Origin of the sequence: Candidatus Thiodiazotropha sp. LNASS1 (genome assembly GCF_964212655.1) — a bacterium.
Classification (GTDB): domain Bacteria; phylum Pseudomonadota; class Gammaproteobacteria; order Chromatiales; family Chromatiaceae; genus Thiodiazotropha.
Window position 1 is genome coordinate 230321 of sequence record NZ_OZ156465.1, and the last position, 230686, is coordinate 461006.

The 230686-nt window shown below is 51.2% G+C and carries 205 protein-coding genes, 3 tRNA genes and 3 pseudogenes (2 of these 211 cut by a window edge); 156 read left to right on the forward strand and 55 right to left on the reverse strand.

The window, feature by feature from the left end; all coding sequences use genetic code 11:
- From AB8516_RS00870 to AB8516_RS00895, 6 genes are all read left to right on the forward strand, one after another.
- Positions 1-1861, forward strand: partial view of a hypothetical protein gene (locus tag AB8516_RS00870; protein WP_369157160.1) — the 3' portion only. Its footprint begins 785 nt before the window's first position; only the last 1861 of its 2646 coding nucleotides appear in the window; the start codon falls outside the window, past its left edge; its stop codon occupies positions 1859-1861.
- Positions 1862-2201: 340 nt separating this feature from the next.
- Complete coding sequence (locus AB8516_RS00875) at positions 2202-2576, forward strand: TIGR03757 family integrating conjugative element protein (RefSeq protein WP_369157162.1); 375 nt, start codon at positions 2202-2204, stop codon at positions 2574-2576.
- Positions 2573-3685, forward strand: coding sequence for a TIGR03756 family integrating conjugative element protein (locus AB8516_RS00880; protein ID WP_369157164.1), 1113 nt, complete (start codon positions 2573-2575; stop codon positions 3683-3685). The genes AB8516_RS00875 and AB8516_RS00880 overlap by 4 nt, the downstream gene beginning before the upstream one ends.
- Before the next feature lie 83 nt (positions 3686-3768).
- Positions 3769-5067 carry an integrating conjugative element protein gene (locus AB8516_RS00885; RefSeq protein WP_369157166.1) on the forward strand — a complete coding sequence of 433 codons (1299 nt, stop codon included), beginning with the start codon at positions 3769-3771 and terminating at the stop codon, positions 5065-5067.
- Complete coding sequence (locus tag AB8516_RS00890; RefSeq protein ID WP_369157168.1) at positions 5057-5434, forward strand: hypothetical protein; 378 nt, start codon at positions 5057-5059, stop codon at positions 5432-5434. The genes AB8516_RS00885 and AB8516_RS00890 overlap by 11 nt, the downstream gene beginning before the upstream one ends.
- Positions 5431-6999: a conjugal transfer protein TraG N-terminal domain-containing protein gene (locus tag AB8516_RS00895; RefSeq protein ID WP_369157170.1), complete on the forward strand. Its 1569-nt coding sequence runs from the start codon at positions 5431-5433 to the stop codon at positions 6997-6999. The genes AB8516_RS00890 and AB8516_RS00895 overlap by 4 nt, the downstream gene beginning before the upstream one ends.
- A gap of 10 nt (positions 7000-7009) precedes the next feature.
- On the opposite strand, the gene AB8516_RS00900 is transcribed toward AB8516_RS00895, so the two are convergent.
- On the reverse strand, positions 7010-7234 hold the full coding sequence (locus tag AB8516_RS00900; protein WP_369157172.1) for a hypothetical protein: 225 nt from the start codon (positions 7232-7234) through the stop codon (positions 7010-7012).
- A gap of 266 nt (positions 7235-7500) precedes the next feature.
- Between AB8516_RS00900 and AB8516_RS00905 the strand changes: the two genes are divergently transcribed.
- Genes AB8516_RS00905 through AB8516_RS00940 form a run of 8 tightly spaced genes read left to right on the forward strand, consistent with a single transcriptional unit; the run spans position 7501 to position 19773 of the window.
- Positions 7501-7701: a hypothetical protein gene (locus AB8516_RS00905; protein ID WP_369157174.1), complete on the forward strand. Its 201-nt coding sequence runs from the start codon at positions 7501-7503 to the stop codon at positions 7699-7701.
- Positions 7698-8618 (forward strand): DUF4007 family protein, encoded by a 921-nt coding sequence (locus AB8516_RS00910; protein ID WP_369157176.1) that lies wholly within the window; start codon positions 7698-7700, stop codon positions 8616-8618. Before AB8516_RS00905 ends, AB8516_RS00910 begins: the two co-directional genes overlap by 4 nt.
- Positions 8615-12094 (forward strand): hypothetical protein, encoded by a 3480-nt coding sequence (locus AB8516_RS00915; RefSeq protein ID WP_369157178.1) that lies wholly within the window; start codon positions 8615-8617, stop codon positions 12092-12094. The genes AB8516_RS00910 and AB8516_RS00915 overlap by 4 nt, the downstream gene beginning before the upstream one ends.
- Positions 12087-12956, forward strand: coding sequence for a phosphoadenosine phosphosulfate reductase family protein (locus AB8516_RS00920; RefSeq protein ID WP_369157180.1), 870 nt, complete (start codon positions 12087-12089; stop codon positions 12954-12956). The genes AB8516_RS00915 and AB8516_RS00920 overlap by 8 nt, the downstream gene beginning before the upstream one ends.
- A gap of 15 nt (positions 12957-12971) precedes the next feature.
- Positions 12972-14591 carry a DEAD/DEAH box helicase gene (locus tag AB8516_RS00925; RefSeq protein ID WP_369157182.1) on the forward strand — a complete coding sequence of 540 codons (1620 nt, stop codon included), beginning with the start codon at positions 12972-12974 and terminating at the stop codon, positions 14589-14591.
- A 4-nt stretch (positions 14592-14595) separates the two neighbouring features.
- Positions 14596-16407: an ATP-binding protein gene (locus AB8516_RS00930; protein ID WP_369157184.1), complete on the forward strand. Its 1812-nt coding sequence runs from the start codon at positions 14596-14598 to the stop codon at positions 16405-16407.
- A 48-nt stretch (positions 16408-16455) separates the two neighbouring features.
- Positions 16456-17379, forward strand: a complete 924-nt coding sequence (locus AB8516_RS00935; RefSeq protein WP_369157186.1) for a phospholipase D family protein — start codon at positions 16456-16458, stop codon at positions 17377-17379.
- Positions 17380-17388: 9 nt separating this feature from the next.
- On the forward strand, positions 17389-19773 hold the full coding sequence (locus tag AB8516_RS00940) for a protein kinase domain-containing protein (RefSeq protein WP_369157188.1): 2385 nt from the start codon (positions 17389-17391) through the stop codon (positions 19771-19773).
- Between the two features lie 4 nt (positions 19774-19777).
- Here AB8516_RS00940 and AB8516_RS00945 read toward each other — a convergent pair whose 3' ends face one another.
- The gene (locus AB8516_RS00945; protein WP_369157190.1) at positions 19778-21652 is read right to left on the reverse strand and encodes a DNA phosphorothioation-associated putative methyltransferase; all 1875 of its coding nucleotides are present in this window, start codon (positions 21650-21652) and stop codon (positions 19778-19780) included.
- A gap of 256 nt (positions 21653-21908) precedes the next feature.
- Here AB8516_RS00945 and AB8516_RS00950 point away from each other — a divergent pair, with 256 nt between their 5' ends.
- Positions 21909-23216: a DUF2779 domain-containing protein gene (locus AB8516_RS00950; RefSeq protein WP_369157192.1), complete on the forward strand. Its 1308-nt coding sequence runs from the start codon at positions 21909-21911 to the stop codon at positions 23214-23216.
- Positions 23217-23569: 353 nt separating this feature from the next.
- On the opposite strand, the gene AB8516_RS00955 is transcribed toward AB8516_RS00950, so the two are convergent.
- Positions 23570-23656 (reverse strand) — tRNA-Leu (locus AB8516_RS00955).
- 390 nt (positions 23657-24046) lie between these two features.
- Between AB8516_RS00955 and AB8516_RS00960 the strand changes: the two genes are divergently transcribed.
- The 5 genes from AB8516_RS00960 (at position 24047) to ndk (ending at position 29129) form a co-directional block, all read left to right on the forward strand.
- Positions 24047-24823, forward strand: coding sequence for a M23 family metallopeptidase (locus AB8516_RS00960; RefSeq protein ID WP_369157194.1), 777 nt, complete (start codon positions 24047-24049; stop codon positions 24821-24823).
- Positions 24824-24925: 102 nt separating this feature from the next.
- Complete coding sequence (locus tag AB8516_RS00965) at positions 24926-26248, forward strand: TolC family outer membrane protein (protein ID WP_108340759.1); 1323 nt, start codon at positions 24926-24928, stop codon at positions 26246-26248.
- 29 nt (positions 26249-26277) lie between these two features.
- Entirely contained in the window at positions 26278-27375 is a 1098-nt protein-coding gene (aroC, locus tag AB8516_RS00970) for a chorismate synthase (RefSeq protein WP_369157198.1), read from the forward strand.
- Between the two features lie 17 nt (positions 27376-27392).
- A complete protein-coding gene (locus AB8516_RS00975; RefSeq protein ID WP_369163211.1) occupies positions 27393-28526 on the forward strand; it encodes an MFS transporter in 1134 nt (377 codons plus the stop codon).
- Between the two features lie 174 nt (positions 28527-28700).
- Positions 28701-29129, forward strand: a complete 429-nt coding sequence (ndk, locus tag AB8516_RS00980; protein ID WP_369157200.1) for a nucleoside-diphosphate kinase — start codon at positions 28701-28703, stop codon at positions 29127-29129.
- Positions 29130-29256: 127 nt separating this feature from the next.
- Here ndk and AB8516_RS00985 read toward each other — a convergent pair whose 3' ends face one another.
- Entirely contained in the window at positions 29257-30132 is an 876-nt protein-coding gene (locus AB8516_RS00985; protein WP_369157202.1) for a LysR family transcriptional regulator, read from the reverse strand.
- A gap of 112 nt (positions 30133-30244) precedes the next feature.
- On the opposite strand from AB8516_RS00985, the gene leuC reads away from it, so the two are divergent.
- The 13 genes from leuC to gspC all read left to right on the forward strand — a co-directional run bounded on the left by leuC (position 30245) and on the right by gspC (position 45704).
- Entirely contained in the window at positions 30245-31666 is a 1422-nt protein-coding gene (gene leuC / locus AB8516_RS00990; protein ID WP_369157204.1) for a 3-isopropylmalate dehydratase large subunit, read from the forward strand.
- A 28-nt stretch (positions 31667-31694) separates the two neighbouring features.
- Positions 31695-32333, forward strand: coding sequence for a 3-isopropylmalate dehydratase small subunit (gene leuD / locus AB8516_RS00995; protein ID WP_369157206.1), 639 nt, complete (start codon positions 31695-31697; stop codon positions 32331-32333).
- A 113-nt stretch (positions 32334-32446) separates the two neighbouring features.
- Complete coding sequence (leuB, locus tag AB8516_RS01000; protein WP_369157208.1) at positions 32447-33523, forward strand: 3-isopropylmalate dehydrogenase; 1077 nt, start codon at positions 32447-32449, stop codon at positions 33521-33523.
- Positions 33524-33586: 63 nt separating this feature from the next.
- On the forward strand, positions 33587-34702 hold the full coding sequence (asd, locus tag AB8516_RS01005; RefSeq protein ID WP_369157210.1) for an aspartate-semialdehyde dehydrogenase: 1116 nt from the start codon (positions 33587-33589) through the stop codon (positions 34700-34702).
- 408 nt (positions 34703-35110) lie between these two features.
- On the forward strand, positions 35111-37828 hold the full coding sequence (locus AB8516_RS01010) for a FimV/HubP family polar landmark protein (RefSeq protein WP_369157212.1): 2718 nt from the start codon (positions 35111-35113) through the stop codon (positions 37826-37828).
- 394 nt (positions 37829-38222) lie between these two features.
- Positions 38223-39005: a tRNA pseudouridine(38-40) synthase TruA gene (gene truA / locus AB8516_RS01015; protein ID WP_369157214.1), complete on the forward strand. Its 783-nt coding sequence runs from the start codon at positions 38223-38225 to the stop codon at positions 39003-39005.
- Positions 39006-39062: 57 nt separating this feature from the next.
- Positions 39063-39686: a phosphoribosylanthranilate isomerase gene (locus AB8516_RS01020; RefSeq protein ID WP_369157216.1), complete on the forward strand. Its 624-nt coding sequence runs from the start codon at positions 39063-39065 to the stop codon at positions 39684-39686.
- Positions 39673-40887 (forward strand): tryptophan synthase subunit beta, encoded by a 1215-nt coding sequence (trpB, locus tag AB8516_RS01025; RefSeq protein ID WP_369157218.1) that lies wholly within the window; start codon positions 39673-39675, stop codon positions 40885-40887. Before AB8516_RS01020 ends, trpB begins: the two co-directional genes overlap by 14 nt.
- On the forward strand, positions 40884-41693 hold the full coding sequence (gene trpA / locus AB8516_RS01030; protein ID WP_369157220.1) for a tryptophan synthase subunit alpha: 810 nt from the start codon (positions 40884-40886) through the stop codon (positions 41691-41693). The genes trpB and trpA overlap by 4 nt, the downstream gene beginning before the upstream one ends.
- A 73-nt stretch (positions 41694-41766) precedes the next feature.
- Positions 41767-42627, forward strand: coding sequence for an acetyl-CoA carboxylase, carboxyltransferase subunit beta (accD, locus tag AB8516_RS01035; RefSeq protein ID WP_108290660.1), 861 nt, complete (start codon positions 41767-41769; stop codon positions 42625-42627).
- Positions 42628-42780: 153 nt separating this feature from the next.
- Positions 42781-44049 (forward strand): bifunctional tetrahydrofolate synthase/dihydrofolate synthase, encoded by a 1269-nt coding sequence (folC, locus tag AB8516_RS01040; protein ID WP_369157223.1) that lies wholly within the window; start codon positions 42781-42783, stop codon positions 44047-44049.
- Positions 44050-44151: 102 nt separating this feature from the next.
- Complete coding sequence (locus tag AB8516_RS01045; protein WP_369157225.1) at positions 44152-44730, forward strand: SPOR domain-containing protein; 579 nt, start codon at positions 44152-44154, stop codon at positions 44728-44730.
- A 20-nt stretch (positions 44731-44750) separates the two neighbouring features.
- On the forward strand, positions 44751-45704 hold the full coding sequence (gene gspC / locus AB8516_RS01050; protein WP_369157227.1) for a type II secretion system protein GspC: 954 nt from the start codon (positions 44751-44753) through the stop codon (positions 45702-45704).
- Positions 45705-45955: 251 nt separating this feature from the next.
- Here gspC and AB8516_RS01055 read toward each other — a convergent pair whose 3' ends face one another.
- The 3 genes and pseudogenes from AB8516_RS01055 to AB8516_RS01065 all read right to left on the reverse strand — a co-directional run bounded on the left by AB8516_RS01055 (position 45956) and on the right by AB8516_RS01065 (position 47532).
- A complete protein-coding gene (locus tag AB8516_RS01055; protein WP_369163212.1) occupies positions 45956-46264 on the reverse strand; it encodes a MoaD/ThiS family protein in 309 nt (102 codons plus the stop codon).
- Positions 46241-46594: pseudogene (locus AB8516_RS01060) on the reverse strand (gamma-butyrobetaine hydroxylase-like domain-containing protein); the annotation flags it as partial. The gene AB8516_RS01055 and the pseudogene AB8516_RS01060, both read right to left, overlap by 24 nt.
- An 89-nt stretch (positions 46595-46683) precedes the next feature.
- On the reverse strand, positions 46684-47532 hold the full coding sequence (locus AB8516_RS01065) for an SDR family oxidoreductase (protein ID WP_369157229.1): 849 nt from the start codon (positions 47530-47532) through the stop codon (positions 46684-46686).
- A 255-nt stretch (positions 47533-47787) separates the two neighbouring features.
- Here AB8516_RS01065 and pomA point away from each other — a divergent pair, with 255 nt between their 5' ends.
- From pomA to nudB, 7 genes are all read left to right on the forward strand, one after another.
- Entirely contained in the window at positions 47788-48546 is a 759-nt protein-coding gene (gene pomA / locus AB8516_RS01070) for a flagellar motor protein PomA (protein WP_108290650.1), read from the forward strand.
- A 4-nt stretch (positions 48547-48550) separates the two neighbouring features.
- Positions 48551-49435, forward strand: coding sequence for a flagellar motor protein MotB (locus AB8516_RS01075; RefSeq protein ID WP_369157232.1), 885 nt, complete (start codon positions 48551-48553; stop codon positions 49433-49435).
- Positions 49436-49461: 26 nt separating this feature from the next.
- Positions 49462-50079 (forward strand): PilZ domain-containing protein, encoded by a 618-nt coding sequence (locus AB8516_RS01080; protein WP_369157234.1) that lies wholly within the window; start codon positions 49462-49464, stop codon positions 50077-50079.
- Positions 50080-50326: 247 nt separating this feature from the next.
- Entirely contained in the window at positions 50327-50614 is a 288-nt protein-coding gene (locus AB8516_RS01085; protein WP_369157236.1) for an FmdB family zinc ribbon protein, read from the forward strand.
- A 19-nt stretch (positions 50615-50633) separates the two neighbouring features.
- Positions 50634-51260, forward strand: coding sequence for a DUF502 domain-containing protein (locus tag AB8516_RS01090; protein ID WP_369157238.1), 627 nt, complete (start codon positions 50634-50636; stop codon positions 51258-51260).
- A 59-nt stretch (positions 51261-51319) separates the two neighbouring features.
- Positions 51320-53107 carry an aspartate--tRNA ligase gene (gene aspS, locus AB8516_RS01095; RefSeq protein WP_369157240.1) on the forward strand — a complete coding sequence of 596 codons (1788 nt, stop codon included), beginning with the start codon at positions 51320-51322 and terminating at the stop codon, positions 53105-53107.
- Entirely contained in the window at positions 53091-53534 is a 444-nt protein-coding gene (nudB, locus tag AB8516_RS01100; protein WP_369157242.1) for a dihydroneopterin triphosphate diphosphatase, read from the forward strand. Before aspS ends, nudB begins: the two co-directional genes overlap by 17 nt.
- Before the next feature lie 60 nt (positions 53535-53594).
- Here nudB and AB8516_RS01105 read toward each other — a convergent pair whose 3' ends face one another.
- Together AB8516_RS01105 and AB8516_RS01110 are read right to left on the reverse strand one after the other, a co-directional pair.
- Positions 53595-53927, reverse strand: coding sequence for a cytochrome c (locus AB8516_RS01105; protein ID WP_369157244.1), 333 nt, complete (start codon positions 53925-53927; stop codon positions 53595-53597).
- Positions 53928-53970: 43 nt separating this feature from the next.
- Positions 53971-54342 (reverse strand): hypothetical protein, encoded by a 372-nt coding sequence (locus tag AB8516_RS01110; protein WP_108290636.1) that lies wholly within the window; start codon positions 54340-54342, stop codon positions 53971-53973.
- Between the two features lie 38 nt (positions 54343-54380).
- On the opposite strand from AB8516_RS01110, the gene AB8516_RS01115 reads away from it, so the two are divergent.
- Positions 54381-54839: a hypothetical protein gene (locus AB8516_RS01115; protein ID WP_369157247.1), complete on the forward strand. Its 459-nt coding sequence runs from the start codon at positions 54381-54383 to the stop codon at positions 54837-54839.
- Between the two features lie 38 nt (positions 54840-54877).
- On the opposite strand, the gene AB8516_RS01120 is transcribed toward AB8516_RS01115, so the two are convergent.
- The 6 genes from AB8516_RS01120 to AB8516_RS01145 all read right to left on the reverse strand — a co-directional run bounded on the left by AB8516_RS01120 (position 54878) and on the right by AB8516_RS01145 (position 59675).
- Positions 54878-55204 carry a cytochrome c gene (locus AB8516_RS01120; RefSeq protein ID WP_369157249.1) on the reverse strand — a complete coding sequence of 109 codons (327 nt, stop codon included), beginning with the start codon at positions 55202-55204 and terminating at the stop codon, positions 54878-54880.
- Between the two features lie 64 nt (positions 55205-55268).
- Positions 55269-56018, reverse strand: coding sequence for a class I SAM-dependent methyltransferase (locus AB8516_RS01125; protein ID WP_369157251.1), 750 nt, complete (start codon positions 56016-56018; stop codon positions 55269-55271).
- 112 nt (positions 56019-56130) lie between these two features.
- Positions 56131-56940 carry a hypothetical protein gene (locus tag AB8516_RS01130; protein WP_369157253.1) on the reverse strand — a complete coding sequence of 270 codons (810 nt, stop codon included), beginning with the start codon at positions 56938-56940 and terminating at the stop codon, positions 56131-56133.
- A gap of 49 nt (positions 56941-56989) precedes the next feature.
- Positions 56990-58246, reverse strand: a complete 1257-nt coding sequence (dsrP, locus tag AB8516_RS01135) for a sulfate reduction electron transfer complex DsrMKJOP subunit DsrP (protein ID WP_369157255.1) — start codon at positions 58244-58246, stop codon at positions 56990-56992.
- 11 nt (positions 58247-58257) lie between these two features.
- Positions 58258-59286: a 4Fe-4S dicluster domain-containing protein gene (locus tag AB8516_RS01140; RefSeq protein ID WP_369157257.1), complete on the reverse strand. Its 1029-nt coding sequence runs from the start codon at positions 59284-59286 to the stop codon at positions 58258-58260.
- Positions 59287-59339: 53 nt separating this feature from the next.
- Positions 59340-59675 carry a hypothetical protein gene (locus tag AB8516_RS01145; RefSeq protein ID WP_369157259.1) on the reverse strand — a complete coding sequence of 112 codons (336 nt, stop codon included), beginning with the start codon at positions 59673-59675 and terminating at the stop codon, positions 59340-59342.
- Between the two features lie 562 nt (positions 59676-60237).
- On the opposite strand from AB8516_RS01145, the gene AB8516_RS01150 reads away from it, so the two are divergent.
- On the forward strand, positions 60238-60645 hold the full coding sequence (locus AB8516_RS01150; protein ID WP_369157261.1) for a secondary thiamine-phosphate synthase enzyme YjbQ: 408 nt from the start codon (positions 60238-60240) through the stop codon (positions 60643-60645).
- 154 nt (positions 60646-60799) lie between these two features.
- On the opposite strand, the gene AB8516_RS01155 is transcribed toward AB8516_RS01150, so the two are convergent.
- Positions 60800-61432 carry a lipocalin family protein gene (locus AB8516_RS01155; protein WP_369157263.1) on the reverse strand — a complete coding sequence of 211 codons (633 nt, stop codon included), beginning with the start codon at positions 61430-61432 and terminating at the stop codon, positions 60800-60802.
- 15 nt (positions 61433-61447) lie between these two features.
- Positions 61448-62413 (reverse strand): thioredoxin-disulfide reductase, encoded by a 966-nt coding sequence (gene trxB, locus AB8516_RS01160; protein ID WP_108290618.1) that lies wholly within the window; start codon positions 62411-62413, stop codon positions 61448-61450.
- A gap of 171 nt (positions 62414-62584) precedes the next feature.
- Here trxB and ald point away from each other — a divergent pair, with 171 nt between their 5' ends.
- From ald to AB8516_RS01280, 24 genes are all read left to right on the forward strand, one after another.
- Complete coding sequence (gene ald / locus AB8516_RS01165) at positions 62585-63646, forward strand: alanine dehydrogenase (protein ID WP_369157266.1); 1062 nt, start codon at positions 62585-62587, stop codon at positions 63644-63646.
- Between the two features lie 119 nt (positions 63647-63765).
- Positions 63766-66009, forward strand: coding sequence for a DNA translocase FtsK (locus tag AB8516_RS01170; protein ID WP_369163214.1), 2244 nt, complete (start codon positions 63766-63768; stop codon positions 66007-66009).
- 16 nt (positions 66010-66025) lie between these two features.
- Positions 66026-66646, forward strand: coding sequence for an outer membrane lipoprotein chaperone LolA (lolA, locus tag AB8516_RS01175; protein ID WP_369157268.1), 621 nt, complete (start codon positions 66026-66028; stop codon positions 66644-66646).
- Positions 66643-67971, forward strand: a complete 1329-nt coding sequence (locus tag AB8516_RS01180; RefSeq protein WP_369157270.1) for a replication-associated recombination protein A — start codon at positions 66643-66645, stop codon at positions 67969-67971. The genes lolA and AB8516_RS01180 overlap by 4 nt, the downstream gene beginning before the upstream one ends.
- 302 nt (positions 67972-68273) lie before the next feature.
- On the forward strand, positions 68274-69167 hold the full coding sequence (locus AB8516_RS01185; protein ID WP_369157272.1) for a hypothetical protein: 894 nt from the start codon (positions 68274-68276) through the stop codon (positions 69165-69167).
- A 42-nt stretch (positions 69168-69209) separates the two neighbouring features.
- Positions 69210-69884 carry a hypothetical protein gene (locus AB8516_RS01190; RefSeq protein ID WP_369157275.1) on the forward strand — a complete coding sequence of 225 codons (675 nt, stop codon included), beginning with the start codon at positions 69210-69212 and terminating at the stop codon, positions 69882-69884.
- Positions 69885-70050: 166 nt separating this feature from the next.
- Positions 70051-70350, forward strand: a complete 300-nt coding sequence (locus AB8516_RS01195; RefSeq protein ID WP_369157277.1) for a pilus assembly protein — start codon at positions 70051-70053, stop codon at positions 70348-70350.
- Positions 70351-70449: 99 nt separating this feature from the next.
- Positions 70450-72393, forward strand: a complete 1944-nt coding sequence (locus AB8516_RS01200) for a pilus assembly protein TadG-related protein (RefSeq protein WP_369157279.1) — start codon at positions 70450-70452, stop codon at positions 72391-72393.
- A gap of 51 nt (positions 72394-72444) precedes the next feature.
- The gene (locus AB8516_RS01205) at positions 72445-73284 is read left to right on the forward strand and encodes a hypothetical protein (RefSeq protein WP_369157281.1); all 840 of its coding nucleotides are present in this window, start codon (positions 72445-72447) and stop codon (positions 73282-73284) included.
- A 1-nt stretch (position 73285) separates the two neighbouring features.
- Positions 73286-74005, forward strand: coding sequence for a hypothetical protein (locus tag AB8516_RS01210; protein ID WP_369157284.1), 720 nt, complete (start codon positions 73286-73288; stop codon positions 74003-74005).
- Between the two features lie 202 nt (positions 74006-74207).
- Positions 74208-75044, forward strand: coding sequence for a Flp pilus assembly protein CpaB (cpaB, locus tag AB8516_RS01215; protein ID WP_369157286.1), 837 nt, complete (start codon positions 74208-74210; stop codon positions 75042-75044).
- A gap of 46 nt (positions 75045-75090) precedes the next feature.
- The gene (locus AB8516_RS01220) at positions 75091-76209 is read left to right on the forward strand and encodes a type II and III secretion system protein family protein (RefSeq protein ID WP_369157288.1); all 1119 of its coding nucleotides are present in this window, start codon (positions 75091-75093) and stop codon (positions 76207-76209) included.
- 5 nt (positions 76210-76214) lie between these two features.
- Positions 76215-77909 (forward strand): ATPase, T2SS/T4P/T4SS family, encoded by a 1695-nt coding sequence (locus AB8516_RS01225; protein ID WP_369157290.1) that lies wholly within the window; start codon positions 76215-76217, stop codon positions 77907-77909.
- Positions 77909-78757: a type II secretion system F family protein gene (locus AB8516_RS01230; RefSeq protein WP_369157292.1), complete on the forward strand. Its 849-nt coding sequence runs from the start codon at positions 77909-77911 to the stop codon at positions 78755-78757. Before AB8516_RS01225 ends, AB8516_RS01230 begins: the two co-directional genes overlap by 1 nt.
- A gap of 2 nt (positions 78758-78759) precedes the next feature.
- The gene (locus tag AB8516_RS01235; RefSeq protein ID WP_369157294.1) at positions 78760-79680 is read left to right on the forward strand and encodes a type II secretion system F family protein; all 921 of its coding nucleotides are present in this window, start codon (positions 78760-78762) and stop codon (positions 79678-79680) included.
- A gap of 9 nt (positions 79681-79689) precedes the next feature.
- On the forward strand, positions 79690-80277 hold the full coding sequence (locus AB8516_RS01240; RefSeq protein WP_369157296.1) for a hypothetical protein: 588 nt from the start codon (positions 79690-79692) through the stop codon (positions 80275-80277).
- Positions 80278-80303: 26 nt separating this feature from the next.
- Positions 80304-80663 (forward strand): DUF192 domain-containing protein, encoded by a 360-nt coding sequence (locus tag AB8516_RS01245; RefSeq protein ID WP_369157298.1) that lies wholly within the window; start codon positions 80304-80306, stop codon positions 80661-80663.
- Between the two features lie 64 nt (positions 80664-80727).
- Positions 80728-81174, forward strand: a complete 447-nt coding sequence (locus AB8516_RS01250) for a tetratricopeptide repeat protein (protein ID WP_369157300.1) — start codon at positions 80728-80730, stop codon at positions 81172-81174.
- 45 nt (positions 81175-81219) lie between these two features.
- Positions 81220-87243: a DUF6531 domain-containing protein gene (locus AB8516_RS01255; RefSeq protein WP_369157302.1), complete on the forward strand. Its 6024-nt coding sequence runs from the start codon at positions 81220-81222 to the stop codon at positions 87241-87243.
- Between the two features lie 9 nt (positions 87244-87252).
- Positions 87253-87906, forward strand: a complete 654-nt coding sequence (locus tag AB8516_RS01260; RefSeq protein WP_369157304.1) for a hypothetical protein — start codon at positions 87253-87255, stop codon at positions 87904-87906.
- A 209-nt stretch (positions 87907-88115) separates the two neighbouring features.
- The gene (locus AB8516_RS01265; protein WP_369157306.1) at positions 88116-89111 is read left to right on the forward strand and encodes a transposase; all 996 of its coding nucleotides are present in this window, start codon (positions 88116-88118) and stop codon (positions 89109-89111) included.
- Between the two features lie 331 nt (positions 89112-89442).
- Positions 89443-89871 carry a deaminase gene (locus tag AB8516_RS01270; RefSeq protein ID WP_369157308.1) on the forward strand — a complete coding sequence of 143 codons (429 nt, stop codon included), beginning with the start codon at positions 89443-89445 and terminating at the stop codon, positions 89869-89871.
- A 14-nt stretch (positions 89872-89885) separates the two neighbouring features.
- Complete coding sequence (locus AB8516_RS01275; RefSeq protein WP_369157310.1) at positions 89886-90296, forward strand: Imm1 family immunity protein; 411 nt, start codon at positions 89886-89888, stop codon at positions 90294-90296.
- Between the two features lie 547 nt (positions 90297-90843).
- Positions 90844-93303, forward strand: a complete 2460-nt coding sequence (locus AB8516_RS01280; protein ID WP_369157312.1) for a PQQ-dependent sugar dehydrogenase — start codon at positions 90844-90846, stop codon at positions 93301-93303.
- A 333-nt stretch (positions 93304-93636) separates the two neighbouring features.
- Here AB8516_RS01280 and AB8516_RS01285 read toward each other — a convergent pair whose 3' ends face one another.
- The 4 genes from AB8516_RS01285 to AB8516_RS01300 form a co-directional block, all read right to left on the reverse strand.
- Positions 93637-94251, reverse strand: coding sequence for a carboxymuconolactone decarboxylase family protein (locus AB8516_RS01285; protein WP_108295563.1), 615 nt, complete (start codon positions 94249-94251; stop codon positions 93637-93639).
- Between the two features lie 683 nt (positions 94252-94934).
- Positions 94935-95456, reverse strand: coding sequence for a hypothetical protein (locus tag AB8516_RS01290; RefSeq protein ID WP_369157314.1), 522 nt, complete (start codon positions 95454-95456; stop codon positions 94935-94937).
- A gap of 331 nt (positions 95457-95787) precedes the next feature.
- On the reverse strand, positions 95788-97854 hold the full coding sequence (locus tag AB8516_RS01295; protein WP_369157316.1) for an ankyrin repeat domain-containing protein: 2067 nt from the start codon (positions 97852-97854) through the stop codon (positions 95788-95790).
- The gene (locus tag AB8516_RS01300; protein ID WP_369157318.1) at positions 97826-99151 is read right to left on the reverse strand and encodes an NAD(P)-binding domain-containing protein; all 1326 of its coding nucleotides are present in this window, start codon (positions 99149-99151) and stop codon (positions 97826-97828) included. Before AB8516_RS01300 ends, AB8516_RS01295 begins: the two co-directional genes overlap by 29 nt.
- Before the next feature lie 272 nt (positions 99152-99423).
- Here AB8516_RS01300 and AB8516_RS01305 point away from each other — a divergent pair, with 272 nt between their 5' ends.
- The 7 genes from AB8516_RS01305 (at position 99424) to serS (ending at position 111736) form a co-directional block, all read left to right on the forward strand.
- A complete protein-coding gene (locus AB8516_RS01305) occupies positions 99424-100335 on the forward strand; it encodes a hypothetical protein (protein ID WP_069128372.1) in 912 nt (303 codons plus the stop codon).
- A 122-nt stretch (positions 100336-100457) separates the two neighbouring features.
- A complete protein-coding gene (locus AB8516_RS01310) occupies positions 100458-101939 on the forward strand; it encodes a cytochrome c3 family protein (RefSeq protein WP_369157321.1) in 1482 nt (493 codons plus the stop codon).
- Between the two features lie 19 nt (positions 101940-101958).
- Positions 101959-106920 carry a cytochrome c3 family protein gene (locus AB8516_RS01315; protein WP_369157323.1) on the forward strand — a complete coding sequence of 1654 codons (4962 nt, stop codon included), beginning with the start codon at positions 101959-101961 and terminating at the stop codon, positions 106918-106920.
- 180 nt (positions 106921-107100) lie between these two features.
- On the forward strand, positions 107101-109599 hold the full coding sequence (locus AB8516_RS01320; protein WP_369157325.1) for a tol-pal system YbgF family protein: 2499 nt from the start codon (positions 107101-107103) through the stop codon (positions 109597-109599).
- 170 nt (positions 109600-109769) lie between these two features.
- Positions 109770-110150, forward strand: a complete 381-nt coding sequence (crcB, locus tag AB8516_RS01325) for a fluoride efflux transporter CrcB (protein ID WP_369157327.1) — start codon at positions 109770-109772, stop codon at positions 110148-110150.
- Positions 110147-110458 carry a DUF190 domain-containing protein gene (locus AB8516_RS01330; protein ID WP_108294080.1) on the forward strand — a complete coding sequence of 104 codons (312 nt, stop codon included), beginning with the start codon at positions 110147-110149 and terminating at the stop codon, positions 110456-110458. Before crcB ends, AB8516_RS01330 begins: the two co-directional genes overlap by 4 nt.
- Before the next feature lie 3 nt (positions 110459-110461).
- On the forward strand, positions 110462-111736 hold the full coding sequence (serS, locus tag AB8516_RS01335) for a serine--tRNA ligase (protein WP_369157329.1): 1275 nt from the start codon (positions 110462-110464) through the stop codon (positions 111734-111736).
- Between the two features lie 41 nt (positions 111737-111777).
- On the opposite strand, the gene AB8516_RS01340 is transcribed toward serS, so the two are convergent.
- Positions 111778-111957, reverse strand: a complete 180-nt coding sequence (locus AB8516_RS01340; protein ID WP_108294084.1) for a hypothetical protein — start codon at positions 111955-111957, stop codon at positions 111778-111780.
- Positions 111958-112034: 77 nt separating this feature from the next.
- The gene (locus AB8516_RS01345) at positions 112035-112706 is read right to left on the reverse strand and encodes a Bax inhibitor-1/YccA family protein (protein ID WP_108294086.1); all 672 of its coding nucleotides are present in this window, start codon (positions 112704-112706) and stop codon (positions 112035-112037) included.
- Between the two features lie 170 nt (positions 112707-112876).
- On the opposite strand from AB8516_RS01345, the gene AB8516_RS01350 reads away from it, so the two are divergent.
- A tRNA-Ser gene (locus AB8516_RS01350) sits at positions 112877-112967 on the forward strand.
- Positions 112968-113493: 526 nt separating this feature from the next.
- Positions 113494-114366: a protease HtpX gene (gene htpX, locus AB8516_RS01355; RefSeq protein ID WP_369157332.1), complete on the forward strand. Its 873-nt coding sequence runs from the start codon at positions 113494-113496 to the stop codon at positions 114364-114366.
- A gap of 203 nt (positions 114367-114569) precedes the next feature.
- On the opposite strand, the gene AB8516_RS01360 is transcribed toward htpX, so the two are convergent.
- Entirely contained in the window at positions 114570-114851 is a 282-nt protein-coding gene (locus AB8516_RS01360) for an RNA-binding protein (RefSeq protein WP_108294116.1), read from the reverse strand.
- 578 nt (positions 114852-115429) lie between these two features.
- On the opposite strand from AB8516_RS01360, the gene AB8516_RS01365 reads away from it, so the two are divergent.
- Both AB8516_RS01365 and AB8516_RS01370 read left to right on the forward strand, forming a co-directional pair.
- Complete coding sequence (locus AB8516_RS01365; RefSeq protein WP_369157334.1) at positions 115430-116098, forward strand: response regulator; 669 nt, start codon at positions 115430-115432, stop codon at positions 116096-116098.
- A gap of 9 nt (positions 116099-116107) precedes the next feature.
- Entirely contained in the window at positions 116108-117589 is a 1482-nt protein-coding gene (locus AB8516_RS01370) for an ATP-binding protein (RefSeq protein WP_369157336.1), read from the forward strand.
- Positions 117590-117636: 47 nt separating this feature from the next.
- On the opposite strand, the gene AB8516_RS01375 is transcribed toward AB8516_RS01370, so the two are convergent.
- The 3 genes from AB8516_RS01375 to AB8516_RS01385 form a co-directional block, all read right to left on the reverse strand.
- Positions 117637-118353 carry a hypothetical protein gene (locus tag AB8516_RS01375; protein ID WP_369157338.1) on the reverse strand — a complete coding sequence of 239 codons (717 nt, stop codon included), beginning with the start codon at positions 118351-118353 and terminating at the stop codon, positions 117637-117639.
- A gap of 86 nt (positions 118354-118439) precedes the next feature.
- Complete coding sequence (locus AB8516_RS01380) at positions 118440-119405, reverse strand: hydrolase (RefSeq protein WP_369157340.1); 966 nt, start codon at positions 119403-119405, stop codon at positions 118440-118442.
- 62 nt (positions 119406-119467) lie between these two features.
- Positions 119468-120121 (reverse strand): LON peptidase substrate-binding domain-containing protein, encoded by a 654-nt coding sequence (locus AB8516_RS01385; RefSeq protein WP_369157342.1) that lies wholly within the window; start codon positions 120119-120121, stop codon positions 119468-119470.
- Positions 120122-120590: 469 nt separating this feature from the next.
- Between AB8516_RS01385 and AB8516_RS01390 the strand changes: the two genes are divergently transcribed.
- The 5 genes from AB8516_RS01390 (at position 120591) to AB8516_RS01410 (ending at position 124442) form a co-directional block, all read left to right on the forward strand.
- A complete protein-coding gene (locus AB8516_RS01390) occupies positions 120591-121643 on the forward strand; it encodes a class I fructose-bisphosphate aldolase (protein WP_369157344.1) in 1053 nt (350 codons plus the stop codon).
- Between the two features lie 22 nt (positions 121644-121665).
- Positions 121666-122127, forward strand: a complete 462-nt coding sequence (locus AB8516_RS01395; protein WP_369157346.1) for a hypothetical protein — start codon at positions 121666-121668, stop codon at positions 122125-122127.
- Between the two features lie 141 nt (positions 122128-122268).
- Positions 122269-122673: a DUF4332 domain-containing protein gene (locus AB8516_RS01400; RefSeq protein WP_108294130.1), complete on the forward strand. Its 405-nt coding sequence runs from the start codon at positions 122269-122271 to the stop codon at positions 122671-122673.
- A gap of 487 nt (positions 122674-123160) precedes the next feature.
- Positions 123161-123844 carry a zinc metallopeptidase gene (locus tag AB8516_RS01405; RefSeq protein ID WP_369157349.1) on the forward strand — a complete coding sequence of 228 codons (684 nt, stop codon included), beginning with the start codon at positions 123161-123163 and terminating at the stop codon, positions 123842-123844.
- A gap of 154 nt (positions 123845-123998) precedes the next feature.
- Complete coding sequence (locus tag AB8516_RS01410; RefSeq protein ID WP_369157351.1) at positions 123999-124442, forward strand: DUF2914 domain-containing protein; 444 nt, start codon at positions 123999-124001, stop codon at positions 124440-124442.
- Positions 124443-124580: 138 nt separating this feature from the next.
- Here AB8516_RS01410 and AB8516_RS01415 read toward each other — a convergent pair whose 3' ends face one another.
- Positions 124581-127007: a response regulator gene (locus AB8516_RS01415; RefSeq protein ID WP_369157353.1), complete on the reverse strand. Its 2427-nt coding sequence runs from the start codon at positions 127005-127007 to the stop codon at positions 124581-124583.
- Between the two features lie 579 nt (positions 127008-127586).
- On the opposite strand from AB8516_RS01415, the gene AB8516_RS01420 reads away from it, so the two are divergent.
- On the forward strand, positions 127587-128495 hold the full coding sequence (locus tag AB8516_RS01420) for an HDOD domain-containing protein (RefSeq protein ID WP_369157355.1): 909 nt from the start codon (positions 127587-127589) through the stop codon (positions 128493-128495).
- A gap of 18 nt (positions 128496-128513) precedes the next feature.
- Here AB8516_RS01420 and AB8516_RS01425 read toward each other — a convergent pair whose 3' ends face one another.
- The gene (locus tag AB8516_RS01425; RefSeq protein ID WP_369157357.1) at positions 128514-129119 is read right to left on the reverse strand and encodes a nucleoside triphosphate pyrophosphatase; all 606 of its coding nucleotides are present in this window, start codon (positions 129117-129119) and stop codon (positions 128514-128516) included.
- A 322-nt stretch (positions 129120-129441) separates the two neighbouring features.
- Here AB8516_RS01425 and AB8516_RS01430 point away from each other — a divergent pair, with 322 nt between their 5' ends.
- From AB8516_RS01430 to AB8516_RS01525, 20 genes are all read left to right on the forward strand, one after another.
- Complete coding sequence (locus tag AB8516_RS01430) at positions 129442-129675, forward strand: OadG family protein (RefSeq protein ID WP_369157359.1); 234 nt, start codon at positions 129442-129444, stop codon at positions 129673-129675.
- A gap of 71 nt (positions 129676-129746) precedes the next feature.
- The gene (gene oadA / locus AB8516_RS01435) at positions 129747-131561 is read left to right on the forward strand and encodes a sodium-extruding oxaloacetate decarboxylase subunit alpha (protein WP_369157361.1); all 1815 of its coding nucleotides are present in this window, start codon (positions 129747-129749) and stop codon (positions 131559-131561) included.
- Position 131562: 1 nt separating this feature from the next.
- The gene (locus tag AB8516_RS01440) at positions 131563-132702 is read left to right on the forward strand and encodes a sodium ion-translocating decarboxylase subunit beta (protein ID WP_369157363.1); all 1140 of its coding nucleotides are present in this window, start codon (positions 131563-131565) and stop codon (positions 132700-132702) included.
- A 65-nt stretch (positions 132703-132767) separates the two neighbouring features.
- Entirely contained in the window at positions 132768-133295 is a 528-nt protein-coding gene (locus AB8516_RS01445) for a DUF177 domain-containing protein (RefSeq protein WP_108294146.1), read from the forward strand.
- 35 nt (positions 133296-133330) lie between these two features.
- Complete coding sequence (gene rpmF, locus AB8516_RS01450) at positions 133331-133510, forward strand: 50S ribosomal protein L32 (RefSeq protein WP_108294148.1); 180 nt, start codon at positions 133331-133333, stop codon at positions 133508-133510.
- Positions 133511-133719: 209 nt separating this feature from the next.
- Positions 133720-134742, forward strand: a complete 1023-nt coding sequence (gene plsX / locus AB8516_RS01455; protein WP_369157367.1) for a phosphate acyltransferase PlsX — start codon at positions 133720-133722, stop codon at positions 134740-134742.
- Entirely contained in the window at positions 134739-135707 is a 969-nt protein-coding gene (locus tag AB8516_RS01460) for a beta-ketoacyl-ACP synthase III (protein WP_369157369.1), read from the forward strand. Before plsX ends, AB8516_RS01460 begins: the two co-directional genes overlap by 4 nt.
- A gap of 19 nt (positions 135708-135726) precedes the next feature.
- Entirely contained in the window at positions 135727-136668 is a 942-nt protein-coding gene (gene fabD, locus AB8516_RS01465; RefSeq protein WP_369157371.1) for an ACP S-malonyltransferase, read from the forward strand.
- Positions 136665-137408 (forward strand): 3-oxoacyl-ACP reductase FabG, encoded by a 744-nt coding sequence (gene fabG, locus AB8516_RS01470; protein ID WP_369157373.1) that lies wholly within the window; start codon positions 136665-136667, stop codon positions 137406-137408. Before fabD ends, fabG begins: the two co-directional genes overlap by 4 nt.
- 197 nt (positions 137409-137605) lie before the next feature.
- Entirely contained in the window at positions 137606-137839 is a 234-nt protein-coding gene (gene acpP / locus AB8516_RS01475; protein WP_069126856.1) for an acyl carrier protein, read from the forward strand.
- A gap of 110 nt (positions 137840-137949) precedes the next feature.
- Positions 137950-139191, forward strand: a complete 1242-nt coding sequence (fabF, locus tag AB8516_RS01480; protein WP_369157375.1) for a beta-ketoacyl-ACP synthase II — start codon at positions 137950-137952, stop codon at positions 139189-139191.
- Positions 139192-139204: 13 nt separating this feature from the next.
- The gene (gene pabC, locus AB8516_RS01485) at positions 139205-140020 is read left to right on the forward strand and encodes an aminodeoxychorismate lyase (protein WP_369157377.1); all 816 of its coding nucleotides are present in this window, start codon (positions 139205-139207) and stop codon (positions 140018-140020) included.
- A gap of 125 nt (positions 140021-140145) precedes the next feature.
- Positions 140146-141147, forward strand: a complete 1002-nt coding sequence (gene mltG / locus AB8516_RS01490) for an endolytic transglycosylase MltG (protein WP_369157379.1) — start codon at positions 140146-140148, stop codon at positions 141145-141147.
- Positions 141148-141152: 5 nt separating this feature from the next.
- Positions 141153-141797, forward strand: coding sequence for a dTMP kinase (tmk, locus tag AB8516_RS01495; RefSeq protein WP_369157381.1), 645 nt, complete (start codon positions 141153-141155; stop codon positions 141795-141797).
- Complete coding sequence (locus tag AB8516_RS01500; protein WP_369157383.1) at positions 141790-142794, forward strand: DNA polymerase III subunit delta'; 1005 nt, start codon at positions 141790-141792, stop codon at positions 142792-142794. Before tmk ends, AB8516_RS01500 begins: the two co-directional genes overlap by 8 nt.
- An 18-nt stretch (positions 142795-142812) precedes the next feature.
- The gene (locus AB8516_RS01505; protein ID WP_069126860.1) at positions 142813-143160 is read left to right on the forward strand and encodes a PilZ domain-containing protein; all 348 of its coding nucleotides are present in this window, start codon (positions 142813-142815) and stop codon (positions 143158-143160) included.
- 208 nt (positions 143161-143368) lie between these two features.
- Positions 143369-144181 (forward strand): TatD family hydrolase, encoded by an 813-nt coding sequence (locus tag AB8516_RS01510; RefSeq protein WP_369157387.1) that lies wholly within the window; start codon positions 143369-143371, stop codon positions 144179-144181.
- Complete coding sequence (locus AB8516_RS01515) at positions 144174-145376, forward strand: OprO/OprP family phosphate-selective porin (protein ID WP_369157389.1); 1203 nt, start codon at positions 144174-144176, stop codon at positions 145374-145376. The genes AB8516_RS01510 and AB8516_RS01515 overlap by 8 nt, the downstream gene beginning before the upstream one ends.
- A 44-nt stretch (positions 145377-145420) precedes the next feature.
- A complete protein-coding gene (locus AB8516_RS01520; protein WP_369157391.1) occupies positions 145421-146353 on the forward strand; it encodes a phosphate/phosphite/phosphonate ABC transporter substrate-binding protein in 933 nt (310 codons plus the stop codon).
- Between the two features lie 129 nt (positions 146354-146482).
- The gene (locus tag AB8516_RS01525) at positions 146483-148936 is read left to right on the forward strand and encodes an EAL domain-containing protein (RefSeq protein ID WP_369157393.1); all 2454 of its coding nucleotides are present in this window, start codon (positions 146483-146485) and stop codon (positions 148934-148936) included.
- Positions 148937-149062: 126 nt separating this feature from the next.
- Here AB8516_RS01525 and AB8516_RS01530 read toward each other — a convergent pair whose 3' ends face one another.
- The 7 genes from AB8516_RS01530 to AB8516_RS01560 form a co-directional block, all read right to left on the reverse strand.
- A complete protein-coding gene (locus AB8516_RS01530; protein WP_369157396.1) occupies positions 149063-150847 on the reverse strand; it encodes a long-chain fatty acid--CoA ligase in 1785 nt (594 codons plus the stop codon).
- Between the two features lie 169 nt (positions 150848-151016).
- Positions 151017-153500, reverse strand: a complete 2484-nt coding sequence (locus AB8516_RS01535) for an acyl-CoA dehydrogenase (protein WP_369157398.1) — start codon at positions 153498-153500, stop codon at positions 151017-151019.
- Positions 153497-154435 carry a YiiX/YebB-like N1pC/P60 family cysteine hydrolase gene (locus tag AB8516_RS01540; protein ID WP_369157401.1) on the reverse strand — a complete coding sequence of 313 codons (939 nt, stop codon included), beginning with the start codon at positions 154433-154435 and terminating at the stop codon, positions 153497-153499. Before AB8516_RS01540 ends, AB8516_RS01535 begins: the two co-directional genes overlap by 4 nt.
- Positions 154436-154695: 260 nt before the next feature.
- Positions 154696-155808, reverse strand: a complete 1113-nt coding sequence (gene hypD / locus AB8516_RS01545; RefSeq protein ID WP_369157403.1) for a hydrogenase formation protein HypD — start codon at positions 155806-155808, stop codon at positions 154696-154698.
- A gap of 221 nt (positions 155809-156029) precedes the next feature.
- Entirely contained in the window at positions 156030-156851 is an 822-nt protein-coding gene (gene hypB / locus AB8516_RS01550; RefSeq protein ID WP_369157405.1) for a hydrogenase nickel incorporation protein HypB, read from the reverse strand.
- A 49-nt stretch (positions 156852-156900) separates the two neighbouring features.
- Positions 156901-157257 carry a hydrogenase maturation nickel metallochaperone HypA gene (locus tag AB8516_RS01555; RefSeq protein WP_108294180.1) on the reverse strand — a complete coding sequence of 119 codons (357 nt, stop codon included), beginning with the start codon at positions 157255-157257 and terminating at the stop codon, positions 156901-156903.
- Complete coding sequence (locus AB8516_RS01560) at positions 157250-157492, reverse strand: HypC/HybG/HupF family hydrogenase formation chaperone (protein WP_108294228.1); 243 nt, start codon at positions 157490-157492, stop codon at positions 157250-157252. The genes AB8516_RS01555 and AB8516_RS01560 overlap by 8 nt, the downstream gene beginning before the upstream one ends.
- A gap of 67 nt (positions 157493-157559) precedes the next feature.
- Here AB8516_RS01560 and AB8516_RS01565 point away from each other — a divergent pair, with 67 nt between their 5' ends.
- From AB8516_RS01565 to AB8516_RS01655, 19 genes are all read left to right on the forward strand, one after another.
- Positions 157560-158045, forward strand: a complete 486-nt coding sequence (locus AB8516_RS01565; RefSeq protein WP_369157408.1) for a HyaD/HybD family hydrogenase maturation endopeptidase — start codon at positions 157560-157562, stop codon at positions 158043-158045.
- Positions 158046-158188: 143 nt separating this feature from the next.
- Positions 158189-158620: a hydrogenase expression/formation C-terminal domain-containing protein gene (locus tag AB8516_RS01570; protein ID WP_369157410.1), complete on the forward strand. Its 432-nt coding sequence runs from the start codon at positions 158189-158191 to the stop codon at positions 158618-158620.
- Between the two features lie 24 nt (positions 158621-158644).
- Positions 158645-159751, forward strand: a complete 1107-nt coding sequence (locus AB8516_RS01575; RefSeq protein WP_369157412.1) for a hydrogenase small subunit — start codon at positions 158645-158647, stop codon at positions 159749-159751.
- Complete coding sequence (locus AB8516_RS01580) at positions 159748-160410, forward strand: hypothetical protein (RefSeq protein ID WP_108294188.1); 663 nt, start codon at positions 159748-159750, stop codon at positions 160408-160410. The genes AB8516_RS01575 and AB8516_RS01580 overlap by 4 nt, the downstream gene beginning before the upstream one ends.
- Positions 160407-161672, forward strand: coding sequence for a (Fe-S)-binding protein (locus AB8516_RS01585; protein ID WP_369157414.1), 1266 nt, complete (start codon positions 160407-160409; stop codon positions 161670-161672). The genes AB8516_RS01580 and AB8516_RS01585 overlap by 4 nt, the downstream gene beginning before the upstream one ends.
- Positions 161673-161737: 65 nt before the next feature.
- On the forward strand, positions 161738-163459 hold the full coding sequence (locus AB8516_RS01590) for a nickel-dependent hydrogenase large subunit (protein ID WP_369157416.1): 1722 nt from the start codon (positions 161738-161740) through the stop codon (positions 163457-163459).
- Between the two features lie 437 nt (positions 163460-163896).
- Positions 163897-164460, forward strand: coding sequence for a cytochrome b/b6 domain-containing protein (locus AB8516_RS01595; protein WP_369157418.1), 564 nt, complete (start codon positions 163897-163899; stop codon positions 164458-164460).
- Positions 164461-164513: 53 nt separating this feature from the next.
- Positions 164514-164906 (forward strand): DUF1924 domain-containing protein, encoded by a 393-nt coding sequence (locus AB8516_RS01600; RefSeq protein WP_369157420.1) that lies wholly within the window; start codon positions 164514-164516, stop codon positions 164904-164906.
- A gap of 11 nt (positions 164907-164917) precedes the next feature.
- Entirely contained in the window at positions 164918-165517 is a 600-nt protein-coding gene (locus tag AB8516_RS01605) for a diheme cytochrome c (protein ID WP_369157422.1), read from the forward strand.
- A gap of 72 nt (positions 165518-165589) precedes the next feature.
- Positions 165590-165895: a PepSY domain-containing protein gene (locus AB8516_RS01610; protein ID WP_369157424.1), complete on the forward strand. Its 306-nt coding sequence runs from the start codon at positions 165590-165592 to the stop codon at positions 165893-165895.
- Positions 165896-165897: 2 nt separating this feature from the next.
- Positions 165898-166566 (forward strand): response regulator transcription factor, encoded by a 669-nt coding sequence (locus AB8516_RS01615; protein ID WP_369157426.1) that lies wholly within the window; start codon positions 165898-165900, stop codon positions 166564-166566.
- Positions 166547-167887: a sensor histidine kinase gene (locus tag AB8516_RS01620; protein ID WP_369157428.1), complete on the forward strand. Its 1341-nt coding sequence runs from the start codon at positions 166547-166549 to the stop codon at positions 167885-167887. The genes AB8516_RS01615 and AB8516_RS01620 overlap by 20 nt, the downstream gene beginning before the upstream one ends.
- Before the next feature lie 81 nt (positions 167888-167968).
- On the forward strand, positions 167969-168169 hold the full coding sequence (locus tag AB8516_RS01625; protein ID WP_369157430.1) for a hypothetical protein: 201 nt from the start codon (positions 167969-167971) through the stop codon (positions 168167-168169).
- A gap of 11 nt (positions 168170-168180) precedes the next feature.
- The gene (locus AB8516_RS01630) at positions 168181-170907 is read left to right on the forward strand and encodes an ATP-binding protein (RefSeq protein WP_369157432.1); all 2727 of its coding nucleotides are present in this window, start codon (positions 168181-168183) and stop codon (positions 170905-170907) included.
- 15 nt (positions 170908-170922) lie between these two features.
- Complete coding sequence (locus AB8516_RS01635) at positions 170923-171297, forward strand: response regulator transcription factor (protein WP_369157434.1); 375 nt, start codon at positions 170923-170925, stop codon at positions 171295-171297.
- Between the two features lie 14 nt (positions 171298-171311).
- Positions 171312-172802 (forward strand): DUF294 nucleotidyltransferase-like domain-containing protein, encoded by a 1491-nt coding sequence (locus AB8516_RS01640; protein WP_369157436.1) that lies wholly within the window; start codon positions 171312-171314, stop codon positions 172800-172802.
- 303 nt (positions 172803-173105) lie between these two features.
- Entirely contained in the window at positions 173106-173687 is a 582-nt protein-coding gene (locus AB8516_RS01645; protein ID WP_369157438.1) for an EF-hand domain-containing protein, read from the forward strand.
- Positions 173688-174033: 346 nt separating this feature from the next.
- Positions 174034-174495, forward strand: coding sequence for a protein YgfX (locus AB8516_RS01650; RefSeq protein WP_369157441.1), 462 nt, complete (start codon positions 174034-174036; stop codon positions 174493-174495).
- A 91-nt stretch (positions 174496-174586) separates the two neighbouring features.
- The gene (locus AB8516_RS01655; RefSeq protein WP_369157443.1) at positions 174587-175738 is read left to right on the forward strand and encodes a hypothetical protein; all 1152 of its coding nucleotides are present in this window, start codon (positions 174587-174589) and stop codon (positions 175736-175738) included.
- A gap of 76 nt (positions 175739-175814) precedes the next feature.
- Here AB8516_RS01655 and AB8516_RS01660 read toward each other — a convergent pair whose 3' ends face one another.
- The 6 genes from AB8516_RS01660 to queF form a co-directional block, all read right to left on the reverse strand.
- A complete protein-coding gene (locus tag AB8516_RS01660; RefSeq protein ID WP_369157445.1) occupies positions 175815-177221 on the reverse strand; it encodes a phospholipase effector Tle1 domain-containing protein in 1407 nt (468 codons plus the stop codon).
- A 20-nt stretch (positions 177222-177241) separates the two neighbouring features.
- Positions 177242-179182, reverse strand: a complete 1941-nt coding sequence (locus AB8516_RS01665; protein WP_369157447.1) for a CHAT domain-containing protein — start codon at positions 179180-179182, stop codon at positions 177242-177244.
- Complete coding sequence (locus tag AB8516_RS01670) at positions 179179-180276, reverse strand: ComEC/Rec2 family competence protein (protein WP_369157449.1); 1098 nt, start codon at positions 180274-180276, stop codon at positions 179179-179181. The genes AB8516_RS01665 and AB8516_RS01670 overlap by 4 nt, the downstream gene beginning before the upstream one ends.
- Positions 180277-180332: 56 nt before the next feature.
- Positions 180333-181490 (reverse strand): DUF2235 domain-containing protein, encoded by a 1158-nt coding sequence (locus AB8516_RS01675; protein WP_369157451.1) that lies wholly within the window; start codon positions 181488-181490, stop codon positions 180333-180335.
- A gap of 166 nt (positions 181491-181656) precedes the next feature.
- Complete coding sequence (locus AB8516_RS01680; RefSeq protein ID WP_369157453.1) at positions 181657-182934, reverse strand: FGGY-family carbohydrate kinase; 1278 nt, start codon at positions 182932-182934, stop codon at positions 181657-181659.
- Positions 182935-182998: 64 nt separating this feature from the next.
- Positions 182999-183388: a preQ(1) synthase gene (gene queF, locus AB8516_RS01685; RefSeq protein WP_369157455.1), complete on the reverse strand. Its 390-nt coding sequence runs from the start codon at positions 183386-183388 to the stop codon at positions 182999-183001.
- Positions 183389-183561: 173 nt separating this feature from the next.
- Between queF and smc the strand changes: the two genes are divergently transcribed.
- The 4 genes from smc (at position 183562) to AB8516_RS01705 (ending at position 190318) form a co-directional block, all read left to right on the forward strand.
- Positions 183562-187068 (forward strand): chromosome segregation protein SMC, encoded by a 3507-nt coding sequence (gene smc, locus AB8516_RS01690; protein WP_369157457.1) that lies wholly within the window; start codon positions 183562-183564, stop codon positions 187066-187068.
- Positions 187069-187070: 2 nt separating this feature from the next.
- Positions 187071-187922 carry a cell division protein ZipA gene (zipA, locus tag AB8516_RS01695; RefSeq protein ID WP_369157459.1) on the forward strand — a complete coding sequence of 284 codons (852 nt, stop codon included), beginning with the start codon at positions 187071-187073 and terminating at the stop codon, positions 187920-187922.
- Positions 187919-189946, forward strand: coding sequence for an NAD-dependent DNA ligase LigA (gene ligA, locus AB8516_RS01700; protein ID WP_369157461.1), 2028 nt, complete (start codon positions 187919-187921; stop codon positions 189944-189946). The genes zipA and ligA overlap by 4 nt, the downstream gene beginning before the upstream one ends.
- 78 nt (positions 189947-190024) lie before the next feature.
- Positions 190025-190318: a segregation and condensation protein A gene (locus tag AB8516_RS01705; protein WP_369157463.1), complete on the forward strand. Its 294-nt coding sequence runs from the start codon at positions 190025-190027 to the stop codon at positions 190316-190318.
- A 203-nt stretch (positions 190319-190521) separates the two neighbouring features.
- On the opposite strand, the gene AB8516_RS01710 is transcribed toward AB8516_RS01705, so the two are convergent.
- The 4 genes from AB8516_RS01710 to AB8516_RS01725 all read right to left on the reverse strand — a co-directional run bounded on the left by AB8516_RS01710 (position 190522) and on the right by AB8516_RS01725 (position 193965).
- Positions 190522-191094: a DUF3592 domain-containing protein gene (locus tag AB8516_RS01710; protein WP_369157465.1), complete on the reverse strand. Its 573-nt coding sequence runs from the start codon at positions 191092-191094 to the stop codon at positions 190522-190524.
- A gap of 80 nt (positions 191095-191174) precedes the next feature.
- Positions 191175-192500 carry a pentapeptide repeat-containing protein gene (locus AB8516_RS01715; RefSeq protein WP_369157467.1) on the reverse strand — a complete coding sequence of 442 codons (1326 nt, stop codon included), beginning with the start codon at positions 192498-192500 and terminating at the stop codon, positions 191175-191177.
- A gap of 280 nt (positions 192501-192780) precedes the next feature.
- Complete coding sequence (locus tag AB8516_RS01720) at positions 192781-193200, reverse strand: acyl-CoA thioesterase (RefSeq protein WP_369157470.1); 420 nt, start codon at positions 193198-193200, stop codon at positions 192781-192783.
- A 117-nt stretch (positions 193201-193317) separates the two neighbouring features.
- Positions 193318-193965, reverse strand: coding sequence for a hypothetical protein (locus AB8516_RS01725; protein WP_369157472.1), 648 nt, complete (start codon positions 193963-193965; stop codon positions 193318-193320).
- A 594-nt stretch (positions 193966-194559) separates the two neighbouring features.
- Here AB8516_RS01725 and ltrA point away from each other — a divergent pair.
- A complete protein-coding gene (gene ltrA, locus AB8516_RS01730) occupies positions 194560-195867 on the forward strand; it encodes a group II intron reverse transcriptase/maturase (protein WP_369157474.1) in 1308 nt (435 codons plus the stop codon).
- 91 nt (positions 195868-195958) lie between these two features.
- On the opposite strand, the gene AB8516_RS01735 is transcribed toward ltrA, so the two are convergent.
- The 5 genes from AB8516_RS01735 to AB8516_RS01755 all read right to left on the reverse strand — a co-directional run bounded on the left by AB8516_RS01735 (position 195959) and on the right by AB8516_RS01755 (position 200199).
- Entirely contained in the window at positions 195959-196741 is a 783-nt protein-coding gene (locus AB8516_RS01735) for a hypothetical protein (RefSeq protein WP_369157476.1), read from the reverse strand.
- 544 nt (positions 196742-197285) lie between these two features.
- A complete protein-coding gene (locus tag AB8516_RS01740; protein ID WP_369157478.1) occupies positions 197286-198314 on the reverse strand; it encodes a peptidylprolyl isomerase in 1029 nt (342 codons plus the stop codon).
- Between the two features lie 57 nt (positions 198315-198371).
- Positions 198372-198674 (reverse strand): YciI family protein, encoded by a 303-nt coding sequence (locus AB8516_RS01745; protein WP_369157480.1) that lies wholly within the window; start codon positions 198672-198674, stop codon positions 198372-198374.
- 10 nt (positions 198675-198684) lie between these two features.
- Entirely contained in the window at positions 198685-199350 is a 666-nt protein-coding gene (locus AB8516_RS01750; protein WP_369157482.1) for a septation protein A, read from the reverse strand.
- A gap of 102 nt (positions 199351-199452) precedes the next feature.
- Complete coding sequence (locus AB8516_RS01755; RefSeq protein WP_369157484.1) at positions 199453-200199, reverse strand: hypothetical protein; 747 nt, start codon at positions 200197-200199, stop codon at positions 199453-199455.
- A gap of 99 nt (positions 200200-200298) precedes the next feature.
- On the opposite strand from AB8516_RS01755, the gene AB8516_RS01760 reads away from it, so the two are divergent.
- The 8 genes from AB8516_RS01760 to AB8516_RS01795 all read left to right on the forward strand — a co-directional run bounded on the left by AB8516_RS01760 (position 200299) and on the right by AB8516_RS01795 (position 207060).
- On the forward strand, positions 200299-201168 hold the full coding sequence (locus AB8516_RS01760; protein ID WP_369157486.1) for a PHP domain-containing protein: 870 nt from the start codon (positions 200299-200301) through the stop codon (positions 201166-201168).
- Between the two features lie 17 nt (positions 201169-201185).
- On the forward strand, positions 201186-201809 hold the full coding sequence (locus tag AB8516_RS01765; RefSeq protein ID WP_369157488.1) for an L-threonylcarbamoyladenylate synthase: 624 nt from the start codon (positions 201186-201188) through the stop codon (positions 201807-201809).
- 86 nt (positions 201810-201895) lie between these two features.
- Positions 201896-202588 (forward strand): site-2 protease family protein, encoded by a 693-nt coding sequence (locus AB8516_RS01770; protein ID WP_108295433.1) that lies wholly within the window; start codon positions 201896-201898, stop codon positions 202586-202588.
- Positions 202589-202590: 2 nt separating this feature from the next.
- Positions 202591-203811: a tryptophan--tRNA ligase gene (locus AB8516_RS01775; RefSeq protein WP_369157491.1), complete on the forward strand. Its 1221-nt coding sequence runs from the start codon at positions 202591-202593 to the stop codon at positions 203809-203811.
- Between the two features lie 74 nt (positions 203812-203885).
- Positions 203886-204704, forward strand: coding sequence for a ScpA family protein (locus AB8516_RS01780; RefSeq protein ID WP_369157493.1), 819 nt, complete (start codon positions 203886-203888; stop codon positions 204702-204704).
- A 1-nt stretch (position 204705) separates the two neighbouring features.
- The gene (gene scpB / locus AB8516_RS01785) at positions 204706-205443 is read left to right on the forward strand and encodes an SMC-Scp complex subunit ScpB (RefSeq protein ID WP_369157495.1); all 738 of its coding nucleotides are present in this window, start codon (positions 204706-204708) and stop codon (positions 205441-205443) included.
- A complete protein-coding gene (gene rluB, locus AB8516_RS01790; RefSeq protein WP_369157497.1) occupies positions 205430-206389 on the forward strand; it encodes a 23S rRNA pseudouridine(2605) synthase RluB in 960 nt (319 codons plus the stop codon). Before scpB ends, rluB begins: the two co-directional genes overlap by 14 nt.
- Before the next feature lie 20 nt (positions 206390-206409).
- Positions 206410-207060, forward strand: a complete 651-nt coding sequence (locus tag AB8516_RS01795) for an endonuclease III domain-containing protein (RefSeq protein ID WP_369163215.1) — start codon at positions 206410-206412, stop codon at positions 207058-207060.
- Here the strand turns inward: AB8516_RS01795 and AB8516_RS01800 are convergent.
- Positions 207030-207953, reverse strand: a complete 924-nt coding sequence (locus tag AB8516_RS01800) for a GGDEF domain-containing protein (RefSeq protein WP_369157499.1) — start codon at positions 207951-207953, stop codon at positions 207030-207032. The genes AB8516_RS01795 and AB8516_RS01800 overlap by 31 nt on opposite strands.
- Positions 207954-208255: 302 nt before the next feature.
- On the opposite strand from AB8516_RS01800, the gene AB8516_RS01805 reads away from it, so the two are divergent.
- The 6 genes from AB8516_RS01805 to AB8516_RS01830 all read left to right on the forward strand — a co-directional run bounded on the left by AB8516_RS01805 (position 208256) and on the right by AB8516_RS01830 (position 214994).
- Positions 208256-209293 (forward strand): thioredoxin family protein, encoded by a 1038-nt coding sequence (locus tag AB8516_RS01805; RefSeq protein ID WP_369157501.1) that lies wholly within the window; start codon positions 208256-208258, stop codon positions 209291-209293.
- Positions 209294-209379: 86 nt separating this feature from the next.
- Positions 209380-209455, forward strand: a tRNA-Lys gene (locus AB8516_RS01810).
- A gap of 1031 nt (positions 209456-210486) precedes the next feature.
- Entirely contained in the window at positions 210487-211236 is a 750-nt protein-coding gene (locus AB8516_RS01815; protein WP_369157503.1) for a hypothetical protein, read from the forward strand.
- 60 nt (positions 211237-211296) lie between these two features.
- A protein-coding gene (locus tag AB8516_RS01820; protein WP_369157505.1) for an IS3 family transposase occupies positions 211297-212474 on the forward strand; the annotation gives its coding sequence in 2 pieces (ribosomal slippage) (positions 211297-211552 and positions 211552-212474; 1179 coding nt in all).
- 114 nt (positions 212475-212588) lie between these two features.
- Positions 212589-213110, forward strand: a complete 522-nt coding sequence (locus AB8516_RS01825; RefSeq protein ID WP_369157507.1) for a tetratricopeptide repeat protein — start codon at positions 212589-212591, stop codon at positions 213108-213110.
- Between the two features lie 796 nt (positions 213111-213906).
- A protein-coding gene (locus AB8516_RS01830; RefSeq protein ID WP_369157509.1) for an IS3 family transposase occupies positions 213907-214994 on the forward strand; the annotation gives its coding sequence in 2 pieces (ribosomal slippage) (positions 213907-214168 and positions 214168-214994; 1089 coding nt in all).
- On the opposite strand, the gene AB8516_RS01835 is transcribed toward AB8516_RS01830, so the two are convergent.
- Positions 214991-215635, reverse strand: a complete 645-nt coding sequence (locus tag AB8516_RS01835) for a hypothetical protein (RefSeq protein WP_369157511.1) — start codon at positions 215633-215635, stop codon at positions 214991-214993. The two genes, AB8516_RS01830 and AB8516_RS01835, sit on opposite strands and share 4 nt — an antisense overlap.
- Positions 215636-215699: 64 nt before the next feature.
- Between AB8516_RS01835 and AB8516_RS01840 the strand changes: the two genes are divergently transcribed.
- The 5 genes from AB8516_RS01840 (at position 215700) to xerC (ending at position 222689) form a co-directional block, all read left to right on the forward strand.
- On the forward strand, positions 215700-216065 hold the full coding sequence (locus AB8516_RS01840) for a hypothetical protein (RefSeq protein WP_369157513.1): 366 nt from the start codon (positions 215700-215702) through the stop codon (positions 216063-216065).
- A 279-nt stretch (positions 216066-216344) separates the two neighbouring features.
- Positions 216345-217871, forward strand: coding sequence for an IS21 family transposase (gene istA, locus AB8516_RS01845; RefSeq protein WP_369157516.1), 1527 nt, complete (start codon positions 216345-216347; stop codon positions 217869-217871).
- Positions 217872-217874: 3 nt separating this feature from the next.
- Entirely contained in the window at positions 217875-218654 is a 780-nt protein-coding gene (istB, locus tag AB8516_RS01850) for an IS21-like element helper ATPase IstB (RefSeq protein ID WP_369157518.1), read from the forward strand.
- On the forward strand, positions 218647-221685 hold the full coding sequence (locus tag AB8516_RS01855) for a CHC2 zinc finger domain-containing protein (RefSeq protein WP_369157520.1): 3039 nt from the start codon (positions 218647-218649) through the stop codon (positions 221683-221685). The genes istB and AB8516_RS01855 overlap by 8 nt, the downstream gene beginning before the upstream one ends.
- 5 nt (positions 221686-221690) lie before the next feature.
- A complete protein-coding gene (xerC, locus tag AB8516_RS01860; RefSeq protein ID WP_369157522.1) occupies positions 221691-222689 on the forward strand; it encodes a site-specific tyrosine recombinase XerC in 999 nt (332 codons plus the stop codon).
- Positions 222690-222707: 18 nt separating this feature from the next.
- On the opposite strand, the gene AB8516_RS01865 is transcribed toward xerC, so the two are convergent.
- Complete coding sequence (locus AB8516_RS01865; protein ID WP_369157524.1) at positions 222708-223040, reverse strand: XRE family transcriptional regulator; 333 nt, start codon at positions 223038-223040, stop codon at positions 222708-222710.
- A 69-nt stretch (positions 223041-223109) separates the two neighbouring features.
- Positions 223110-223472, reverse strand: a complete 363-nt coding sequence (locus AB8516_RS01870; RefSeq protein WP_369157526.1) for a type II toxin-antitoxin system RelE/ParE family toxin — start codon at positions 223470-223472, stop codon at positions 223110-223112.
- 291 nt (positions 223473-223763) lie between these two features.
- Here AB8516_RS01870 and AB8516_RS01875 point away from each other — a divergent pair, with 291 nt between their 5' ends.
- The 10 genes and pseudogenes from AB8516_RS01875 to AB8516_RS01920 form a co-directional block, all read left to right on the forward strand.
- A complete protein-coding gene (locus AB8516_RS01875) occupies positions 223764-224108 on the forward strand; it encodes a nucleotidyltransferase (protein ID WP_369157528.1) in 345 nt (114 codons plus the stop codon).
- Between the two features lie 37 nt (positions 224109-224145).
- Positions 224146-225233, forward strand: a protein-coding gene (locus AB8516_RS01880; RefSeq protein WP_369157530.1) for an IS3 family transposase whose coding sequence is annotated in 2 segments (ribosomal slippage) — positions 224146-224407 and positions 224407-225233 — 1089 coding nt in all. Because the reading frame shifts where the segments join, the coding sequence is not laid out codon by codon here.
- 56 nt (positions 225234-225289) lie between these two features.
- Positions 225290-225937 (forward strand): annotated as a pseudogene (locus tag AB8516_RS01885) (CBASS oligonucleotide cyclase); the annotation flags it as partial.
- A gap of 8 nt (positions 225938-225945) precedes the next feature.
- Positions 225946-226344 (forward strand): hypothetical protein, encoded by a 399-nt coding sequence (locus AB8516_RS01890; protein ID WP_369157532.1) that lies wholly within the window; start codon positions 225946-225948, stop codon positions 226342-226344.
- Between the two features lie 43 nt (positions 226345-226387).
- Positions 226388-227565, forward strand: a protein-coding gene (locus AB8516_RS01895; protein WP_369157505.1) for an IS3 family transposase whose coding sequence is annotated in 2 segments (ribosomal slippage) — positions 226388-226643 and positions 226643-227565 — 1179 coding nt in all. Because the reading frame shifts where the segments join, the coding sequence is not laid out codon by codon here.
- Positions 227562-227720: a hypothetical protein gene (locus AB8516_RS01900; RefSeq protein ID WP_369157534.1), complete on the forward strand. Its 159-nt coding sequence runs from the start codon at positions 227562-227564 to the stop codon at positions 227718-227720. The genes AB8516_RS01895 and AB8516_RS01900 overlap by 4 nt, the downstream gene beginning before the upstream one ends.
- Positions 227720-228649 carry an AAA family ATPase gene (locus AB8516_RS01905; RefSeq protein ID WP_369157536.1) on the forward strand — a complete coding sequence of 310 codons (930 nt, stop codon included), beginning with the start codon at positions 227720-227722 and terminating at the stop codon, positions 228647-228649. The genes AB8516_RS01900 and AB8516_RS01905 overlap by 1 nt, the downstream gene beginning before the upstream one ends.
- 2 nt (positions 228650-228651) lie before the next feature.
- Positions 228652-229377, forward strand: a complete 726-nt coding sequence (locus AB8516_RS01910) for a DUF6602 domain-containing protein (RefSeq protein WP_369157538.1) — start codon at positions 228652-228654, stop codon at positions 229375-229377.
- Positions 229378-229811: 434 nt separating this feature from the next.
- Positions 229812-230342, forward strand: a pseudogene (locus tag AB8516_RS01915) (RHS repeat-associated core domain-containing protein); the annotation flags it as partial.
- Between the two features lie 2 nt (positions 230343-230344).
- Positions 230345-230686 carry the 5' portion of a hypothetical protein gene (locus AB8516_RS01920; RefSeq protein ID WP_369157540.1) on the forward strand. It continues 234 nt past the right edge of the window, so 342 of the gene's 576 nt are visible here — the first part of the coding sequence; the start codon lies at positions 230345-230347; its stop codon lies beyond the right edge, outside the window.

Here is a 230686-nt window from a genome sequence, read left to right on the forward strand (position 1 = left end):
TTTTGCCCATCGTTTCGTGCAAGACCGTTATTTGGGACAGAACTACGTCCTTCCGGAAGCCATTTCGAGCAGTCCCGCACCGAAAAGGGTGGTCCAGTCTGGGGTACATAAACTCTGGATTCCAAAGAGTCTCGAAGAGGATAATCCGGTTATTTTTGGTCTCACTCCGCACGAAACAAACTTCCTAAACGACCCCGGCAGGAGCACAGTCTTGATCTGGGGTGTCAATCTCGGCAATGACTGGACTTGGATCTACCTCGGAGATCCCTTGAGGGAAGGGGCGCTCAAGGCAAAGTTTCCGGTGCTACGTCCTGCCGAAGGTGATTTTCTCCCTGAGCTCGAGTTTCACCCGGAAATCGGGCGAGTGCAGAATAATATTCAGGTGGTGCGGGTAGATCTCTCTAAGTTAGCACCCGGCGGGATGCCTTTTGAAGGTGAGGCGCTGCTGCGCGTTCAGCCGCCCCATCGCGAAGGCTATTTCAGCAACGACGTGCCCATCTACCTCCGCTCGAAATGGAAGTCAAGACCGATGTTTGTCGGGATGACCAAGCGTTTCAATATCGATAAGGACGAGGGTGGGGATTTAGACGGTATTCCAGAACACAAATGGACCCTAGGCGGTTCAACAGTAGTGGAACCTCCAAGCACCTCGACGGGGGCGCAGCGTATGTTTTTCCAGACTGGACTTCACTTTCCTTATCGACAGACGGTGCCATGGGAGAGCAGGGAAGCAGATTGGCCTGCGGAGATTCCTGTGTTCGCCAGGAAAGAAAGTGAGATGAGCGAGGTGCTATCGCTCTCGCTCGCTGGAGTCGAACTGGATGAGGGCTGGGCGAGCGATCTGGCTGCGTTTATTTTTAAGGCAATCGGCAAAGGCATGGAGAATGTGCCTAGTAAAAATGACCCGGGTTGGCAAAAGCTTCTCTGGAAAGGCGGGGGCGAACTGGCAAAAGAGTTAGGGGATAAGATCAAGAAAGACGGTACCAATGATCCCATGGGAGCGCTGGTTCTGGCATACCCCGAAGATCAATTCTATGGCGCCTATAACAAAGGCGGTCTTGTAGACATCGCGTCACCCGATGAGGGCTCGCCACGCGGACAAGTCGATTTCGTTGTTCGGCACGTCGACGCTCCCTACGTGAAGTCGGTGAAGGTCAAGGTGAATAAGATACGCTGGATATCAAAGGTGGAGTACCCATCAACAATTAAGGTCACGAACGATATCTATCTTTTGGCACGGGCAGGCATTGGTTTTCGTGGCGGCAAACTCAACACCGGAACATCCAGTGGCGTCAGAACGAAACCAAAAACTGTACAGTCTCATGAATGGGTCGTGCTCTCATCCAATGAGCAGATAATTTTGGACGAATCGTTTGATAGGAAGTTACGGGAAACAGTTGACGTCCCCAATCAAGACCGCGCGCGCTTACTGAGCCAACTTAACGCTCGTAATATCCCCGATGAGATTGCAAATATCTTTTATGAACTGTTAGGAGGGTTGAGCGATCAAGCCAATATCGACGTTGTTGTACACAACAGCGAATGGGAGATCAACGACGGCGGACGCCGGTACTTTCTCAGCTTTGCCAACGACATGATCGGTATCTACGAGAATCCGCCTGTCGTGATGCCGTTCCTTTATGTCGAGTTTGCCCTTTGGGACAAGGACGGAGCGCTAAACGACGATGACAATTTCGGCGGCGCTTACACTAGGCTCTATCTTCCCGGTGACGAAGGCATGAAACCTGATCGGGCGAGCGTCAGGTCAGGGCCCGTAAATGTGCGCATTGATTCTGTCGGCTTCCCAAGCTACTGCGAAATCGAGTATGAGTACGCTGTCGAACGAGAGACAGGTCCCTAGATAGGGTTGGCGATGAGGGAGGCAGATCAGAAGGAGTATAGGCCGCATAAAAGCGCTTTTCTTCCGATTACACGTGCATTCAATATATATGGAGACGCACAACGATTCTCTGAATTTTTATGCTGACCTCATAAAATCATAGATGAAGTTAAGGTAGTAAATCGATCCAGGTAGTTCGGCATAAACTAAGACAATTGCCGATTGGATTTCTCCTTTAGCCACCGCAAAGCCTGGTGCAAGATCCGAGGCTATGAATCTATGTTACTTTCTAGCGTCCCTTCTCTCCGTCATTGCCATCTGTCCTGTGCACGCGGTAACTTCCGGCAACTCAGTCCCTATTGTGGAAGTCTTCACCACCAAGGAACAGAAAATCCGATCGGATGCTCATGCTGAGTCCATAAATCCAGACCAAGGCATTGATCTACAGGTCTATCTATTAGATGGAATACAGCAGTTTGAGTCTGCGTTGTCTAAGAAGCTACCTACCGATTTAAAGCAAGCTAAACAGATTGCTCTGCAACGACTTCAGCATTTGGATGCAAAACTCATGGCGGCAATGCAGCAGGCAGCCATCGGTTTAACTAAGGCGACGCAGTATGGTGTAGATCGTTATCCAGCCATCGTCTTCGATGGCCAGGCAGTCGTCTATGGCGTAACCGACGTGCTGACTGCACTTGCGTATTACCAGGCATGGCGGCGGGAAGGTAAGCGATGATCCGCCTGAGATGTCTATCGTTCTGTCTTGCCATTGCACTATGGATTCCGGTCACCGGATTCTCCGGTACAACGACCACACCACAGATCGTTGCCCAGACGACGACGGCGGCATTGTCCTGTATGCGGTGGATGCCGATCGGCACCTGTTTCTGGTTGCACTGTTCCTGGTCCGGTTGCAGTGTGCGGACCTCGATCAAGGTTGGGCACTACAATCCGGATCTGGTGGTCAGCAGCTACAATGAACTGGGAGGCAATCCCTGGGTGGAGATCCGTGCAACCTTGGGACTTGCCCAGAAGACTGCAGCAACGACTCTGCTGGGAAGCCTATTACCTATTCCCATCGACAGTGCTGGTAATCGCACCGAGGGAAGCACCGAGCCCAGGGAACACCGGAATCTGGTATTTCGTGAGACCGATGCCATCGGCCATCCGGTCGCCTCGTTGGCCAGTGTGTCCACCGGGGTGGGGTTGCTCTGCCAATCCCAGACAACCCCTTTCTTCCCTTACTTCCAATCGGGTCTGGATGCCTTGTCCTGGCGACAGGAGGTGCCGGAGATCTTCTATCTTGCCAGTCTGCTACCCGGATTGCGCGAAATCGGCACCTGGCCACTGCAGACATGGGGTGGGGTCTACCCTCGTACCGGCTGGACCACCCAGGCTGAAGAGCCTAAAGCCGCCGCCATCAATGCGCAACGGGCAGGTGATATCGTCACCCGTGCCGGTCAGCCCCATGTCTATGTACCGCTCTCCGGTGCGCCTTATATGCACAACGACCTCATCAGCATCATCGACAATTGGATCCCCGACGGACTTGGCGGTCTGGTCAATCATTGGATACCTAACTTTTCGGGTCAGCGGGTCTGGCCGCCGGGTCCGTTGCGGGAAAAAGACCGCTCCACTGGCACCTGGCAGATGCTCGTGCCCTTGCCGGAATTGACCTGCGGTGTATTTGGCAGCAATGACCTCGCCAGTCTCAGCGGTTGGGGTGGTGGGCGTGTGGATGGGGCCGGGGACTATGCCTGGAACCTTTGGCGTCCCTACAAGTGTTGTAGCCGACGAGGGCAGATGTTTTTGTATTCACTCGATTGGTTTCCCTATCCACCATGAGCCAGAGAGACATGTTGTATAAGAAATGCTCGGTCATAAAAATCCAACCCCGTTGCTCATTGTTGTTCATCGGACTTTACCTGATGTTTGGTCCATACACACTGGTGCAAGCCACCCAGGCGCCCACCGAGGACAGTCTCTGGTACTACAAGATCGGCGGGGCGGAACCCGTCTCCCTACCCGCCAATCCAGCCGTGACCTCAGTCACCCTTGGCGGTTCGGCCCAATTGGGTCTGGGATATAGCTGTGGCCGGTTTGACCCGGTGGCGGCCGTCACTAATACCCTGAACGATATCGGTTCCGGCATCGATAACATGATGAATGCCATGACGGCTGCAGCGAGTGCGGCCATAGCATCACTTCCAGCGCTCATCCTGCAGCGAGCCAATCCAGGACTTTATGATCTGTTCCAAAATGCCCTGCTGAAAGCAGAAGAGACCATGCAACTCGCCACCAAGTCCTGCGAACAGATGGAAGCGGAGATCGCCAAAGGCAAGAATCCCTATGCCGACCTCATTACGCTGTCCAAAGGCAATGACTGGAAGTTTCAGATGGGCGTTGGTGGTAATGATGCGGTAACCGCCAAGGACGCCGTCGAGACCGCTAACGGGGACAATGGCGTGCCCTGGATCGGCGGGCAGGCCGGGGGCTCCGGACAGCCGGTGCTGGAATTTACCGGCGACATCGTCAAGGCCGGGTACAACATCAATATGAATCGTCCGATCACGACGGCAGGACCGGTGCCTCCTGCATCGGCCACCCGCCTGACGGAGATCTGGACAACACCTACCGAGGCGCGCAACTGGGTCGTCGATGTGGTCGGCGAAAACATCGTCACGACCTGTGATACCTGCCGCAAGGACAGTATTCCCGGCACCGGGCTACTGCCAAAGCTCAATCAGGAGGCGACTACCGTAACGACGGAAATCCAGAACCTGGTCAGTGGCGTAACGCCCCCGACTCTGACCAACCTGGACAATATTACTGCCCCGGGTGTGGCCATCACCCGCCAGGTCATCGAAGCGATCCGGGAGATGCCGGCATCCGAGCAGAGCCTCATCATGGGCCGGCTGGTGTCAGAGATCAGCACGGCCCGTACGGTAGAAAAGGCGCTGTACGCCAGTCGACTGCTGCTTTCCGGCCGCCAGGTGCCTGAGGTCTATGCCACCGAGGTGGCCCGCGAGCACGCGGACAAGTCCATCGCCGAGCTGGACAAGGAGATCGAGAACCTGTTGTTCGAGACCCGGGTGCGCAAGGAGGTAGTTTCCGACACGATTGCGACCTTGCTGCAACGCGCCGCGGCCCGTCGGCAGTCGTCCCTGAAAACACCAGAAGTACCGACCATCGATCCGCGTCCGCTGAGCAATGGCCGTGTCCAATAACGGATTTGCCCTGCGTTGGCGCTGGTTTGTTTTGCTGACCCTGCTGGCGTTCGGTCTGGCATTGGGGGCGGGTGCCATTCTCTGGCATTCGGTTGAGACATCCTCTGTAGTCGCGGTGCAGACAAGGATTGATGCCTTGAAGCCACTCCTGACTGGCATCCGGGTCTCGCTGATTGCCTTGCTGGCGATGGGCTGGCCATGGATCGTGAACACCCTTGAACGTTGGGGACGTCTGGATGAGACACGGGCCCCGAACTTGCTCGCTGTACGCTGGCGTATCGTGACCTGGCTCGTCGTGATCGAACTGGTGTTGGGTCAGAACCTGCTTGGTCAGGTGCTGGCCGTACTGCAGGGGAGTGGGGCATGACTGTCGATAGCTATCTCGAACTCTTTACGACACTGTTCGGCTGGACCTTCTATGGCATTTTGTGGGATGTACTGGTCGGCACCGGTATCGTATTCCTGCCGTTCCTTGGAATCCTGATCGACAATTGGCGAGAACCGGCGCAAGGCGGGGAGTTCGGTACCGTCACCGGCTTGTCACTGCGGCGCATGGAGCTGGAACTCTTCATTGCGCTACTGGTGGTTGTATTGGCCGGCCAACCGGCCGCGTTGACGCCACTGAACGCAGCTTCACTCAACTACACGCCGCCACCAACTCTGATCGATCCGACACCGCCCACAGCGACCGTGGCCGCACCCCAGAGCACCTACGGTTCTACCGGCTTCACTGGATCGCCGGCGACCGTGAATATTCCGGTGTGGTGGTATGCGGTGCTCTCGATGACCTCGGGCTTCAATCACGCGGTGGTCGAAGGCCTTCCAAGCGCTGCGGACATGCGAACCTATGAGCAACAGGCGCGTCTGGCGACCATTGCTGACCCGCGCCTCCGCCAGGAAGTGAGCGACTTCTTTAGCCAGTGCTACATTCCGGCCCGGTCGATGTACCAGTCAGAACGACCCGCCACCGCCGCGGTGAATGCCCTGCTGACAACCTATGGCGCTGATGATCCGGACTGGATGGGATCGCAAGTCTATCGTAATACGCCGGGCTACTATGACACCCTGCGCGCCACCACGCAGGTCAGCGGCTGGGCCTACAATGCTGCCCGTGATACCGAATACGATCCTGCGGCTCCACCCACCTGGGGCAGGCCTTACTGCAAGCAGTGGTGGGAAGACGCCTCGGCTGGCCTACGTGAAAAGTTGATTAACGAGGCCGATGCTACCTCGGCCGGATTTTCAGGTTTGGTGGTTGCTATTGCACCGGCCCTGGCCAGCGAACAGCAAAATGATGCAGTGGCCAAGACCGTTCTGGCGAATTCCCCGCCATCGTGGTCGAACAACGACCTCGTGGCCCACAACTCCGGCAGTACCGGGTTACTCAGTACGGTAGAAAATGTCGCCAAAGGGGGCCTGGCCTCAGGTGGCGTGGTAGCTGCATCGGCGCTGTTCTCGGTCACCATGACCGCGGTCCTGCAGGCCCTCCCAATGGTGCAGGCCGTGCTCCTGCTTGGCATCTACGCCTTGCTGCCAATGATCGTGGTGCTGTCACGCTATTCCATCTCCATGATGGTCATCGGCGCCATGGCTATCTTCACCGTCAAGTTCTGGAGCGTGCTCTGGTACCTGGCGCTGTGGGTGGATCAGAACCTCATCCTGTCCATGTACCCGGATGTAAATGTCTTCCTGCAGATTTTCGCAAACCCTGGCGAGCACGACAGCAAGCGCATGTTGCTCAATATGATCACGACCAGCCTCTATCTTGGACTGCCACTGCTATGGAGCGGGATGATGGCGTGGGCGGGGGTGCAAGTGGGGCGTTCACTAGATCATTCTTCTAACCCGTTGATTAGGCCAGCGAACGACGCAGGTCAGAAAGGTGGCGCTTTAGGGAAGGCCGCGATAAGTAAGGGAATCAAGAAAAAATAAGGCCTTAGCTTCAATCGTTCTCGTACCAACCATATGGGTCTGTACCGTCGTCAAGCTGGCCGGTTCTGTAGTTCAAAGCTCCCGTCCGATCGGAATTACTCAAGGATTTGTCAGGATCGGGGGCTTCGGTGCTTTTACCAAGTAGTGAGATCATTTCTACAAATAGCACCCACAAAGAAGCGGCCACAAACAAGAGGAAGTTCCAAAAGTTCTTGATGAGATCTTTTTTAACCATAAGTGCTTAACCATATCCTCATAGTGTGTCCGTAGCCAACAATAAAGGGATCTAGTAAGTCCAAGTGTCCACTATGGGCCTACGGGTTGATTTTTTATTAGGCCAGCTTTTGCGCCTAACTATATAATTATACAGTATTTATGTAAAAGATACTGTGCCCGATCCCTAATACTGTGCTATGATGTTATGTAACATAAGGTATGTGACATTAGTTACTTTATCTGGCATATCTGTATCTATTGTATGGTCACTTACGGGTGCAAGTTATGAGTATTGGTAATAGCGGGCGCGTTGTAATCGAGATGGAGCCTGAGTTGAAAAGGCAGCTCCACGCGGTTTTACGACTAGAGGGTAAAAACCTCAAATCCTGGTTTCTAGAGAACGTGGAAGAATTGCTGGAACAGCACGGCCAGCAACAAACTCTTCCTTTCACAGACAACGAAACCGCCAAAGAGGTGAATCGATGAAATTCAACCCAGAGCGAATGGCGTTTGGCCGCCATGAAACCTTTGCCGTCCGATATGGTTGGCTGTCCAAAGGCTTTCAGGCAATGGATGAAAACAGTAAGGTTTTCGAGTCCGATGAGGCCACAGTTAGATTGGGTGTCGGGAAAAACATGGTGAGCGCCATAAAGTATTGGCTGCGTGCCTGCCGGATGATCGATCCCGTTGAGAACATACCTACCGATTTGGGTACAGCTATCCTTTCAGAAGAGGGATTTGATCCGTATCTGGAGGACGAAGCAACAATATGGCTTTTGCACTGGCTGCTTGCCACCAACGCGGAACTTGCCACTTCCTGGTACTGGTTTTTCAATCGGTTTCACAAGCCTGAATTTACCGGACAGGAACTGTCCACTGCCCTGATCGATTTTGTGAATGATCAGGTGACAAACAAGAAGAAACCTTCGGTCAGCACCCTGAAGAATGACGCAACTTTGCTTCCAAGGATGTACACTCAGTCTAGAGGTAATACACGTACCCCTTTCGAGGAAGCACTGGATTCTCCCTTCGCCCTTTTAAAGCTGATGTCTCAGTCTTCAGGGGGTAGAAGTTATCAAACACGCCCAAGCTCCCGCCCTGACGTGCCGCTCGGTGTGCTTGGTTTCGCGGTGTGTGAGATGTTTGAAATGAAACAGACCTCCGTCATTCCGGTTGAGGATCTGATGTATAGCAAGGACAACTACCCTGCTATCGGTTCAGTCTTCCGATTAACCGAGAATGATTTAGTCACTAAGCTTGAAAGGCTGGTCGAGTTTATTCCAGGTGTTTTTGACATACGCGACACAGCAGGTCAGCACCAGATTTACTTGTCCGGTACGATAGACGCTATTGCATTTGTCACTAAACATTACGAAAACTCACGACAAGGAATCGCTGCATGAGTATAAAAAACAAAATTCATGTTAATACTCATTACACCCGCTCCATCAATCTGGAACGTGACGCTGATTCACTCGAAGTAGTTAATGCCTATATTCCTACCTCCAGGGCATTACGGCTGTTTTCCCGCGTAACAGAAGGATTCGGTGATACACAAGCTCCTAGAGCATGGTCTTTGATCGGCCCTTACGGATCGGGCAAATCTTCCAGCTCGGTCTTTCTATCGCATTTGCTGTCATCACCCGAACTAGCTACCACGAAGGCTGCATTTAAAAATCTCAAGTCGTCTGAGGCAGGCATAGCTAAGCCGTTTCAGAAGGAAATATCCAAAAGCAATGGCTATTTGAAGGTACTTATCACTGGCTCTCCTGAAGCAATGGGGCAAAAGATAGTTGAAGGCCTGTCGGAGTCAGCGAAATGTTTCTTTGGTCAGTATCCAGGGAAAAACCCTAAAATCGTCAACCAGCTAAAAGAACTTTCGACCCAGGAATCTGTATCGACCAGTGAGTTGTTGAGGCATTTAAAGGCACTGCAAACAGCTTTGTTAAACAAACAGTGCAAAGGAATTTACCTGGTCATCGATGAGCTAGGAAAATTCCTAGAGTTTGAGGCTCGTCATTACGGTGCTAACGATATTTATATGCTGCAAGCGCTGGCCGAACATGCCTGCAAAGGTAGTGAGTGCAATCTGTTTCTATTCGTTCTCCTACACCAGTCCTTTGAACAATATGCCAAAGGGCTTGGTGAAAGCCTCAAAAATGAATGGTCAAAGGTGCAGGGTCGTTTCGAGGACATTCCATTTCTAGAATCCTCTGAGCAGGTGCTTCGTGTCGTCAGTGCTGCATTTGATTACGAATTTTCACAGGCTGAATCGCGAAGGATTAAATCGTCCACCAAGGAAATCGTAGCTGTCCTGCATGAAGGCGAGGCATTGCCTGGCGTCATGAATAAAACATCCGCGTTGGATTTGATGGCACATTGCCACCCATTGCATCCGGTCAGTGCCATTCTGTTACCCGTTCTGTGCCAGAAAGTTGCACAAAATGAGCGCACGCTATTTAGCTATCTGGGTAGCCATGAAGAATTTGGCTTGCAGGATATGCTGGATCGACTTGAATCAGTTGACGACTATATCTACCCGCACCATGTGTACGATTACTTTATCTCCAATCAGCCAGCAGCACTGGGCGACTATCGCACCCATAGACGTTGGGCAGAAGTAGTAACTGCCATTGAGCGGTTAGGAGATGCACCCGAAGATCAGGTCAACCTGCTTAAGACCATAGGTTTGCTCAATATTATTGGGATGAAAGGCGGTTTCAAAGCCTCCAAAGCATTGCTTGAATCTTGTGGAAGGAACAAGTCCTCTGTCATTAAATCACTCAAAGCTCTAAGTGATAAGTCGATTATCACGTATCGACGATTCAGTGGTGAATACCGTGTCTGGCAAGGGAGTGATTTTGACCTCGAAGAAGCTGTAGAGCAGGAACTGAATAATCTTGGGGAGTTTTCGCTGGCTTCTGAGCTGAATGGTTTGGACAGCATCATGCCTGTAGTGGCCCGCCGATATACCGTCAAGAGCGGTGCGTTGCGTTACTTCCAGCCTGTGTTTGTCGATGCTCAAACTTATACACATACGGCAAAAGTAGCTGATGACCCACGTATTGTATTCTTCCTCGCGTCTGCACAGGACGATGAGAAAATTTTCAATGAATCTATAGTCAACCATTTCTCTGAAGTAGATATTGTTGCCTTGTGCCTTAACGGTATCCAGCTTAGGGAAGCTACTGCTGAAGTATTAGCGTTACGGCAAGTACAAAACACCAGGCAAGAGCTTAATAGTGACCCAGTAGCGAAACGGGAATTTGAAGATCGCATCACCGCTTCCGAACATTCCCAAAATATGTTGCTTCAGCGTCTACAAGAACAGCCACAAGAATGTATTTGGTTTAACGATAAAGAAGAACTGGAAGTATTTAACAAGAGAAACTTCCAAGAAGCATTATCGGGTGTATTAGAGCGCGTTTACTCGAAATCGCCCATTCTCCATAACGAACTGATTAATCGTGACAGGCCATCTTCGCAGGCTAATGCGGCACGTAATAGGTTGCTTGAAGCAATGATGGAGTGTCCTGACAAGGAAGATCTGGGAATAGAGAAGTTCCCCCCAGAGAAGGCCATCTATCGTTCCATTATTCTCAAAACCGGAATACATAACCTGGAGAAAGGAGAGTTTCAAGCTCCTGGCAAGCAGTCATCTCTGTACGATGTCTGGCAGCAGATTGATGCATTTTTAGATAACACTGAAAAGCAGCCCCGATCATTCGCTGAGCTGAATAAAGTCCTCTTGTCACCTCCTTATGGCGTTAAAGCCGGTGTATTACCCATTCTCTATATCGCTGCGTATCTGGTTTACCAGCACGAACTAGCGCTGTACGAGGAACGTCGGTACAGGCCAATCATGACCGATGAGATGCTCGACAGGTTTGTGAAACGGCCTGACGAATTTACCTTCCAGCGCTTTCGCATAACTGGTCTTCGATCTTCCATATACAAGGAATACAGTAAGATTATTGATACCGGATCTAAACAAACCGTAGTGCAACTGGTAAGTCCGCTAGCTAAATTTATTGACGAACTACCCACATACACACAGAAAACTCGCTCTGCGGAGCTATCTAAAAAGGCACGATCAGTCCGGGATGCTTTTCAATTAGCAAAATCACCAGAACATTTGATATTTGAGGATATTCCCAGAGCGCTCGGATACGAAAAGGAGCTTTCAAAGAAAAAGCCAAACCTGGAAGGGCTTGCCCTATCGTTACAGGGATGTCTTAAAGAGATGAAAGATGCTTATCCAAATATGGTTCAGCAGCAGAAGAAAATGCTGCTCGAAGCGTTTCATATGAATAAAAACTCAAGCCTTTCTGATCTGCGCAGGAAATCCGCGGGACGCTATGAGGGTTTAGAGCAACACACAGTTGATGTAGATGGCTTAAAAGCTTTTATTAAGCGGATTACTAAAAAGGAAGGCGGTGACGAAGAGTGGCTGGAAAATATACTGATGTTCCTTGGGCAAAAGCCCTCAAACAAATGGACAGATACAGATCGAGCAGAGGCGGATGTTAAGTTAAGTGACTTCGCTAAACGCATCCTGGATTTGGAAGCATTGAGAGTCCACTACGACAGATCTAAAAAGGACATGGATGGAGAATTTGATGTCATCCTTCTTAAGTCATTAAAGAAAGGAAGCGAACCCATCGATGAAGTCATAGCCATCGATAAAAAGAGGAAAGAAGCAATTCAGGGCTGCAAGTCAGAACTGGAAAGAGCGCTCGGAAAGCATTCGGATGGAGAATTGCAACTGGCAGCACTGGCGGAGCTGGTTGATGATTTTCTAACTAAGCGGAATAGACCATCCGAGAAAACAACGGCTCGAAATTCCCGTAATCGCATCAAGGAGGTCAAGAATGGCTAATAATAAGATCACCATGAAAGAAATGGTCGAGCTAGATGGCGCTCGTCATGTGCTCGGACTATCCGGTGGCAAGGACAGCGCTGCACTAGCGATTTATATCAAAGATCGTTACCCATCGATTCATGAAAAAGTCGAGTATTTCTTTAGCGACACAGGGGCAGAACTTCAAGAAGTCTATGACTTTTTAGACAAGCTGGAAGCCTACTTGGGAAAGGAAATTATTCGCCTGAGCAGCGGGAAAGATTTTGATCACTGGCTCAAATTACGTTACGGATACTTACCTTCACCTCAACAGCGCTGGTGTACTCAAACGATGAAGATAAAACCTTTTGAAGAGTTTGTAGGTGATGATCTGGTAGTTAGTTATATCGGCATTAGGGCTGATGAACATCGTGAGGGTTATATCAGCCATAAGGAAACAATCAAAGCCGTCTTTCCATTTATCGAAGATGGGTTGGCGCGCGACGATATATTCCGAATCCTCGAAGATTCTGTCGGCATTCCAGAGTACTACAAATGGCGATCACGCTCTGGTTGTTACTTCTGTTTCTTTCAGAGGCAGGATGAGTGGCTGGGGCTAAAGAGAAACCACCCCGAACTTTTTGAAAGAGCCAAAGCCTATGAACAGCAAGCACGTACTAGATATGATTGGAAAGACGGTGAAGTTCCTATTAACGGATACGGTTACACATGGTCATCGCAAGGAACGATAGATGAAATGGTCACAAAAGCGGAAGAACGAGAGCGAAAATCAGGTGTCATTACCACAACAAATAAGGGGTCAGAGCGTTGGCAAGAAACTCTGAAAAATATGATCGACGATGACCCTGAAGATCAAGCCTGCTTGATATGTAGCTTATAGACCATAGGATTTCGTATGTTAGAGGCCATTTTAAGCAATTTCTCGATGGATGAACTAATCAGTTTTCTTCCAAGGGGAGCCGTCGATTTTACGCTGAAAGTTACGAATGAAGATGACGAGCTGGACAAATCCGGTGTTGTAAAGGTCGTATCAAATACATGCGGAATTGACTTTATTGTCGATAAAAGAAGCAGGAAACTTCTTATCGAAAGAATGCTGCCCGAAGCCCTGATTGAACTATTCCCTGAATTCAAACTAGAAGGAAAATCAGTCGAGCCAAGACATTACGATGCAGTAATAAGTTGGTCGGAAAACAACGTAGGCGAATTTGCCAAAAGGATTGGCCTGTATAGCGACTATGTTGAATCCCAATTCGAAACTACGGATATAGAAACCATTTTCAGAGTAGAGCCATCATATGGTTTATTTCCTTATCAAAAGAAAATATCCGATACGGTAATCGATAGATTTAGCGGTAAAACTAAACGCTTACTAATCCATCTTCCAACTGGTGCTGGAAAAACAAGAACAGCAATGAATATCGTTGCCGAGCACCTGAGAGAAAGTCCAACTAATTTAGTTCTATGGTTGGCTGATAAGGAGGAGTTGTGTCAGCAGGCATTCGACGAATTTAAAAAAGCTTGGGGGAGCTGTGGAGATAGACCTTGTACAGTTTACGGTTTCTATGCAGATAGTGACGAGAGTTTAAGTGGGATCGATTCTGGCTGTGTTGTTGCGGGCCTCCACAAGCTTCTTAGCATCAAAAAGAAAGACTCCAACCAACTGAAGCTATTATATGGCGAACTGCGAAGCAAAGTTTCCATGGTTGTGTTTGATGAGGCTCATAAGGCCATAGCTGACAAGTACGGCCAAATCACAGAAGAATTTGTTAACTTTTCAGGTTTCGAATCAAAATTAATAGGCCTTTCTGCTACGCCAGGTAGACGCTATTCCGAGGCAGGCCCCTCCGATGAAGACAAAGCACTGTCGTTATTTTTTGATGAGAATAAAGTGTCTATGGATGTGCCTGGTTATCTCTCACCAATTGATTATTTGGTAGAGAACAAGTTTCTTGCTAAGGCTACCTTCATGTCCATAAACTATGAGCATTCCAAGGTTTATGGCTACGAATTAAAGGGGTGTAGTGCCAAAGAAACCAACAAGGCACTTTCGAAGAATAATGATCGAAATAAGACGATTGTTGAAATTATTAAAAAAGAATGTGCTCAAGGAAGCAGAATAATTTTATTTGCATGCAATGTTGAACATGCGCAGAAAATGGCGGTAGTTCTAAATTATTTAGGGATCAAGGCCGCATCGATTGACAGCAAATTAGATAGTGTTGAAAGCAGAAGATCGAAGATAAAACGATATAAGTCTGGAGACCTCCAGGTTCTTACAAACTACGGGGTATTAACTGCTGGCTTTGATGCCCCTAAAACAAATGTTGCAATTATTGCTAAACCGACGACATCGCTCGTTGAGTATTTACAGATGGCAGGAAGAGCGATGAGAGGCGCAAAAAGCCACGGAAACGAGGAATGTAGAGTATATACCGTCGTAGACCATATACCCGAATTTAACAGTATATCTATGGCATTTGAATATTGGAATGAAATGTGGAGTGAAGGATAAACGCATGAATACTAGATTCTTAAGTGCAGAGACGGTTATCGACTCGTTAAGAGACAACGGATATAGCAATACAGCTTATGCTTTGTCTGAATTAATTGATAACAGCCTGCAAGCTAAGGCAACACGCGTTGAAGTAGGTTTTATAGAGAAAAAGTCGGAAGGTAATGAGCGTAACTGGCATCATGTGAAAGAAATTACCGTTTGGGATAACGGAGCGGGAATGAACCCTGAAACATTGCTCAAAGCGATGCAGTTTGGGGGAAGCGAAAATAGGTTCGACGAAGAAGGAATGGGAAAGTTCGGTATGGGATTGCCCAATTCATCTATTTCCCAGTGTAAGAGAGTGGATGTATGGAGTTGGACTAAAAGCTCGCCCCCTCACTATACCTACTTAGATGTAGAAGAAATGAGGAGCGGTGATCTTGAACATGTACCAAATCCCGAAGAGTCTGAAATACCTGAGAAATACAAAAATGCTTTTTTCCCCAAGATGCCTGAATCAGGAACTCTTGTAGTCTGGTCAGATATAGATAGGCTAAGTTGGAAAACCGGAAAATCCATATACAAGCACTGCGAGCTCTTAATCGGTAGGCTATATCGTAACTTTATTTGCAATAACGATGTAAAAATACAAAGCATTACCTATCGTGAAGAGGATGAAGATGTATTGAGCGCAATTAAACGAGATCCTTTTAAGCTTAATGACCCAATGTATTTAATGAAGAATAGCTCGCTTCCGGAGTTACCAGGATCATACAAAGGGGAGGCCTTTTTCGAAAAATTTAACGAAGAAACTGTACCTGTTGAATTTATCGATCAAAGTGGTGAAAGGAAGACTGCAGACGTTACAATTCGAAGTTCTATCGCGAAAAACAATATTGCAAGAGAAATACTCAAAAAATCCACGAAGAGGCTGGGATTTACTGATTGGGGGCAGCACTGCGGGAAAAATATCGGCGTGTCAATTGTTCGTGCAAAAAGAGAACTTGTTCTTAGAGACTCTTTTATGCCCAAGGATATTAAAAAATTTAAAGGGAGGTTTATCGGCATTGAAATAGAGTTTCCACCTGCATTAGATCACGTTTTTGGTGTAACCAATAACAAGCAAGATGCCGTTAAACTAATTCCGTATGATGATTTGTCAGATGTGGCAAAGCAGCATGGGTTTGATACTGAGCAGGAATTTAAAAGAGATCTAGAGCTAAATGAAGACTCTTTTTTACAGGTGTTAAAGGTTGTAGGGAAAATTGGGTCAAATATTACTGCTTTGGGTAGCAAGCTTAGCGAACTAAGCGTGGAGCCAATAAAGGACAATATTGAGGTGACTGCTACGGAAGAGAACAATGCGGAAAAAAAAGCTACTGAAGGGTCGAAAAACCGTGAGCAACATGGACATAAAACGGGCGACTACAATACTGAACTTAATAAAGATGAAGTTACTGATCATTTAAAGACTCAACTTGACATTTCCGAAGAGGAAGCTCAGAAAAAAGCGAATAAAATTATTTTGTCTGGTAATCGATTTCTAATCGAATCAGTAGCAAGAGATACAGACGCATTTTTTGACGTTTCTACTCGGAAAGGGCTTACCTTAGTGCTTTTTAACACTAATCATATTTTCTACGATAAATTCATAAGCAAGCTCCCTGAAGAGGAGTTAGATGTCATGCAAACTGCGATAGCCGGTTTCGCAAGAGTTATGAACGAAACTACCGACCCTAGTAGGCAACGATTCCTTAATAGTGTTCGCAGGGAGTGGGGAATAGTTATTAATGAGTTCTTAGATGAGAATGCTGGTGACTTTGAAGAGATTTGAATCAGAATGCATTAGTTGTGTAGAACGAACTGATATAAAGGATAATGCATGCTGTTAGAGGGAGAAAGCTTTTCACAAGACCTTCTGAATTCAATCTCCAAATGCAATAAATCATTTGTTGCATGTAGCGCCTTTATTAAATCAAAGGCGTTAGATACATTGTTAGCAGGGATTCAGGACATTGAAATTATCATTGTCGCACGCTGGCAAAAGCAAGATTTAATCTCAGGAGCTTCTGATCTTGAAGCCTATCAACTATGCAAGGAACGAGGTTGGAAATTTGGCATTTCTCAAAATTTTCATGGAAAAGTCTATCTCGTAGATCAAAGTAGTATATTTCTCGGCTCAGCAAACCTAACTCAAAAAGGGCTTAATATTGGAAGTCTTTCAAATATCGAGTTTGGAACTACGATTTCAGCTAGCCGAGCAGATTTAGATAAAATAGAGCAGTTTCTCGAAACTGAAGTTGTTTGGCTGGATGAATATCAATTCAAGTTACTTAAAGAAGATATAGATTCCACAGAAAGATATAGCAATCCCATATCGGAATTACACTGGCCCGACAATATCCAGAATAAGTTGTTGAGAAGTGTATCCTATCTTTGGGTGCATGACCTGGTATTCAACGCCCCACAAGTTCTACTTTGCTTGAACCTAGATGAAACGTCCCAGCTTCACGACTTTGATCTTTTGAGCCTAGATATTGATGCACTTACAGCGGGATCTTTGAGAAGCGGGTTCAAGCGCACCAGACTTTACCTTTGGGTAATTTCTCAGTTACGTCAAAATCAAGAAATGAATTTTGGCGCATTTTCACAGGCACTTCACAATGCGCTATTGGATGACCCCACACCCTATAGAAAAGAGGTAAAGGAATTTATCGCTACTTTATTCGCCTGGCTCGAATTATTATCTGATGAATTCGAGGTAACACAACACCGGAAAACCTCATCCGTTCGGCTAAAGATATAGGGATAAGTAATGGCACAGCATGTCTCAGTTGGAAAGCCAGCCAATGACGCGGAAGTTTGGGCGTTCGATTACCTCCAAAAATACTTGCCTGATCACTATATCCTGATCACCAATATTGATGTGTATACGGACTCAAATCAACCTTTTGAAGTAGACGCTATTGTAGTAGGCGATTGGGGTGTTTATGTACTGGATGTCAAAGGTTATCAGGGTGAGCTATTCGCCAGCAAAGACATTTGGAAACATAATAGCCGCATTGTTGATAACCCCCTTCCCAAATTGAACCAGAATGCAAGAGTTCTGGCTTCTCGATGTAAATCAAGAATCAGACAGAATCAACACGCGCCCTGGTGTCAAGGATTAATATTTGTCACTGGTGGTTTAGGCCAGGACATAGAAATATCTAATGGCGACTATGACCTTGCCGTTTACAGCAAAGAGCACATAATAGATGCACTCACCAATTCTGAATTCATTACCGCCCGATACAAGCATAAACTTGAACGATACCAACGAGAGCTGGCGGTTAATGCAATTTGTGACTTTAAGCTGCTCAAAGAAAAAGACCAGCGTGTATCAAACTATATCAAAATCAGAAAATTATTTACCAAGAAGGATTTTGAGGTATGGCTGGTTAAGCCTGAAGGCCATACGTTTGATTACCAGTATTGGATGAAATTTGTTGATATCACTTCTGTCCAAAGTGACTATGCGGAGAAACTTCGCGCTCAGTTAAAAAAAGAATACTACCTTCTGAGTGAGCTATCTGATATTCCTTTAGTGCCAGCGGTTCTTACCTACCATGATGACGGTGAGTCCATAGCATTGGTACACCAGGAAATACTTGGGCAACCATTGTCAACTAGCCCCGACCGGAACAGGGTAGAAGTGTTTATGTCGGTATTGGAAGCGCTAGTAAACATGAAATCTAAAGGAGTCTTGCACAGAGCTCTTTCGCTGGAGTCCATTTACGTTAATGACGGCAGAGTTCAATTAGCAAATGTAGGATATGCTTACAGCCCCGATATAAACACTCTAGCGAATGCCTCCCAGCTAGAAGTGCCGTGGCTACCTCTGGAGTACCTGGAGAAAGGTATCTATACGGGGAAATCACTAAGCTATCAATTTGCACTAACCTTCATGCCGCTTATAGCTGAGAACCCACCATCTTCTGCTTCAACCTTGGACTTTCAAACAGAGTCATTCACACCAAAGCTCAAAAAGGAGTTTGCGGGGATACAAGGATTGTCCGATTGGGTAAATGCAGCGTCCAACCATGACATGGACAGCAGACCGGAATTAGAAGAGTTACTGTCCTGTTTCGATGAGGACAGCCTGCCGCTCGTTGAAACCTCGGAAATTAAGGCAGGCTCAACTATTGCTAACAAGTACAGGCTGGAAGAATGTATTGGGCGTGGTGGTACATCGTCTATATGGCGGGCAAGGCATTTAATTGGTGACTATGATTGCTGCTTAAAGATTCTTGACTCTTTTGATGGCGCGGACGAATTAGCAAAGAAGGAATTTGAAATACTCCGTGTCCTCTACCATCCCAATATCGTGCGAATATTCGATCTCGATATTGTTCCAGGGAACGATAATTATTTCCTCACTTGTGAATACCTTGATGGCTCGACACTTGATCAGTTGGAAAACCCGACCACGGAAGCGTTACTAACATATTTTGAGCAAATTCTTTCCGCGCTCCAATATCTGCACCGGATGGGTAGGATGCACAAGGATGTTAAACCAGAAAATATAATGGTCGTGGCGGAAAAAGCCTACCTTATCGATTTCAATATTTCTTTGGCAGATTGCAAACTCTTAGGAACTACGCGATTTAAAGACCCGCTGGTGAAAATCAATGGTTGGCACTCAAGCGCTGATCTATATTCTTTGGTACTAACTTTCTCTGAAATGATTGCTGGTGTTCATCCTTTTGTTGATAATGACGAAATACCCTGCCTCGAAGCAAACCCAGGGCTTTCTGGAAGGATTAATGGCCTCCCAGATGCCTTGAGAGTAAAGTTTGAACAAACTTTGCGTCATGAGGTAAATTGGAGCACCATTGACGATTATCTCGCATGGTTCAAGCTTACTAGGCAGGTTAACGTAGACATTCCTCAGAAGATTATTAATCGCTGGGAAATTAAAAAGGGATATATGAGCAAAGTGTTAACAACCATGCTCGGCGATATGCAACCCCGCTCCCGTGAAGTAGTAAAAAGAAATACCCTGAAGGCCTACGGAATAGTAGGGAATAAATCAAACAAGGGGTCAGTCAATGCCGCAATCAGCATGTTGAAATCCGGTGGGATTATTGAAGAGCACGGAAAAAAAATCCGCCTGACAAGTAACTTCTTATCCGATTGGGAAATTGTAAAAGGGAAATAACCCTCTACGCAAATTGATTCTTATTTGGTAATGGCGGTGGCTCAAACCTACCTCCATAATCAAAGAAATCCACGTCCTGATCACGCATTTTAATTTTTATGCGCTCTACGAGTAAAGGAACATCTTTGCTCCAATCATCATACCGCATGATGCTGACCTTACCGGAAGTCATATGTGCTTTTACAAGGTGGAATTTCTCTAAGTCCCCATAGAGTTGAGTAGCGCAGCCAATGTAAATTCTGAGTTCTGGTGGTAATTCTCCAAGAAATTCCTTGCGGAAGGTATAGCTATGGCCCTCCGATAATTCACCAGAATTTATTTGCTTATACGCTTTGTTGCACGCCTCTTCTATCAGTTCAGGATTCCCTACTGCAAATAGCGCTTCCCTCGACTGTTCTATCGCATCGCTGTAACTACTGTAGAAATACTTGATATCCCGTTTCAGGCTATCAGGCATCTTTGTCTGAGGTTTTCGTTTACCAAACAAACCTAGTGCAAAATATACCAGAAGATCATCCTTGCGCTTTTGTTGTGCCTCTTCAAATAGCTCACTACCAAAATGAGTAATAAGCGCCTGGTGTGCTTTGTTGTGAGATCCAGCGACTCTACGAATTTGCTCAGAAAATTCAAATTCATTATTCGCAGGAATTCTGCCAAGCTCCAGGGAGGTTTCCCAAAAATCAGTAAACAGCTCCAGGTGTTTATCGATAATATCCTTCCGTAAAGCTGGCTCTCTCGATCTGATTCGCCTCTGTGTCTTTTGTTGCCAGTCACGCCTTACATGCTGCCTCTCTAACAGGAACAGCTGTTCTTCCATCTTGTCTTTGAAAACGACAAATATTCCCTGGCCGACAGCCACAGCATTCTCTTCCAATGTGGTTTCTACATAGGATCGGATTTCTGACTGAGAATAGTATTTCTGAAAGGTTTTTCTGCTGGTGATTACCCCATCCTTATAGGGTGTAAATTGCCGGATAACGCTTTCCCCGGCAATCATTACTGATACGATGAGAAGCTTATCGGTGTACTCCCAGGCCCTTCTCAGAGTTTCGTTTCTTTCCTCTCTTTCCTCAATGACATTGAGTACAAAGCCAAGATTGACAATGTCACTATTTATCAGCTCCCCATCCGGGAAATGCACCGGGTCCCATCCTGAAATATCTATTCCATGTGCTTCGAGTTCCCGTAGGTCATCGCCTTTTCCACAGCCGTAATCGAGCACGGTAAACTCACCATTAAGGTAATTGTGTCGAGCAAGAACCTGCATAGGTGCTGAGAGCTGATTTCGATCAATCGCAGTCCTATGGCGCTCTACTTCAATTCCTTTGGATATTGGTACAACATCGGTAGTATCTCTATCTGCCTTTGGGTGTAGTCTACCTTCTTCATCAAGGTAATATCCCTTGTTGGAAATAAGTCTTTCCCAGTTTTTCCTGAATCCGATATTGCGCGTATTTTCATACAGGCCAATCTTTTCTCCCTCTGCGGTTATCTCCTTGAAAACTGGTGAGAGTGGAAAGTCTTCTTTTACGAATGTTTCCTTTCGGTGCAGGATGGGCGGGTTATCGGATTTATCGTAGGAGGCTTTACGCATAGATAGCTTCGATAAATCTACCGTGTAACTATGTTTCAACGCGGGGTAACTATAGCTCTCAAAATCGGGATAACTTAGGAATGCAACTTTAAAATCACGTTTGTAGAGTTTTAGAATATTCCAGTCGGTAGATGGGATTTTTAGGGCAGAAGCAATTTTTCCCAGAACGTTCGATAGCTCTTCAGGCAACGCGGTACTTGCGCTTTGATGGATATAAACAGAATCGGGAAGATGCTTTCCTATATCTATATTTTTGATATGATTTTTATATTGCTCGAATTCCACAGTGAATCACCGGCCATTTGCTGAGGCAGTTTATTCGCAATACATCGCTAGAGATTGCTCGCTAATTGGTTCAATGCATATTATATACGCACAAATAAGGAGCATTTTTACACTTTTTCGCTTAAAGTTTGCAAGCAGCATGGATACCATACAGCTCACAAAAACAAATTTCATACTATATTTACATTGTCCTAGGTCACTTTGGCTATTAAAGCATGACCCAGGGAACTATCCCCAGGGTGAATTCTCTACTTTCATGCAGAAGCTCTTGCGTGAGGGCTATGAGGTTGAACGATACGTCAAACAGTTCTTTGATAGCGCTGGTGATCGGAATGTCAGTTTTCAGGCGGAGTTTAGGACAGATGACGGTCTATATGCGCGTGTAGACGCACTGGAAAGCATGGGTAATGGGGCGACTGCACTCTATGAGATCAAGTCTTCTACCAGCGTCAAAACTGACGCCAAGCATAACCACATAAAAGACGCCTGTTTCCAGAAGATCTGCGCGGAACGTGCCGGGCAGCATATCGACCGCGTGTTTTTGGTTCATTTAAATGGTGACTATGTTCGAAACGGTGCAATCGAGCCCGGCGCGATGCTTGTCTTCGCCGATATAACGGAGGCAGTCGAAGAGGTTGTGCCTTCAACGAGTAAAGAGATCGACGCCGCGTTGGCGTTTCTGGCGAGCGAACAGAATATGAGCGGCTGTTCCTGTGTTGAGAAAACACGCGCCAATCATTGCGATGCCTTTGCGATTTTCAACCCTGAAGTTCCGACGCCATCGATCTATAGTCTGCCGAGGTTGCGCGCAAACAAGATCGACGATCTTCGTTCGATGAATGTGCTTGGGCTGGACGATGTTCCTGACGATTTCCCTTTGTCCGAAAACCAGCGCATTGTCGTTGACTCTTTTCAGGAGGGTGAGCCTAAGGTTTCGGTACAGCCTATCAGACAATTTCTTTCCGAGCTGATTTTTCCGCTCTACTTCTTCGACTACGAAACTTTTTCTTCCGCCGTGCCGCTGCTTGACCGCACCAGCCCGCATAAGCATTTTCCTGTTCAGTATTCGCTGCACATTTTGGATGCCGACGGTTTGCTCCACCACAAGGAGTATCTTGAGCGTGAGGCCCGTTTGCCAGATCGTTTGCTCGACAGGATGAAGGAGGATATCGGGCCTGAGGGTAGCTTGGTTTCTTGGCACGCATCATTTGAGAAAACCCAAAGTAGGCAAATGGCTGCGTTATTTCCGGACGAGGCGGATTTCCTTAACGACCTGAATGATCGAATGGTGGATCTGGAAGATCTGTTTAAGACGGCCTATGTAGACGCCAGATTTGATGGTTCCACATCCATCAAGAAGGTGTTGCAGGTGGTGTGCCCCCATCTCGACTACAGCGACCTGGATGTTCAGGATGGCGCGTCGGCGATGGAGTCCTGGAAACGGATGCTCGATGCAGCGCCTGAAGAGGTGGATGGTATTGCTCAATCGCTGTTGCGTTATTGCGAGCGGGATACCTTTGCCATGGTCGAAATTTATCACTTTTTGATGGAATTAATCAGCTAGCGGGCGTTGGTCACCCATATTTAGGCAATCAATAACTCGTGAATTCAATTAGCCGGGAAATACTTACAATCCTGGCGTATTTCAGCAAAAAGTAGTGTCTTTGTCTTAGCCGTTGGGGAGGTTACGTTAAAGGAGTTCAGATTACTCCCATTTGTATCTCAGATGCATCCCAAGGCTTCTACTAGGGGGTGAGGCGGGAAATAAAAGTCCCTATTTTGCGTTCCACCCACGTTCCACTCTTACGACAATCAGGGACAACGAGAGACAACAAGATGGAATCTCAAATACAAAAAAAGCACTGTAAAAACAGTGTCTTTCGTTGTCTATGGTAGTTTCTGATTGTTCTTTGAATTTGGTGCCGAGGAGAGGACTTGAACCTCCACGGGGTTGCCCCCACTAGCACCTGAAGCTAGCGTGTCTACCAATTTCACCACCTCGGCTAGGATGTGGTTTGCCGGTGGCCGGCGTAGAGACCGCGCACTCTACAACCAGTTTCTTTTTCTGTCAATCCTCTTGGTAGATCTGGTTGGCTGGCCAATCTCAACTGTGGTAGTTTGCTGTGATGCGCGCCATCGGATAAGTGATATCGGATCCGAATGGCGCTTACTTAAGCCAAGAGCCGCCGTCATCCCGGCACAGGCCGGGATCCAGAATGCTTGATGGTGACGGTATTGCTGGATTCCGGCCTGCGCCGGAATGACGAAAGTAGTGAAATTTGTCCTCAAGTAACTGCCATTCATATCGGACCCTAGTGCATGGTTACCATGATTTTTATGCTATTAGATGCTTTAAACAAGAGACACCTTCTTTTTCTACTGGCCATATTCCTATTGCCGTCCACAGTCCTCTCGGTGACCCTGGAAGGTGAGAGGGTCCAGGGGGGGATGCTGATCGGTAAAACAGAGCCGGGTAATCAGATCAGATTCAACGATAAACCGATTCGTGTCTCCCCTGAAGGGTTTTTTTTAATTGGTTTTGGCAGGGATGACAGCCTGCGGCATACCCTGGAAGTGAACAGGGCGGGTAAGAGCGTTGAAAAAAGGCAGATTGAAATTGCCGAAAGAGCCTATCGGATTCAGAAAATAGACGGTCTCCCCCCGAGTAAGGTCACACCCCCGAAAAGAGATTGGGCGCGTATCAAGAAGGAGGCGGCACTGGTGAAACAGGCTCGCAAGCGCGACGATGACCGCAGTGACTTCACTAATGGATTCATCTGGCCGGCGAAAGGGATTATCTCCGGTGTCTACGGCAGTCAACGGATCCTCAATGGTACTCCCAAACGGCCACACTTCGGCATCGACATAGCTGCGCCAGTGGGAACGCTGGTGGTGGCGCCGGCGGATGGTGTGGTGACCCTGGCCTATCCTGATATGTTCTATTCCGGAGGAACCTTGATCGTCGATCATGGTCATCAACTATCGTCCTCCTTTCTGCATCTGCACAAGATCCTGGTCAAGGAGGGTGATCGGGTAAAACAGGGTGATCCGATCGCCGAGATCGGCGCCACCGGCCGGGTAACCGGTGCGCATCTCGACTGGCGTATGAATCTTCGCCAGGCCCGCATCGATCCGCAGCTCCTGGTCCCCCCCATGCCGACGGATGAATAGCCGTGGGGCCGGTTGATTATTGTTACAGGCCAGGCAGGCGATCTATGGTAAAGTCACCCGGTATTTTTATAGTTTGACTGCCGTTCAGGCGATGGAATAACAATGAAATCGATAAAACGATTGATCCTGCTTCTAGTGACACTTATTCCCACGTTATCAGTTCAGGCAGAGGATTTGATGACGGTCTATCAACAGGCGTTGCAAAATGATCCTCAATTACAGGTTGCCAAGGAACAGTTGAGCGCAGCTCGTGAATCCAAGAGTCTCGCCCGTTCCCAGCTGTTGCCAACCATTGGATTGGGCGCTACCTACGATGTGGTGCGCAGAGATCTCAAAACCCTGCAGGGAACTCCCTTCGATGATCAAAGCACCAGTCATGACAAGGCACTTGGCTTGAACCTGACCCAGCCGATCTATCGCCGGGACCGGTTACTGCAGCTGGAGCAGGCGGACAGTACCATCGCCCAGGCCGAGGCCGAGTATGCGGCGGCGGAGATCGATCTGATGGTGCGCAGTACCACCACCTATTTCAATATTCTCTCTGCCGAGGACGATCTTCGGGTCGCCAAGGCGGAACGCGAGGCCACTGGCCGTCAGCTCGAACAGGCACAGCAGCGTTTCGACGTCGGCCTGATCGCGATCACCGACGTGCATGAGGCCCAGGCGGCATTCGATGCGGCCAGGGCATCGGAGATTGCCGCCGAGAACAGCCTCGACAATGCCTGGGAAGCGCTGTTCGAAATCATCGGTTCGCAACCGAAGCATGACCTGGCAAAACTGGGGCAGGGGCTGGCGCTCAATCCACCTGTACCCAATGATCTTCAGGAGTGGTCGGATACCGCCCAGCAGCAGAATTACAGCATCATCGCAGCCCGCGCCGGTCTCGAGAGTCTCAAACAGGAGATCGACGTCAGCCGGTCAGGCCACTATCCGACCCTGGATCTGGTAGGTGGCTATGCGATGAACCGCAGCGATTCAGATACCGCCACCGAATCCGATACGGGTACCATCGGACTCTCCCTGGAGGTGCCGATCTACACGGGTGGAGCGGTCAGTGCGCAAACCCGCCAGGCCCAGGCGAACTTTCGCGCCAGTCAGCAGGGTCTGGATCAAACCCGCCGCGCGGTAAACCGACAGGTGAGGGATGCCTATCGTGGCGTACTCTCCACCATCAGTCAGGTCGAGGCCTTGAAAGCGGCGACCGTATCTGCCCAAAGCGCGCTGGAGTCGACCCAGGCGGGTTACGAGGTGGGAACCCGGACCATCGTCGATGTGCTCAATGTGCAGCGTAACCTCTTCTCTTCGCAACGCGACTATCTCAATTCCCGTTACAGCTACATCATCAACGGGCTCAACCTGAAATCCGCTGCCGGCAACTTGAGCGAATCGGACCTGGAGCGGGTCAATGGTTGGTTGGAGCGCTAGGGCCTGTTAACAGGCCCCCAGGGGATAACATGTCAGGCAATACCATCGGCAAACTCTTCAGTGTGACCTCCTTTGGCGAGTCCCACGGTCCAGCCATCGGTTGTATCGTAGATGGCTGTCCTCCGGGGCTGGAACTCGCCGCCGGGGATCTGCAGCACGATCTGGATCGCCGCAAACCCGGCACCTCGCGCCATACCACCCAGCGGCGGGAGGCGGACGAAGTGGAGATTCTTTCCGGCGTCTTTGAGGGTAAAACCACCGGTACCCCCATCGGCCTGATTATCCGCAACACCGATCAACGTTCAAAGGACTACTCCGAAATCATGGACCGCTTTCGGCCGGGACATGCCGACTACACCTACAATCAGAAATACGGATTTCGGGATTACCGGGGCGGGGGTCGCTCCTCGGCACGTGAAACCGCGATGCGCGTCGCCGCAGGCGGGATCGCAAAAAAGTATCTGCGCGAGCGCTACGGCATTCAGATTCGCGGCTACCTGGCTCAGCTGGGTCCGATCAGGGCTGAAAAACTCGATTGGGATCAGGTGGAGAAAAACCCCTTTTTCTGTCCCGATGCAGACAAGGTGGCGGAGCTGGAGTCATTCATGGATGCCCTGCGTAAAGAGGGAAACTCCATCGGTGCCCGCATCAACGTGGCAGCCAGCGGCATGCCCGCCGGCTTGGGTGAGCCCATCTTCGACCGTCTGGATGCCGAGCTTGCCCACGCACTGATGAGTATCAATGCGGTAAAAGGCGTCGAACTGGGGGCCGGCTTCCACTGCGTCGAGCAGAAGGGCACCGAGCATCGGGATGAGATGACCCCCGACGGTTTCCTTACCAATCATGCCGGGGGTGTATTGGGAGGCATATCCAGCGGTCAGGATCTCTTGGCCTCGATAGCCTTGAAGCCGACATCGAGTCTGCGTTTGCCTGGTAAGACGGTCAATCGTGACGGTGATCCTGTCGAGGTTGTCACCGAAGGACGTCATGATCCCTGTGTCGGGATTCGGGCCACACCGATCGCCGAGGCAATGGTGGCAATAGTGGTAATGGATCATGTGCTGCGCCATCGTGGACAGAATATGGACGTAGATTCCGGTCTGACGGATCTTGGTTCAAACGACTAGGGCCTAACCCGATGCGGATGCCCTACTGGCGTCTTTCCAGCTTCTATTTTTTTTACTTCGCATCCCTCGGTGCCCTGATCCCTTTCTGGGGACTCTACCTGCAAGCACGGAGTTTCACCCCGGTAGAGATCGGCGAGCTGATGGCGGTGATCATGGTCACTAAACTGATCGCACCCAATATCTGGGGCTGGATCGGTGACCATACCGGCCACCGTATGCCCATTGTACGCCTGGCATCGCTGCTCTCGTTATGCTGTTTTCTGGGGGTCTTCATCGCAGACGGTTTCTGGCCGTTCGCCTTGGTGATGATGCTGTTCAGTTTTTTCTGGAATGCGTCGCTGCCGCAATTCGAGGCAGTCACCATGAGTTACCTGCGGGAGCGTATTCAACGCTACAGTCTGATCCGCTTATGGGGTTCGATCGGCTTTATCCTGACCGTTGTCGCATTGGGGATCATGCTCGACCAGTGGGGCGTTGAGGTGATTCCCTATTTTGTATTGCTTCTCTTTTTCGGCATCTTAATCGATAGCCTGCTGGTTCCGGAGAAAGAGGCGGTAATGCCGGAACATGATCAGGGATCGATCTTACATGTGTTGCGGCGGAGTGATGTGATCGCGTTTCTTGTGGTCTGTTTTCTTATGCAGGCCAGCCATAGCGCCTACTACGCCTTCTACTCCATCTATATGGAAGAGGCAGGCTATTCCAGCAGTGTCATCGGGCAGCTGTGGGCGCTTGGTGTGATCGCCGAGGTGGGACTGTTTCTGGTGATGCACCGGCTGTTGCATCAATGGGGTGCGCGCAAGGTGCTGATCATCAGCCTTGTGATTGCGGTGGTGCGTTGGATCCTGGTTGGATCAGCACCTGATAATCTTTTCCTGGTGCTGCTGGCCCAGGTCATGCATGCGGCCACTTTTGGAACCTTTCATGCCGCAGCCATTCATTTGGTACATCACTATTTCATCGGTCGCCATCAGGGTAGGGGCCAGGCGCTCTACAGCAGTATCAGTTTTGGTGCGGGCGGGGCCTTCGGCAGTCTCCTCAGCGGTTATCTTTGGAGTGGCATTGGACCCGCCGCTACCTTTTGGATTGCAGCAGCTTATGCACTATTGGCGGTTGTCATAGCCTGGCGCTGGGTCGATAGGGACAAGTAGGCGTGCGCTGCTGAGGCGCGCCTGCGACAGGCCTGGCATTCAACAAATCGTACCCTGTCCTCAAAATGACTTGACAGCAATTGTGATGGGCAGTAAGTTGCGCGCATGCTGCACCGCAGCATTGAAATCTAACCTTTGAATCCATTCACTAACGACTGACTCGGGAGCTCCATCATGGCCATCGAACAGACCCTATCCATTATCAAGCCGGATGCAGTAGCAAAAAACGTGATCGGGAAGATCTATAGCCGATTCGAATCCGCCGGTTTGAGGATCGTGGCCTCACGGATGTTCCAGTTGAGCCGGGAACAGGCGGGGGAATTCTATGCGGTACACAAAGGGCGTCCCTTCTACAAAGATCTGATCGATTTCATGACGTCAGGCCCTGTGATGGTACAGGTGCTGGAAGGCGATAACGCCATCTCCCGCAACCGTGAGATCATGGGCGCCACCAATCCGCAAGAGGCGGCTGCAGGTACTATCCGTGCCGATTTTGCAGAAACGGTGGATGAGAACGCAGTGCATGGATCCGACGGCCCGGATACGGCCAGGGTTGAGATCAGCTTCTTTTTTCCCGAAGGCGTCTGTGCAAGAACCCGTTGATCCTGTTTGTGGCTTGGCTGCCGCCAATCGACAAACCCGGGCGGTGTTCGCCAGTTACCTTTCAGCATTGATACATCGTATACACATGCTTACCGGCAACCTCTGAAGAAATCGGGGGTTGCCGGGGCTATTTACTGCCGGAAAACAGTAACAGCTCCCGCATCGCACGTGCAGCATTGGATAGGGTACGTTTATGATGCGTGACGATACCAAGCGAACGGCTTAACTTCAGCTTGGGTACCTGTAACTGAACCAGGTGATCATCCACCAGGATCTCAGGCAGGAGACTCCAGCCCAGACCTATGGTGGCCATCATTTTCAGGGTTTCGAGGTAATCCGTGGAAAGCGTGCAATTGACATGCAGGTGGTGCTGGCCGATGCGTTGCTCAATCAGGCTTCGGGTATAAGTGCCGCGGGATGGCAGAACCGCAGGGTAATCCAATAATTCGCGCAGACTCACTGCACGCTGTTTTGCCAGGGGATGGTCCAGTCCGACCACAACAGCCATTGGGTCATGCCAAATTATCCTGCTCTGCAGGGCGTCAACAGGATTCAACGGGAGGGTAACGACAGCGAGCTCCAACTCCCCCTGTTCCACCGATTGACACGCCTTTTCTGATTCCATGAAGCGGATATCCAGATCGACTTGTGGGTTAGTGTCACTGTAGCTGCGCAGTACGGCTGGCAGTCGATGCAGGCCGATGTGGTGGCTCGTGGCCATTGCCAGGCTTCCGGCAACCCGGCCGGTGAGATTGGCAAGTTCCCGGCGCATATCGCTCAACTGGTCAATGATATGCTCCGCTCTCGGGAGTAGATGCCGCCCGGCTTCGGTAAGAAAGATCTGGCGTCCCATGCGATCGAACAACCGGGTATCGAGTTCACTCTCCAGTGTGGCTATGCGCTTACTGATAGCGGGTTGGGTGAGAAAAAGATGTTCCGCCGCCAGGGAGAATGAACCGTCATGAGCCACCTGAACAAAGGCGCGAAGGGTATTTAATTCCATATCTATTCCTCTAAAGAATGGAAAAAATGAAAATTATGAATTTGTATTATGTAGCATACTCCCCTATGTTTTTCACTAGCATTTTTGAACGATCCTTATGAGGTTACGAGAGATGAGCGCCAAGACCCTATACGACAAATTGTGGGATTCTCATGTGGTGCGTACGGAAGAGGACGGTACATCACTGATCTATATCGATAGGCATCTGGTGCATGAAGTAACATCACCTCAGGCATTCGAAGGTCTGCGTCTGGCCGGACGCAAGCCATGGCGGGTCGAGGCCAATCTCGCGACGCCTGACCATAATGTACCAACCACGCCTCGACAAGGTGGCGTTGAATCCATTCAGGATCCGATATCGCGGACTCAGGTCGAGACCCTGGACACGAATTGTGAAGATTTCGGTATTACTGAATTCAAGATGCTCGATACACGGCAGGGTATTGTTCATGTAGTCGGCCCTGAGCAGGGAGCAACCCTGCCGGGTATGACTGTAGTGTGTGGCGACTCCCATACCTCCACCCATGGCGCAATAGGCGCATTGGCGCATGGCATAGGGACCTCCGAGGTAGAGCATGTACTGGCCACACAATGCCTGATCCAGAAGAAATCGAAGGCCATGCGGATCCTGGTTGAGGGTAAAACGGCACCTGGCGTGACAGCAAAGGATATTGTGCTTGCCATCATTGGCCGGATCGGTACCGCAGGGGGTACAGGTTATGCAGTCGAATTTGCCGGCTCGGCGATTGAAGATCTCTCCATCGAGGGCCGTCTCACTCTCTGTAACATGGCTATCGAGGCGGGTGCGCGAGCCGGCTTTGTGGCCGTTGACGATAAAACCATCGACTATGTCAAAGGGCGTCCCTACGCCCCCAGCGGCGAGACATGGGAAAAAGCAGTTGCCTATTGGCGGACCTTGCACAGTGACGAGGGTGCGGAATTCCATCGTGTGGTGACCCTGGATGCGGCTGTCATCAAACCCCAGGTTACCTGGGGCACATCTCCTGAGATGGTGGTGGCGGTGGATCAGGTGGTACCGGACCCGGCCAATGAGTCCGACAGTGTCAAGGCGGAAGGAATGCAACGCGCCCTTGACTACATGGGCCTGGAAGCGGGTACGCCGATCACCAAGATCGCTTTGGACAAGGTCTTTATCGGCTCATGCACCAATTCAAGGATAGAGGATCTGCGTGCAGCGGCGGCAATTGCAAAGGGTCGTAAGGTGGCGGACAACGTCAAGCTTGCGCTGGTGGTGCCTGGATCCGGCCTGGTGAAGGCCCAGGCCGAGCAAGAGGGGCTTGATCAGATCTTTATCGATGCCGGTTTTGAGTGGCGTGAACCCGGCTGTTCCATGTGTCTTGCCATGAATGCAGACCGTCTGTTGTCCGGAGAGCGTTGCGCCTCCACTTCGAATCGAAATTTCGAGGGTAGGCAGGGGCAGGGGGGGCGTACCCATCTGGTGAGTCCCGCAATGGCCGCCGCCGCCGCGGTAGTGGGTCGTTTCGTTGACCTTGACGATCTTAACATCAGATAAAACGGGTTTGGATTAAGCGGAGACAGTAATGGATAAATTCAATACATTTACAGGTATCGTCTGCCCTCTGGATAGATCCAATGTGGATACAGACGTCATTATTCCGAAGCAGTTTCTCAAGTCGATCAAGCGTTCCGGCTTTGGCCCCAATCTGTTCGATGAGTGGCGTTATCTGGATCATGGCGAGCCGGGCATGGATAACAGTAAACGAACTGTCAATCCCGATTTCGTATTAAACGATCCTCGCTATCAAGCTGCACAGATCCTTCTGGCACGGGAAAATTTCGGTTGTGGCTCATCCCGTGAACATGCGCCCTGGGCCCTGGAGGACTACGGATTCAAGGTGATATTGGCCCCGAGCTTTGCCGATATTTTCTTCAATAATAGCTTTAAGAATGGATTGCTTCCTATTGTATTAAAAGCAAAAATAATTGATGACCTGTTTCGGCAATCAAGCGATGAAGAGGCCCTGGAGATGACAGTGAACCTGTTGGATCAACTGCTCACGACAGACCATGGGCAAATCCCATTCGAAGTGGATGCTTTTCGCAAGCACTGTCTGCTGAATGGCTTGGATGATATTGGTCTGACGCTGCAGCATGTTGACGATATCAAGGCCTATGAGAAGCGTAGACGGGTAGAGGCCCCTTGGTTGTTTACTGATTAAGCGCCCGCGTGTAATTGGTACGCTGATCGTATTGGAATCACAAATAACAGATAACTTATTGAATTTATATTAATATCGCTGCCGAACTCTGCTCGGTCGCAAGGTACAAAGTGATGAGTAAAAATATATTGGTTTTGCCGGGTGACGGCATTGGACCTGAAATAGTTTCAGAGGCTGTCAAGGTATTGGCGGTACTGCGGGATGATTTCGGTTTGGACGTCGATCTCGATGAGGCATTGGTTGGTGGCGCTGCGATCGACGCAACAGGCGGGCCGTTGCCTGATGCCACGCTTGATTTGGCTCGAGAGGTGGATGCCATTCTGCTGGGCGCGGTTGGTGGACCTAAATGGGAGGCATTGGATATCTCAATTCGTCCGGAAAAGGGGTTATTGGGGTTGCGATCGGAGCTGAATCTGTTTGCCAATTTACGTCCCGCTATCCTCTATCCTCAGCTGGCCGCGGCTTCTAGCCTCAAGGCGGATATCGTTGCCGGTCTCAACATCATGATAGTGCGCGAGCTCACCGGTGGCATCTACTTCGGTCAGCCAAGAGGGGTTCGTGAACTTGACAGTGGTGAACGCCAGGGCTTTAACACACTTGTCTACAGCGAATCGGAGATTGAGCGTATCGCTGGAGTCGCCTTTGATATTGCCAGAAAGCGCGGCAGCAGGCTCTGTTCAGTCGATAAGGCCAACGTACTCGAATCCACTGAGCTCTGGCGGGAGGTCGTGACGCGAGTTGGCGAGGCGTATGCGGATGTGGAACTGAGTCACATGTATGTCGATAACGCTGCGATGCAACTGGTGAAATGGCCAAAACAGTTCGATGTGATGGTGACGACCAATATGTTTGGGGATATTCTATCGGATTGTGCAGCAATGCTGACCGGCTCCATTGGCATGCTGCCGTCGGCTTCTCTGGATGAGCGGGGTAAAGGGATGTATGAACCGATTCACGGTTCGGCGCCGGATATTGCGGGTCAGGGTACGGCCAATCCCCTGGCAACGATTCTCTCCGTGGCTATGATGTTGCGCTACAGTCTTGATGAGCCGGTGATGGCCGATCGGATTGAACATGCAGTGGACAGGGTTCTGGATGACGGACTGCGCACAGCGGATATCATGTCGGATGGGATGACTGAAGTGAGCTGTGAATCGATGGGCGACGCCGTGGTATCGGCATTGAGTTAAACTAGAGGCTCTGCGGCTTGCCGCAGCGGGCTACTGAATTACTTTTTTTTGGTTATATTAGAGATGAAACGAGTCGGATTTGTTGGTTGGCGCGGGATGGTAGGTTCCGTATTAATGGGGCGCATGCGGGAAGAGAATGACTTCGCCGCCATTGAAGAGCCGGTATTCTTCACGACATCGCAAGTCGGCCAGCTGGGCCCGGATATCGGTAGAGAACGGGCACCGCTGAGAGATGCCACTGATATCGATGCCTTGATGGAGATGGATGCCATTCTCACCTGTCAGGGCGGAAGCTACACAAACAAGGTCTATGACAGCTTGCGCTCGGCGGGTTGGCAAGGGTATTGGATCGATGCAGCATCCAGCCTGCGCATGAAGGACCATTCGCTGATCGTCCTGGATCCGGTGAATGACGGGGTTATTCGCGACGGCCTGGCTAACGGTACAAAAGATTTTATCGGCGGCAACTGTACCGTGAGTTTGATGTTGATGGCGCTGGGCGGTCTGTTTCAGCGGGATCTCGTGGAGTGGGTGACATCCATGACCTATCAGGCTGCCTCGGGCGCGGGTGCGCGCAACATGCGTGAATTGATCGGTCAGATGGGTGCAGTCGAGGCGTCGGTAAGGGATTATCTGGCTGATCCCGCTTCTGCTATCCTCGATATCGATCGGCAGGTGGCTGAGACGCTCCGTAGCGAGAGTTTCCCGACAGAGAATTTTGGAGCAGCCTTGGCGGGAAGTCTCATTCCGTGGATCGATGTGGCCCTGGAAAACGGTCAGAGCAAGGAGGAGTGGAAGGGATTCGTTGAAACCAACAAGATACTCGGTCGTGGCGACAAACCGGTTCCCATCGACGGTACCTGCGTAAGAATCGGCTCTATGCGCTGTCATAGTCAGGCATTGACCATAAAGTTACGTAGTGACGTGCCGATAGACGAAGTGGAGTCGATATTGGCCAGCGCCAATGATTGGGTAAAGGTTATCCCGAATGCGCGGGATATTACGATACAGGAATTGAATCCTGCCCAGGTTACAGGAACCTTGTCCGTCCCGGTGGGACGGCTGAGAAAGATGAATCTGGGTGAACAGTATCTGAATGCCTTTACGGTGGGTGACCAACTGCTTTGGGGTGCAGCTGAACCGTTGCGGCGTATGTTGAAAATTCTGCTGGAGGCTTGAAGCACCGACAGAATGACTGCGCTGATGGTGTGTAACCCCGTCGTAGAGTCAGCCGGCTGACGACGGGGTTTTCTATTTCAGGCCAAGGAGTGGAGGGATCGATTCAGCGTCGTTTTACAGCAGATGGAAATGACAGAGGGTTATCAGGAGTAGAGGGGTATTTATTCAGCGTGAAAAACTCGACCTGTTTCTCACTTTGGGTAGTCGCCGGCTAGCACTGGCAAAGTATCGCAAAAAATAGTGTGAAGATCATCGAAGTTTTGGTAAAAAGATCATTTATCAGCTATAGTTAGCGACTAATTATTAAGTTTATTCTAAACCTATCGGGACTGTTCAGGGGACCATTTTGAACACTATATTTCGGAATGAGTTTGACCGGTGGGTTATGTTTTCTGGCAAGGAGGAAGCATGATTCGTAAGCTGTCTCTGGCAGTGGCTGTCGCAACAGCCCTATCACCCGTTGGTGCTTTGGCTCTCGGATTGGGTGAAATTCATCCCCAGTCTGCTCTCAACCAAGCCTTCAAAGCCGATATCGATCTGCTTTCAGTATCCCAGGAAGAGTTGCAGGATGTTCGTGTTTCGCTTGCCTCCCGCGAGGCCTTCGAGAAAGCAGGCATGGAGAGGCCCTATCTGTTGACTGGCCTGAAGTTCGCTCCGATGCTGACCCCCGCCGGCAAACCGGTGATCTCCATCTCGAGCTCTGATGCCATTCGAGAGCCCTTCCTGAATTTCTTGATTGAGGTGAATTGGCCGAAAGGCAGACTGGTACGTGAGTATACGGTACTGCTTGATCCGCCGGTTACCCTGAAACGTGCTCCACAGCCCGTTACATCTCCCACAACCACAATGGCACCTACAACCCAGGTCAGTAGGTCTCGGCCGGCAATGGTAACCTCCTCGACGAGCAGCGAGGTTGGTGCCAGGGAATACGGTCCTGTACAGCCCAATGACAATCTCTGGAATATTGCCAAGGGCATGCAGCGGTCCGATGAGTCCGTGGAACAGGTGATGATGGCACTGCAGCGCCATAATCCATCTGCATTCATCAATAACAACGTCAATAACCTCAAGGTCGGTAAAATACTGCGATTGCCCGAGGATTCGGGCGTGACCTCAATATCCAAGCAGGAGGCGCGTGACGAGTTCCTTGCACAGACCAGGACCTGGCAGGCAGGGCGTACTGGTGACGCACGCAGACCCGCGGTTTCCAAAAAGCCCGTCAAAACCGAGGACAAGGAAGAGGATCGTCTGCGTCTGATTTCAGCCAAACCTGGTGAGGGCGAAGCTGCCGAACGGGAAGGCATGGCTGAATCCGAAAGTGAGATCAATCGCTTGCAAGACGAGATCATGCTTGTTCGAGAATCCAATGAAGGTGTCGTGCAAGAGAACAATGCACTGCGCGACAGGGTGCAGGAGCTGGAGAAGCAGATTAATGATATCCAGCGGTTACTCACACTGAAGAGTGATCAGTTGGCGGAGATACAGTCTGCACAAGATATCGCTGCTGAGAAAATGGAGGAGATGGAGGCGGTCGAGGCTGCTCCGGCAGAAGTGCCCGAGCCAGAGATGGAGCCAGAGGTGGCGGAGGATGTTGCCGCAACCGAACCCGAAATGGAACCGACAACCGTTGAGGCTGAGAAGCCTGTTGTACCTGTTCCTCCAGGTACCGTGATCGAAGAGGTCGATATCGAGGCGCGGATTGATGAAGCCCTCCAGCAGGAAGCACCTGTAGCGGAAACTACCCCGCCCGCTGTAGAGCCGGAGCCGGCCCCAACTCCAGCGCCTACGGCTCAACCGGAACCGGCGAAACCGCCTGTTTCCGTGTCACCGCCGAAGAAAGTGAGCTATTTCGATGGTATCAAGGAAAACAGCACCCTGTTGGGGATAGTCGGTGGTGTTGCGGTATTGCTGATTGGCCTGTTGTGGATGATCATGCGTCGTCGGAAAGAGGCTGAAGCAGAATTCGCCGAGAGCATTCTGGTGTCGCCTGACAGTGGTGTCGTGACCACGGGCAAGGAAGATTCCAGTTCACTTACCGCGCCGACTGATGAAACCTCATTCATGAGTGATTTCTCTCCCAGTGATATCGATGCGCTGCAGGATGAGACTGGTGAAGTCGATCCTCTCTCCGAGGCAGATGTCTATATCGCCTATGGCCGTTATCAACAGGCTGAAGAGCTGATCAAGCAGGCGATAGAGAAGAATCCGGAACGTGAGGAGCTCAAGCACAAACTTGCTGAAATCTACTTTTCTGCGAAAAAGCATCAGGATTTCAACTCCCTTGCCCAAGAACTCCACGATGCGGGATTGGAGGATAAAGAGCCGGAAACCTGGTCAAAAATCGCTGCAATGGGTAAAGAACTGGATCCGTCATACGCGCTTTTCGCAGGGGCTGCCGGCATGGCCGCGGGCGGTGTCGCTGCGGCTGATGAGGCATTGGATGACCTTGGCTTGGATCTCGGCTCCGAGCCGGCAATCGAAGCCGAAGAGATGGCCGAGACCCCTGAAGCTCAGGATTCTTCTGACATAGAAATCGATTCAATGGATCTGAGTGGTCTTGAAAATCTTGATGAAATGGATTCCGAAAGTCTCGAAGGCAATCTGTCGCTGGACTCGGAATTTCTAAACAAGATGGAGTCTGGCGAGAGCCCGGTGGAAGAGGAAGAGGCGCTGGATATCGATCTCAGTGATCTGGATATGGACTCTGAACAGAGCAGTGCCGCTGAAGAGCCTCAGCCCTTCGATCTTTCCGACGTTGAAGGAGATTCGGAGATTGTTGCTGATTTGGGTGCATCGGATGCATCCGATGCCATAGAACTCGAAGATTCCGAATCATTGGATAACCTGGATCTGGAGAGTATCGAAAAGGAACTGGAAGGGCTCTCGTCTGATCTCGATAGCGAAGACTCAGAAGCTGTGGATGAGTTGAGTCTGTTGCAAAGTCATAGTGAAAACCTGGATCTCGACTCCACGGATGAGATTACGACCAAGTTGGATTTGGCCCGGGCGTATATCGACATGGGTGATATTGAAGGCGCCAAGAGCATCCTTGACGAGGTCTCCAGCGAAGGCAGTGAATCACAACAGAAAGAGGCCCAGGAGTTACTCAACGGTCTCGGCGCTTAAGTCAGAGATTTTCAAATCTCATAAGGGGCGCACTTCCGGTGCGCCCTTTTTTATTGCTCTTACCCTAGATCAAAAAGCTAAGTTAAAGAGAAAGAACTAGCCGCTAATGCACGCCAGTCACCGCCAATAAACGCGAATTGTTTAAAATCAGTCAGTGATTTGTAATCCAAATGCTATGAACTTTGAAATCCTATGAAGGTTTCTTACATCGGAAATTAGATGGAATTATTTATGCGATCACCACTAACAATGTCCTGTTATTTGCGATAGTTTGCGGTGATTGGCGTTCATTCGCGGCATGATCAAGGTTTTTTATTTAAAATAATTTGATTGGTTGTTTACTCATTAAAGCAACTTTATGTGGCGAAGAGCCTTATTTAAATCAGGGTATGTGATGAAGATAGCGCTGGGTGTGGAATACGATGGCAGTGCATTTCACGGCTGGCAGTACCAGGGAGATGTTCGGAGTGTACAGGAGTTGTTACAACAGGCACTCTCCAGGGTGGCTGATCATGAGGTGACAGTTCACTGTGCCGGCCGGACAGACAGTGGTGTGCATGCCACGGGGCAAGTGGTCCATTTTGAGACAGATGCCGAAAGATCCGATCGCTCCTGGGTGTTGGGAAGCAATGCCAATCTGCCGTTGGATATCAGCATCGGTTGGGCCAAACAGGTCCCGGCAGCGTTTCACGCACGCTTTTCCGCTGTTGCCAGGCGTTACCGTTACCTGATCCTGAATCGGCGCTTTCGTTCTGCCCAGTGGCGTGATCGGGCGGTTTGGATTCACCGTCCCCTGGATGAGTCGCGCATGCAGCGGGCGGCACAGGCACTGGTCGGTACCCACGACTTCTCTTCATACCGGGCGATGGGGTGTCAAGCCAAACATCCGGTCAGGACAGTTCACCGACTGCAGGTCGAACGGCTTGGCGAGTTTATCTCAATCGAGGTTTATGCCAATGCCTTTTTACATCATATGGTGCGCAATATCGCCGGTGTTTTGATTGCTATCGGAAAAGGCGAGCAGGATGAGTCGTGGACTCAGGATGTATTGGAGTTGCGTGATCGTACGCTGGGTGGGGTCACAGCACCGCCACAAGGGCTCTATCTGACGAAGGTCGACTATCCGCAGGCATTTGCGATCCCTGAACCGCCCGGATCTGGTTTTTGCCTGTATTAGGGCCTGTTAACACTACACTAGCCTCAGGGTGATGCATCATGTATCTTTCAGCAGTTTATGAGAACACGTATCAAAATTTGCGGCATTACCAGGGTTGAAGACGCTGCCGATGCTGTTCGGTTGGGCGCTGATGCCATAGGATTGGTATTCTACCCTGCCAGCCCGCGTGCCGTTTCACTACAGCAGGCCAAGACCATTGTGGAAAGCCTGCCACCCTTCGTCACGGTAGTTGGTCTGTTTGTCGATCAGGATCGGGATACGATTGAAAGATATATACATGAAGTTCAAATCGATTTGTTGCAATTTCATGGTGACGAGTCGGCGCATGAGTGCAGTCGATATGCCAGGCCGTGGATCAAAGCGATCCGTATGCGCGAGGGGATTGATCTAGCCGAGATTGCGCGGACTTACGGCAGAGCGGCAGGGCTGTTGCTGGACAGCTACAAGGCGGGTGTTCCCGGAGGAACCGGCGAGTGTTTCGATTGGGGTCAAATACCTGCAGCCCTGGCTTCGAGGATAATCCTTGCAGGTGGTCTCGATCCGCAAAATGTGGCTCAGGCCATTAAGCAGGTGCATCCCTATGCGGTGGATGTGAGCGGTGGTGTCGAACGCTCAAAGGGTATTAAAGACGCGGCGAAAATTGAGGCATTTATTGCGGGAGTTAAGCGTGGAGACAACTGAGAAAATCATTGGGTCCCTACCTGATCAAAAGGGGCATTTTGGTCCATATGGTGGGCTCTTTGTCTCGGAAACCCTGATGGCGCCGCTTGAAGAGTTACGTCAAGCCTACCATCGTTTTATGAATGACCCGGAGTTTCTCGAGGAGCTGGATCAGGATCTTGCTCACTATGTCGGCCGTCCGTCCCCCATCTATCATGCCAAGCGCTGGAGTGAAAAGTTGGGTGGCGCTCAGATCTACCTGAAGCGAGAAGACCTTAACCATACCGGTGCCCACAAGGTCAATAACACGGTGGGACAGGCGTTGCTTGCCAGGCATATGGGTAAGGCCCGGATCATCGCGGAGACGGGTGCGGGTCAACATGGTGTGGCCAGTGCCACAGTGGCGGCCAGGCTTGGTTTGGAGTGCGTTGTCTATATGGGGGCTGTAGATATTGCTCGACAGGAGGCGAACGTCTATCGCATGCGCCTGCTGGGTGCAGAGGTGAGGGCGGTTGAATCGGGTTCCAGAACCCTCAAGGACGCGCTCAATGAGGCCATGCGAGATTGGGTGACCAATGTGGATAACACCTTTTATATCATCGGTACGGTTGCCGGGCCACACCCCTATCCGACGATGGTACGCGATTTCCAGGCGGTTATCGGCAGAGAGGCACGCACCCAGATGGAACGCCAGGCAGGTCGGCAGCCGGATGCGCTGGTCGCTTGTGTCGGTGGAGGATCAAATGCGATCGGGCTTTTCTACCCCTATCTGGATGACAAGGAGATCGCCATCTATGGCGTCGAGGCCGCCGGAAACGGTTTGGAAACAGGTCAGCACGCTGCACCGCTCTGTGCCGGACAACCTGGTGTGTTGCATGGCAATCGCACCTACCTGATGGAGGACAATGATGGACAGATTATAGAAACCCATTCCATATCCGCCGGTCTTGATTATCCGGGAGTTGGTCCGGAGCATGCGTGGCTGAAGGATAGCGGCCGCGCCAACTATGTCGCTGTGACCGACGACCAGGCCCTTGCGGCATTTCATGATCTGACCAGGATCGAAGGCATCATTCCTGCACTCGAGTCGAGCCACGCCCTTGCCTATGCGGCAAAGCTTGCCACTACCATGAGTCCGGACCAGATTATCCTGGTCAACCTCTCGGGCAGGGGTGACAAGGATATGCATACTGTAGCGGCGCGAGAGGGTATCCAGTTATGAGCCAGATCGGTAAGAAGTTTGCGCAGCTCAAGGCGGAGGGCAGGAAAGCGCTGATTCCTTTCATCACCGCCGGGGATCCGATCCCGGAGATAACTGTTGACCTGATGCACGATCTGGTATCCGCTGGTGCGGACCTGATCGAGTTGGGGGTACCATTTTCCGACCCGATGGCTGATGGTCCGGTGATCCAGAGGGCCAGTGAACGCGCATTGGAATACCATGTCAGTCTGCGTGATGTATTGGAGATGGTTGCCCAGTTCAGGCAGCTCGATGCTGAAACACCGGTGATATTGATGGGCTATCTCAATCCCATTGAAAAAATGGGATATGAGCAATTCGCCACACAGGCGGCAGGGGCCGGTGTGGATGGTATACTGGTGGTCGATATTCCGCCTGAGGAGGGTGGGGATCTGCAGCAGCTATTGCAGGCAAAATCGATCGATCAGATCTATCTCGTGGCGCCTACCAGTACGCCTGAACGTATTCAACGGATCTGTGACTTGGCTGGAGGCTTCGTCTACTATGTCTCCGTGAAAGGGGTAACAGGCGCCAGTCATTTGGATCTGCAGTCCCTGGATGAGAAACTGGCTGAGATTCGTGCCGCAAGCGATCTGCCGGTGGGGGTCGGATTCGGCATCAAGGATGCGCAAACCGCTGCAGCCGTTTCTGCGCTCGCTGATGCCGTAGTGGTCGGCAGTGCACTGGTTTCACGTGTGGAAGCCCTGGCGGACGAACCGGAGAAGATCGGTGCATCTTTGCGGGAAGTCCTCTCATCCATGAGATTGGCAATGGACCAGGCAAACTGATTACGCTGAGATATATACCAACTGGATCTATGGATCCAGTGGCAATGACGAGATAACAAGGGTCGTACATTTTATGAGTTGGTTTGAAAAACTGATGCCTAGCCGCATCCGTACGGATGCCGGACACAAACGTGCGGTACCGGAGGGACTATGGGCCAAATGTCCGGGGTGCAGCGCTATTCTTTACCGGGCTGAGATGGAACGGAATCTCGACGTCTGTCCTAAATGCAACCATCACAACAGGATTGGCGCCAGGCGTCGTCTTGAGACCTTTCTCGATCCGGAACCCCAGGAGGAGATAGGCGCGAATCTGGAGTCGGTGGATCCCTTGAAATTCAAGGACAGCAAAAAGTACAAAGAACGTCTCAGCCAGGCACAAAAGGGTTCGGGTGAGAAAGAGGCCTTGGTGGCCATGCGTGGCCAATTGAAGGGTATAGACTTGGTTGTTGCCGCTTTCGAGTTCAGCTTTATGGGGGGCTCGATGGGTTCGGTCGTGGGTGAACGCTTCGTGCGTGCTGTCAACATGGCGTTGGAGAGGCACACACCTCTGGTCTGTTTTTCAGCCAGTGGCGGTGCGCGGATGCAGGAATCACTCTTCTCTTTGATGCAGATGGCCAAGACAAGCGCCGCACTCGAGCGGCTGCAAAAGCGCGGTCTGCCCTTTATCTCGGTGATGACCGATCCCACCATGGGTGGTGTATCGGCCAGCCTGGCGATGCTGGGTGATATCAATGTGGCGGAACCGAATGCCTTGATCGGTTTCGCAGGCCCCCGGGTTATTGAACAGACAGTGCGCGAAAAGCTCCCTGAAGGTTTTCAGCGCAGTGAATTTCTACTCGATCATGGCGCCATCGATATGATCATTGACCGCCGGGATATGCGAGACCGTATTGCCGACTTGCTCAGTATCTTGCTGAGTAAGCCCAGGGCCTGATGGTTGTTGGCCTGAGGGTTATTGCAACAGAGCGTCAGGGGATTTCCCCCAATTATGATTTTTCCTGAATTAAGTTATTGATTGTAAATCATAAATATAGATTTATTGTAGCCTGGTCGAAGGTTTGCGATATGGGTCGTTGGAGTCTCAACGGTGCGTTTTGAAACCTTGGATCAATGGCTTGACTGGCAGGCGAAGCTGCATCCGAGAGAGATCGACCTGGGTTTGCAGCGGGTTAAGACCGTTTGGCAGCGACTGCAACCGGTTGCATTCCAGGCCCAGGTGGTAACGGTAGCCGGCACCAATGGCAAAGGCTCTTGTGTAGCCATGCTTGAATCGATTTACCTCCGGGCAGGTATCCATATCGGCAGCTTCACCTCGCCGCATCTCATCCGCTACAACGAACGCATTCGCCTGAATGGTAAGCCGGTTTCCGATCAGCAGCTATGCCGTGCCTTCGAGATGATTGATCAGGCAAGGGAGCAGATAAGTCTGAGCTATTTCGAATTTGCTACGTTGGCGGCACTGATCTGTTTCGCTTCGGAGAAGCCGGACCTGGTGATCCTGGAGGTTGGGCTTGGCGGTCGTCTCGATGCGGTGAATATCATCGACGCCGATGTTGCCCTGATCACTACCATCGATCTGGACCATACCGATTGGCTCGGTAATGATGTTGAATCAATCGGCAGGGAGAAGGCGGGTATAATACGCGGTCATAAGCCTGTGGTTTTGGCAGATCCGGTCATGCCGCGGTCGGTACTCGATCACGCAGATCAATTAGAAGCGGATATCTACCAGTTTGGTAAGGATTTCAAGCATCAGACATGCGATAGCGGGTGGCTTTGGTCGGGTCCGAACGGTGTGGAGTTGGAACTCCCGGAACCGGGTTTGACAGGTAGCAAGCAGCTTCTGAATGCCAGTGCGGTTGTGATGGTGTGTCATCTGCTGCAGGACCGTTTTCCTCTGCATGGGAATTTCATAGCCGAGGGATTGCGTGATGTCAGGCTGGCGGGGCGATTGCATTTCATACCGGCTACACCCGCATTACTATTGGATGTCGCCCATAACAGGCAATCATTGGAAGCCTTGCGCGATGCCTTGGATAAGTTGAATTGGCAGGGGCGTATCCATGCGTTGTTCGGGATGTTGCAGGACAAGAATGCGGCCGATGCGGTCCAATTGATAGGGCCGCATCTGGTGAGTTGGCACCTGCTTGACTTGAATGGCTGGCGCGGTCGCACGGCAGATCAGCTTGCCGACAACCTGAGGCAGGAGGGGGTGAAACAATCGATCAGCTGTCATCATACCTTTTCCGAGGCTTACCAGGCCTGTGGGAATCGGGCGGAACCGCAGGATTTGATTCTGATCTTCGGGTCCTTCCTGATTGTGGGAGAGGCTATGCACAATTTGAATTTGTCATGAGGGTTATCCGGAGTTGAGCTGATATACTTGCCTGAACAGGCAAGGACTGAATTATTGGAGCATGTTCGACTTGTCACTGAATCGTAAGCTGGAATAGTGAATATGGGATTGGAGGAGAGACTCAAACAGCGATTACTGGGAGGCGCGGTGCTAGTTGCATTGGTCGTGATATTCGTGCCGATGCTTATTGAAGAGCCTGTTGAAAGGCGTACCGACTCAGATTACACCATTCCGGTCAAACCGGCGCTCAATAAATCCAAACCGGAAAAGAGGATTCAGCAGCCAAAGGCGGCTGAACCACAGCCGGTGCCTGCAATAACGAAGCCCGAACCACAGAAGATTTCCAAACCGGAGCCGACTGTCACCAAGGAAGCTAAGCCGCCTGTATCGAAGCCGGTCAAAGCAACCGGGGATACATCAAATAGACCATCACCGACTGCATGGATGATCCAGGTTGCCAGTCTTACGAATGAGAAAAATGCTGAAAATCTGGTCAAACGCCTACGTAAGGCAGATCTGCCGGCGCAGATGGAAAAGGTCAGGTTGAACGGTAAGCTCCACTACCGTATTCGCGTCGGGCCGGAGGTGGATCACAGACTGGCTGAAAAAATGCTTGCTAAGATAAAAACAGCATTCAAACTTAACCCAAAGCTGATGCGATATCCGAAAAGTAAGGAATAAACGGGTATACGGGGAGATCGATGAACATCGCAACACAGGCTCAAAGCTATTTCAACGACTGGATGTCGGAAAAGACAGCCCCCAAATGGCTGGAGAAGCTGCTCACCAAGCAACTGCCGGTGGCTGTGGCGCTGATACTGGTTTTACTGATCAGTTGGCGAGCCGCGGATCTCACATGGAGCCTGATACCTGCACCCGAGATTCAACAGAAGATGCAACCACAAGGCGTTAAATCCACGTCGAACACCCAGCGGAAGACGACCTCCAATCAGCTCGACAGTGTGGCTGAACTACACTTGTTTGGTGTTGCAGGAGCTGCCAAAACAGTAAAGAAAATCGATACCAAGGCACCGGAAACCCGACTCAATTTGACACTGCATGGGGTATTTGTGGCTGATGAAGCTGAAAAGGGTGAGGCCATCATCGGAACATCGGGCAACGTGCAAAAATACTATAAAGTCGGCAATGCAGTCATGTCGGGAGTTACATTACAGGCAGTCTTCGAAGATCGGGTGGTGTTGTTGAGGAATGGGCAGTCGGAAGTGTTACGATTTCCCAAGGTATCGAAGCCAAGAACCACAACAAGTACCCGGGGTAGCACTAGGGCCAAAAGCCGCTCATCACAAACGGGATTCGGGCCGGGAGCGGCAACCAACAGCACAAGTAAAAATCTGAAGAAGTATAGTGATCTGTTGCGCAATGAGCCGTTGAAGATTTTTGAGTTTGTTCGTTTCGTGCCTGTGAAATCCAGGGAAGGCATGAAGGGATATCGAATTTTGCCGCAAAAGAATCGTGAACTCTATAACCAGCTGGGAGTGCGACCCTCGGATCTGGTGACCTCGGTGAACGGCATTACCTTGTCCAATGACAAGGAGGCGATGAAACTGATTGAAAAACTGAAGGGTGTGAAGAACATTCAGGTGGAAATCGTGCGCAACGGAAAGCCGCAAACACTCAATTTCGATCTAAACTGAATCCACTTTAAACCTGTATTTCACCGGCTGGATTGCGCCAGGAATCCATTGCTTCACTAGCCCCCCACGGAATACGCCCCGAAGGAAGTGCCCTTGGGGTGCGCCCCGAAGGAAGTGCCCTTGGGGTACGCCTGAAAAGCGCCACTCGGTGTTGCTCGTCGCTCATTTTGAATCACCAAACCGCTCTTCTCGCAGCTTGATCGGCGTCTGTTTAGTTACCACAGCACCGATCGGGTTGGTGTTGACAGGCCCTACAGATCGGGTGTTGCGGGTGGTGTCGGACGATTGGGTATCAATGCAACCTCGTCGCCATCTTCAAGGCGGCTGAAAAACTCGGCAAACTGCTTGTTGATCGTAGGTCTCAAAAGCGATTCATCGAAGACTTGAGCGACCTGATGCCGACGGTTTCTGAGTAATTTCAGTAGCTCAGAAATGGTTGTCACTGAAGGCGGCAATACCAGTTCTTCACTCTCTCTACCCGTTTTATTAGCCAACCAAGAGAAATAGTAGAGCTTGATCTTGCGTTCTCCCTGACCGTTTTCCTGGCGTGTGTAGCCTATGGTTTCTAACGTTTTGAGATAGTTGTTCCAGTTTTTCTCTTGCTTGACACCCAACTGATAGAGCGTTTCCCAAGAGTAGATCCCGGTATCGTGTCCGTCATCGAAAATTAGGCGAATCGCATACTGACCCTGAGGCTCGATTTTTGTAATGTTGACCGACTCCTTTCCTATGACGGGTGCGTCACTTGCTTTGACCTCCGCCGCTGTGGAGAAGACACGCAGATACTCGCAGGGCAGCTCAAAACTCATTCCATCGGAAAAGCGCAGGACCAGGAGGCGGGATTTTTGGTGCAAATTGATCTCAATGGGGGTTGGGCTCTCACTCGACATAATTCATGCAGGCCAACAAGGTTAGATAAGGGGCAAGGATGATGTCACACAAAGGCTTCCCGCTTCAACCTGGAATCTTTGATGGCTTATCAGCGTCTGCCGCTCCCCCCGACCCTGAGAAGGGTGCGATCCATGGCGCGACTGCTGAGCAGTCGCCGTAGTAGTGCGAACAGATGGGTAGGAAAGGTGACGTGATAGCGCGGTTTGGGCCTGCTGCTTTCCAGGGCATGGATGACCTTTTTCAGCACCGCTTCCGCCGGTAGGGTAAAGGGAGCGGCAGGTCCTTGTTTTTCGAGACGATTTATCAAGGACTGGTAGTACTGCCGATGGACTGAATGGAGGCTGTCGATATGTTTTTGAAACATCCTGTGGGCATTTTCCCGAAATTTGCTTTCGATCGGTCCCGGTTCGATCAGTGAGACGTGAATACCGCTTCCCACAAGCTCCAAGCGCAGCGTGTCGCTCAATCCCTCCAGGGCATATTTACTGGACACGTAGGCCCCACGATAGGGCAGAGTGATAAAACCCAGAATGGAACTGTTCTGAATGATTCGCCCCGCTCCCTGTCTGCGCATTGTGGGTATGATCCGGCAGGTCAGCTCATGCCAGCCGAACAGATTGGTTTCAAATTGTCGCCGCAACGCCTCGCGGCTCAGATCCTCAACCGCTCCGGGCTGACCGTATGCGCCATTGTTGAAGAGGCCATAGAGACGTCCGTCGGTTCTTTTTAACACCTGATCCACGGCCTGATCGATGGAACTGCTGTCATCGAGATCGAGCTGGAGTGATTCGAATCCCTGTCGCTGCAAATCCGCCACATCCTGCTCTTTGCGGGCACTGGCAAAGACACGAAAACCGCGGTTTTTCAGTCCAGCTGCGACGCAATGTCCGATACCACTGGAACAGCCTGTTATGAGTACACTTTTTTCATTTGACATATGGGCGGTAATGTAAAATTTTTTGTAACAATTCTGCTCATGATAGCGTGGTTTGCAGCAATCCAATGCTGATTCAAACGACTTACGGAGTGAACGCCTAAGGGCCTTGAGGAATTAAAGTTTGCCAATTTCCTACCGCTAAAACAAACAGATTGGAATCTTAGCGCAACGCCTGTGATCGACCCGGGACGGGTTGCTCTCAGCCAGCTTTTCAAAGATGCATAAATAAGCAACGGGGATTCGGAGAACTAATAAGTGGATATTGCTACTCTGGTCGGCCTATTGGGTGGTTTCGGCATCATTATCGGGGCTATTGCTTCAGGTGGCGATGTGATGCTGTTTGTGAATATTCCCTCACTATTGATTGTTGGAGGGGGAACGTTCATGGTGACATTGATGCAGGTCTCCCTGGGTGACTTTCTCGGCTCCTTCAGTATCGGTATGAAGGCATTTTTCTACAAGACCGACGACCCTAAGAAACTCATCGAAGAGGCGGTTGAGCTGGCTGACATTGCACGGAAAAACGGATTACTGGCCTTGGAGGGGCAGGAGATCGGCAATCCTTTCCTCCAGCAAGGTATCGGTCTCTGTGTGGATGGACATGATCCGGCTTTGGTCAATAAGTTGTTGACCAAGGATATCGATCTGACGATTCAGCGCCACGAGGTCGGCCAGACTATGTTCAAGAATATGGCAACCATGGCGCCGGCCATGGGAATGATCGGTACCCTGGTCGGTTTGGTGCAGATGCTGGCGAACATGTCGGATCCGGCCAGTATCGGGCCCGCCATGGCAGTCGCCTTGCTGACAACACTCTATGGTGCCGTTATCGCGAATGCCTTCGCACAACCCATTTCTGACAAACTTGCCCGGGCCAGTGCGATGGAGAAGACCAACAAGTCGCTGATCATGGAGACAATCTCTGGCATCCAGGAAGGCATGAATCCACGGGTGCTGGAACAGCTTTTGAGCACCTATCTCCCAACCGGTAAGCGTCCGGTTCAGGAAACCTGACCAAATGGCGGACGAATGCCCGAAATGCCCTGACGGACTTCCTCCGTGGTTGGCGACCTTCGCCGATCTGATGTCATTGCTGATGTGTTTCTTCGTTTTGCTGCTCTCCTTCGCGGAGATCGATGCCGCACGTTTCAAGAAAATGGCCGAATCGATGAAGGATGCCTTTGGTGTCCAGCGTGAAATCCCGGTAATGGACGTCGTCAAGGGTACCAGCGTGGTCATGCAGGAATTCAGCCCGGGAAAGCCGGAACCGACGCCGATAGAAGAGCTCCGCCAGCAGACTACGGATGTGGAACAGGATTTTCTGCAGAGTGAGGATCAACGTAGCGAGGCTGAGGACCAACAGGATCTCGATATCGACATGGCAAAGGCCGCGATGCAGGCTCAGATTGAGGAAGAGGTCAAGGAGCAGGCAGAAGAGCTGCAGGAGATGCTGGACGGCGAAATTTCGGAAGGATTGCTGGATGTGGAGACGGAGGATACAAAAATTATCATTCGCATCCAGGAAAAGGGTTCATTTCCATCGGGTCGGGCGACTCTCAACCCCGATTTCTTCGAAGTGATCTCAAAAATAACCGATGTTATAGCCAACACGCCTGGTAAGATCATTGTTGCCGGTCATACTGACAACATCCCGATTTCCACCCGGCGCTTTCGCTCGAATTGGGAGCTCTCGTCTGCCCGGGCGGTGACTGTGGTGCACGCCATGCTGAGTAATGCGGCCATTGATGAAGGTCGCTTTCTGATCCAGGGGTATGCCGATTCACAACCACTGGTTGTCAATGATACGAGTGAAAACAGGGCGACAAACAGACGTGTCGAGCTTGTGATTCAGCGTGGTGAGGATGAGGATAGCGGTGAGGTGATCAAGGCCAGTGAACAATAGTGTAAGCTGGAGAGGAGTGCTGATAGATGACGAAGAATGAGAAGGCAATGACACAGGATGAACGCAGAGAGTTCTTCCGCATCGATGATTCGATACAGGTCAGCTATCGTGTGATCACCCTGAATGAGTTACCTGAAAGCATCGATGACAAAATGCAGGGGACAGACAGATTCACCGTAATGACCCGGCTACAGACCATCAGCCAGCACCTGTCCGCACCCCTGCACCGTATCGAGCAGCGGGATCCTGATATAGCCGACTATCTCAAGGCGTTGGATGACAAGATCAATTTACTGGGACAAAGTTTCCTCGCACAGGAAAATGAGTTGCTGAATCGACCCTCCCATTCGGTTAACCTGAGTGCCGGTGGCATTGCCATGGATATCACCGAGAAGTTGGAAGTGGGTGACCTGGTTGAGATAAAGCTGCTGCTGTTGCCCTCATTTACCGGTGTGGTGGCCTACGGCGAGGTGGTTGGCATCGAAGAGGCAATCGGTGGAGATGCGGCCTATCCCTTCCACACCAGGATAAATTTCACGCTCATCCGCAATAGTGATCAGGATGCCTTGATCCGCCACATCACAAGGCGCCAGGGTGAGATGCTGCGTCAACGTAGAGAACAGTTGGATCAGCAGAACGACTGATTCGCCGTTGCTGGCTGTGTATTGAGCATGACTTTGGGCGCTTTTCTGCCGCCCGTATCCACTCTCCGGCGTAAAACCGCAAAACAATCACTCGTGTGTGAGCTCGAGCAGAGACCGGTCCGACGGTATTGTCAGGTGGAATTTGGTCTTGAAATGTCGTTTATCACCCCCAATATGGTAGGATTCCCCGATTCAGCGGCGCTGATACCATCGATACCGCCGCAACCGAACGATTGAGGAACCTGTGATGCCCATCTATGAATATCGTTGTGAGGCTTGTGATCATCAGCTGGAAGTCATCCAGAAAATGAGTGACCAAGCGCTTTCCGAATGTCCGGAATGTAAGTGTGATAGCCTCAAGAAGGTTATCTCTGCAGCCGCTTTCCATCTCAAGGGAAGCGGTTGGTATGAAACCGATTTCAAGAACGGGAGTAAGAAAAACGTCCATGATGGCGAAGGCAGTGAGAAGAAAGCTGCCAAGAGTGAAACCAAGCCGGCGGCCAGTTGCAGTGGCGGTTCCTGCGGGTGCCATTAAGCACCCGGTGGATAGTTAAATGAGCTTCCTTCGCCGCTATCTGGTGGCCGGACTGTTGGTGTGGTTGCCCCTTGGGGCCACCTTTCTTGTCATCAATTTACTGGTCAGCTGGATGGACACCAGTCTATTACTGCTGCCTGAGGCCTATCGCCCCGATAATCTGTTAGGTTTCCATATTCCGGGACTGGGGGTTCTGCTCTCCCTGCTGATTCTGCTCCTTACCGGATTGGTGGCCGCCAATCTATTCGGGCGAAAAGTGGTAAGCATGTGGGAGGGGCTGCTGGCCCGGATTCCATTGGTCAGATCGGTCTACTCCGCTGTCAAACAGATGGTCGAGACCATGTTTGCCGACAAAGGCAAATCGTTTCGTAAAGTGGTTTTGGTCGAGTTTCCCCGGCGTGGGCTCTGGACTCTGGCTTTTTTGACCAGCGAAGAGGGTGGGGCGGTGCAGCAGGCGACCGGCCGGGATGTGGTCAACGTCTATGTACCCACCACGCCAAACCCGACAGGCGGCTATTTTGTGCTGGTACCGAAAGAAGATATACGGGAATTGGATATGAGTGTCGATGAGGGATTGAAGATGCTCCTCTCCATGGGTGCAGTCAATCCGGGTGATGGGCTTGCAGAGTCTGAGGTCAAGCCGTAACATTCCCGCCTTTTAGCCGGTTGCCGGATTAATATCGCGGATTCTCACAGGAATATTCCATGCGCAGTCACTATTGTGGACAGATCAACAGCTCTCATATCGACCAGGAAGTAGAACTTTGTGGTTGGGTACACCGAAGACGGGATCACGGTGGGGTCATATTTATCGATCTGCGGGATCGGGAAGGTCTTGTTCAGGTGGTCTACGATCCCGACCTGCCGGATGTTTTCAGTGTCGCCGAGCATGTGCGCAATGAATATGTGCTGCGCATCAAAGGACGTGTCAGGGCCAGGCCTGAAGGTACGGTCAATCCCGATCTGCCCACCGGCGAAATCGAGATCCTGGGGTTGGAGCTGGAAGTGCTGAATGGTGCCGAAACGCCGCCGTTCCAGCTCGATGAACATGAAAACGCCTCGGAAGAGATACGTCTGCGCTACCGTTACATCGATCTGCGTCGTCCCGAGATGCTGGAGAAGATCCGCACCAGGGCTCGGGTTACCCAGGTGTTGCGTCGCTTCCTGGATGATAGCGGATTTCTGGACATCGAAACACCGATGCTTACCAAAGCGACACCCGAAGGCGCACGTGATTATCTGGTCCCCAGCCGTACCCACCCCGGTTCCTTTTTTGCATTGCCTCAGTCACCGCAACTCTTCAAGCAGCTGCTGATGATGTCGGGAATGGATCGCTACTATCAGATCGTGCGCTGTTTTCGCGATGAGGATTTGCGTGCCGACCGGCAGCCGGAGTTTACCCAGCTCGATATAGAGACCTCTTTTCTAGATGAGGATGAAATCATCCAGCTCAATGAAGAGATGATTCGTCAACTCTATAAAGAGATACTGGATGTGGATCTGCCGAATCCCTTTCCGCGCATGAGTTATGACGAGTCGATGGAGCGCTATGGATCGGATCGTCCCGACCTTCGTGTGCCCCTTGAGTTGGTGGATCTGCGGGATCTGATGAAAGAGGTCGAATTCAAGGTCTTTTCCGGTCCTGCGAAGGATCCCAAGGGCCGTGTGGCGGCCTTGAAGGTGCCCGGGGGCAGTTCCCTTAGCCGTAAAAAGATCGATGAATACACCAAGTTCGTGGCGATCTACGGCGCCAAGGGGCTGGCCTATATCAAGGTCAATGAGATCGCCAAGGGTGTCGAGGGGTTGCAGTCGCCAATTCTCAAGTTCCTCCCGGATGAAGTCGCCCAAGCGATACTGCAACGTACCGCTGCCGAAGACGGTGACCTGATATTCTTTGGTGCCGACAAGCGTCATGTGGTGAACGAATCCTTGGGAGCCCTGCGGGTCAAGTTGGGGCATGACCTGGAACTGTTACAGGGTGAGTGGCAGCCACTCTGGGTGGTCGATTTCCCGATGTTCGAATGGGACGAGCAGCACGACCGCTGGACACCCTTGCACCACCCGTTTACCTCACCCAAGCTGGATCAGCTCGATGTGCTCGAGAGCAATCCCGGGGCCTGTAAATCTCGGGCCTACGACATGGTCATGAACGGTGTTGAGCTGGGTGGTGGTTCCATTCGTATCCACCAGCAGGAAGTACAGCAGAAGATCTTTGAGCTGTTGGAGATCAGCGAAGATGAGGCCGAAGAGAAGTTCGGCTTTCTGTTGACCGCCCTGCAATACGGCTGTCCACCCCACGGTGGTCTGGCCTTCGGTCTCGATCGTCTGGTCATGTTGCTGACCGACTCCGCCTCGATCAGGGAAGTGATGGCCTTCCCGAAGACCCAGACAGCGGCATGCCTGCTCACTGCCGCACCTTCGGAAGTGGGCGCCGATCAGTTGCGGGAACTCTCGATCCGGGTTAGAAAACCGGTTAGTGAAGAAAGCAAATAAACGCCCCGAATCGGTCCTGGTTGTGGTCTATACCACAGCGGGTGACATATTGATGCTGCGTCGAACCCGCCCCGGGGATTTCTGGCAGTCAGTGACCGGTAGCCTGGAGTGGGGAGAATCCGCCGCCCAGGCTGCGCGTCGGGAACTCTATGAGGAGACCGGGATTATGGCCGGCGGGGCCTTGTTCGATCTTGCCTGTCAGGAGATCTTTCCCATCCTTCCCGCCTGGCGCTCACGCTATGCGGCAAACACCCACACCAATACCGAGCACTGGTTTGCGGTGATGTTGCCTTTCAGGCGGCAACCCAGGCTTCACCAGCAGGAACATGCTGAATATCGCTGGGTCTCCTATGCACAAGCCCTTCGCTTGGCGTCATCATGGACCAATCGGAAAGCGATTCGACATCTTTTCGGCGAAATCGCTTAAGGCCTATCAACACTCTTCCCGCTGCCGGCTCTGGTATGCGGGGTGCAGTACCCCTCATGACTACTGTTTCGCAAGCCATGCTGCGATTGCGCGCATCTCCTTTTCGCTGACGGCTGTCATGATGCCCTTCATAATATTCGATTGGCTGTTGCTGCGGCTGCCGTTCTTCATGTCACGCAATTGATTGTAGAGGTAACCTTCATTCTGTCCAGCGATCTTCGGATAGTATGGGTCCACAGGTGAGCGGCCATCAACACCGTGGCATCCCGCACATGCCTTGGCGAGGTAGAGGTTGGCACTGTCTATGTCATTGGTTTCGGCATATGCGCTGGATATCGGAATAGTTGCAATGAGACCGCAAAGATATAACGCAGTATAACTCGATTTATTCATCTTTATGACCTCCCGGCCTGGAATATTGTATGAAGGTATTCGTTCATTCGAATTCAGTTTCATCATTCTGAAACATCCTTGCCACTTCAAAGCGCAAACGCTTCTCGATGCCGATCCCCTGCCAGCCGTCAACACTGTTCAATGCCGCCAACGCCAGTGGTAACCCTTCATTATTACGGATCAGCAGGGTTTCGGTGGAGCCGTCCGATATTTGACTGATGATTTGTCTTCCATAGATATCCTGGTAGTCGATCGTTCCTTCCGAGTCCCAAAGATCGCTTTGCTCATTGTCCAGGGTCACCACTGCGAGTGGTCGTCCATCCATTGACCTGATAAATTGATGGATCTCATCGATGGTGCGTTGTCTGGATTCCTCTATAGGATCTTCGCTAAACTTCAGTGAGTATTCGGACATAGGCTATCCTTGGTTATCACAGCAAATATATTATTGTCATGGCGCAACAAACACCCAAGGTTAAAAAAAGAGCGGGAAAGGTTATTCACAGTGCGGTTTCGCAGCATGCCCTTGAAAAGGCGAAAGAGATACGAACCCGTTACGGTGACGAAATCGATTATCGGACGGTGCTCAACATGCTCGAAGATAGAAAATCGGTTCGCTATCCTGTGAAGATCAGGTTTGTATCGGAAGGTATCGAACCCGGCATGTTCGCAAAAACAGAGCCTGTTTCTGATAATCCTGAGGATGGCTACACCATCTTGTTGCACAGTTATTACAAAAATCGACACGACGATATACCCGCGCTCATTCTCTATCAATTGGTGCTGGTTAACTATGGCGATCTTGCCACTGCAAACGATGCAGAAATATTCGGTGCCACCGTGCTTGGTATGGATCGCGATGCCTATTACAAACAGATCGCCTCTCTGGTTGATGCGGCCTGGGGTTGCTGACCACATCGATCTGCCCCCTTTGAATTCAGCAAACAAGGTTATTCGGGAAGCTTCGCGAGCCATTCTGCCAGTACAGACATCTCCTCATCACTGATCAGGTGCATTACATTTTTCATGGCCATTGAGTGGGCATTCGATCGCGATCCGTTTTTTATATCTTTCATCTGTGTCAAAAGATACTGTTGTGGTTGCCCGGCTAATTTAGGATATTCATCCATCACCGGCTCTTTGCCGTTTACGCCGTGGCATGCGATACAAGTACGTTCATGGTAGAGAGCAGGCGCATCCAATGCCTGTGCCGCAAAAGGCGTCAGGGCGATGGCGAGGATGCCGATGTAAGTGATCAATCTGTTATGAATTGTCATAATGTCATTACCCAAGAAGAAACTGCGCATGTGTCAGTGACCGATTGTGGATGAGACCCCTCCGCTAAAGCTTGCACGCTTTGTGTATCGCAACAGTACCGCCCAGCAGGGGTTTGCCGATAACGTCTGAAAAACCTAATTCAGAGAGCAGGCGAGAGAGCTCGTCCGTGGAGTAGAAAAGACGGATGGCATCAATAAAATAGTCACAGCAGTTTCTCGCTTCCGGTCCGACTCTGATGGCCCAGGAAATCGTTTTTAGACATCCCCGCAAATAGAGGCAATAAGCCTCTTCAATTATTTTGTTGGCTGGCCTCAGCATGTCGAAATGATAGAAGTGTCCCCCGGGTTTAAGCACCCGATTGATCTCTGAGAAAACATCGATGACACGCAAATGACGTGTTGCATATTGTAAAGTCACCACGTCGAAATGGTTGTCGGGAAATGGCAACCGATGCACATCGCAGATATGTCCTTTAATATCGAAACCCTGTTGTGCGGCACGATCGCTGCCGACTTTCTGCATGGCATCACTGCGATCGACTGCGTAGATATCAAGGTTCGGCTCTTTTTTCAGCAGGTCGATACCGATCACATTGGTTCCGGCGCACACATCGAGCACCCGTTGGCCAGGTGAAACGTCAATTGTGGCGATGAATCTGCGACGCAGACCATTCAGGGTTCCGAGACTGGCAAAGTCGTTGGCTTTGTCATAGACCGCTGCGACATCTGAAAACACCGCATCGATCTGGCTTTCCCAGATCGATTCGAATGCCTGTCGCCGGACATTTTCTCTGTTCTGGAAACTGGTTGTCACTGTTCTCTTCTCCGTTGATCAGCATTACTCTCGCTGTGAATGAACGAGCATAAGTTCTTACATCCCTTATCACGCCCTGTGCTGTATATGGATATTGGTGATGCAGTCATTTTTAATGAGGTTCTTCACTTTGGATTGGGCCATGGTGCATCCTTTCGTGATCCGCATTCGTCATCCCCTTTGGCAGGTTTGGCGCCGGTTCCGGCCGCAATTGAGCAAAGCCGGAATTTCTCCCTGCCTGTTCAACATCATGCGGGTTGTGACATTCAGTACAGACCCACCAGCGTTTTTTGCCGCCCTTGTCCCACATGCCGATTCGCTTACCGTGGATTCCGTCGCGCCAGGCACGATAGACCTGACCGTGACACTTGCCGCAGAGTTTTTGCGGCTGATTGAAGCTGATCGAATAGCCAAAATTGTCGATCAGCTTGGTGCGGTCGACCAAGTGGTGACAATCAAGACACCAGACGCCTCCTTTGCCATGCTTGAGGTTCATGGCGTCAGGAATAATGTCCAGATGCATCTTCAACGGGCGGGGATCCTTGTTGTACGGGATCGGAACATATTCACCGTTGTGGCAGGCCATACTGCATATCGTCAGCAGTTTGTTCCTGTCAATTTGCGGTTCACGGGGTTTCACCACAGCCTCTTCATGAAAGTAATCCGCTTCTATATCCATGTGACCCATAGGGATAGTGCCTTCGAAAGGGTCTCCCCACCACAACACGCCACCTGTAGCGGGGGAGCATTTCACATTCATCATCCCAGGTGCTGTTTCATGTGAAATGACCTGTGACATGCCGTCCCGGCTTTCGAAGCACTCGTTGCCATCCTGAGCCTCAGTGCCGATTGCGGACTTGATCGACATAACCGCCAGCAAGCAGAGACCCAAAATAAACAGATGGTTTCGATAGCTCGTCATCGTTTTTTCTCCAAATCGATATGGTCCGCACAATCCATGAGTCACAAGGTCAAGTTGTTGCTTCGGTCTGTTCGCCTGTAATAGGTTGCTCGCTTACCGGTGTTTGGTATCGGACTTCTCCCAGCATTACCGCGACCGCACCTTTAAGCATGAAGGTAAGCATGAAAAAACCGATTGCCCACACACCGCCGACAACCATGAGTTCAATATGGCTCGGTGTATATTCTGCGAACTCGCCAATGGGTGTCGGGATCACGCCTGGCAGCATCAAGCCCATACCTTTTTCGATCCAGATGCCGATAAAGGCAGCGAAACAGATGATGGGCAGGAGAGTCAGGTTTTTTCTGATCCTGGGTATCAGCAACAGCACGAATGAGCCCACCATCAGGGATAGTGCAGTCCAGAAATAGGGCACCAGGCTGTTCAGGCCATTGTGCCCAAACATCAGATATTGCAGACCCAGGGAGTGCTCGGTGGCGGGATAGAGTTCAGTGACTATCTCCGACATTGTCAGAAACAGTGCTATGCCGAGACACCAGACGACAATCTGGGAAAGGAGGTGGAAGGCCTCATCGGCAATCTTCATGGGTGTGAAACGGCGCACCAGAAGGAATACGATGATGATCAGCGAAGGGCCCGCGGCAAACGCCGTGGTGATGAACTTGATCGGCATCATCGAGTGGAACCACATCGGACGCGCCGGCATGGTGTTGATCAGGAATGCGGTAACCGTATGGATACTCAATGCCCAGACAATGGCGATATAGACGATCGGCAGATAGAAGGCCTTGTTGACCTCAGTGCCGGCATATTTTTTGTACAGGTAGTAGAAACCGCCGATGATATTGAGCAGCAGGTAACCGCTGAGCACGATAACATCCCATGTCAGCATGGCATGGGGCCAGTTGAAAATGCCAATCACCGGGAAGATATGCCACAGGCGGTCCGGTCTACCCATATGCGCAACGACGAAAAGCAGACACATCACCACCGCAGCAATGGCGAGCATTTCGCCAAGTATCACAATGCGGTGCAACTCTTTGTGTTTATAGACATAGGCCGGAAATACTACGGTTACCGCAGCTGCCGCCACACCGACCATGAACACGAAATTGGCCAGGTAGAAACCCCAGCTGACCTGATCGTTGAGGTTGGTGACGATCATGCCATTGGCGATCTGGACATACTCCCCGTATCCCCAGAGCATGATGAAAAAGGCCAGGAAAAGCATCCAGGACCAGAACAGGATGCCCCCGGTGAAGCCTGCCCGCAGGAAATCGACCACGAATTGAAAAAAGCGCATCATGAGATCTCCCCTTAATCCATGAAATAGAAAAACTTGGGATAGGTATTGAGGTCGGCCCGCAGGCGGAACACTTTCTTGTTTGCCAGGACTTTGCGGATTTCACTGTTCGGATCCAAAAGATTGCCGAACTTGCGGGCGCCGACAGGACATACCTCGACACAAGCGGTCCAGCGGCCTTTGCGGGTACGCTGGATACAGAAGCTGCATTTCTCGACAACACCTTTCATACGCGGGCGATTGCCAAGATAGTGGGTATTGGGATTCATCTCTTCCTTCGGCAGATTGGGTTCGCCCCAATTGAAGCGCCGGGCCCAATAGGGACAGGCGCCGATGCACATGCGACAGCCGATACACCAGTTGTAATCGATAACCACGATGCCGTCGGGATCACGATAGGTGGTACGTACCGGACAGACCTTGACACAGGGAGGTTTCTCACACTGCATGCATTGCATGGGAAAGTAGAAGGCGTCCTTTTCCGGCACCTGTTCCGGTTCATAATAGTGCTGGCCTTCCAGCACCACTCCCGCGGGTTTGTAGGCGTTGCCGCCGACCTGAACGCCGTATGCATCCGGGTAACCGTGTTGATCCCTGCCTGCCTCGGTAAAATTTCCCTTTTCCATGCGTAACACGCGAATCCACTCGATCTGCTGTTCGTCGCCACGGGATTGGTTGTTCTCCGCCACGCAGGCCTTGACACATCGACGGCAACCGATGCATTTCTGTATATTGAGCGCATATCCAAACAAAACACCCTCCATTGAGGGTGCATCGTCGACGATGACTTTTTTACCGTATTCCTCTGAATAACGGGTTTCGAGGCGATCGATAGCCTCCTTTTTTTCCTCATCTGTCATCAGCCGATAGTTTTTCTGGAAATGTTCCGCCCATGTGACATTCGCTTTCGCCGGTTTGGGATCGGACAGCAGCATCGCCGCGCCGGATAGTGATGCCACCGTGTAGTTGCCCGCACTGCGCAGAAAATCACGGCGGGTGGTGGGTTTGCTATCGTTTTCTTTGCTCTCTTCTTGTTTGGGCATGGTTGTCCTCAGATCGAGTGGCTATCGTATAGACTGGAACAATCTCTTGATGATCAGGATTCTTTGTTATAGGTATCGACGAGTGACTGCACCATTGTGTCCTTTTCCTCGTCGGTCATAACCACATATTCCCGTTGCAGGAGTTCATTTTCACCCTTAACGGCGTCTTGGTTATATTGCTGTCGCAAGTCGGGCTGAGGCATGGAATCAACGACAGTCTTGGCCAGTCCAGCGGTGCCGGCGACACTCACCGTGCTGATGGCTGCCTGCTTGAAAAAACGTCTGCGGGTAGTATCCGGCTCATCTGAACTGTCCAACCGGGTGTGCTGTTGATTATCAGTTACTCCGAACAGCCATTTTTGCAGCGGCATGATCCATCTTTTAAGCATCTGAATTACCTCTTGGCCTGTTTCAAGACTGTCAATACATTCCGCTATACCGATTAGCGGTAAAGTTTTGTCGTTAAAAAAAAAGCGGAATACTGCAGTCGCGTTAATTTTTTTACAGCGGTTTTATGCCGGACGTGCAAGCCGATCTCAACAGAAGCAGCAATCCCTGTGCCATTATGCGAGTTGATTCGATATCCTATTGTTTATTTTGATAAAAATATTATCGATAGTTATTCTCAATACGTGCCGGCTAATGGCTGAACCTGACAAAATGTCTGGTTGATTGATGCGCTTGTTGATAACCGTTTGTTATCAAAAGAAAAAAAATATGCCAATTTGGCGTACCGAAAAATGTGATGAGCGGGTGACTGTTGCTGCAAGAATACAGATCGACGCCAAGCCTTGTATGCTTAAACCACCTGAGCAGCTTGTAAACAGCCTCTATTCACGGAGAGCTGATTGCGCGGTAGAAATCGGGCATCGGGCTTTTATCTGACAAAATTGGTAGCAGGAACATTGGATGGGATATTTAATCTCAGCGAACAGCGGGTGAGAAACGGCTATGGGTGAGACGATTCATTTGCAGACCGACAAACGCGAGACTTTGGTCGATATCACAGACCAGGTTGAACGAGTGCTGGCACACAGCGGTATTGAACAGGGATTGGTGAATGTCTACGCGCAAGGGGCAACGGCGGCGATCATGATCCAGGAGAACTGGGACCAGAGTGTGCAGACCGATGTGGTCAACCTGCTGCGCAAGATGATCCCGCAGGGTGTCTGGCTGCACGACGCCCAGGACGGCAATGGGGACAGTCACCTCAAAGCGGGCCTGGTTGGGCCATCCGAGACCATCCCGATTATCGATGGCAAACTGGGTCTTTCACGCTGGCAGAATATCTTCTTCTGCGAGTTCGACGGTCCCAGGAGTGACCGTAAGGTTGTCTGTACAATCTTATCGGAATTATGAGTAACAGATGTTGACACAATTAGGATGCTGATTATCAGTTATACCTGAGGATGAATGATATTCATGTCAGCTTGGGAGTCCTGGTTAGTGACATCCGTGTAGCAATAGACTTAGGTGTTATAGAAGCGTTGCAAAATCATCTGTTTATCCGCAGTTATAGGGCACATACACATACAGTGTCAGGTATACATTGCTTTTGACCAGTCTGGAAGATGTCGGCTCGATCCTGAGTGACAAAAATGATTTCATCAGTATCAAAGCCTAATGATTTTGAACGATCGAGAAAACGTTCAATAGTCTCTTCATCCACCCGGGGTTTCCTTGCCAGTAGCCAAAGATAATCACGGTTGTATCCACTGACAAAGGCGTATTGGTAGTCACCCTTGTCCAGTTCGAAGATTACATATGAGCTATAGAAAGGACCGAAAAACGAGACCTGTAAATGGCCTTTTTGTTTGTCATCGACAAAGTATGCCTTGCCTTGCGCCTCTTTCCATCGTTTATTCTTGGTGGAGTATCCTCGGTTGATGACATCGATGCCGCCGTCTTTTCGTAATGCGTAGTTGGCGGTGACATTATTCAGGCCTTTTTCAAAGCGATGGTCCAGGCGTGCGATTTCATACCATGTGCCGAGATATCGGTCGATTTCAAATCCGCTGATGGGCTGGATGCCTCGAGGTAGCTGAGTACAGCTTGCCAGTACGAGACTTACAGCCAACAGATAAACAATACGCCTTGAGATATCTGATACCGCAACACAAAACCGTTTGCGTTGATCAGCGTTCATTTACGGACATTAATATTAAGAGGACTGTTCTTCCAAGGCATCAAGGAAGCGTTCCGCATCCAGTGCCGCCTGGCAACCGGTGCCGGCGGAGGTGATCGCCTGTCGGTAGACGTGATCCATCACATCGCCGGCGGCATAGATGCCTGGGATGGAGGTTTGCGTGGCGTTACCCTCCAGGCCCCCGGCAACGTGTAAATAGCCGTTGGTCATATCAAGCTGCCCCTCGAACAGCGATGTGTTGGGGCTGTGTCCGATGGCGATAAAAACGCCCTGCAGATCGATCTCCTTGGTCTCGCCGTCTTTGACATTCTTGATGCGCATGCCGGTGACCCCGCTCTGGTCCCCGAGTACTTCATCGAGCACATGATCCCATTCAATGGTGACATTGCCATCCGCTGCCTTGCTCTTCAGTTTATCAGCCAGTATCTTCTCGGAGCGGAACTGATCGCGCCGGTGCACCACAACCACTTCGGAGGCGATGTGCGACAGGTAGAGCGCCTCTTCCACGGCGGTATTGCCACCGCCGATGACGGCGACCCGCTGGTTTTTATAAAAGAATCCGTCACAGGTGGCACAGGCCGAGACACCGCGACCGCGAAATGCCTGCTCGGATTCCATTCCCAGGTACTTGGCGGAGGCCCCGGTGCAGATGATCAGGGCATCGCAGGTGTAGACCGCCTGGTCTCCGGTGAGGCGAAAGGGGCGTTCAGCCAATTCCGCCTTGTTGATATGGTCGAAGATGATCTCGGTGTCGAAGCGTTCCGCATGCAGACGCATCCGCTCCATCAGGTCCGGTCCCTGCACACCGGCGTTGTCGCCTGGCCAGTTGTCCACTTCGGTGGTGGTCATCAATTGACCGCCCTGTTCCATACCGGTCACGAGAACAGGATTCAGGTTGGCACGTGCGGCGTAGACCGCTGCGGTATAACCGGCGGGACCGGATCCCAGAATCAGCAGGCGACAATGCTTGGTTTCGCTCATGTATACTTACTCCAGCTCAGGCCTGCCCCGGCTTGTTGTGTGGCAGGCGATATTAAATAAGACTTGGCCTTGCGCGTCCTTAATCGGTGACCCGCATCCAAGACATAAATCAGGATTGCGGGAATACTACGTAATCATCCCTCCGGGGTAAAGAATCGAGAGAATATGGTAATGAAAATCGGCATACCGAAAGAGATCAAGCCCCTGGAGGGACGGGTAGGTTTGGTCCCTGAGGCCTGCGGCGAGTTGGTCAAGGCAGGGCATCTGGTGATGCTGGAGCAGGGCGCGGGCAGCGCCAGTGGTTACACGGATCAGAAATATGAGAAGGCCGGGGTGGAGATCGTGTCCGATGCAGAGACGATCTATCAGCAGGCCGAACTGGTAGTGAAGGTCAAGGAGCCATATGACAATGAGCCGGAAATGCTGCGGGAAGGGCAATTGCTGTTCTGCTTTCTCCACCTGGCAGCGGATGAGGGATTGACCCGGCGTCTCTTACATTCAGGCGTCACCGGCATCGCCTTTGAAACGGTGGCGGACCGAGGAAGGTTGCCGATTCTGGCCCCGATGAGTGATATAGCCGGTCGAATTGCAGTACAGAATGGCGTTACCCTGTTACACCATCAGCATGGGGGCAGGGGGCTGTTGCTGGGTGGCCTGCCAGCCGCGGAACGGGGTCATGTGGTGATATTGGGCGCCGGTCAGGCGGGTGGCAATGCCGCCCAACTTGCCGCTGCCGTGGGTGCCCGGGTCACGGTGTTTGATCGATTAAGGGAGAAAATGGGCGCGATGCGGGTACTTGGCAACAGTGTCACTGCACTCTATCCCTATCAGGATGCGATCAGCGAAGCGGTTGCCAGTGCCGACCTGCTGATCGGTGCGGTGCTGATTCCCGGTGCGAAAGCGCCGCATCTGATCTCACGCCAACAGATTTCGACGATGCAGGCGGGCAGTGTGGTTGTGGATATATCAGTCGATCAGGGCGGGTGCATCGAGACTACCCGCCCGACGACCTATGAGGAGCCGACCTATCAGGTGGATGGGGTGACCCACTTTTGTGTGACGAATATGCCGGGTGCGGTGCCCAGGAGCGCCAGCCAAGCCCTCTCCGCGGCGATGATGCCCTATCTGAAACGCCTGCTTGAGGGGTGGCAGGACGATCTGTGCCTGAAGGCTGCGGTCAACCTCTCCAAGGGGGAGCTGATCTATCCGGCCTTGCGTGACCAGTATTTATGAAACTACAATAATAAATAACTGTAACATTTTAATTTAAAAAGATTATTGATATGCCAGCACAGGCCAAAAGCCAACAAGCATCAGACCAGAGTGCATTTCACAGCCACGTCAGCCATGCTATGCGTGAAGGCATCATGTGGAGCCTGTTCTGCCTCAGTGGTTATCTATTGCTCTCCCTGTTCAGTTATTCGCCGCTGGATCCCGGTTGGTCCTATACCGGGCCTACCATCTCAGTACGGAATTCCGGTGGTCCTGCCGGTGCCTGGTTTGCCGATGTCTTTCTCTACCTGTTCGGGATTTTTGCCTACCTGTTTCCCATCATGTTGAGCTGGAGTGCAGTACTCGTATTCCGTCGTCGCAATCCCGATGATTCCGTCAACCTGAATCTGGTGCTGGTGCGTTGGCTGGGATTCTTTATCACCCTGGCATCCGGCTGTGCCCTGGCCGCACTCCACACCAACCATTTGGCGGCTACTCTGCCTACAGGTACGGGCGGCGCCCTGGGTAATTTTCTTGGCGGCCACTTTGAGGCCTCTTTTAGCCGCTCCGGCAGTTCTTTGCTGATGCTGGCGCTGTTTCTCAGTGGTTTTACCCTGTTCACCGGTGTCTCCTGGTTTACCGTGATGGACTTTTTGGGTGGGATGGTGCTGGGTGTGATGCGTAAGACCCAACGCTTCTACACTCACTGGCGAGAAAACCTGGCGGCGAAGCGGGCACGCCAGGAAAGGGTTGAGCTGATCAAGAAGGAGCAGAAGAAGTCGGTCAAACGCAAGCAGCCACGCATCGAGCCGGTGATCAATGCGCCAAAAGCCAGTGAGCGGGTTGAGAAGGAGCGCCAGGTGCCCCTGTTCGAGGCCGATCCCAACAGTGAACTGCCCCCGCTGGCGTTGTTGGACCCGGCCAAGCAGACGGTGCAGTCCTATTCACCGGAAGCGCTGCAGGCAATGTCGCGTCAGGTGGAGTTGAAGTTCTCCGACTTCGATATCGAGGTTCAAGTGGTTGCAGTCCACCCCGGTCCGGTGGTCACCCTGTTTGAGCTGCAACTCGCTGCGGGCACCAAGGTCAGCAAAATCAGTAGTTTGTCTAAAGACCTTGCGCGAGCGCTATCGACCATTGCGGTACGCGTGGTGGAGGTGATCCCCGGTAAATCGGTGATCGGTCTCGAAATCCCCAATGAGTATCGTGAAATGGTCTTTCTCAGCGAAGTGCTCCAGTCTGAGACCTACGAATCGGCGAAATCCCCGTTGACCCTCGCCCTGGGCAAGGACATCGCCGGCAATCCGATGTGCGCCGATCTGGCCAAAATGCCCCATGCGCTGATCGCCGGTACCACCGGTTCCGGTAAATCGGTGGCGATCAATGCCATGATCCTCAGTCTGCTCTACAAGGCCAAGCCGGATCAGGTACGGATGATCATGGTCGATCCCAAGATGTTGGAGTTATCGGTCTATGAAGGCATACCCCATCTGTTGACCCCGGTGGTGACCGACATGCAGGAGGCGGCCAATGCCCTGCGCTGGTGTGTCGGCGAGATGGAACGGCGCTATAAACTGATGGCCAGCCTGGGTGTGAGAAACATCGTCGGTTACAACCGCAAGGTCAAGGATGCGATCAAGAAGGGTGAACCGATCAAGGACCCGTTGTTTCAGCCCGAGCCAACCGAGATCATCGAGGCGATGGAGCATCCCACCCTGGAACCTCTCCCCTATATCGTGGTCATTATCGACGAGCTTGCCGATATGATGATGATGGCGAGAAAGAAGGTCGAGGAGTTGATCGCCAGGCTGGCACAGAAGGCGCGTGCCTCCGGTATCCATCTGATTCTGGCCACACAGCGGCCATCGGTGGATGTGATCACCGGTCTGATCAAGGCGAACATACCCACCCGTATCGCCTTCCAGGTCTCCTCCAGGGTCGACTCCCGTACCATCCTTGATCAGATGGGTGCGGAACACCTGCTGGGTCATGGCGACATGCTCTATATGGGTACCGGCAGCAATATCCCGCAGCGCATGCACGGCGCCTTTGTGGATGACAACGAAGTGCACCGGGTGGTGAAACACCTGAAACAGGCGGGAGAGCCGGACTATCTGGAAGAGATCCTCCAGGAAGCGACTGAGTCGGTACCCGGTTTTCCGGCAGAGAACGGCGATGTGGAAGATAGCGATCCGCTGTATGACGAAGCGGTACGCATCGTCACGGAGACGCGACGGGCCTCGATCTCGGGTGTCCAGCGCAGGCTCAAGATCGGCTACAACCGGGCCGCGCGGATGATAGAGGAGATGGAGCGTACCGGTATCGTGGGAGCGGCGGAGAGCAATGGCAGCCGAACCGTACTGGCGCCACCACCGCCAAAAGACTGATTGAGAATATAGTTGTATGCAGACAAGCCTGAAACTCATTTGTACCCTGATTCTTTTGGGGGTTGTGCAACCCTTGTGGGCATTGAACGGTCCGCAACAGCTGGAGGCCTTCCTCAAGGATCTCACAACCCTGCAGGCGGACTTCGAGCAAACACTGCAACAGGATGACCAGGCCTATACCAGCAATGGTGTCTTCTATCTGAAACGCCCCGGCCTGTTGCGTTGGGAATACACGACACCGAGTGAGCAGTTGATCGTGGCGGATGGCGATCGCATTTGGCTTTATGATATCGAGTTGGAACAGGTCTCCCATCGCAGTCAACGGGCGGCATTGGTAGGTACACCGGCTCAATTGCTGAGTGACCAAGCCCCTATCAGTGAGCATTTCCAGGTCAATGACCTGGGCGAAGCCGATGGATTGAGTTGGGTCGAACTGCTGCCGAGAGAGAAAGAGTCCCAATTCTCCAGTTTAAGATTGGCCCTCAATGAGAATAATCTGCAGCGTATGGAGATGATCGACAACTTCGGGCAGACCACCCGCTTCGTGTTCGACAATCTCCAACGCAACCTCACATTGGATGCCACCTTGTTCAGGTTCAAGCCACCGCCCATGATCGATCTGATCGGTGACCTATGAACGATCAGGATCTCTTTGCCCGGAACGGGGGCGGAGAGAACCGCCCACTCGCAGACCGGATGCGGCCGCGTACCCTGGAACAGTTCATCGGCCAGTCCCACATTGTCTCAGAGGGCAAACCTCTGCGGCGGGCCATCCAGGAGGACCGCCTCCATTCAATGATCTTCTGGGGTCCCCCGGGTACGGGGAAGACCACCTTGGCACGGATGATCGCACAACACTCAGGTGCACAGTTTCTCAGCCTCTCGGCAGTGTTGTCCGGTGTCAAGGAGATCCGTGCCTCAGTCGAGCAGGCGAAGCTCTATAAACAACAGACGCAACGACAGACCGTTCTTTTCATCGATGAGGTACACCGGTTCAATAAATCCCAACAGGATGCCTTTCTGCCCCATGTGGAGGATGGCACCGTGGTCTTCATCGGCGCCACCACCGAAAATCCATCATTTGAGCTCAACAATGCGCTGCTTTCCCGTGCCCGCACCTATGTGCTGAAAGCGCTGACACATGAAGAACTGAAACAGATCATCGACCTGGCGCTGAAAGATGCCGGCAATGGACTTGGCGCAAGAGAGTTTCATATCAGTGACAAGGCCCGCACCCTGCTAGCGGAAGCGGCGGATGGCGATGCCAGAAGGGCACTGAACCTGTTGGAGATAGCTGCCGACCTGACCGAGTCGGGAGAGATCGATGAAACGGTCGTGGCGGAGGTGGCCGGCGGTACGCTGCGCCGTTTCGATAAAGGCGGTGAAGCCTTCTACGATCAGATATCGGCCCTGCACAAATCGGTCAGGGGCTCTGCCCCGGATGCGGCCCTCTACTGGCTGGCAAGGATGGTCGACGGCGGTTGCGATCCCCTCTACATCGCCCGCAGGGTCGTACGCATGGCCTCGGAGGATATCGGTAATGCGGATCCGCGTGCCCTGCAGCTGGCCCTGAATGCCTGGGATACCCAGCAACGGCTCGGCAGCCCGGAAGGGGAACTGGCTATCGCGCAAGCCGTGGTCTACATGGCGTGCGCCCCCAAGAGCAATGCTGTTTATACAGCATGGAATGCCGCCCTAACCGAAGCCAAGACATCCGGCTCCCTAGAGGTTCCTCTGCATCTACGCAATGCACCCACCAAACTGATGAAAGAGCTCGAATACGGTAAGACCTACCGCTATGCCCACGATGAACCCAATGCCTACACTGCTGGTGAAAACTATATGCCGGAACATTTAGCGGGCCATCGATACTACTATCCGGTTGATCGGGGCATGGAGATCAGGATAGCCGAAAAGCTGGAATTTCTGCGTAGATTGGATGAAGAGGCTGCAGACGATTGAACAACTCAGCGGCCTCTATGTTGAAGACAGAAACGCACAGTCTGGAAAGACATCCCACCACTAGAGCATCCAAAAAAAATTCCGATATTAGCGTCCGCTTTTAATAAATTTACACAACAGAGATCCTATATATCGCCAAATTATGTGAATTGGCTCACATAATCTTGTGGTCATTTTCTGAAATGTACCTCTAACAGTCGATCAGGCGTTCCCATAACTGGGTATTAAACGTTAATCTTTTTCCCCGATCATTGGATGGTCATTAATGGAATGACTAAGTTGTATCAGAGGTATATAAGGACATGAAAGGAAGTTCAAAGGTTATAGTGCTGGTATCGATCTCCCTGATGCTGGCAATGCAAGGATGCGGCGGGGGCGGAGGCTCCTCAGACGATCCAGTCAATACGGGTGAATCAAACAACAACGACTCAACGGCTGACAATTCGAACAGTGGTTACACAGGATTGGATTCCCAAGCGACTGTCGATGAATCCAACGCCAAGGATCTGGCTATTGCCGCTGCATCAGGTATCGCGCAAGTTGTAGAGGAAGAGAGTGTCAGTGCCCCCTTTTCTGTTCCTGGCACAGCAGCCAGATCCTATGAACCAACGGAAGAGATGCATCAGCAAACCACGGCAGAGGTATGCACTCAAGGTGGAGAGGCGATAGTCGAGGAAATTACCGAAGAAACTGACCACTGGGTAAACGTATTTTCCTTGAACAATTGCAGTTACGGCGAGGGATTGCACATCTACACCTTCACTGGGAGAGTGCGGCACACCTATTCCAAACAATCGAATGCCTTTGACTATGTCATGACAGGTACGGTGTCATCAGCCAGCAGCCAATCAACGGATATCAACTGGCGTGTGGCTTGCGACGCAAATTTCAGATGCAACATGTCTTCCGATTTCCAAGGTTTCGACGGCCGTAGTTACCGTGTCACTGAGATTAATGTTACAGATGATGGTAACTCGGTTTATACGGCAGCAGGCAGGATCTATGATCCTATTCATGGGTATATTGATGTAACCACGGAAATCCCGTTCACGACGGGTTGCGAAAACGGACGACCTGGTTCGGGACGTTTGAATTTTACCGGTGCTGACCAGACCTTCGGCTACATAGAGTTTGTCAGTTGTACCGAGTATGTAGTCGCAACCAGTAATGGAACAGCGAATAGTTACACCTGGTAAACAAGGACTAAGGACCATAACAGGATGTATGCAGGTGAACGCATGCAGTTGATAGCAGGATGTGTCTTATCTGCCTGTGTATTCGCATGCGATGCTGCTGATCTCATCGAATCGACATCCAAGGGCTGGAAAGCATTCGCGAACAAGCCATTCAGTGCGGTATTGGTCGAATACAGAAGAGATAGTGCGGACGTATACAGTAAATCCAGAATCTATCTAAGTCCTATGGGGATGCGCACTGAACGCCTTTCTGTTCAGAACGGTGAACCTGATCTTATAGTGATCAAGAACCACCATACTGAACAGGTGTGGCTGATTAACCCGGTCCAACACTACTTCACTGAATTACCAATCGATAAAACTAAAGAAACGGAGCGGGTGATAGAAGGAGAGAAAAGGCCGCTGTTAGGTGTTCTGGCAAACGAGCCTTGCTATGGAATGAGGGCTGAGAAGCAATCCGTTCGAGCGGTCGGAGATTCGGAACTGAGTATCTGGCATTGCTTGGATGGTGATGGCAAGCAACATCTGCAACACTTCAGTACGCTGCTTGGTGTAGTCATTCGTCAGGAATTTCAGGATGGGCGAATAAGCGAGCTGCAAGATATTGCATTTATCGATGATTCAGGAAAATATTTCCAACCTTCCAGTGACATGCAGCAGATTTCAATTGGAGAATTGATTACCGGAAGGGTGACATTACCGGATTTTGTCGAATGAGGTTGGAATATGGATTGGCAGATAACTGGTGAGGATTAACTATTGAAGGAGGGTGTCCATTTATCAAGTGTCTCTATTTGCTTGGGATATATAAATAGATCTTGAAGGAAAACATATTTTATCAATCGAACCATTCATTCAAGGAGCTGTTAAAGGAGCTACTGATATGTCTATAAAACTTAATAAGTCAGCAAGGAAATCACACTTTGGTCAAGGTATGACCGAGTACATAATCATAGTTGCCGTCATAGCGATTGCCGCTATCGGCGCATTCGGTTATTTCGGGCAGATCGTTGAGACACAGATTGCCGGTGTTGGCCAGGAGCTTGGTGGCAATAGTGGTGCGGATGCGCGAACTGCTGCAGGTGATCTGGGTCAAGCATCGCAAGATATGGCGGCAGAGGCCAACAACAGTATGACCAACTACCATGATAATGATTCTGAAGCTGCGCCTGGGGGAGGTTAATCGGTCTATTGCTGCAGCAAAATGATCATAATATCGTAGTAGTCGTCCGGTTTTTTCTATTTCTGATGGAAAAAATCGGACGAAATTAGGTGTAGTTCAATGACTCACATATTTCGATCCAAGGAAACCGGTCAAGCACTGCCGCTGGGAATTGCTTTTCTTATGTCCACTATTCTGCTTGGTTTGGTTTTATTCAACACAGGCCAAACCGCATCGGAAAAATCCCGCCTTGTAAATACAGCTGATGCCGCCGCTTACAGTGGTCTTATTTGGCAGGCGCGCGCACTCAACTATCAGGCTTATACAAATAGGGCGATGGTTGCCAACCAGGTCTCAATCGGACAGATGGTGAGTCTCACCTCATGGACTCAATACGCATATATCGTTGCCCGCAATATAGATTACATCGGTACCTGGTTTCCTATCATCAGACCCTATACCCAGGCGGCAGAATCGATAACAGAGATGATTGACGGTGTAATGGTAAATATTGCTGAGGCCTTCATACCTGTTGTTGACACTGTCAATGGTATTTTGAGTCAGTCACAACATGCAATATTTTTGGCAAGTTTCGCTGCAACACCCGGTATTGTGAGAGAGGTTGTCGAGAGAAATGATGATCGTTACAACGTCGATACAGCTTATGCGGTTATCGGTATGGGACAAAATGGAGTGAATTGGAACAGTTTTACTGAGAGATATGAAGATAACGATGGACTTTTACGCAAGGCAAACGTAGTAAATCGCTCAAAGGATGAATTTACCAGTTCTAGGAATCTTCGAACTGGTGACATGTTGCCTGGCGCACCAAATAGACTGGATCTTGGTATTGTACGCGTTTGGGTTAAAAAAGAGGGGAGGACAAATTTTATATCCGAGGAGTCAACGTCAAGCAGTTATATATTTCAGAATAACAGTTCAGCAAGTGATTTAGAATGGGAATGGAAAGGTAAGGATACACTCTCCTTTCACATAGAGGTATGGGACTGTGACCATCGTGGATGTGGCTGGGATCATGATGAAATTCCATTGGGGTGGGGCTCTCGTTATGTCAATGGTGATTTTGAATGTGACGATAGCCAATACCAGAGCAGCAGTTGGTGGGGATGGTATTTCTTTAACGATGGTTGTCCCCGCTATATGCAAGAAAACAGATGGGCAGAAAGGCTTGCCAATATGGAAAAGGAAGAACTTGATGCAGAGTATGAAGGTATCAGGGCTTACTATGACTTGCAGGACTTAAGTCGTGAAAACCGCGATCCCCGATTGACTTTGCGTATCGAAGTTGAACTGCCGCAAAATCATGTGCGAACAGCATCGAAAATAGACGGCCTAGGGTCGGATTCTGTGCCAAATGAAGAACTGAGAAATGGCATAGGTGAGGGAATGTTCGGAACGCAAGACCAGATGGCCGGTGAAGGTTTGGCTGCAATTTCCAGCGGCGAACTTTTTTTTCATCCACCTGATGACTACATACCGTCAAGAAGAAGGGGTAGATATGAAATTGCCAGTTTGTTCAGCCCATATTGGGAAGTGAGATTGACCGAAACACCTTCGTCAAATCGATTCATGGCATGGGCATTGAGAGATCCTTCACTCTTATCGGATGGTGCATCCGGTGTTGCTGCGGGCGTACAGCATTACATAGGAGAAAGAGAAGAAGGATTGCAGCGGTTGCTTGACCTTGAAGAGTCACTGCAAACGCAATTAAGCAGCACAACGGATGAGGAAAGACGCGCAGAACTAGAGAACCAGCTGGTTAATGTGGATTCACAGCTCACACAACTGCAAAATATGCATTACAGTACAGATTTGGTGGCAAACGACCTGCAGCAAGGTATTTCACAAGGTGTCAGTACGGCGGCACAAACACAGCTCGGACAGTATGAACAGATGCTTGAACAGTATGCTCAGCAACAGGGAGAGGCATATGTTGATCAGTTTGAAGATGAGATTGTCGACCAGGTGACTGATCAACTGCAGCAAGCACTGGAGGACGCTGTTGAAGAGGCAGCGGAAAGTGCAATCACATCATTCTTGTGATTACCAATTCGGCTTTGGTATATGCGAGTTGATCAACAAAAGGAAACACTAATGATAGCCATCAAACAGTGCCGATTATTGAAACAGAAGGGAAATGCCACTGTTGAAACGATCTTAATCGCAACAGTTACGGTGCCTCTGCTGACAGGTATTCCACTGATGGGCAAGATCGCAGATATTAATCATACGACTGCTCAGTCAAGTCGCTATCTGGCTTGGGAACAAACGATTGCAGGGCCGCATTACAAAGATATCGAGCAATTGGAGACAGAAGTCAATAATCGATTTTTTGTTCGTCCTGATCTACAGATACGAACAGACCGTGAGGCACTTACCGATGAGGGGTTTGAGAACCCGTTTTGGAGCGGCTTTGGCTATGATGAAGATGATGAGGAAAATCGTCTTGTGGTACTTGGCAGAGGTTTTGATGCAGCAGTCAGCAACCAACGTCCCGAGAGTATAGCGGGCACGCTTTCAGCAGGGATCAATGAAATTGGCGATACACTTGCCAGTATTACAGGTGGTCAGTGGGATATAGAGGAGAATGGTTTATATACTGGCCGGGTATCGATTGAAGTCGCTGGTAATACAATTTTGACATCAGGTGTTGACTGTAATGGACAGGAATCTGAAACTATAGCAGCATGTGTTACCCGTTCAAACACAATCTATGCTGATAGTTGGGACGCCAGAGATCCTGCACAAGCTGCAAGACGTTCACGGTCATTCGTCCCGGCCGGAGCTCTGGAATCGGTAGGTGATGCGCTGGCTGGTGTGGCAACCATTGTACCCTTCTTTGCGGATATTCAAGGTCTTCATTCTGATAGCAATGGGGGGTTTGGTTATATTAACCCTCATGTGTTACCGATGGATCGCTATGCGGAAGACTAAAGTGGCATTTAATGTAAAACAATTCATCGATATCTGGCGTTATGCAATGTGTTCTATAGCGTTTAGCAGTACTTGCTTTGCTTATGACATTCACGATGTTGCAGACCCGCCAGTTGCATCAGTGATATACGTGGGCGAGGTTGTTCAAAACGGAATGCCATTGCAGATGAAGCAGTTTTCTACAGAGTCTTCGGTAACGGAAGTGTTGGCATTCTACAAGCAGCGCTGGTCAGACATATCAAGACACCAGAACAACGTGCCTGCCTATTTGGAAAAAAATGTCGGAGAATGGCGTGTATTAAGTAAGATGGAAACAGATAAAAGCGTTGTCGTGCAGGCGCGAAAATCAAACCGGGGATCTACTGAGGGTTATATATCAGTCAGTGATATTTCTCGTGCAACAAAGCCGAACCGGTGGTCAAGTGAATTTCCTCGCATCCAAGGTACCCAGCTTTTATCAAATACAGAATCGATTGACAAGGGAAGGGTTGCATATACGCTGGTGCTTTTCAATGACTATTCCGTGCATGTAAATAGAGACTATTATCGTGAAAACATGCATACAGATGGTTGGCAATACGCTAGAGGAAGTGAAAAGACAAAAACAACGATACTCTACTTCAGGAGAGATCAATGGCATTGTGATATTGCAGTAACTGAAGCAGATGATGGCAAGACCATAATCATCGCCAACCTGGTAGAGATGAATGAGAGTAGCTGATCAAAAAAACATACTAAGCAGACAATCAGGTCACATCGCCCTGGAGTATGCCTTAGTGACATTCATACTGGTTATGTTCTTATTTGCACCAGTCACTGATGATAATCAGTCAGTGATGGGGCTGTTTATGGATTCGATCAGAGACTATGACCGAAATAGGTCTCTGCTCTATTCATTACCCTAAATGATCGAGTAGACAACTATGGATATGATGCATGCGAAAGATTCCACAGGCCAACGAAAGAAAGTCAGTATTATCAACAAGAATGTAATTATGTTGATAATATCATTGGCGCTTGGTGTGGGCGGGGTATATCTGACAAAGGATTTTATAGAAAAAAAGGTCAACTACTACAAAAGCCAGCTGGAAAAGACCGAGGAGATGGTTGCTCTTGTAGTGCCGAACAGAAATATACAAAGAGGAACAGTCGTTACATTGCGTGACTTTTCTGTACGTAAAATTCCCGCAAAGTATGCGCATAAAAATGCAGTTACTGAGTCAACATTCAGTACAGCAACTGGACAAAGAGTCAGTTTTGATATCACAAAGGGGCGGCCGCTTCTGTGGGCTCATCTTGAAGGCGGATTGATACCAACCTTTTCAGGCAAACTAAAGCCCGGCAAGAGGGCGCTTGCCTTCACAGTCGATAAAATCAATTCGATATCAGGTTTTCTCCAGCCGAATGACAAAATTGATCTGTTACTCGACTACAAGGACAGGATCATTCCGATAATTCAAAATCTGCATGTGATTGCTACTGGTCCCTATACCCATATAGATAAAACCGGAAGGCAGTCAGATGACTCATTTCGAATCATTACAGTTGAAGTGACGCCGGAAGTGGCAGAAAAAATTACGCTTGCTAAAAGTATTGGAAAGATCACAGCACTGTTGCGTTCACCGCAAGACGATAAATTGATTAGCGATGATCCAATGACAGTTGCGCGCTTGTTAAACAAGCCAATTCCAAAACCTAAAATCAGGAAACGGATTGTCCGAAAAGAAAAAGGAATTGAGTACATTATTGGTGGTATATGAGCTTGATTCTTAAACAGAATAAGGCCTTTTTGAGGACAATCAACAAGTGATTAGTAAAGTCTTACAAACAGTCATCACCTTATATATGGTGATGATGGCAACCAGTGTTTATGCAAAGAATGTCGATCTGTTTATTGGTGAGGTCAGGATACTCGGTAAAGTAGCTGTTGACCGTGTTGCGATTGGACAGGCGGGTATAATCAAACTAGAGATTCTTAGTACGGATGAGTTACTGGTCATTGGCGAAAAGGCAGGAAGTACCTCCTTGCGTCTGTGGAATAAGGATGGAAGTTATAGTCAGTACAATATTCGGGTAACAGAGCAAGATCCTGAAAAGCGTGTTCGGATGGATAGTATGATAAGGATCAGTGTCAAGATGGTTGAGTTCAGAAAAAGTGCGCTCTCCAAGCTTGGTATAGACTGGTCGACGGATTTAGACGGACCAACCTTTGCGACAGTCGGCGATTTTGTAACGAACTCCCTATTCAGGTCGCCAACCTCAGCAATTGATGGCACACCACTACCTCTCAATGTGAAGCCCTTCGCGTCTTACTTTGGTATAGCGACAGCGTTGACATCACGCATAAATCTACTGGCATCAGACGGTGATGCTGTCGTGTTGTCAGAGCCGGTTCTCAGCTGCGTCAATGGTGGTACTGCCAAATTTATATCCGGTGGTGAGTATCCTATCCCCGTGACCGGTACAAATGGTGGAACCAGCGTGGAATTCAAGCAGTATGGAATAAAGCTGGATATTTCACCGCGGGTAAATAATGAAAAGCAGATATATACAACCATAAAAGCAGAAGTCAGTGAGATCGACACGTCTACAACTGTGTTGGATGTGCCGGGTATTTTAAAGAATGAAACGGAGACAATAGTTAATGTTCATTCCGGTCAGACAATCGTTATATCGGGATTGTTAAAAGCTAAACAGGGCAGAGGCACCAGTAAGGTTCCAGGACTGGGTGATTTACCTGTACTTGGCGGCCTTTTCAAGAGTAATGATATTCAGCATGAAATGTCAGAAATGGTGGTCTTTCTCACACCCGAGGTTGTTGAAATTGACGATACCTATGATCAAAGGGCAAGAAACCTGTTGGGGGTTAGAAACAATGCTGTTAATCAACTAAAGAAAGAGCTTGAATTCAGCATCCTGGATTAGTCGAAATGTTTGATATTCATTACCAACAAGGCCGCAAGCGCCGAACTCGCTACACTGTAAAGGGAGACAGGTGTGTAATCGGCAGCGCACGTCATAGCGATCTGGTATTCAAGCATCGACATATTGCGAAAAGACATGCAACACTATTTTCGCAAAACAACCAGATACATATTGAGGACCTGGGAAGTATCACGGGAACCTGGGTCAATAGAGAGCGTGTTATCAACTATGGTCCTTTGACAGACAATGACGAGATTACAATCGGTGATGTCATACTGAGAGTAGAGTTTGATCCAAGCAAGGCAAGTTCTGCAATATCGCAACACCCTGTTGAAGAGAGTCCAGACGCAAGTCGGGAAACAAAAGAGCCGGTACAGGAAACTAATCCTGTCAATAGCCTGATCGATGAACAAGGAAAGGTTATTCTCTACTGGACAAGAATAATCCACGAACAGCTGATATCTGAGATGGATCTCCGTCGCAAAGACGTGCACAGCATGTCTGATGAACAGTTAAGGGTCGAGGCAGAAACACTGATAGATCAAATCATTGGTCGCATCACATCAGATCTCCCCGCTGATATCGACATAACAAAGCTTCGTAGTAGTGTGATTAACGAGGCTGTTGGTCTTGGGCCGCTTGAGCGTTTTCTTGAAGACGATTCAATTACGGAGATCATGGTCAACAATCACCAGGAAGTTTTTGTAGAACGTGCCGGCAAATTGATCAATAGCGGTGAAAACTTCAGTAGTGACCAAGCCGTCATGTCGGTCATTGAACGCATTATTACTCCGTTGGGCAGACGTATTGATGAAGGAAGTCCAATGGTCGATGCCCGTTTAAAGGATGGCTCTCGCGTAAACGCCATCATCCCACCATTGGCCATTAAGGGACCTAGCCTGACAATCAGAAAATTCGCTAAACATCGATTGACATTCAACGACATCATAGATTATGGATCGATCAATCAGGAAATGGTTGATTTTCTCAGGGTTTGTGTAGAGCAGCGCAAGAATATCATTGTATCCGGCGGTACCGGTTCGGGTAAGACCACCTTGCTGAATGTGTTGTCAAGCTTCATCCCGGATGGTGAGCGCATAGTCACCGTGGAAGACGCTGCCGAGCTTAAACTTTACCAACCTAATCTGGTATCACTGGAGGCAAAACCGGCAAATATAGAGGGGCGTGGTGCTGTCACCATTCGTGAATTGGTGAAGAACACGCTACGTATGCGTCCTGATCGTATTATCGTTGGTGAATGCCGGGGAGGCGAGGCCCTTGACATGCTGCAGGCAATGAATACCGGTCATGATGGTTCACTCACTACGGCACATGCCAACAGTCCAAGGGATGCACTTTCAAGGCTTGAGGTAATGGTGTTGATGGCAGGTATGGATCTGCCGGTCACGGCGATTCGTGAACAGATAGCCTCTGCGGTCAACATTATTGTTCAGCAGACACGATATGCCTGTGGTTCCAGGAAAATTTCCAAAATTACAGAGGTTACCGGTATTGAGGGTAATACGATACAGCTACAGGATATCTTCGAATTCAGGCAGCGTGGATTCAACGAACATGGAAAAGTGTGGGGAGAGTTTGTTGCCTCTGGTTTCGTGCCCTCCTTCTATGAGTCAATAAAATCAATTGGCGTTCCGGTTGATTTATCAATCTTCGGAAACGAAAAAGACGAATTCCATTGATGGATATCAATTTTATTCTTGCGCTCGTATTTATAGCTATCAGTGCCGTAATCTGGGTACTGTTGGGATTCAGTGTGCATGGCTATGAGCGCTATCAATCGGTATTTACAGAGCAAACTGAGAGCAAACTTGAGAACCTGTTTCTGTTTGTAGATGCAAAAAAAATGTTTTTGCTGAACGTGGCATCATTGCTGGCGCTACCGGTTGTCATCTACTTTTTTACCGGATCTTTTTTCTATATCGCACTGGCGGTCCTTGTATTGCTGGTAATGCCGAAATTATTGCTCATGCGTATGGAGGCCAAGCGCAAGGAGAAACTTATTCATGCACTACCTGATGCATTGACACAGATTGCTAGTGGTATGAGTGCCGGCCAGACTTTCCTTTCAGCTGTGGAAACCATGGTGAATGAGACCAAGGGACCTATAAGCCAGGAATTTTCACTGGTTCTAAGGGAGCAGAGGCTTGGTATGAGCCTATCCGAAGCGATGGATAATCTTGCTGAGCGAGTACAGACCGAAGAATTTGATTTGGTTGTCACAGCAACACAAATTGCAAACGATGTGGGTGGTAACCTATCGGAAATATTCCGCCGATTGTCGGATAGCCTGAGGCGGAAGATGGAGATGGAGGGCAAGATCAAGGCGCTCACATCTCAGGGAATCTTGCAGGGCTGGGTGGTCGGTTTATTGCCATTTTTCATTATCGGCGCACTCTATTTTGTCGATCGTGAAAATATCGCACCAATATTCACCAATCTGCTTGGTTGGATCTTTTTAGCCGTCATCATAATCCTTGAGATCATTGGTGGGTTAATGATTCGAAAAATAGTCAATATAGATATTTAAAAGTGGAATTTATAATCGTCAGCGTAATGTTCGGTGGGGTGGTTAGCCTGATAATCTGGAACACATATCGGGTGTTCGCCGTGGTTCCGGATCAGGATAGATCCTATCTGGACCGACCACCATTGGGATTTCGACTGACATGGCCGCTTGTCAGTGCATTCGTACACTATTTCGGGCCGCTGATTACCCAAAATTATCGCATTGTCACATTGTTAAGGCTAAGGAAAGCAGGGATCGACTATATGTTGAGTCCTGACCAGTTCTTTGCGGGTAAAGTTATTGCGGCTGTAGTGTTTTCACTTTTCGTCTATGTGTTGCTGAGTCTGATCGGGTCCAATGCATGGTATATGATGGCGCTCGGCCTGGTCGGTGGTTTCTTCTATCCGGAATTATGGTTACGTGAAGCAACAGAGGAACGTAATAAAAGTATATTTAGAGAGTTGCCGTTCTATCTCGATATCATCATTCTGGCCGTAGAATCGGGAACCAATTTTACCGGTGGACTGCAACAGGCCATCAATAAGGCATCGGACGGTCCTCTCAGGCAAGAATTCAGTCGCGTTCTCAGGGATATTCGAGCAGGAAAACCCAGGGCGGATTCACTGCGCGACTTGGGCGATCGTGTAGACACTGAAAGCATAAGAAACGTCGTCAGTAGTATTATCCAGGCTGAAAAGACAGGTTCGAGTCTCGGGCCTGTACTCAAAGCGCAGGCCGATCAATTGAGGTCGACCCGATTCCAGAAAGCGGAAAAACTGGCCATGGAGGCGCCGGTCAAGTTACTCGGCCCGCTGGTTATGTTTATTTTTCCCAACACCTTTTTGATCATCATCTTTGTCATCCTTAGCAGTGCGATTCAAAAGGGTGTGTTGACATGGCCTGTATTCAAGCCATTGGTATGGGCCTTTAACTGGCCAGGTTAGGAAGCTTAAATGAAGTATATATTAAAAATTATTGATACTACATACACTAAACGATTGGTCAGTGGGCTATCGGTTTTTTTGTTGAGTCTTTTATTCTCAGCATGTAACAACAGTAATGATCAATTCTCACCAGGTACAAATGTCTCAATCGCGCCTACATCCTTTACCTGGACAGTAACCGAATTGCTCGATAATCAAGGTCAATGCATCTTCTATCCTGACGATTATCAAGACAATGTCATGGTGGTTACTGTCAGTGATCCAAATGATAGACCGATTGGTGAGATGAAGTTGGAGCTATATCTCTCACCTTCCAACTCCACATCCAATCCAATACTCAGTAACCAACATGTGTTTTATCTCTATGATGACCTCAATGGCAATGGTGTTGTGGATCACCCGGAAGAGTTGGTGAGCGGTTCCGGCGATCCAATACTCTATGAAACGGAAACCGAGAAATATCATGGAACCAAGGCAATCATCGTAAGAACGAATACATCCTGTGGCGGTTACCGTGCAACACTTCATGCTTATGCCGGAGATGGCTATGGCGCTATGGAGATCAATACTCAAACCGAAGATGATGGTGAAGACTAACAGGTGACTGAGCAAGAGTAGGAAACATGAAACGTATCAGGCTCAAAAAACATGCTACTGAAGACGATCCTGCCAAAGGGTCTCCTGCACTCGAAGCATGGGTGGCGGATAGCTATTTGACTCGCCTGCGAGGTCTATTAGGAAAAAAGCGGCTTGACGATTCTGATGGTTTATTGCTTGAGCGCTGCGCATCAGTACATACATTTTGGATGCGTTATCCACTGGATCTGGTCTTTATGGACAAGAAGGGTAAGGTGGTGAAGTGTCAGGAGGGTGTCAAGCCCTTTCGTACTGCATCGGCACGTGGAGCCTACTACACACTGGAACTGAACCAGGGAGTGATCAGTAAACAGGGTATTTCCGAGAGTGATCATTTTTATTGGTAATCAGCGACTGTTTAAGAGGGCCATTGTGTTAAACAAAGCAGTGATTCAAATTCTATGTGCATTAGTGTTTATTACACTTGCAGCATGCAACGGAACTGCTCCCAAGCGGAAGGCATTTACAAATCTTGAGATTGCCGACAGTGCCTATGAGCAGGGCAGGTGGGTTGAAGCGGAGCAACACTATCATGCAATTACTGAGATTGCCCCCAATGATTTCTATGCCTGGTTCAGACTTGGAAACTCACGGCTCCATCAGGCCAATATCGAGGCCGCGATTCATGCCTATGAATCATCACTACAGCGTGACCCGAGGCAACCGAAACCACATCACAATCTGGCGGAAGCCTATTTGATGAAAGCGCATCAGTCGTTACAGAGGGCACAGAGCTTGGCTGAGGAATCAAGTTATGAACGGCTGGCGATAGAGTCCAAGCTCAAAAAACTGCGGGAAATCATCTACAAACCGATCAGTGATATTCCTTCGCCGGCAAAAGGGTTGATCCGTTACTAATAACAAAACAACACAAAGTTGTAGTAGTTCATTTAGGAGAGCAGGATGCAGATCAAAGGGATGTTAAGCCGTTTGTTCAAAGGACAACGTGGCGCCGCCATGACGGAGTTGCTGGTGTCGCTGCCGGCACTGCTGCTGATGGGACTGGGTGGACTGCAAAGCGCACTGCTCTTCGACGCCAAGACCACTATTAACTACGCCACATTCGAAGCGGCGCGCAAGGGTGCGGTCAACCATGCCCAGAGCGACGCCATGCGCCGGGAACTGGGCCTGCGCCTGGCGCCCCTGTTCGGTGGCGACGGCAGCGCCGAGAAAGCGCTGTCGGCGATCACCCGCGCCAGCCTGGATGTGCAGGACAGCCGCTTCACCGAGATCGAGATCATCAACCCCACCATCGAGGCCTTCGACGAGTACGGCCGCGAGATCGTCGATCCGCGCACAGGCGACGTCCACTTCGGTATCCCCAACAGCCACCTGCGCTGGCGCGAGCGTGATGTGGGGCGCAGCGGCGTCAATATCCAGGACGCCAACCTGCTGAAGGTCAAGGTCACCTACGGCTATCAACTCAAGGTGCCGCTGATGGATCGGGTGATCCCGGCGGTGATGCGCCTGGTCGATCCTGAGCACATCCACTACTACAACGCCCGCCGTCTACCGATCACCTCGGTGGCGACGGTCCGCATGCAGTCGGACGCCTGGCGGGACGACAACAATGTCCACATGATACCGCCGGGGGGTGGCGGTACGCCGCCATCGACCGAGGACGATCCGCAGAACGGCGGCGCCACCCCGGATGATGACGAGGGGCAGGGCGGTGATGACAACGATACGGATACGCCGACCGATGGAGACGATCAAGCTACCGGAGGGGGTGATAGCGGCACGGGCGATAGCGGCAATGGTAACAACAGCGATGGCGACGACCTGCCATCCATCAGCGATGGTGATGACCAAGGCCTCCCGCCATGCGATCCGAACGATGCTCCTGGATTAACAGACAGCCCCACCGCTCAGAATGCCGGCATTGCCAGCAGCCACACCGGCAACCCGATCCATGTGGTCACCGGCAACAAATACCAGCAGGAAGTCGACATATCACCGCTGCCCGGCACCCTGGGCCTGCTGTTCAAGCGTCACTACAACAGCCACAGCGACTATAGCGGTCCCCTGGGCCACGGCTGGAGCCACAGCTACGACCTGAGTCTCAAACCAGACGGCGACGGCTACCGCCTGCGCCAGAGCGACGGCCGGGTGATCCACTTTCAACCCAGCGACATCCTCGACCAATTTGTCGCCCCCCGCATCAGCGACGGCTGGCTGCGGATCAACCAAGCCCAGCTCACCTGGCACTGGCGCGACGGGCGGCAACTCCAGTTCAGCCCCCAAGGCCAACTCCAGCGCATCGTCCTGGCCACCGGCCAGACCCTGAACCTTTTCTACGACCCCCAGGGAAAACTGTTCCTGGTGCGCGATCCCCAAGGGCGGGAGCTGAGTCTCGATCACTACCCCAACGGGCGCCTCAAGGCCCTCTACGACCCCAGCGGAAAAGAAACCCGCTACCGCTACGACGACGTCGGCAATCTACAACAGGTCACCCGCCACGATGGCACCACCCGGATCTACCACTACACCGATCCCCACGACCGCCACAACCTCACCGGCATCACCGACGAGCGGGGCATCCGTTATGCCAGCTGGGCATATGACGACAAGGACCGGGCAGTCCTCTCCACCCATGTCGACCAGGTAGGCCAGGTCAGCCTCGACTTCAGCACCCCCGGCGAGACCCAAGTCACCGACAGCCAGGGCAAGGTCAGCACCTACACCACCGAGATCAGAAACGGCGTGGCCCTGGTCACCGCGATCCAGGGTCCCGGCTGCGCCAGCTGCGGCCGGGGGGATGTCAGCTACCGCTACAACGAGCAGCTGCAGCTGATCGAGCTCGCCACCAAGGATGGCATCACCAAGCATTATGAATACGACGAACAGGGAAGAACCACCCTCGTCACCCGTAAAGCGGGCGGGCAGCCCCCACAAACCCTGGCCCGTTACGAATATGCCAATGTAATAGACTTAAAACCCAGCGCGGTGATCCGTCCCAGCATCAATCCCCAGGGCGAACACCGTCTGACGAATCGCTACAACCCCCAAGGCCTGCCCATCGAGATTACCGAGAGTGGATACCGTCCAGAAACGGATGGCCGTTTTACTCCCATCCAACGCACCACCCGCCTCGACTACAACGAAAGCGGAAACCTTACTGTCATCGACGGCCCACGCGAGGATGTGGAAGACCACATAAACCTCAGCTACGACAACCAGCAACGCCTGAGTCAACTCAAGACCCCCGACGGACGCACCCTGCGGGTCACCCAGTACGATGCCTATGGCCGTCCCCAACAGGTTCAAAGCAGCGGCCAGGCCAAACTGACCCTTGAATACAACAGCCGGGGCAAGGTCACCCAGGTGACCCAGGGCCAACAGACGGTTAAATATGGCTACGACGCCATTGGCAACCTCACCGCCATCACTGATCCCGATGGTAAACAGATAAGACTCAACTACGATGAGGCCGGCCGGGCCACCGGTATGGAAGACAGTACCGGCAATCGCATCGAACAGGAACTCGACAACGAGGGGCGCCTTACCCAACGTAGCCTCAAGGATGCCCAAGGTCAGCTCCTGGCCACCGTGAGTTATCTCTATGATGCCCAAGGCCGGCTCAGTGTCAGTGAGTCACCCCATGGAAAGACCCACTACCGCTACAATGAAACAGGCCGTCTCACCGAAGTCGAGGATCCCCAGGGTTATGCCACCGAACTGGACTACAACGGCCTCGGCCAACTGCTGGCCGTCACCCAGCCGGGTAACCGGGTTACCCAGCTCCACTATGACGAGAATGGCAAGGCCATCGGCCTGACCGATCCCCGCCAAAATACAACCCAGACCATCAAGGATGACTTCGGCAACCTTATTCAGCAAAGTCACCCCGACACCGGTGAGGTCCGCTATGTCTACGACAACGCAGGCAACCGCATCCAAAAGATCGATGCCCAAGGCCTCACCACAGGCTATCGCTACGATGCCGCCAATCGCCTGATCGAGGAGATCACGCCGAGTGGCACCACCAGCCTGGATTACGATCCCAACAGCGGCCGCCTGGCCCAGCTCACCGATGCAATCAGCCACGAGGGATTTGCCTACGACGACCAGGGAAGACTCATCCAGCACAGCCGTCACATCGATGGTCATCGCTTCATCACCGGTTATGCCTACAACACTCAAGGCAGGCTCAGTAGAAAACAACTGCCCGACGGACAGATCCTGACCTACCACTACTACACGGAAGGGCTACAAAAGGGCCAACTCCGCGCCATCACCCGGGACAGTCTGCTTGGGATAAAGCAAGATCCGCTGGTCGGCGAGATCGACCAGGATGCAAGCGATGACGAAACGGGCATGACCTTCGGTAACGGCCTGCGAGTAACCCGACACCACGACAAGCTGGGCCGGGTCACCGCCATCGACCACAGCCGTCAGCTCAAGCTGCAGTACCAATATGACGGGCAGGGCCGAATCACCGGTATCGACTATGACGGTATGCTGCAAAGCTACGACTACGATCTATTCGGTCGACTCACCCAGGCCAAGACAAATTTGGGCAGCTACCGATATGACTACGACAGCCTGGGTAACCGCACCTACAAGGAACACACCGACCAAGACGGCAACATCACCACCCAGGAAAACCGTTATCCCAACCCAGGTGAGGGCAACCGGCTGCTGAGCCAGGAAAACGGAGAAAGCCAAGCCTACCGCTACAACGCCTCAGGCAGCCCCAAACAGATCGGTGAGCGCCACTATGAATACGACGTCCATCAGCGGCCAATCCGACTCTATCGGGTCGATCCCGATGATCCGGAAAACAAGACCCTAGTCGCCGAATACGCCTACAACCGCTTCGGAGAGCGGATCAAGAAAGTCGTTTATACAAACTCGAAGCGACCCAAAGTTACCTACTACCTATACGATTCTCATCAGCTGACTGCCGAGGCCGATGAAAGCGGCAAGGTCACCACGCAATATCTCTATCAGCAGCAACGGCCGATCCTGAAGCTGGAAGGTAAGACCGCCTATGCCATCCATACCGATCACCTGGGTGCGCCAAGGGCGGTTACCGACGAAGATCAGCAGATCGTCTGGTTGGCAGACTACAGTCCATTTGGATTGATCCGGATCGAACAACAAGCGATTACACTCAATCTTAGACTGCCGGGGCAGTATGAAGATCAGGAGAGTGGAACCTATTACAACTACCAGCGAGACTACGACCCCAATACAGGGCGTTACCTGACCAGTGACCCAATAGGGTTAAAGGGTGGGTTGAATACCTATGCCTATGTAGGGGGTAACCCTCTCAACACCATTGACCCACTAGGACTCTACTGGGAGATAGTCAACGGTATTCCGCAATGGGTACCGGATGGTCCAGACGGCTCAATGGAACCAGTCAACATATTTGATCTCTATCCCATACCCGGAACCTCGGAGATCGATGCCGGCGAACTGACTGACTATCTATCAACCCTCGAAAGAGAGGAGTATGGGGATAGGTTAATCGATGATTTTGCCTCCACCGGTGCGCCTGATATCTGTATCAGGGACGTTAACGTACCGGAAGAGTTCCAGTTTGGACTCGGTAATCTCAGAGGTGGCACAGGACTTCCTGGCATCATCTATGGCGACACCATTGACGGAGTTCTTGCTCAATACACCGATCAGCCTTTCAACATGGGCAGCATTCATGGTTGGGTAAGAAATGGCAATCAACTGCAACTCCACTATCCGGGCCTGAGTGACACCCAGGTCGATGTGGTAGGTATAGCGATCGGACATCTCCCCGCTTATGGCGGCGAGCGTATGCATATCGCCATTCCGGCGGGCGCCAGCGATGAGCAGATTGCGGAAGAGCTCATGATGTCTCTGGGCAGCCTGGTTACGCACGAAGATGTGGTCGCCTTCCTCGCCAACCTACCGCAGGAGCGTAACGAGCCACTGTTGGTGGACATCTATGAGCTCTACCAGGAGATTCTGGCACGCTATCAGACCCGGCTGCACAGTGACGAGCGGGTATGGCACGCAGAAATCGATGCCAACCGTAATCAAGAGGCGCTCAACGCACATATACAGGAGCATGGTGAGACTCTTGATTGCAGTGGCCGAGTCCAGACAACAGATGCAGCAGTATGTCAACGTCGGGATATACTCGAACGTGAAGCCGAAGAGGCAATGGAACGTTACATCGAGGCTCTACAAACGGTCAATAATGAGATGATCGACAACGGCTTGATGCCGTTGATGGATGAGCAGATGAGCAACCAGTCGCAAGCCCGTGAAATGTTTGCGGCTACGACTGTGGCGGCAGTGGGGATATTTGTACCGCTGACGCTTCAAGATGCGGCGATTGATGCAATGACAGCCGGTCTTGGGCGTATTCGCCGGGTGGGAGAAGCACTCGAGGATATGCTGAGATTGGTCAGGGGTGCTGGACGGGCAGCACTTGATCGGGTTAGGAATATCACGGATGATGCGGTTGATAGAGTCAGAGGTATGCGCGCAGATAGGCGCGAACAGCTCTTAGTAGACGGAAATGTACCAGGAGTACGAAACGAGGAATTTAATCGTTGGTTTGATGATCTAACACCGCGGCAATTAGATGAATTGTGGAGTGATGCCAGTATTAGGCGTGTTATTGAAAGACGTATTAGGGAGCCTAGGGGGCTTCATGAATGGTGTATGGCATGCAGAGCGCCAACATTCCGTAGGTGGGGTGTATCTATGGATGAAATAAAGCGTTTTAGAACACGTACTACTGAGCTAACATGGACGCATCCTGAAACTGGTGTAAGTGGTGGACATGGAGGAGATGGATCTGGTCTTTTTCATCTTGAATTGAAAGAGATTATTGATAATAGTTCAACTTTAGATGAATTTAATAGTGGTATTATCAGGTTACGTGATCGGTGGCAGATAGACCCAAATCTATTGCCACCACTGATTGGGAGTTAGTGAGAATTAATGATGAGTAGTTTGCTAGAAGAATGGCGGGATTTTTGTGAGGGCCGAGAAGACTTTGATGTAAGCCACTTTTATACCTTGTTTCATGCGGACCCGTCAGTATTGTCTAAAGACCAATTAAAAGAGATATTTTTTTATTTCCCGAATTCTGAAGAATTACTTAGCCGAATGGCAAATATATTGGAAGTGAAGTTTTTAACAAAAGGGGGAAGTGGTTCAAGATCACCTGATGTCGAGACTAACGACAAACTGATCTCATTGGCAGTAGACGATCTTATGCAAAAAAGAGTTATTTGCGATAAGCAAGGTAATGCTGAGCTATGTGCTATTATCGATAGAGCAAAGCCAATCTATATTGATGATGTTAATAAAGTACATGAGCTACTACAGGCTGATGGACCAAATATTTGGCTGAATGAAATAGTTGGTGATTATATTGAAAGTAATGTACCAACAGATAAAAAAGTGATTGCCCTCTTTGAGGCATTTTACGGATTAACCACAGACTATGACTTAGTGTGGTATGTAGGTATGCCATTGATAAATTGCGAAGATATTAGTTTAGTTAATTATTTTAATCTATGGAAGGCGGGTGGCGAATATGTTTTAACTGAAGATAACTTACTCGTAACACGATCTACTGAAACGAAGTAGGTAAAAAAGACAAGTCTATAGTAATTGATTGGTAAAGGGGTAAAGTCTGAACCTATAGTAAAATATCAAAAATAAAAGAAAAAAAATAAAACCAAATAAAACGCAAATAAAACCACAAATAACAAATAAAACGGACATCCATCCAAAATTTGCCAAAATTCATGAAATCTGGCAATTTCTAACCACATCAGCTATCAAGGAGTGATACGATGCCCAAGCCAAGGAAAGCCCTTGTTTTACTTGAAGAAACCCCCTATTACCATTGCGTCTCCCGCTGCGTGCGCCGGGCCTACCTCTGTGGTGTAGACTCACATACCGGCAAAAGCTATGAGCATCGGCGCCAATGGATCGTCGATCGCATGAAACAGCTGACAGATGTATTCGCCATCGACATCTGCGCCTATGCCGTGATGTCAAATCACTACCACGTCATACTCCATGTCGACACCCAATGTGCAGATGAATGGAGCGAGCAGGAGGTGATCGCACGGTGGGAGCGTCTCTTCTCGCTGCCTGTTATCGTTCAACGCTATCTTTCTCAGGATACTATTACCCGTGCTGAGCGCGAAACGGTTTCAGAATTGCTGACAAAATGGCGCAAGCGACTGCACGATATTAGCTGGTTCATGCGCTGTCTCAACGAACCGATTGCCCGTCAGGCCAACAAAGAGGACGGTTGTAGCGGTCGCTACTGGGAGGGCCGATACAAATCCCAGGCCCTGCTGGATGAAAAGGCGTTGATGGCCTGTATGGCCTATGTGGATCTCAATCCAATCAGGGCAGGACTGGCGCAGATACCGGAGCAATCCGAGTACACCTCCATTGCGGAGCGGACAGATCAACTAGTTCGTGATCAAGCATGCTCGGATAAAAAAGAAACACCTCAGGGTTTAGCGCCTTTTATCGGCCACCCTCGCCAAGACATGCCCAAGGGACTGCCGTTTCGGCTCAGTGACTATCTTGCACTTGTCGATTGGACGGGGCGTGCCATCTTGGAAAACAAACGGAGCTACATACCTGACGACCAACCCCCTATACTTGAGCGTTTACAGATCGACCCCAATCACTGGCTCTATATGACCCAACATTTCGAGAGCCGCTTCAAGGGGCTGGTCGGCATGAGTCACAGGCTCACCGCTGCATGCCGTAGATTGGAGTATCGGCGAACACCGAATCTCGGGGCTGTTCGTCTGCTGCTCACTTAAAAACACTCGCTGAGTCATAACTAGCTGCATCAGTGCACGCTGAGGTGCAACTGTGTACGACTCCGTGTGTTTACTGTTTCTAATTAACTATTACTACAAATCATCAAACCGTTTATTCACAAAAAAAGGCCGTAAGACTTAAGTGTGGGAGACTAGATGTAGCAACCATTTCAATCAGATGTGTTGGATGTGCAAATGGTTATATATTTAGGAGTGGGTGTCTGATTTAATGTGTTAATGTTTCTGATTTAATGAAGAAAACTATCGTATTGCAAGACAGGAGTATGATGATTATCTTGCCAATGGTGGTACTCTATCATTTCAGGATTGGTTGTCGGAGGGGAGACTAGGTAGTGGTCCTTCTGATGCGGGATTTAATGATTTAGCTGATAGAAGGGATGAACTAGGGTTGCCTACAGCAGGTTCGGATGGTGACAACGCTACATTAGCAAAGCTAGTAATAAACGGTAATACTTATTATGGTATTAATTCAAGTCTTCAGTCACCAAGAACTGAAATAACACTTACCCGCGTTAATGCACAAACAAGGACGCATGCTGAAGCAGAAGTTGTTCAGAAAGCCATTAACGATGGCAACGCTGGAACTGCTGGAATAGCAGAAATGTGGGTTGATCGTGATCCATGTAGAGCTTGTGGAGCTCCGGGCAATGGTTTACGTTCACTAGCGAGAAACCTTGGTGTAGATGAACTAATTGTTCACGGACCTAGTGGCACACAAATATATACGCCTACTAATTAATAGTGGATGTTGCAATGTTCGTAGATAAAATTTATGAAGACGACTGGTCTGGTGTGAAGAGTTTGGATGCTGAATACACATGCGCTGATTTTAATCAAGTTGAATCTGCGATAAGGAGGTTAAATGGAAAAAATAAGACGATGGTTGTAATTAGCTCTTCCGTGAATAATAAAGCATTATCAATTGCGGGTGGCAATGATGGTAAATATATTGCTTATTTGGCCGTGGACGTAGATGATAAATTATATAATCTAACTAGTGGTGAAGAGAAAGCTGAGAAATATTGTGATATTGTTGCTGGTGGGCAAAGTGGTTCTTATCCCGTAAATCAGTGTCTAGACATACTTACAATTATAAAAGCATGCAGGTACTTTACCATATATGGAGAAATGGATCCTGACTTAATATGGGAGCTGCAAGAATAGTTGTAGCGTGTGACAGTTATACAAGTTATCCAGAACAGTAATTTAGACATATATGGATAGAAACTAAAAAAACTAAAACGGACATCCATAAAACTAAAACGTAACTAAAACTAAAACAAACTAAAACGGACATCCATCCAAAATTTGCCAAAATCCATGAAAACTGGCAATCTCTAACCACATCAGCTATCAAGGAATGATACGATGCCCAAGACAAGGAAAGCCTTTGTTTTACTTGAAGAAACTCCCTATTACCACTGTGTCTCCCGCTACGTGAATTACGTGGACATCCACTCTAATGAATTGAATTACGTGGACATCCACTCTAAAAAGCCCTTCTTGCGAACACGCATTCCGAATCTCTGCTGGGACATTACCATACTATTCGGCGGACCGGGTTATTGAGCGTTTCTGAAAAATCAGGATCAGCAAACAAAAAAACGACCTCCTGCTCGAAAAATGTTTGAAAATGTGATTCTTCATGACTATTTGAGGTGCTTTCGAAGTGATAATTGACCGGGTTCATTCTCGAGAAAGGAAACTTTCCATGAAACCGGGAAACAGGCTTAAAATAATCGGCTCAGTGTTGCTCATGTGCTGTGCACTCATCGGTTGCGGTGGTGGAGGCGGCAGCGCGGATCGTGCGGATGACGCTACAGGATTATCGGTGGATGCGGGAGTCGATCGCACAGTTGTAAGTTCTGATACATTATTCCTGGACCCCCTTGTCACCCTGGATGGCATTGATGCCGGGAATCGGGTCACCTATCAGTGGCGACAACTCTCAGGGCCTGGTTCTGCGGTAATTTCCGGCGCATCCAGTGCGACACCGGAAGTCACTTTTTCCGCCAATGGCAGCTATCGTATCGCTTTGGATGTGACTACTGAGAACCAAACCCTTAGTGACGAAGTTCAGGTCACGGTCAACTCCCGGGCATCCGGCAATTCAGGACTCGAGACAGCACCATTCAACACCAGCCAGTGTATTGCACCGGCCGATGCGGCGATACCCACTTCCGGAGTTCGTCTGATGACACCTTATCCCGAGTTGCCTTCCCTGAGTCCCCTGGTGGGGCTGATTAAGGCACCAGGCGATACGACTCACTGGTATGCACTCAGGCAGACGGGCGAGGTCATGAGATTCATCGATGAGCCTTCAGTCAACAGTCTGACAAGCTTTCTCGATATTCGTGACAGGGTGGATTATGGTGGAGAAAAGGGACTGCTGGGGATGACCTTTCACCCAGACTTTGCCGACAATGGCTATGCTTATCTATCCTATACTGCCTCGTCGCTCTCCGGTTTGGAGTCGCGTATTTCACGTTTCAGCTACAACAATGCGACTCAGACACTCGATCCCGCATCGGAACGGATTATTCTGGCGATCAGGCAACCCTATGCCAATCACAACGGGGGACAGATAGACTTCGGACCGGACGGCATGCTCTATATTGGTTTTGGGGATGGGGGTTCAGGTGGCGATCCCGACGGCAATGGTCAGAATAGCTATACCCTGTTGGGTGCCCTGTTGCGTATCGATGTGGGTGATGGGAGTGGTAGCTACACCATACCGTCGGACAACCCATTCGTGACAGGAGGAGGGGCTCCTGAGGTCTTTGCCTATGGTCTGCGAAATCCCTGGCGCTGGAGCTTCGATCGATTGACCGGCGCTCTCTGGTTGGGCGATGTAGGTCAGAACGAGTATGAGGAGGTGGATCTCATTACCCGGGGTGGAAATTTCGGTTGGAACACCATGGAGGGCGAACACTGCTTTCCAGCATCTTCTACCTGTGATCGGACGGGGTTGCTGTTGCCGGTGACGGAGTATGATCATACCCAGGGTCTGGCCATCACCGGAGGTTATGTCTATCGGGGTAGTGAATTGCCGTTTCTTCAGGGAAGTTACCTGTATGGCGACTATGCCTCCGGAAGAGTCTGGTCATTGCAACCGAATGGCACCGGGGGATATCTTACTGAGACATTACTCGATACCAGCCTGAATATCGCTTCATTCGCTGAGGACCAAAACGGTGAGCTCTACATTCTGAACCTGGCTGGAACCATCCATAAGATTACAGGGGATGAGGGCGGTTCGGCAGGTACGGTACCAGCGACCCTGTCGGGTTGGGGCTGTTTTCAACCGGATGATGTGGCGACTTTCTCAGACAGCGTGATCCCCTATGAGATCAATTCACTGCTTTGGAGCGATTTTGCCGGTAAGGAACGTTTCATGGCGATCCCATCTGGCAGCACTGTTTCGATCGATACCCAGGGGCGCTTTGTTTATCCACCGGGCAGCGTTCTCGGTAAGCACTTTCGAATCAATGGCCGACTGATCGAGACACGCCTGCTGCTCAATCATGAGCATGACGGTTGGGTTGGTTACAGCTACGAGTGGAACTCGGAGCTCGATGATGCAGAACTGCTCACCGACACTAGGGATAAGGTCGTCGATGGGCAATCCTGGCACTACCCAAGTCCTGCGGAATGCCTACTCTGTCATACCGACGTTGCGGGCATCACCCTCGGGCCGGAGATAGGACAGATCAATCGAGATTTCGTCTATCCCGACACAACAGCCAATCAGTTAATCACTTTGGAGTCGATCGGCTTATTGGCTGATTCACTGACTGATGAGCAAAAGTCGACGGCATTTTATGCCATTGACGATAGCGTTTATTCCACTGAACGGAGAGCGCGCAGCTACCTGCATTCAAACTGTGCCGGTTGCCATCAGCCCGGAGGGCCTGGCGGCGGCGATCTCGATCTGCGCATGAGTGCCGCTTTTTCCGCCACCGCTCTGTGCAACCGGGCTCCCCAGGGAGACAATCTCGGCCTGACCGCTCCGGTCCTGCTGAAACCGGGTGATCCCGATAATTCGATCCTTGTACTGCGTATGGAGAACCTGGGTGATGTCAGGATGCCGCCTCTAGCTTCCTCCGAGGTAGATGCTCAGGCACTGTCCGTCATTCGCGAGTGGATTGCCGGTTTGGCAAATTGTGATTAATTTCAGTCGACCAATCTCTGGAAAAGAAGGTTTTTATTGATATATGAGCATGGATTGGGTCCCTGTAATTTTTTTGATGACAACCGAAAAAATGCAGTGAATCGTTTATTGCTTGTCAGTAGCAGGGAGATTGCACTTTATAAGAAGCTTATGCAATTCATTAGTCACGGATATCGATCCGATTTCCATAACAATAGACATATGATTCCTGAGTGATAGAGAGACAATGTGTGATGTGACAATAATCTTCCATCGGGCGTGAGATGACCGTCAGACCAGCAGGCTGGACGTAGACGATCGACGGTTAAATCTCTATCACGATCATGTACCCTTTTACGTTCCTCTGGTATTGTCGCCAGCCGGCTCGCCAGATTCCGGGTCCCAACCGAATGCGATCGTTCGCCACATATCCCGATAGTCATAATCTGTCTGAAGCGCCAGATTCAACCGGTTGTAGGAGGAGAAATCACTCACCAAATGAATCAACTGCACGATGCCTTTGTCACTTAATCCGGTATCACGTAGACTATCCAGGTCATCGTCGGATACAGACTTCGGGTCGTTGTTGGCCTTGAGTGCGACGTTAAGTATGATTCTCAGGCGGCTATCCTCCACCATATCAAGACCCTCTTCAGCCAAGGCTTTGACATAGTCTTCTTCTGTTTTCAAACCGTAATTTAAGATGGTACAGAAAGCCGCTGTACAATAGGGGCAGCCATTGGCCTTGGAAACCAAAATCCCGATATGCTGGATTTCCGGCAAAGTCAATTCACCCAATTGCCATAGTACTTTGGTTGAACCAAGCTTGGCCTTCAAATACTCCGGAAAATTCATCTCAACGTAAAAATGATTGGGTACTGCGCCTTCCATATCGGTAACCCAACTGAAGATCTCCTGGATGATTGGATCATCGACCCTATCCGGTTTAACGATTTTTACGCGTGCCATCACATGCCCCCAATTAACTGCTCTGTATGTTTCAGTATAATTTAATATACTTAAGTCTATTATCTAGGATATACACATAAACCTCTCTTCATGGATGATTCATGTGTTTTGACCCATCACCTCGAGAATCTGTCATGGGCCAAGCTCTGCTGTAAATAAGCACCCGGTGATTCAGGCCGGCCCTGTCGGCACAGGCTTATCGAGAAGGGTGGGTTCATGCCTGATACAGATATTCAGGTAACAGTAGTTATTACGTGATAGGTATCGCATCATCATGGATGATATTAGTATACAGTCCATAAGTAATCGTATGTAAATCGATATTTTATTCAGGCTTGCGCCAATTTGATGCATGCATTGAAATTGGTTACCCCTAATAATATAAACCTCAGGCCTGCCACCTTTTTACCAACAGCGCAAAACGCAATGCGCTATCAAGGAGTCTTGAATGATGGAGCGATATAATCAAAAGGAGTGTAGTGATCCCTTATTTAGGGAGCTGTCAAATGTGACGGAACATGACATTACATTGGATATGCTTATCCGGAAGGCCAGGAAGGACAACCGTCACGGCAGTCTGAAATACTTCATAAAGAAGAAGGCAATAAGAAAGCAACACGCTAACTGAGGTAAGTTGCGTCAATGACCATCTGAAGCGGCTATCACATCATTCGATGTATCCTTTAATCTATCCATTGTGGTAGTTTAAGACCTATGGTCTCCATTATCGAGCGATAGACTTTAGTCCAGGCCCCTGGCTCCAGTACGTTGACATTGATTCGGTGTAATTGACCCGACTGATTAGCCTGATCGAGGCATGTAGATACATCCATTTGTTTGTCTTTAAGCGAGAAAATCACGGCTTCACGGATCTTTTCCGCAACCTGGGCGGCAATCTCCGGAGGACCAACGATAAGTACACCCTGTTTGGAAGCTTCCATGGCTGCGTTGAAGTCCTCCTGCATGATGCCAACGATGCTGCCGCCGAATTTTGTGTGAGAGAGTACCTTTTTACTGGCGTTGGCCAGATGAAACATAGAAACTGATGTGCGACGATAGTTGGCGTCCGTAATGCGCCGGCTCGTGGTGAACCAGGTCGGTCGAACAAATCCCTCTTTCACCAATAAACGACGTGGCGCGCTACGACTACCGGTCCATACACTACCGGTAATACAAACGATTTTTTTACTGTTTGGGATCTGCATGCGTACCATTTTTGATTGAAGTGTTTATATCGGTGTTATAGACAAACCGCCTTTCTCTTGCAAAGCCTGCCCTCAACAGGATTGCTTCTGATGACACATCCATGAGTCGCGAACGGTCGGAAAGTTTAGATCAATCCTTTGAATGATAGCTCAGATCGCACGTCAGTGTGATCAGATTGCGTCACACGCATTAAATCGAATATATGTGTTTGAGCGGAATTCGGTTGGTCCTTAGGATTATTCTATATTGAATGATTATTATCGATACCATCCATATGGTCGCGCACATTAATTAGATAGTGGAGTTTTTTAACTTTAGCTACAGAGGACACTAGCGCATAAAATCAAGCAGGCCGCCACTGCCTTTGTTTTTGTCGATATAGTCGGCCACCTTGTCGTGGCCATTGCTGCGTGCAATATCGTATGCGTTTTCACGGCGCAGGTTGAGATGATGGGCATCGGCCTTGACTTCCAGCAGCCGCTTTACGACTTCCATGTTGCCTTGTTCCGCCGCCAGCATCAGGGCTGAATTACCTGCATGGTTGTAATGGTTAAGATCAGGGCCATATCGCAGCAGGATGTCAACGGTGTAGACGGATCCGTTTCTGGCTGCCAGCATCAAGGCGGTATTGCCGTTGTCGCTTTCACGGTCTATGTGCTGTTCATTCTGTATCAGTTCATTGACTAGTTCAGCATGACCGTGGGATGCGGCACGCATCATCGGCGTAAGCCCGTCTTTGGCATGGAGATCGATCTTAGCGCCTGATCGCATCAGCAGATAGAAGATATCTTTATTGCCCGCATCGATGGCATGATAGAGCGGTGTGCGGCCTTTCTCATCAGCCTGGTCGACGGCTACCCCCTTTTTCAGCAACATCTTGACGATTTCAGGCTGTTGTTTGGCAACCGCCAGAATCAAAGGTGTGATGCCCTCGCCGGTGGCTTTGCTGGCATCCGCACGTTGCACCAGTAAGAGTTTTACGAGCGTTGGATTTTTATGTTCCACCGCCATATGCAGTGGCGTTACGCCATTATCACCGACAACATTGACGTCGGCGTTGTATTCGATCAGTTGCCGTGCCAACTCCAGATTGTTCTCCCTGCTGGCGAGCAGCAGCGGAGTAGGGCTTGCTGCGGATGCCAGGTTGGGATCGGCACCTTTCCCCAGCAACAGGGTTACAACTTCTTTGTGCCCCTGCCAGACACTGCGGCTCAAAGGTGTGAGCCCCTCCGGATCGAAACCGTTAATGTCCGATCCCTCTTTCAACAAGGCCTCGATCAGCGGCATCTGTCCCCGCCATGCGGCCAGATGCAGGGTACTCCAACCGGCAAAGGGATTTCTCTCTTCGTTGGCCTTGTTTCTGGACGGCATGACGGATTGGCTGACCTTGGCCAGATCGGGGAATTCGCTCCTTCGGTTCTTGGTCTGGGTGGCTATGCCGCCTGCTGTCCTCAACTTTTTGGCAATCACGTGATATTTACGCAGCTCGGCCAGATCCAGTGGGGTCTGCTTGTTGCGGTTTTTCGCATTCACCTTAGCGCCACCGTTGATCAGAGCCCCGACCGTATCTGCCTGTTTCCTGTTGGTTGCGACCAGTAACGGTGTGTTGTTGTTGGCATCATGGGTTTCAAGTTTGGCTCCGGCCTTGATCAGGCTGCGCACGATGGAGGCGTGCCCCAGACCGGCAGCGGAATGGAGCGGGGAATCGCCCAGGCTGTCACTGGTATTCGGGTTGGCGCCGGCGGCAAGCAACATTTCAACTATTTCCTGGCGATTGTTGATTGCCGCCTCGTGAAGTGCGCTACGGCTGAACTCGTCCCGGGTGTCAGGTGAGACGTCGTTGGCGAGCATACGTTTGATGGTCTGTGTCTTACCTGCGGCAGCTGCACGGTTGAAGAGTTCCGATATCTGTTTGTCATCCAAGCCATCCGTGGGAGATGTGGAGCCCAGAAGATCGAGTTTCTTTTGCGCTAGTTTGTGCCCCTGGAAGGCAGCCCTTTGGTACCAGTCAGTGGCTGTTACGAGATCGGCTTTAACTCCCCAGCCATGTTCGTACATGGTCCCGGTTGTGTATTGCGCTTCGATATGTTCCTGTTTGGCTGCCTGTAGAAACCAGTGATAGGCCCTAGCCGGGTCCTTTTTGACACCACGCCCTGCACGATAGAGCCCGCCAAGAGCGAATTGAGCGTCCTGATCACCTTGTTGGGCCAGGTTTTGATAGATTTCCGCCGCTTTTATGAAATTGCGCACGCGTATTGCCGCTTCCGCCTCATCATGGGTGGAGGCGTGGAGTAGCAGTGGAAAGAGGAGTAGGAGGATTAGCAGAGATGCAGCCATAGCGCGGAGTGAGGTTACGTTTCCATCTCTTTTAAGCGGTGCCGTGTTTGGTTTCCACATTGATTCCTGTCTCTTTAAGAAAGCCTGTTGGTAGGATGCCGCCGGCACATATGATGGCTGCGTCATTAGGTATTACAATCTTCTCTCCCCCTTTGTCGATGGTAACTTCCTCAGGTGTGAATTCAACGACATTGGAGCTAAGCAGTAGATTGATTCTTCCTGTATCCACAGCGGCATCCACCTTCGACCGGTTTTTCTTTTTGGCCCGGCTGAAGGCGCCGCTCCGGTAGGAGAGCGTTACCGTGGTTCCCGGTTCGTCGGCAATGCTGTGGGCGGCTTCCAAGGCACTGTCACCGCCGCCGACGATCAGAACATGCTGATTCCTGTATTGTTCCGGATCGATCAGCCGGTAGGTGACTTTACTCAAATCCTCTCCCGGTACGCCGAGTTTTCTGGGTGTGCCGCGCCTGCCGATGGTGAGCAGCACCGTACGGGTATGATAGACGTCTTTATTGGTTTTGACCTCATATCCTCCCTTGTCATTAGATAGGATCTTCTCCACCCGCTCATGGTAACTGATTTTTACACCGGTTTTTTTCTCTACTTTCTGCCAGAATTCCAGCAGTTTCTCCTTGGTTGTTTCGGTGAATTTCACCTCACCGACCAGCGGCATTTTGACGGGCGCGGTCATCACCAATTTCCCCCGGGGGAATTGAAATACGGTTCCCCCCAAGGATTCCTGTTCAACGGTCTTGTATTTTAGTTTTTTCTCCATGGATCTCAGGGAGGCGCAAAACCCAGCCGGTCCGGCCCCGACTATTAAGACATCCAGCGGTACGGAGGCGGAGGCGCCGTCATTGAGATCGTCGACAATGTAATCCAGCGCTTTATAACCCTGTTCTATGGCGTTCCTGATCAATCCCATGCCACCTAATTCACCAGCAATATAGATACCAGGCATACTTGTCTCGAAGTTGGGTTTCAGGAGCGGGATATCCACGCCGCGCTTTTCGGTACCGAATACCAGGGTAATGGCATCGAACGGGCAGGCAGTCTTGCAGGCGCCGTGGCCGATGCAGTTGGTAGGTGCGATCAGTTCCGCCTTGTTGTCAATCAGGCCAAGCACAGGGTGATTTGCCTGCTCCGGACAGGCCTTGACGCAGGTGCCGCAGCCCATGCACTTCCCCGGGTCGATTAACGGATGGAGTGAGGCGGGTTCTGTCAAACCTGCCTCGAACTCCTCGGTCTTCAGTGCGAGGTTCCGTTTGCTTTTGCGTTTTGTATAGATGACATAGATTAACCATACTGAAAGTATGGGTATTGCGTATATCATGTACAGGTCTAGGGAGTACTGCATCTTGCTGTCTGTACTCAATATTTCAGAGAGTGTTGTAGTTCACATTTCATTAGCTCAGAGCGCCTGGATTTTACACCCTTATTCATCATTTCGGTCTCTCTGCCGAAAACATAAATGATGTCAGAGTCTGTTTTTGTGAAGCCCTTCATGGATGGGAAAAATGTCCCAACATAAGATAGCTGCATGTACTAAATTGAGGCTGATCATAAGATACAACTCAATAAAAAATGTTAATAAGTAATTGAATTTATACCAGGTTACAGGTGATATAGATGAATACAGCCGCAATTCCGGCCAGCGTTAATGAGACAGTTCTTGATAGGATTCTCTCCGCATGGCAGCAACGAGCAGGCCTAATCACAACCCTAGGATTTACACTGTTTTCCATGCTTTTGCTCTATATGGGATGGCTAAACCATACAGAAGCGGTATGGACGGCAGAATCTGGGTGGGGATATTGGTTCGGGATTGTCGGTGGCAGCCTGATGCTGATGTTGTTGCTCTATCCCATGCGCAAGCGGCTTCACTTCATGAACAAGTGGCTGACGGTCAAGTTCTGGTTTCGCCTGCACATGGTATTTGGTGTCCTGGGGCCGGTATTGATCATGATGCATTCAAGTTTCCACATTGGCTCGTTGAATGGCCAGGTGGCCCTTTACAGCATGTTGTTCGTGGCCATCAGTGGCCTGTTCGGCCGTTATTTCTATACCCGAATTCACTATGGTTTGTATGGTAAAAAGGCCACATTTGCCTCTCTGCATGCGGACTCGGCAGAGCTGAATAAAAAACTCGGTCCCCTGTTCGAGCTCCAGCCCAGGGCGCGAGAGATGATGAAGCAGTATGAGAAAATGGTCATGGAAGCCCCTAAAGGTCCGATTGCCAGCGCCAAGCACTGGTTCAAGATGCGGCTCATGTCCGTCAGGATCTACCCGACGGTGATGCGTGCACTGAATAAAAAACTCCTGGCAGCCGGTCATCGAAAAAACTGGAACAGGGCCAAAGTACGGCGTAAACAACTTCGTATCCGGAAAATGCTGCTGACACATCGCAGTATACTTCGACAGATTCTCGAGCTACATTTCTACGAGAGGCTCTTCGCTATTTGGCATCTGCTTCATATGCCGCTGTTCATCATGATGGTGATAACCGGTTTTGTGCATGTCTATGCTGTTCATGCTTATTAATTAACGAGTAACTGTTTTTTAGATTCGTGATGATACGAAATGGCTGTTATGCCTTTTGTCTGTGTCTACTCATGCTTTGCTCTATTTCTCCTGTGATGGCTGGGAAGCTAGATCTTATTTTGATGCCTGGTCCGGTGATTTCAGGTCATGCCGAGTTTGAGGAAAAGTGCGAAAGCTGCCACGAGACACTGAAAAAGGCTGAGCAGGTGGAGCGTTGCCTTTCATGTCATGACCATAGTGATGTCGCAAAGGACATCGAACAGGGCATGGGGTATCACGGCAGGCTTGATCCGGAACAGGCAAAAAACTGTAAGCGCTGTCATACGGAACACAAAGGCCGGGAGCGGGACATCGTCAATCTAGACAGCGAATCGTTCGATCACAGTCAAACCGATTTCAGTCTCAAGGGAGCTCACACAACCCTGACATGCCAACTCTGTCATACCCAGGAATACAAGAAATACAGCCAGGCGCCTTCTCTGTGTTTCGATTGTCATGAATCCGATGATGCCCACAAAGGGAAGCTTGGTAAGGAGTGTGAAACCTGCCATGACGAAAAGAGCTGGAGCAAGCAGACCTTCGACCACGACCTTGATACGGAATACCCACTCAGTGGTAAGCACAGAGAGCTGGACTGCAGACTGTGTCACGCCGATGATCACTACAAGAACACCCCAAAGGAGTGTGTCGGCTGCCATCTGATCAATGATGCGCACAATGGGCGTTATGGCAAGGTGTGCGCCAAGTGCCACGGTACGGAAGGGTGGAAAGAACTGGTCTTCAATCACACTGCAGATACCGAATTTTCACTGGAGGGCCGGCACAAGGATGTCCCTTGCGACACTTGCCATAAGCATGGTCCGTATGAGAAAAAGCCCGCCAAGCACTGTTTTTCATGCCATGAAAAAGATGATGTGCACAAAGGCCGAAATGGCGAGAAGTGCGAGGATTGCCACAGCGCTGAGAGCTGGACCAAGGTGAAGTTCGAGCATGGGAATGACACCCAGTTTCCACTCATGGGCAAACATCAGGATCTGGTCTGTACCGCCTGCCATCGCACAGTGGCGATGGACGACCTTCAAGAGGCCGATTGCATCACTTGTCATCGGCCTATCGATGTGCATAAGAATGAGCTGGGTGAAGATTGCGGTTATTGCCATAATGAACAGGGATGGAACGTTAAGCTCTTTTTCGAGCACGATATCACCCGTTTTCCTCTGATCGGCATCCACAGTGTCACCACTTGTGAATCTTGCCATCTGAATGCCGAATTCCAACAAACCGATAGTGCCTGCCTTGCCTGCCATGAAGCCGAAGAGCCCCACGAGGGCCGCATGGGAGAGAAGTGCGGTGACTGCCACAATCCCAATGCCTGGTTATTGTGGACCTTCGATCATGACACCCAGACCGACTTTCCGCTGGAGGGCAAGCACGGAGAAATCTACTGTGACAAATGCCATCGGACGGATCTGACAGAACATAAACAATCCGCTAACCACTGCTACGGCTGTCACCGGGGAGATGATATACATCGCGGCGGCTTCGGGCGTCACTGCGATCGTTGCCATAGCACAGAGACCTTCGAGGATCCAGTCATACGTTGACTGTCATCGGAATGGACAAATGATGAATATGACTCAGAACGGCAAAACAGCGTCCGATAACGGATTGACTCAACTTACTTGGTTGATGCTCATGCTGGCTGTGATTTACAGCGGGTTATTCAGCAGTCCTGCATCAGCGGTATCCACTGATTACGACCATTTCTCCACAGGATTTCCGCTCACCGGCGAGCATCGCAATGTGGAGTGTGACCAGTGCCACGACACAGGACAGTTTGCAGGCACGCCCGTATTGTGTAACGGGTGTCATAACGATACCGATGCCGCAGGCAAGTCGATGGATCACATCCGCAGTGATGACCAGTGCGACGACTGCCATACCACGGTCGGCTGGCATGTGGCCCGCTTTGATCACGGTAGTATTTCCGGTGACTGTTTTGCCTGTCACAACGGCAGTGCCGCTCAGGGCAAGGGCAGTGATCATATCCTGTCGGGCAATACCTGTGAATTCTGCCACTCAACCTTCAGTTGGGCGAGGGTCAGTCATGTGGACCATACTCAGGTGACCGGCACCTGCGAAAGCTGCCACAACGGTGATATCGCGGCGGGCAAGCATGCCAGCCATATCGCCACCAATGATCCATGCGATACCTGTCATATCACCCAAAGCTGGCTGCTGGTCTTTTTCGACCACTCCAATGTGGTCAGCGGCACCTGTGAGACCTGCCACAACGGAGTCAGTGCTACCGGAAAATCCGCATCCCATATCGTCACCTTTGAGTCCTGCGACCTTTGCCACACCACGAATGGTTGGCAGGTTGCCAATTTCTCCCACGCCGGCATCAGCGACAACTGTGAAAGCTGCCACAACGGAGTCAGTGCCACCGGTAAGAATGTCGGCCACCTGAACACAACCGCACCCTGTGAGCTTTGTCACACCTCAACCAACTCATGGTTGGTCGTCAACTTTATCCATGGGGAGGAGGCATTTGGACAGTGCTCGACCTGTCATGACGGTGTCACACAGCCGGGCAAGCATGCGCAACATATCCAGACCACCGCTGAATGCGACCGCTGCCATACCTCGACTGAATCCTGGGATCAGGTCGGCTTCGATCATAGTGAAGTAGTGCCGGGAACCTGTGCCTCCTGTCATGATGGTGTGCAGGCACCCGGCAAGCACGCCACCCATATCGTGACCAATGAGTCGTGCGATGTCTGTCATGCGACGACGGCAAACTGGAATGTCATCCGTTTTGACCACAGTAGTTTCGACACGGCCGGTCTCTGTTCGACCTGTCACGACGGTGTTCGGGCCACCGGCAAGCACGCCACCCACATCCAGACAATCGAGCAGTGCGATACCTGCCATAACTCCACAAACGACTGGGCCAATACCAGTTTCGATCACTCCGGTGTGGAGACTGCGGGTCTCTGTTCGACCTGTCACGATGGGACAACCGCCACCGGCAAGCACGCCGCCCATATTCAGACCACTGAGCAGTGCGATACCTGTCACGGCTCGACCAATGCCTGGAATATCGTGACTTTCAATCACCCGGCGGATGTGGCTGGTCGCTGTTCAACCTGCCATAATGGTATTCAGGCCACCGGTAAACATGCCAACCATCTGCAGACCAATGGGGAGTGCGATACCTGCCATGTCATTACCGCATGGAATGTATCCAACTTTGATCATAGCGGTATTACCAGCGGCTGCGAGTCTTGCCATGACGGCGTGATTGCAACCGGCAAGCATGGCAGTCATATCCCCACCACTTCCTCCTGTGAAGCCTGTCATTCCACCAATGACTGGACCCTCGCCAACTTTTCCCACGAGGGTGTCTCGGGTACATGTGAATCCTGCCATGATGGCAATATCGCCACCGGCAAACATGACAACCACATCCCCACCAACGCATCCTGCGACAATTGCCACAACACCAGTGGCTGGGCGATCAGCAACTTCGACCATGAAGGTGTGACCGGCAGCTGCCAGTCCTGTCACGACGGCGTGCTCGCCACCGGTAAGCACGATGCCCATGTGGCCACCACCGCGGCCTGCGAGGGCTGTCATACCTCGACCACCAGTTGGGCGGAGGTCAATTTCGACCACTCGATCGTCACCGGCGCCTGCGAAAGCTGTCATGACGGCGTCATCGCCACAGGAAAATCGGCGGATCATGTCGAGACCACGGCTGCATGTGATAACTGCCATATTTCGAATGAGACCTGGACCAGTGTCAGATTCGACCACAGCGGCATCACCAGCGGATGCGAAAGCTGCCACAACAATGTGGATGCGATCGGTAAACCCGATACCCATATTCCGACCACTGAGCCTTGCGAAAACTGCCATAATACGGTGACCTGGAGCACCGGCAGATTCGATCATGCCAATGTGGCCGGCGCCTGCTCAAGCTGTCATGACGGTACCACCGCCACCGGCAAACCGGCGCAGCATATCCTCACCGATGCCCAGTGCGACAGCTGTCATACCTCGACCATCAACTGGACACAGATCAGTTTCAATCACGACAATTTCCAGGTGAGCGGAAGATGTTCGGACTGCCATGACGGCACACTGGCCACGGGTAAACATGCCCAGCATATCGAGACCACGGCTCAATGCGACACCTGTCATCTCTCCACCCTGGTCTGGACCGATACCAGTTTCGATCACAGCGGTGTCAACACTGCGGGTGCCTGTTCCACCTGCCATGACGGGACAACCGCTACCGGCAAACATCCCAGCCATCTCACGACCACGGAAGAGTGCGATGTCTGCCATACTTCGACCACCTCATGGTTGCGGGTGACATTTGACCACAGTTCGGTACCCACCGCGGGTGTATGCTCCAGCTGTCACAACGGTATCCAGGCCACCGGCAAGCATGCGACCCATATCGATACCAATTCCCAGTGCGATGTGTGTCATACCACGAATGGCTGGACAGTCACGACTTTCGATCATAGCGGGGTTACCGATCCCTGTGAGTCTTGCCATGACGGCAATACCGCCACCGGCAAACATGCGGCCCACATCCCCACCACCTCGGCCTGTGATGTCTGCCATACCACCAATGACTGGACTATGGCCGGCTTCAGTCACGCGGCGGTGGTCGATCCCTGCGAGGTATGCCACAACGGTGATATCGCAACCGGCAAGAGCCCATCCCATGTGCTGACCAATGCGCCGTGCGACACCTGCCACAACACAAACAGCTGGCAGATCAGCAGCTTCAACCATGAAGGGGTAACCGGTAGTTGCTCATCATGCCATGACGGGGTACAAGCGACCGGCAAGCATGCCTCCCATGTGGCCACGACAGCCTCCTGCGAGGCCTGTCATACCTCCACCAACAACTGGCTGCAGATCAATTTCGATCACTCCGTGGTAACGGGTACCTGTGCCAGCTGTCACGATGGCAATACCGCCACCGGCAAGCCGGTCGATCATGTCCCGACCGACGCCGCCTGTGATAACTGCCATATCTCCAATACCACTTGGTTGAACGTGCGGTTCGACCATACCGGCATCGTTGCGGGATGCGAAAGCTGCCACAACAATGTGGACGCCATCGGCAAACCGGCGACCCATATCCCGACCACCAGGCCGTGTGAGGATTGCCATACCACCGTGACCTGGGCCACGGGTACTTTCGATCACGTGGGTGTTGTCGGCACCTGCTCGAGTTGTCACAACGGCAACACCGCTACCGGTAAACACGCGGCCCATGTGAATACAAACGGGCAGTGCGACAGCTGTCATACCTCCACCGTGACCTGGCTGTCGGTGAATTTCGATCACAGTACGGCTACCGGTCCCTGCTCGAGCTGTCACAACGGCACCATTGCCACCGGCAAGTCGGCCAGTCATGTGGCTACTAACGCGGAATGTGATATCTGCCACATCTCGCAGAACAACTGGGCTGCTGTGAATTTTGATCATTCAGTGGCGATCGGTGTCTGCTCCAGCTGTCACAACGGCACCACCGCGACCGGGAAGCCGGTTAACCACATCCAGACGACTTCGGAATGCGATGCCTGCCATATCTCCCAGACCAACTGGCTGGCGGTACAGTTCGATCACACCAATGCAGCAGGCAACTGTTCGAATTGCCACGACGGTATCACCGCCACCGGTAAGGATCCCGGGCATGTGCCGACCACGGCACAGTGTGATGATTGCCATCTCTCCACATCCAACTGGCTGAATGTCCGTTTCGTCCATGGCAACGTGGCCGGTACCTGTTCCACCTGCCACAACGGTGTCACCGCAACCGGTAAACATGCCTCGCATATATCAACCTCGGCTCAGTGCGACGTATGCCACACCTCAACGTCCGACTGGAGGAGTGTGAACTTCAGTCACAGTGGAATAACCACAGGCTGTTCGAATTGCCACAATGGCACATTGGCCACCGGCAAGCCGGTCAACCACATACCGACGACGGAAGAGTGCAACGTCTGCCACTTGTCCACCAGCAACTGGCTGAATGTAAGATTCAGCCATAGCGGTGTGGCCGGCACCTGCTCCAACTGCCACAACGGCAATTTCGCCACAGGCATGCCACCCGGACATGTACCGACCACGGCCCAGTGCGACAACTGTCATACCTCCACCACCACATGGACCGCCGTAACCTTCGATCACACCGGTGTTACCGGGAACTGTGACGCCTGCCATAACGGTACGATAGCCACGGGCAAGCCCACCGGGCATTTCGTGACCACTGTTCAGTGTGATAACTGCCATACCACAAACGGGTGGCTGCCGGTGACCAATTACAGTCATATATCCAGTCGGTATCCAGGGGATCATCGGGGTAACTTTGGCTGTAATGTCTGCCATACCAGTAATAACGAGTCAGTGCCCTGGCCATACCCGACCTATGCAGGGTCATGCGCTGGCTGTCATGCAGGTGACTATGACCGTGGCGAAGATGACCACAATGGTCTCAGTAATGATCGAAACTGTGGCCAGAGCGGTTGCCACAGGGTTAGTGATCGCGAGTGGTGATAGGGATTTCCTTACCTGATAATCTTCCTTGCTCTGGAGATTATCAGGTAAATGGCCACAATTTTTCACTGTTTCTAAACATGTCTTGGGATTGCTGTTGGTTATTGACCTGTTGCAACCTACGGTGCAGCCTGAAAAAATCTATGCGGTCTTCATCCATATCAATCGGGTAATAAGCGAGTGCGGCAGAACTATCAATCATGGATCCAACACGGGCTGTTGTTGCTTGTATTGCTTTGTTCATGTCAGGCAGGTGCAGCGACCCGAGTCCTTGATCGTATCGAATTACAGACTGAAGGTGAGGACAACATCATCTCTGTCTATTTCAATATCCCCGTTCGATACGTTTCCCATCTGATCAACGAATCCGGCAATGAAGTCGGAGTGCAGCTGAAGCTTGGTCAGACCGCCGATATCGAGCTGACCGATCTGGTTGAGAGCGATCAGCTGACCTGGAGTCCGAGCGCTGCGGTCCCATTGGAGAAGGTGGAATTTCAGGGCAATATCATCGGTACATCCACCCTGCTGGTATCGTTTGCCGCTTCAGTGAGCGATGTGAAAATACGGCAGGGACGTGATTTCTATGTCATGCAGTTTATCCTGCCGGAATCACCGCGGGTTTCGGGTATGGCGGGTAGCCTTGCCAAGGCCATCGATGTCCCGGTACCGGAAACCCGTGCACCGCTCAGTGTTAAATCGCTGCCCCTGGTCATCTATGTGATCAATCTCGGCACCCAGTCGGAACCTGTGGATTTTACCGAGATTGCACCTGTGGCGGTGGGTGAAAATCAGTTGCTCTACACCACCAAGACCAAGGTGGAGGAACGCACCCTGTACCGATTGCGCTTAGGTTTCTTTCGCACCAAGTTTGAGGCCCAGGAGCAACTGAAGGCAGTAAAGAATTTCTATCCCGATGCCTGGATCGATACCGCGGATATCCAGGAGCGGCGGCAAGCCTTTTTTGATCGGGGGATAGAGCATATCTTCAGTGACGGACTGATGGAAGAACCGCAGCTGGTGGACGTGGATCCCCGGCTTACCGAGATGATGGAGATAATCCGCCGCACTATAACCGCGGGGGAGTATGCGAAGGCGGTCAGGTTACTCGAGGCGCTGCTGGAGGAGCCGGAGAATATCTACTCCAAAGAAGCGCTTGAGCTCCTGGGACTCTCACGCGAGAGAAACGACCAGATCGCTCATGCCAAGGGGGAGTACCGTCGCTATCTGGAAAAGTATCCGGAAGGTGAGGATGCCGAGCGTGTCTGGCAGCGCCTGCTGGGTCTGGAAACCGCACCCATGCGGCCAAAGGAGTCACTGCGTAAAAAACAGGAGGAAGAGGGCGAGGATGGACCGAAGGCGGTATGGGATACCTATGGCAGCCTCTCCCAGAATTACCGCAGGGACAGCATCGACAGCCCGTTCGTCGAGGATGAGGACAGCGTCACCCGGTCGGAGATCGAGACCTTCATCGATCTGAATTCGAGGCGCAAGAGTGAAGATTTCGATATGCGTTTCAAGGTCACCGGCAGTTATATCCTAGACCTGTTGGATGACGGTGACGGAAATGACACCACCCTCAGTGACGCCTACATCGACGTCGAGCATCTCGACAGTCGCACCAGTGCCCGTTTCGGTCGCCAGCGCTTGCGTTCCAGCGGCATCCTGAACCGTTTCGACGGTCTCGTGCTGGGCTACCAGTTGACCCCTGATATTACCCTTCGGGCGACGGCTGGTTTACCGGTTGAACGGTCGCGCGACACCTTTCTGAACGATCATAAGCAGTTCGCCGGACTCAGTGCCGACATCTCAAGCATCTTCAAAAATTGGGATCTCAGCCTCTTCTTAGTGGAACAGCGTGTCGATGATCTGGTAGACAGAAGGGCGATAGGGGGTGAAGTACGCTACTTCGATCCCAACAAATCGCTGTTCAGCCTGCTCGATTACGATATCTTTCATGAAGAGGTGAGTATCTTCATGTTGCAGGGCAACTGGCGGTTTGAGAATGAGACCCGCATGTATATGAATCTCGATTATCGGAATACACCGATTTTGAGTACTTCCAATGCATTGAGTGGTCAGCTCGATCCCGATACGTCGTTACCGATAGAGTCGATCGAAGAGCTGCAGAACTTCTTCAGCGATGATGAGATCTATGAGTTGGCGCGGGATAGAACCGCCGAGACTACCTCGCTATCCCTCGGCATCAATCATCCGTTGTCGAAAACCCTGCAGCTGAGTGGCGATGTGACGGTCAGCAAGACCGGCGAAACACCCGCTTCCGGCGGGGTACAGGCGACAGAGGAGACTGATAATGAGTTCTTCTACACCTTTCAGGTGATTAAAAACGACCTGTTGAAACAGGGGGATATCGGTATTCTCAGCCTGCGCTATTCGGATGCCAACACCTCGGATACATTCCGGGTGGGTATCAGCAGTCGATACCCGATAACCAATAACTGGCGGATCAATCCCCGTATCAATTTCTCCTATCGCACGAATGACGACAACGATGGTTCACGAAAAACGATCAGCCCCTTTATCCGCATGGATTACCGCTACCGCAAGAACATGACATTCGAACTGGAAGGGGGGCTTAACTGGTTCGAAGAAGACGATGGTACGGAAGTGACCGATTTTACCGATTATTTCTTCTATGGTGGTTATCGTTGGGATTTTTAACGAACAGCCAGGATTTCCAACCATAATTCAGGACTGATTAAACACTCATTTTAGTTGTCACTGCAATACCCCTGATTACGCCAATTCGGCAACACAGCAGCAATAAAATTAGTATTAACAGGCACTAGGTAACTGCGGTTATAATCCCGCCTTTATGTTGATGAAAGGTCTTGAGATTGAACCAGCTGATTGCCATCGCATCCGGGGGCGCAGTCGGAGCGTTGTTCCGCTTTTGGGTATCCAGTGGCATATACAGCCTGCTCGGTCGCGGGTTTCCCTATGGCACGCTGGTGGTAAACGTGTTGGGATCGCTGGTAATGGGTTTTCTGTATGTCCTGCTGCTGGAGCGCACGACTGTATCACCGGAAATGCGGGGCGCCTTGCTGATCGGCTTTCTCGGTGCCTTTACCACCTTTTCCACCTTCTCTATCGAGACACTCAACCTGCTTGAGCAAGCGGAATTGCTGAAGGCCGGATTGAACATTCTGGTGAGTGTCATCGCGTGTGTTTTGGCCTGTTGGTTCGGCCTGGTGGTTGGGAGACAGCTATGAAACTGACCGAAGTGACCATGGTGCGGGTCTATTTGACCGAAGGTGATCATCAGTTGCGGAAATTGCTCGACTTTTTACATCGGGATGAACAGGTCAGCGGGGTTACCGCGTTTCGCGGTATTGCCGGTTTCGGACGTTCGGGCAAGGCGCACGAGTCAACCTTGTTGGATATCTCCATGGATCTGCCGCTGGTTGTCGAGTTCTTCGATCTGCCAGAGAAGGTGGATGGGGTGCTGCAAGATCTGAATCAATGGGTTGAACCGGGCCACGTTGTAAGCTGGCCCGCACGAATGAATATGGGTGAATAATCAATGTTGGATCCGCGATTGTTAAGAAACAACCTGGAACAGGTGGCACAGCAGTTGGCGCGCCGGGGTTATCAACTGGATGTTAATCAAATCAGTACCCTGGAAACGCAACGCAAGCAGTTGCAGGTAGAGTCGCAGGAGTTGCAGAATCAGCGTAACAGTCGTTCCAAGTCGATCGGGAAGGCGAAAGCGGCAGGGGAGGACATCGAGCCGCTGCTGGCTGAAGTGGCGCAACTCGGTGATCAGCTGAAGGCCTCTCAAGAGGCACTCGGCAAGGTTCAGGAGACCCTTTCGGATATCACCCTCGGCATCCCCAATCTGCCCCATGAATCGATACCGGACGGCAAGGATGAGGAAGACAACCGGGAAGAGAGACGCTGGGGGGAGCCGCGCGAGTTTGATTTCGAACCCAAGGACCATGTGGACCTGGGCGATGCCAGCGGATTACTCGATTTCGAAGCGGCAGCCAGATTGACCGGCTCCCGTTTTGCCGTCATGGCGGGACCGCTGGCGAGAATGCATCGGGCGCTGATCCAGTTGATGCTGGATACCCATACCACGGAACACGGCTATACCGAGGCCTATGTCCCCTATATGGTGAATGCGGACAGCCTTCGCGGTACCGGACAGCTGCCGAAGTTTGAGGAGGATCTGTTCAAGCTCTGCGGTGAGTCTGAATACTACCTGATACCCACCGCGGAAGTGCCTGTAACCAATTTGATTCGGGATCAGATCATCGATACCGATTACATGCCGCGCAAATGGGTGGCGCATACTCCCTGTTTTCGCTCCGAGGCCGGATCCTACGGCAAGGATACCCGGGGCATGATTCGCCAGCATCAGTTCGAGAAGGTCGAATTGGTCCAGGCGGTGCCGGCCAGTCAATCTTTTCAGGCCCTGGAAGAACTTACGGGTCATGCCGAGGCAATCCTTAAGAAGCTTGAACTGCCCTATCGGGTTGTGACCCTGTGTACCGGGGATATCGGTTTTTCCTCCACTAAGACCTACGATCTGGAGGTCTGGCTACCCGGGCAAAACAGATATCGGGAGATATCGTCCTGCTCGAATTTCGTCGATTTCCAGGCCAGACGGATGCAGGCGCGTTGGCGCAATCCGGAGACAGGCAAACCTGAACTGGTGCATACCCTGAATGGATCGGGATTGGCCGTGGGACGCACGCTGGTCGCCATAATGGAGAACTACCAGCAGGCTGATGGATCCATCGCAGTTCCCGAGGTACTGCGTGGCTATATGGGTGGGTTAGAAAAGATAGTCTGACACGAAGGCTTTAAGTGATGGCACAGGGATCTAGATGTTGGCTAGACCATCATGATAAGCAGGATCACAAATCCGATGACAAATGCAATCGGCAATAAGACCGCCTGCCAATCTCCCGTTTGCGCCTTGGGGCTATTCTTGAGCATATGCTTGGCGCGGGGCCAGAGAAACAGAATCATCGCGCCCAACAATAACGCCCAGATGATCTTTGTCCAATCCATCCTACTTGTACTCCTTCAAACCTCGACATAAAAAAGCCCCGGCAATGCCGGGGCTTCTCTGCATCCATTTAGGACAATCAATCTTCCCCGGAAAGTGCTCCGAGTAGCGAAAGCAGATGCACGAACAGGTTGTAGATATTCAGGTAGAGGCCAATGGTTGCCATGATGTAATTGGTCTCTCCGCCATGCACCATGCGGCTTGTGTCATAGAGAATGAAACCGCTCATCAGCATGATCACGACCGCAGAGATGGCCAGATGCAATGCAGGCATATTGATGAACAGACCTGCGAGTATGGCTATAAAGACGACCAGTAATCCCGCCATCAGAAAACCGCCCATGAAGCTGAAATCACGCTTGCTGGTGAGGGCATAACCTGAAAGGCCAAGGAAGATGATACCGGTGCCGGCCATGGCGGTTCCCACAATCTGGGGGCCGTTAGCCATACTCAGGTAGATATTCAGGATCGGACCGAGCCCGAATCCCATCAGGCCGGTAATGCCGAAAATGACTGCCAGGCCGGTAGAGGAGTTGGCTGTACGCGGCAGTACGAACCAGATCAGCACGATGGCGCCGATCAAAGAGGCCATGTAGGTCCAACCCGGTACGGCAAGAAAGACAGATGCAGTCGCCGTGATCGCGCTGAACAGCAGCGTCATGGAGAGCAGTATATAAGTGTTTTTTATCAACTTATTAGTTGATATTACGGCCTCCGCAGGACGGGCGGCGCTTATATCTAGACGATTCATATTGGCTTAATCTCCTGATTACTTCCCTAAAATCAATCTGATTGGTGAGACAGTTATGGTTGTGATTCGTTCAGCACAGGATACTGTTCCTGGCGAAAAGATCAATACATATAAAATGGTGGTAATTAGTGGATATTTCAAGGTTAGTTAGTGTATGCTAGCGCCGCTTCGGAGAGGTGGCAGAGCGGTTGAATGCGGCGGTCTTGAAAACCGTTGAGGGTTAGTAGCCCTCCCAGGGTTCGAATCCCTGCCTCTCCGCCAAATAGAAAGGGGGCCTCATGGCCCCCTTTCTATTTGGCGGTGCGGTAGGATTTGATTCGAACCCTTCGTTCGACAAGGCGCGCAGCGCCGCAGGACGCCGAGCATAGCGAAGGCGCCCCGAAGGGGTGAGCCAGCTTTAGCAGGCGAATCAATCCCTGCCCATCCGTTGGCACCGCAAATTTCGCGTAACCACGGCCCCCTTTCTATTTGGCGGTGCGGTAGGATTTGATTCGAATCCTTCGTTCGACAAGGCGCGTAGCGCCGCAGGACGCCGAGCATAGCGAAGGCGCCCCGAAGGGGTGAGCCTGCTTTAGCAGGCGAATCAATCCCTGCCCATCCGTTGGCACCGCAAATTTCGTGTAGCCTCATGGCCCCCTCTTATATGGCGGCGTGGCAGGATTTGATTCATACTCTTCGTTCGACAAGGCGCGTAGCGCCCCAATTAATTGGGAACTTCTCTTGAAATCAATCATCAATGCATCAATATTCACATAAAAAATTGAATACCTGACCTGGTGAATCGAAGATGATGAGAATTGCGCTGTTTTTAGGTACTAATCTGGCAATCTTGATGCTGATCAGCATCACTTTCAGATTGCTCGGTATAGAGGGTCTGCTGTTGGAGAATGGGGTCGATCTCAACCTCAATGCATTGCTGGTCTATTCAGCCGTTATCGGTTTTTCGGGTTCGCTGATATCGCTCTTTATCTCCAAATGGATGGCGAAACGCAGCATGGGTGTCGAGGTGATCGAGGCACCGGGAAACGAAGTCGAGAGATGGTTGTTCAATACCATTGAAAGGCAGGCGCAACAGGCCAATATCGGTATGCCGGAAGTGGGGATTTTCGATCATGCCTCACCCAATGCTTTTGCCACAGGGTGGAACAAAAACAGTGCCTTGGTTGCGGTCAGCACCGGTTTGCTGCAGCAGATGAACAGGGATGAGGTCGAGGCCGTGCTGGGGCATGAGGTCAGCCATGTAGCGAACGGCGATATGGTTACACTGTCATTGATACAGGGGGTGGTCAACACATTTGTCGTTTTCCTCTCCCGGGTCATAGGGCATACGGTTGACCGCATCGTATTCAAGACCGAACGCGGCTATGGTCCCGCCTTCTTCATCGTTTCCATGATTGCCGAGTTCGTTCTTGGGATCCTGGCGATGACGATAGTCATGTGGTTTTCCCGCTGGCGGGAGTTTCGCGCCGATAGAGGAGGGGCCGAGCTGGCGGGTAGGGAGAAGATGATTGCCGCCCTGAGGCGTTTACAGCAGGCTCATGAGCCGGAGTCACTGCCTGACGAGATAGCAGCATTCGCAATCAGTGCCGGTAAAGTGCAAAAGTTGTTTGCGAGCCATCCACCGCTGGAATCACGGATCGAGGCACTCCAGTCCGAGTAGCTAACCAGCTGCCTGAAGTGCTTGATTTTGGGAGAATATAACTGAGAGAGAGCAAACACTAAACCTACCTGTGATCACAAATATATCGTGCAGGTTATCGTGATTATATTTATTGCAACGACAGGCCAGGAATACCCAGCCTGTCGTTGATGGTAATTCAGTGTGGTGCTCAGGCCACCATCACAAGCGTGATGGCCAGACTGTTACCAGCGACCGCCACCACCACCACCAGAGCTTCGTTTTGGCTTATCCATCGCTTCATTGATTCTCAAGTCACGGCCCTGAAAGTCCTTGCCATTGAGCTGAGAGATCGCCTTTTCAGCATCACCTTGGCTCATTTCTACAAAGGCAAATCCCCTTGAACGACGGGTTTCTCGATCCAGTATAAGGTTTGCCGACTGCACCTCGCCAATGCCTGAGAAAAGTTCCCGGACATCATCTTCTGTGGCAGACCAGGGAAGGTTGCCAACATACAATTTAGTCATCTATCTACATTCCTAACAAAAAATATTCATATGTCCAGGGTCTGAAGGTCCCATGCAAACCTGCCAGACAGACCGTGAACGCTAAATGGCACGGCTTTTCATCCACCTTGCCTGAGCCTGGAAACCGAAGGATGCCGATTCTCGACCTGAAGAAAATCAAATGGGGAAGCGGTTATGGGTCTGTTTCGTAGCGTATTCAGATCATACCCCTGAATAAAACAATATGCTAATGATTTTTTTATAAAAAATCGTCATGGGTAATGTATGTTCATTTTGTCCCAAATAAGCTTGAATGGAGACTGCTGCAGAAATTATTCAGAGACTATATCGGATCTTTCGGAAGTATTTGAGGTGGGTATGACCAGTGGCAGAGTCGAAAACAGATCTTACTGTGGACTCTATTATCTTGTGAGATTTCTGGGATTTAAGATTTCATTAAGAAAACAGGGCTAATTTGAGAGGTCTGGGTTCAAGGCACGCAAAAGCAACAGATTAATAAAAATATACAAAAGGAATCCTTGATAAATTCAAAGCTACCATAGTATTTAAGTAACTGACTTAAATTGAGAGTTTAAAAAATGCGTATCCTGCTGGCGGAAGATGATCGATATCTGGGCGAAGGGTTGGCGCTGGGATTGAAACAGCTCGGGCACACCGTAGACTGGGTCAAGGACGGTATGGCTGCGGAACAGGCCTTGTCAACCGAAAACCTGGATGCAGTGATTCTTGATCTGGGCCTGCCGAGGCAGGATGGGCTGCATGTATTGCAAAAGTTGCGTAAACAGGGCAAGGATCTTCCAGTGCTGGTCCTGACAGCCCGTGATGCGGTTGAACAACGCATCGAGGGTCTTGATTCAGGGGCTGATGACTATGTTGTCAAACCCTTTGATCTGCTGGAAGTCAATGCGCGATTGCGTGCGATTACAAGGCGCCGCGAAGGGCGTTCGGCTTCGGTCATCACTTATGGTGACCTGGTACTGAACCCTGCAGCACGCAGTCTCACCAAGGCCGGTGAAGAGATAATGCTGGGCGCGAGCGAATTTGCCGTTTTGGAGTCATTGCTGACTCATCAGGGGCGCATACTATCCCGACAGGTATTGGAAGAGGCGTTGTATGGTTGGGATGAGGGTGTGGAAAGTAATGCTGTAGAGGTCTATATACATCATTTACGCAAGAAGTTGGGTAAGGATCTTATCAGGACCGTTCGCGGTGTCGGTTACACAATCCAGAAGTTGGTTCATCAATGAGATGTAAGCGTGCAGCAGAATACTAATCTATCTATACGTAGAAGGCTTTTAATCAGCCTGATAACCACCATTTTCATCCTATGGCTGATTTCAGCCTATTTTGTCTTTCTTGCCGCTCACCATGAAGTAGAAGAGATCTATGATGCGACTTTGGCTCAGGAGTCCCGCATTCTTGCCACATTAATGGTTCATGAGGTGGAAGAGGACAATGAGGCAAGGGAGGATTTAAAAAAACTTGTTAAGGAGTTAGGTGATGATTTCATCAATAGTTCCGCCTCGTTCAAACTGTTTATTGATGAATTCATGGCTGATGAGAGCGAAAAAGACTATCTGACACTGGTGCCTCGTGAGCTTGCAACCGGTCATCGTTATGAAGCGAAACTCGCGTTTCTCATAAAAGGGGTCAATGGCAGAACCTATTTACGATCAAACCTCCCGACCTCATTTAATACATTCACCGAGGGTTATAACAATGAAATCGTGGATGGCAAACTGTGGCGGATGTACGGTTTAAAGGAACCCAGTGGTCAGTTCCATGTGCAGATCGGGGAATTGATGTCAGTCCGTCAAGAGACTGTGTCGGAGATCGTTTTCAACAGTTTGTGGCCGATAATCGTTTCATTGCCCTTCATTGGATTGTTTATCTGGATCGTCGTGGGCGGGGGGCTGAAGCCGTTACAATCCATCGCTGATAAAGTTAAGAATAGGGATCCAAAATCACTTGAATCGATCTCCACTCATGGTGTACCCAGAGAGGTCGTACCGATGGTAACCTCCCTAAATAGCCTATTCCGTCGGGTGCAAAGAGTTTTAGACAATGAGCGGAGGTTTACAGCGGACGCTGCTCATGAATTGAGAACACCGATTGCTGCATTGAAGACGCTGGCCCAGGCTAAATCACTTGCTGACGAAAAGAATGGGCATGGCAATTTTCTGAATCAAGTGATACGGGGAGTCGATCGTGCAACTCACCTGCTGGAGCAGCTACTGACCCTCGCACGCATGGATAGTCGGTCCCTTGAGCATTCACATGTAGATGAAGTGGACCTGCATGGTGAATCGATCAACATATTGGCATCACTGGGTGCGACAGCCTTGGCGAAAGATATCGAACTCGCCTATGAAGGTGCGGAGCATCCGGTAATGGTGCCTGGCTATACACCAGGCATACAGATTCTGTTAAGGAATCTTATCGATAATGCAATTCGCTATACACCAGAAAAAGGGGAAGTCAGTGTAATATTGAATGAGCATGAATCAGATATTAAATTGGTTGTCACTGATACCGGTCCCGGCATTCCAGAGGAGAAACAACAGGGGTTGTATCAGAGATTCAGGCGAGGGGAGGATGCCAATAGCCAAGGAAGCGGACTTGGGTTATCTATCGTCAAACGTATTGTTGATCTGCATCATGCAACGATAGAAATGGCTAATCGAAGTGACCGCAGCGGACTTACAGTTACAGTTTCTTTTCCCAGGGCTCTTGCATAAGAAAGTAAAATATTTTGTCACCGGTTAACAATGACTGGCGCCAAAATTCAATCTGGTTGCTGGTGCTGATCACAGATTTCCTTTGCCATTACCAACAGATGCTCCAAATATCGAAGACGCTTTTCTGACAGCTCAACCTTGTCTTTCAGCTCAGAGTCCTCTTCACCACCATCAATGATATGAAAGGTGTCCTCAAAGAAAAAGACAAAGAAACTGTCAAGAAAACGAATCTCCCGGTTGGTGTCCATAATCAGATTATCAATGCCGAAAAGATCGATCATTTTTGGGTTATCCGAGTTGCGCCAAGCTTGAGCCGCTTTGACGAAGCGGGCCAGTTGTATGCGAGCTTTAGGGTATCTGCACAACAGCTTCATTGCCTCTTCTTCATTCTGTTGATTCGCGATGTTGAACCAGATGTTGACTGCTTTCGCCAGGACTAAAACACTCGGTGTGCCGTTGATTTTACTGACCACAAACAGGGCATCTGGGATGATTTCGTCGAGTGTTTCTTTCAATTGGCGGTAGTGACGAGCTAGCAGCCCCGCCTCACTGATTGAGTGGTCGGAAAATGGTCGTTTGATGACAAATTCCGTATAGATCACACCATCTTCATCATTGGATTCTATACCCTGCCGCTTATTGCTGCGCCATACTTCACAGTGGCTGCCAATCGTCGATACCAGAGTCGGTCGCAGGCGTTTTAGGTCGAGACAGGCAATATTTACTGATATCTGGCCGCCATCTTTATTTTCATTATTCTGCATCTGGTTGGTACCTTCAACTCAGGGATAGAAGAGAGAAAGGCTGCATGCATTAGGCGAAATGCCTCAACAGCACTTTGTAGATTGTGTCAATCTTGGGAGAGCACCTGTTTCAGGAATGCTGGAATACGATGATCCAGCCAGTAGACAGGCCGCCCGGGAAGGGTGCCCTGAACAAATCCCACATGACCACCTCTATCTGAAAGTTCTAGTGAAACACCCGGGCCGAGATCTTGCAAGCCTGGTACATCCTCCGGTTGCATGAATGGGTCATCCCGTGCGTGTAAAATGAGAGTAGGTGTTCTGATGTGTTTCAGGAATTGTGCGCAACTGCAACGGTGGTAGTAATCAGCGGCATCGACAAATCCATTCTGTATGGCAGTTATTCGATCATCAAAATCATAAATTGTGCGTATAGAATCGAAACCCTCCACAACGGAATATGATCTGGAACGACACTTTTGTATATAGGACTTCAACAGCTTCCCTAAAAGATGGCGGTTGTATACTTGTGAAAAGCCTTGCTCGAGACGTTTTACAGCACTTTCCAGATTAAAGGGAACTGACACAGCAACAGCCGCCTTTAAAGCTGAATCATGAGCTGATTCACCGAGATATTTGAGTAACAGATTGCCGCCAAGCGATATGCCGATGATAGCCAGTGGTACATCTCCTTTGATGCGCAGATACTCGATTATTTCAACCAGATCTTCCGTGGCCCCGGAGTGGTAACTGCGTTGCAGTCGGTTAGGTACGCCGCTGCAACCTCTCAAATGCATGAACAGGCATCTGAAACCGGCTTTACTTAAGGCAGAGATGAGTGTGGTCGCATAATGGGAGTCGAGAGAGCCTTCAAGTCCGTGTATCAACAAAACCAAGGGACCTTCAGATTCATGCCAGGTCAGGTCGATAAAATCCCCATCACGCAGTTCGACCCGCTCCCAGTGGAGATTGAGGAGTGGACGGTGTCTGAACAGGCTGGGCCAAATAGTCTGCAGATGAGGAGAAGGTAGCCACCAGGCCGGTTTGAATTCACTTCTGATCAGTTGTTTCATCTATTTTTTTGTTGTTAGCCGAGAGTGAATACTACACTTGAAAGCTGGCAAATGGACCGGGTTCAATGGGTCAAATGACCGGTGTTATTGCTGCTCGCCATCTCCAATTTCGCCATCAGCAGCAGAAAACGTTCATCAAATGAGACTGCATCAAGGATGGACTGTTTGTCTTCATGAGATAAAGGCAGAGCCGTGGTCAAGACATTGACAAGCTGTGGTGTCGTCAGTTTCTTGAGCTGATCGGTGTCTGTCTCAAGGGCATTGAAGGCCAGGTATCGATCCAGACTGGAATAGATGCTGTTTCGTTTCTCTTCCGTGGTCCTCAGATTGAAATCATAATCGGATTCGAATCGCTCCCAATTGGGTTTAATCAGTCGATAACCCCGATCCGACGGCAACTCAGTCTGTATATCGAATCGACAGACACCTGTGATTATGATTTCGATGCGTCCATCGAGGGTCTCATTATAGAAAGAGATTCGAGCTGCACATCCTGTGGTTTGTAGTTGGTGTATTGTCGAGTGTTCACTGTCATCGGGCTGTATCATACCGATCAAATGATGGCTGCCCAGTGCATCCTGCACCATGTTCAGGTATCGGGGTTCGAAGATGTTGAGTGGTAGTTGTGCCCCAGGCATGACAACTGCCCCGCTAAGTGGAAAGATAGGGAGCATCGACGGTAACTGCGGATAGTCGGGGATAAATGGATTTTGCATGAATGAACTCCTATAGCCAGTAAGAGTTGCCGTCAATCTGAATTATTCCGTATCTTTCCCCGATCGTTAGGGCCTGATATTACTAATCCAATCGGCTCTGATATGCCTATTCATCTGCCCAGCAAGGCAGTATTGGATAATTTATATTGAGCTACAAGAGAGAATGATAACACTACTGGACAGAATAATAGCCCCAGCCCTTTTGGTGCAACAGGGCCTGTTGGACTAGTGCTGACAGACATCAGGATCAGGATTGATCAGAGACTGATATCAATTCACTTACATAACCGTGTCATGATTCTATAATTCAAATAGGAGAAGCTGTCCCTATACTTTAGTCAGATAGTATCAATATCCATATATCCATCTGGTGACAACCGGACCGTGAAGACCAGGCACGGATTCTAAGGTTGATCAGTAGAGTGGTATGTCCAGGTAATTCCTTTTGGGTAAATACAAGGAGAGACAGATGAGTTATATCGAATCCCTGCTCGGTAATGAGGCTGAAAGCTTGCTGGCCCACAGCTGCGAGACTATTGATAAAAAGATGTTGCAACTACCTGGTCATGATTACGTCGATAGGGTGTTGAGCCAAAAAGATCTCAAGCCGGGTGTGCTGCGCGCAATGCAGACATTGATCGGTACAGGACGTCTGAGCGGTAGCGGTTATCTCTCCATTTTACCTGTAGACCAGGGTGTGGAGCACTCGGGAGGAGCGTCTTTTGCCGCCAATCCAATCTATTTCGACCCCGCCAATATAGTTGAACTCGCCATCGAGGGCGGGTGCAATGCGGTCGCTTCCACCCTGGGTGTACTGGGTTCGGTGGCCCGTCGGTATGCCCACAAGATCCCCTTTTTGGTCAAAATCAACCACAATGAAATACTCAGTTATCCCAATTTTTATGATCAAACTCTGTTTGCATCGGTGGAGCAGGCCTTTGATATGGGGGCGGTTGCCATAGGTGCGACTGTCTATTATGGGTCTGAGGAGTCAAGGCGGCAGATTCAGGAGATTTCGGAAGCTTTCCAACATGCCCATGAGTTGGGCATGGTTACTGTGCTATGGGCCTACCTCAGAAACAGTTCTTTTAAAGTGGATGGTGTCGACTACCATACAGCTGCAGATCTGACAGGTCAGGCCAATCATCTGGCAGCGACGATTGAGGCAGATATCGTTAAACAGAAACAAGCGGTGGGAAATGGAGGCTATAAAGCCATCAAATTTGGCAAAACAGACAAAAAAGTCTATACAGAACTCACCACCGAGCACCCAATTGATCTGGTGCGCTACCAGGTGGCCAACTGTTATATGGGTAGGGCCGGGCTTATCAACTCTGGTGGTGCCTCTTCAGGGGAGGGCGATTTGGCACAAGCGGTGCGAACCGCTGTCATCAACAAACGAGCAGGCGGCATGGGTATGATCTCCGGGCGCAAAGCATTTCAACGACCTATGGCGGAGGGTGTTGATCTGCTTCATGCGATTCAGGACGTCTATCTCAGCGATCAAGTTACAATTGCTTGAAATATTAAAGAGTTATGGGCTTTTGTCTTATATTCGGAACGGCAGTGCTGATGATGGATCGGGCTATTTGGGTAACATGATGTGGGTATTTATCAAAGGGATTTCTGAAGAGATTTCGGTCAAGCAACTGCATAAGTTGATAACTCGCCAACTCAGTCCTCTCTGGTCTATCATGCCAATCAGAGGGGTGAAGGTGGAAGAGAGTAAAATCCTTAAAATCATGCACACCAGGTCCAGAGTTTGGGAATACTATGGACTTGTCTGTATCAAGCCCTCACGACAAGTTCATGCGGTAATAGGCAGGTTGAACACCATAAAAATCAATGGAATGAGATTGCAAGCTCATCCCTATATCAGGCGGCGTAAGAGTAGGGATCGACGTCAGCAGCTGGTCGAGGGAACAGAACAATTTCCGGGGGACCGTAGGCGTAGAGACCGCCGGCGTGGAAACCTGGTGAGTCAGGTCAGCGATCCCATGGACTGACTGGCTGAAGTGCGGAGCCCATTTATCGATAATCTATTAAGGAGACGTGGAAGTTAACATTTTTTTTAAAATCACAGCTTTCGATAGGGTTTTACTGGCCCTAGAGTGATAGTACCCAAAACCAACTATAGAGAGATAACAATGACAAAGTTAGTCGACATTGAAGGTATCGGTGATAAGTATGCTGCAAAGTTGACGTCAGCGGGGATCACCAGTCTGGAAAATCTGTTGGAAAAGGGAAGTACCAAAAAAGGCCGCAAGGAGATCGAAGATGCGACTTCGATTAGCGGAAAGCTGATTTTAAGATGGATCAACATGGCTGATCTATTCAGAATAAAAGGTATCGGTGAGCAATACTCGGACCTGTTAGAGGCTGCCGGTGTGGATACTGTGCCGGAACTGGCGCAGCGTAAAGCGGAAAATCTGCAGAAGAAGATGGTTGAGGTCAATGAAGCCAAAAACCTTGTACGTGCCACGCCGAGCCTCTCATCGGTTGAAAAGTGGGTGGCGGAAGCCAAACAACTACCCCGTGTGGTCACCTATTGATACCGGGTGTGCCGCAAAATGGCTTTCCAGGTAGGGAAAGCAGGGCATCTTACGAAAAGGCCACTGTCGTCTGATAGTGGCCTTTTCTACATGCACTGAATGATTGCGGGACTGATAGATACCCTTGTTGTAGTACGTTTCTGGATGAGAGTTTATTGGGTAGAATAGGCAGAGTTTAGGTAGGAACAAATCGGAGTCTGAAATATGCCGACCTATGATTACTATTGTGATGCCAACGGCGAGAAGGTTGAGGTCTTTCATCCCATGAATGAGTTGATCAGTAATTGGGGTGAATTATGCAGCAAAGTTAATAGGCCTCTAGGGGATACCGCAGGCAACGTACCAGTGCGGAGGTTAATCAGCAGTGCAGCTGTTATCAGTAGCACAAGCCTTGTTGACAGTGAACCGGCATGCCAAACTGGCGGTTGTTGTCCAGGCGGCAGTTGTGGATTTAACGAATAATATGAGCAGGCCCTAATCAAGGGAGATGGTCTATTTTCTACTGCTGGGGATACTGCTGCTGTTGATACTGGGACCACAGTTGTGGGTGCAGCATGTAATGACGAAATACAATCGTCACCAAGAAGAGAACTTCCCTGGCAATGGCGCAGAACTGGCCAGGCATCTCCTGGACCGCTATGGCCTGAACAAGGTCCAGGTAGAAAAAGCCGAATCCGGTGATCATTATGATCCCAGGGATAAAGCGGTTCGATTGTCAAAAGACAAACTGGAGGGGAGAACCCTTACGGCCATTACAATAGCAGCCCATGAGGTCGGGCATGCATTGCAGGATGCGGCGGGGGAATCGCTCTTTCAGTGGCGCAGCCGACTCGGATCGATTGCTATAGGGGCACAGCGGCTTGGTTCATTCTTACTCTTCGTGTCACCGATTCTCTCCATTGTCACGCGTGCACCCTCGGCAGGCCTGTTGAGTGCAACGGCAGCATTTCTTGTGATGGGCTCAAATGTGATCCTGCAATTGGCGACTTTGCCTGTTGAGCTTGATGCCAGTTTTAAAAAGGCTTTGCCGCTGCTCAAGAGCGGATACTTGGAGCCGGAGCAGTATCGTGGGGCAAAAAAAATATTAAGGGCTGCCGCATTCACCTACCTATCTGCCTCGTTGGCCGGCTTACTCAATTTCTGGCAATGGATACGCGTATTAAAAAGATAGGGGTAAAAAACGTATTTCAGTAATATCTTCTGTAGCCAATGATGATTGCTCAGGGATAGAACGAGAATATTGACATAGAAGAATAACATCAAATATAGAATGCCTAAATAAATGAGAGATCATCTACAGAAACGAAATAGGAGCGGAGGAGAGGATGCCTGGTTATTTTAGATGGATTTGTCCAGTACGGTCGATCGGTGCGTTCCTGTTCTTGCAGCTATTTTCAATTAGTCTATCTGCTGAAGAGTTGCAAGCGTCACCTGTTCCTGACGCCTATGTGGCCAGAGCACAGTTCACGACAGCAGTTGTCAATAGAGAACCGGTTGATCAGGTTGTAAAACTCGATGCACAGGCAACCAGGATCTTTTTCTTCACTGATTTGAGAAACCTGCAAGGTCGAACTGTGACCCATCGTTGGGAGTTTGATGGGCAGATCGTGAGCGGAGTGGATTTTGAAGTAGGTGGACCCCGCTGGCGAGTCTATTCAGCAAAAAGTTTGAATCCTGGTGAATCGGGAAAATGGACTGTGTTTGTGGTAGACGAGTCGGGTTGGCCCTTGCACGCATCAATTTTTGAGCATGGAGAGATTGCAAAATAGCAGACCAGAGCGATATGGAGTTCACCACATCAGACTGGGAGGATTCAGTCCACCATTGAACCATCTTGGTTTTTTTAACGAATGGAAGGGGGATAACCCAAGGCGGAGTTACTTGTTGGCCAATAAAAATCTCTATGCCTATTGTGCCTTGAGATTGAATTCCTCTTCTGCCATTTTGCGCAGTGTCAGCTCCTTTTCCAGCCTCATCTCATCGGAAATTTTCCTGTTATCATTTTTTTCAGTCACTGATGGCGTTTTTATTGCTGTAGGATTCCGTGCCGGTTGTTGTGAGGACACGGCAGCTTTTGAATCAGCTGGCGTAGTATGTGGCTCTACCTGGTTTAGTCCTGACTGAATATCCATGGGTGTCCCGCCAATAGCCGGATTGTCATTAAAAACCGTATACAGATAAACGCCGCCGATTATCAGCATGATTGTGAATATTATACCGGCTATGGCGAAGGAGGAGAGATGGAAGCCATTTTTAAACAGCAGGGGTTCCGGCTCCACCCGAAATGGAGGAATGGCCGGCTTGTTTTTAACCTGTTGTTTGGATTGTATCTGATCTTGATCCGGGAATAGATGTACACTGGAAGGTTCGCTTGTTTCAGAATAGAGGTTGCTGTCCGGCGTGGCTTTGAGTGACAGATCCGAGTTTTGCATGCCGCCGGCGATATCGGAGTTGGACTGTAGTTGAGTTTTCGTTTCAACAGCAGTGCTATTTCTAACAATACTCTCCGTATCGGTTTTGGCCGTTCTCTGATTTTTCTGTTGTTCTTCAGTTAATTGCTGCTGCAACTGATCAAGCTGCATATTTAATAATTTGATGTTGTCTTTAAGGCTGTTCACCAATTGATTGGATTTAAGATTCTCAATCTCGGCCTTCTCTGCACGGCTGGTCAGCTCGGTGAGCTGATTCGCGAGGTGCCTGTTCTCTTCCTCGAAGAATTGCTGATGCTCATTGCTGGAATTGGAGAGTGACTCTTCAATCAGGGTCGCATTTTCAACCTCCATTGATTGAACACGTTTCAGAAGCTCTCTGTTTTCATTCGCTACTGATTCTACCCGTTGTAGAAGGTTTCGGTTTTCACTCTCTACTGCTTCAGTCCGTTGCAGGAGGTTATTGTTTTCACTCTCTACGGCTTCAGACCGTTGCAGAAGATTTTTGTTTTCAGACTCTACGGTTTCAGCCTGTTGAAGAAGATTTGTATTCTCATTTTGCAGTTCTATAAATTTGAGCTGTAGTTGTTGCTGTTGGCTTTCGACCTCAAACAACTGTCTACGCAGATTGTCAGCCTCAGCGGACTGATTTTTCCAGTGTGTAATCTCATTGATCAATTGACGATTTTCGTTCGTCAAACGTTCAATCGTCTGTTTGTGTTCAATCAGTTCACTGGCTTCATCATCCTCTTCGTCAAAGTCACTACCGTATTTGGCCTTGATTTCAGCAACCTGTTCAGCTGCAAGGCGATGAATCTCAGAGGCACTTCGTGTAGATGCGGATTGCGAATGCGTTGTACTACTGCTGGATTGCCGGGATTGACTGGTTAATTCAGAGGTGTCGCCAGCCAGATTGACCCGTGTCAGTGTCTCACCGCCTTTATCGACTACCTTGTTGCCACCATTCTCAGAGGCTGTTTTTAGACGACCTTCAGCCAGTGATATTAACTCGATCAGACGTGTGCCGGGTTTGATATCAGGGGCGGAGATACCGATGCTGGTACTGACGATCTGCTCAGATTCACCCAGATAAAATTGTTTCGATGAGAGGTCCTCGAGGATTCTTCTACCGAGATAGCGTGTTCCGATGGCGTTTGAGGCTGGGCGTAGGATGGCAAACAGACCCGTGCCGAAGTAGGCCAGGGTGTCGTCAGGGTGAATGTGTTGTTTGATTATCTCGACAAGCGTGAGCAATATGTGTTCAATTGCCGGGTCACTGTATTGAGTCGTAATCTCATCGATTTGGTCTATTTTGACAAGCGCTATGGCTAGCTCGTTCTTATTGCGAATGGCGAAGGCGAGTTCACGACTGGTGGACTCCATGAAATGTTCTCTATCGACAACACCACCAAGAAAATCAGATTGTGGTTCGATCTCATCATGTTGGGAGATATCAGTTTCGAGGTGAGCGAGATCAGGTTGCTGATTCCTGTCGCCCAGTAGTGTAAGAAAATTCCTGATATTTGAGGGATCGAAAGGTTTGTTGATGACCTCATCTGCGCCTAATTGAGTCAATTCCTGGCGTATTTCCGGGCTCTCCTCGTTTCCGGTGACAACGATGAAAGGCATTGTCGCTATCTGTGAGGAGTCTGAAGCCCTGATTTTGGTCAATAGGCCCCTGCCATCGAGTTTCGGCATAGAGAGATCACTGAAGACAAGAGTGATCGACGGGGTATTGCAGAGTATATCCCACGCCTCCTGACCGTTCTCTGCTTCGATGACCTGGCAATCGTCTTTTAAAATATTCTTCAGTGAAACCCTTACAACTCGAGAGTCGTCAGCAATAAGCACCATCGGCTTATCGCTGGCATGATGAGAAAAGCTTGTCAGGGCATGTTCAGCCATTCCGTTTGATTCTTCTTGCTTAAGCATGGGTAAATTATGTCTACCTTTAGCTTCGACTAATCGGCTAAAAACTTTAGGTGCCATTAATTCGTGCAATGCATTAGATATATACTATAAGATACTGTTAAATATAAATAAGAATATTAATCCCATGTCACAAAATGTGAAAAATGAGAGATGTGTCACCCATGTATTCAAGGATCCGGCCAAGGTTCCAGTTTTCTGAAATCGAAACTGACAGAGTCCGTGAGCATGATGTGGCGCCAGCCGATCCCGGCGTACTGTGTGAGGTCTCTTCCTGAGGGTTTAAACAGCAGCATACTCGCAAGCGATGAAAAGATTTCGGAACGGGGTCAAATATTATAAAAGTATTACCTATTATGGGGTTATTAGAGTCTGTTAATGTAATCTAAACTCAGACTGCACAAACCGGAATGCATGGTTAAAGCACTGAAAATTGTGAACCTTGACGCACTCCTATCCCTCAACTAGTTTGAACAGCAGGTCGACCTGGAGATATTCTTTATCCTGCCGATACTCAAATTGATCACCACAACCATAAAGTCAATGCAGGTATAGATGACAAAGTCAGTCTTTTATCTTTCGGATGGTGCGCCGGTAGAAGCCGAGGATGTAAAAGAGGCTCGGGACAAGGAGCGTGAGAACAGCATCATAAAACCTTTTATGGACTCGGTTAAGGAAGACCTGGTTGCAAATAAGATTTACCTTCCTACGCTGCCCGCATTAGCACTCGAGGCCTTGGTGGTTATCAATGATGCCGACAGTTCGGCACATGACCTGGAAAAGGTGATTTCCCGGGACGCGGCGCTCACCGCAAGACTGATTCGATATGCAAACAGCCCACTCTATCGGGGCTTGAATACCATAGCCTCCATAAAACCGGCAATCACTCGAATAGGCTTTCAAAGAGTAAAAAATGCTGTCTATGCCGTATCGATGAAGGAGGTTTTTCGCACCTCGGAGAAAGAGATCGAGAGACGCATGAATCAATTATGGGCACATTCGGTGAAAGTTGGCGCGCAGGCGGCGATGCTTGCCAAGGAGCAACCCGGTCTCGATCCGGATATCGCCCTTGTCGCAGGGCTGGTCCATGATATCGGCCAAATCCCCTTATTGATCAAGGCGTGTAATTATCCGGATATGATTGCAAATCCTGAATTTCTGAATAAGGTGTTATTGAAATTACATACACAACTGGGTGGCAGCATATTGAAATTATGGAAGTTCGATCAACATGTCATCGACGCCGCTGCAGAGCATGAAGATCTCAAACGTGATCCGGGTGACGCACCCATAGATTATGTGGATCTGGTTCAGGCTGCGAATATACTGGCCTACGAAGGTACAGATCATCCCCTGGCAAACGTGGACCGTTCCACCATCAAGGCCTTCTCCCGTTTAGAGAAGTCTGGTAATGATGAATCACTGGATGAAGAGACAAAAAAAGTCGAGGATGTATTCTTCTGACGAAATTTGTAATGCGGGCTACTCTGCCAGCACATCGAGCCCCTCATTGCGTAACATTGCAATAAGGCGTATCAGCGGCAGGCCGATCAGGGCATTTGGATCCTCCCCCTCCAATCGTTCGAAAAGTGAGATTCCCAGTCCTTCCGATTTGAACGAGCCGGCGCAATTATAGGGCTTCTCTTTGAGCAGATAGTTTTCAATCTCACTTTTCTGCAAGACCCGGAATATGACATGAAAGGGTTCGCAGCATAGCTGGATATGCCCGGATTCGCTGTTCAACAGGCACAGGCCGGTTAAAAAACTGACACGCTTACCGGAGACACTGAGCAATTGTTCCACTGCCTGTTGATGACCTCCCGGTTTTCCCATGATCGTCCCATCTACGACCGCCACCTGATCTGAGCCGATGACAAGCGCTCCTTTGTGATCTTTCGCAACCTCCCTTGCCTTGCTTTCTGCAAGGCGGGTTACCAGCCTCTCCGGTGGTTCATCCAGCAGTGCGCCTTCGTCGATATCCGGTGACATACTGCTGAACTCGACCCCCAGTCGACTCAATAGCTCTCGGCGAAATGGGGAACTGGAGGCAAGGATCAGAGGTTGATGTGGGTTTTCGGAGTAGGGCATTGAGATACAACTGTAATTGACAATGTAAATTCATAGTATCAAAAAAATCGGGTCCCTTAGCATCATCCTGACAGTCGGGCTGTGGCGGAAAATATCCGACCAGCTATATTGGTTATTAGCAAGGGTTGAAGAGTTAATTATTAACATGTTAAATACATATCATATAAATTCTAAATAAAAAATTATTTTTTGCATGAAAAACAGTACGATAGCTATTTCTTGATGTTTCTTGCTCGCTTGACAAAAGGAGTAGAGCCAACGTAGAAAGGCGGAATCATTCGTTACAGAGTTCAGATCCACTATGCCAATAACAGATTTGCTAATGTCCGGCATCAATCTCATGGTCACCGGAATGGGGATCGTTTTCACGTTCCTTTTGATCCTGGTTTTCGCCATGAAGGGGATGTCTAAGTTTGCGATGTTTGTTACTGAGCGACACGGGGCTCCTGAGAGGGTATCATCTCAGCCCGTGATTAAGGGGCAGGAAGGTATGCGGGGTGATCTGGTTGCAGTCATTGCGGCTGCCATCAACAGTTATCGCGCTACACACAGATAGATCTGTTAAAGTTCCTAAGTTTTATTAATAAGCAACTTTTTGGCTGTTTACCAATCAACGGCGGCTAGTTTATGAGTGAAATGAAACCACTTGGAATCACTGATGTCGTGCTACGCGATGCACATCAGTCCCTGTTTGCAACCAGAATGCGTATCGAAGATATGCTGCCCATAGCAGAGAAGCTTGACAACGTAGGCTTTTGGTCTTTGGAGACCTGGGGTGGTGCAACATTCGATGCCTGTATTCGATTTCTGGGTGAAGATCCCTGGGAGCGTATCCGAACACTTAAGGCCGCGATGCCGAAAACTCCCATGCAGATGCTTTTCCGCGGACAGAATATCCTCGGTTATAGGCACTACGCTGATGATGTGGTCGATAAATTTGTCGAGAGGGCGGCAGTCAACGGCGTCGATGTCTTCCGTATATTCGACGCCATGAATGACCTGCGTAATCTTGAGACCGCAATCAAGGCAACACTCAAGGTCGACAAGCATGCCCAGGGCACCATGTCTTATACGGTCAGTCCCGTACACAACATGAATTATTGGGTTGACATGGGTAAACGCCTGGAAGAGATGGGTTGCGATTCGATCTGCATCAAGGATATGGCAGGCCTGTTGAATCCCTATCTCGGCTATGAACTGGTGACCCGTCTCAAGGAGGCAATATCCATACCAATTGCCATGCAAAGCCATGCCACCACCGGTATGAGTACGGCCACCAATATCAAGTGTGCTGAAGCCGGTATCGACATGCTCGATACCTCCATCTCCTCGATGAGTATGACCTATGGGCATTCGGCAACGGAATCTGTGGTGGCGATCCTGCAGGAAAGCGATCGCGACACTGGATTGGATCTGAATCTGCTGCAGGAGATCGCTGCCTACTTTCGTGAAGTGCGCAAGAAGTACGCCAAGTTCGAAGGTTCGCTCAAGGGTGTCGATTCACGCATCCTGGTGGCACAGGTGCCTGGCGGCATGTTGACCAACATGGAGAATCAGCTCAGGGAGCAGGGGGCCAGCGATAAACTGGATCAGGTACTCGAAGAGATTCCCCGTGTGCGCAAGGACCTGGGTTATATTCCCCTGGTGACCCCAACATCACAGATTGTCGGTACCCAGGCAGTGATCAACGTCCTGATGGGCGAGCGCTACAAGAGCATCGCCAAAGAGACGGAGGGTGTGCTCAAGGGTGAGTATGGCGCCACTCCGGCACCTGTTAACAGTGAACTTCAGCTGAAGGTCCTTGACGGGGCTGAGCCTGTCACCTGTCGTCCCGCAGATCTGCTGGATGATGAGATGGATAGGCTTTCCGCTGAATTTCACGGATTGGCCGAAGAGCATGGTATCAGGGTTGCTGATGATGAGGTGGATGATGTACTCATCTACGCGCTCTTCCCTCAGGTTGGCCTGAAATTCCTCAGGAATCGCGACAATCCGGATGCCTTCGAGCCACCACCCGGTGCCGAATCCACAGCGCCTGCCCAAGCCCAGGCCCCGACTCCCGTTAAAGCGACTGGTACAGCAGGCGGACCAGAGTCCTATCAGGTCGAGGTCAACGGTGTTACCTACAATGTGAAGGTCACTCCATCAGGTACCGTGAGCGAGGTAACCCAGACATCCACACTGGCGGCGGCTCAGAGTGCAGCGCCGGTTGCTGCGGTCAACCCTGGTGGGGATGTAATCAACGCACCGTTGTCCGGTAACATCCATGCCATCAAGGTCGCCGCGGGAGATGCCATCGCTGCCGGCGATGTCGTGATGGTTCTCGAGGCCATGAAGATGGAGACGGAGGTACGTGCCACTTCAGCAGGAACCGTTGCCCAGATTTTAGTGAAAGAGGGTGAAACCGTTCAGGTTGGATCACCTCTATTGAGTCTCTCCTGATATGATCGAAATAGGTATTCAGCCACTTTGGCAATCAACCGGGCTGGCCAACATGGGGTGGGGGCAACTGCTCATGATGGGCGTCGGCTGCCTGTTAATTTACTTGGCAGTGGTCAAAAAGTTCGAACCACTGTTGTTGGTGCCGATCGGATTTGGCGCCATCCTGAGCAACATCCCGCTTGCCGGCATCAGCGGCCCCGATGGTATATTGGGCTACATCTACCATGTTGGTATTGAGACAGGTGTTTTCCCCCTGCTGATTTTTATGGGGGTCGGCGCACTGACTGATTTCGGCGCACTGATTGCGATGCCCTGGACACTGTTACTGGGAGCTGCAGCCCAGTTTGGTATTTTCGTCACCCTGCTGGGTGCCTTGGCGTTGAATTTCATACCCGGTTTCGAATTCAGTCTGGCCGATGCATCCGCCATAGCGATCATTGGGGGCGCGGATGGACCGACAGCAATCTTTCTCGCCTCGAGGCTATCCCCCGACCTGCTGGGAGCAATAGCCGTCGCGGCATATTCATACATGGCGCTGGTGCCGATCATTCAACCTCCGATCATGCGTCTTCTGACCACCAGTAAAGAGCGCAATGTGGAGATGCAGCAGTTACGCCACGTCACCAAGCTGGAAAAGGTTCTTTTCCCGTTTGCGGTGTTGTTCCTGTGCGCAATCTTCCTCCCTTCCGCGGCTCCCCTGATCGGTATGCTGACATTCGGTAATCTGCTCAGAGAGTGTGGTGTGGTAGAGCGATTGAGCCACGCTTCGCAGAACGAGATCATCAACGTTGTGACTATTTTCTTGGGGCTGGCTGTGGGCTCGAAACTTTCGGCAGATAAGTTCCTTACCGTCGAGACTTTGGGTATTTTGGCACTTGGGGCCTTCGCCTTCTGCATCGGTACGGCGACCGGTGTCATCATGGGTAAGATCATGTATCGGGTAACGGGCGGAAAGGTGAACCCACTGATTGGAGCTGCGGGTGTCTCTGCGGTACCGATGGCGGCCCGTGTCGTCAATAAGGTCGGTCTGGAATCCAATCACCATAATTTCCTTCTGATGCATGCCATGGGGCCGAATGTGGCGGGTGTCATCGGATCGGCCGTGGCCGCCGGTATCCTGCTGGCCCTGGTCGGCCACTAACCAAGTCCTACACCGCCCATGTCATTTTGACATGGGCGCCATACTCATAATATTATTGTCCGCTTATGTCGAAGCGCTTTCCTGATCGGTTAGATCCGTGGCGTTTCGCCGATCTTGGCAAAGAGATCGGCGGAGAGCTTCCTTTGGATACCTTTTCAAGGTTGGGCGCTTGCTTGCTGAAACCAGCGGGAAACGTCAGTTTCAAGCTGTCGTTTGGTCGTGACCAGGAGCGGCGGGCGATACTCAGAGGATGGCTCAAGGCGGAATTGTCGCTGCAGTGCCAGCGGTGTCTGGAAGAGGTGAATCTTCCGATCGATACCCAGCTGTCCGTAGTATTCGTCCAAGGGTTGGATGAGGCCGAGATGCTGGCTGAAGACCTGGATCCTTGTTTGGTCGAGGATGATCAGGTGGTGTTCAGAGACTTGATCGAAGACGAATTGCTTCTGGCATTGCCGCAAGTGGCCATGCATGATCCTGGGGCTTGTGCCGCACCCGTGTTGGGAGTGGCTGGAGAAAAGCCGATAGAGAGCAGTGGGCAAGAACGAGAAAACCCGTTTGCGGCTCTGGCAGAGCTGAAGCGGGACAAAGAGTAAATTGGTTAACAGAAAGAATATTCGGGAGATCAGCCATGGCTGTTCAGCAAAATAGAAAGACTCCTTCAAAGCGTGGCATGCGCCGCGCTCATGATTCGCTGAAAGGTGAAACGCTCTCAATCGATTCCACTTCGGGTGAAACCCATCTTCGTCATCATGTAACAGCGGATGGCTTTTATAAAGGCCGTAAGGTAGTCAACTCAAAGGGCGAGTGATCCCCCGATTCCCACTATTCATGATTTAGAAACCCATCAAGGGTGATCCCTTGTTGGGTTCTTTAATTGATAGGCAGAATCTTCGATTGGCATGTCTCTCGTAATTGGAGTATTCCGATTATATCTGTTGGCACAATTCGATTCTGTATACAACTTGAAAAATGACAAACGGTCCAACGGGTTTCAGTGGATGGGTGAATCGTTAGCACATGAGTAAACCAGTAACAATCGCATTGGATGCCATGGGGGGGGATATTGGCGCAGATGTCGTGATACCTGCTGCCAGGGAGTATCTCCGACGTGATCATGAGACCGCGCTAATTCTGGTTGGTGACGATAATATCCTGACAAAGAAGTTGGGGCCTCATCCGTTTGGCGAGCGACTGCAAATCAAACATGCTTCCCAAACTGTTGCGATGGATGAACTGCCATCCAAAGCCTTGCGAAACAAGAAAGATTCGTCAATGCGTGTGGCGATCGATCTGGTCAAGAGCGGGGAAGCAAATGCCTGTGTCAGCGCCGGCAACACAGGGGCGCTGATGGCTACATCTCGCTTCGTGTTAAAGATGCTGCCTAATATAGATAGACCTGCGATTATCACCGCCTTGCCATCCATCACCGGCCAGACCTTTATGCTGGATCTTGGCGCGAATGTCGATTGCAGCGCTGAGCACCTGGTTCAATTTGCTGTCATGGGCAGTGAGACTGTGGCGGCAGTGACTGATATCGCCAATCCGAAAATCGGTCTGCTGAATATCGGACAGGAAGAGATCAAAGGTAACGAACAGGTTAAAGAGGCACACGAGCTCTTATTGCAGAGTTCTCTGAACTACGTGGGTTATGTCGAAGGTGACGATATCTACCAGGGCGGTACTGATGTGATTGTTTCCGACGGTTTTGTTGGCAACATAGCGCTGAAGAGCAGCGAGGGCGTGGCGAAGATGATTCGTCATTTTATGACCCTTGAATTCAAAAAGAACCCGCTGACTAAACTGGCAGGTTTGATTGCAATGCCTGTGCTGAGAGCATTTCGCACGCGTATAGACCACAGACGTTATAACGGCGCCAGCCTGTTGGGACTGCGTGGAATAGTGATCAAGAGCCATGGCAGTGCTGACAAACTGGCCTTCATGAATGCAATCAGCATTGCGCGCAAAGAAGTTTCATGTGATGTCCCGCATCGCATATCCGAGCAGGTTAAAACTCATCTGGAAAAAAGGGAGATCGCGTGATCTATTCGCGTATCACAGGCACTGGTGGATATCTGCCCGAAAAGGTGCTCACCAACCAGGATCTTGAGAAGATTGTGGATACCACCGATCAGTGGATCTTCGATCGTACAGGTATCCGTAAGCGGCATATTGCAGCCGATGACGAGTTTACATGTGATCTGGCGGAGAAGGCCGCGCTTAAGGCGATTGAGATGGCTGGTATCGAAGCCAGTGACATAGACCTGATTGTCGTTGCCACAACAACCGCTGATCAGGTTTTTCCCAGCACTGCGTGTCTTCTGCAAGCACGCCTTGGGATCAGGGGGCCTGCTGCATTTGATGTTCAGGCTGTCTGCACCGGTTTTGTTTATGCGCTTGGCGTCGCTGATAACTTTATCCGGTCCGGGGCGGCGAAAAGAGCACTTGTGGTAGGTGCCGAAACCTTTTCACGCATTATTGACTGGAGTGATCGAAATACCTGTGTGTTGTTTGGCGACGGTGCCGGCGCGGTTGTCATCGAAGCGAGTGATGAACCGGGCATTATCTCCACTCACCTGCATGCGGACGGTGCCTATGAGAGCCTGCTCCGGGTCCCAACCGGTATCTCACGCGGTTATAAAGAGATACTACAGGGTTCTGCATACGTCGAGATGAAGGGAAATGAAGTCTTCAAGGTTGCGGTGACCACCTTGGGTAGAATCGTAGATGAGACCTTGGCCGCCAATAACATGGAAAAATCAGATGTGGATTGGTTAATTCCCCATCAGGCCAATATAAGGATCATCAATGCAACCGCGAAAAAGCTGCAGACCCCGATGGATCATGTGGTAGTCACAGTGGATGAACATGGCAACACTTCTGCTGCGTCGGTACCTCTCGCTTTGGATGTGGCGGTCAGGGATGGTCGGATTAAGCGTGGTGAGACTATCCTCATGGAGGCATTTGGCGGCGGTTTTACCTGGGGTTCGGTTTTAGCGAAATTTTAGTGATTTGACAGTGTAAGCTATGAGTAATTCATCATTCGGTATCGTTTTTCCAGGACAGGGGTCTCAGTCCGTTGGGATGTTGAGTGAATTGGCAGCAGCCCATCCAATCGTCAGTCAGACATTCGCAGAAGCTACGGACGCCTTGGGCTATGATCTGTGGGAGCTGGTTCAAAATGGCCCGAATGACGCACTCAACCAGACAACAAAGACACAACCCGCGATGCTTGCTGCCGGGGTGTCTGTATGGCGGGTCTGGCTGGAACAGGGCGGTGCCAAGCCCCAAATCATGGCGGGACACAGTCTGGGAGAATACACGGCATTGGTTTGTGCGGATGCGATCGAATTTATCGATGCCGTCAGGCTGGTGGCCGAGCGAGGCCGATTTATGCAGGAGGCCGTACCTGAGGGAAGCGGCGGCATGGCGGCAATCCTGGGACTTGACGATGTTCAGGTGAAAACGGTCTGTGCCGAAGCCGCATCCGGTGATGTAATTGAAGCTGTAAACTTCAATTCACCCGGCCAGGTCGTCATTGCCGGTCATAAAGAGGCAGTGGACCGGGCATGCGTATTGGCTAAGGAGGCAGGTGCTAAACGTGCATTGCCACTCCCGGTCAGTGTGCCATCGCATTGTGCATTGATGAAACCGGCTGCGGAGCGATTGGCTCAATTGCTTAATGGGGTCAGCATTTCACAACCCTCAATCTCGGTGATACACAACGCAAGTGTCGCAGTGGCAAAGGATGCCGAGTCGATAAGCAAGCAGCTTGCCGCTCAGTTATACAGTCCTGTGCGATGGGTGGAAACGGTACAGATGATGGCGACCTCGGGTATTTCGAGCCTGCTTGAAGCAGGGCCCGGAAAGGTCCTGGCAGGATTGACCAAAAGAATCGATCGTGGTCTTGTCGGATTGCCTGTGTTTGATGCAAAAAGCTTGATGCAAGCGCTGGAGACATTGAAATGAGTCTGGAGAATGAGATAGCAGTGGTTACCGGCGCCAGTCGAGGTATCGGCGCAGCCATTGCAGACACCCTGGCGGATGCGGGTGCAACGGTGATCGGCACAGCGACCTCCGAGGTTGGTGCGCAAGGGATTACAGAACGTTTTAAGTCTGCGGGGCATGCCGGGTGCGGCATGGTGTTGAATGTCGCTGATGTTGAATCTATCGATGCGCTCATTGAGGCGGTCGGTAAGGAGTTCGGTAATCCTACTGTATTGGTGAACAATGCCGGTATTACCCGCGATAACCTCCTCATGCGCATGAAGGATGAGGAGTGGGAAAGCATCATCAACACCAACCTGACCTCTGTTTTTCGCCTTAGCAAGGCGGTATTGCGCGGCATGATGAAGGCGCGAAAGGGGCGTATTGTCAACATCTCATCCGTAGTCGGGGCAATGGGGAATGCCGGTCAGACCAACTACGCTGCCGCCAAGGCGGGAATCCACGGTTTTACACGCTCTTTGGCCAGGGAGGTGGGTTCGAGAGGGATTACCGTCAATTCTGTGGCGCCGGGCTTTATCGAGACAGATATGACGAACGAGCTGCCCGAGGAACAACGCAAGAGTCTTGAAGTGAACATCCCTTTGCAGAGACTGGGGTCACCGGAGGATATTGCCAATGCGGTTTTGTTCCTGGCAGGGCAATCCGGACGTTATATTACCGGTGAAACACTCCATGTTAACGGTGGAATGTACATGAGTTGATATGCGAAAACTCGAGATCAATTCTCATAATTAACATAAATAAATTATCATAACATACTGTTAAATAAATTTATTTATGGTGAATTTGAGATGCGAAAGTTATCTGAGGATTGCGCTTTTCTCAAGTGTTTTTTGTTACTACAATACCGCATCGGTCCTTTTCGAGGCCGGCGGATAATCCAGAGGAAATTAATAACATGAGCGATGTCGTAGAACGAGTTCGTAAAATTGTCGTAGAACAACTAGGCGTGAAGGAAGAGGAGGTAACGTTAGAAGCCTCTTTTGTCGATGATCTTGGCGCTGACTCTCTCGACACAGTGGAATTGGTTATGGCTCTTGAAGAGGAATTTGAAACCGAGATTCCTGATGAAGAGGCTGAAAAGATCACGACTGTGCAACTTGCTGTCGATTACATCAACGCACACAGTTAATCTTTGCGCAAAGATTTTCTATTTTTTATAGGCCGTCAAGCTCTAACAATAGAAAGGGGCGCGGCCTTTTGCTTTTCAGCAACACCACTGAACTTTGGGGGTAGTCATACATGACTGCAAGAAGGGTCGTCGTTACGGGTTTAGGTATGGTAGCGCCTGTCGGGCTGGATATTCCTACATCGTGGGAGAATATTCAGGCCGGCAAAAGTGGTATCCAACCCATTACCCATTTTGATGTTGGATCATTTTCTACCCAGTTCGGTGGTCCCATCTACGGTTTCGAAATCACCGATTACATAGCGAAGAAAGAAGCCAAGAAAATGGATAAGTTTATCCATTATGGCATCGCTGCCGGTATACAGGCGATCAAAGATGCAGGGCTTGAGGTGACGGAGGAGAATGCAGAACGCATCGGTGTTCTGATTGGTTCAGGTATCGGCGGCATTACCGGTATCGAAAACAGTTACCAGGCCTACCTGGATGGCGGTCCTCGTAAAATCTCACCGTTTTTCGTGCCTTCAAGCATTATCAACATGGTGTCCGGTAACCTCTCCATCATGTATGGATTGAAGGGACCCAACTACTCGATCGTTTCCGCATGCAGCAGTGGCGCCCACAGCATCGCCGAGGCTGCTATGATGATCCGGCATGGCCGGACGGACGTGATGATCGCCGGTGGTGCCGAAATGGCCACATCACCGGTTGGCTTGGGTGGGTTCGCAGCGGCACGGGCGCTTTCTCGTCGCAACGACGATCCACAGGGAGCCAGTCGCCCTTGGGATAAAGACCGGGATGGTTTCGTACTCAGCGATGGCGCCGGTGTAGTTGTGCTGGAGGAGTATGAGCAGGCCAAGGCGCGTGGCGCGAAGATCTATGCCGAATTGGCCGGTATCGGAATGAACTCCGATGCCTACCACATGACAGCACCCTCAGTAGACGGATCAGGTGCTGCCAAATGCATGGAGCTGGCACTTCAGGATGGTGGAATCAACGTGGATGAGGTTGATTATATCAACGCACACGGAACCTCCACCCCGGCCGGCGATGTGGCGGAGACTATGGCGGTCAAACGTGCCTTTGGTGATCATGCATACAAGCTATGTGTCAGTTCCACGAAATCGATGACCGGTCATATGCTGGGTGCGGCAGGTGGCGCAGAGGCCGTTTATACGATTCTGACACTCTACAATCAGGTTGTGCCACCCACCATCAACTTGGAAAACCAGGATCCCGAATGCGACCTGGATTATGTTCCCAATAGCGCAAGAGCGATGAAGCTGGACGTGGTGATTTCCAACTCATTTGGATTTGGCGGCACTAACGGTACCCTGGCATTCCGCCGTGTAAACTGAGGACGAAGGCTAATTGCTAGTTAACGGCAAATCAGGCGATCTGATACCGTTCTCTGATCGTGGTCTGCAATACGGCGATGGTTTGTTCGAGACTTTGGCCGTCAGACAGGGGCGTCCCTGTTTATGGCGGCGACACATGGCCCGACTTTCCCGTGGGGAAACAGCAATCGGCTTCCCTCCCAGCGATAAGCAGCTGCTTGAAAAAGAGGTTCTCGCACTCTGTGCCGAGCATGATCTGGCGGTTGTGAAGATAATACTTACCCGGGGCAGTGGGGGCAGGGGATATACCCCTCCCAGCCCCGCTTCACCGCGACGCCTTATCAGTCTCCATCCCTGGCCCGACTATCCTCAGAGCTGGTATACAGAAGGTATTCATCTTGGGATTTGCCGCACCAGGATTGGCCGAAACAGACAACTGGCAGGTTACAAACACTTAAACCGTCTTGAACAAGTACTGGCGCGTAGGGAATGTCAGGATGACTCCTTATCCGAGTGCCTGATGATGGATGAAAGGGAGAAGGTGATCTGCGGCACACAGTCCAACCTGTTCATGCTGCAGGGCAATACGATCTATACGCCTGATCTTACCCATTCAGGCATTGCGGGTGTGGTCAGAGAATTGGTGATTGAAATTGCAGGTCAGCTCTCAATCCCAATGCACATCACCGATTTGGATAGGGATAGGCTGATGAGTGCCGATGCCATGTTTGTAACCAATTCTGTGATGGGATTCTGTCCGGTCGCGGTGCTGAATAAGCGGCAATTTGACCAGGAGAATATTCCCCGTGAGTTGCGTTACAGGGTGGAGGAAGCCTGTAGCACGGCTTAGTATTTACTCTTTTGGTTATCCAAAAGTCGTGGTAATCAACTTCACCCCGCGGATTTTTCCAGTAGAATGGCGTTATGCTCAACGCCAACGATTATTTCCAATTAGTAGAGTCCGACTGGTGAGAAATGCGGGTTAATCGTCTGCTCGGTATTCTGATCTTTGTCGCCAGCATCCTTCTGGCTTGGGGTTGGATGGAATATGACGGATTTGTCAACAAATCCCTGAATTTACCCGAGGAGGGCGTGAACTATATTCTGCATCCGGGTATGACGGTCAGAAGTTTGGCGGAGGATCTGCAGCAACGAGGTATGCTCGAGAAGCCCATGTTGTTGAGATTCATTGCCCGTTGGCAGGGTCAAGCCAGTAGACTGAAGGCCGGCGAATACTATCTGCCTGCTGAAACCACGCCACCGAAGCTGCTTGAAATCCTCAGCTCCTCACAGGTTGTTCAATATGCCCTCACGATCATCGAGGGGTGGACATTCGACCAGTTGATGGCTGCGATCAGACGTGATCCGGTATTGGAACATAGCCTGAAGGAGGTAACGAACGATCAGGTGATGCAACATCTTGGCCTGGACGATCTGCATCCGGAGGGGCGATTCTACCCTGATACCTATCACTTTCCCCGCGGTACCACCGATGCGGCCTTTCTAAAGCGGGCCTTTAAACGAATGGAATCTGTATTGGAACAGGCCTGGCAACAGCGGAAAAAGCAGCTGCCGCTGAAAAGCCCATATGAGGCTCTCATACTGGCCTCGATTATCGAGCGGGAGACCGGCATACCAGAGGAGCGGGGCAAGATAGCCGGTGTATTCATAAGGCGCCTGAAGCGCGGCATGTTGTTGCAGACCGATCCCACGGTTATCTACGGTATGGGAGAGAGCTATAACGGTAATATCCGTAAGCGGGACCTCACTCGCGACACCCCTTACAACACCTATCTGCACAAAGGATTGACACCGACACCAATTGCCATGCCGAGCGGCGCTGCAATACGTGCGGCTTTGAATCCGGAAGAGGGCAATTCGCTCTATTTCGTCGCAACCGGTGATGGCGGACACTATTTCTCTTCAACCCTTGAGGAGCACAACAAAGCGGTACGAAAGTATCAGTTGAAGAGATGACTGCAATGAAAAAGACGGCAAAAGGACGATTCATCACCGTTGAAGGCGGTGAAGGGGCTGGAAAAAGCAGTAATCTGGCATTCATCCAATCCTTGATTGAAACCGCCGGCAAACAGGTGCTTTTTACCCGGGAACCGGGTGGAACACCGCTTGGCGAAGCCATTCGTGAATTGCTGTTGGGGCACAAACACACAGGTATGGCGGACGATACGGAACTGCTGTTGATGTTCGCCGCGCGTGCGGAGCATCTGCAACAAAAAATCCTACCGGCCCTTGAGCGGGGAATCTGGGTGTTGTGCGATCGTTTCACTGATGCAAGCTTTGCCTATCAAGGGGCGGGAAGAGGTCTATCGCTGGAGAAGATTGCCAAGTTACAGCAGTTCGTTCAGGGTAAGTTGCGTCCCGATCTGACATTGTTGCTCGACGTGCCGGTGGATACCGGTTTGCAGCGTGCCGGGAAGCGTTCAGAGCCTGATCGATTTGAAAGCGAGAACCGCGACTTCTTTGAGAAAGTGAGAGCGGGATATCTGCGGATCGCCACGCAGGAGCCTGATCGTGTCCAGGTAATCGATGCATCTCCAGCCTTGGAAATGGTGCAGGATCAAATCAAAACGGTCGTTCAACACTATCTGGCGAGCCAGGGTGAGTGAGTTGCGTTATCATCGCCTGCCATGGCACGACGAGCAGTGGTATTTTTTACAACAGGCCGTAGAACAGCACCGACTGCCCCATGCCTTATTGCTTTCGGGACCTCCCGGATTGGGAAAAGAGCAGTTCGTGCTCAGTTTTGCCCAATCCGTGTTGTGTGTGGATAGAGACCTTGACGGTGTCGCCTGCGGCGCCTGTCGTCAGTGTCAGTTGCTGTACAGCGGTAACCATCCCGATTTTAAATGGTTGAAACCGGATGAAGAGAGTAAAAGCGGTGAGATAACGATAGAAGCTATTCGGAGCCTTACCGCCAATGCTTCATTAACCAGCCATGCCGGCGGTAACAAGGTGATCGCCATAAAACCGGCCCATCGAATGAACAAAGCCGCGGCCAACAGTCTCCTCAAAACCCTGGAAGAGCCTACGCCGGGCAGCGTGATATTGCTGTTGACCGATCAACCGGGCAGATTACTTGCCACTATCCGCAGCCGCTGTCAGAAAGTAGATTTCAAACCTCCGCACAGGACACAGGCCATCGAGTGGCTCTCTGACAAGGTGACCCAGGAAGATCCGCAACTGTTGTTGACACTGGCCAACGGTGCGCCACTTAAGGCGCTTCAGCTTGACAACAGTGAGCTCCTGAATGCCCGCAAAGAAATGGCAAAAGGATTTCTACAGCTTCTGGGTGGGAAACGTGATCCGGTCAGCCTGGCGCGTGGATGGGGAGCCTTTGACAGCGTCTTGTTGTTGGAGTGGCTGACGGGCTGGGTGATCGATCTGATTCGTCTGCAGGAAGGGGGTGATGAGGGGGGGATCTTTAATCGGGATCTCACTCAAGCTTTGCAGAAAACGGCCGACAAGATAAACTCGAGGACTCTGCATGGCTATCTGCTCCAGGTTTATGCGGCCAGGAGTACCGTAGAGAGCAATTTAAACCCGCAATTGACCTTGGAAAAGCTGCTGATTTCCTGGTGTGATTGCAGAACCCAGGCGTGTTAGACAGAAACTGAGAATCGTATGGCTGGTGGACCCAAACAAGGAATACTCTCGCTGACTATCAAGGATAAGAATGCCTTGTATGCGGCCTACATGCAATTTGTTGAATTTGGTGGACTTTTTATTCCCACGACCAAGCAGTACCGATTGGGTGACGAGGTTTTCATGCTGCTGACGCTGATGGACGAGACGGAGCGTCTGCCGGTGGCCGGTAAGATCATCTGGATCACACCCGTCGGCGCGGAGGGTAACAGAGCAGCCGGCATCGGTGTCCAGTTCAGTGATCAGGATGGCGGTGCAGCACGCAACAAGATCGAGACCTATCTTGCCGGCGCCCTGAAATCAGACCGTCCTACACACACGCTATAGTCATAGGCCGACTAACATGCGGGTTCTCTATCTGACCAATGGTTAGTTATTTTTCTTTTTGTGACACAACCGAAATGGAGATCTTTATCAGCCCCCTGCCGGTGGAGCTGCTGATAAGTATCGTTCACAGAACGAAATTGTCGAGTCTGGAGTTGAAGATGCAGCTACAATCCCCTGTCAAAATCAGGAACGGCCCGAATAAAGCTCCATGTTAGTCGATTCCCACTGCCATCTCGATCGTGTCTCTCTTGCTCCCTATAACGGGGATTTTGCCAGCTTCATGAGCAGTACCCTTGCACAAGGTATCGATCATCTGTTGTGCGTCTCAATCGATCTTGAATCCTGGCCTGCCATGGTGGCACTGGTAGCGGATTACCCACAGATTTCCATATCGGTGGGCGTGCATCCAAATGATAAGGAGCGTCATGAACCCACGGTTGAGGAGTTGCTGAGACTCTCACGCAGTGAAAAGGTCGTCGCCATCGGGGAGACCGGACTGGATTATTTTCATGGAGAAGGGGATCTGGATTGGCAGCGTGAACGGTTTCGGCAGCATATTCGAGCAGCCAAGGCGGCGAAACTCCCTCTCATCATCCACACCCGGGACGCGCGGATCGATACAATCCAGATCATGCAGGATGAGGGGGCGGACGATGTGGGTGGGGTGATGCACTGCTTCACAGAGAACTGGTCCATGGCGAAACAGGCACTGGAGATGGGTTTTTATATCTCATTTTCCGGCATCATCACCTTCAAGAATGCGGTCGAGTTGCGTGAGGTCGTAAAACTGGTGCCGATGGATCATCTGCTGATCGAGACAGACTCCCCCTACCTGGCGCCGGTACCCCATCGCGGCAAACCCAATCAGCCGATCCATGTGCGGCATGTTGCTGAATGTGTGGCAGAGCTGAAAGGGCTGACACTCGAGGCAATTGCAGACCGGACAACCGCCAATTTCTATCGCTGTTTCCCTCTGGCGCAGGGCGCACAATCCAGTTCTAGCGGGTTAGATTATGAATAAATCAGTAGCTCTATTGTTACTCTGTAGTTTCTTTTCTGCAGCCTTGGCGGCACAAGATAGGAGCACAGAGGGTCATGAGGATTTAGTCATCAACACCAAAGGTGGTCTTGAGGTGACCACGACCGATGGTGAGTTCTCCATGCAGTTGGGGGGCAGGATCCTGGCTGATGCCGCAGTATATGATGAGGATAAGAATGCCCTGGGTAATGGGAGCGAACTGCGTGATTTAAGACTCGATCTGGAAGGACGGCTGTATGCCGATTTCATCTACGAGTTCAGTGTCGACTTCTCCGATGGGGAAGCGGACGTCAAGGATGCCTGGTTTGCCTATGATGCCATTTACCCCTGGCGCTTTTCCGTTGGACATTTCAAAGAGCCTTTCAGCCTGGAGGAGATGACCAGCAAGCGATATCTGACCTTTATGGAGCGCGCCTTGCCCAATGCGTTCGCTCCAGGAAGAAGCATGGGTATTGCTGCCCGGTGGTCGGGTGAACAGATGACCTTTGCCGCCGGCCTGTTCGGTGATGATTACAACGATGACGCTGACGATGAGGGTGATGAAGGCTGGGGTGTCACCAGTCGCTGGACTTATGCGCCGCTGGCGGAAGATAGATCCGCATTTCACATCGGCATAGCCGCCAGCTACAGAAAATTGGATGATGAAGAGGAGGTTCGAATCGATACCAGGCCGGAGTCTCACCTGACCGATATTCGATATCTCGACACGGGCAAACTCAAGCAGAGTCGATCTACCGCGCTACTGGGCCTGGAAGGTGCATGGGTGTCAGGTCCGTTTTCATTGCAGGGTGAGTGGATGCAAGCAAAAATTGAGCGTGACGAAGGTACGGAGCCGACCTTTGAAGGCTGGTATCTACAGGTTAGTTGGTTCCTGACAGGTGAAAGCCGCCGCTATAAGCAGCGTTCGGCAAAATTTGGGCGGATTAGGCCGCTTTCCGACCATGGCGCTGTAGAGGTGGCCGCACGTTTCAGCTCCCTGGATCTCAACGATGGTGAGATCGAGGGTGGATCTAGCGACAACATCACACTGGGAATCAATTGGTATATCAATCGGCAGATTCGCCTGATGGCCAACGCAATCATTGTCGATAATGACAGCTATGCCGATGCGGATGGTGATGTGGAGGGGGAGGATACGCCCTCTATTCTTCAACTTCGCGCTCAAGTTGATTTCTAGGTTGTGACAATGATAGTCGAATTTGTCTATAACAGGCCCTCAAAATGATACGTAACTTAGGCACAGGAGCGCTTCTGCTGCTGTTCCTTCTCTCCTGGTCGATACCGTCCTATGTTGCAGCAAGTGGCAGTGATCCGAATACATTGGTAATAGGTAAGATCAGCCACAATCCAAAAAAACACTATCGTTACTTGAAACCCATGCTGATGTATGTGGTGGAAAGAATGCGTGACCTCGGAATCACAAAAGGCAAGATCCGCATGGCAAAAAGCAAAGAGCATATGGCGGAGTTGTTGGCCAGAGGTGATGTGGACTGGGTGACGGAAACACCTATTGCCGCATCATATCTGCATGAGAAAAGCGGTGCGGAGCTATTACTTAGAAAGTGGAAAAAAAATACATCTGAATACTACACGGTATTTTTTTCACTTAAGGATGGGGCAGTAAAGAAACTTGAGGACTTGAAGGGAAAGATCATTGCCCTGGAGGATCCAGCATCTACAACAGCCTACTATTTGCCTGTCCATGCAATGTTACAGAGTGGATTGACGCCTGTTAAATTGAGAAATTTTCGGGAAACACCACCGGCTGATAAGGTTGGCTTTGTGTTTGTCAGGGAAGAGATCAATATAGCCACACTGGTGAATAAAGGTCTGGCCCATGCCGGTGCGTTCAGCAATCTGGATTGGGATAAGGAAGATCATCTGCCTTCCCAGTATCGTGCTCAGTTTTCCATTTTTAAAAAGCTTCCACCTGTCGTTCGCGCAGTGGAATTGGTGCGCCGTGATTTAAACCCGGCTTTAAAAAGACGCCTCGAAGGGATTTTGTTGCAGGCCGGTGATGATCCGAAGGCTCAGCCTGTCCTGCATGCCTACCAGCGAACAAAAAAATTCGATGTACTGAGTGATGAGCAGAAACAGTCGATATACGACATGTACTCTATAGTCGATAAAGTCGATCGAGCACTCACACCCTAAAAGGATCAAGTCATGCGCAAAGGTAAAATTACGATGCAAAGCATGAAGAACATTTACATACAATCACAAGGATTGAATGTATGTGTAGCTTGATGCAGCCCTGTTGAATCCTGATGGGCTACTGATTCAATGGCAAGAAATCTACAGTTCAGATATACCGTTGCTATTGGTGCCGGAATCGTCATTGTTACGATTATCCTAGCTACACTGTTTTTCTTCCAGTCTAAGGACCTGCTATCCAATATCAAAACCACCACCTCCTCCACAATGAGTGTTGCCCTACATAATGAGGCAAAAAAACGCCTTATGAATCTAAGTGCAATTCTGAGCGAGGATGTGGCAAACCCCCTCTATAATTTTGATATGCTCGCTATCCTGCATCTGCTGCAGAGCGTTGCCAATCTGGATGACATCGTCTATGTCATGGTGATCGATCCACAGGGTGTGATCGTTCACGATGGAACCGAACTGTTAGACAACTACGGCAAGCAAATAGAAGACGGAAAAATTCTGGACTGGATTAAAAAGGAATCGGTGCCACTGCTAAAAAACTCAAAAGATGTGATGGAGATAGTCTCTCCAGTCCATATTGCCGATGAAAGACTGGGTTGGGTCAGAATTGCGCTATCTAAAAAGGGGCAACTGGAAAACACAGAGAAACTGACTCGGCAGTTATCCGAATTAACCTCGAAATCGCATCAACGCGAACGATATCTGCTGTTTTTCGTTACCGGTATTTTACTGTTGCTAGGCTTGGCTTTGGCTGCATTGATCTCAAATAGATTAGTGTCACCGATTCGAACGCTGACAGAATATGTGAAACGTGTCGGTGAAGGCGCCTATGGCATTGAGTTGGAAAAAAACCGAAGTGACGAGATCGGTCAACTGATCCACTCATTCAACCGTATGAGCAGGGATCTTTCCAATACATCGGTATCTAGACAGTATTTGAATGATGTACTCAATAATTTGCGTGATGCATTGATCGTTGTCTCTGTCGATAAGAATATTATCATGGTCAATAATGCTGCTGTTGATATGATCGGTTACGATAAAGAGCGGTTGGTGGGTATGTCATATTACGACATTATCGACAGTCGAGATGGTGTGCGCGTCAAGCAATGGCTCACCTATCATATGAAGGATGAGGCGGATAGTATTGACGCCAGATATATTACTGCTGAGGGTTCCTGCGTGCTGGTCTCCCTGTCAGGCGCCTATCTCGAATTTTCAGGAGGTCCTGGGCAGATCATCACGGTTGCGCAGGATGTCAGCGAGCATAGAAAGAACGAGGAACATATACGCTATCTGGCCCAATATGATGGCTTGACCAATCTGCCCAATCGACAACTATTCAGTGATCGGTTAAAACATGCCATGGAGCAGGCTGATCGGGGAGAGTATCTTGTCGCCTTGATGTTTATCGATCTGGACCGCTTTAAGAAGGTCAATGACAGCCTTGGCCACCATGCTGGTGATCTACTGTTGAAAAAGGCAGCTGTGCGATTGAAGAAGATGCTGCGTGTGGGTGATACTGTGGCGCGTTTGGGGGGCGATGAGTTCACCATTATTGCAGAGCAGATCAAATCGATAAGCGATGGTGTAAACATTGCAAAAACCATCCTTGAAACCATCAGGGAACCGTTCGAGATCGAATCAAGGAAGGTGCATATCGGATGCAGCATCGGTATCGTCTTCTATCCATTCTCCAAGGATGACATCGGTAGTTTGATTCAGAAGGCCGATATGGCCATGTATCAAGCAAAAAGGAGTGGGCGCGGGCAGTATTGCGTCTACAATCATTTGCTGGGTGCCAATGAGGACGGCCTGATACAACAGGAGAGTGAGTTGATGGAGGCGTTGAAGACAAAAAGTTTTCATCTGCTCTACCAGCCAATTATCGATGTCAATACAGGATCAATGGTCGGAATGGAGGCCTTGTTGCGGTGGGATAATCCAAGACGCGGTTTAGTGGATCCCACAGAGTTTCTTCCATTTCTCGAAAATTCAGGTTTAATCATCGAATTGGGTGATTGGATTTTGGAACGGGCCTGTATAGAAATACTTGCCTGTGACGATAACGGCGATCGGCCATTACAATTGAATGTCAATGTCTCCATACATCAATTTAATCAAGGTGATTTTTCCCATCGTGTTGAGTCGATTCTGACCAGGACAGGCTTCGATCCAAAGCGACTTGAGTTGGAAATCACAGAAAGCAGTCTGATAGAAGATATCGAACTGAGCAGGTACGTCGTACGCAGTCTGAAAAAGCTTGGTGTTCGTATCGCAGTCGATGATTTTGGCACAGGTTATTCTTCCTTCTCTTATCTCAGGGACTTTGCGCTGGATACTCTGAAACTTGATTCCAGTTTCACCAAGGGATTACCCGCAGACAATTATGCCACCGGTATCTGCACGGCACTGATAAAAATGGCGGAAATCATGGATCTGAACGTGGTTGCTGAAGGAGTGGAAAATTCACGGCAGTTAGAGTGGTTAAGTCAAGAGAATGTACAACAGTGCCAGGGCTACTACTTTAGCGAACCTGTTATTCTGACTGACCAGGAAACCTCTAATTGATTCAGAATTTCAGGCAGTACAGTAATGTACCGCCGTTTTTCATTGTCGCAAGTGAATGAAAAAGCCGACAGCGGAAAATCGTATTTTTTGCTTGATAATTGATGCTATATGAGACGGTAGCCTCACTCAATGCCCGATATACATTTCATCATACTCTTTGGCATATCGCTCAAGGATGTTTTTCCGCTTCAGCTTCAGAGTGGGAGTGATCAAACCGTTCTCCACGCTCCAGGGTTCACCGAGCACGGTCACACGGATGATCTTCGCATAACCGGGAAAGTTGTCCAGGTGATTGTTGATGCGGGCCAATAATTCCTGCATCTGCTGCTCGCTGATATTGCCGGGGCTCAAACCAAGTATTTGGGCGTGTTCGGGATTGAGCACCACGATGGCGGACAGGTAGGGTTTGCCTTCGCCGAGTACCAGCACCTGGTCGAACAGGGAATCCATGGCGATGCACATCTCCATATCGGCAGGAGGAACCTTTTCCCCATTGGCCATAACAATGATCTCTTTCAGTCGGCCGGTGATAAAGATATAACCATCTTCGATTTTCGCCTTGTCACCTGTATGGAACCAACCATCTGCATCAATCACCTCAGAGGTTGCATTCCGGTTGTTCCAGTATCCCATCATCACATTAGGCGCTCTACAGAGCAGTTCCTCATACTCATTGATCTTGACTTCTATCCTGGGAAAGGGCCTGCCGACACTGGCCGGAAAATTGTTTTCATGGGTATTGGCTGAGATGATGGGGCTGGTCTCCGTTAGGCCGTAACCCTGCAGTATGGGCACACCGAGTCCAATGAAAACTTTGGCGATGTCTGGCGAAAGCGGGGCGCCGCCTGAAACCGCAATTCGCAGGCGTCCACCCAACTTGTCCTGAATCTTACGCGCCACTATCTTTTCCAGTAGTGGCCAGAGCCATAATTTAGGTGACCATGAGCTACGTCCTTGCTGAAACTCAAAATGGGTCCAACCGGTTTCTACAGCCAGACTGAATATGCCACGGGCTATTGCAGAGTCGCTTTCGAGTTTGTCCTGTATCTTGGCGTACACCCTCTCAAATATGCGTGGTACCGAAATCAATATGGTTGGTTTGATGGTCTCGAGATCTTCAGCCAGCTGAGGAATCGATCTCGCGTAGGCCGTGGCTGCGCCAGATACGAGTGCCAGATAGTAACCAACGGTTCGCTCAAGGGTGTGCGAGAGCGGGAGAAAAGAGAGAAAGGTGTCGGTTGTATAGATATCGATAACCTTTACACCGCTCTCGATATCCCACAGGATATTGTGATGACTCAACATCACACCTTTGGATCGGCCGGTGGTACCTGAGGTGTAGACAATGGTGGCCAGATCCTTGCTGGCTACATCGATGACCTGCAGTCTATCGTTGGTTTGATCGGGCAGCCATTCTTCCAGTGAGACCAGGTGGGGTTGAAGACCCATCGGGTCGACCTTGTGCAGCGAGACGATACGGTTCAGGCCGGCCAACTGATTGCGGATCTGCTGGAGTTCCTGCCACTGTTCGTTGTTTTCCAGGAGCAGCAGACGGATGCCGGCATCTTGTAGGATGTAACCGATATTCTCAGGGCGATCATTGGTGTAGAGGGGGACGGTGATCAAACCCAGGCACTGAGCCGCCAGATCGAAGATGGCCCATTCGCGGCAGTTGCGCAACATGATGGCCACCCTGTCACCCGGTCTGAGATTTTCATTGCGAAAGGCTGCCTGCCAGCGTGCAACCAGCTGCGCCATCTCACTCCAGCTGGTCTCTTGCCAAACCTCGCGTTCTTCGTCGTATTGTATATAGGCAGTGGCATCCGGTGAGCGTTTTACACGTTCCTGGAAGACGGCGCCTATCGTGTCGGCATCTTTCAACTGTATATAATCAATGTTTGGATTATCCATGCTGGCACCATTTTTTATCGCTTAAAGAACCCCGGTTTTTGTTGTCGGGTTCACTTTGGTGTGGGTAGAGTAGCATTTCGCACCCTGGGACTGCTGGCACTGATAAGCAAATCAGCTCCAACACTCCTTAACTTATCCTATCCTGAACCGGTATGGAAATATTTACGCATCATGCGGCACCCCGTTTGTTGAGTTTGGATACCTTTGAACCCCTCTGTTTACGCTCGGATGCCACCGTGCCGAGGTGGCTGAATGAATTCACCTGAATGATCTGGCTGCGCAGGCGGTCCGCCTCATCCAGCGCCACTTTTTCGCTCTCGCTCAAGATCCCAAGGGAGACGGCTTCTGCGATCAGATTTCGGTTGTCCCTGGATTTCAGCTGACCGGCCCGTTTTGCTCTGTGTAAGGTCTTTTCATGGGGCGCCGCGGCATTCACGGCAAACAGCGCCTGTTCCAATTGACCGGCCCGCTGTTGTTGATCCTCTGTAGTGTAGATCCCCTGAGTGAGCCGTTCCCTGGCCTCGTTAGGGCTAAGCAGAATACGCGCAACCTGATGGTCGAGGTTGTCGGTGGGTTTATGAAACGGCAGTCCGGTTGGAAATATCACTAGCCGCAACAGCCAGGCCAGGGGTCTGAACGGGATATTGCGTAACAGGCCCCGCAAGGCATGCTGGAAACGATAGAGGGAGTCCTCCAAGGCCCATCTCATCAGGGGCAGGTCGTCTTGACGCTCTCCCTCTTCGACATAGCGCTTAAGGCATGCACTGGCAATATAAAGGTTGCTGAGCATGTCACCAAGTCTGGCTGAGAGGCGTTCCTTACGCTTGAGCGAACCACCCAGTGTCATCAGCGCCGCATCGGTGGTCAGGGCAAAGGTGGAGGCCATCCAGTTCAGGCGTTGAAAGTAGCGCTTGGCAGGTCCGCTTTTCGGGCTTTCGGAGAGCCGTCCATGGGTGACGCCGAACCAGAGGGTACGGGCAAAATTTGTCAGTACGAAACCGATGTGGCTGAAGAGAGCATCATCGAACTGTGTGAGTGCGATTTCCTGATCGGGATTCTCAGCCGCCTCGAATTCGCTGAGAATGTAAGGGTGGGCGCGTATCGCACCCTGACCGAAGATGATCATGCTACGGGTAAGGATATTGGCACCCTCTACGGTAATTGCGATGGGAATTGCCTGGTAACCTCTGCCTGTCAGATTGTCGGGACCGAGACAGATGCCACTGCCTCCCTGGATATCCATGGCATCGTTGACCGCCTGGCGGTAACGCTCGGTAAGATGGTACTTGATAATCGCTGAGATCACAGAAGGTGATTCACCGCTATCCAGTGCGCTGAGTGTGAGTTTACGCGCCGCATCCATTTGATAGGTCAGCCCGCCTATCCTTGCCAGCGCCTCTTCCACCCCTTCGAAGTGGCCTATGGGCTGGCCGAATTGGGTGCGGACAGCGGCATAGGCGCCGGTATATCGGCTGGCACTTTTACCCGCCGCAGTCGAGAGTGCAGGGAGTGAGATGCCGCGCCCCTCGGAGAGGCATTCGACCAGCATCTGCCAACCCTTGCCCACACCATCATTTCCGCCGACTACCCAAGTCATGGGGATAAATACATCCCGCCCCTCAATGGGACCGTTTTGGAAGGGTATATCGAGGGGCATGTGTCTTGATCCTATCGCCACACCGGATGTGTCACGGGGGATAAGGGCCAGTGTGATGCCTGGATGGGGATCGTCTGAGAGCAGGCCTTGTGGATCCTCCAATTTAAATGCCAGGCCGATAAGGGTTGCGACCGGTGCCAGGGTTATATAGCGCTTTTCCCAGTTGAGCCTGATACCCAGGATCTGGTTCCCTTCAAAGTCGCCGTAAGTGACCTGACCATTATCCGGAATGGCGCCGGCATCACTGCCTGCGTGGGGATTGGTCAGGGCAAAACAGGGTATCTCCTCTCCGGTGGCCAGCTTGTTGAGATAGTTTGCTTTCTGTTCATCCGTACCGTATTGAAGCAGCAGCTTTGCCGGGCCCAGGGAGTTGGGTACCATCACTGTAACGGCTGTGGTGATGCTGCGGCTGGCGATCTTCATCACCACCTGGGAGTGGGCATAGGCGGAAAAGCCGAGACCACCGTAGGTTTTGGGGATGATCATGCCGAAAAGGCCTGATTGTTTGATGAACTGCCACACTTCGGGAGGCAGGTCTTTGCGTTCGTTGGTGATGTCCCAGTCATCGAGCATATCGCAGAGGGTTTGCACCGGCCCGTCAAGGAATTCCTGTTCCTGCGCCGTCAGATGGCATTGTGGCTGGCGCAGCAGTTTGCTCCAGTCGGGTTGTCCTGAGAATAGTTCACCGTCCCACCAGACACTCCCGGCGTTCAACGCCTCTTTTTCGGTGGTCGACATGGAAGGCATCACCTTCCGGAATGCGGACAACAGCGGTTTACTGATCCAGCGGAGACGCAGTCGTGGCTTAAGGTAGAAGAACAGGGTTGTGGCATAGATCAGCCATACAGGCAGTGCGACAAGGAGTGTCATGAGCTCTGCAAGCTGCAGGCTGATCAGGAGTATGGGCGGCAACAGTATCCATACAATCGCACCTGCCGAACCATAGGCCAGTCCCCACAACATCAGCAATAAGAGTAGAAATCCGAGCAGTGTCATCGGTCAGCCTCGCGCATTGTGTTGATTATTTGCTGAGCCGCCTCATCGTCCTGAGGATAAGCTTGTTCCTCTTCATGTTTCTTACGTTTCTTGCTTATTTCAGGTTCATTATCGGGAAAATCCACCTCGTCCATCTTTGTCGCAGCAGCGAAGGTTCGCTCGTTATCATTATAAAGAATGCTGTCATCACCCCATGGTAATCGACGATAGACACCCAAATCATCCAGTCCGAGGAATGGATATTTAATGATGTCGAAATAGGGTGAGTAGTCGAAGTCCTTTGGCGTAAAGAGTCGCGGGTTCCGTTTAAAGAAACGCAGGCTGCCGTCTTCATCACGATCGATAAAAGGCAGGATAGGAAAATTGACCTTATTGAAGGCGGATGCCAACAGCGAGGAACAGACGGTTCGCGTGGGCGAACCGGCATTGTGCTCAAACAGACTGGAGCGCCAGCGCCTGGGTAAGACGTTCCAGGGAAAGAAGAAGCGGGCCAGGTCGAGCAGATGGCGCACATCATAGTCAAAGCCGATATGGTGGATGGCATGGGCCACCACCTTATGCGCATCTTCAGGTTCGAGCCCTGTGGGTCGGCAGATGCGCAAATGGTCCTTACGATACTTGGAGAGTGGGGTAATGATCGTGCCTTCACCCAGCAGGGCCTCGACCATCAACTGTTCACTGAGGTCGCCTTGATAGGCCATGCGTACCCGCTGTTGTAGTTGTGGATCGCGGATATCATAGATGCGCCCGATATAGAGCGCGGAGTGGGTCCATGTGCTTTGGGTGATGGTCTTGATTACGTTGCTTACCCGGCTGCGTCCCTCTACCAACAGAACATCAGCGGGTCTGAGTTCATAACTGAGGCGATTGAAATCACATAGCGGCGAGGTGGAGGGCGGACTCTCCTTAGTCAGCCACTCCGCTATCCACTGCATGATTTTCTGCCCAACTTTCCTCATTTAAAACCCAGGAAAACAGTAAGTAATACAATAAGTATAGACCGTAATTTTAGTAGGTGAGTTTCAACAGGAAGTGGAGTAATACTTGCTCAGGCGGGATTTATAGGAGCGTGCATAGGAATTGAAGATGGATAAACTTAATCCTCGCTGAGTACCTGAAAGCAGATTGAATGGCACTCGTCTTTTAAATTGAAAATTTGTAAATATAATATATAAAATAAATAGTTATATGTTATTTATGAAGTAATCTGTGATTGCCTGTGTTGCCGAATCCCACCACTCCACCAGATTCGGCAGGCACCTTCATCGGATACCATGCAGGGTCCGATCGGTGTCCTTGGGGTACAAGTCTTGCCGTAGAGTGTGCACTGATTCGGGTATTTTCGACCCAGTACCACCGCCGCGCAGTCACAACCGGGAGGCATCTCGCCACTCCGTTTTCGATCGGCAGAATCATAGTCGGGAAAACGCTTCCGGGCATCCCAGTTTGAGTACTCATCATTCAGGTTAAAACCGGAATTGGGAATGATACCGATCCCACGCCAGTTGGCATCGACAACAACCAGCGCCTTTTTCAGATGAGCTTTCGCGCTGGGATTACCGCCGGGTTTGACCAATTCAGGGTAGCAGTTGTCGAGAAATATCCTGTCGTCCAGATACTGCCTGATCACGGAGTAGGTGGCCGCCAGCAGGCTCTCCGGGGTAAAGCCGGCCACAGCGGCAGGTATGTGGTGCTGTTGCACGACAAATGACCACTCCTCCGGCCCCATCACAGTCGCCACATGACCGGGCGCGACCAGGGCATTGAATCCCGGCTTTTCACCACTGAGCAACATAGATACGGCAGGCCAGGTCAGTCGACCCGATAGCAGGATGGTGAGGTTGTCAGGCATACCCTCGACCAACAGCGCGGCGACCGGTGCCGTTGTGGTCTCGAAGCCGGCGGCAAAAAAGACCACCTCCCGGTCGGGAGAGGCCTGAGCGATATGCAGGGCCTCGATGGGTGAGGCGATGGGACGGATATCCGCACCGGCGGCATGGGCCTGATCAAGGGAGCGTGGTTCTCCCTTGCTGACATTGACCGGTACCCGTAGCATGTCGCCAAATGCCACCAGAGTGATCGGCTCCTGTAGCGCCAGCTGCATCGCTTGATAGACATCCTCTTCGGGACATACGCAAACAGGGCAGCCAGGGCCAGGTATCAGCTCTATATGGCTGGGTAGTGCGCCACGCAATCCGGCCTGGGTAATGGCGCGCTCATGACCACCGCAGACATTCATGATCTTGACCGGCTCCTGCAATGGCAGGGTATTTATTTGTTGCAGCCAGGATTTCGCGTTTATCGACATGGGGTCTCTAGCCGCAAATGGACACCAATCACCGCTAATCTACGCAAACAATCTATTCTGTTGTTTGAAGTTGAAAGTGATAATTGTATACGAGATGAAAGAGTCCTCATAAGCGACCGTGTGATCAGCAACATATGAAACTGAGATAGTTTAATGAGTAGCATCATTCCATTTGCGTTTGATTTGCGGTGATTAGCGTCTATTCGCGGCTCATTTCTCTCCTAGAATTTATCAGTATGTAACTTCACACCATCAGGTTGCAGTTTCGGATGCAGGGTCTCTCCCCTCGAACGTTTTTCGTTCTGCAGTTCAACTTGCTCCTGCAGCCAGTCCAGCCATGCATCCATGCCTTCGCCTGATTTGGCTGAAGTCAGTGTGACGGGCGCTTCAACGGCCAGCCGGCGAACCGCCAGCTCAGCCCGTTCGGGGCTGAAATCATCCAATACCGCCAGCAGGTCTGATTTCGTGAACAATACATGATCGGCTGCGCGGAAGATGACCGGGTATTTACTGGGCTTGTCATCCCCTTCGGTAACTGAGAGCAGGGTGATATTGATATGCTGACCCAGGTCGAAGCTGGCCGGGCAGACCAGGTTGCCGACATTTTCGATAAACAGGATGTCCACTTCGTCCAGATTCATCTTATGCAGGGCGTGGTGGATCATATGGGCATCAAGGTGACAGGCGGTACCGGTAGTGATCTGGATAGCCTCCACACCTTTTTTCCGGATGCGTTCGGCATCGTTCTCTGTCTCAAGGTCGCCTTCGACAACACTGATCCGGTATTTATGGCCAAGCTTGTCGATGGTGGTTTCCAGCAGGCGGGTTTTACCACTGCCGGGTGATGACATGAGATTGATCACCAGTAGATGATGACGGTCAAAATGCTCACGGTTATGGGCGGCCTGATGGTCGTTTTCGCTGAGCAGATTCTGTAACACCTCCACTGCAACGCTGCCGTCCTCTGCATGGGCATGTCTGCCTCCCTCTTCAATGAGATGCCGATTGCCCTCTGTGATGTTACAGCCGCATGTGTCGCACATCAGAATAAGCTCCTCAATTTGGTCTCACAGCTGGTCAAGCCCGCATGATTCAATCGTTATCCTCCCGTGTCAGTTCAACACTGGCGAGCAGGAGTTCATCCCCACTGATGAGTTGTGTACGGAAATCACCACATTCACAGCAGATCAATCTATTCGCCGATACATCGCACTCGGCGCCACATTGTTGGCAGCGTACCCGTACCAGTTGCAATGCTGTCTCCAGTTCAGCCTCGGCGGCAATACTGCCCGCACGGGCGATCGTGAAGGCCTGTTGCAGCAGTTCCGGCACCACGCCGGAGAGGGGGCCGATGTGGATGACGATTCTGATAACCTGGCTGGCGTTTTCCCGCTTTGCAATCGCCTCGACCTGCGCCAGCATTGCCTGGCAGACAGATAGTTCATGCATCAGGTGGGGATTCCATCTTCGCCAGCATCTCGTCATAGATCTCCCAGGCCGAGCGAGCTTCCTGCGGCGTGACTTTTTGGATTGCATATCCGACATGTACGACAACAAAGTCGTCCGGCTGCAATGCTTCATGCTGCAGCATGAAGAGGCTCACTTCCCGCTGAATGCCTTTTGCTTCACACTGTGCGGTAAAGCCGTCGATACTTTTGATCTGCATGGGTATGCCCAGGCACATGATATAACCTTCGTTTACAGTTATGATCCAGTAGCATGCCTGTTTCATTCTCGCAAGGGGATTATTTTTGTCAATCAAATATGTCTTGATACTTGGTATAGGTAATACCCTGTTAAGCGACGAGGGTATAGGCGTGCAATTGGTGAATCGTATGCAACGGCAGATCGGGGCGGTTCCAGGTATTGAGTATCTGGATGGAGGTACCCTCAGTTTTACGCTGGCGGAGCCGATCGCCAGGGCGGATGGATTGATCGTGGCGGATGCAGCCCGCATGGGAGAGCCCCCCGGCACGCTCAGAGTCTTCCACGATCAGGAGATGGACAGCTACCTTCAAGGCAATCGTGCGAGTGTGCATGAGGTAAGTCTGGGCGACCTGCTCGATATAGCCCGACTTTCAGATACCCTGCCGGCTCGACGCTGTCTGATTGGCATCGAACCCGAGCATCTGGATTGGGGGGAAGCATTGAGCAAGACCGTAGAACCGGCAGTTGAGCAGGGGATTGCCGAGACTGTCTCGATACTGAAGTCATGGGGCCTCTTACCTGCCGGATAGGGGTAACTCTGTTTTTTGCATTGAGTTGTCCGAGATCAGGTTTTCAGTCTGCAATTATGATCCAGATCAGCTCAAGTATCAGTATTTAGTGATATTCTTTATATAAATCAGATATTCTCTGTGACATCGGGCTGATGTGACTCATGCAGAAACTGCAAGACATCGCTGTGCGGGTTGAGGGAACGGACAGAGCTAACCCACCCGTCAATCACTCAAATGCTATCCCTGTCATGCATGAAGTATTGCATTCGTTGAAACAACTCAAGGAGCGAGGCGTGGCGGCTACAATCGATCTTAAGTCCATACCTTTCGGCCCAGGCGATGAGGAAGCACTGCTGCACCATCTCGGGTGCGGTGAGGTTTCTATCGAGCTTCAATCCTTGGGTAAAAGCCGTATTTGCGAGACCCTCTATCCCGGTGTCTGGCTAATCGATCATTACAACGCCGCAGGTGAGCGCGTTGCCCTCTCACTTGAGATTAATCGTGTACCGGAGATCGTCAGGTCTCAACCCGAGGACATCTCGGATGCGATTATCAGACTCGAACAACAGCTAAACCCAGATAGTTCCGCATGATTGTCGTTTGCGGGAGGAGTAGTAATGGCTGAAGAACTCAAACCCATCGCTAAAACACTTGGGGAGAGCTTGCGGGAAAGCGGCGTCTCCAGACGGGGTTTTCTGAAATTCTGCAGTGTCACGGCATCGATGATGGCGTTGCCGCCGGCAATGGTGCCTGCGATTGCCGCTTCTCTCGAGAAAGCGAAGAGGCCCTCGGTCATATGGCTCTCATTTCAGGAATGTACCGGCTGTACTGAATCCCTGACACGCAGTCATTCACCCACCGTTGAGAATCTGATTTTCGATCATATCTCTCTCGATTATCACCATACCCTGCAAGTGGCATCCGGTGATGCCGCAGAGGCTGCGCGTGAAGCGGCGATGCACGAAAACGAAGGTAAATATATCGTTGTTGTGGATGGCTCCATACCACTGGCGAATCCAGGCTTTTCCACTATCGCAGGGATTAGCAATCTGCAGATACTAGAAGAGACGGTTGCTAATGCCGCTGCCGTGGTTGCTGTGGGTACCTGCGCGGCATTCGGTGGTTTGCCACAGGCTAAACCCAATCCCACAGGAGCGGTCTCGGTCTCCGATATCGTGAAGGATAAGCCGGTTGTCAATGTATCGGGTTGCCCACCCATTCCGACCGTGATTACAGGCGTATTGGCACATTTCCTCACGTTCGGATCTCTACCGGAGCTCGACAGCCTGGGCAGACCAAAGGTCTTTTTCGGTAAGAGCATCCACGACCGCTGTTATCGGCGGCCTTTCTATGACAAAGGACTGTTTGCCGAAACCTTCGATGACGAGGGGGCGCGCAAGGGGTGGTGTCTCTATCGCCTCGGGTGCAAGGGTCCGATGACCTATAACGCATGCGCAACCGCCAAGTGGAATCAGGGTGCAAGCTGGCCGGTGGAATCGGGACATGGCTGTCTGGGTTGTTCTGAACCCAATTTCTGGGATGCCGGTGGCTTCTACAATGCGTTGTCGATTCCAGACAGTGATGTGATCCGGCAGGCTGCCTATGTAGTGGGTGCGGGTGTTGCCATTGGCGCGGCAGCCGGAGCGCTCAATCGCAGCAAGCAGGCCAAGGCTGCTTCCGAGCATGAAACAGTAACTATCGATGACTTGGATAAGAGATCATGAACACACCAGTTGACTTTCTTCTATGGGTTAGAGGGCCGGGTTTTGATATCGCACTGGTGGTGCTGTTGATCGGTATTCTGATCCGGCTACTCGAGGTATTGATATTAGGTCGCAAGCCCGACTACTCAGAGCCCAGAGGGGCGGAACTGGGGTCCGGCCTGCGAACTGTGGTTACACGAACCTTGCCGGAAAAGGGTTCCTTCAGGCGTTCACCGTTCACGGTGGTTGGTGGTTATATCTGGCATATCGGTTTCTTCATCAGCCTTTTTCTGTTCATTCCACATATCGAGCTGATCCATGCCACCATCGGTCTCAGCTGGCCGGGTATTGCCAGCAATCTGGTTGATGCCGTCGCTGCAGTAACCATTGTCACCCTGGTGGCGATGTTGTTCAGCCGTCTGAGCCATCCAGTGAAGCGTTACCTCAGTGGTCCGGAAGATTACCTGACCTGGTTGGTAACGATTCTGCCCATGATCACGGGTTATCTGGCCTACCATCGGATGGTCGATCCCTATCCGCTGGTGCTGGGTCTGCACATTCTCAGTGTGGAAATCCTGATGGTGGTATTTCCCTTTACCAAACTGATGCATGCTTTCACATTCTTTATCGCCCGTTGGTATAACGGGGCCATGGCAGGTCGCAGAGGAGTTCAGTCATGAGCGAAGCAACCCTTGAACGAGGCATGAATGTCTTTCGTGAACAGATGAACGCACCGATTGCTTCCTTTTTCTCCAGTTGCGTGAATTGCGGTATGTGTGCCGAGGCCTGCCTCTTCTATACCGAGACAGGCGACCCAAAATACACACCTATCAACAAACTGGAACCACTGCGTCGTGTATGGGAGCAGGAGTTTACCCTTTGGGGTAAATTGAAATCGATGCTCGGTTTGAGCGAACCGGTTTCCGACGAACTCCTGGAGGAGTGGGAGCCTCTGATCTACGATGCCTGCACCCTGTGCGGACGCTGCTCCATGGTCTGCCCGGTAGGCAACGATATCAGTTACATGATCCGGCATGCCAGAGAGGGATTCGTTGCTGCGGGTTACTCGCCGAAAGGTATGAAAGGCGCCAGTCGCAGAGCGGTGACAATCGGCAGCCCGATGGGAGTTAAGTTCCCCGCATTGGCGGCGCAGATCAAACATGTGGAGGCCGATACCGGATTGAAGATTCCGGTGGATGTGGAGGGCGTCGACTATATGGCGTTGCTTTCCTCCATGGAGATCATGAACTTCCCGGAATATCTGGAGGCCTTATCCCGCATCTTCAAACAGGCGGGTGTGACCTGGACGATCAGTTCCGAAGCCTTCGAGGCGACTAACTCGGGTATTCAGATCGGCTCCTCGGATATCGCCCGAGTGCTTGTCGATCGGGTCGTGGTCGCGGCCGAGAAACTGAAGGTCAAATATGTCATCAGCCCTGAGTGCGGGCATGCCTATACCGCAATTCGCTGGGAGGGTCCAAACCTCATCGGCAGACCTTACAAGTTCAAGGTCGTGCACATCCTGGAGCTGCTGGACGAGCTGCGTGAAAGCGGTCGGTTGAAGACAGAGGGCATGGATGAGACTCGGCTGACCTTCCATGATCCGTGTCAGATCGTCCGCAAGGGCGGTGTATTGGAACCACCGCGTAACCTTCTCAAGATGGTCGCCAGTGAATTTGTCGAAATGCAGGATGCCAGAGAGATGAACTGGTGTTGTGGCGGAGGTGGAGGCGTGAGTGCCAATGAGAGGGCGGAAGAATTGCGTCTTAAGGTATTCAAACGCAAGAAGACGCAACTCGATGAGCTGAATGTGGAGACCCTGGTTACGGCCTGTGCGAATTGCAGGCTGATTATAGAGGAGGGTCTCGAAGAGTACCGCATGGAGATTCCGGTTGTGGGTTTGACAGAGATGCTTGCTGAGCATCTGGTAAAAGAAGAGTGAGTATCACTAGGGCCTGTAAACAGTCCTGGCAGCATGGCTAATCGTATCGACAGGAGACGAGAGAAATGAGTAACAGAATCGTCGTTGACCCCATCACCAGAATAGAAGGTCATCTGCGTATCGAGGCCCAGATGGATGGTGATCAGATAGCCAGTGCTTATTCATCGGGGACCATGGTTCGCGGCATCGAAATCATACTCAAGGGCCGGGATCCCCGGGATGCCTGGGCCTTTACGCAGCGTATATGCGGTGTCTGCACCCTGGTGCATGGAATCGCTTCGGTACGCGCGGTAGAAGATGCCCTCAACTATCCGATTCCGCCAAATGCACAGCTGATACGCAATCTCATGATCGGTGCCCAGTATATCCATGATCATGTGATGCATTTCTATCACCTGCATGCCCTGGATTGGGTGGACGTGGTGTCGGCACTCTCCGCCGACCCCGGCGAGACTGCCGCCTTGGCCCAGTCGATCAGCAATTGGCCGAAGGCATCTCCGGGCTATTTCTCGGATGTAAAAAAGAAACTGAAGGGATTTGTCGATGCCGGGCAGTTGGGTATTTTCGCCAAGGCCTATTGGGGGCACGAGGTCTACAAGTTACCACCGGCCGCGAATCTGATGGCGGTTGCCCACTATCTGGAGGCCCTTGAGTGGCAGCGTGACGTTGTCAAGCTGCATGCCATATTCGGCGGCAAGAATCCCCATCCCAACTTTCTGGTGGGCGGTGTGGCATCCGCCATCGATCTCAACTCCGACTCGGCCATCAACAGCAAGAAACTCTCTCAGGTACAAAACGTCATCAACAAGATGCGTGAATTTACCGACCAGGTCTATGTGCCCGATACGCTGGCGGTTGCGAGCTTCTACAAGGATTGGGGCGAGCGGGGAGAGGGACTGGGCAACTTCCTCTGCTACGGTGACCTGCCCGCCACTTCGATGGATGAGCCAGACAGTTTCTTCTTCCCAAGCGGCGTCATCCTGGACAGGGATATCTCAACCGTGCATCCGTTGGATCTGAACAATGCTGAAGAGATTCAGGAGCATATTGCACACTCATGGTACGACTACAGTAAGGGTAAGGATCAGGGTCTGCATCCTTATGAGGGCGAAACATCACTCAACTATACCGGCCCCGAACCCCCCTATGATCATCTGAACGTGGAGGAGTCCTACTCCTGGTTGAAGGCGCCGCGATGGAAGGGCAAGTCCGTTGAAGTGGGACCGTTGGCACGTGTCCTGATGTTGTACGCCAAGGGACATGAGCAGACCCGGGAATTGGTCAACATGACCCTGGGCAAGCTGGAACTGCCGACCCGCGCGCTCTTCTCAACTCTTGGCAGAACCGCTGCAAGAACCCTCGAAACCAAGATCCTGGCGGATGCGATGCAGGGTTGGTATGACCAGCTGATCGCCAATATCAAGGCGGGGGATACCAAGACCTTCAACGAATCCCTGTGGGAGCCCGCCACCTGGCCGAATCAATGCAAGGGAGTGGGATTCATGGAAGCGCCCCGTGGCGCACTGGGACACTGGATCGTTATTGAGAATGGCAAGATCGCCAACTATCAAGCAGTGGTGCCGAGCACCTGGAACGCCGGGCCACGGGACAGTACTGGTCAGGCCGGTGCATACGAGGCAGCGTTGCAGGATAACCACCAGCTCGCTGATGTAAAACAACCGGTGGAGATTCTGAGGACCATACACAGCTTCGACCCCTGCATTGCCTGTGCGGTCCACCTGTCGGATGAAGACGGTGAGGAGATGTTGCAGGTGAAGGTGAAATAAAGATACAACTTTTCCCTTGTAAGTTTATGCCTCTGTCTGTTGTATAGGCAGGGGCTTTTTTAGTCGTTTGAAACCCTATTGAATGAATATCCGCAAATGAACGCAAATCACCGCGAAGAAACGCAAATATGTTGTTAGTTTTTTTGTACCATCCCCAGTCCCTATGCTCCTCCGCGGGAACAACATAAACATATATAAAAGGTGCCTCTGAATTTATTAGAGGTTCATAAAAAATTGGCGATCATTTGTGGTGATTCGCGTTCATTCGCGGCTTTCTATTTCAAACAGGCCATATTCACTATCAGGTTTTCAGGTGTAGGGTGCGGCTTGCCGCACCGCACCGTTCAGTTCGCTCAAACCGAAAAACTGATTTTCAGCTTGATTTCATCTACCTCTGCCATGCTCTCTCTCAACACGATGGATTTGAGAGAGATACGATGAATAGTCAAGATGAAATCAAAGTCTGGGACCCGCTGGTCAGGTTGTTTCATTGGAGCCTGGTGGGTGCATTCGCAGTTGCATGGCTGACAGAGGACGAGTGGATGGGGCTGCATGTCAATGCAGGTTATCTGATCGCCGTGCTGTTGCTGTTTCGCCTGGTATGGGGTATTTTAGGTACCCGTTACGCGCGCTTCACCGACTTTGTCAAATCCCCGTCCACTGTGGTTGCCTATCTGCGGGATCTCGTTCAGTTACGTGCCGAACGTACCCTTGGCCACAATCCTGCCGGCGGTGCGATGATCGTCGCATTGCTGACAACACTCCTGATAACCAGTTTGACCGGTTTACTTGCATACGGCGCCACCGGGGCAGGTCCGTTGGCCGATGTGTTCTTTTCCAGCACCGCTTATGGCAGTGAATTTCTGGAAGAGGTGCATGAGTTCTTTGCCAACTTCACACTTTTTCTCGTAGTGGTACATCTGATCGGTGTGGGATTCGGTTCAATGTCCCATCGGGAAAATCTGGTGCGTGCAATGATTACCGGCAGTAAACGTGTATGACCGGTTTTGGAAAACCACTTTCGAAAGATGCTTATGTGTTGGAGACATGACTAATGAAGTCGATCCTATTCTCATTACTGTTCTTAAGTACTGCTGTTCTGCAGGCGAACAACCTGGATAACATGTTTGAGTCGTTTCAGGCCAGTGGGGCCGGACCTTTTTCCGCTGAACAGGGACGTGATGCCTGGGTGCGCGCGGTTATCGATAAAAAAAGCGGGAAACCCAGGTCATGCAGTGACTGCCATGGTGAAGATCTAAGCAAGGCAGGCAAGCACATTAAGACGGGTAAACGAATTGAACCGATGGCGCCATCTGCTAATGCGAAGCGCTTGAGTGATCCGAAAAAAATCAACAAATGGTTCAAACGCAACTGTAAGTGGACATGGGGAAGGGTATGCACACCCCAGGAGAAGGGTGATCTCCTGCTGTATCTTCAAAAACATTAGTGAGGTAAATTATGAAGACTAAAATATTCTGGTTGCTGCTTGCTTTACTGTTTGCATTGACCTTGCTGGGAAATGGACTGGTTTTGGCTGATCGTGACGGGTCGCGAGAGGATGACGACGACTGGGGTGAACAGTTGTTTCGTGGTTGGTTTAAATCCGCAAACAAGCCGAACCACAACCAGTATAGCCAGCTCTACCAAGAGGAGTGCGGCAGTTGTCATTTTCCCTATCAGCCTGTATTTCTTCCGGCAGCATCGTGGCGGACAATGATGGGAAAACTGGATGATCACTTTGGCGAAAATGCGGAGCTATCGGAGGAGGATCAAGCAACTCTATCGAGCTACCTGATTTCGAACGCTGCAGACAGGATCAACAGAGAGATACCCAAAAAGGTAATGTGGTCATTGCGATCTTCGCCTGTGCCGGAAAGAATTACAGAAACCGGTTTTTTCAAGCATGAGCACAATGAAATACCTTATTCTGTAAGGAATAAGAATAGTGGCGAAAAGCTCTCTTTCAGTAACTGCGACAGCTGTCATAAAAAGGCGTTGCAAGGATCCTATAACGAACACGAAATCAATATCCCGGGAATCGGTCGATGGGACGATTAGTGTGTGTTTCGACCGCTGGTGAAGCTATACTGCGGGCACTCAAGCCTGTTCTGATATATCAAGATGGTAAGCATGCTGCATAAATCAACTGTTAAAACGCTGATCATGATGGTCCTCGTGATCTCCACTCTATCACTGGCCGACGAGGGTTATGAGGAGGTAAAACGACTTACCGAGTCTGGCGCTATATTGCCCTTCGAGGATCTGCTTCCGACTATACAGGCACTGCAGCCTGGCAGGATTCTTGAACTGGAGTTGGAACGTGAAGAGGGGGATTATATTTACGAGATAGAGATTCTCGATGAACAAGGCGCGGTATGGGAATTCAAGGTGGATGCTGCTACGGGTGAGATTCTGGAACGTGAACTGGAGGATTGATCTTGCGTTTGTTGCTGGTTGAAGATGATGATCTCCTTGTGACTTCCTTGAAGCACGACCTGGAGCAGCAGGGATTTGCCGTCGATCATGCCCATGAAGGCATCGAAGCGGAGTTCATGGGCGATAACATGGCGTATGATCTCATTGTCCTGGACCTTGGACTGCCCAACCGCTCCGGTCTGGAAGTGTTGAAGAACTGGCGGGCACGGGATAACCGTACACCGGTGATCATTCTCACCGGGCGGGATGCCTGGCATGAGCGGGTGGAGGGATTCAAGGCAGGTGCGGATGACTATCTCGGCAAGCCGTTTCATGTCGAAGAGCTTGTGGTGCGTTTACAGGCGCTGATTCGCCGCAGTCACGAGCTGGTCGGCGCCAGCCTGAAGTCAGGTGGCCTGGAACTGGACGAGGAGAGACAACAGGTCATACTGCCCGATCAACGACGGCTTGAGCTTACCGGCACTGAATTTCGACTGCTTCGCTGCTTTATCCTCAACAAGGGCAAGATACTCTCTAAAACACGGCTGACGGAGCATGTCTATGAACAGGACTTTGATCGAGACAGCAATCTGATTGAAGTCTATATTCGCCGTTTGCGAGACAAGCTGGGTAAACAGGTGATCGAAACCCGTCGTGGACAGGGTTATATTTATGTCGGTATTGAGCAGTAACTCCCTCGAACACCGCCTCCACCTTGGATTGGCACTCACTCTCATCGTGCTGATGGGGATGTTATGGCTGTTTGGCGCCAGGAGCATAGAAACCCTCACAGAGGATTTCATCGCCTCCAGACTTGAACACGACAGTGAGGCTTTGCTGAGTGCGATGATCATTAAGCAGCAACATCTCAAGGTCCGGCCTTCGCGTATCAATCAAATCTATCATCGTCCCTATTCAGGCCACTACTATCTCGTTCGTCAGCAGGATGGCATTGAACTTACTTCGCGTTCACTGTGGGACTTCAAACTTCAGCTGCCGACATTGAAGCTAGGAGAAAAGAGACGTATCCACATACTTGGGCCGGATAAACAACAGTTGTTGGTATATGTTGCCGGCTTCAGAAAGCAGGGACTGGATTTGACTGTGGCGGTAGCGGAGGACCTCATGCCGATAAAACAGCAAAGGGATCTTTTCCTGCGCAACTTTGCCATATTGGCAATGGTGGGTTTGATCACGCTTTTGCTGGTTCAGGGTATGGTTGTCAGGCAGGCCTTCCGTCGTATAGAACCCTTGCGGGAGGAGGTTAAAAGTCTGGCCACAGGGGATGAGAAATCACTCAGTGAAGAGGTTCCGGATGAGATCTATCCATTGGTCAAGGAGATCAATCATCTGTTGCAGTTGCTCTCTAGACGCAATCAACGATCCCGAAATGCCCTGGGTAATCTCGCCCATGCATTGAAAGGCCCCATGAACCTGCTGACACATTACTTTGACAAATCAACAGATAGTGAAAACCGTATTGATAGCGCTCTGGCCGGTCAGCAGGTTGAGCGGGTAAGGCTATTGATCGATAGAGAGCTCAAACGCGCCCGCATTGCGGGCAGCGGTACTACGAGCCAAAGATTCGATCCACAAGTCGATCTACTGGATTTGGTGACTGTCTTAAAGCAGATCTATCGGGATAAACAACTAACAATAGAGGCCGTCACAGCAAGAGTTCAACCACCATTCGGAGACCGGGAGGATATCCTTGAATTATTGGGCAACCTGCTTGATAACGCCTGTAAATGGGCAAAAAGCAGGGTTCGCTGCACCATTTCCGGAAAAGAGCATTTGCAGATTGTTGTTGAAGACGATGGTGAGGGATTGGCGGATGAGGATGTCAGCAGACTGACAGCGCGCGGTAGCCGCCTGGATGAAAACAGAGAGGGACAGGGGCTGGGTCTGGCGATAGTGTCCGACGTGGTCAGTCTGTATGACGGTGAGTTGATCTTCGACCGGTCACCGGAACTGCGTGGGCTCAGAGTCAGCGTGGTTTTAAACCGTTTATAACAGGGTAGTGTGCGTCAATCAGCTGTATTCTTGAAACTGGCATATACTGAGGGTAATGTTTGTACGTTAAGGACGGTGAGTATGAACCGATCAACCCAAACACGACAAAGACTTGCCGGTGTGACACTGCTCGGATTTTTGCTCTTCTTTTCGCCTGTACTCACCTTGTTTGACAAGACCTCCGAGTGGGCCGGCATTCCCATCAGCTACCTCTACCTCTTTGGCATCTGGTTGGCCTTGATTTTGTTGGCTGCGTGGACAGTCGAGGGTAGAAAACACTAACGGTAGGCAGCATGCTGACTACCACTATCGTCGTTATCGCTTCTTTGGGTTACCTGGGCCTGTTATTCGCGATTGCCTATTGGGCCGATAGGCGAGCGGATCAAAAGCGCTCGGTGATCTCCAATGCCACGATCTATGCACTCTCCCTGGCTGTCTATTGTACGGCATGGACCTTTTACGGCAGTGTCGGCAGGGCCGCGGCCACGGGTATCGGTTTTTTACCGATCTACATCGGGCCCACATTGATCGCCGCACTCTGGGGCACCTTACTGTTGAAGATGGTGCGTGTAAGCAAGAGTCAGCGCATCACCTCCATCGCGGATTTCATCGCCTCACGTTACGGAAAAAGTCACCTGTTGGGCGGCTTGGTGACGGTCATTGCCGTACTGGGTATCGTTCCCTATATCGCCCTGCAGCTGAAAGCAATTTCACGCAGTTTCACCATTCTGCTGACCTATCCTGATGTCAGCATGCCGAATCCCGCAGACTCGCTTCCCCTGTTACAGGACACAACGCTCTATGTCGCGCTTCTACTGGCGGCCTTTACCATATTATTCGGTACACGACATCTAGATGCCAGCGAGCGGCATGAGGGGATGGTGGCCGCTATCGCGTTTGAATCGATTGTCAAGCTGGTGGCGTTTCTCTCGGTCGGCATCTTTGTGACCTATCAACTGCATGATGGATTTACCGACCTTTTCGATAAGGCGGAAAATGCCGGTATTCTCAATCCGCTGATTATCGACGGTATGAACGGTTACGAGAATTGGTTCGCCTTAACGCTACTGTCTGCGTTGGCTGTGATGATGCTGCCGCGTCAGTTCCAGGTTGCCGTGGTTGAAAACAGCGGTGAACAACATTTAAGACGTGCGGTCTGGTTGTTTCCTCTCTATCTGTTTTTAATCAATATATTTGTGATACCCATTGCACTTGCGGGACAACTGACCTTTGCCGGGGAGAATGTGGATGCGGATACGTTTGTGTTGACACTGCCCATGGCGCACAACCAAGGCTCATTGACCCTGCTTGCCTTCCTTGGCGGCATGTCCGCCGCGACCGGGATGGTGATAGTCGAGACCATCGCCCTGTCAACCATGGTCTGCAACGATTTGGTGATGCCTCTCCTGTTGAAACGCTGGAAACAGATACCTCCGAATGCGGATCTGAGCAAACTGTTGCTGCGCATACGACGCGGGGCGATCATTCTGATTCTGCTGTTGGGATTTCTTTACTTTCGACTTGCCGGTGAAGCCTATGCATTGGTGAGCATCGGGTTGATCAGCTTTTCAGCGGTGGCCCAGTTCGCACCGGCCATGATTATCGGCCTCTACTGGCGTGGCGGTACACGCAGTGGCGCCCTGGCCGGACTATTGTCCGGATTCGCTATCTGGGTCTATACGCTACTGTTACCGTCATTCGCCAAGTCGGGCTGGCTACCGGCAGGCCTGCTGGAGCATGGACCTTTTGCCATCGAACTGCTCAAGCCACAAGCGCTGTTCGGCCTGACCGGTCTGAATGAGATCACTCACTGCCTGTTCTGGAGTATGTCCTTCAATATTGGCGCCTATATCATGTTTTCACTTTGGCGAACCCCCAGGGTTGATGAGGCCACTCAGGCATCACTGTTTGTCGATGCCCTGAAAAATCAGCAGTTCCTGGGTGTTGGCTTATGGCGTGGAACCGCAGAAGTAAAGGAGCTGTTGCATCTTGCGGAACGCTTCCTGGGAAACGAGCGGGCCAGGCATCTGTTTCAGGCCTTCGCCAAGCGAAGAAAGCTGACAGACATCAAACAGCTGCCTGCAGATGCCGAGACGGTTTACTTTGCAGAGACCCTGCTGGCTGGTGCGATCGGCAGTGCATCCGCGCGGGTGATGGTCTCTTCAGTGACCACGGAAGAGACACTGGGTATGGATGAAGTGCTGAATATTCTTGACGAGGCTTCGCAGATACGCGCCTACAGCAAAGAGCTGGAGCGGAAATCCCATCAATTGGAGAAGGCAACGCGTGAGCTTAAGGAGGCCAATGAACGTCTGCAGGAGCTCGATCGCTTAAAGGATGATTTTATGTCCTCCGTGACCCATGAGTTGCGTACTCCCCTCGCTTCGATTCGTGCCTTTTCCGAGATCCTTAACGACGAACCGGATATCGCGCTTACTGAAAGACGGCGCTTTCTTGGCATCATCGTGAATGAGACCAAACGTCTGTCGCGCCTTGTCAATCAGGTGTTGGATCTGGCCAAAATCGAATCGGGACGTGCCGACTGGAATGCGGAAGATGTGGATTTGCTTGAAATTGTCGAAGAGGCGATTTCCTCAACAGAACAGTTGTTTGCCGATCACGGAACCCGTGTGATCAGAGCGCTTCCTGACCACGCCTGTGTCGTGACCGGGGACCGCGATCGTCTGATGCAGGTACTGCTCAATCTTTTGTCGAATGCGCACAAGTTCGTACCCGAACGGACAGGGGAGGTGACCATTCGTCTCCAATCAAAGCAGGATCGATATGAACTGAGTGTAGCCGACAATGGGCCCGGAATCGCCGCAGAGGAGCTGCCAAATATCTTCGAGAAATTCCGTCAGGCGGGAAGCGCGAGCAACAAACCGATAGGCACTGGACTGGGGTTGCCGATCAGCAAGAAGATTGTCGAACACTTGGGAGGAACTATCTGGGCTGAAAGCACAAATGAGAATGGTGCTATCTTTACCTTTGCGCTCCCCAAAAAAAAGAAAGCGGCGTGATATCCGGAGAGGCCAATGACAAAGACAATTCTGATTGTGGATGATGAACCGAATATCGTACTCTCTGTCGAGTATCTGATGAAGCGGGAGGGCTATCAGGTCATGACGGCGAGTGATGGCCAGGTGGCAATTGAGATGATTGCAGATACACGCCCAGATCTGTTGATCCTGGATGTCATGATGCCACGCAAGAACGGCTTTGAGGTGTGTCGTGAGATACGTGCAGATCCTGCACTTTCAGGATTGCCCATATTGATGTTGAGCGCCAAAGGACGGGAAGCGGAGATCAAAAAGGGGATATCCCTCGGTGCGGACGCCTATATTACCAAGCCTTTTTCGACCCATGATCTGGTCGATAAGGTTAACCAGCTTCTACAGTCACAGGAGTGAAAGGAGAGCGTTTTATGATGCCGGCTAAGCAACCTCCACCAAGGCCGCCTAAACCGCTCGCGGAGTTTAAATCGGCGCATATGTCGGCAGGGATCGGCGATATACCCTTACGGGAGTTGGCCCAGAATGAACCCCTGATTATCCAACCCGAAACGAGCATACGCGATGCTCTGTTCACACTCAATCGTGATGACATTCAAGCAGGGGTGGTTGCTCAGCAGATTGACGCACCGCTCGGCATCGTGACACTGCGGGAGCTTATCGAAGCGATTACCCTGAAACGCGCGGATTTGAGTGAGCCGGTGATCGCCTATATGACGGCTGCGCCGATCTCCCTGCCGGTGGATGCGCCGGCACACCGGGCCAGGGTCGCCCTGACACGCAGTCGATTGAGTCATCTGGTGCTGTTGGAGTCCAACGGCCGGCTATACAATCTGTTGTCGCATTCCGATCTGCCGGGATTTCGGGAAGGCGGCGCAGAGGGCCTGATTAACACCGTTCAACATGCCGGTAACGTGGACAGTATGGCCAATGCCGCCAAGGCGATTCGACAGAGGGGGCAAGAGCTGTTCGTCAACGGCATGGGTGTGGAGGCTCTCTGCCAATGGATGTCGGGTTTGAACGACCTGCTCTGTATGCGTGTCATTGAATTGATCGCCAACGAATTCGACCTGCCCCCTGTCTCCTGGTGTTGGATGGTATTCGGCTCGGAGGGCAGGCTCGAGCAGACCTTTGCCGCGGATCAGGACAATGGCCTGATCTTTCAACCCGATAATGAAGAGGATACGCCACAGATTCGCAATGCCCTTGTTCCGTTCGCGAAAGCGGTAAACAAGGCCCTCGACCGTTGCGGTTTTACCCTCTGTCGTGGCGATATTATGGCCGGCAATCCAAAGCTATGCCTCTCTGTCAGTGAGTGGCGTGACAGGTTTCAGCATTGGCTCTCAACGCCGGATCCAAAATCGTTGTTGAATGCAACCATCTTTTTTGATTTCCGACCGCTGTATGGTCAGGACGAGCTGGTCGACGATCTGCACAACTGGTTATTGCCAAGACCAGCGGAACATCCTCGGTTCCTACGCGCAATGGCGACAGAGGCGCTGACCTGTGCACCCGCATTGGGTTGGTTTGGCCGATTCTCCTATGATGGCGGCCATCGTTATCCACATACCATCGATTTAAAGAAACGGGGTGCCCGACCTTTTATCGACGCGGCCCGTATCTGGGCGTTAAAACATGGTGTCTGGTCAACCAATACCGCGGAACGTCTGCGGGCGGCCACAAGCGACATGAAGCGATCGCCTGCCGACACGGCAGCCACCATCGAAGCATTTGATCTGATTCAACGGATACGCATGCAGCGACAACTGGCTGGCGGGGATTATGATGCAATCAACCGGGTCAATCCCTCTGATCTAAGTTCAAGCCAGCGTCTGATGCTGAAAGAGGCGTTTAAGCAGGGGAAGCTGCTACAGCTTCGATTGCGTCAGGAGTTCGAACAATGAACGTGATGCGAAGCGCCCTTTTTCAACTTTCCTTGGAACCATTTGCACTCGGGGGTGGTAGTAGCAGGTCTTCCAGGAAAAAGGCTGAGAGGACGGCACAGCCGCTCATTTTGGCCTTGCAATAGATGGAATGGGCTTGTTGCCGCACTTGCTTTTTATAATAAAAACACAGTTCAATTTTCAGCCTGAATTAATCTTGCCCACCTACACTGAAAGTAGCAGGGAGGCAAGGAGCCCCCTCCAGTATTTTGTGCAAGGTGTCAGGATCGATGCCATTGCGCGGAATCGAGTAGGACAGCAGCCATGATGAAGTTGAACAGATCGATCGTAATGAGTGTATTACTGACTGTGCCTGGATTTCTGCTTGCGCAAACTCAGCTGACGGCAACAGGCCCGATCCCATTTTCGGTCTTCGATAGGGATGGTAACGGTTTCATCAGTCAACAGGAGTTTGCAACCATCCATGCCGAGAGGAGAGCCTTAAGGGCACAACGAGGTTATCCCATGGGCAGGACAGCGAATCCGGTGTTCCGAAATTTCGACAGCAATGATGACGGCAGAATTAATGAAAAGGAACTGCTTGCCGGCCAACACGCGAACCGATTAATGAAAGGAAGCAGTGGAATGGACGGGAAGGGCATGAGAGGCCGTGACATGCCGAAGTTCGGCGATTTCGATATGAATGGAGACGGTATTCTAAAACGGGATGAATTCGAACAGGCCAGGGCGAAACGGATTAGTGAGAGGGCCAGCCAGGGCTATCTGATGAGGAACCTGGCGAATGCGCCCACATTTGCTTCTATCGATAGGGATAGCAATGGCGAAGTAACCCCGGATGAGTTTCGAGCCGCACAGATCGTCCATCGACAGCAACGCATTCGCTGAATCAACACGGATATACAGTCACCTCCGGCCCACCCGCCCTAATGGGTAGGTGGGTCAGGTCATTTGCGGGAGTGGGTATCAAGCTGATATAAAGCCAAGCCGCAAATGCACGCCAGTCACCGCAAATCTTCGCAAATTGATGGGCGTTGAGCGTGGCATTGTGATTGTGAGTTATAAACAGCGGGCTATTTGAGGTATTTGGCGTTCATTAGCGACCTGACTAACGTTTCTTTGTTCGTTGACTGGCTTTTTTTAAACAATCTACCCACTCGATATGATGAAAGGGATAATTACGTTTTCATGATAGACTTGGCATCCAGTCTAGTAACGCAAGGAGGCGTAGATTGTGTCAGGGACGATTCAATCCATCACACTGCAACCAATGCCATCCCGGCTACTCCATGCCTGGCGTGTAGCCATCCATCTGTTGGCATTATTGACAACCCTCTTTGCACCCATGATGCTGTGGCCTAAATTATCTCTGTTGACGGCATTGGCACTGTATGGCTATTTCTCTTTCCGGCAGGGCGGGAAGGGAAATGACGGACAGATTGGCAAGGTGACCATCACGCCTTATGGCAGGGCGAGAATCGTCATGGAGGATGGCAGAAATCTGCGGGCAAGGATTCGCCGGGACAGTCTCGTTATACCCTGGTTGGTCGTGTTGCGTTTCGACCTGGACAAGGGATGGCCGCCCCGTTCGCTGGTTTTGGCGTCTGATACCGTTAGCGAAGAACAGATGCGGCAGCTGCGTGTTTTGCTAAGATTTGGTGAGATAAGGCAGAGTGATCGAATCATTAAACGCTAGATCAAGTTCGGCACTCCGCTTGAGTGTGTCAGCATAGCTGCCATTGTGTGAACATCGGCAGCGGTTGGGTATTGCTATAAAAGGAGAAACCATGGTCGGTAACGTCCAAATTGCGAGTGAGTTCATCATCGGAGGTCATCCCGATGCCCGTGTGACACCCAACTTCCGTCTGAAAGAGTTGTATAGAACGAACGGGAAGGTCCGGGTACACAGGGAACTTGTAGCCGGCCTGCAGATTTTGCGAGACAACCTCGCGGCCCCCATCGAAATCGACCCTCGACGGCCTGCCGCGGTGGAGAGGCCGTCCGACGATGGATTGTACCTGATGATAGCGGCAGAGGATCCTGACCTACTGCAAAAGGAAGCGATCAAACTTATCCGGCAGGGTTACTTCAGTCGTTGTGTGGCTGTTAACGATAAGCTCTATGTTGAGATGCACAAGCCTTCAATGCTTCCACGGATCTCGCCCAGGCTTGCCTTCGACTGCGGGGTGAAAGTGACCGCGGCCTTCGAGACCAGCGGCGATCCTTACCAGCAGGTGACAGGCAATTTCGATAAAGCCGGCCTCTCCTTTGGACCGATTCAATGCAATCTCAAAACAGGTACCCTGCAGGAGCTGTTCAGGTACTTCCGTGGCGAGGATGAATCCCGGTTGCGGCGCTGTTTTGATGACCAGGAAGACTATCTGGCGTTCTGGAAGGTGCTCGATGGCTCCAGAATAAAGGCGGTAGCCTGGGCGGATGACCTGAGCTTGGGTTCAGCTAAACATGGATTTGCCCAACCCTGGAGGGGTTATCTGCAGGCGGTTGGCAGAGAGCCGCTTTTCCGCCAGGTGATGCTGCGCTACGCCTATGATAAATACGGTAAACTGCTGATGTCCGCACTCGCCTTTCTGCATGGAGTCTCACCGGTCGAAATCAGCAATCTGCGCTGTCTCGCAGCGCTTTACGACATGGGTGTGCAACAGGGTAGTCTCAAAAAGGCCCATGCCGCCATCAAACGACGTGTCGCCGCGGAGCAGCCCGAGGATGAATTCACCCTGACCCGGATTGCCGTGGAGGAGCGTGCCAAGAAGGCCAGCCCCCGTTGGCGCGCCGACTGCCTGAGTCGCCGTTTATGCATCCTCGAACGGCAACCGGTCTCGGTTACCTTGGATGGTCAGCGGGCGCGGCGCAGCAATCGAAGTAGTTATCTGTTGCGGAATAGTGAGGTGAAGGGGTTGGACCGGTATTTAGTGGGTTGAAGGAGAAATGAAAATAGCTGACGCCGTAAAACCGGATTAAATATAATTCGAGCAGTGTCGGGTTCAACTCATCAATTCATATCTTTTTGAGGTTACCGGGTGAATAGTCGGACTGCTGTATTCTTTTCTCCACACTGGGATGCAGCATTGCACCTTTTGTAATCTTGCGAGGGTGGCTTGGGAAAAAACGCAATGGTCCGACTCTGGAATTATGCATTTTTGATAAAGGGTCGGGCTGAAGCCGTTGATACTGCTCTTGATCTATGAGCATGCCGGCGGCATTGGCCTTGTCCAGCATCCATTGCAGCGGGATATCCGACAGACCTCTTTCACGATAGCCGCCGCTTATGTCAGCATGTACGCCAGCGAACCAAGTCTGCTCCAGAGTCTGGCCCTGAGCGGTAGTGTTGTCCCACAGCACCGGCTGGAAGAACTTGCGGGTTTCATCGATGGCCAGTGCATGATAGCCAAACACAGTCTTCTCCGACAGCTGTGGATTGTTCCGACGCCGGCTGAAGGCGCCAATAACCCTTACACAGTCCCACATACCAATAAAGTATGGCGGGCACTCACGTGATAGGCTCGATTTAAATTCCTGTGCCTCAGAGTCAGTGACCCGGCCCATGCCATGGATCGCGTAAGGTACAACTATGGTCCCGGCCTTATCCAGAAGGCCGAATGTTTCGAGTATCTCCGCAAGTGCGATCGCCATCGGACCACCTGCGCTGCTACCGAAGAGGAACAGACGGTCACCCTCTCGATAGTTATCCATCAGAAATTTATATGCGTACTCAACATGTTCCGCAATGTCATGTCTTGTCCATACCCTTAGACCAGCCCTTAAGTTCTGCCGCAAGGCGGAAAGAAAATCTGTCCCTCCACGCATCTGAACGCCTGGATCGTAGTAGACAATCTGGCGCTCCGACGCTGAGTAAGCCATGCGTGTCAGGTAATAAGCGTTGCTGTTTAACTCAAAGGTGGGGAACTGCTGAAAGTCAAAGCAGACCACCAGGTTGCGGCTGGAAGCCTGCCGTGGAGTCTCCATGGCAGCGCTTTCCATTTTAGTCGGTAGTACGGCAGTGCGGGGTTGATTGCTTAGTTCGGCATACAGCTTGGTGAATGCCTTATCGTAACTACTCTGGAAATCGACATATTCGATTCGCCACAACCAGAATGGTAGACTGCAATCGTGGTAGAGCACGAGAAATATCGATTTACCATGGTCCAGAGCATAGCGAGTTTCATCGAGCACGTTTTTTGATTCAACGGCATGGGGTGAGAGTATCAGGATCAACCGTGAACACGACTCCAGAGCGGTTTGGATCGAACGGGTCCAATCTTCACCGGCAGGGATACTGGTCTGGTCAAAAAAAACATGATGAGCGCGTTCTGACAGATCACCCGCCAATCGTCTGGCGAAATCCTGATCGTGTCGCGAATAGCTTATAAAGGAATAGTTATCCTTTTTGGATCGATCATTCATATCGCTTATTAAGATTCAGTCTATTCCTGTCGGCATAGAGGGATCAGCTCCCTGGCCTCATCGGCAAGGTCTATGCTATCGGGAAAGAACCCATTGGCCGTCAACCACCATGCTTCGTATCGGCGTAATTGAAGTCCTGTGGATTGGAGCGGATTATCCGCGTCAGGTTTTCTGGCCTGCACGACCTTAAACCGGGCCCTCATCTCTTGCAGATAGAATGCGGCTGTTTCGTCGGTTGGCTCTCCGATGAGCGTTCCCAGTAGCGCGAGTTCCGCCAACGAACCCTGGGCCCAATATTCACTGGGTCGTACACGATCGACTTCGGCGGCACGGTAGGCGGTTTTCCACATATTTGCATCCACCTTTCCGGTGATGACGGCTTGTAACGCCAGATACTGGACGCCGCTCCAATGATGGGAGGGATTGGCATCGAATGCTTCCTTATACCATTTGCAGGCACGATTGAGCGCCTCGCGAGAGGCTGCTTTGGCGGCATCGTCCCCGATGTGCCTGAAGAGCAGTTCCGCCAGCCTCTTTTCCGCACTTCCCAGCAAGCCGCGATTCTCATCCAGAGCCCGCATTTCTTTAGTTTTAGCAAGCAGTTTATTCAGTGCCTCGATCTCTTTTATCAGGTCACCTCCGATGGCCTCAAATTCCTCACGACTGGCACCAACCCGTGCCAATGCCTCGGCACGATCCCTTAGATTCTTCAGTGAATTGAGATGGGATTTCAGTCGAACTTCTTCCAGTATGTCGTTATAGCCCTCGGGCAGCTGTACATAGCCCACCAGGCTGACCCAGTCATGACCCGCGTTTGACTGGTTGTCGTAGAGCTCTTCCCGGGTATGGTGGAGAGCTTCACGAACGTCGAGACCATTTAACAAATCTCCATAAAAACGCCTGGTCAATATCTCTGAACCAAACTTTGTCAAAGGCAACTGGGATGCAATCACCACGGGAAAACCGCTCGTATGCAGTAGATGAGCCACGCTTTTATCGGGATTGATTACATCGGTTTGGTTACCTGCATCGCATGCGGCCAGCGTCACAACCACGGCGCTGGAACGGATGCCTTCCAAGGCCTTGCAAAGGGCATCCGGGGTAATGACATCGGCACCTTCGATACGATGGTCCAAAGCAATACCGAATCGTTTGTCATTCTTCCTGTCTATCTGCTGTCCGTGCGCCAACAGGTGGCAGTGTGTGAATCCATCCTCACAGGTGATTTTTTCTATATCTCTGTATTTCGCATTGCCGATCTCAACGAATACCTTATCTATATTTTGCGGCGGAAGCCATGGTTTAAGGGCATTGAGTAGCGCATCCTTGTGTTCTTGATGGGGAACACTGCCACCAGCGGCGGACCAGATGAATAAAACCTTGGGTGTGATGGGCCAGTGCGGTGTGAAATCTCTGAACACACCACGCACACGACGGGTAAGTACAACACCTTTGCCGCTAAGAAACAGTGGTTTGTCGTCATTGGCCAATGCAGCCTCGAAGGGAAGCGCTGAGAGTTCGGCGGCATTGGTTACCAGGTCGATCTGTTGTAGCTTGTCGCTATTCTTATTGACCTCTTCCAGTAGTGGGCCCTCTTCCAGGAAACTCGCTTTATCGTGTTGTTGCAGCAGTTGTGCCACGTGCTGTAACAAGGCTTCATTTCCTTCCTCGCAGCTGGATTTGAGTTTATCAAGCAGCTCACCCACATCCATGTAATCCTGGCGCCGCAGAAGATCGGTTACCAGAGCGGAGAGACTTTTAAATGCGTCATCGTACTCATGCTTATCCTTGTAGACATAGCGCAGGCTGTTCATCAACTGACTGAAAGGCAGCTGGTTGATGGGTATACGAACCTGATGTACACGATGACTCGTGATGCTTCGCAAATAGTCGTCTCCTTCCCGTAGAATCCCTGTTCCCAGATTCTTGAATCGAGCGAATTCGACCAATATCGATTTCATTCATCAGTCCCTCGGACAAACAACAGTCCGGTCTTTTCATCTTGCGGATAATGGGTCTCATAACCATAGGCATCGCGGAGTTTTTCATCATCCCAGATAAGGGTCTCGTCACTGTTGTAGTTGAACCACAGCTCGGGCTTGTCACCTCCATACTCGATAACCCGTGCAACCGCCTCAGGGTGAGGATGTTGAAATTGGTCGCCGTTGGTGGAAAATATATAGTTTTCGCAATCGAGATGTTGAATCAACTCACTGCTTACGCTGCCCCTGCTGCCGTGATGGGGCAGTTTGCAGAGGTCGAGTTTGAGCTTCTGATCTCCAAGACGTTTTATAGATTCCACCAGCGTACTGGGATGTGCATCGCCCGCTAGCAGTACCCTGTAATCTCCATATTGAATGAGGAATGCGATACTGCTCCCATTGGCGGATGAGTGGTCCTCCGTGTACTCTTCCCTGAGAAGCTGCTCGATGTCCGGGCGCTTTTTTTCCGGCGGTGGCTCCTCTTCCCCTAACAGGGCGAAGCGTCCCTCTGCTCTGGCTTCCTCCAGTTCTCCCGGGGTGATGTCGATATCCAGGCACGATTTCTCCCAGTCATTGCGCAGGTCCGCCAGCATCGGGATCGTGGGGCTCATCAGTGTGATCGTCAGCCCGTCATCGAATTCGATACGGGGAAGTTCTCCGGATTCAGGAATGACAATGGCATTGCCATCGAAGCCATGGCAGTTCCAACTGTGGCCGTTTTTCAAGATAAGGTCGGTGAGCAGTTCTCCATGTTTGCCTGCAAGGACTTTCGGGCCGGGCGGTTCGGGAAGATGTCGATAGCCGTTGAACCAGATATCCCTGGCCTTGAAAGGGAGCTTGTCATCCTGAGCCAGTTCGATGATACCGCGGATGTGGTCATAATCGACATGGGTGACGACTAACAGCTCAAATTCACGCTCTTCATCCGATAGCCGTTTCAGTCTGGGTTTGAGCGCTCTTTTGTAGACACCGGGTGCGCCGCCGTCGATCAGCATGCGCCGCACCGGATTCGACCCATACTCGAGCCAGAGACAATCGCCGTAACGCGCCGGGAGAACTTCGAGTCTGAACATCTTGTGTCGTCCCTTCTATTTTGTTGTTTTGTCTATCCCACGGCATTGTACTGTCGTTAAATGATGCCTGCAGGCAGTTTGGCCAATAGATCCGGTCGCTGGTGAATGAATGCCAGCAGGTTGTCGGGCCTGTATGTGTTGTCGTGTATGAGCAGCTTGATCGCCGAATCGTGGACATCGATACCGGCATGGTCACGCATAGCGACCAGGTCGCGATCACCACTCTCACCGATGAGCCCCTTGATCCAACCCCTGAGTTTCATGAAACCGGTGAATGAGTCGTTCCGCGTATCGCCGAACCAGGGTCTATAGAAGCGGAGGTATTCGTCGTCCACGGCAAGCCCTTCCTGCTTGGCGTCATCGATCATCCACTGCAGAGCCCCGTTGGCGAGACCATCATTGGCGTAACCGCCACCGATACTGGTGTGCACGCCAGGAAACCAACGCTGTTCCACCGACTGATCGGGGTGGGTGTCTTGCCAGATTTCGGGGCGGAAATCGGTGCGGCGTTCATCGATGGCCAACGCCTGCCTGGCCACGCTGACGATGCCTGGCGGTCTATCGCCCACATGGAAACTGAGACCGGGCGCCGTGGTCCGCTCCTCTCTATCGAAGTCGGCGCGTAAGCGGGAGCCCAGGGCCAGTACGGTATCGTAGACCCCGAGAAATCGTATCTTGGTAGCAACGGGTGGCTCAATTTTCTTGCCGCTGGCGATCAGTTTCTGCCTGAGTTCCCGGGCTGCGCCTTCAGCCGCCTCAGTTTCGATATAGTGTTTGAAGAAATCTGGAATGAAATAGGCATCGCGTTTGTGCAGCATACCGCCCATCCAGTCGATGAAACGGCACAGACTGCGCGCCTGACCCGCACCACGGCTGAAGCCGAAGACGAAGATCTCATCGTCCGCTAGTTTGTTGCCCGCGATGAAGGTGTAGGCGGCTTCGATATTCTGTTCAAATCCCGCACCCCAGGCACCGCCCAGCACGGAATCGAGTTTGGCCAGCGCCTTGTTACGTAATCCTCGCTGTGCCGAAAGGGCGCCGACACCTTCGTCGTAGTAGGAGATCTGATCGATTCCATCCTCCGACAGAGGCAGAACGGCACGATAGGTTTTGAGTACATTGGAAGGTTTGTGGACCTCGGTGCCGTCACCCCGTTCCACTTGATTGCCGGGGCTTGCCCAGGTTCCATCGAGACAAATGATGATTCTTCGCATCGTACCAGCTCCATGGTCGGTTTAGGTTTTATTATTCAATATTCCACTCTATATAGACCAGGGCCAGTCTGTTGTCACGCCACCCAGGGGGTAACTATTACACTTGACCAGGCTTCACTTGGTAGTACGGTAGTCGGCTGCCATTCATGCATTTACAAGTATGCCGTCAACCATCTACTCCCCTCATGGCCAGCAGGGCGGTGCCGAAGGCAGCCTCTTGCTGAGGCGCCGGGATTACAGGTACGGAAAGCCTTTGTTGTCGAATCCGACGCCATGGTTCATTCAGTGCGCCGCCACCGATGGAATAGACACATCGGGGCTTTGGCGCCCCCAATTGCCGCAGTTGACGATAGCCAGTCGCCTCGATGGCTGCGATGCCTTCCAGCATCCCCTGGAAGAAGCGCCGGTCATCCGCTGGGCGTGGCTGCAGACGGGGTTGATAGCCTGCATCATTGTGGGGGAAACGCTCACCGGGCGAGAGCAGGGGGTAGTAATCGAGGCCGGTGGGCTGCTCCGGTTGCAGCTCAGGGGTCATGCGTGCCATCTCCTCGTTGCTGAAATAACTGGCCAGCACCGCACCGCCGCTGTTGGAGGCGCCGCTCACCAGCCAGCGCTCTCCCAGGCGATGACTGTAGACGCCGAATTCAGCAGCGAATACCGGTTTGTCGGCGAGAATCTTGAGCACCAGGGTGCTGCCGAGGGAGCTTACCGCCTCACCGATCTCGTTGGCGCCGGTGGCCAGAAAGGCAGCGTTGCCATCCGTGGTGCCGGCGACGATAGGTATGCCCTGTGGAAGAGCGGTGGCTTCGGCGGCCTGGCGGCACAGTTCACCGATCATGGTGGCGCAGGGTACGACGCTTGGCAGCACCTCTCCGTCAACCTGCAACTCCGCGAGCCAGGAGGGCCACCGGCGCTGGATCGGATCATAGCCCAGTTTCAGGACATTATGCTCGTCGCTGTAGCGATAGTCGCCACACAGTCTGCCGAGGATCCAGTCCGCCTGATGACGGACAAGATAACGATCAGTGGAGAGGCCTTGACGCAGGTGGAGCAGTTTGGCGAGACTCGATGAGGCGCTTAGAACAGGATTGCCTGTGGGAGCGATTGTATTCAATAGCGCCAGTTGCGCTTTGCCGCTGCTGTCGTTGTACATCAAGGCCGGTGTCAACGGTTTACCCTGGTGATCCGACAGCAGCAGGGTGGAGGATGTACCGTCCACGGCGATTGCCGCGATAGTGTTGTCGCCACAGGCGCGACCGATCTCGGTGAGAACCTCGATCAGGGTTCGCCACCAGATCTCCGGGTCCTGCCGACGCTGATGGGGTTGCGGTTTCTCCGGGCTTGGCAGGGGCCTGCTTGCGGAGGCCCGGATGGTCCCTGAGTCATCGATTGCGATGGCCCGACAGCCGGAAGTACCCAGGTCGATGCCGATATAGCGCTTCATCTATGAACGGCCTGACGCAGGTTCCCCCGTCGGTTTTTAAATGAACAGGATGTGTTCGCGGCTATCAAGGCAATGTTACCGCGGCTGGAGAAATCCAGTTATCCGCGCGGTGCTCTGCGACAACGGTGGTGTAGATGCCCCCTCGCACATTGAATTCAGCGGTCAGGCGCATGAAGCGGGGCTGGGTGGCGCGGACAAGATCGCTGAGAATCTCATTGGTGACCGCTTCGTGGAAGGCTCCCTGATCGCGGAATGACCAGATATACATCTTCAACGCCTTCAACTCGACACACAGCTGGTCGGGTACATACTCCAGGGTCATCTCGGCAAAATCCGGCTGACCGGTCTTGGGACAGAGACAGGTGAACTCCGGGATATTGATACGTATTGTATAGTCTCTGTCCGGCTGGGGATTATCAAAGGTTTCAAGATCTTTGCTCGGTTGACTGGGCATGGTCTTCTAGTCTCGTCGTTAAAATGGCGAAGAATTATACTCGAGCCTGAACCCGGTCAAAAGCTTTGCCTCTATAAATCAGTAAAAACAATAACTTATATTAGATAGTTAAAGTGTAAAAAATTGAACTGCACCCTGTAACAATCCCCCTCTTTGGTGTATCTTAGCCGCCCATGCGTCTGGAGAAAATCAAGCTCGCCGGATTTAAATCATTCGTCGATCCAACCACAGTGCCGATCCCAAGCAACCTGGTCGGTATCGTTGGGCCAAATGGATGTGGAAAATCCAATGTCATCGATGCCGTGCGCTGGGTCATGGGCGAAAGCTCGGCCAAGATGCTGCGTGGTGAATCGATGGCGGATGTCATCTTCAACGGTTCGAGTGTGCGCAAGCCGGTAGGCGCCGCGACCATTGAACTGCTGTTCGACAATTCGGAAGGCAGAGCGGGCGGCCAGTATGCCCAGTACAACCAGATCTCGGTCAAGCGTCAGGTCTCCCGTGATGGCCAGTCCCTCTACTATCTCAACAGCGTACGCTGCCGGCGCAGGGATATCACCGATTTGTTTCTCGGTACCGGCCTCGGACCCCGCAGCTATTCCATCATCGAACAGGGCATGATTTCGCGCCTGATCGAGGCGCGACCTGAGGACCTGCGCAGCTTCCTGGAGGAGGCGGCAGGCATCTCCAAATACAAGGAGCGCCGCCGTGAGACGGAGAACCGTATCCGCCATACCCGGGAGAACCTCGAACGCCTGACCGATCTGCGCGAAGAGGTGGCCAAACAGCTGCAGCATCTCAAACGTCAGGCCGCCACCGCGGAAAAGTACCAGGAGCTGAAACAGCAGGAGCGTCAGGTCAAGGCGGAGTTGCTGGCCCTGCGTTGGCGCAGCCTGCATCAGGATCTTGAGCAGCGACAGCGACAGATTGCGGAGCTGCAGAACCGACTCGAGGAAGCCATCGCCGAGCAGCGCAAGCTGGAAGCGGTGATCGAATCGGACCGGGACAAACATACGGAAGTCAACGACCGGTTCAACGAGGTCCAGGGCAATTTCTACAGCCTGGGAGCGGAGATCAGCGGCTTGGAGCAGGCAATCCAGTTTGCCCGCGATTCGCAACGTCAGCAACAGCAGGATCTGGAGCAAGTGGAACAGGCCCTGCAAGAGTCGGAAGCCCATAAAGCACAGGATGAAGAGCGCCTGTCGGAGCTCAACGCCAGTCTGCAACAGGAGCAGCCGAAGCTGGATCAGGCGCGAGGCGAGGAGGCCAGGCATTCCAAGGCCCTGCACGAGGCCGAACAGGCGATGCAGGCCTGGCAGCATGAGTGGGAACAGTTTAATCAAAAAGCGGCGGAACCGGCCCAGACCGCTCAGGTCGAACGCACCCGTATCAACCATCTCGAACAGCAGGGGGGTAACCTGGAACAGCGGCTGCAGCGCCTGGACGAGGAGCTGGGACGCCTCGACGACAGCCAGCTGTTGAGTGAAATCACCGTGCTCGAATCCGATGAAAACCGGCAGAAAAGCGAAGCCGATACCCTGCACGGACAACTCGATCAGGCGGTGGAGCTGATCAACCAACAGCGGGAAAAAAACAGTCAGACCGCCAACAGTCTGGATCAGGCCCGCGCCGATTTTCAATCCAACAAAGGGCGATTGGCCTCATTGGAGGCGCTACAACAGGCGTCCCTGGGTCAACAGGATGAAGGGGTGGAGTGGCTCGAGAAGCGTCAGCTCAGCGACGCCAAGCGCCTGGCCCAGGAGATCAAGGTGGAGCCCCGATGGCAGCAGGCGGTGGAGCTGGTGTTGGGATTTCATCTGCAGGCCGTCTGCGTGGACGACATCGGCCGATTCAATGAGCAACTGGCGCAACTGGAGAAGGGAGCGCTGGCCTTCTGGGATACCCGCGCCCGGACCGGAGATGAATATCCCGCCGGTGAGGACAGCCTGCTTTCCAAGGTCACATCGCCCTGGAATCTGCAGTCGCTGCTTGGCGGTGTGAAGCTGGCAGACACGGTTCATGATGCCTTCGCAAGGCGACAAGGGCTGAAGGTGGGGGAGACACTGGTTACCCCGGATGGTTTCTGGCTAGGTCCGGACTGGTTGAGAGTCAGCCGTGAATCGGATGAGAACGCAGGCGTACTGGCCAGGGAAGAGGAACTTCGCAACCTGAAACAGACACTTGCGGAGCAGGAGCGCAATGTCTCCGAACTCGCTGCCGATCTTGAACAGGGCAGGGAGGCGCTGAGGCAATCGGAACACAGCCGTGAACAGGCCCAGGCCGGTTACAACCGACTCAACCGGGCACTGTCCGAAATACGCGCCAGCCTGAGCGGTAAGCGCACCCGCGCCGACCATCTCCGGCAACGCCGCGAACAGCTGCAACACGAACAGCAGGAGATTGCCGACCAGATCAATAACGACAAGGAGTTGATGGAGGAGACCCGGTTGCGCCTGCATGAAGCACTGGAGGCAATCGAGAACCTGGGCAGTCGTCGTGAATCACTTGTGAAGCAGCGGGATGCGCTGCGTGAGCAGGTTGCCGAGGCGAGAGAGCATCTCAACCAACAGCGCTCCTCGACCCATAAGGTGGCGTTGCGGGTGGAATCGATGCGTACCGCTCACACTTCGTTGACGCAAAACCTGGAGCGGGCAGGCAGCCAGTTGACTCAACTCACCCACCGGCGGGAGGAGTTGAAAGCCACCCTGGAAAACAGCGAAGCGCCACTGCAGCAGCAGCTGGTGATGTTGAATCAGAAGCTATCGGAACGGACGACCGTCGACAAGGCATTGAACGAGGTCCGTCGCAGCCTTGAGGATGTGGATGGACACCTGCGCAAGAAGGAACAGGAGCGTCATGTCGCGGAGCAGCTGGTGCAGGAACGGCGCGACAAGCTCAACCAGGCCCGTCTGCAAAGCCAGGAGGTGAATGTACGCTGCATGACCTTGCAGGAACAGCTGCACGAGGGAGGGCTGGATGCCGAGGAGTTGTTCAAGACCATGGACGAGGATGCCACGGAGGATGCATGGCAGGATCAGGCGGAACGGTTGGCGAATCGCATCCAGCGCCTGGGACCCATCAACCTGGCGGCGATCGATGAGTTTCAAGAGCAGTCTGAGCGACTGAACTATCTGGACGAGCAGCACGAGGACATCTCCCGATCCCTGGAGACACTGGAAAACGCGATTCGCAAAATCGACCGGGAGACCCGGACCCGCTTCAAGGAGACCTTCGATCAGGTCAATTCAGGCATCAAAGAGCTGTTTCCCCGACTGTTCGGCGGTGGTCACGCCTATCTGGAGTTGACCGGCGAGGATCTGCTGGATACCGGCGTGACGGTGATGGCGCGTCCCCCGGGTAAGCGCAATACCAATATCCATCTCCTGTCGGGTGGGGAGAAGGCGTTGACCGCCGTGGCCATGGTATTCGCGATCTTCCAGCTCAACCCGGCGCCGTTCTGCATGCTGGACGAGGTGGATGCGCCGCTGGACGATGCCAACGTGGGGCGTTTCTGCGATATGGTGAGGGACATGTCCGATCAGGTACAATTCATTTTCATCACCCATAACAAGATCACCATGGAGATCGCCAACCAGCTATCGGGGGTCACCATGCATGAGCCGGGCGTGTCGCGCCTGGTCACTGTCGACGTGGAGGAGGCGGCACAACTCGCCGCAATTTAATCATGGATGCCATGACATTGCGCATCGTTCTGTTGGTACTCGGCTGTGTCTTCCTGGCCGGCATCTACCTGTATGAGACCAACCGCCGCAAGCGGGATTCGGCCCAGGCACGCAAGCGCAGGGTTGAGATGGTGAATTCGGCTCACGAGGCAGCGCCGGCGGAGATGGCTGTCGAACAGGTTGAACATCCCGATGAACAGTCGGCAATTGCATCCCCGGAGGGTGATGATACCTGGATAGACTGGGATGAAGAGGATACCGAACTGCTGAACCAGAAGGTCGATGAGATCGGAACCATGCAGGCGGAGGAGGATGACGGTCCCGAGCTTGAGCTGGCCGCCGACAGCGAATCCGCATCCTCGGATCCGGAGCAGCAGGAGCTGTTCGGTTTCAGCGCTCAGGAGGAGTCGCCGGTCGACGTGCCGGTGCTGATCATTCAGATCAATCTGCGCACCCGTTCCAAGCCTTTTACCGGTCCGGCCATTCAGAAGGCGATGCAGGAGACCGGCCTTGTCATGGGCGAACTGTCGATCTATCAACGCATCGCCAGCGACGGCAGTAACAAACCGCAGTTCAACCTGGCCAGCATGGTGGAGCCCGGTGTGTTTCCCAAACAGGATGTGGAGGCGTTTTCCACACCCGGCTTGACCCTCTTCACCCAGCTGCCGGGGCCGGGTGACAGTATGGCGATCTTTGCGGATATGCTTTTCACTGCGGAACGCCTGGCCGCCATCCTGGATGGGGAACTGCAGGACGAGACCCACAGCGCTCTGACCAAACAGACCATCGAACATATGCGTGGTGAGATCATAGAGCACCGGCGTCAGGTCCAATTGGCCCGGAGCAAGGGTTGAACAAAAAGCGCGATGCGGCGCAGCGCATCGAGGCCCTGCGCGGCGAAATCAACTACCACAACCGGCAATACTACGTCTTCGACGCGCCCAAGATACCGGATGTCGCCTACGACCGCCTGCTGCGCGAGCTGCAGCGACTGGAGTCTGAATACCCGCAATTGGTTACCCCCGACTCGCCCACCCAACGGGTGGGGGACAAACCCCTGGAAGGTTTCGAGGAGGTGGTCCATCGTCTGCCCATGCTCTCCCTCGACAACGCCTTTGGCAAAGAGGAGATGGGAGAGTTCGAGCGGCGTATCCGCGACCGGCTGAAGCTGGAGGGCGACCAGGCCATCCGCTACCTGGCCGAACCGAAACTCGACGGCCTGGCGGTCAGCCTGCGCTATGAAAAGGGCAGCCTGGCGCAGGGCGCCACCCGGGGCGATGGCAGCCGGGGCGAGGATGTCACCGGCAATGTCCGTACCATCAAGGCGATTCCCCTGTCACTGCAGGGCGATGACTGGCCCGAGATCCTCGAAGTAAGAGGTGAGATCTTTATGCCCCATGAGGGGTTCGAGGCATTGAACCAGCGCGCCCGGGAGCAGGGTGAAAAGGGTTTCGTCAATCCCCGCAATGCCGCCGCCGGTTCGCTGCGTCAGCTCGATCCAAGACTGACCGCCCAGCGCCCCCTCTCATTCTATGCCTATGGTCTTGGCGAAGTCGTACCGGCGCCCATCGCCGATCAGCAAAGCGAAAGTATCCGCCGACTACGCCAATGGGGTCTGCCCATATCACCACTGCACGAGGTGGTCACCGGGGTGGCCGGATGTATAGACTATTTTCAGCGCGTCGAAAAGCAGCGGGATGGCTTGCCCTATGACATCGATGGTGTGGTATTCAAAGTGGATGATCTCGATCTGCAGCAGCAGCTCGGTTTCGTTTCCCGGGCTCCTCGTTGGGCGATCGCCTATAAATTCCCCGCTCAGGAGGAGATGACCCAGGTCGAGACGATCGAGTTTCAGGTCGGCAGAACCGGGGCGATAACACCGGTGGCCCGCTTGACCCCGGTGTTTGTCGGCGGGGTCACGGTGAGCAATGCCACGCTGCACAATATGGATGAAGTGCTGCGCAAGGATGTGCGGCCCGGCGATACGGTGATCGTCAGGCGGGCGGGGGATGTGATCCCGGAGGTGGTCAGCGTGGTCATGGAGCAGCGCCGGCCAGACGCCCGCCCCGTCGATCTGCCGACGGCCTGCCCGGTGTGCGATTCGGACATCATCAAGCCGGAAGGGGAGGCGGTGGCCCGCTGCAGCGGCGGTCTCTACTGTCCGGCGCAACGCAAGGAGGCGCTGAAACATTTCGCCTCGCGCAAGGCGATGGATATCGAGGGATTGGGCGACAAGCTGGTGGATCAACTGGTGCAGCAGGAACTGGTCGATACCCCCGCGGATCTGTTTCGCCTGACTCTGGAGCAGCTGGGCGCCCTGGAACGCATGGCCGAGAAGTCGGCTAAGAACCTGTTGGAGGCCCTGGAGAAGAGCAAGTCAACCACCCTTGACCGTTTTCTCTATGCACTGGGTATCAGAGAGGTTGGGGAAGCGACCGCCCAGTCTCTGGCAAATCAATTCGCCACCCTGGAGGCCCTGGAGCAGGCAGATGAAAATGCACTGCAAGAGACCCCGGATGTGGGGCCTATAGTTGCGGCACATACTCATTCATTCTTTCGACAGGCACACAACAGGGAGGTCATCGAGCAATTGATAGAGGCGGGCATTCATTGGCCGGCGGTGGAAATACAACCTGTTGAGCAGCAGCCATTGGCGGGTAAGACAGTGGTCATCACAGGCACCCTGAGCAAACCGCGGGATGAGGTCAAGCAGATGCTGCAGAGCCTCGGCGCCAAGGTGACTGGCAGTGTTTCGAAAAAGACCGATTACCTGTTGGCGGGGGAGGAGGCAGGGTCGAAACTGGACAAAGCAGAGAAGCTGGGCGTCGCTATCCTCGACGAGGCGGCACTGCGGGATCTGCTGGCGCAAAACCGATAACGCCTCCGGGCTTGCGTTTATTCACATCCCCATTCGTGATAGTTTCTATCCATATCGTTACAGGATTGCAGGCATAACATGAGCGACGAAACCATAAAAGAACGGGAAATCATGATGGTGATGCGCAAGCTGCTGACCACCATTGTGCGCGAGGTGACCCCTGAGCATAAAAGTCTCAAGCACCCTCTTTCGGATCAGACCATCCAGGATATCCGAGCCTGTCTCGGCCTGATCACCGCCCGCGAAAAGGAACTGGCCGATGCCGATGGACGAACCGCTCAGGAGCGGCCCTACTACGTCGATGAGCCACCCGCGACCAAGGTCGTGCCGATCAGCAATATCGGCAAGGCCAAAAAGAATGAGGATGAGTGAGCGGAATCTTTCTGGTTACCCACCATTCTCTTCTATCCGCTATCACCCTCTCTCTTCCTCACTGTGGGTGATGTGAAAGCAAGCCGCAAATGGACGCAAATGTTTATAAGCCGCAAATGAACGCAATTATTTGCGTTTTAACTGTCCTGTATGGAGTTTTAGGTTAGGGCCTTTAAGGCAGCGTAGTTGGTTGTGCATCATCTTTATGGTGCGATCATACCGACGAGTGTCAGCCAAATCAGCCCGAGGAGCACCCCTCCCAACAAAAGTGCATGATGGTGCGAACGCCTGGCTTTTGAGGCCTCTTTTACAAGTACCGTATCACTGTGATTTTCCGGGTTGATAAAGACGGGAATGTCATCTCCCGGTTTTAGAGAAAGCCACCATCGAACCGTATCCGGGTTGGGATCGCCCCAACCATTCACCTCCGGTACCCAGACATTCTCTGTTTCGTTAGAAACGGTGTTGCCGGAGTAGTTTTTTCCATCGACCGCATATTCATAATCGATCACTGGGTAGAAATACTTCAGCTTCGAGTATTGACCGATGGCAACAATTTCCGACGCTTCCCCGATATCGACTATTTTCGCTTTGTCCTCTATCCAGTCGCCATGTTGTTTGTATTTGAGGAGTGATCCTCCGCCAATCAGAATCAACGCAACGGAGATTACCAGCAACAGGTGGTGAGCCTGTAGAGGCACGAACAGGAAGACCAGATAGGCTATAGACAGCAGTGCAATCAGTTTGACGGCAAGGAGGAGGGTTTTAGTATCCATTCGTTAAAACAATTTACTCGCAATTCCATATATCCGGTTTGTGATATCGGCACCGGTTTTGTTCATGGCGTATTCACGGCTCAACTGTGCCTTTCCGCAAGTTCGCGTTTCAACCGTTCGACCTCCTCGCGCAGGCGTTCATTCTCTTCGCGGATCTGGCGGTGACTCTCCTGGCCTTCCCGGAAAGCCGCGACCCGATTCAACATTTCGTTTTCCACCCGGCCGGTCAGATCATCGGCGTCCTTGTAACGGATGGTCTCGAGCACATTGTGTTCGTCCTGCCAGTCGGGAAACATGGCGTAGGGGTCCTGGTCTCCCTGAATAATCGGGATAAGCGGCACGTTGGGATAGGAGGGCACAAGCGCGCCGATCTCCTGGGGTACGCTCTTGGGATCGCTGAGATCCGCCACCACCCAGCCGGCCAGGCCGCCCAGGACGCGCACCGTCTCGGTCACGTTCTTCTCCTCGGGCCCGTCAAAGTTGAAGATCACCGGTGCCAGGTCCCTGCCGCGCAGAGCCTCGTGGAGAGCGGTCAATACCGCCAGTCGTTGCGGGGAGAAGCGGCCGAGGATGAGCACCATTCTGCGGGAGACGGCATCGATCAGGCGTCCCAGCTTCTGATTGCCGTAAACCAGACCGAGCAGTTGGGCAAACTCCAGGCCCGGCGCGGTGCACTGGGGAAGGCTATGGTTCCAGGCGAGCCAGGGATGCCGACTCCGGTCGATGCCCAGTTCCGACTCCCTGGTATCCTCATCGACCTCGACGTCCCAGGCGCTCACGCCGAAAACCCAGGAGCGTTCCAGGTCTGCTCCCGAAAGATTCACATGGGCGAGGGTTGCATAGGTGAGAATGGCGAAACGCAGATCAGCACCGGATAGATCAGCTCCCCGGATCTCCGTCGAGCCGAGATCCGCATTGTAGAGATTCGCCCCGGCGAGATCACAGCTGTTGAAGAGGGAGTAGGCCAGCCGGGTCTTTCTGAAGTTACAGCCGTTCAGCAGGCAGTGACTGAAGTTTGTCCGCTCGGCATGTACCTCCTCAAAATTCGACCCTGAACAGTCGGAACCGGAGAGATTCGCGCCATCGAGGCTGGACCAGCCAAAATCGGCCCCGGCAGCCCGCATCTCGCGCATGTCGCTATTAGCAAGATCGGCATCGCGAAAGTCCACGTTCTCGACACAGGCCCCACGAAGCGTGGAGTCACGCAGGCGCACCTTCCAGAAGGAGACACCGGTCAGATCGAGCCCGTCGAGATTGATTCCGGTCAGGTCGAGCGGATCGCCTCTACGGCTTTCCCGAACCAGCTGCCCCCAGGCGCTTCGATCGCCTCCCTGTAGTGCGGCAAGCAGTATCCGGAGTGCTTCATTATCGCCTTTGAAACGGGGTTGGAGGTTGTCGATGGTCATGTTTTACGGCCGATTGACGTTATTTGGTATGAGGTAATAGTAGCCGGAAATAGAATCTGTTTAGTTAACGTCTAAGCATGTGGCGCATCGACAGGTGCGTCCAAGCAAACGAAGAGTACAACATGGCTTTCTTGTTGGGTATTAAATACTAGTGGCTCTTTGTGGTTTGACCTCACCTGATGTAGTGGCAGCGGTGCGTCAAAGGCGGTAGAGCGGGTGTTCGCACAACTCTTGCCGCGATGATTGAACCGTATCAACTCGCAATTCCCAAAACTGCCACTCATTTCGACGATTCAGACACATACGGTTCGAAACGCTTTCTATCTTGCTGTGACAGTTTGTGCGGGCGCTGCTTTTCTAAGCTGATGAATAGGCCAGCTTGCTCTCCAGTTGCTACCAACTGGTTATGCTGATTGTAAAATTCGAAGGACATGTTTGCGGACATGCTTCGGAGTTCAGATAACCACAGTACGACCCTGACCTCATCGCCAATGAATAGGGGCTTCTTGTAGCTAATATTCGTTCGCACTAGAGCTGGAACAAACCCTTTTGACTTGATCTCGTGGATCGGAAGGCCTACTTTCTCCAACAACCTAAGACGAGCGACCTCCATCCATTGAATGTAAGCGATGTTGCTGGCGTGCTGGCCCGCATCGATTTCATACGTATAGATTGTCTTTGTGTACTCGATCTTTTTCATTTTCTAAAACGCTTCACTGCTCCCTCGGGTTTTTCTGCCCAACGCTTTGTTTAACGCTAAGCAAACCGGCGGAGGCGCGTCAGCGCTGGAGTCCGTGTTGCGCCGCTTGTTTGGACATTATGCACTTGCTGAAACCCTCTCATTTAATTTAAATATTTCAATCCCTTCAATGCGTAACTTCTCAATATTTTCAGCTTGCTTTCCGGCACAACCCATATCTGCAGTTTGCAAACAATTTATTGCCTCATTTGCCATTAGCAACAATTGAACAAAAAAATCACCCATATTCTTAACAAGTACTTTGGGTAGCATGGGTTGCTCTTTTCTAATTGTCATATCCGGTTTTTCAAGCAAGTGATTTAGCGCGTGGTAACTAAATGAACTATGTGAAGCATTATCATTCAGGTACTTTCTGAATTCGTGAAATTTACCAGCAATTAACTGCGCCCTTTTTCCCGCTGAAGGTAGCTTGTCATCTATTGCCTCCTGAACCCGATTAGGTTTCAAGCGGAAATATGTGAGTAGTTCATGATATTCAATAAATGGACGTAATAGCGCTCCTGCTTCTTGTCCGAGCCCATCAAGTATTAGGCCATACGCACCCAATGCATAATTTCGCGCCTTCGCCAATACTAAGCCACATATCCTGTGGTAATCATCGCTTCGTGCTTTATGATCAAATAGATCAATACATTCATCGATAATCATGAATGTTTCTTCAATCGCTATTGCATGCTTTTTATACTCCTTTGCAAGCAACTCCATAGAATGATGTCTAGTTCTCCAAAGACCCATTTTATTGCCCTAACGCTCCAGCTCATGAGCGCGATTTTCGCGTCGCGTGGAGTCGATTGTGTACGCCCAGCATGGGCATGAACTGATGGGGTGGAAGTCCCCTGTAGGAGAACCACAGTCGATGATCGATGAACTGCATAGGCATCCCTCTCTGAGGCCGATTCCCTATCAATTCACATATTTGACCTCAACTACTAGCCGAGGGCAAGGGCAAACCCGCAAGGGGATGTCTGAAGGAAACCTAAGCGCAAAACAGCGAGCCGACGGACAGGAACGTCATATAAGGCCTACTTCCCTGGGGCAAGGTGGCACAAGACATCAAAGCCCTGTGGTTCGGGGGATAAGGTAAATGGCGCGGTTGTGCTGTGAAAGTTCATGTTCTTATCTGGGGAGATCTGACAGACATGCGGTGGCATGCCACAGCGCTCTGGCCAGCAATGGTCCGGGTGATCTGTCAGAAGTCAGCAGAGGTCGTAGTACCAGTCCGGGCCAGGAGGCTAGGAACGGGAAGGGCCGAACATCAGCCAAGGAGGAGTCTTGTTCATCTCGGTGGAGGCGCAGTTTGTGACAAACGAAAAGTCTGCTACCGGCGGTGAATCGCAGCAACCAGCCTTGAACGATAATCTCATGGAGCGGATCCTGTCGCCTGAGAACCTCCACGCCGCATGGAAGCAGGTGAAGGGGAACAAAGGGGCGCCCGGTGTCGATGGCGTATCTATTGAGGACTATCCTCTGTGGGCCAGAAAGCACTGGGCCGCGACCCGCCGAGCCCTGGAAGGTGGCTACTACATCCCGCAGCCGGTGGCGCGGGTGGAGATCCCAAAACCGAACGGCGGCAGCCGCTCACTGGGCATCCCAACCGTCAACGACCGCGTGATCCAGCAAGCCATCGCCCAAGTGTTGAATCCCATCATCGACCCCAGCTTCTCAGAATCGAGTCATGGCTTCCGCCCGGGGCGTAACGCCCATGGCGCGGTGCGTCAGGTCAAAGGATTCATCGAAGCAGGGTACAAAGTGGCAGTGGATGTAGACCTGTCGAAGTTCTTCGATCGGGTCAATCATGACATCCTCATGTCACGGCTCTCTCGGCATATCACAGACAAGCGACTGCTCAAACTGATCGGTCGTTATCTGCGCGCCGGAGTGGCGATTGATGGGGTGTGCCATCCAACACCCGAAGGGGTGCCGCAAGGCGGCCCTCTATCACCACTCTTGGCGAATGTGGTGTTGGACGATCTGGATAAACTTCTGGAATCCCGTGCACTGCGCTTTGCCCGTTATGCCGATGATTTTACCATCTGCGTAAGATCCACATCGGCGGGCCATCGCGTAATGCAGTGGGTGAAGCGATTTCTGAGCACCAAACTCAAATTGGTGGTCAACGAGGGAAAGAGCAAAGTGGTGAAAACCAATGAACTGCACTTCCTCGGTTTCACCTTCAAAGGGAAGAAAATCCGCTGGAGTGACAAAGCATTGAACGACTTCAAGTACAATATTCGTCGTCTGACGAAACGCTCTTGGGGTATTTCGATGCAACGTCGTTACCGGGAGCTTCGTTTATACATCCAGGGGTGGATTAACTACTACGGACTTTCCGAATACTACCGGCCCTTGCCGAGATTGGATGAATGGATACGACGACGATTACGGATGTGCTATTTGAAACAATGGCACAAGCCGAGAACCCGTATCCGCAATCTGATCAAGCTTGGTACCAGGACTCGAACAGCTGTGAGTCTTGGGCTGAGTTCTAAGGGGCCGTATCGCCTGGCAAGAACCCTTGCCACGCAATCGGGAATGACCAACAAGTGGTTGGCGCAACAGGGGCTCGTCTCTGTCAGGGAGCTATGGATTAAGTTTCACTATGCTTGATGAACCGCCTAGTGCGGACCCGCATGCTAGGTGGTGTGGGGAGGGCGGGTTAGAGACCCGCCCTTACCCGATTATGCTTTTAGTGAAAAGGCTAGAACGGTATGTCATCATCAAAATCATCCGCCGCTGGTATACCTTTCTTTAGCGAAAACATACCTTCATTTGCCTCGATCCAATCCCATCCAGTAGGAGTAAGTCGTGCGGCCGGATATGGCTCTCCATTATGCTCATCAATAGCCTCCGTAGACTCAATATAACGTTTATGGAGTAAACGACGGAATCCAAGCCCGAACCCGAGAGATGTAAAGCCAGCCCGCTCTACATCGTTCTTAAGAGAATACATACTTGTTGAACTATCTGGGAATACTGAGTCTCCAGCAAGAGTTACCAATACCGCCAACTCAGGCGCGCTCAATCCTTCACGCGGTGCAACAGGATCATTTTCTGCAAGTTCCCGCAATCTCTCGCCTTTTTTCATTAGCGCCTTAATCCGCTCTCCAATTTTGTTTTTTAGCTGTTCAAAATCGCTAGAGGATTCCGACTTGTAGTCAAGGACAGTTCGGTGCTGAATATCGAAAGGGTAGCGTGCTTCTTGTCGTTCATCGGAACACACCATTATTACCGCTTTACCGGCCGCAAATGCATAGCCAAGTTCGTACCAAACGTTTGGGTTGTCTGTTGTGATATCAGCCAAGCAAATCACAGCATCACGAATCCCCTCTTCAATTGCTTCGATTGGTATCTCTACTTTTGGATCTAGGTCTACTCTATAAGCTTTGAGCCCTACTTCTTCAATTGCCGGTTTAAAGGTATCTTCGAAACGCTTGTCAAACTTACCGTGGTCAAAAGGTTGAATTACGAAACAGGTCTGCATCACTTGATCCTTAACTATTGGGCATAAGTTGATTATATTGCCGGCACCTATTATCGCGTTATGCCGCCGGCTCTAAATATTGTGTTATACCGCCAAATGTATTCAAAAAGTTCTCATTTATCCAATGGGGTTTCAATTGATGCCGACGACGACAGGTTCTCTGTGATACCAGATGAAAATAAGTTCTAAGCCGGGACGTTTGAGCAGGGGGCGGCCGGCAATGCAAAACCGGCTTGGCTTGACGGATTGATTCCATTGTTTCCATGGCGACGGATATCCGTTTGTTTCACCTCATAAGTCATATCATTATTAAGGTTTTCGGTGGTGAAACGCAAGAATATGGGACTTCAGACGGCGAGGCGCTATTGATTTCAGGCTTTTACTTCGCCCTTTGGTGACGAACTGTTTGTTTGGTGGAGTTTGTTCTGGAGAGCAGGCTGCCGGGGATAGTCAGATATTGCAAACCATCTTGAATGGGAATGGTGGTTTGTTGAGCCGGTGCCCGTCAGGAACGACGGGCACCCTGTTTTGATGACGCTTTGGATTACTTGGCTGCTTCAGCCGGTTTATCCATCTCGGCGTTTGCTTCCATGCTTGGGGTTGCGCTGTCAGTCGCTGGGGCTTCCCCGGCAGGAGCGGACCCGGGTGCTGCGGCGCTCGGGTCGGCAGCAGGGGCGGGCTGGGCGTTCTTTTCATTGAAGACCAGTTTGCTGGAATCGCGCAGGCCCTGCATGTAATCGGAGAGGGCGACCTGTTTCAGCTTGTTGACGATCTTGCCCTTGACGCTGTCCAGCGACGGCGCCTCTGACACACGGGTGTCCTCCAGCAGAATGACATGCCAGCCGAACTGGGTCTCTACCGGGGCTGCGCTGTATTTGCCTTTTTCCAGGGTTTTCAAGGCGTCGCCAAAGGGTTTTACCATCTGTGCCACATCGAACCAGCCGAGGTCGCCGCCATTCTTACCGGTGGGTCCGGTTGAATGTTCGACGGCGAGTTCAGCGAAATCGGCGCCGCCATCGAGTTTTTCGATCAGCGCGGTTGCTTCATCCTGTTCTTTCACGAGGATATGCCTGGCCTTGTATTCATTACCGGACTGTCCTGCATAATCCTCCTGATAAGCCTTCTGGATATCCTCTTCGCTGGGCTCGTGGCTGCTGGCGAAGTCCTGGATGGCGATCTGGGTCAGCAGCTTGGCTTTCAACAGGTCAACCGATGCCGCGACTTCCGGACGCTTTAGGATACCCTGTTTCTCCGCATCCTGTGCCACGATGATGATATTGGACAGCTCATTGAGCACGCTCATCTGCATCTCAGGGGAGTTTTGCGCATCGGGCACGTTGCGCATGCGGTCCTGAAAGTAGAGGCTGTACATGGTGCGGGTAATCGCTTCGCCATTGACGGTGAGCAGGGTTTCAACATCCATGTCGCCGGTTGTGGGTTCGTTCATTTCGGGTACGGTGGCGGGACGGTCGCTATCCGTCTTGGCTGCGGTTGAAGCCTGGTCCGTAGACTGATTGCAGGCTGTCAGCAGTCCTGCGCTGCAAACTGCAGCTAATAAGATCTTAGTTTTCATCGTTGAACTTACCTAGTTGTGATTGATCTGTTTAATTTGGGTTTGGCACTGTCGCCGTCAGGCTGGCAGTACTTTCTTGAACGGTTTTACCTGGACCCGTGCATAGACACCCGCCTCGATATAGGGGTCCGCATCGGCCCAGGCCTTGGCGTTCTCGAGGCTGTCGAACTCGGCGACGATCAGACTGCCGGAAAAACCGGCAGAACCGGGCTCCTCGCTATCGATCATCGGGTGGGGGCCGGCCAGCAAAAGGCGCCCCTCGTCCTGGAGCTGTTTCAGTCTCGCCAGGTGATCCCCCCGTGCCTTGAGGCGTTGCTCCAGGCTGTCATCCCGATCCTCGGCAATGATTGCGTAGTACACTTAACTCCCCTTATGTATTAATCGACTCTGGTTCATCGTCATTGATATGGCGCGCCAGGTAGAAGGCCTGCAGGACGATAAATCCCAGGGTCAGTCCCATGATGCCAAATAATTTGAAGTTGACCCAAGTCTCCTCAAGGGTGTGCGCAGTATTGCACATCTCCAGTTCATTTCCCTGAAAATGCTGGCTGCAGTTGTCGTAATCGATTTGCTGCAGTCCTGTGAGTTCCATCAATTGGTGTTCAACGACGAAGAAATCGTTGGCCACGTAGAGGTTGAGAAAGCCCAACAGGATAAAGAACAGGCTCCAGGTCAGATTGAGCCTTTTCCATACCGGATCCGGCACGGAGATGCTGCTCTCCATCATTCGTTGTACCAGCGGTTTTTTGCCAATGTATTGGCTGGCAAGAAAAGTGGCGCCGAACAGCCAGTTGATCACGGAGGGCTTCCACATGATAAAGGTGCGGTCCTGCAGCAGGATGGTCAGGCCGCCGAAAACCAGCAGGATGCCGAATGTAATCAGGTGCATCTTCTCCACATGCCGCTTGCGCAGCCAGCCGTAGGCAACCTGAACCACGGACGATGCGATGGCGACAGCGGTGGCGACATAGATGCCGTACAGTTTGTAGGCCACGAAAAAGAGAATGACCGGAAAAAAATCAGCAAGAAATTTCATTACGAGATCAGTGTGTTACAAAAAAAGCATAGTATCGATGGCTGGCTGAATAGTACACCATGTTTTTACTTTGTTTAGTGACCGCTTATAAAACTTGGCCAATCAGTGAAGCGTTCTGGGCTGGCCCCAGAGATTATAATATTTTTCAACAACTTCCCTGACTTGCTGGGGATAGTTGAGGGCATCCATCTGTTCCATTCCTTCACGAAAAAAGTTGGGCGCCTGATCGGGCAGCAGGCGGCACAGGGTCTGATAAGCCTCCTCAATCAGCTCGGGCTGATAACTGCGGGTGGCGATTATTGCTTGATTCATTAACAAAATACCCCAGGGCTGCGCTTTTTCCAGCCGTATGCGCTCCTGTTGCATGGTTGGTTCGAGGGCCTTGATCAATTCCATCGACAGCTCATAGAGTTGCCGCAGTTGAGAAGGTTCCCGGAATCTGTTCGCCAGGCGGGCGAGGGAGTTGATCACCGGCTCCAGGGTGCGCAGCTCCCCTTTGTGGCGTACCAGCCAAAGCGCCATGGGCAGGGTCAGGTCTTCCATCTCCTCACTCTCCTGCGGCATCTTCAGGCCGGCGGCGACGGTCGAGAAATCGACCAGCAGTTGGATGCCGTAATTGCCGAGTTCACTCAGCTCATTCAGTGAGGGGTGTGGGATCTCGCGTGTACTATCCACCTGCCCGGACAGAATCTCCAACAGTTCCATCAACCGATGCATCGCCTGCTGCAGTGCCGAGGGGGAGTGGTCCGGATCTTCGACGCCGGCCTGCTTGCCGGCCGACACCACCGCTGGAGCGATAGCGTCAAATCGTTGTCCTATGTAATTCAGGTCGAGTACTGGAAATAACATCGCATCATTGTATCAGCCTGTATTGATGGCGTCCGGGGCTGACCTCTATTTTTCGGCAAACCTATCGGTTTCACCTTACTATGGGTACAATCCGCCCCCATGTTTTGCGAATACGATCTCCATAGCCACTCCACAGCCTCAGACGGGACCCTCTCGCCTGGAGACCTGGTCAACCGTGCGGCCAATGCGGGCGTACAGGTATTGGCGCTCACCGATCACGACACCACCGCCGGTATCGAGGAGGCTTTGTCGGCTGCCTCAAGCTGTGGCCTGGTGTTGATACCCGGTGTGGAGATATCGGTTACCTGGAATAAGCATACTGTCCACATCGTCGGACTGAATGTGGATCATGATAACCGGGCTCTGCAACTGGGGCTGCGCGAGTTGAGGCGGTTTCGCGATTGGCGTGCGAAAGAGATTGCCGAGAGACTCGGGAAGGCCGGTATAGAAGGCGCCTATGAGGGTGTGCTTGCCTACTCCAACGGTACCCTGGTGAGCCGTACCCATTTTGCCCGCTATCTGGTCGAGCAGGGTCTGGCAAGCGATGAGCGTAGGGTCTTCAAGCACTACCTGGTGAAAGGAAAACCCGGCTTCGTTCCCGGTCAATGGGCTGAACTGGCTCAGGCTGTTGAGTGGATACACGACGCCGGGGGCGTGGCCGTGGTGGCGCATCCCGCACGCTACAAAATGACCCGCTCGAAATTAAGGCGATTGTTCAGTGAATTTGTCGAGCTGGGGGGTGAGGCCATCGAGGTGGTCTCCGGCAGCCATAGTCGTGACGATTACTTTACAATGGCCAAACATGCCGGCGATTTCGGTTTGCAGGCCTCGGCCGGTTCGGATTTCCATTCCCCGGACAACCCCTGGATCGAGTTCGGACAGCTGCCGTTGTTGCCCGACAATTGCCGTCCCGTATGGTCGGATTGGGTGATCGAAACGGCAACGTCTGACATCCGAAGGGCCGTCTAGTTGCCAAGGCAAATACGATGGCCCTGTTCCTCCAGATACATCCGGACAATCCCCAGCCACGGCTGATCAATCAGGCGGTTGAGATCATTCGCGAGGGTGGCCTGGTGATCTACCCCACCGATTCCAGCTATGCCTTGGGATGCCATATCGGCGACAAGGGGGCGATGGAGCGTATTCGGCGCATCCGTAAGGTGGAGCAATCCCACAACTTCACCCTGGTATGCCGGGATCTGACAGAGATCTCCAACTACGCCAAGATCGACAACCGCGATTACCGCCTGTTGAAGGCGTTGACCCCCGGCCCCTATACCTTCATCCATAAGGCCACCAAGCAGGTTCCCAGGCGGCTGATGCATCCCCGGCGAAAGACCATCGGTATCCGGGTGCCCGACAACGCCATCGTCAGCGCCCTGCTGGAGGAGCTGGCAGAACCGATCATGAGCACCACCCTGATCATGCCGGGGGAGGAGATGCCCCTGACCGATCCCTACGAGATACGGGATCTATTGGATCATCAAGTGGATCTAATCATCGATGGCGGCTATTGCGGCTTCGAACCCACAACCGTGGTGGTGATGACCGAGGAGCTGCCCGAGGTGGTGCGGGCCGGGAAGGGCGATACATCCATGTTCGATGTATAATCGATCGTTTATCTCGCGCCTTAAGCCAAATGCTCTCTCAACTTATTGAAAAACAGTGAAATCTATACATTCAGGACCTATATTCAATGCAAGGGCTTAGTCTGATTCAAAAGCTGGCGATCTTCGTCCTGCCCTTGATCTTCGCCATTACCGTGCATGAGGCGGCCCATGGCTGGATGGCCAAACGCCTGGGGGACAAGACCGCACAGATGTTGGGACGGGTTACCCTGAACCCCTTAAAGCACATCGATCCGGTGGGTACCATCCTGGTGCCATTGGGTCTCTATCTACTGACCGGATTTATGTTCGGCTGGGCCAAGCCGGTGCCGGTCAACTGGAATAATCTGCATAAGCCTAAAAGGGATATGGGCCTGGTCGCGCTGGCCGGCCCAGGTGCTAATCTCATCATGGCGCTGATCTGGTCGATCCTGGTCTACGCCGGTGCGCTGTTGCTGGAAAGCTTCGCCTGGTTGGGGGTGCCCCTGGTGCTGATGGGGGTTACGGGTGTGCTGATCAATACTATTTTGATGGCACTCAACATGCTGCCGGTGCCGCCGTTGGACGGCGGCAGGGTGGTCTATTCCCTGTTACCGCCAAAACAGGCGCACGCCTATTCCAAACTTGAAACCTACGGCCTCCTTATCGTGCTTGCATTACTCATGACAGGGCTCTTGGGTTTCATCCTCGAGCCTGTCGTTGCATTTACCATCATGATCCTGCCGGCCAGTGATATAGTTGCCAATCTTATTCCTGTGATTCTCAGTCCAGCGAGGAGTTAGTTTTGAATCAGTCGCCAAGCTCATCCCGCGTGCTTTCCGGCATGCGTCCCACCGGCCGTCTGCATCTTGGCCACTATCACGGTGTACTGAAGAACTGGGTGGAGCTGCAACATCAGCATGAGTGTTTCTTCTTTATCGCGGATTGGCATGCCCTGACCACCCATTATGATGATCCCAGTGTCATTCCGGAGAGCATCTGGGATATGGTCGTCGACTGGCTGGCGGCCGGTGTCGACAGCGAGGCGGCGACCCTGTTCATACAGTCCCTGGTGCCTGAGCATGCCGAACTGCATCTGCTGCTGTCGATGATCACCCCGCTGGGCTGGCTGGAACGGGTGCCCAGCTACAAGGACCAGCAGGAGAAACTGAAGGAGAAAGACCTTGCCACTTACGGCTTCCTGGGCTATCCGCTGCTGCAGTCGGCGGACATCCTGATTTACCGTGCCTCCCAGGTGCCGGTGGGCGAGGATCAGGTGGCCCATGTGGAGCTGACCCGGGAAGTGGCCCGTCGCTTCAACCATATCTACGGACGCGAGCCCGATTTCGAGGAGAAGGCGGAACAGGCGCGCAAGAAAATGGGTAAAAAAGCGGCCAAGCAGTTCACTCAACTGCAAAGGGCCTATCAGGAGCAGGGCGATCCGCAGGCCCTCGAGGACGGTCGAGCACTGCTGCAGGCGCAACAGAACATCAACACCGAAGAGCGTGAACGCCTGCTCGGATATCTGGAGGGGAGCGGGCGTTTGATTCTGGTCGAGCCGCAACCGTTGTTGACCAAGGCCTCGAAGATGCCGGGACTGGATGGACAGAAGATGTCCAAGTCCTATGAGAACACTATCTCCCTGCGGGAAAAACCGGAACATGTCGAACAGATGCTCAAACGCATGCCGACCGATACCAACCGGGTCAGACGCACCGATCCGGGCGATCCGCAGAAGTGCCCGGTCTGGCAGTTTCATCTGGTCTACTCCGACGAAGGCACAAAACAGTGGGTCGAGGAGGGGTGCCGTTCCGCCGCGATCGGTTGTCTCGACTGCAAGGGCCCGGTGATCGAGTCGGTGCTGAACGAACTGAAACCGATGCAGCAGCGGGCCGCTGAGTTCGAGGCCCAGCCCGATCGGGTGCGACGCATTATCACGGAGGGATCCGAAAGAGCCCGTGTGGTGGCTCAGGAGACTATGCGGGAAGTGCGCGATGCGATGTCTTTGAGGGGATTCGAATCATGAACGACGCGGATTTAGTATGATGTTGCGAGACGATTGTTACGCCTATCTTGTATCCACCCGCCTTAGGGACTGACATGGAAGAAACTGAACACCATCCGCACTACCATCCCGAGCAGGAGGAGATGCCCTTCGCCATGGTCATGGGGGAGCCGTTGGCGACGCCCCCCACCGATCTCTACATCCCCCCCGATGCGCTCGAGGTCTTTCTCGATGCCTTTGAGGGCCCGTTGGATCTGCTGCTCTATCTCATCAGGCGTCAGAATCTCGATATCCTCGATATCCCCATATCGGATATCACCGACCAGTATGTGCAATATATCGAGATGATGAAGGACCTGCGGCTCGAGTTGGCGGCGGAATACCTGGTGATGGCGGCGATGTTGGCGGAGATCAAGTCCCGCATGCTGCTGCCCAGGCCGACGAGCGAGGAAGAGGAGGGGGAAGACCCGCGGGCGGAGCTGATCAGACGACTGCAGGAGTACGAACGCTATAAACAGGCCGCGGAAGACCTGGATGGTCTGGAACATATGACCCGGGACACCTTCCAGGGGCATGCGGAACTGGTAGAACGGCATGTGGAGAAGCGAGAGCCCGATGTTGACCTGCGGGAGATCCTGCTGGCTTTACAGGATGTGATGTCCCGTGCGGATATGTTCAGCAGCCATCGCGTAGAGAAAGAGCCGCTCTCGGTCAGAGAACGGATGTCCCATGTGTTACAGGTGGTGAACGGCAAGGATTTTCTGCCGTTTACAGAACTGTTTGATATCACCGAGGGCCGCCTTGGCGTAGTGGTGACCTTTCTTGCGATCCTGGAACTGATGAAGGTCTCGTTGCTCGAGCTGGTTCAGACAGATGACTTTGCCCCCATTCACGTGAAAGCGAAGACAGCCTGATATGACAGATGAAGAGAAATTAAAACAGATCGTCGAAGCCGCCCTGTTGGCCGCGGGACGTCCGCTCAACCTGGATCAGCTGCAGTCGCTGTTTCCCGAGCAGGAGGCGCCCGACAAGAAACAGCTGCGGGAGGTATTGGCGGGGCTGAGCGATGATTATCAGGGCAGGGGCATTGAAATCACCGAGGTTGGTAGCGGCTTTCGCATCCAGGTGCGGGCTGAGTTCTCCCCCTGGGTATCGAAACTGTGGGTGGAAAGGCCGCCCAAATACTCCCGTGCGCTGTTGGAGACTCTGGCCCTGATCGCCTATCGGCAACCGATAACCCGTGGTGAGATCGAGGATGTCCGTGGCGTCTCGGTCAGCACCAACATTATCAAGACCCTCACCGAGCGGGAGTGGGTCAGAGTCGTCGGCCATCGGGATGTTCCCGGTAAACCGGCCCTTTACGCCACCACCAGGGAGTTTCTCGACTACTTCAATCTAAAGAGTCTGAACGAGCTGCCGACCCTGGCTGAGATCCGCGATCTCGATTCCATCAATCGGGAACTTGAACTGGTCGATCCCGAAAAGCAGCAACAGCAGGGGGAGATCCAGACAGATCAGGAGGCGGATGAGTCGATCCCGCTTGACCCGGATCAACAACCCGAAGCGATTGAATCCCACGAGGGTGAAGATACCGTACCCATCATGGATGAGGATCAGCACTTATCCAAACCCGCCACCCATGAATCAGAGTAGAGACAGAGCCGGCGAACGCCTGCAAAAGGTCCTTGCCAATGCTGGTATGGGATCACGCCGTCAGATAGAGGGGTGGATCGTCGAAGGACGGGTCGAGGTCAATGGCGTGGCTGCCGAGTTGGGGCAGCGGGTCAATCCGAGCGATGTCATATACGTGGATGGAAAGCGGATTGCAAAGCGACTGCTCGAAGCGCCGGTACGGGAGGTCATTGTCTACAACAAGCCGGAGGGCGAGTTGGTGACACGCAAGGATCCCGAGGGCCGTCACACCGTCTTCGAGCGCATGCCGAAGCTCAAGCATGGGCGCTGGATTCCCGTGGGACGCCTGGATATCAACTCCTCCGGCCTGCTGCTGCTGACGACAGATGGGGAGCTGGCCAATCAACTGATGCACCCGAGCCGGCAGGTCGAACGGGAGTACGCGGTCAGGGTGATGGGCGAGGTCACCGAAGAGCAGTTGAAGGCCCTCACTCACGGGGTCGAGCTGGAGGACGGACCGGCCCGTTTCGAGGAGATCGTCGAATCGGGCGGCGAGGGTATCAATCGCTGGTTTCACGTCGTGATCATGGAGGGTCGCCAACGGGAGGTCAGGCGGATGTGGGAAGCGGTAGGCGCCCGGGTCAGCCGACTCAAGCGCGTGCGCTACGGCAGCGTGATTCTGGAGAGTGCGCTGAAGGTGGGACGCTGGCGTTATCTCAATGAGCAAGAGGTCAATGATCTGCTCACTACCATGGGGCATAGTGTCGCCAAACAGAGAAAATCGCATCAAGCCAAATCCCCGCAGGGTGATCAAAAAGGCCGTAAAAGCGCCAAGTCGTCGAAACCGCATCAGGCAAGGGGTCAGAAAAAAGCGGGAGCCGGACGCAACAAAGAGACTCGCAAGCCATCCGGCGGCAAGACTGACACGATATGGAAAGGCAAACAGGGCGGCAGACGATCGCGGTAAAGTTTTCGACTGCCGATCTGATGACGATCTATCAGCAGCTGTCGGATCGTTACGAAGCACAGCGCTGGTGGCCGGGTGAAACCCCTTTCGAAGTCATGGTGGGGGCGGTTCTGACCCAAAATACCGCCTGGTCGAATGTTGAAAAGGCGATCGATAATCTCAAACGATTGGATGCACTCAACCTTGAGTCGCTGCTCACCATGCCGCCGGATAGTTTGGCAGCGCAGATTCGTCCAGCCGGTTACTTCAATGTCAAGACTAAACGGTTGCTGAACCTATGCCGCTTTCTGCAGCGGAATCCCGGCCTGGAACAGTTGGATACCGATGAGTTGCGAGCACGGTTATTGTCGATTCATGGCATCGGGCCGGAGACGGTGGATGACATTCTGCTCTACGCCTTTGATCGGCCGGTCTTCGTGATCGATGCCTATACCCGGCGTCTATTCGGTCGCTTGGGATTGATAGCGCATGATTGTGGCTACGAGTCTTTGCGGGCGGGTTTCGAAGCGGCTTTGCGGAGCGATTCAACGCTCTTCAGTGAATACCATGCATTGATCGTTGTTCACGCGAAGGCACACTGCAGAACAAAACCCGTGTGTGTCAGTTGTCCTTTGTCTGAACTGTGTCGCTATAGGGTGGATCAACTGGCCAACGGCATCCCAGCCGTATAGACCTGATTGCGTCCGTTCTGCTTGGCCTGGTAGAGCGCGCTGTCCGCCCGTTCAAAAAGGCTCTCCGGGGTGTCCTGGTCGAGCATGGCGCTGACGCCCACACTGAGGGTGATGCGGACATCTTTCAAAGATTTGATGCGCAGGTTTTCCACGTTGCGGCGGATGCGCTTTGCCAAAAGCTGGGCGCCCGCAATGTTTGTATCGTTCAACACCACAACGAACTCCTCGCCACCGTAGCGGTAGAGGGCATCACTGCTGCGAATGGTATGCTCCACTGTGGTGGCGATCTCTTTCAATACCATATCACCCACGGCGTGACCGTAGTGGTCATTTATCTTTTTGAAAAAGTCGATATCCAGCACCAGCAGTGATAGATCGCTCAGTTTGCGGCGATTGAATTCGATGTCGCGACTGAAATTTTCATCGAAGGCGCTGCGGTTTTTTACCCCGGTCAGGGAGTCGAGAAAGGCGCTCTGAATGGCTGCTCTGTAGAGCAGCGCATTACGCAGTGGGTAGAGCAGGGCGGCAAGCAGATTCTCGATCTGCTGCACTTCAAGCTTTTTATATCGTCTGTTTCGGCTGATGGTGATATGGCCAAGTGCGGTATCCAACACGTTCAGATCATACTCGAGTCTGTTTCTGCCCGCTTTTTCACCTAAAAGAATATCGACATCGCCATCTTTGCTGCGATAATTGAATGTGTCGTATTGAAATTGCGTCTGCAGGGCATTCGCGAACAGCTCGATCACGGCATCCACCTCAAGGGTGGTCTGCAGCTTACCGCTCAGTTCCAAAACCAAACCGAGGGTATTCTCCCTGACGGTTGATTGCCGAGACATCTGCAAGGGAGTGGGTGCAGATGGTTTCTGAGGTGTGCTGTGGATACCGCTCATGTTAAAGCTCACTCAAAGCTAATTCCTGTAATTGGCTATGCTAAAGGCGTGCCAAATTTAAAAAACATAATATAATCAATAACAAAGAGACAATAATTACGAGTGGCGCCAAAAAAACGACACCGAATCAAGGGATGATGGAACAGGGCAGAAGCTATAATTCGACAATATATTGTCATCTATCTAAAGCAGGGGGAGTTATGCCGTCCTGTCGATTACCCAGACTGAAATGAGGTGATCGGCACTCTTGGCGCTAAAAAACCTCTATCTCTACATAGCGGGTAAATAAGAGAGAAAAAGAGATGCTGAAACTCACCACACTATCGATTCTGCTGCTGTTTGCCGTACCTCAATTGCAAGCTGCGGGGGATCAGGAGGGATTGGGTCAAGGATTGGTGAACCCGGGATTTCATGACAAGCCGGCCTGGTTTAAAAACTCCTTTCTCGATCTTCAGGAGGATCTGCAGGAGGCAACGGAAGAAGATAAAAGAGTGATTCTCTATTTTCATCAGGACGGTTGTCCCTATTGCGCCAAACTGCTGAACGAAAATTTCTCCATCAAGGCGATCGTCGATAAGACTCAAGAGGCGTTTCAACTGGTTGCGATCAATATCTGGGGCGACAGGGAGGTAACCGGATTGTCGGGCGAGGCTACTACCGAAAAGGCGTTCGCGGCGTCGATGAAGGTCATGTATACACCCACCATGCTGTTTCTGGATGAGCAGGGGAGAAGGGTATTGCGTATCAATGGCTATTACGCGCCTCACCGCTTCATGACGGCATTGGACTATGTCGCCGGCAGAGAGGAGCGCAATCTCTCCTTCAGGAATTACCTGGCCCGCATCCAGCCGGTCGCCTCAACAGGTAAATTGCACAGAGAGACTGACTATCTGCAGCCGCCAATGGATCTGCGCCGCCCCACCGGAGCCGACAGGCCGCTATTGGTATTGATGGAGATGAAACAGTGTCCGCCTTGTGATGAACTGCACCAGGAGATCCTGCCGCAGTCCGCACTGCAGGAGAGCCTGCGAGGATTCGATGTGGCGTTGGTGGATATCTGGTCCGGAGAGGAACTGATCACTCCGGACGGCAAGCGGATGAAAGCGACGAAATGGGCTGAAAGCCTTGGGATCCAGTATGCCCCCAGCATGCTGTTCTTCGATGGGTCGGGTAGGGAGATATTTCGCTCGGAGGCCTACCTGCGAACCTTTCACACCCATGCCGTAATAGATTACGTAGGCTCAGGCAGCTACAGGGATCAGCCCAATTTCCAGCGCTTCGTACAGGCCAGGGCGGACGAGATGCGCACCCGGGGCGAAGTGGTCGACCTGATGAAATAGCCTCTGCAGTTATTGATCCGTAGCAGGGAGCGATTTGGGGTTCACTCGGGGGGGATTCTAGGGTAGTATTGCGCGTTCCAAATTTCGGGTCGTTAGCTCAGTCGGTAGAGCATCTGACTTTTAATCAGGTGGTCATAGGTTCGATTCCTATACGACCCACCATATAAATCAAGGGGTTGCGTTCTGTGACCCCTCTGATCCACCCGAAATATTGTCAACAGTGTTGTCGATATTGAGACAAAATCCCAAGATTATCTTCTTTATAGTTACTAATTCATCGGGCTGTATATTGCTTGCGCCCGTCAGTATGGTTATACCGATCTACAATCTTGATCTACAAGCTTCAACATAGAAAATGACTTTCATGTGATACAGGTGTGGTGACTATGCCAAAGCTGCTATTAAAATAGATAATAATGTAATTCATTATTACCGCCCCAGTTTATTTTATTGCTACTTTCTTTAATCAGTAGCAACGATCTATAAATTGGTTAAATAACCGATTATATCAACTAAGGTTAGAAATCTTCGCCGGTCGCCTTCGATAGTGTTGACGTACCACAGATCGGTGTGTCTTAGGTAAGCGCTGGCATTTTTCAGTTGTTTCAAGGTCGATGGTGTGCATGACGCAAATATCCTTAGATACAGAATTGGATCAATAAACAAAGTTGGTGGTATTGCGTTCAAATATCTTGCGAGTACGACTAATAGAGCCTTCGACTCCCTGGTGAAAGACGTACAAATTATATGTGTGTGGTACCGATTGATTATCTGATGTACAAGGAAAGGGATTAGCTACTTCTAGTCCAGGCCTGTATGTTTTTTTTGATCAGCTTATCGACTGGAGTTGGATATTTAAATAATTCACTAAACAATTCCGGTAACTTCATGATATGCATCCAGTTAATAAATGCGTAACTTTTCTTGTACTGATCTATGTCAATGAATTGTAGATTTGTACCCGCTGAACATTGATCAGATAAAAACAGATAGCGTAGGCTATACGGCAACCTACGGTATACCGCTATGTAAGGGAATAACCATGTATAAACAGCAAGGATGCAGCCATCCTATTTTTCCTTTCTATCTTCTATCAACACTTGATAACTTGATGGGTGTCCGTTTGTTTGATTGTTATTTATGCAAGCTGACTGAAATAAATAGGATAATTGGCAATTAACTCGGAAGGTAAAATGTTCAAAAAAATTGCTTTAAAGTCCCTCCTTACCTTTTTTCTTATTGTTATTAATGCTCATCAGGCATTAGGTGACACAATCTATGCAGACCCCATTAAGGTGTATGTATTCTATCCATATCACTACGAAAGGGTAGATGATTTTGTTGGATACTATAACGATTATGAGGCGCAACAATTCAATAACTGTATGGAGGCGGCAGCAAATGAGTATCATTGGACCTGTATCAAATACATTATCGAAGACGCATCTGTACATGGCCTAAATGACTTCACGAGAAATGGCGAGCCACATTATTGGGCATTAACTGGGACATCTCACAGTGATGTACACAATTATGGTGGCCATTTTGTAACCGATGAAGAATGGGATGGTTTAATGATGGCCACGAAATGGTCATGTCCAAAAGGTTTTCAATATCGCATAACAGGACCTGCCGATAATCAGATTTACGAGTGTTTAAAAACCGAAGAAAAATCCTGTCCGATAGGGAATCCTGTTGATGTTTTTACAGGTAAGAAAACAGAAATTGAGACTGACTATCAGTCACCAAATGGCGTATTAGAAGTTGAGAGACAATACTTAAGTCAAGAGTCTGGTTGGTTGATGAGTAGCGAACCTCGGCTTAGACATGTGGGTCCTGGTGGTATTCTGTCATTGTCGGGCATATTCAATACTCTCAATTCGAATGCCTGTATTAACCCCTATTCTTTGTTACTAAATAAAAAACTGTCTGTAGTGGTATAGTTATTTTGGCCACCTGATTATGGGTGATATTATCACCCCAGATGATAAATAGGTGATCAAATGACAAAAACACGCAGGAGATTCAGCCCGGAATTCAAACTTGAAGCGGCCCAACTGGTTGTCGACCAGCAGTACTCAATCAGAGCGGCCTGCGAAGCGATGGGGGTCAGTAAATCTTCATTGGAAAATTGGGTACGTCAGCTGCGGCAGGAGCGACTAGGCAAAACACCCAAAGCATCAGCAATGACACCCGATCAACGCCGCATACAAGAGCTCGAAAAACGGCTACGACAGGTGGAGACGGAGAAAGAAATCCTAAAAAAGGCTACCGCTCTCTTGATGTCGGACTCGTTGAACAATTCACGCTAATTCAGCGTTTACATCGAGAGAGCTATCCAGTGAAGCAGCTATGTTGCGTGTTCGGTGTACACCGTAGCAGCTATCGGGCATGGCGGGATCGCCCGAAGCGGTTGTCAGAAACAGAGTGGCGGCTACGCGAGCATGTGAAGTCTGCCTATGAATTAAGCAATGGCTCAGCCGGCGCCAGGACGATTGCGAGCATGGTGACAGCACAGGGTTGCCCGTTAAGCCGTTATCGTGCGACACGCCGTATGCAGGCGCTGGGCCTGGTGAGTAGCCAGCAACCCAAACACCGCTACAAGAGAGCCGAGCAGCCGCATACCAATATACCAAACCGGCTGGATCGACAGTTTGATGTGGTTGCACCCAATAAAGTCTGGGCGGGCGATATTACCTATATTTGGACTGGGCGACGTTGGGCATATCTGGCCATTGTGTTGGATTTATTTGCGCGACAGCCGGTGGGATGGGCATTATCGTTGAACCCAGATAGCGCGTTGACTAAAAAAGCTCTGACAATGGCCTATGAGTCTCGTGGTGAACCAAAAGGCGTGATGTTTCATTCTGATCAAGGTTGCCAATACACTAGTCTACCGTTTCGTCAGCAGCTATGGCGTTATCAAATGGTACAGAGCATGAGTCGACGTGGTAACTGCTGGGACAACAGTCCCGTGGAACGATTTATCAGAAGCTTGAAAACCGAATGGATGCCTGAGATCGGCTATCGCACTTTTGAGGAAGCGAAGCACCATATCACGGAGTATATTATTGGATACTATAGCCAGTTTAGGCCACATACTCACAATGATGGATTGGCACCCAGGGTAGTTGAGCAACAGTACTGGAATGCACAGAAAACCGTGGCCAAAAATACTTGACCACTACATATAGCAAAAGCAAGGCTTGGTTGCCAAGCAAAACATGTAACTGTTAAATGTACTGGTCCAAAAGGTGAAACTTATACTAGAGGTGGTAAATAGAATATGCATTATATGTGCCCATTCAATGAAAAATATTTACACCAAGCTATAGCAAATGATAAGTATAGTGATAGCTTGAATGAGGCGCTCCATAAATTTGATGAGGGTTATCCTGAGATAGGACACGAGATATGTGATAAATTGGGGATCAAAAGCAGCTTGGCAATTGTTGTTTCTTCTTTATTTTCTAAAGATCATGAAAATGAAATAGAATTTGAGAAGAGGCATATTCTTGATTTGACTAAAGCTGCTGAACAAAAGAACTCGCTAGCTCTGTACTCGATCGCTGTATACTATGATCAAGGAACTATTTTGGAGGAAAGTAAAAGTAAAGCCCAAGATTACTATTGTAGAGCAGCTAAAGCGGGTAGCGACCTTGCTAAACATGTATATGGAATAATGCTATATTACGGTACTGATACTTTAAAACCGAATAAAGAAGAAGGTATAAAGCTTCTATTGTCATCTGCATCTAACGGCGTTGACGATGCAAGAGTCTTTTTGTCATCTATTGGAATTACCACTGCCGGATAAACTTATAGTTTACTCTTCCAGTACATAACAACGAAGTATGTTACGGGGATTTATTTATATCGAACAAAAGGTTCAGTTGTGCTAGGCAGCAGTAGCCTGGTTTGCTCATTTCGATTTGACTGGTCAGTTCATACCTGCAGGGTGGTCAAACGACTGCGCCATCTGCAATTGCTATAGAAACTAAAAAATATTTGATATTATTTGTAGCAGTCTCGCCTCTGCACACAGCTTCAATTCAATACACATAATTCTACATTCGTACTAGTATTTTTTAATTTTAGTTAAATGTACTATCAGAAAAGGTTCCAGCATCACCTGCAGCGAATTCTGGTTTCGGGAGTCAGTTGGTTTCAGCGCAGGGTGCAATTCGGTCTGGAATACGCAGCTGCGTATTCCAGACGATTTGATCATTCATTCCAATAGAGTCCGACATCTAATTCCAAAATTCACTGCACCTTGTGCTGGTGATTCTGCATATTATTGATACTTTGCATCATAGAAACATATCAAATCGTAGATGTAATGTAAGTGTACAACTCAACCAATTCGCTTCATAAGCTCTTTAGGGGGGAGGCAAGTCCCTCTGTCTCTGGCTTGATCTACAAGTGCTTCGATTTTTTTATCAAGTAGAGGGAGGCTGAATTCTCGTTTAAGTTCCATGTCGAAGTTTCGTTTTGGGTTCCAAATGAGAGCATTCAGTCGTTTCGCAAGTGGCTTCCAACGGTAATCCCCCCGAAAAATAACGGGGTTCAAAAGTAGAATTTTCCAATTATGATTACGAAAAGGAGAATCTACAATGAAGAAGTCCCGCTACAGCGAATCCCAGATCATATCGATCCTGAAAGAGGCCGAGGCCGGTATTCCGGTCGCTGAGCTGTGCCGCAAGCACGGTATGAGTGATGCCACTTTTTACAATTGGCGCGCCAAGTATGGCGGCATGGACGTATCGATGATGAAGCGGATGAAGGAACTGGAGGCGGAGAACCGGCGCCTGAAGAAGATGTATGCAGAAGAACGGCTCAAGGCCGAGATCCGCAAGGAGGCCCTTGAGGGAAAGTACTAAGGCCATCTCAACGACGAGAGATGGCCAAGCACGCCTTGTCGAAGCACGGGCTGAGTATCCGCCTGACCTGCGAGATTTTTGGTATCAGCGAGACCTGTTACCGTTACCAGCCGAAGCTATCGGGTGACAATGCCCATATCGCGGACTGGCTACTTCGCCTCACAACAGCCAATCGCACCTGGGGCTTTGGCCTGTGTTTTCTGTATCTGCGCAATGTGAGGGGCTACGGCTACAATCACAAGCGCGTTTACCGCATCTACCGTGAGCTGGAGTTGAATCTGAGGATCAAGCCGAAGCGACGATTGAAGCGAGACAAGCCTGATGAATTATCAGTGCCCCGGCAGATCAACGAAGTCTGGTCGATGGATTTTATGCATGATCGGCTGATAGATGGTCGAAGCTTTCGGACCTTTAACGTGATCGATGATTACAACCGGGAAGGCTTGGGGATTGAAGTTGATCTTTCATTGCCGGCACTCAGAGTCATCCGTACCCTGGGTCGCATCATTGAGTGGCGTGGCAAACCCAAGTTCATTCGCTGCGATAATGGGCCGGAATACTTGAGTAGTCAGCTTGTTGAATGGGCCAACAGGCATCGGATTCAGTTACAATATATTCAGCCGGGTAAGCCACAGCAGAACGCTTATGTGGAACGGTTCAATCGGACTGTTCGGCATGAGTGGCTGGATCAACATTTATTTGAATCGATTACCCATGCACAGGATACTGCCACCCGGTGGTTATGGCGCTACAATAATGATCGACCAAACATGGCATTAGGTGGAATCACCCCGATACAGAAGTTGGCTCAGACCGCTTAACAGTGACTACTTTTGAGTCCCATTATTAATGGGGGGATTACCCAACAAACATAGAGATGTGGGGTCCTCGCGATGGCATAGGGAAATATCTTCAATGACTCTCCAGCTGTCATCCCATATTCCTGCAAAAAGCCTGAATCGCGTCCTTCCCGAGCATATGCAATGAGGGTGAGCAGTGCATCGAAGTTTCTGTACTTGGCAATTTTCTTGATGGACTCCCTGTCTGGTAGTGGGCGAATCCTATGAATGCTGGTTTCATTCTCACTTTTCCGGCATGGCATCCAAACATAGTGTTTTACATTGCTGGTTACCGTCATGAGTGCTGTCTCAATGTCTGAGTGTGTCAGCGATCGGTTACTGAGTAGTTTCCAGAATGGGTGGTCACGCCATTCCTGTAGATCACACTTATTCTGGAGTCTGAGTTTGGCATATGAAACACTCTGGTTGTTAGGTACAACACCTCTGAAGAGTCGCTGGTAGCGGCCTGTGTAACCTTTATAGTCTTCCCCAAGTATTATCATTTCCAACTTCTCTGAGCTCCATTCTCCGCCTGCAGCTAAGGCAATCTCCACATAACACGCAGCGGTCACCATGTTCCGGATGACCTTGTCTTTTAAGGGGGAGCCTTTTGGATATGGCATTGCTGTCACTCCCTGTCATGTTATGCAGTGTAACGAGAAATTATATTCTCTTCACAGGAGAGCTATGCTCGGCGATATGAAGACCCAGATTGCCGATATCTGTGACAAGGTCGCCGCCTATGAGCTATGCCTCCTGAAGCTGTATGGTGCAGTAATTCAGGGGCGGGATCTTCATCATATTTTGGGTTACTCCTCCGGGGATGCTTTTCGACATGCCGTCTGTAGGAAAACCTTGCCAGTTCAGACATTTAAGCGTCCAGGTTATCGAATGCGATTTGCCAGAACTCACGATATCGCCATATGGCTAGCTTCCATGGATATCGAGAGGGCAGGTACGGAATCCCATGATGTGAAGAACGCCATCATTGAGTGCCGCGATCAATCTCAGACTGAACCGAATACTGATGATAGAGAGGGGGGTGAACAATGACCTGATATGACAGAGTAAGCCCATGGTTATGGGCCAAAAAAAAGTATTTCAGGGTGGTAGAAACGAAAAAGCCCAGGAGTTAGCGGCTCCTAGGCTTGTTCTTGGTGGTGTCGAGTAAGCGCCCGACACATCAATGTTCGTCTCAATTTCCTGGTTTGTCAAGTCGAGAGAGAGCCATAGCGCTCACTCCTTGGCTGCGCTCACCCTGAATATTCCGACTTGAGAAAGGTTCGACCTCGGACCAGGGGGCTTATTTGTCCCTAAATCAGGAGAAGAGATATGAATATATATCGAGAATCATTGAGGCTTATCCTCACAACGCCACTGAGCAATGGCCAAATCGGAGATCTTGTCTCTCGATCACCCAATACAATCAAGCGCTATCGGGCGATTGCTGAAGAAAAGCATCTCAACTGGGACGAGATCAAAGAGATGGATGATCGGAGTGTGATGGCATTATTAACCAAGTGCTGTGGCTATTCATCCAAAAAGCGTCAACCTGATTGGGCATACATACACAGCCAAAAGATGATGGCCGATGTGACTATGCAATTGTTATGGGAAGATTATTGTCTCGATGGCCCAGATGACGCATACGGCTATAGCTCGTTCACCGAGCTGTACCGTGAGTATGTATCCAAGCTGGACATCAGCATGCGTCAGACCTACCAGGCTGGAAAAGTCGCCTTTGTTGACTTTTCCGGTCGCAAGATCCCTTACTATCCGCCTGGCGGGCAGAAAAAGCTTGCAGAAGTATTTGTCGGAGTGCTGGGTTCATCGAAATACACCTTTGCATACGCGTGCGACTCTCAAAAGCTACATGATTGGATTGATGCCCACAATCGGATGATGCTGTTTTTTGGTGGTGTTCCGGAAACGATTGTACCGGATAATCTCAAGTCTGCAGTCACGACACCGGGTTCCGAACCCACCCTCAATCGGACCTATCGCGAAATGGCGGTGCATTTCACAACGGTCATCGTTCCAGCACGTGTTCGAAGGCCACAGGATAAAAGCCCAGCAGAAATAGGCGTTCAGATCGTTACGCGATGGATTATTGCAGCGCTACGGCATAGGAAGTTCTTCAGTCTGCAGGAAATCAACGAAGAAATAGCGAAGCGTTTGGATCTACTAAACGTGCGGCCTTTCAAGAAACTACCGGGTTGTCGTAAACAGCTCTTTGAGGAGATAGAGCGCCCGCAACTCAAGCCGTTACCGGATTCGGTCTTCGAACCCACCTCAGTTTGGACTTCTGAGCAGAAGGTACGGTCTGATTATCATGTTTATGTCGATAAACACTATTACTCCGTTCCACACCAGTTGGTAGGATCCAGAATTGAATCGAGGATTACCCAGCATGCTGTTGAGGTGTTCTGTCTCGGTAAGCGAGTCGCGACCCATGTGAAAAGTCATGTCGTGGGTGGTCACACTACACTGCCAGAGCACCAGCCGCTAGCCCATCGAAAGTACGCTGAGCAGACACCAGAGCTATTTCAGGAGTGGGCGGCGCGGATTGGTGAATTCACAGCAGATTTCGTCGACTATCAGCTCAATCGCACCCCGCACTTCCTCCCGGGCATCCGTACCTGCAGCAGCTTGATGAAGCTGGCTAAAGAGTATGGGCCCAAGCGGGTCGAGGCAGCCTGTCAGCGCGCCAACCAGATCGGCTCGAAAACACTCAAATCCGTGAAGTCAATCCTGCGCCGCAATCTCGATAGCGACAATGATCCTCGCACCCCTGTACAGGGGCAACTACCACTGCATTACAACGTGCGTGGCCCTCACTACTACTCTCAGGAGGGCTAAGCCATGACCACATTGATTGAACAGACCTTGTCCAACCTGAGGGCACTTCGTCTCAATGAAATGGCTCAGGCCATCGAGGATATGCGTAGTAATCCCTCCCTGCAGGACCTCTCATGCGATGATCGACTGGGTATGGCGGTCGACATCGAGATCCAGGCACGGGAGACGAAGAAGCTCAATCGCCTGGTGAAGCAGGCCAAGTTTAAGATCGATGCGTGCCCGGAGGACATCAACTACCGGGTCAAACGCGGCCTGGATCGCCAGGTGATGGCGAACCTGCTCAGCTGCGATTATCTCGAGAAGCACCTCAATGTGGTGTTTACAGGGCCCACCGGTTCGGGAAAAACCCATCTAGCCTGTGCTTTGGGGCAACAGGCGACCCGAAAAGGCTTCTCCGTCCTCTACACACGGCTCTCACGCTTTCTTGAGGATCTGGAGGTTGCCCACGCTGATGGCAGCCTACCAACTGTCAGAAATCGCCTCTCGAAAAGGAATCTCCTAATCCTTGACGATTGGGCCCTCTCCCCACTGACATCAACCGGACGTCAGGAGTTGCTAGAGATCATCGATGATCGGTTGGGTAAGAGCTCCATCATAATTACCAGCCAGCTCCCGGTCGAACAGTGGCACGTCTATCTTGGCGAAGCCACCATTGCGGACGCTATCCTCGATCGGATTGTGCATTCTGCCCATATCCTGAAACTCAGTGGCGAGTCGATGCGTAAAAAGATGTCACCCATCAAGGCTTCGCAGCAAGCGGAGAAGGAGGGTGACAATGACTGACAATCACAACGGTAATATCGCACCCGAGAAACCCGACCTGCTGGAAGTTATTAGGGCTTCTGGTGTCGAGCTTTCTCGTGAGGGGGCAGTGTGGACCGGTGACTGCCCCTTTCATGATGATCGCAATGCGGCGCTGATGGTCGATTCCGCGACAGGACACTGGCAGTGTGATGGCGCCTGCCAAACAGGTGGCGATGTGGTCGCCTGGGTCGTGAGAAAACAAGGCGTCAATCGCGATGAGGCTCAGGAATCACTGGGACTCGGATGTGAGAAGCAAGTGGCATCCGTAGACAGTGACCCTGTTGCCTCCGATACTATTTCTCCCACAATTGAGCTTTCCTCAAAAGGCGACGACCAGCGAATACTCGCTCAAGTCGTCGACTACTACCACCAGACCCTCAAGCAATCACCCGGGGCGCTCACATACCTTCAGAAGCGCTGTATCAATCATCCTGAAGCGATTGAGCGCTTCAGGCTGGGGTTTTGTGATCGCACGCTCGGCACCAAACTCCCACTCAAGAACCGTAAGGAAGGTGGTGCCATACGTGCCAGGTTGCAACACCTGGGGCTGCTTCGAAGCACGGGGCATGAGCTGTTTAGGGGCTCGATCACCATCCCGATCATCACGGACCAGCAGATCGCTCAGATCTACGGCAGAAAAGTGACATCCAACCTCCGGGCGGGTACGCCACAGCACGTGATGCTCCCTGGGGCACCGGGTGGTTTTTTCAATATGGATGCTGTCCGTGTATCTGATGAAGTTATCCTATGCCACTCTATGATCGATGCTCTGACGTTCTGGTGTGCGGGCTATCGCAATGTCACTTGTGTGATCGGGGTTGAAGGTTACCCGGATGAGCTGCTGCATGTTATCAAGCAGCACGGCGTGAAACGTCTTTTGATTGCTTTTGCCGCCACGCCTGAGGGGGATGCCCAGGCTGAAACACTGGCCGAGCGATTGAATGTCCTCGGCATCGACACCTATCGGATTCAATTCCCTAGTGGCATGGATGCCAATGACTATGCTGTGAAGGAAAAATCGCCACATGAACCCCTGGGTGAAGTCATCCGGCAGGCTCAATGGCTCGGAAAAGGCCAGGAGCATGATGTGGCAACCGCCACAGAGTCAGCGACAGAGGAAATCGCGACCTGTGTAGAGAATCAGGACGTTAGCCCAGCAGTAGTGGTTGAGGCGACCTCTAAGGCGAGTCCGCAGGAGGAAACCCCTGAGGAGCCCACCACATCAACGCTCCCGGCCACCGCTGTACCTCGATCGCCAACCGACCTGGAGGTCGAGATCAAAGACAAAGAGCTCATCACCGAGATCGATCAACGTCGATACCGCATCCGAGGGTTCGAAAAGAACCTCAGCTATGACCAACTCAAGCTGAATCTGCTGGTTACCCAGGGTGAGGGGCTGCATGTCGACACCTTCGACCTCTATGCCACCAAGCCCCGGACCAACTTCATCCGGCAGTCAGCTGTCGAGCTGGGGGTGAAAGAAGAACTGATCAAAAAGGACCTGGGCCGTCTCCTACTCAAGCTGGAGCTCATGCAGGAACAGAATATCCGGGAGACCCTTACCCTCCAGCCGGTCGCTCAGGAACTCAGCGACAAAGAGCGCAAGGAGGCCTTGTCGCTGCTGGAGGCGCCCGATCTGATCGACCGACTCCTGGCAGACTTTCAGGCCTGTGGTTTGGTGGGGGAAGAAACTAACAAACTGGTGGCCTACCTGGCCGTGCTCTCCCGTAAGCTCGACAAGCCTCTGGCGGTTATGGTCCAGAGCACCAGCGCTGCCGGCAAGAGCGCCCTGATGGACGCGGTATTGAACCTGGTGCCCGATGAGGAGCGGGTGCAGTACTCGGCCATCACTGGCCAATCTCTCTTCTACATGGGTAACTTCAACCTGAGACACAAAATACTGGCGATTTCGGAAGAGGAAGGCGCAAGCAACGCCGCCTATGCCCTGAAACTGCTCCAGAGCGAGGGGCATCTGACCATCGCCTCCACCGGCAAGGACCCCATCAGCGGCCGACACACGACCCATGAGTACCGGGTCGATGGTCCGGTGATGATATTCAGTACCACCACGGCTATCGATGTGGACGAAGAGCTTCTCAATCGCTGTCTGGTGCTCACCGTCAACGAGGGGCAGGCCCAGACCGAGGCCATTCATCAATGGCAGCGCTACCAGGAGACCCTGGACGGCCTTTTGGCCAACCAGGCGCGGGATGACATCTTGAGGGTCCACCGCAACGCCCAGCGGTTGCTAAAGCCCCTGCACGTGGTCAATCCCTACGCCACCCAGCTGACCTTCCTGAGCGACAAGACCCGCACTCGGCGGGACCACCGCAAATACCTCACCCTGATCCGGACGATCGCCTTGCTGCATCAGTACCAGCGGGAGGTTCGGCACACCTACTACCGGGACCGGGAGATCGCCTATGTGGAGGTTACCCTGGACGACATCGCCCTGGCCAACCGGCTCGCCCATGAGATCCTGGGCCGCTCGCTGGATGAGCTGCCGCCCCAGACCCGGCGACTGCTGACCCTGATCGATGAGATGGTCACAGAGCGCTGCTCCGGATCCCCGGGTAGACGGAGAGACTACCGGTTCAGCCGGCGGGACATCCGTGAATACACCGGTTGGGGGCTGACCCAGCTCAAGGTGCACCTGCAGCGTCTCGAGGCCTTGGAGTATCTGCTGATTCGCCAGGGTGGCCGCGGTCGTCAGCGGGTCTATGAGCTGCTCTACAACAGCGAGGGTAAGGACGGTTCCAGCTTCCTGATGGGGCTGGTGGACACGGATCAGCTCAAGAAGTCGGACCAAACGGAGGTCGTGTTGGTGTCTGGCCGGGATCAGGTCGGGCCTAAGTCGGCAGCCGGTCGATCAAGTCGATCTGACGAAAAAAGCAGGAAAGACAGTGAGTTAGGCGCGACCAAGGTTTCAGGCGAAGAAAGTAGTTCAGGACGTGGGATGCCACCCACACCCGCAAGTCATACCCCTACTGAAATACGGCAGGGAGGGTGAACGCCATGGGCAAACAAACCATCGATGTCAGTCACAACGGGATCACGCCCTACCTTTTGCGGTTTCTGGAGTGGTCAGCGGCTATGAACTACAGCGAGCAGACCAACAAGACCCGAGATACCTGTATCCGTCGGTTTATCGTCTGGTGCGATGAGCGAGGCCTCAGCCAGCCCCAGGATGTCACTGTGGCGATCCTGGAGCGCTATCGGCGCCATCTGTTCCACTACCGCAAGCCCAACGGCAAGCCCCTGAGCTTCAGCACCCAGCACAGCCAGTTGGCGCCGCTCCGAGCGTTCTTCAAGTGGCTGAGCAAACAGAACCACATCCTCTACAATCCAGCCTCCGATTTCCAGCTGCCGAAGGTGGCCAAACACCTGCCCAAGGACTTCCTCTCCATTGAGGAGATCGAAACCATGCTCGCCCATACCGCTATCTATGGCGAACTCGGTATCCGAGACCGGGCCATCATCGAGACCTTCTACTCCTCCGGTATCCGACGGATGGAACTGGTGAACCTCAAGCTGCAGGATCTGGACCTGGAACGGGGTACCTTGGTGATCTTCGAAGGCAAGTGGAAGAAGGACCGGGTGGTTCCTATCGGGGATCGAGCCTGTGCCTGGGTCCGCAAGTACCTGGCCGAGGTCAGGCCCAAGCTGGTCCAGGCGGAAGATTGTGGGCACCTCTTTCTGACCGACTATGGTGAGCCCTTCATCCGCAACCGCATCACCGACCTGATCAAAAAGTACCTGAATGCCGCCGGCGTGGACAAGCCTGGGGCCTGCCAGCTATTTCGGCGGAGTATGGCGACCCATATGTTGGAGAACGGGGCGGATATTCGCTATATCCAGATGATTTTGGGGCATGTGAATCTCACATCCACCCAGATTTATACCCAGGTATCCATCAAGAAGCTGAAACAGGTACATGCAATTACCCACCCAGCTAAGTTGGAGAGGGTGGAGAGCTCCAAGCCACGCAATCCACCCTTGTTCACGGGTGTTTAAGAAAACGGGCTTGGAGGCTCAAGCAGCAGGTTGCTGCTTGTCCTCCAGGTCCTCAAACTGATTGATCCGTACGTCACCCTCGGGAAAATGGGCGCGAATCTCGAGCTGACCACCCATTGCTTCAACGAAGCGCCGTAAGGTGGAGATGTACATATCCACCTTCTTTTCCATCTTGGCCACAGCAGGCTGCCTGACCTCAAGAATGGCGGCCAATTCCTCCTGGGAGAGATTGCGTGCCTGGCGTAGCTCTGCCAGAGGTAGGTCTGCCATCATCGCCATGGCCTTTGCATGCGAGCGCGCTTGGGCCTCAGGACTCATGCCCATACGTAAATCTCTGAATTTCTTTGCCATTGCCTGCCAGCCTCTCTCTTACTTCGTTACTATGAAACTTCGTGACTTTGATACTTCGATACGCTTCGATTACCTCGTTTTCCCTTGATCACTCAGTGACTTGAGATGATCGTCATAGAGTTTGTCCGCTGTAGGGACGTTTTCCTCATACCAGCGGTCGTTACCGGTCTTGTCACCGCCAATCAATAGGATCGCCATACGACGTGGATCAAAGGCATACAAGGTTCGGTAGGGTCTCCCTGCATGCTGGATGCGTAGTTCTCGCATATCAGAATACTTCGATCCTTTGATCGCAGAACTGTAAGGGAATGGAAGGTGAGGACCTTTTGCCTCTAACAGTGCGACTACAGCTGCGACGTCCTCCTGTTCAGCCTCGCTGAGTGCGTCCCACCAGTCGCCGAATTCGTCTGTGTATTCGACTTCCCATTCCATATTAGGAATATAACCGATATGGAATATATGTCAATCTCTAACATTGAAATACTGCAGTTGAGAGCAATAGCCAAATTTTAATAAAAAGAATTTAATGCATAATTTAGTCTGTTGTTAGCACTCTACTTGACTGAGTGCTAAAAAGCTGCTTTTATATGCTCATAAGTCTTAAATCAATATGTTGATATCGTGAGTGTATAAATCCACAACATGTTGATGTGAATGGTTTCGAAAATGATCTAGGTAAGAAAAGCACAAGTCGTTATTGAGCGCCGCGCAAGGAGCAGAATATTGAGCAGAAAACATATAGACCATGCGGATATTGCGCGTTTTGCGCAGGAAAAGGTCAATCTGCCGAGTGACAAGGCAAGTGAGTATCGTGCACAAGTTAGACGACTGCGTGAACGGCTTGAGTCTTACCTATCCGAACACCCAGACTTTTCTCTAAAAAAGATACTCCTCTCTGGCAGTTTGGCTAAAGGAACTGCACTTCGGTCTCTTAATGATATTGACGTGGCTTGCTACATCAGCGGAGCGGATGCTCCGGAAAGTGTTAGCGAGCTACTGGAGTATCTGTCTGAGCGACTGAGGAAAGCCTTGGTAATCCCCCCGAAAAATAACGGGGTTCAAAAGTAGAATTTTCCAATTATGATTACGAAAAGGAGAATCTACAATGAAGAAGTCTCGCTACAGCGAATCCCAGATCATATCGATCCTGAAAGAGGCCGAGGCCGGTATTCCGGTCGCTGAGCTGTGCCGCAAGCACGGTATGAGTGATGCCACTTTTTACAATTGGCGCGCCAAGTATGGCGGCATGGACGTATCGATGATGAAGCGGATGAAGGAACTGGAGGCGGAGAACCGGCGCCTGAAGAAGATGTATGCAGAAGAACGGCTCAAGGCCGAGATCCGCAAGGAGGCCCTTGAGGGAAAGTACTAAGGCCATCTCAACGACGAGAGATGGCCAAGCACGCTTTGTCGAAGCACAGGCTGAGTATCCGCCTGACCTGCGAGATTTTTGGTATCAGCGAGACCTGCTACCGTTACCAGCCGAAGCTATCGGGTGACAATGCCCATATCACGGACTGGCTACTTCGCCTCACAACAGCCAATCGCACCTGGGGCTTTGGCCTGTGTTTTCTGTATCTGCGCAATGTGAAGGGCTACGGCTACAATCACAAGCGCGTTTATCGCATCTACCGTGAGCTGGAGTTGAATCTGAGGATCAAGCCGAAGCGACGATTGAAGCGAGACAAGCCTGATGAGTTATCAGTGCCCCGGCAGATCAACGAAGTCTGGTCGATGGATTTTATGCATGATCGGCTGATAGATGGTCGAAGCTTTCGGACCTTTAACGTGATCGATGATTACAACCGGGAAGGCTTGGGGATTGAAGTTGATCTTTCATTGCCGGCACTCAGAGTCATCCGTACCCTGGGTCGCATCATTGAGTGGCGCGGCAAACCCAAGGTTATTCGCTGTGATAATGGACCGGAATACTTGAGTAGCCAGCTCGTTGAATGGGCCAACAGGCATCGGATTCAGTTGCAGTATATTCAGCCGGGTAAGCCACAGCAGAACGCTTATGTGGAACGATTCAATCGGACAGTTCGACATGAGTGGCTGGATCAACATTTATTTGAATCGATTACCCATGCACAGGATACTGCCACCCGGTGGTTATGGCGCTACAATAATGATCGACCAAACATGGCACTAGGTGGAATCACCCCGGTACAGAAGCTGGCTCAGACCGCTTAACAGTGACTACTTTTGAGTCCCATTATTAATGGGGGGATTACCCCTTTCCCAATTTTCAGCCTGATCAGGTGAAGCCGCAGACTTACTGTGTCACCGTTTCCTTTAGAGGTACGGGATTAGATGTTGATGTTGTTCCCATAATCTACGACGGTGACCCTGACTGGTATGGTGATCTAGTTAGCCAGGAAGATGGCTCGTTTCTTCGCACCAATATTCCTTTTCACCTAGAGTTCGCTCGTAAACGGAAACAGGCCCAAGAGACTCATTACGCGCAGGTAGTTCGCCTCGTGAAGTATTGGGTCCGGAATATGAAGAGGGAACGCGATGGCTTTCGTTTCAAATCATTTATGGTGGAAATGATCCTGTCCAAGCTGGTCGATGATGGTTTAGATTTTTCGGATTACCCGGATGCACTCCAACATTTCTTCACTTACATAATAAATTCTGATTTAAGAGAGAAGCTCGCTTTCAGCGATTACTACTCTCCCTCAACAGTTGGCTCTTTTAGTGAGCCAGTGCAGATCATTGATCCTGTGAATTCTGAAAACAATGTGAGCCGTCTCTATACCGATCATCAGGCAGGAGCGATTGTTGATGCAGCACTAGATGCCGGAGATGCTATTGACGCTGCATTGAGAGCTACAACGAAGGAAAAAACCCTTTATTACTGGCAGAAGGTCTTCGGGCCGTCATTTAGTGTGTGAGTTGTTCTATGAGTACGTCATTTACGGTAACTGAAACGAAGACTTTTACTGTTACGCATGCGCGTTACATTGCGGCGAAGGTAGCAGCTGACCTGATGCGTATTAAACGGCTGTATGGTGGGTTAACAGACCAAGAGATTGATGAATATGAAGAAGAAATTATCTATCTGCTGAAGGCGGGTTACCTAGCAGAAGTTACGTATGGATTTAAACGTGGAGATAATTGGATTGAGCCAACGATACGGTACACGGTAGAAGAGCTACTATTGGGCTGGAATGACGATGACCCAGGGCGGATACGTCCGAGGTGTGATGTGTCAGGTGCTAAGTTCTATAGTTATCTGAGATATTCAATAGCTTGGAACAAACTGCCACAGTGTAGTGGTATAGTTATTTTGGCCACCTGATTATGGGTGATATTATCACCCCAGATGATAAATAGGTGATCAAATGACAAAAACACGCAGGAGATTCAGCCCGGAATTCAAACTTGAAGCGGCCCAACTGGTTGTCGACCAGCAGTACTCAATCAGAGCGGCCTGCGAAGCGATGGGGGTCAGTAAATCTTCATTGGAAAATTGGGTACGTCAGCTGCGGCAGGAGCGACTAGGCAAAACACCCAAAGCATCAGCAATGACACCCGATCAACGCCGCATACAAGAGCTCGAAAAACGGCTACGACAGGTGGAGACGGAGAAAGAAATCCTAAAAAAGGCTACCGCTCTCTTGATGTCGGACTCGTTGAACAATTCACGCTAATTCAGCGTTTACATCGAGAGAGCTATCCAGTGAAGCAGCTATGTTGCGTGTTCGGTGTACACCGTAGCAGCTATCGGGCATGGCGGGATCGCCCGAAGCGGTTGTCAGAAACAGAGTGGCGGCTACGCGAGCATGTGAAGTCTGCCTATGAATTAAGCAATGGCTCAGCCGGCGCCAGGACGATTGCGAGCATGGTGACAGCACAGGGTTGCCCGTTAAGCCGTTATCGTGCGACACGCCGTATGCAGGCGCTGGGCCTGGTGAGTAGCCAGCAACCCAAACACCGCTACAAGAGAGCCGAGCAGCCGCATACCAATATACCAAACCGGCTGGATCGACAGTTTGATGTGGTTGCACCCAATAAAGTCTGGGCGGGCGATATTACCTATATTTGGACTGGGCGACGTTGGGCATATCTGGCCATTGTGTTGGATTTATTTGCGCGACAGCCGGTGGGATGGGCATTATCGTTGAACCCAGATAGCGCGTTGACTAAAAAAGCTCTGACAATGGCCTATGAGTCTCGTGGTGAACCAAAAGGCGTGATGTTTCATTCTGATCAAGGTTGCCAATACACTAGTCTACCGTTTCGTCAGCAGCTATGGCGTTATCAAATGGTACAGAGCATGAGTCGACGTGGTAACTGCTGGGACAACAGTCCCGTGGAACGATTTATCAGAAGCTTGAAAACCGAATGGATGCCTGAGATCGGCTATCGCACTTTTGAGGAAGCGAAGCACCATATCACGGAGTATATTATTGGATACTATAGCCAGTTTAGGCCACATACTCACAATGATGGATTGGCACCCAGGGTAGTTGAGCAACAGTACTGGAATGCACAGAAAACCGTGGCCAAAAATACTTGACCACTACACAGAAAGAAAAAGTCGAATTCAAAGAAAAGCTTCCAATTAAGCGTAGTGGTGCAGATGAGCCATCGGTCGACGGGTATTTTAGTAATGATAAAGTTTATTCTGCTGGTGGCCGAGCCTTGAATCGTTCGAGCGTTAGGAGTTGGTAATGCAACAAGGAAATACTAACTCTCTATTTGAAAGCCCAGTTAACTTTCCAGACTTCTCCGCTCGAGAGCGGTTGTCTACTTTGGTGGGCATTGACGAACAGAAGTCTCGTTTAGCTAAAATTCTCGGATTATTGGTGAACCCGAGTGGGCTTGAGCGCTGGGCTAAGAGACATCATCCTAGCGCAGACAACTTGATTAAGAGAGTTCTGCGAAGACCCCCTCTGGTTGTTCTTGCTGGAGATGTTGGATCGGGTAAAACGGAACTTGCTGAGACGATAGGCGACGCTGTAGCACGACAAGAAAATATTGATGTTACGCTACTGCCTTTGAGTCTTTCTAGCCGTGGACAAGGAAGAGTGGGTGAAATGACTCAGTTGCTCTCTTCAGCCTTCGAACACACCCTGAAAGAAGCAAATAAACTAAAGGGCGTTAATGGATCATCACGAGGTGGACTAATTTTGCTAGTCGATGAGGCTGATGCGCTAGCTCAATCTCGCGAGAACGCGCAGATGCACCATGAGGATCGGGCAGGGGTAAACGCCTTCATTCGTGGAATCGACCGTTTGGCTAACGCTCACGTGCCGGCTGCTGTAATCATGTGCACAAACCGTCTTGGAGCACTCGATCCTGCTGTAAAGCGCAGAGCAGCAGATATTCTCACCTTTACTCGACCAAATGATGATCAGCGTAGGGCTGTTCTAGATATGGCATTTAGTGGTTTTGGAATGAGTGCTTCGGAGCTTGAGCAGTTGGTCTCGGTAACAGGCCCGACAAGTGGTCGTGACTATGGATTCACCTTCTCGGATTTAATGCAGAGGCTAGTGCCATCAATAGTGCTTGATGCTTATCCACAAAGAGCAGTAAGTGCCATGCGTGCTCTAGAAGTTGCAAATAGGACACAACCTACGCCGCCATTTCGGGAGAGTTAGGTATGGAAAATGGGACACTGCATACTATTTTTTCGGAGCTCCACAATGATATTCGTAATCAGCTTATAGCTGCAAGAAGGTCCATTGGACACCCCGGAGCGAAAGGTGACGCTAGTGAGGAAGTATGGTTGGAATTATTCAAAGAGTATCTGCCAGCAAGATATCAGGCTGAAAAAGCATTTGTTGTAGATAGTAAGGGTAAGTTTAGTGATCAGATAGATGTAGTGATTTTTGATCAACAATATTCACCGTTTTTATTCAAATTTCACGGACAAACATACATTCCAGCAGAGAGCGTATATGCTGTATTTGAGGCAAAACAGGCAGTAAATGCTGGCTATATCGAGTACGCCCAAGAAAAAATCACAAGTGTTCGGCGCCTCCATAGAACAAGCCTCCCAATACCTCATGCTGGTGGGGTATACCCCCCAAAGCCATTGATACCAATTATTGGAGGTATACTGACTCTAGAGAGCGAGTGGAATCCCCCTCTAGGTGATTCACTTGATAGAGCTTTGTGTAAAGGCCTTGGAGATAGTTTGCTGAACATGGGATGTATAGCTGAACATGGCATATTTCTGTATGAGTCCGACAGTGCAAAATATATGTATATGAGTAGCGAGAAGGCCGCAACAGCCTTTATTTTTGAGCTTATAGCTCGACTTCAATTTAGTGGAACAGTTCCAATGATAGATATTAGGGAATATGCAAAATTCCTGAACGATTAACATTTATTAACTCTGTGCGATTTTAGGAGATTAGGCTTATGAATAAAAAGGTTACTGGCAAGAGAGCCGCTAGCAATGCTTCCAAAACTCTCAGATCTAATTCAACTGGAACAAAATCGAAAAGAGCGGCTGGAAGTACGCTTTCTCAGAGAAAAGCCCCAAAGAAACAGACATCCACTTCAGCAGCATCGGCTGCATCAAAGACGTTACGCGATGGGAGAACGAGCAAAGCATCCAAATCCGCGGCAGGTAGTGCTCTAGCACAGAAGGCAAAGAAAAAGAAATAAGTTCTAAACACTGCTGAATTTATGCACCTGGGAAAATTATTCAGCGTTTCGCTGATGCTTGGAAGAAGCTGATAATCGGTTGATATATCAACTTTATTCTGACGCTGGAGGAAGAGGCTCTAAGGTTGTTCAGATTACAACTACTTTAGGACGTATGATCCGTCTACTGGCAGATACTTAGAGTCTGATCCAATAGGTTTAGCTGGTGGATTGAACACATATGCCTATGTAGGCGCTAATCCTATTATACGGACAGACCCATTAGGGCTATGGTTTGGTATAGATGATATATTTACAGGACCAATTGATGAAATCATAGTTATTGGAATAATTGCAAGTGCAATAAGCAGCAGCTCTAGTGACTCACAAACTAGTTCTAGCTCATCTAGTGAATGTCAAAATTGTCAGACGAAGTATCCAAACTATATTCAGTGTTCAAAACTAACTGGATATAACTACAGCAGCAAAAGAGATGCGTTAAACTCCTTAAGGATTACAAATGCAAAGCTGCACAACCCAAGCCCTATTAGAGGTGGTCCATGTAAAGGTACTGCTGGAGAAGGAACTCATTGGAATATTCGTGTGGCAGGTATGAGGGCTGGATCAATAACATCATGTACATGTTGCCAAGACAGTCCTGCTGGACCTAAATTGTTGACAAAGTACCGAGTACACTAAAAATGGATAAAATCGAAGCTATTATTTTTGATTGTATCTATGATCTACAGTCAAAGATCGGTGATATGGTTGATGAAGACTTTGAAGGAATTTTTAACCGTCCACATCATGATATTGATAAATTAACTCTCAAGGGAAGCTTATTTGCTTTGTATAAGTCTGATTATATCTTTTTCGTGGATAGAGAAGGAATACAGCATCAGCCAAAAAAAACAGAGAACATAGAGGATGGCTGGTTTGTCGCTATGACCAAGGAAGGCGGAAGATTATGGGAGTCATATAGCAACCCAAATTGGGAAAAATATGTTTCGATAGATTGTGATGTATCTGAAGATGGTACTGCT

Bases quoted from the DNA above. Each gene is read 5' to 3' on its own strand.
- AB8516_RS00880 (WP_369157164.1), top strand. From the start codon at position 2,573: ATGATCCGCCTGAGATGTCTATCGTTCTGTCTTGCCATTGCACTATGG.
- AB8516_RS00885 (WP_369157166.1), top strand. From the start codon at position 3,769: ATGTTTGGTCCATACACACTGGTGCAAGCCACCCAGGCGCCCACCGAG.
- AB8516_RS00895 (WP_369157170.1), top strand. From the start codon at position 5,431: ATGACTGTCGATAGCTATCTCGAACTCTTTACGACACTGTTCGGCTGG.
- AB8516_RS00900 (WP_369157172.1), bottom strand. From the start codon at position 7,234: ATGGTTAAAAAAGATCTCATCAAGAACTTTTGGAACTTCCTCTTGTTT.
- AB8516_RS00905 (WP_369157174.1), top strand. From the start codon at position 7,501: ATGAGTATTGGTAATAGCGGGCGCGTTGTAATCGAGATGGAGCCTGAG.
- AB8516_RS00910 (WP_369157176.1), top strand. From the start codon at position 7,698: ATGAAATTCAACCCAGAGCGAATGGCGTTTGGCCGCCATGAAACCTTT.
- AB8516_RS00915 (WP_369157178.1), top strand. From the start codon at position 8,615: ATGAGTATAAAAAACAAAATTCATGTTAATACTCATTACACCCGCTCC.
- AB8516_RS00920 (WP_369157180.1), top strand. From the start codon at position 12,087: ATGGCTAATAATAAGATCACCATGAAAGAAATGGTCGAGCTAGATGGC.
- AB8516_RS00925 (WP_369157182.1), top strand. From the start codon at position 12,972: ATGTTAGAGGCCATTTTAAGCAATTTCTCGATGGATGAACTAATCAGT.
- AB8516_RS00930 (WP_369157184.1), top strand. From the start codon at position 14,596: ATGAATACTAGATTCTTAAGTGCAGAGACGGTTATCGACTCGTTAAGA.
- AB8516_RS00935 (WP_369157186.1), top strand. From the start codon at position 16,456: ATGCTGTTAGAGGGAGAAAGCTTTTCACAAGACCTTCTGAATTCAATC.
- AB8516_RS00940 (WP_369157188.1), top strand. From the start codon at position 17,389: ATGGCACAGCATGTCTCAGTTGGAAAGCCAGCCAATGACGCGGAAGTT.
- AB8516_RS00950 (WP_369157192.1), top strand. From the start codon at position 21,909: ATGCAGAAGCTCTTGCGTGAGGGCTATGAGGTTGAACGATACGTCAAA.
- AB8516_RS00965 (WP_108340759.1), top strand. From the start codon at position 24,926: ATGAAATCGATAAAACGATTGATCCTGCTTCTAGTGACACTTATTCCC.
- aroC (WP_369157198.1), top strand. From the start codon at position 26,278: ATGTCAGGCAATACCATCGGCAAACTCTTCAGTGTGACCTCCTTTGGC.
- AB8516_RS00975 (WP_369163211.1), top strand. From the start codon at position 27,393: ATGCCCTACTGGCGTCTTTCCAGCTTCTATTTTTTTTACTTCGCATCC.
- ndk (WP_369157200.1), top strand. From the start codon at position 28,701: ATGGCCATCGAACAGACCCTATCCATTATCAAGCCGGATGCAGTAGCA.
- AB8516_RS00985 (WP_369157202.1), bottom strand. From the start codon at position 30,132: ATGGAATTAAATACCCTTCGCGCCTTTGTTCAGGTGGCTCATGACGGT.
- leuC (WP_369157204.1), top strand. From the start codon at position 30,245: ATGAGCGCCAAGACCCTATACGACAAATTGTGGGATTCTCATGTGGTG.
- leuD (WP_369157206.1), top strand. From the start codon at position 31,695: ATGGATAAATTCAATACATTTACAGGTATCGTCTGCCCTCTGGATAGA.
- leuB (WP_369157208.1), top strand. From the start codon at position 32,447: ATGAGTAAAAATATATTGGTTTTGCCGGGTGACGGCATTGGACCTGAA.
- asd (WP_369157210.1), top strand. From the start codon at position 33,587: ATGAAACGAGTCGGATTTGTTGGTTGGCGCGGGATGGTAGGTTCCGTA.
- AB8516_RS01010 (WP_369157212.1), top strand. From the start codon at position 35,111: ATGATTCGTAAGCTGTCTCTGGCAGTGGCTGTCGCAACAGCCCTATCA.
- truA (WP_369157214.1), top strand. From the start codon at position 38,223: ATGAAGATAGCGCTGGGTGTGGAATACGATGGCAGTGCATTTCACGGC.
- AB8516_RS01020 (WP_369157216.1), top strand. From the start codon at position 39,063: ATGAGAACACGTATCAAAATTTGCGGCATTACCAGGGTTGAAGACGCT.
- trpA (WP_369157220.1), top strand. From the start codon at position 40,884: ATGAGCCAGATCGGTAAGAAGTTTGCGCAGCTCAAGGCGGAGGGCAGG.
- accD (WP_108290660.1), top strand. From the start codon at position 41,767: ATGAGTTGGTTTGAAAAACTGATGCCTAGCCGCATCCGTACGGATGCC.
- AB8516_RS01045 (WP_369157225.1), top strand. From the start codon at position 44,152: ATGGGATTGGAGGAGAGACTCAAACAGCGATTACTGGGAGGCGCGGTG.
- gspC (WP_369157227.1), top strand. From the start codon at position 44,751: ATGAACATCGCAACACAGGCTCAAAGCTATTTCAACGACTGGATGTCG.
- AB8516_RS01065 (WP_369157229.1), bottom strand. From the start codon at position 47,532: ATGTCAAATGAAAAAAGTGTACTCATAACAGGCTGTTCCAGTGGTATC.
- AB8516_RS01075 (WP_369157232.1), top strand. From the start codon at position 48,551: ATGGCGGACGAATGCCCGAAATGCCCTGACGGACTTCCTCCGTGGTTG.
- AB8516_RS01080 (WP_369157234.1), top strand. From the start codon at position 49,462: ATGACGAAGAATGAGAAGGCAATGACACAGGATGAACGCAGAGAGTTC.
- AB8516_RS01085 (WP_369157236.1), top strand. From the start codon at position 50,327: ATGCCCATCTATGAATATCGTTGTGAGGCTTGTGATCATCAGCTGGAA.
- AB8516_RS01090 (WP_369157238.1), top strand. From the start codon at position 50,634: ATGAGCTTCCTTCGCCGCTATCTGGTGGCCGGACTGTTGGTGTGGTTG.
- aspS (WP_369157240.1), top strand. From the start codon at position 51,320: ATGCGCAGTCACTATTGTGGACAGATCAACAGCTCTCATATCGACCAG.
- AB8516_RS01105 (WP_369157244.1), bottom strand. From the start codon at position 53,927: ATGAATAAATCGAGTTATACTGCGTTATATCTTTGCGGTCTCATTGCA.
- AB8516_RS01110 (WP_108290636.1), bottom strand. From the start codon at position 54,342: ATGTCCGAATACTCACTGAAGTTTAGCGAAGATCCTATAGAGGAATCC.
- AB8516_RS01115 (WP_369157247.1), top strand. From the start codon at position 54,381: ATGGCGCAACAAACACCCAAGGTTAAAAAAAGAGCGGGAAAGGTTATT.
- AB8516_RS01120 (WP_369157249.1), bottom strand. From the start codon at position 55,204: ATGACAATTCATAACAGATTGATCACTTACATCGGCATCCTCGCCATC.
- AB8516_RS01130 (WP_369157253.1), bottom strand. From the start codon at position 56,940: ATGACGAGCTATCGAAACCATCTGTTTATTTTGGGTCTCTGCTTGCTG.
- dsrP (WP_369157255.1), bottom strand. From the start codon at position 58,246: ATGATGCGCTTTTTTCAATTCGTGGTCGATTTCCTGCGGGCAGGCTTC.
- AB8516_RS01140 (WP_369157257.1), bottom strand. From the start codon at position 59,286: ATGCCCAAACAAGAAGAGAGCAAAGAAAACGATAGCAAACCCACCACC.
- AB8516_RS01145 (WP_369157259.1), bottom strand. From the start codon at position 59,675: ATGCTTAAAAGATGGATCATGCCGCTGCAAAAATGGCTGTTCGGAGTA.
- AB8516_RS01150 (WP_369157261.1), top strand. From the start codon at position 60,238: ATGGGTGAGACGATTCATTTGCAGACCGACAAACGCGAGACTTTGGTC.
- AB8516_RS01155 (WP_369157263.1), bottom strand. From the start codon at position 61,432: ATGAACGCTGATCAACGCAAACGGTTTTGTGTTGCGGTATCAGATATC.
- trxB (WP_108290618.1), bottom strand. From the start codon at position 62,413: ATGAGCGAAACCAAGCATTGTCGCCTGCTGATTCTGGGATCCGGTCCC.
- ald (WP_369157266.1), top strand. From the start codon at position 62,585: ATGAAAATCGGCATACCGAAAGAGATCAAGCCCCTGGAGGGACGGGTA.
- AB8516_RS01170 (WP_369163214.1), top strand. From the start codon at position 63,766: ATGCGTGAAGGCATCATGTGGAGCCTGTTCTGCCTCAGTGGTTATCTA.
- lolA (WP_369157268.1), top strand. From the start codon at position 66,026: ATGCAGACAAGCCTGAAACTCATTTGTACCCTGATTCTTTTGGGGGTT.
- AB8516_RS01180 (WP_369157270.1), top strand. From the start codon at position 66,643: ATGAACGATCAGGATCTCTTTGCCCGGAACGGGGGCGGAGAGAACCGC.
- AB8516_RS01185 (WP_369157272.1), top strand. From the start codon at position 68,274: ATGAAAGGAAGTTCAAAGGTTATAGTGCTGGTATCGATCTCCCTGATG.
- AB8516_RS01190 (WP_369157275.1), top strand. From the start codon at position 69,210: ATGCAGTTGATAGCAGGATGTGTCTTATCTGCCTGTGTATTCGCATGC.
- AB8516_RS01195 (WP_369157277.1), top strand. From the start codon at position 70,051: ATGTCTATAAAACTTAATAAGTCAGCAAGGAAATCACACTTTGGTCAA.
- AB8516_RS01200 (WP_369157279.1), top strand. From the start codon at position 70,450: ATGACTCACATATTTCGATCCAAGGAAACCGGTCAAGCACTGCCGCTG.
- AB8516_RS01205 (WP_369157281.1), top strand. From the start codon at position 72,445: ATGATAGCCATCAAACAGTGCCGATTATTGAAACAGAAGGGAAATGCC.
- cpaB (WP_369157286.1), top strand. From the start codon at position 74,208: ATGGATATGATGCATGCGAAAGATTCCACAGGCCAACGAAAGAAAGTC.
- AB8516_RS01225 (WP_369157290.1), top strand. From the start codon at position 76,215: ATGTTTGATATTCATTACCAACAAGGCCGCAAGCGCCGAACTCGCTAC.
- AB8516_RS01230 (WP_369157292.1), top strand. From the start codon at position 77,909: ATGGATATCAATTTTATTCTTGCGCTCGTATTTATAGCTATCAGTGCC.
- AB8516_RS01240 (WP_369157296.1), top strand. From the start codon at position 79,690: ATGAAGTATATATTAAAAATTATTGATACTACATACACTAAACGATTG.
- AB8516_RS01245 (WP_369157298.1), top strand. From the start codon at position 80,304: ATGAAACGTATCAGGCTCAAAAAACATGCTACTGAAGACGATCCTGCC.
- AB8516_RS01255 (WP_369157302.1), top strand. From the start codon at position 81,220: ATGCAGATCAAAGGGATGTTAAGCCGTTTGTTCAAAGGACAACGTGGC.
- AB8516_RS01260 (WP_369157304.1), top strand. From the start codon at position 87,253: ATGATGAGTAGTTTGCTAGAAGAATGGCGGGATTTTTGTGAGGGCCGA.
- AB8516_RS01265 (WP_369157306.1), top strand. From the start codon at position 88,116: ATGCCCAAGCCAAGGAAAGCCCTTGTTTTACTTGAAGAAACCCCCTAT.
- AB8516_RS01275 (WP_369157310.1), top strand. From the start codon at position 89,886: ATGTTCGTAGATAAAATTTATGAAGACGACTGGTCTGGTGTGAAGAGT.
- AB8516_RS01280 (WP_369157312.1), top strand. From the start codon at position 90,844: ATGAAACCGGGAAACAGGCTTAAAATAATCGGCTCAGTGTTGCTCATG.
- AB8516_RS01285 (WP_108295563.1), bottom strand. From the start codon at position 94,251: ATGGCACGCGTAAAAATCGTTAAACCGGATAGGGTCGATGATCCAATC.
- AB8516_RS01290 (WP_369157314.1), bottom strand. From the start codon at position 95,456: ATGCAGATCCCAAACAGTAAAAAAATCGTTTGTATTACCGGTAGTGTA.
- AB8516_RS01295 (WP_369157316.1), bottom strand. From the start codon at position 97,854: ATGTGGAAACCAAACACGGCACCGCTTAAAAGAGATGGAAACGTAACC.
- AB8516_RS01300 (WP_369157318.1), bottom strand. From the start codon at position 99,151: ATGCAGTACTCCCTAGACCTGTACATGATATACGCAATACCCATACTT.
- AB8516_RS01305 (WP_069128372.1), top strand. From the start codon at position 99,424: ATGAATACAGCCGCAATTCCGGCCAGCGTTAATGAGACAGTTCTTGAT.
- AB8516_RS01310 (WP_369157321.1), top strand. From the start codon at position 100,458: ATGCCTGGTCCGGTGATTTCAGGTCATGCCGAGTTTGAGGAAAAGTGC.
- AB8516_RS01315 (WP_369157323.1), top strand. From the start codon at position 101,959: ATGATGAATATGACTCAGAACGGCAAAACAGCGTCCGATAACGGATTG.
- AB8516_RS01330 (WP_108294080.1), top strand. From the start codon at position 110,147: ATGAAACTGACCGAAGTGACCATGGTGCGGGTCTATTTGACCGAAGGT.
- serS (WP_369157329.1), top strand. From the start codon at position 110,462: ATGTTGGATCCGCGATTGTTAAGAAACAACCTGGAACAGGTGGCACAG.
- AB8516_RS01340 (WP_108294084.1), bottom strand. From the start codon at position 111,957: ATGGATTGGACAAAGATCATCTGGGCGTTATTGTTGGGCGCGATGATT.
- AB8516_RS01345 (WP_108294086.1), bottom strand. From the start codon at position 112,706: ATGAATCGTCTAGATATAAGCGCCGCCCGTCCTGCGGAGGCCGTAATA.
- htpX (WP_369157332.1), top strand. From the start codon at position 113,494: ATGATGAGAATTGCGCTGTTTTTAGGTACTAATCTGGCAATCTTGATG.
- AB8516_RS01360 (WP_108294116.1), bottom strand. From the start codon at position 114,851: ATGACTAAATTGTATGTTGGCAACCTTCCCTGGTCTGCCACAGAAGAT.
- AB8516_RS01365 (WP_369157334.1), top strand. From the start codon at position 115,430: ATGCGTATCCTGCTGGCGGAAGATGATCGATATCTGGGCGAAGGGTTG.
- AB8516_RS01375 (WP_369157338.1), bottom strand. From the start codon at position 118,353: ATGCAGAATAATGAAAATAAAGATGGCGGCCAGATATCAGTAAATATT.
- AB8516_RS01380 (WP_369157340.1), bottom strand. From the start codon at position 119,405: ATGAAACAACTGATCAGAAGTGAATTCAAACCGGCCTGGTGGCTACCT.
- AB8516_RS01385 (WP_369157342.1), bottom strand. From the start codon at position 120,121: ATGCAAAATCCATTTATCCCCGACTATCCGCAGTTACCGTCGATGCTC.
- AB8516_RS01390 (WP_369157344.1), top strand. From the start codon at position 120,591: ATGAGTTATATCGAATCCCTGCTCGGTAATGAGGCTGAAAGCTTGCTG.
- AB8516_RS01400 (WP_108294130.1), top strand. From the start codon at position 122,269: ATGACAAAGTTAGTCGACATTGAAGGTATCGGTGATAAGTATGCTGCA.
- AB8516_RS01405 (WP_369157349.1), top strand. From the start codon at position 123,161: ATGGTCTATTTTCTACTGCTGGGGATACTGCTGCTGTTGATACTGGGA.
- AB8516_RS01410 (WP_369157351.1), top strand. From the start codon at position 123,999: ATGCCTGGTTATTTTAGATGGATTTGTCCAGTACGGTCGATCGGTGCG.
- AB8516_RS01415 (WP_369157353.1), bottom strand. From the start codon at position 127,007: ATGGCTGAACATGCCCTGACAAGCTTTTCTCATCATGCCAGCGATAAG.
- AB8516_RS01420 (WP_369157355.1), top strand. From the start codon at position 127,587: ATGACAAAGTCAGTCTTTTATCTTTCGGATGGTGCGCCGGTAGAAGCC.
- AB8516_RS01425 (WP_369157357.1), bottom strand. From the start codon at position 129,119: ATGCCCTACTCCGAAAACCCACATCAACCTCTGATCCTTGCCTCCAGT.
- AB8516_RS01430 (WP_369157359.1), top strand. From the start codon at position 129,442: ATGTCCGGCATCAATCTCATGGTCACCGGAATGGGGATCGTTTTCACG.
- oadA (WP_369157361.1), top strand. From the start codon at position 129,747: ATGAGTGAAATGAAACCACTTGGAATCACTGATGTCGTGCTACGCGAT.
- AB8516_RS01440 (WP_369157363.1), top strand. From the start codon at position 131,563: ATGATCGAAATAGGTATTCAGCCACTTTGGCAATCAACCGGGCTGGCC.
- AB8516_RS01445 (WP_108294146.1), top strand. From the start codon at position 132,768: ATGTCGAAGCGCTTTCCTGATCGGTTAGATCCGTGGCGTTTCGCCGAT.
- rpmF (WP_108294148.1), top strand. From the start codon at position 133,331: ATGGCTGTTCAGCAAAATAGAAAGACTCCTTCAAAGCGTGGCATGCGC.
- plsX (WP_369157367.1), top strand. From the start codon at position 133,720: ATGAGTAAACCAGTAACAATCGCATTGGATGCCATGGGGGGGGATATT.
- fabD (WP_369157371.1), top strand. From the start codon at position 135,727: ATGAGTAATTCATCATTCGGTATCGTTTTTCCAGGACAGGGGTCTCAG.
- fabG (WP_369157373.1), top strand. From the start codon at position 136,665: ATGAGTCTGGAGAATGAGATAGCAGTGGTTACCGGCGCCAGTCGAGGT.
- acpP (WP_069126856.1), top strand. From the start codon at position 137,606: ATGAGCGATGTCGTAGAACGAGTTCGTAAAATTGTCGTAGAACAACTA.
- fabF (WP_369157375.1), top strand. From the start codon at position 137,950: ATGACTGCAAGAAGGGTCGTCGTTACGGGTTTAGGTATGGTAGCGCCT.
- mltG (WP_369157379.1), top strand. From the start codon at position 140,146: ATGCGGGTTAATCGTCTGCTCGGTATTCTGATCTTTGTCGCCAGCATC.
- tmk (WP_369157381.1), top strand. From the start codon at position 141,153: ATGAAAAAGACGGCAAAAGGACGATTCATCACCGTTGAAGGCGGTGAA.
- AB8516_RS01505 (WP_069126860.1), top strand. From the start codon at position 142,813: ATGGCTGGTGGACCCAAACAAGGAATACTCTCGCTGACTATCAAGGAT.
- AB8516_RS01510 (WP_369157387.1), top strand. From the start codon at position 143,369: ATGTTAGTCGATTCCCACTGCCATCTCGATCGTGTCTCTCTTGCTCCC.
- AB8516_RS01515 (WP_369157389.1), top strand. From the start codon at position 144,174: ATGAATAAATCAGTAGCTCTATTGTTACTCTGTAGTTTCTTTTCTGCA.
- AB8516_RS01520 (WP_369157391.1), top strand. From the start codon at position 145,421: ATGATACGTAACTTAGGCACAGGAGCGCTTCTGCTGCTGTTCCTTCTC.
- AB8516_RS01525 (WP_369157393.1), top strand. From the start codon at position 146,483: ATGGCAAGAAATCTACAGTTCAGATATACCGTTGCTATTGGTGCCGGA.
- AB8516_RS01530 (WP_369157396.1), bottom strand. From the start codon at position 150,847: ATGGATAATCCAAACATTGATTATATACAGTTGAAAGATGCCGACACG.
- AB8516_RS01535 (WP_369157398.1), bottom strand. From the start codon at position 153,500: ATGACACTGCTCGGATTTCTACTCTTATTGCTGATGTTGTGGGGACTG.
- AB8516_RS01540 (WP_369157401.1), bottom strand. From the start codon at position 154,435: ATGCAGTGGATAGCGGAGTGGCTGACTAAGGAGAGTCCGCCCTCCACC.
- hypD (WP_369157403.1), bottom strand. From the start codon at position 155,808: ATGTCGATAAACGCGAAATCCTGGCTGCAACAAATAAATACCCTGCCA.
- hypB (WP_369157405.1), bottom strand. From the start codon at position 156,851: ATGTGCGACACATGCGGCTGTAACATCACAGAGGGCAATCGGCATCTC.
- AB8516_RS01555 (WP_108294180.1), bottom strand. From the start codon at position 157,257: ATGCATGAACTATCTGTCTGCCAGGCAATGCTGGCGCAGGTCGAGGCG.
- AB8516_RS01560 (WP_108294228.1), bottom strand. From the start codon at position 157,492: ATGTGCCTGGGCATACCCATGCAGATCAAAAGTATCGACGGCTTTACC.
- AB8516_RS01570 (WP_369157410.1), top strand. From the start codon at position 158,189: ATGCAGAAACTGCAAGACATCGCTGTGCGGGTTGAGGGAACGGACAGA.
- AB8516_RS01575 (WP_369157412.1), top strand. From the start codon at position 158,645: ATGGCTGAAGAACTCAAACCCATCGCTAAAACACTTGGGGAGAGCTTG.
- AB8516_RS01580 (WP_108294188.1), top strand. From the start codon at position 159,748: ATGAACACACCAGTTGACTTTCTTCTATGGGTTAGAGGGCCGGGTTTT.
- AB8516_RS01585 (WP_369157414.1), top strand. From the start codon at position 160,407: ATGAGCGAAGCAACCCTTGAACGAGGCATGAATGTCTTTCGTGAACAG.
- AB8516_RS01590 (WP_369157416.1), top strand. From the start codon at position 161,738: ATGAGTAACAGAATCGTCGTTGACCCCATCACCAGAATAGAAGGTCAT.
- AB8516_RS01595 (WP_369157418.1), top strand. From the start codon at position 163,897: ATGAATAGTCAAGATGAAATCAAAGTCTGGGACCCGCTGGTCAGGTTG.
- AB8516_RS01600 (WP_369157420.1), top strand. From the start codon at position 164,514: ATGAAGTCGATCCTATTCTCATTACTGTTCTTAAGTACTGCTGTTCTG.
- AB8516_RS01605 (WP_369157422.1), top strand. From the start codon at position 164,918: ATGAAGACTAAAATATTCTGGTTGCTGCTTGCTTTACTGTTTGCATTG.
- AB8516_RS01610 (WP_369157424.1), top strand. From the start codon at position 165,590: ATGCTGCATAAATCAACTGTTAAAACGCTGATCATGATGGTCCTCGTG.
- AB8516_RS01620 (WP_369157428.1), top strand. From the start codon at position 166,547: ATGTCGGTATTGAGCAGTAACTCCCTCGAACACCGCCTCCACCTTGGA.
- AB8516_RS01625 (WP_369157430.1), top strand. From the start codon at position 167,969: ATGAACCGATCAACCCAAACACGACAAAGACTTGCCGGTGTGACACTG.
- AB8516_RS01630 (WP_369157432.1), top strand. From the start codon at position 168,181: ATGCTGACTACCACTATCGTCGTTATCGCTTCTTTGGGTTACCTGGGC.
- AB8516_RS01635 (WP_369157434.1), top strand. From the start codon at position 170,923: ATGACAAAGACAATTCTGATTGTGGATGATGAACCGAATATCGTACTC.
- AB8516_RS01640 (WP_369157436.1), top strand. From the start codon at position 171,312: ATGATGCCGGCTAAGCAACCTCCACCAAGGCCGCCTAAACCGCTCGCG.
- AB8516_RS01645 (WP_369157438.1), top strand. From the start codon at position 173,106: ATGATGAAGTTGAACAGATCGATCGTAATGAGTGTATTACTGACTGTG.
- AB8516_RS01655 (WP_369157443.1), top strand. From the start codon at position 174,587: ATGGTCGGTAACGTCCAAATTGCGAGTGAGTTCATCATCGGAGGTCAT.
- AB8516_RS01660 (WP_369157445.1), bottom strand. From the start codon at position 177,221: ATGAATGATCGATCCAAAAAGGATAACTATTCCTTTATAAGCTATTCG.
- AB8516_RS01665 (WP_369157447.1), bottom strand. From the start codon at position 179,182: ATGAAATCGATATTGGTCGAATTCGCTCGATTCAAGAATCTGGGAACA.
- AB8516_RS01670 (WP_369157449.1), bottom strand. From the start codon at position 180,276: ATGTTCAGACTCGAAGTTCTCCCGGCGCGTTACGGCGATTGTCTCTGG.
- AB8516_RS01675 (WP_369157451.1), bottom strand. From the start codon at position 181,490: ATGCGAAGAATCATCATTTGTCTCGATGGAACCTGGGCAAGCCCCGGC.
- AB8516_RS01680 (WP_369157453.1), bottom strand. From the start codon at position 182,934: ATGAAGCGCTATATCGGCATCGACCTGGGTACTTCCGGCTGTCGGGCC.
- queF (WP_369157455.1), bottom strand. From the start codon at position 183,388: ATGCCCAGTCAACCGAGCAAAGATCTTGAAACCTTTGATAATCCCCAG.
- smc (WP_369157457.1), top strand. From the start codon at position 183,562: ATGCGTCTGGAGAAAATCAAGCTCGCCGGATTTAAATCATTCGTCGAT.
- zipA (WP_369157459.1), top strand. From the start codon at position 187,071: ATGGATGCCATGACATTGCGCATCGTTCTGTTGGTACTCGGCTGTGTC.
- AB8516_RS01705 (WP_369157463.1), top strand. From the start codon at position 190,025: ATGAGCGACGAAACCATAAAAGAACGGGAAATCATGATGGTGATGCGC.
- AB8516_RS01710 (WP_369157465.1), bottom strand. From the start codon at position 191,094: ATGGATACTAAAACCCTCCTCCTTGCCGTCAAACTGATTGCACTGCTG.
- AB8516_RS01715 (WP_369157467.1), bottom strand. From the start codon at position 192,500: ATGACCATCGACAACCTCCAACCCCGTTTCAAAGGCGATAATGAAGCA.
- AB8516_RS01720 (WP_369157470.1), bottom strand. From the start codon at position 193,200: ATGAAAAAGATCGAGTACACAAAGACAATCTATACGTATGAAATCGAT.
- AB8516_RS01725 (WP_369157472.1), bottom strand. From the start codon at position 193,965: ATGGAGTTGCTTGCAAAGGAGTATAAAAAGCATGCAATAGCGATTGAA.
- AB8516_RS01735 (WP_369157476.1), bottom strand. From the start codon at position 196,741: ATGCAGACCTGTTTCGTAATTCAACCTTTTGACCACGGTAAGTTTGAC.
- AB8516_RS01740 (WP_369157478.1), bottom strand. From the start codon at position 198,314: ATGAAAACTAAGATCTTATTAGCTGCAGTTTGCAGCGCAGGACTGCTG.
- AB8516_RS01750 (WP_369157482.1), bottom strand. From the start codon at position 199,350: ATGAAATTTCTTGCTGATTTTTTTCCGGTCATTCTCTTTTTCGTGGCC.
- AB8516_RS01755 (WP_369157484.1), bottom strand. From the start codon at position 200,199: ATGTTATTTCCAGTACTCGACCTGAATTACATAGGACAACGATTTGAC.
- AB8516_RS01760 (WP_369157486.1), top strand. From the start codon at position 200,299: ATGTTTTGCGAATACGATCTCCATAGCCACTCCACAGCCTCAGACGGG.
- AB8516_RS01765 (WP_369157488.1), top strand. From the start codon at position 201,186: ATGGCCCTGTTCCTCCAGATACATCCGGACAATCCCCAGCCACGGCTG.
- AB8516_RS01770 (WP_108295433.1), top strand. From the start codon at position 201,896: ATGCAAGGGCTTAGTCTGATTCAAAAGCTGGCGATCTTCGTCCTGCCC.
- AB8516_RS01780 (WP_369157493.1), top strand. From the start codon at position 203,886: ATGGAAGAAACTGAACACCATCCGCACTACCATCCCGAGCAGGAGGAG.
- scpB (WP_369157495.1), top strand. From the start codon at position 204,706: ATGACAGATGAAGAGAAATTAAAACAGATCGTCGAAGCCGCCCTGTTG.
- rluB (WP_369157497.1), top strand. From the start codon at position 205,430: ATGAATCAGAGTAGAGACAGAGCCGGCGAACGCCTGCAAAAGGTCCTT.
- AB8516_RS01795 (WP_369163215.1), top strand. From the start codon at position 206,410: ATGACGATCTATCAGCAGCTGTCGGATCGTTACGAAGCACAGCGCTGG.
- AB8516_RS01800 (WP_369157499.1), bottom strand. From the start codon at position 207,953: ATGAGCGGTATCCACAGCACACCTCAGAAACCATCTGCACCCACTCCC.
- AB8516_RS01805 (WP_369157501.1), top strand. From the start codon at position 208,256: ATGCTGAAACTCACCACACTATCGATTCTGCTGCTGTTTGCCGTACCT.
- AB8516_RS01815 (WP_369157503.1), top strand. From the start codon at position 210,487: ATGTTCAAAAAAATTGCTTTAAAGTCCCTCCTTACCTTTTTTCTTATT.
- AB8516_RS01825 (WP_369157507.1), top strand. From the start codon at position 212,589: ATGTGCCCATTCAATGAAAAATATTTACACCAAGCTATAGCAAATGAT.
- AB8516_RS01835 (WP_369157511.1), bottom strand. From the start codon at position 215,635: ATGCCATATCCAAAAGGCTCCCCCTTAAAAGACAAGGTCATCCGGAAC.
- AB8516_RS01840 (WP_369157513.1), top strand. From the start codon at position 215,700: ATGCTCGGCGATATGAAGACCCAGATTGCCGATATCTGTGACAAGGTC.
- istA (WP_369157516.1), top strand. From the start codon at position 216,345: ATGAATATATATCGAGAATCATTGAGGCTTATCCTCACAACGCCACTG.
- istB (WP_369157518.1), top strand. From the start codon at position 217,875: ATGACCACATTGATTGAACAGACCTTGTCCAACCTGAGGGCACTTCGT.
- AB8516_RS01855 (WP_369157520.1), top strand. From the start codon at position 218,647: ATGACTGACAATCACAACGGTAATATCGCACCCGAGAAACCCGACCTG.
- xerC (WP_369157522.1), top strand. From the start codon at position 221,691: ATGGGCAAACAAACCATCGATGTCAGTCACAACGGGATCACGCCCTAC.
- AB8516_RS01865 (WP_369157524.1), bottom strand. From the start codon at position 223,040: ATGGCAAAGAAATTCAGAGATTTACGTATGGGCATGAGTCCTGAGGCC.
- AB8516_RS01870 (WP_369157526.1), bottom strand. From the start codon at position 223,472: ATGGAATGGGAAGTCGAATACACAGACGAATTCGGCGACTGGTGGGAC.
- AB8516_RS01890 (WP_369157532.1), top strand. From the start codon at position 225,946: ATGAGTACGTCATTTACGGTAACTGAAACGAAGACTTTTACTGTTACG.
- AB8516_RS01905 (WP_369157536.1), top strand. From the start codon at position 227,720: ATGCAACAAGGAAATACTAACTCTCTATTTGAAAGCCCAGTTAACTTT.
- AB8516_RS01910 (WP_369157538.1), top strand. From the start codon at position 228,652: ATGGAAAATGGGACACTGCATACTATTTTTTCGGAGCTCCACAATGAT.